The 230,686-nt window shown below is 72.2% G+C and carries 205 protein-coding genes, 1 tRNA gene, 1 pseudogene and 2 riboswitches (2 of these 209 cut by a window edge); of the genes and pseudogenes, 95 read left to right on the plus strand and 112 right to left on the minus strand.

What is annotated here, in order from left to right; all coding sequences use genetic code 11:
- The 7 genes from FO059_RS14625 to FO059_RS14645 form a co-directional block, all read right to left on the minus strand.
- Positions 1-744, minus strand: partial view of an NAD(P)/FAD-dependent oxidoreductase gene (locus FO059_RS14625; RefSeq protein WP_143910795.1) — the 5' portion only. 621 nt of this gene lie to the left of the window's left edge; only the first 744 of its 1,365 coding nucleotides appear in the window; its start codon is at positions 742-744; the stop codon falls past the left edge of the window.
- 192 nt (positions 745-936) lie between these two features.
- Positions 937-2,316, minus strand: a complete 1,380-nt coding sequence (locus FO059_RS14630; RefSeq protein ID WP_143909725.1) for a TIGR01777 family oxidoreductase — start codon at positions 2,314-2,316, stop codon at positions 937-939.
- Between the two features lie 59 nt (positions 2,317-2,375).
- Positions 2,376-3,812: a cryptochrome/photolyase family protein gene (locus tag FO059_RS14635; protein WP_143909726.1), complete on the minus strand. Its 1,437-nt coding sequence runs from the start codon at positions 3,810-3,812 to the stop codon at positions 2,376-2,378.
- 51 nt (positions 3,813-3,863) lie between these two features.
- Entirely contained in the window at positions 3,864-4,739 is an 876-nt protein-coding gene (locus FO059_RS14640; RefSeq protein WP_233266637.1) for an alpha/beta hydrolase, read from the minus strand.
- Positions 4,740-4,994: 255 nt separating this feature from the next.
- Positions 4,995-5,117 (minus strand): hypothetical protein, encoded by a 123-nt coding sequence (locus FO059_RS18925; RefSeq protein ID WP_268892809.1) that lies wholly within the window; start codon positions 5,115-5,117, stop codon positions 4,995-4,997.
- 75 nt (positions 5,118-5,192) lie between these two features.
- On the minus strand, positions 5,193-5,318 hold the full coding sequence (locus FO059_RS18930) for a hypothetical protein (protein ID WP_268892810.1): 126 nt from the start codon (positions 5,316-5,318) through the stop codon (positions 5,193-5,195).
- Positions 5,319-5,438: 120 nt separating this feature from the next.
- Positions 5,439-6,869 carry a wax ester/triacylglycerol synthase domain-containing protein gene (locus tag FO059_RS14645; RefSeq protein ID WP_143909728.1) on the minus strand — a complete coding sequence of 477 codons (1,431 nt, stop codon included), beginning with the start codon at positions 6,867-6,869 and terminating at the stop codon, positions 5,439-5,441.
- Positions 6,870-7,561: 692 nt separating this feature from the next.
- On the opposite strand from FO059_RS14645, the gene FO059_RS14650 reads away from it, so the two are divergent.
- The gene (locus FO059_RS14650) at positions 7,562-7,936 is read left to right on the plus strand and encodes a hypothetical protein (RefSeq protein ID WP_143909729.1); all 375 of its coding nucleotides are present in this window, start codon (positions 7,562-7,564) and stop codon (positions 7,934-7,936) included.
- 84 nt (positions 7,937-8,020) lie between these two features.
- Here the strand turns inward: FO059_RS14650 and groL are convergent, their stop codons facing one another.
- Positions 8,021-9,643, minus strand: a complete 1,623-nt coding sequence (gene groL, locus FO059_RS14655; protein WP_143909730.1) for a chaperonin GroEL — start codon at positions 9,641-9,643, stop codon at positions 8,021-8,023.
- A gap of 301 nt (positions 9,644-9,944) precedes the next feature.
- Between groL and FO059_RS14660 the strand changes: the two genes are divergently transcribed.
- The 3 genes from FO059_RS14660 to FO059_RS14670 are packed head-to-tail and all read left to right on the plus strand — an operon-like array spanning position 9,945 to position 12,497.
- Complete coding sequence (locus FO059_RS14660) at positions 9,945-10,949, plus strand: ATP-binding cassette domain-containing protein (protein ID WP_143909731.1); 1,005 nt, start codon at positions 9,945-9,947, stop codon at positions 10,947-10,949.
- Positions 10,946-11,737 carry an ABC transporter permease gene (locus FO059_RS14665; RefSeq protein WP_143909732.1) on the plus strand — a complete coding sequence of 264 codons (792 nt, stop codon included), beginning with the start codon at positions 10,946-10,948 and terminating at the stop codon, positions 11,735-11,737. The genes FO059_RS14660 and FO059_RS14665 overlap by 4 nt, the downstream gene beginning before the upstream one ends.
- 4 nt (positions 11,738-11,741) lie before the next feature.
- A complete protein-coding gene (locus tag FO059_RS14670; protein WP_143909733.1) occupies positions 11,742-12,497 on the plus strand; it encodes a MerR family transcriptional regulator in 756 nt (251 codons plus the stop codon).
- A 15-nt stretch (positions 12,498-12,512) separates the two neighbouring features.
- Here the strand turns inward: FO059_RS14670 and FO059_RS14675 are convergent, their stop codons facing one another.
- Together FO059_RS14675 and FO059_RS14680 are read right to left on the minus strand one after the other, a co-directional pair.
- Positions 12,513-13,325, minus strand: a complete 813-nt coding sequence (locus tag FO059_RS14675) for an HAD-IIA family hydrolase (protein ID WP_143909734.1) — start codon at positions 13,323-13,325, stop codon at positions 12,513-12,515.
- A gap of 227 nt (positions 13,326-13,552) precedes the next feature.
- Positions 13,553-14,200 (minus strand): hypothetical protein, encoded by a 648-nt coding sequence (locus tag FO059_RS14680; protein WP_143909735.1) that lies wholly within the window; start codon positions 14,198-14,200, stop codon positions 13,553-13,555.
- Between the two features lie 560 nt (positions 14,201-14,760).
- On the opposite strand from FO059_RS14680, the gene FO059_RS14685 reads away from it, so the two are divergent.
- Both FO059_RS14685 and FO059_RS14690 read left to right on the plus strand, forming a co-directional pair.
- Positions 14,761-15,303 (plus strand): type IV toxin-antitoxin system AbiEi family antitoxin domain-containing protein, encoded by a 543-nt coding sequence (locus FO059_RS14685; RefSeq protein WP_143909736.1) that lies wholly within the window; start codon positions 14,761-14,763, stop codon positions 15,301-15,303.
- Positions 15,300-16,145, plus strand: a complete 846-nt coding sequence (locus tag FO059_RS14690; RefSeq protein WP_199256959.1) for a nucleotidyl transferase AbiEii/AbiGii toxin family protein — start codon at positions 15,300-15,302, stop codon at positions 16,143-16,145. Before FO059_RS14685 ends, FO059_RS14690 begins: the two co-directional genes overlap by 4 nt.
- A 72-nt stretch (positions 16,146-16,217) precedes the next feature.
- On the opposite strand, the gene FO059_RS18565 is transcribed toward FO059_RS14690, so the two are convergent.
- Positions 16,218-16,973 carry an EthD domain-containing protein gene (locus tag FO059_RS18565; RefSeq protein ID WP_199256960.1) on the minus strand — a complete coding sequence of 252 codons (756 nt, stop codon included), beginning with the start codon at positions 16,971-16,973 and terminating at the stop codon, positions 16,218-16,220.
- A 208-nt stretch (positions 16,974-17,181) separates the two neighbouring features.
- Here FO059_RS18565 and FO059_RS14700 point away from each other — a divergent pair, with 208 nt between their 5' ends.
- Positions 17,182-17,634 carry an SRPBCC family protein gene (locus tag FO059_RS14700; protein ID WP_143909737.1) on the plus strand — a complete coding sequence of 151 codons (453 nt, stop codon included), beginning with the start codon at positions 17,182-17,184 and terminating at the stop codon, positions 17,632-17,634.
- Positions 17,635-17,707: 73 nt separating this feature from the next.
- On the opposite strand, the gene FO059_RS14705 is transcribed toward FO059_RS14700, so the two are convergent.
- The 3 genes from FO059_RS14705 to FO059_RS14715 all read right to left on the minus strand — a co-directional run bounded on the left by FO059_RS14705 (position 17,708) and on the right by FO059_RS14715 (position 20,170).
- Positions 17,708-18,757, minus strand: a complete 1,050-nt coding sequence (locus FO059_RS14705; RefSeq protein ID WP_143909738.1) for a zinc-binding dehydrogenase — start codon at positions 18,755-18,757, stop codon at positions 17,708-17,710.
- 124 nt (positions 18,758-18,881) lie between these two features.
- The gene (locus FO059_RS14710) at positions 18,882-19,652 is read right to left on the minus strand and encodes a hypothetical protein (protein WP_143909739.1); all 771 of its coding nucleotides are present in this window, start codon (positions 19,650-19,652) and stop codon (positions 18,882-18,884) included.
- Between the two features lie 281 nt (positions 19,653-19,933).
- Positions 19,934-20,170: a DUF2249 domain-containing protein gene (locus tag FO059_RS14715; RefSeq protein ID WP_143909740.1), complete on the minus strand. Its 237-nt coding sequence runs from the start codon at positions 20,168-20,170 to the stop codon at positions 19,934-19,936.
- Positions 20,171-20,291: 121 nt separating this feature from the next.
- Between FO059_RS14715 and moeA the strand changes: the two genes are divergently transcribed.
- The 5 genes from moeA to FO059_RS14740 all read left to right on the plus strand — a co-directional run bounded on the left by moeA (position 20,292) and on the right by FO059_RS14740 (position 25,321).
- Positions 20,292-21,560, plus strand: a complete 1,269-nt coding sequence (moeA, locus tag FO059_RS14720) for a molybdopterin molybdotransferase MoeA (protein ID WP_143909741.1) — start codon at positions 20,292-20,294, stop codon at positions 21,558-21,560.
- Positions 21,561-21,696: 136 nt separating this feature from the next.
- Complete coding sequence (locus FO059_RS14725; protein ID WP_268892811.1) at positions 21,697-22,482, plus strand: phosphatidylserine decarboxylase; 786 nt, start codon at positions 21,697-21,699, stop codon at positions 22,480-22,482.
- Positions 22,479-23,516: a CDP-alcohol phosphatidyltransferase family protein gene (locus FO059_RS14730; RefSeq protein ID WP_143909743.1), complete on the plus strand. Its 1,038-nt coding sequence runs from the start codon at positions 22,479-22,481 to the stop codon at positions 23,514-23,516. The genes FO059_RS14725 and FO059_RS14730 overlap by 4 nt, the downstream gene beginning before the upstream one ends.
- Positions 23,517-23,662: 146 nt before the next feature.
- Positions 23,663-24,073 (plus strand): DUF6157 family protein, encoded by a 411-nt coding sequence (locus tag FO059_RS14735; RefSeq protein WP_143909744.1) that lies wholly within the window; start codon positions 23,663-23,665, stop codon positions 24,071-24,073.
- A gap of 249 nt (positions 24,074-24,322) precedes the next feature.
- Positions 24,323-25,321, plus strand: coding sequence for a hypothetical protein (locus tag FO059_RS14740; RefSeq protein ID WP_143909745.1), 999 nt, complete (start codon positions 24,323-24,325; stop codon positions 25,319-25,321).
- A 577-nt stretch (positions 25,322-25,898) separates the two neighbouring features.
- On the opposite strand, the gene FO059_RS14750 is transcribed toward FO059_RS14740, so the two are convergent.
- From FO059_RS14750 to eccCa, 8 genes are all read right to left on the minus strand, one after another.
- Positions 25,899-26,219 (minus strand): hypothetical protein, encoded by a 321-nt coding sequence (locus FO059_RS14750; RefSeq protein ID WP_143909747.1) that lies wholly within the window; start codon positions 26,217-26,219, stop codon positions 25,899-25,901.
- A gap of 133 nt (positions 26,220-26,352) precedes the next feature.
- Positions 26,353-26,643 carry a WXG100 family type VII secretion target gene (locus FO059_RS14755; protein ID WP_143909748.1) on the minus strand — a complete coding sequence of 97 codons (291 nt, stop codon included), beginning with the start codon at positions 26,641-26,643 and terminating at the stop codon, positions 26,353-26,355.
- Between the two features lie 67 nt (positions 26,644-26,710).
- Positions 26,711-27,019 (minus strand): WXG100 family type VII secretion target, encoded by a 309-nt coding sequence (locus FO059_RS14760; protein ID WP_143909749.1) that lies wholly within the window; start codon positions 27,017-27,019, stop codon positions 26,711-26,713.
- A gap of 93 nt (positions 27,020-27,112) precedes the next feature.
- Positions 27,113-27,430, minus strand: a complete 318-nt coding sequence (locus FO059_RS14765; RefSeq protein ID WP_143909750.1) for a hypothetical protein — start codon at positions 27,428-27,430, stop codon at positions 27,113-27,115.
- Complete coding sequence (locus FO059_RS14770) at positions 27,412-27,789, minus strand: hypothetical protein (RefSeq protein ID WP_143909751.1); 378 nt, start codon at positions 27,787-27,789, stop codon at positions 27,412-27,414. Before FO059_RS14770 ends, FO059_RS14765 begins: the two co-directional genes overlap by 19 nt.
- A gap of 79 nt (positions 27,790-27,868) precedes the next feature.
- Positions 27,869-29,101, minus strand: a complete 1,233-nt coding sequence (locus tag FO059_RS18975; protein WP_143909752.1) for a C40 family peptidase — start codon at positions 29,099-29,101, stop codon at positions 27,869-27,871.
- On the minus strand, positions 29,098-29,412 hold the full coding sequence (locus tag FO059_RS14780; protein ID WP_143909753.1) for a type VII secretion target: 315 nt from the start codon (positions 29,410-29,412) through the stop codon (positions 29,098-29,100). Before FO059_RS14780 ends, FO059_RS18975 begins: the two co-directional genes overlap by 4 nt.
- Positions 29,413-29,617: 205 nt before the next feature.
- A complete protein-coding gene (gene eccCa, locus FO059_RS14785) occupies positions 29,618-33,574 on the minus strand; it encodes a type VII secretion protein EccCa (protein WP_143909754.1) in 3,957 nt (1,318 codons plus the stop codon).
- Positions 33,575-33,715: 141 nt separating this feature from the next.
- Here eccCa and eccD point away from each other — a divergent pair, with 141 nt between their 5' ends.
- Positions 33,716-35,335: a type VII secretion integral membrane protein EccD gene (gene eccD / locus FO059_RS14790; RefSeq protein WP_158726338.1), complete on the plus strand. Its 1,620-nt coding sequence runs from the start codon at positions 33,716-33,718 to the stop codon at positions 35,333-35,335.
- Positions 35,332-36,756 carry a type VII secretion-associated serine protease mycosin gene (mycP, locus tag FO059_RS14795; protein WP_143909756.1) on the plus strand — a complete coding sequence of 475 codons (1,425 nt, stop codon included), beginning with the start codon at positions 35,332-35,334 and terminating at the stop codon, positions 36,754-36,756. Before eccD ends, mycP begins: the two co-directional genes overlap by 4 nt.
- On the opposite strand, the gene eccB is transcribed toward mycP, so the two are convergent.
- The gene (gene eccB / locus FO059_RS14800) at positions 36,743-38,182 is read right to left on the minus strand and encodes a type VII secretion protein EccB (RefSeq protein WP_235671093.1); all 1,440 of its coding nucleotides are present in this window, start codon (positions 38,180-38,182) and stop codon (positions 36,743-36,745) included. The genes mycP and eccB overlap by 14 nt on opposite strands.
- 152 nt (positions 38,183-38,334) lie before the next feature.
- On the opposite strand from eccB, the gene FO059_RS14805 reads away from it, so the two are divergent.
- The gene (locus FO059_RS14805; RefSeq protein WP_143909758.1) at positions 38,335-40,116 is read left to right on the plus strand and encodes a type VII secretion protein EccE; all 1,782 of its coding nucleotides are present in this window, start codon (positions 38,335-38,337) and stop codon (positions 40,114-40,116) included.
- A gap of 67 nt (positions 40,117-40,183) precedes the next feature.
- On the opposite strand, the gene FO059_RS14810 is transcribed toward FO059_RS14805, so the two are convergent.
- The 3 genes from FO059_RS14810 to FO059_RS14820 form a co-directional block, all read right to left on the minus strand.
- Entirely contained in the window at positions 40,184-41,080 is an 897-nt protein-coding gene (locus FO059_RS14810; protein ID WP_158726340.1) for an ESX secretion-associated protein EspG, read from the minus strand.
- On the minus strand, positions 41,077-42,228 hold the full coding sequence (locus tag FO059_RS14815; RefSeq protein WP_143909760.1) for a PPE domain-containing protein: 1,152 nt from the start codon (positions 42,226-42,228) through the stop codon (positions 41,077-41,079). Before FO059_RS14815 ends, FO059_RS14810 begins: the two co-directional genes overlap by 4 nt.
- Positions 42,229-42,318: 90 nt before the next feature.
- A complete protein-coding gene (locus tag FO059_RS14820) occupies positions 42,319-42,675 on the minus strand; it encodes a PE domain-containing protein (protein WP_233266638.1) in 357 nt (118 codons plus the stop codon).
- A gap of 178 nt (positions 42,676-42,853) precedes the next feature.
- Here FO059_RS14820 and FO059_RS14825 point away from each other — a divergent pair, with 178 nt between their 5' ends.
- The 6 genes and pseudogenes from FO059_RS14825 to mnhG all read left to right on the plus strand — a co-directional run.
- Complete coding sequence (locus FO059_RS14825; RefSeq protein WP_143909761.1) at positions 42,854-45,679, plus strand: Na+/H+ antiporter subunit A; 2,826 nt, start codon at positions 42,854-42,856, stop codon at positions 45,677-45,679.
- A complete protein-coding gene (locus tag FO059_RS14830; RefSeq protein WP_143909762.1) occupies positions 45,676-46,143 on the plus strand; it encodes a Na(+)/H(+) antiporter subunit C in 468 nt (155 codons plus the stop codon). The genes FO059_RS14825 and FO059_RS14830 overlap by 4 nt, the downstream gene beginning before the upstream one ends.
- Positions 46,140-47,888: a Na+/H+ antiporter subunit D gene (locus FO059_RS14835; protein ID WP_143909763.1), complete on the plus strand. Its 1,749-nt coding sequence runs from the start codon at positions 46,140-46,142 to the stop codon at positions 47,886-47,888. The genes FO059_RS14830 and FO059_RS14835 overlap by 4 nt, the downstream gene beginning before the upstream one ends.
- Positions 47,885-48,565 (plus strand): Na+/H+ antiporter subunit E, encoded by a 681-nt coding sequence (locus FO059_RS14840; RefSeq protein ID WP_143909764.1) that lies wholly within the window; start codon positions 47,885-47,887, stop codon positions 48,563-48,565. Before FO059_RS14835 ends, FO059_RS14840 begins: the two co-directional genes overlap by 4 nt.
- The gene (locus FO059_RS14845) at positions 48,562-48,822 is read left to right on the plus strand and encodes a monovalent cation/H+ antiporter complex subunit F (RefSeq protein ID WP_143909765.1); all 261 of its coding nucleotides are present in this window, start codon (positions 48,562-48,564) and stop codon (positions 48,820-48,822) included. The genes FO059_RS14840 and FO059_RS14845 overlap by 4 nt, the downstream gene beginning before the upstream one ends.
- Positions 48,819-49,136 (plus strand): annotated as a pseudogene (gene mnhG, locus FO059_RS14850) (monovalent cation/H(+) antiporter subunit G); the annotation flags it as partial. The gene FO059_RS14845 and the pseudogene mnhG, both read left to right, overlap by 4 nt.
- Before the next feature lie 217 nt (positions 49,137-49,353).
- On the opposite strand, the gene FO059_RS14855 reads toward mnhG, so the two are convergent.
- The 4 genes from FO059_RS14855 to FO059_RS14870 form a co-directional block, all read right to left on the minus strand.
- Positions 49,354-50,478 (minus strand): glutamate--cysteine ligase, encoded by a 1,125-nt coding sequence (locus FO059_RS14855; RefSeq protein WP_143909767.1) that lies wholly within the window; start codon positions 50,476-50,478, stop codon positions 49,354-49,356.
- A gap of 36 nt (positions 50,479-50,514) precedes the next feature.
- Positions 50,515-51,141, minus strand: coding sequence for a hypothetical protein (locus tag FO059_RS14860; protein ID WP_143909768.1), 627 nt, complete (start codon positions 51,139-51,141; stop codon positions 50,515-50,517).
- 124 nt (positions 51,142-51,265) lie between these two features.
- The gene (locus FO059_RS14865; protein WP_143909769.1) at positions 51,266-51,877 is read right to left on the minus strand and encodes a LytR C-terminal domain-containing protein; all 612 of its coding nucleotides are present in this window, start codon (positions 51,875-51,877) and stop codon (positions 51,266-51,268) included.
- A 10-nt stretch (positions 51,878-51,887) separates the two neighbouring features.
- A complete protein-coding gene (locus tag FO059_RS14870; protein WP_143909770.1) occupies positions 51,888-52,196 on the minus strand; it encodes a DUF3263 domain-containing protein in 309 nt (102 codons plus the stop codon).
- 285 nt (positions 52,197-52,481) lie between these two features.
- On the opposite strand from FO059_RS14870, the gene FO059_RS14875 reads away from it, so the two are divergent.
- Both FO059_RS14875 and FO059_RS14880 read left to right on the plus strand, forming a co-directional pair.
- Positions 52,482-53,072: a peptide deformylase gene (locus tag FO059_RS14875; protein WP_143909771.1), complete on the plus strand. Its 591-nt coding sequence runs from the start codon at positions 52,482-52,484 to the stop codon at positions 53,070-53,072.
- A gap of 65 nt (positions 53,073-53,137) precedes the next feature.
- The gene (locus FO059_RS14880; RefSeq protein ID WP_143909772.1) at positions 53,138-54,199 is read left to right on the plus strand and encodes a putative acetyltransferase; all 1,062 of its coding nucleotides are present in this window, start codon (positions 53,138-53,140) and stop codon (positions 54,197-54,199) included.
- A gap of 70 nt (positions 54,200-54,269) precedes the next feature.
- Here the strand turns inward: FO059_RS14880 and FO059_RS14885 are convergent, their stop codons facing one another.
- The 3 genes from FO059_RS14885 to FO059_RS14895 all read right to left on the minus strand — a co-directional run bounded on the left by FO059_RS14885 (position 54,270) and on the right by FO059_RS14895 (position 57,288).
- Positions 54,270-54,623, minus strand: coding sequence for a GNAT family N-acetyltransferase (locus FO059_RS14885; protein ID WP_143909773.1), 354 nt, complete (start codon positions 54,621-54,623; stop codon positions 54,270-54,272).
- Between the two features lie 74 nt (positions 54,624-54,697).
- Positions 54,698-55,669: a diacylglycerol kinase family protein gene (locus FO059_RS14890; RefSeq protein WP_143909774.1), complete on the minus strand. Its 972-nt coding sequence runs from the start codon at positions 55,667-55,669 to the stop codon at positions 54,698-54,700.
- Between the two features lie 35 nt (positions 55,670-55,704).
- On the minus strand, positions 55,705-57,288 hold the full coding sequence (locus FO059_RS14895; RefSeq protein ID WP_143910799.1) for an FAD-binding oxidoreductase: 1,584 nt from the start codon (positions 57,286-57,288) through the stop codon (positions 55,705-55,707).
- 150 nt (positions 57,289-57,438) lie between these two features.
- Between FO059_RS14895 and FO059_RS14900 the strand changes: the two genes are divergently transcribed.
- From FO059_RS14900 to FO059_RS14910, 3 genes are all read left to right on the plus strand, one after another.
- Complete coding sequence (locus tag FO059_RS14900) at positions 57,439-58,122, plus strand: TetR/AcrR family transcriptional regulator (protein ID WP_143909775.1); 684 nt, start codon at positions 57,439-57,441, stop codon at positions 58,120-58,122.
- Positions 58,119-59,666 carry a glycerol-3-phosphate dehydrogenase/oxidase gene (locus FO059_RS14905; protein WP_143909776.1) on the plus strand — a complete coding sequence of 516 codons (1,548 nt, stop codon included), beginning with the start codon at positions 58,119-58,121 and terminating at the stop codon, positions 59,664-59,666. The genes FO059_RS14900 and FO059_RS14905 overlap by 4 nt, the downstream gene beginning before the upstream one ends.
- Positions 59,667-59,852: 186 nt before the next feature.
- Entirely contained in the window at positions 59,853-60,647 is a 795-nt protein-coding gene (locus tag FO059_RS14910; protein WP_143909777.1) for an exodeoxyribonuclease III, read from the plus strand.
- Here FO059_RS14910 and FO059_RS14915 read toward each other — a convergent pair.
- Entirely contained in the window at positions 60,628-60,933 is a 306-nt protein-coding gene (locus tag FO059_RS14915) for a ribbon-helix-helix domain-containing protein (protein ID WP_143909778.1), read from the minus strand. The genes FO059_RS14910 and FO059_RS14915 overlap by 20 nt on opposite strands.
- A 645-nt stretch (positions 60,934-61,578) precedes the next feature.
- On the opposite strand from FO059_RS14915, the gene thiC reads away from it, so the two are divergent.
- The 3 genes from thiC (at position 61,579) to FO059_RS14935 (ending at position 64,998) form a co-directional block, all read left to right on the plus strand.
- The gene (gene thiC / locus FO059_RS14925; protein WP_143909780.1) at positions 61,579-63,264 is read left to right on the plus strand and encodes a phosphomethylpyrimidine synthase ThiC; all 1,686 of its coding nucleotides are present in this window, start codon (positions 61,579-61,581) and stop codon (positions 63,262-63,264) included.
- Complete coding sequence (locus tag FO059_RS14930) at positions 63,261-64,151, plus strand: PfkB family carbohydrate kinase (protein ID WP_143909781.1); 891 nt, start codon at positions 63,261-63,263, stop codon at positions 64,149-64,151. The genes thiC and FO059_RS14930 overlap by 4 nt, the downstream gene beginning before the upstream one ends.
- A gap of 397 nt (positions 64,152-64,548) precedes the next feature.
- Positions 64,549-64,998: a hypothetical protein gene (locus tag FO059_RS14935; RefSeq protein ID WP_143909782.1), complete on the plus strand. Its 450-nt coding sequence runs from the start codon at positions 64,549-64,551 to the stop codon at positions 64,996-64,998.
- A 4-nt stretch (positions 64,999-65,002) separates the two neighbouring features.
- Here the strand turns inward: FO059_RS14935 and FO059_RS14940 are convergent, their stop codons facing one another.
- The 6 genes from FO059_RS14940 to thiO all read right to left on the minus strand — a co-directional run bounded on the left by FO059_RS14940 (position 65,003) and on the right by thiO (position 70,109).
- Entirely contained in the window at positions 65,003-65,938 is a 936-nt protein-coding gene (locus FO059_RS14940) for an adenylate/guanylate cyclase domain-containing protein (RefSeq protein ID WP_233266639.1), read from the minus strand.
- A gap of 53 nt (positions 65,939-65,991) precedes the next feature.
- Positions 65,992-66,759, minus strand: a complete 768-nt coding sequence (locus FO059_RS14945) for an ABC transporter permease (RefSeq protein WP_143909783.1) — start codon at positions 66,757-66,759, stop codon at positions 65,992-65,994.
- Positions 66,759-67,787 (minus strand): ABC transporter ATP-binding protein, encoded by a 1,029-nt coding sequence (locus FO059_RS14950; protein WP_143909784.1) that lies wholly within the window; start codon positions 67,785-67,787, stop codon positions 66,759-66,761. Before FO059_RS14950 ends, FO059_RS14945 begins: the two co-directional genes overlap by 1 nt.
- Positions 67,788-67,874: 87 nt before the next feature.
- Positions 67,875-68,591 (minus strand): thiazole synthase, encoded by a 717-nt coding sequence (thiG, locus tag FO059_RS14955; protein ID WP_233266683.1) that lies wholly within the window; start codon positions 68,589-68,591, stop codon positions 67,875-67,877.
- Positions 68,592-68,673: 82 nt separating this feature from the next.
- Positions 68,674-68,871: a sulfur carrier protein ThiS gene (gene thiS / locus FO059_RS14960; protein ID WP_143909786.1), complete on the minus strand. Its 198-nt coding sequence runs from the start codon at positions 68,869-68,871 to the stop codon at positions 68,674-68,676.
- A gap of 53 nt (positions 68,872-68,924) precedes the next feature.
- Positions 68,925-70,109, minus strand: a complete 1,185-nt coding sequence (gene thiO / locus FO059_RS14965; RefSeq protein ID WP_143909787.1) for a glycine oxidase ThiO — start codon at positions 70,107-70,109, stop codon at positions 68,925-68,927.
- Positions 70,103-70,215: riboswitch (TPP riboswitch) on the minus strand. (Overlaps the previous gene by 7 nt.)
- Positions 70,216-70,239: 24 nt before the next feature.
- Here thiO and thiE point away from each other — a divergent pair.
- Both thiE and FO059_RS14975 read left to right on the plus strand, forming a co-directional pair.
- Entirely contained in the window at positions 70,240-70,932 is a 693-nt protein-coding gene (gene thiE / locus FO059_RS14970) for a thiamine phosphate synthase (RefSeq protein WP_143909788.1), read from the plus strand.
- 14 nt (positions 70,933-70,946) lie between these two features.
- Positions 70,947-71,969, plus strand: a complete 1,023-nt coding sequence (locus FO059_RS14975) for an alpha/beta fold hydrolase (RefSeq protein WP_143910801.1) — start codon at positions 70,947-70,949, stop codon at positions 71,967-71,969.
- Positions 71,970-72,119: 150 nt separating this feature from the next.
- Here FO059_RS14975 and FO059_RS14980 read toward each other — a convergent pair whose 3' ends face one another.
- Entirely contained in the window at positions 72,120-72,956 is an 837-nt protein-coding gene (locus tag FO059_RS14980) for an NUDIX hydrolase (RefSeq protein WP_143909789.1), read from the minus strand.
- A gap of 226 nt (positions 72,957-73,182) precedes the next feature.
- Between FO059_RS14980 and FO059_RS14985 the strand changes: the two genes are divergently transcribed.
- From FO059_RS14985 to FO059_RS15000, 4 genes are all read left to right on the plus strand, one after another.
- Positions 73,183-74,508 (plus strand): hypothetical protein, encoded by a 1,326-nt coding sequence (locus FO059_RS14985; protein ID WP_143909790.1) that lies wholly within the window; start codon positions 73,183-73,185, stop codon positions 74,506-74,508.
- Entirely contained in the window at positions 74,505-75,485 is a 981-nt protein-coding gene (locus FO059_RS14990; protein ID WP_143909791.1) for a glutamate ABC transporter substrate-binding protein, read from the plus strand. The genes FO059_RS14985 and FO059_RS14990 overlap by 4 nt, the downstream gene beginning before the upstream one ends.
- A gap of 87 nt (positions 75,486-75,572) precedes the next feature.
- Positions 75,573-77,855 (plus strand): serine/threonine-protein kinase, encoded by a 2,283-nt coding sequence (locus FO059_RS14995; protein WP_143909792.1) that lies wholly within the window; start codon positions 75,573-75,575, stop codon positions 77,853-77,855.
- Positions 77,856-78,078: 223 nt separating this feature from the next.
- Entirely contained in the window at positions 78,079-79,086 is a 1,008-nt protein-coding gene (locus FO059_RS15000; RefSeq protein ID WP_143909793.1) for an alpha/beta hydrolase, read from the plus strand.
- A gap of 182 nt (positions 79,087-79,268) precedes the next feature.
- Here the strand turns inward: FO059_RS15000 and FO059_RS15005 are convergent, their stop codons facing one another.
- Positions 79,269-80,309 (minus strand): LLM class F420-dependent oxidoreductase, encoded by a 1,041-nt coding sequence (locus FO059_RS15005; RefSeq protein WP_143909794.1) that lies wholly within the window; start codon positions 80,307-80,309, stop codon positions 79,269-79,271.
- Positions 80,310-80,454: 145 nt separating this feature from the next.
- On the opposite strand from FO059_RS15005, the gene FO059_RS15010 reads away from it, so the two are divergent.
- Positions 80,455-81,570 (plus strand): alpha/beta hydrolase, encoded by a 1,116-nt coding sequence (locus FO059_RS15010; protein ID WP_143909795.1) that lies wholly within the window; start codon positions 80,455-80,457, stop codon positions 81,568-81,570.
- A 35-nt stretch (positions 81,571-81,605) separates the two neighbouring features.
- On the opposite strand, the gene FO059_RS15015 is transcribed toward FO059_RS15010, so the two are convergent.
- From FO059_RS15015 to fgd, 3 genes are all read right to left on the minus strand, one after another.
- A complete protein-coding gene (locus tag FO059_RS15015; RefSeq protein ID WP_143909796.1) occupies positions 81,606-82,793 on the minus strand; it encodes an acetate kinase in 1,188 nt (395 codons plus the stop codon).
- A complete protein-coding gene (pta, locus tag FO059_RS15020; protein WP_143909797.1) occupies positions 82,790-84,979 on the minus strand; it encodes a phosphate acetyltransferase in 2,190 nt (729 codons plus the stop codon). Before pta ends, FO059_RS15015 begins: the two co-directional genes overlap by 4 nt.
- Positions 84,980-85,050: 71 nt before the next feature.
- Positions 85,051-86,067 carry a glucose-6-phosphate dehydrogenase (coenzyme-F420) gene (gene fgd, locus FO059_RS15025; RefSeq protein ID WP_143909798.1) on the minus strand — a complete coding sequence of 339 codons (1,017 nt, stop codon included), beginning with the start codon at positions 86,065-86,067 and terminating at the stop codon, positions 85,051-85,053.
- Between the two features lie 181 nt (positions 86,068-86,248).
- Here fgd and FO059_RS15030 point away from each other — a divergent pair, with 181 nt between their 5' ends.
- Positions 86,249-87,070, plus strand: coding sequence for an SDR family oxidoreductase (locus tag FO059_RS15030; protein ID WP_143909799.1), 822 nt, complete (start codon positions 86,249-86,251; stop codon positions 87,068-87,070).
- 15 nt (positions 87,071-87,085) lie between these two features.
- On the opposite strand, the gene FO059_RS15035 is transcribed toward FO059_RS15030, so the two are convergent.
- From FO059_RS15035 to FO059_RS15070, 8 genes are all read right to left on the minus strand, one after another.
- Positions 87,086-87,958: an LLM class F420-dependent oxidoreductase gene (locus FO059_RS15035; protein WP_143909800.1), complete on the minus strand. Its 873-nt coding sequence runs from the start codon at positions 87,956-87,958 to the stop codon at positions 87,086-87,088.
- Positions 87,955-88,494: a nuclear transport factor 2 family protein gene (locus FO059_RS15040; RefSeq protein ID WP_143909801.1), complete on the minus strand. Its 540-nt coding sequence runs from the start codon at positions 88,492-88,494 to the stop codon at positions 87,955-87,957. The genes FO059_RS15035 and FO059_RS15040 overlap by 4 nt, the downstream gene beginning before the upstream one ends.
- A 147-nt stretch (positions 88,495-88,641) precedes the next feature.
- Positions 88,642-90,060 (minus strand): bifunctional adenosylcobinamide kinase/adenosylcobinamide-phosphate guanylyltransferase, encoded by a 1,419-nt coding sequence (locus tag FO059_RS15045; protein ID WP_143909802.1) that lies wholly within the window; start codon positions 90,058-90,060, stop codon positions 88,642-88,644.
- Entirely contained in the window at positions 90,057-90,944 is an 888-nt protein-coding gene (locus tag FO059_RS15050) for an ABC transporter ATP-binding protein (protein ID WP_143910802.1), read from the minus strand. The genes FO059_RS15045 and FO059_RS15050 overlap by 4 nt, the downstream gene beginning before the upstream one ends.
- 59 nt (positions 90,945-91,003) lie before the next feature.
- Positions 91,004-92,011, minus strand: a complete 1,008-nt coding sequence (locus FO059_RS15055) for a FecCD family ABC transporter permease (protein ID WP_372497863.1) — start codon at positions 92,009-92,011, stop codon at positions 91,004-91,006.
- Positions 92,012-92,076: 65 nt separating this feature from the next.
- On the minus strand, positions 92,077-93,000 hold the full coding sequence (locus tag FO059_RS15060; protein ID WP_235671094.1) for an ABC transporter substrate-binding protein: 924 nt from the start codon (positions 92,998-93,000) through the stop codon (positions 92,077-92,079).
- A gap of 74 nt (positions 93,001-93,074) precedes the next feature.
- Positions 93,075-93,211, minus strand: a riboswitch (cobalamin riboswitch).
- Between the two features lie 78 nt (positions 93,212-93,289).
- Entirely contained in the window at positions 93,290-94,513 is a 1,224-nt protein-coding gene (locus FO059_RS15065; RefSeq protein WP_143909803.1) for an O-succinylhomoserine sulfhydrylase, read from the minus strand.
- A gap of 123 nt (positions 94,514-94,636) precedes the next feature.
- On the minus strand, positions 94,637-95,134 hold the full coding sequence (locus FO059_RS15070; protein WP_143909804.1) for a rhodanese-like domain-containing protein: 498 nt from the start codon (positions 95,132-95,134) through the stop codon (positions 94,637-94,639).
- A 256-nt stretch (positions 95,135-95,390) separates the two neighbouring features.
- On the opposite strand from FO059_RS15070, the gene FO059_RS15075 reads away from it, so the two are divergent.
- The 5 genes from FO059_RS15075 to FO059_RS15095 all read left to right on the plus strand — a co-directional run bounded on the left by FO059_RS15075 (position 95,391) and on the right by FO059_RS15095 (position 101,322).
- Positions 95,391-96,761: an FAD-dependent oxidoreductase gene (locus FO059_RS15075; RefSeq protein WP_143909805.1), complete on the plus strand. Its 1,371-nt coding sequence runs from the start codon at positions 95,391-95,393 to the stop codon at positions 96,759-96,761.
- Between the two features lie 198 nt (positions 96,762-96,959).
- Entirely contained in the window at positions 96,960-98,282 is a 1,323-nt protein-coding gene (locus tag FO059_RS15080; protein WP_143909806.1) for a lipase family protein, read from the plus strand.
- A 63-nt stretch (positions 98,283-98,345) separates the two neighbouring features.
- The gene (locus FO059_RS15085) at positions 98,346-99,554 is read left to right on the plus strand and encodes a CaiB/BaiF CoA transferase family protein (RefSeq protein WP_143909807.1); all 1,209 of its coding nucleotides are present in this window, start codon (positions 98,346-98,348) and stop codon (positions 99,552-99,554) included.
- Positions 99,554-100,528: a hydroxymethylglutaryl-CoA lyase gene (locus FO059_RS15090; protein ID WP_143909808.1), complete on the plus strand. Its 975-nt coding sequence runs from the start codon at positions 99,554-99,556 to the stop codon at positions 100,526-100,528. The genes FO059_RS15085 and FO059_RS15090 overlap by 1 nt, the downstream gene beginning before the upstream one ends.
- A gap of 20 nt (positions 100,529-100,548) precedes the next feature.
- The gene (locus tag FO059_RS15095) at positions 100,549-101,322 is read left to right on the plus strand and encodes a sulfite exporter TauE/SafE family protein (protein ID WP_233266642.1); all 774 of its coding nucleotides are present in this window, start codon (positions 100,549-100,551) and stop codon (positions 101,320-101,322) included.
- A 72-nt stretch (positions 101,323-101,394) separates the two neighbouring features.
- On the opposite strand, the gene FO059_RS15100 is transcribed toward FO059_RS15095, so the two are convergent.
- The 8 genes from FO059_RS15100 to FO059_RS15135 form a co-directional block, all read right to left on the minus strand.
- Positions 101,395-102,447, minus strand: coding sequence for a YncE family protein (locus tag FO059_RS15100; protein WP_143909809.1), 1,053 nt, complete (start codon positions 102,445-102,447; stop codon positions 101,395-101,397).
- Positions 102,448-102,547: 100 nt separating this feature from the next.
- Positions 102,548-103,195, minus strand: a complete 648-nt coding sequence (locus FO059_RS15105) for an isochorismatase family protein (protein WP_143909810.1) — start codon at positions 103,193-103,195, stop codon at positions 102,548-102,550.
- 66 nt (positions 103,196-103,261) lie between these two features.
- On the minus strand, positions 103,262-104,620 hold the full coding sequence (locus FO059_RS15110) for an isochorismate synthase (RefSeq protein WP_233266643.1): 1,359 nt from the start codon (positions 104,618-104,620) through the stop codon (positions 103,262-103,264).
- Positions 104,621-104,794: 174 nt separating this feature from the next.
- Positions 104,795-105,562, minus strand: a complete 768-nt coding sequence (locus tag FO059_RS15115) for a 2,3-dihydro-2,3-dihydroxybenzoate dehydrogenase (protein ID WP_143909811.1) — start codon at positions 105,560-105,562, stop codon at positions 104,795-104,797.
- A 79-nt stretch (positions 105,563-105,641) separates the two neighbouring features.
- Positions 105,642-106,994, minus strand: coding sequence for an enterochelin esterase (fes, locus tag FO059_RS15120; RefSeq protein ID WP_143909812.1), 1,353 nt, complete (start codon positions 106,992-106,994; stop codon positions 105,642-105,644).
- On the minus strand, positions 106,991-107,929 hold the full coding sequence (locus tag FO059_RS15125; RefSeq protein ID WP_143909813.1) for an ABC transporter ATP-binding protein: 939 nt from the start codon (positions 107,927-107,929) through the stop codon (positions 106,991-106,993). The genes fes and FO059_RS15125 overlap by 4 nt, the downstream gene beginning before the upstream one ends.
- The gene (locus FO059_RS15130) at positions 107,926-108,984 is read right to left on the minus strand and encodes a FecCD family ABC transporter permease (protein ID WP_143909814.1); all 1,059 of its coding nucleotides are present in this window, start codon (positions 108,982-108,984) and stop codon (positions 107,926-107,928) included. Before FO059_RS15130 ends, FO059_RS15125 begins: the two co-directional genes overlap by 4 nt.
- Positions 108,984-110,045, minus strand: coding sequence for a FecCD family ABC transporter permease (locus tag FO059_RS15135; protein WP_143909815.1), 1,062 nt, complete (start codon positions 110,043-110,045; stop codon positions 108,984-108,986). Before FO059_RS15135 ends, FO059_RS15130 begins: the two co-directional genes overlap by 1 nt.
- Before the next feature lie 234 nt (positions 110,046-110,279).
- Between FO059_RS15135 and FO059_RS15140 the strand changes: the two genes are divergently transcribed.
- From FO059_RS15140 to FO059_RS15155, 4 genes are all read left to right on the plus strand, one after another.
- Entirely contained in the window at positions 110,280-111,308 is a 1,029-nt protein-coding gene (locus FO059_RS15140; protein ID WP_143909816.1) for an ABC transporter substrate-binding protein, read from the plus strand.
- On the plus strand, positions 111,308-113,059 hold the full coding sequence (locus tag FO059_RS15145; RefSeq protein WP_143909817.1) for a (2,3-dihydroxybenzoyl)adenylate synthase: 1,752 nt from the start codon (positions 111,308-111,310) through the stop codon (positions 113,057-113,059). The genes FO059_RS15140 and FO059_RS15145 overlap by 1 nt, the downstream gene beginning before the upstream one ends.
- A 99-nt stretch (positions 113,060-113,158) precedes the next feature.
- Positions 113,159-113,413 (plus strand): phosphopantetheine-binding protein, encoded by a 255-nt coding sequence (locus FO059_RS15150; RefSeq protein WP_143909818.1) that lies wholly within the window; start codon positions 113,159-113,161, stop codon positions 113,411-113,413.
- On the plus strand, positions 113,410-117,432 hold the full coding sequence (locus FO059_RS15155) for a non-ribosomal peptide synthetase (protein WP_143909819.1): 4,023 nt from the start codon (positions 113,410-113,412) through the stop codon (positions 117,430-117,432). Before FO059_RS15150 ends, FO059_RS15155 begins: the two co-directional genes overlap by 4 nt.
- Positions 117,433-117,614: 182 nt before the next feature.
- Here the strand turns inward: FO059_RS15155 and FO059_RS15160 are convergent, their stop codons facing one another.
- Entirely contained in the window at positions 117,615-118,904 is a 1,290-nt protein-coding gene (locus tag FO059_RS15160) for an adenylosuccinate synthase (protein ID WP_143909820.1), read from the minus strand.
- 273 nt (positions 118,905-119,177) lie between these two features.
- Here FO059_RS15160 and FO059_RS15165 point away from each other — a divergent pair, with 273 nt between their 5' ends.
- The 3 genes from FO059_RS15165 to FO059_RS15175 are packed head-to-tail and all read left to right on the plus strand — an operon-like array spanning position 119,178 to position 121,901.
- Positions 119,178-119,822, plus strand: a complete 645-nt coding sequence (locus FO059_RS15165; protein ID WP_233266644.1) for a hypothetical protein — start codon at positions 119,178-119,180, stop codon at positions 119,820-119,822.
- Positions 119,823-120,620 carry a site-2 protease family protein gene (locus FO059_RS15170; protein WP_143909821.1) on the plus strand — a complete coding sequence of 266 codons (798 nt, stop codon included), beginning with the start codon at positions 119,823-119,825 and terminating at the stop codon, positions 120,618-120,620.
- 45 nt (positions 120,621-120,665) lie between these two features.
- Entirely contained in the window at positions 120,666-121,901 is a 1,236-nt protein-coding gene (locus tag FO059_RS15175; protein WP_143909822.1) for a S1C family serine protease, read from the plus strand.
- A gap of 75 nt (positions 121,902-121,976) precedes the next feature.
- Here the strand turns inward: FO059_RS15175 and FO059_RS15180 are convergent, their stop codons facing one another.
- Positions 121,977-122,945, minus strand: coding sequence for a cation diffusion facilitator family transporter (locus tag FO059_RS15180; RefSeq protein ID WP_199256961.1), 969 nt, complete (start codon positions 122,943-122,945; stop codon positions 121,977-121,979).
- A gap of 246 nt (positions 122,946-123,191) precedes the next feature.
- Between FO059_RS15180 and FO059_RS18825 the strand changes: the two genes are divergently transcribed.
- Positions 123,192-123,875 (plus strand): C40 family peptidase, encoded by a 684-nt coding sequence (locus FO059_RS18825; protein WP_233266645.1) that lies wholly within the window; start codon positions 123,192-123,194, stop codon positions 123,873-123,875.
- Between the two features lie 43 nt (positions 123,876-123,918).
- Here FO059_RS18825 and FO059_RS15190 read toward each other — a convergent pair whose 3' ends face one another.
- Complete coding sequence (locus FO059_RS15190) at positions 123,919-125,178, minus strand: polysaccharide pyruvyl transferase family protein (protein WP_233266646.1); 1,260 nt, start codon at positions 125,176-125,178, stop codon at positions 123,919-123,921.
- A gap of 109 nt (positions 125,179-125,287) precedes the next feature.
- Between FO059_RS15190 and FO059_RS15195 the strand changes: the two genes are divergently transcribed.
- From FO059_RS15195 to FO059_RS15205, 3 genes are all read left to right on the plus strand, one after another.
- The gene (locus FO059_RS15195; protein ID WP_199256962.1) at positions 125,288-125,899 is read left to right on the plus strand and encodes a hypothetical protein; all 612 of its coding nucleotides are present in this window, start codon (positions 125,288-125,290) and stop codon (positions 125,897-125,899) included.
- The gene (locus tag FO059_RS15200; protein WP_143909824.1) at positions 125,899-126,543 is read left to right on the plus strand and encodes an RES family NAD+ phosphorylase; all 645 of its coding nucleotides are present in this window, start codon (positions 125,899-125,901) and stop codon (positions 126,541-126,543) included. Before FO059_RS15195 ends, FO059_RS15200 begins: the two co-directional genes overlap by 1 nt.
- A gap of 208 nt (positions 126,544-126,751) precedes the next feature.
- On the plus strand, positions 126,752-127,396 hold the full coding sequence (locus FO059_RS15205; RefSeq protein WP_143909825.1) for a dihydrofolate reductase family protein: 645 nt from the start codon (positions 126,752-126,754) through the stop codon (positions 127,394-127,396).
- A 23-nt stretch (positions 127,397-127,419) separates the two neighbouring features.
- Here the strand turns inward: FO059_RS15205 and FO059_RS15210 are convergent, their stop codons facing one another.
- The gene (locus FO059_RS15210; protein WP_143909826.1) at positions 127,420-128,025 is read right to left on the minus strand and encodes a methyltransferase domain-containing protein; all 606 of its coding nucleotides are present in this window, start codon (positions 128,023-128,025) and stop codon (positions 127,420-127,422) included.
- 122 nt (positions 128,026-128,147) lie between these two features.
- A complete protein-coding gene (locus tag FO059_RS15215) occupies positions 128,148-128,831 on the minus strand; it encodes a TetR/AcrR family transcriptional regulator (RefSeq protein ID WP_158726342.1) in 684 nt (227 codons plus the stop codon).
- Positions 128,832-128,889: 58 nt separating this feature from the next.
- Here FO059_RS15215 and FO059_RS15220 point away from each other — a divergent pair, with 58 nt between their 5' ends.
- From FO059_RS15220 to FO059_RS15260, 9 genes are all read left to right on the plus strand, one after another.
- Positions 128,890-130,179, plus strand: a complete 1,290-nt coding sequence (locus FO059_RS15220; RefSeq protein WP_143909828.1) for a cytochrome P450 — start codon at positions 128,890-128,892, stop codon at positions 130,177-130,179.
- A gap of 41 nt (positions 130,180-130,220) precedes the next feature.
- Complete coding sequence (locus FO059_RS15225; RefSeq protein WP_158726343.1) at positions 130,221-131,045, plus strand: SDR family oxidoreductase; 825 nt, start codon at positions 130,221-130,223, stop codon at positions 131,043-131,045.
- Positions 131,042-132,424: an aldehyde dehydrogenase family protein gene (locus FO059_RS15230; RefSeq protein ID WP_143909830.1), complete on the plus strand. Its 1,383-nt coding sequence runs from the start codon at positions 131,042-131,044 to the stop codon at positions 132,422-132,424. The genes FO059_RS15225 and FO059_RS15230 overlap by 4 nt, the downstream gene beginning before the upstream one ends.
- 47 nt (positions 132,425-132,471) lie before the next feature.
- Entirely contained in the window at positions 132,472-133,821 is a 1,350-nt protein-coding gene (locus FO059_RS15235) for a DUF1254 domain-containing protein (protein ID WP_143909831.1), read from the plus strand.
- Positions 133,818-134,957, plus strand: a complete 1,140-nt coding sequence (locus FO059_RS15240) for a phosphotransferase family protein (RefSeq protein ID WP_233266647.1) — start codon at positions 133,818-133,820, stop codon at positions 134,955-134,957. Before FO059_RS15235 ends, FO059_RS15240 begins: the two co-directional genes overlap by 4 nt.
- Positions 134,945-136,054 (plus strand): hypothetical protein, encoded by a 1,110-nt coding sequence (locus FO059_RS15245; protein ID WP_233266648.1) that lies wholly within the window; start codon positions 134,945-134,947, stop codon positions 136,052-136,054. Before FO059_RS15240 ends, FO059_RS15245 begins: the two co-directional genes overlap by 13 nt.
- Before the next feature lie 73 nt (positions 136,055-136,127).
- The gene (locus FO059_RS15250; protein ID WP_143909832.1) at positions 136,128-137,708 is read left to right on the plus strand and encodes an ABC transporter substrate-binding protein; all 1,581 of its coding nucleotides are present in this window, start codon (positions 136,128-136,130) and stop codon (positions 137,706-137,708) included.
- A 4-nt stretch (positions 137,709-137,712) separates the two neighbouring features.
- Positions 137,713-138,705: an NAD(P)H-dependent flavin oxidoreductase gene (locus FO059_RS15255; RefSeq protein WP_233266649.1), complete on the plus strand. Its 993-nt coding sequence runs from the start codon at positions 137,713-137,715 to the stop codon at positions 138,703-138,705.
- Entirely contained in the window at positions 138,702-140,267 is a 1,566-nt protein-coding gene (locus FO059_RS15260) for an AMP-binding protein (protein WP_199256964.1), read from the plus strand. Before FO059_RS15255 ends, FO059_RS15260 begins: the two co-directional genes overlap by 4 nt.
- Positions 140,268-140,368: 101 nt before the next feature.
- On the opposite strand, the gene FO059_RS15265 is transcribed toward FO059_RS15260, so the two are convergent.
- Together FO059_RS15265 and FO059_RS15270 are read right to left on the minus strand one after the other, a co-directional pair.
- Complete coding sequence (locus FO059_RS15265; RefSeq protein WP_143909833.1) at positions 140,369-143,026, minus strand: alpha/beta hydrolase fold domain-containing protein; 2,658 nt, start codon at positions 143,024-143,026, stop codon at positions 140,369-140,371.
- Positions 143,027-143,134: 108 nt separating this feature from the next.
- Positions 143,135-143,737, minus strand: a complete 603-nt coding sequence (locus FO059_RS15270) for a TetR/AcrR family transcriptional regulator (protein ID WP_143909834.1) — start codon at positions 143,735-143,737, stop codon at positions 143,135-143,137.
- A 98-nt stretch (positions 143,738-143,835) separates the two neighbouring features.
- On the opposite strand from FO059_RS15270, the gene FO059_RS15275 reads away from it, so the two are divergent.
- Positions 143,836-145,473 carry a flavin-containing monooxygenase gene (locus FO059_RS15275; RefSeq protein WP_143909835.1) on the plus strand — a complete coding sequence of 546 codons (1,638 nt, stop codon included), beginning with the start codon at positions 143,836-143,838 and terminating at the stop codon, positions 145,471-145,473.
- Between the two features lie 104 nt (positions 145,474-145,577).
- Here FO059_RS15275 and FO059_RS15280 read toward each other — a convergent pair whose 3' ends face one another.
- Positions 145,578-145,889 carry a plasmid mobilization protein gene (locus FO059_RS15280; RefSeq protein ID WP_143909836.1) on the minus strand — a complete coding sequence of 104 codons (312 nt, stop codon included), beginning with the start codon at positions 145,887-145,889 and terminating at the stop codon, positions 145,578-145,580.
- A gap of 441 nt (positions 145,890-146,330) precedes the next feature.
- On the minus strand, positions 146,331-147,848 hold the full coding sequence (locus tag FO059_RS15290; protein WP_143909837.1) for a class I adenylate-forming enzyme family protein: 1,518 nt from the start codon (positions 147,846-147,848) through the stop codon (positions 146,331-146,333).
- Positions 147,849-148,016: 168 nt separating this feature from the next.
- Here FO059_RS15290 and FO059_RS15295 point away from each other — a divergent pair, with 168 nt between their 5' ends.
- Positions 148,017-148,913 carry a hypothetical protein gene (locus FO059_RS15295; protein WP_143909838.1) on the plus strand — a complete coding sequence of 299 codons (897 nt, stop codon included), beginning with the start codon at positions 148,017-148,019 and terminating at the stop codon, positions 148,911-148,913.
- Positions 148,914-148,916: 3 nt separating this feature from the next.
- Here the strand turns inward: FO059_RS15295 and FO059_RS15300 are convergent, their stop codons facing one another.
- Together FO059_RS15300 and FO059_RS15305 are read right to left on the minus strand one after the other, a co-directional pair.
- A complete protein-coding gene (locus FO059_RS15300) occupies positions 148,917-150,449 on the minus strand; it encodes a cobyric acid synthase (RefSeq protein ID WP_143909839.1) in 1,533 nt (510 codons plus the stop codon).
- Positions 150,450-150,504: 55 nt separating this feature from the next.
- A complete protein-coding gene (locus FO059_RS15305; RefSeq protein ID WP_143909840.1) occupies positions 150,505-151,362 on the minus strand; it encodes a siderophore-interacting protein in 858 nt (285 codons plus the stop codon).
- A gap of 75 nt (positions 151,363-151,437) precedes the next feature.
- On the opposite strand from FO059_RS15305, the gene FO059_RS15310 reads away from it, so the two are divergent.
- The 5 genes from FO059_RS15310 to FO059_RS15330 all read left to right on the plus strand — a co-directional run bounded on the left by FO059_RS15310 (position 151,438) and on the right by FO059_RS15330 (position 156,752).
- On the plus strand, positions 151,438-152,424 hold the full coding sequence (locus FO059_RS15310) for an ABC transporter substrate-binding protein (protein WP_143909841.1): 987 nt from the start codon (positions 151,438-151,440) through the stop codon (positions 152,422-152,424).
- Positions 152,421-153,452, plus strand: a complete 1,032-nt coding sequence (locus FO059_RS15315) for a FecCD family ABC transporter permease (protein ID WP_233266650.1) — start codon at positions 152,421-152,423, stop codon at positions 153,450-153,452. The genes FO059_RS15310 and FO059_RS15315 overlap by 4 nt, the downstream gene beginning before the upstream one ends.
- A complete protein-coding gene (locus tag FO059_RS15320) occupies positions 153,449-154,552 on the plus strand; it encodes a FecCD family ABC transporter permease (protein WP_143909842.1) in 1,104 nt (367 codons plus the stop codon). The genes FO059_RS15315 and FO059_RS15320 overlap by 4 nt, the downstream gene beginning before the upstream one ends.
- A 19-nt stretch (positions 154,553-154,571) precedes the next feature.
- Complete coding sequence (locus FO059_RS15325) at positions 154,572-155,396, plus strand: ABC transporter ATP-binding protein (RefSeq protein WP_143909843.1); 825 nt, start codon at positions 154,572-154,574, stop codon at positions 155,394-155,396.
- Between the two features lie 72 nt (positions 155,397-155,468).
- The gene (locus FO059_RS15330) at positions 155,469-156,752 is read left to right on the plus strand and encodes an alpha/beta hydrolase (protein ID WP_143909844.1); all 1,284 of its coding nucleotides are present in this window, start codon (positions 155,469-155,471) and stop codon (positions 156,750-156,752) included.
- Positions 156,753-156,826: 74 nt separating this feature from the next.
- Here FO059_RS15330 and FO059_RS15335 read toward each other — a convergent pair whose 3' ends face one another.
- Positions 156,827-157,246 carry a DUF3151 domain-containing protein gene (locus FO059_RS15335; protein ID WP_143909845.1) on the minus strand — a complete coding sequence of 140 codons (420 nt, stop codon included), beginning with the start codon at positions 157,244-157,246 and terminating at the stop codon, positions 156,827-156,829.
- 330 nt (positions 157,247-157,576) lie between these two features.
- A complete protein-coding gene (fbaA, locus tag FO059_RS15340) occupies positions 157,577-158,620 on the minus strand; it encodes a class II fructose-bisphosphate aldolase (protein ID WP_143909846.1) in 1,044 nt (347 codons plus the stop codon).
- 170 nt (positions 158,621-158,790) lie between these two features.
- Between fbaA and FO059_RS15345 the strand changes: the two genes are divergently transcribed.
- Both FO059_RS15345 and FO059_RS15350 read left to right on the plus strand, forming a co-directional pair.
- Complete coding sequence (locus tag FO059_RS15345) at positions 158,791-159,585, plus strand: VTT domain-containing protein (RefSeq protein WP_233266685.1); 795 nt, start codon at positions 158,791-158,793, stop codon at positions 159,583-159,585.
- Complete coding sequence (locus FO059_RS15350; protein ID WP_233266651.1) at positions 159,582-160,244, plus strand: DedA family protein; 663 nt, start codon at positions 159,582-159,584, stop codon at positions 160,242-160,244. Before FO059_RS15345 ends, FO059_RS15350 begins: the two co-directional genes overlap by 4 nt.
- A 54-nt stretch (positions 160,245-160,298) precedes the next feature.
- Here the strand turns inward: FO059_RS15350 and FO059_RS15355 are convergent, their stop codons facing one another.
- Entirely contained in the window at positions 160,299-161,471 is a 1,173-nt protein-coding gene (locus FO059_RS15355; protein WP_143909847.1) for a glycoside hydrolase family 76 protein, read from the minus strand.
- A 134-nt stretch (positions 161,472-161,605) separates the two neighbouring features.
- Positions 161,606-162,316, minus strand: a complete 711-nt coding sequence (locus FO059_RS15360) for a TrmH family RNA methyltransferase (RefSeq protein ID WP_143909848.1) — start codon at positions 162,314-162,316, stop codon at positions 161,606-161,608.
- Positions 162,317-162,458: 142 nt separating this feature from the next.
- Between FO059_RS15360 and FO059_RS15365 the strand changes: the two genes are divergently transcribed.
- Entirely contained in the window at positions 162,459-162,953 is a 495-nt protein-coding gene (locus FO059_RS15365) for a hypothetical protein (RefSeq protein WP_143909849.1), read from the plus strand.
- 308 nt (positions 162,954-163,261) lie between these two features.
- Entirely contained in the window at positions 163,262-163,633 is a 372-nt protein-coding gene (locus tag FO059_RS15370; protein WP_143909850.1) for a DUF3592 domain-containing protein, read from the plus strand.
- Between the two features lie 26 nt (positions 163,634-163,659).
- Here FO059_RS15370 and FO059_RS15375 read toward each other — a convergent pair whose 3' ends face one another.
- From FO059_RS15375 to FO059_RS15415, 9 genes are all read right to left on the minus strand, one after another.
- Complete coding sequence (locus tag FO059_RS15375) at positions 163,660-164,436, minus strand: lysoplasmalogenase family protein (protein ID WP_143909851.1); 777 nt, start codon at positions 164,434-164,436, stop codon at positions 163,660-163,662.
- Positions 164,433-165,023 (minus strand): orotate phosphoribosyltransferase, encoded by a 591-nt coding sequence (gene pyrE, locus FO059_RS15380; protein WP_143909852.1) that lies wholly within the window; start codon positions 165,021-165,023, stop codon positions 164,433-164,435. Before pyrE ends, FO059_RS15375 begins: the two co-directional genes overlap by 4 nt.
- A complete protein-coding gene (locus FO059_RS15385; RefSeq protein ID WP_143909853.1) occupies positions 165,020-165,373 on the minus strand; it encodes a hypothetical protein in 354 nt (117 codons plus the stop codon). Before FO059_RS15385 ends, pyrE begins: the two co-directional genes overlap by 4 nt.
- Positions 165,374-165,424: 51 nt before the next feature.
- Positions 165,425-166,123 (minus strand): type III secretion system chaperone family protein, encoded by a 699-nt coding sequence (locus FO059_RS15390; protein ID WP_143909854.1) that lies wholly within the window; start codon positions 166,121-166,123, stop codon positions 165,425-165,427.
- A gap of 88 nt (positions 166,124-166,211) precedes the next feature.
- Positions 166,212-167,162 carry a DUF5666 domain-containing protein gene (locus FO059_RS18465; protein WP_158726346.1) on the minus strand — a complete coding sequence of 317 codons (951 nt, stop codon included), beginning with the start codon at positions 167,160-167,162 and terminating at the stop codon, positions 166,212-166,214.
- 275 nt (positions 167,163-167,437) lie between these two features.
- Positions 167,438-167,635, minus strand: coding sequence for a hypothetical protein (locus FO059_RS15400; protein ID WP_143909856.1), 198 nt, complete (start codon positions 167,633-167,635; stop codon positions 167,438-167,440).
- Positions 167,636-167,735: 100 nt separating this feature from the next.
- The gene (gene clpB, locus FO059_RS15405; protein ID WP_143909857.1) at positions 167,736-170,297 is read right to left on the minus strand and encodes an ATP-dependent chaperone ClpB; all 2,562 of its coding nucleotides are present in this window, start codon (positions 170,295-170,297) and stop codon (positions 167,736-167,738) included.
- 227 nt (positions 170,298-170,524) lie between these two features.
- The gene (locus FO059_RS15410; protein WP_143909858.1) at positions 170,525-171,271 is read right to left on the minus strand and encodes an endonuclease domain-containing protein; all 747 of its coding nucleotides are present in this window, start codon (positions 171,269-171,271) and stop codon (positions 170,525-170,527) included.
- A 372-nt stretch (positions 171,272-171,643) separates the two neighbouring features.
- The gene (locus FO059_RS15415; protein ID WP_233266686.1) at positions 171,644-173,188 is read right to left on the minus strand and encodes an AMP-binding protein; all 1,545 of its coding nucleotides are present in this window, start codon (positions 173,186-173,188) and stop codon (positions 171,644-171,646) included.
- 304 nt (positions 173,189-173,492) lie between these two features.
- Here FO059_RS15415 and FO059_RS15420 point away from each other — a divergent pair, with 304 nt between their 5' ends.
- The 3 genes from FO059_RS15420 to FO059_RS15430 all read left to right on the plus strand — a co-directional run bounded on the left by FO059_RS15420 (position 173,493) and on the right by FO059_RS15430 (position 176,015).
- Complete coding sequence (locus tag FO059_RS15420) at positions 173,493-174,644, plus strand: FAD-binding oxidoreductase (RefSeq protein WP_158726347.1); 1,152 nt, start codon at positions 173,493-173,495, stop codon at positions 174,642-174,644.
- A 181-nt stretch (positions 174,645-174,825) separates the two neighbouring features.
- Positions 174,826-175,338: a hypothetical protein gene (locus FO059_RS15425; protein ID WP_143909861.1), complete on the plus strand. Its 513-nt coding sequence runs from the start codon at positions 174,826-174,828 to the stop codon at positions 175,336-175,338.
- A 200-nt stretch (positions 175,339-175,538) separates the two neighbouring features.
- On the plus strand, positions 175,539-176,015 hold the full coding sequence (locus FO059_RS15430; protein WP_143909862.1) for a hypothetical protein: 477 nt from the start codon (positions 175,539-175,541) through the stop codon (positions 176,013-176,015).
- A 100-nt stretch (positions 176,016-176,115) separates the two neighbouring features.
- Here the strand turns inward: FO059_RS15430 and FO059_RS15435 are convergent, their stop codons facing one another.
- Positions 176,116-177,336 carry a sensor histidine kinase gene (locus tag FO059_RS15435; protein WP_233266652.1) on the minus strand — a complete coding sequence of 407 codons (1,221 nt, stop codon included), beginning with the start codon at positions 177,334-177,336 and terminating at the stop codon, positions 176,116-176,118.
- Between the two features lie 18 nt (positions 177,337-177,354).
- On the minus strand, positions 177,355-177,981 hold the full coding sequence (locus FO059_RS15440) for a response regulator transcription factor (protein WP_268892813.1): 627 nt from the start codon (positions 177,979-177,981) through the stop codon (positions 177,355-177,357).
- Between the two features lie 195 nt (positions 177,982-178,176).
- Here FO059_RS15440 and FO059_RS15445 point away from each other — a divergent pair, with 195 nt between their 5' ends.
- Positions 178,177-178,689, plus strand: a complete 513-nt coding sequence (locus FO059_RS15445; protein ID WP_143909864.1) for a hypothetical protein — start codon at positions 178,177-178,179, stop codon at positions 178,687-178,689.
- Between the two features lie 75 nt (positions 178,690-178,764).
- Here the strand turns inward: FO059_RS15445 and FO059_RS15450 are convergent, their stop codons facing one another.
- The 6 genes from FO059_RS15450 to FO059_RS18470 all read right to left on the minus strand — a co-directional run bounded on the left by FO059_RS15450 (position 178,765) and on the right by FO059_RS18470 (position 184,349).
- A complete protein-coding gene (locus FO059_RS15450; protein WP_233266653.1) occupies positions 178,765-179,163 on the minus strand; it encodes a heat shock protein transcriptional repressor HspR in 399 nt (132 codons plus the stop codon).
- Between the two features lie 14 nt (positions 179,164-179,177).
- Positions 179,178-180,350, minus strand: a complete 1,173-nt coding sequence (gene dnaJ / locus FO059_RS15455) for a molecular chaperone DnaJ (protein WP_143909866.1) — start codon at positions 180,348-180,350, stop codon at positions 179,178-179,180.
- A 90-nt stretch (positions 180,351-180,440) separates the two neighbouring features.
- Positions 180,441-181,130: a nucleotide exchange factor GrpE gene (gene grpE / locus FO059_RS15460; RefSeq protein WP_143909867.1), complete on the minus strand. Its 690-nt coding sequence runs from the start codon at positions 181,128-181,130 to the stop codon at positions 180,441-180,443.
- Entirely contained in the window at positions 181,127-182,974 is a 1,848-nt protein-coding gene (gene dnaK / locus FO059_RS15465; RefSeq protein ID WP_143909868.1) for a molecular chaperone DnaK, read from the minus strand. The genes grpE and dnaK overlap by 4 nt, the downstream gene beginning before the upstream one ends.
- Positions 182,975-183,513: 539 nt before the next feature.
- The gene (locus FO059_RS15470; protein WP_143909869.1) at positions 183,514-183,912 is read right to left on the minus strand and encodes a hypothetical protein; all 399 of its coding nucleotides are present in this window, start codon (positions 183,910-183,912) and stop codon (positions 183,514-183,516) included.
- Between the two features lie 140 nt (positions 183,913-184,052).
- Positions 184,053-184,349 (minus strand): hypothetical protein, encoded by a 297-nt coding sequence (locus FO059_RS18470; RefSeq protein WP_158726350.1) that lies wholly within the window; start codon positions 184,347-184,349, stop codon positions 184,053-184,055.
- A 606-nt stretch (positions 184,350-184,955) separates the two neighbouring features.
- On the opposite strand from FO059_RS18470, the gene FO059_RS15480 reads away from it, so the two are divergent.
- On the plus strand, positions 184,956-188,294 hold the full coding sequence (locus FO059_RS15480) for a (Fe-S)-binding protein (protein ID WP_143909871.1): 3,339 nt from the start codon (positions 184,956-184,958) through the stop codon (positions 188,292-188,294).
- A 72-nt stretch (positions 188,295-188,366) separates the two neighbouring features.
- Here FO059_RS15480 and FO059_RS15485 read toward each other — a convergent pair whose 3' ends face one another.
- The 4 genes from FO059_RS15485 to FO059_RS15500 form a co-directional block, all read right to left on the minus strand.
- Entirely contained in the window at positions 188,367-189,038 is a 672-nt protein-coding gene (locus tag FO059_RS15485; protein ID WP_143909872.1) for a response regulator transcription factor, read from the minus strand.
- Positions 189,035-190,408, minus strand: coding sequence for a sensor histidine kinase (locus FO059_RS15490; protein WP_143909873.1), 1,374 nt, complete (start codon positions 190,406-190,408; stop codon positions 189,035-189,037). Before FO059_RS15490 ends, FO059_RS15485 begins: the two co-directional genes overlap by 4 nt.
- Positions 190,409-190,496: 88 nt before the next feature.
- Complete coding sequence (locus FO059_RS15495) at positions 190,497-191,219, minus strand: hypothetical protein (RefSeq protein WP_143909874.1); 723 nt, start codon at positions 191,217-191,219, stop codon at positions 190,497-190,499.
- Complete coding sequence (locus FO059_RS15500) at positions 191,216-192,187, minus strand: ATP-binding cassette domain-containing protein (protein ID WP_143909875.1); 972 nt, start codon at positions 192,185-192,187, stop codon at positions 191,216-191,218. The genes FO059_RS15495 and FO059_RS15500 overlap by 4 nt, the downstream gene beginning before the upstream one ends.
- A 284-nt stretch (positions 192,188-192,471) precedes the next feature.
- Between FO059_RS15500 and FO059_RS15505 the strand changes: the two genes are divergently transcribed.
- Positions 192,472-193,194, plus strand: a complete 723-nt coding sequence (locus tag FO059_RS15505; protein WP_143909876.1) for an SIMPL domain-containing protein — start codon at positions 192,472-192,474, stop codon at positions 193,192-193,194.
- 19 nt (positions 193,195-193,213) lie between these two features.
- Here the strand turns inward: FO059_RS15505 and FO059_RS15510 are convergent, their stop codons facing one another.
- Positions 193,214-194,929, minus strand: coding sequence for an alpha/beta hydrolase (locus tag FO059_RS15510; protein WP_233266654.1), 1,716 nt, complete (start codon positions 194,927-194,929; stop codon positions 193,214-193,216).
- On the minus strand, positions 194,919-195,578 hold the full coding sequence (locus tag FO059_RS15515) for a DedA family protein (protein ID WP_143909877.1): 660 nt from the start codon (positions 195,576-195,578) through the stop codon (positions 194,919-194,921). The genes FO059_RS15510 and FO059_RS15515 overlap by 11 nt, the downstream gene beginning before the upstream one ends.
- Positions 195,579-195,850: 272 nt before the next feature.
- Here FO059_RS15515 and FO059_RS15520 point away from each other — a divergent pair, with 272 nt between their 5' ends.
- Positions 195,851-197,110 carry a pyridoxal phosphate-dependent aminotransferase gene (locus FO059_RS15520; protein ID WP_372497860.1) on the plus strand — a complete coding sequence of 420 codons (1,260 nt, stop codon included), beginning with the start codon at positions 195,851-195,853 and terminating at the stop codon, positions 197,108-197,110.
- Positions 197,111-197,155: 45 nt separating this feature from the next.
- On the opposite strand, the gene FO059_RS15525 is transcribed toward FO059_RS15520, so the two are convergent.
- Entirely contained in the window at positions 197,156-198,415 is a 1,260-nt protein-coding gene (locus FO059_RS15525; RefSeq protein WP_143909878.1) for a hypothetical protein, read from the minus strand.
- Positions 198,416-198,719: 304 nt separating this feature from the next.
- The gene (gene dcd / locus FO059_RS15530; protein ID WP_143909879.1) at positions 198,720-199,286 is read right to left on the minus strand and encodes a dCTP deaminase; all 567 of its coding nucleotides are present in this window, start codon (positions 199,284-199,286) and stop codon (positions 198,720-198,722) included.
- A 135-nt stretch (positions 199,287-199,421) separates the two neighbouring features.
- Here dcd and FO059_RS15535 point away from each other — a divergent pair.
- Positions 199,422-199,492, plus strand: a tRNA-Gly gene (locus FO059_RS15535).
- Positions 199,493-199,599: 107 nt separating this feature from the next.
- On the opposite strand, the gene FO059_RS15540 is transcribed toward FO059_RS15535, so the two are convergent.
- The 3 genes from FO059_RS15540 to FO059_RS18475 all read right to left on the minus strand — a co-directional run bounded on the left by FO059_RS15540 (position 199,600) and on the right by FO059_RS18475 (position 200,991).
- Positions 199,600-200,187, minus strand: coding sequence for a hypothetical protein (locus FO059_RS15540; RefSeq protein ID WP_143909880.1), 588 nt, complete (start codon positions 200,185-200,187; stop codon positions 199,600-199,602).
- Positions 200,184-200,708 carry a hypothetical protein gene (locus FO059_RS15545; protein WP_233266655.1) on the minus strand — a complete coding sequence of 175 codons (525 nt, stop codon included), beginning with the start codon at positions 200,706-200,708 and terminating at the stop codon, positions 200,184-200,186. Before FO059_RS15545 ends, FO059_RS15540 begins: the two co-directional genes overlap by 4 nt.
- 136 nt (positions 200,709-200,844) lie before the next feature.
- Positions 200,845-200,991, minus strand: a complete 147-nt coding sequence (locus tag FO059_RS18475) for a hypothetical protein (protein WP_158726353.1) — start codon at positions 200,989-200,991, stop codon at positions 200,845-200,847.
- Positions 200,992-201,297: 306 nt separating this feature from the next.
- Between FO059_RS18475 and FO059_RS15550 the strand changes: the two genes are divergently transcribed.
- The 5 genes from FO059_RS15550 (at position 201,298) to FO059_RS15570 (ending at position 208,293) form a co-directional block, all read left to right on the plus strand.
- Positions 201,298-203,040 carry a sulfatase-like hydrolase/transferase gene (locus FO059_RS15550; protein WP_143909881.1) on the plus strand — a complete coding sequence of 581 codons (1,743 nt, stop codon included), beginning with the start codon at positions 201,298-201,300 and terminating at the stop codon, positions 203,038-203,040.
- 155 nt (positions 203,041-203,195) lie between these two features.
- On the plus strand, positions 203,196-204,869 hold the full coding sequence (locus tag FO059_RS15555) for an AMP-binding protein (protein ID WP_372497859.1): 1,674 nt from the start codon (positions 203,196-203,198) through the stop codon (positions 204,867-204,869).
- Positions 204,870-204,921: 52 nt separating this feature from the next.
- The gene (locus FO059_RS15560) at positions 204,922-205,791 is read left to right on the plus strand and encodes an aldo/keto reductase (RefSeq protein ID WP_143909882.1); all 870 of its coding nucleotides are present in this window, start codon (positions 204,922-204,924) and stop codon (positions 205,789-205,791) included.
- Between the two features lie 60 nt (positions 205,792-205,851).
- Positions 205,852-207,132 (plus strand): phosphatase PAP2 family protein, encoded by a 1,281-nt coding sequence (locus FO059_RS15565; protein ID WP_233266656.1) that lies wholly within the window; start codon positions 205,852-205,854, stop codon positions 207,130-207,132.
- A gap of 78 nt (positions 207,133-207,210) precedes the next feature.
- The gene (locus FO059_RS15570; protein WP_143909884.1) at positions 207,211-208,293 is read left to right on the plus strand and encodes a phosphotransferase family protein; all 1,083 of its coding nucleotides are present in this window, start codon (positions 207,211-207,213) and stop codon (positions 208,291-208,293) included.
- 61 nt (positions 208,294-208,354) lie between these two features.
- Here FO059_RS15570 and FO059_RS15575 read toward each other — a convergent pair whose 3' ends face one another.
- The 3 genes from FO059_RS15575 to FO059_RS15585 all read right to left on the minus strand — a co-directional run bounded on the left by FO059_RS15575 (position 208,355) and on the right by FO059_RS15585 (position 210,429).
- Positions 208,355-208,615 carry a Txe/YoeB family addiction module toxin gene (locus FO059_RS15575; protein WP_143909885.1) on the minus strand — a complete coding sequence of 87 codons (261 nt, stop codon included), beginning with the start codon at positions 208,613-208,615 and terminating at the stop codon, positions 208,355-208,357.
- A complete protein-coding gene (locus tag FO059_RS15580; RefSeq protein WP_143909886.1) occupies positions 208,612-208,863 on the minus strand; it encodes a type II toxin-antitoxin system Phd/YefM family antitoxin in 252 nt (83 codons plus the stop codon). The genes FO059_RS15575 and FO059_RS15580 overlap by 4 nt, the downstream gene beginning before the upstream one ends.
- 207 nt (positions 208,864-209,070) lie before the next feature.
- Positions 209,071-210,429, minus strand: a complete 1,359-nt coding sequence (locus tag FO059_RS15585) for an MFS transporter (RefSeq protein ID WP_143909887.1) — start codon at positions 210,427-210,429, stop codon at positions 209,071-209,073.
- 38 nt (positions 210,430-210,467) lie between these two features.
- On the opposite strand from FO059_RS15585, the gene FO059_RS15590 reads away from it, so the two are divergent.
- Positions 210,468-210,722, plus strand: coding sequence for a VOC family protein (locus FO059_RS15590; RefSeq protein WP_143909888.1), 255 nt, complete (start codon positions 210,468-210,470; stop codon positions 210,720-210,722).
- A gap of 21 nt (positions 210,723-210,743) precedes the next feature.
- Here the strand turns inward: FO059_RS15590 and FO059_RS15595 are convergent, their stop codons facing one another.
- Positions 210,744-211,778, minus strand: a complete 1,035-nt coding sequence (locus FO059_RS15595) for a glutathione S-transferase family protein (protein WP_143909889.1) — start codon at positions 211,776-211,778, stop codon at positions 210,744-210,746.
- Between the two features lie 107 nt (positions 211,779-211,885).
- Between FO059_RS15595 and FO059_RS15600 the strand changes: the two genes are divergently transcribed.
- The 5 genes from FO059_RS15600 (at position 211,886) to FO059_RS15620 (ending at position 218,541) form a co-directional block, all read left to right on the plus strand.
- Entirely contained in the window at positions 211,886-212,482 is a 597-nt protein-coding gene (locus FO059_RS15600) for a class I SAM-dependent methyltransferase (protein ID WP_143909890.1), read from the plus strand.
- Positions 212,483-212,955: 473 nt separating this feature from the next.
- A complete protein-coding gene (locus tag FO059_RS15605) occupies positions 212,956-214,791 on the plus strand; it encodes an acyl-CoA dehydrogenase (protein WP_143909891.1) in 1,836 nt (611 codons plus the stop codon).
- Between the two features lie 141 nt (positions 214,792-214,932).
- Entirely contained in the window at positions 214,933-215,670 is a 738-nt protein-coding gene (locus FO059_RS15610) for an ATP-binding cassette domain-containing protein (RefSeq protein ID WP_143909892.1), read from the plus strand.
- 3 nt (positions 215,671-215,673) lie between these two features.
- Positions 215,674-217,686, plus strand: a complete 2,013-nt coding sequence (locus FO059_RS15615) for a YhgE/Pip domain-containing protein (protein ID WP_143909893.1) — start codon at positions 215,674-215,676, stop codon at positions 217,684-217,686.
- A 192-nt stretch (positions 217,687-217,878) separates the two neighbouring features.
- The gene (locus tag FO059_RS15620) at positions 217,879-218,541 is read left to right on the plus strand and encodes an SDR family oxidoreductase (RefSeq protein ID WP_143910823.1); all 663 of its coding nucleotides are present in this window, start codon (positions 217,879-217,881) and stop codon (positions 218,539-218,541) included.
- Between the two features lie 6 nt (positions 218,542-218,547).
- Here FO059_RS15620 and FO059_RS15625 read toward each other — a convergent pair whose 3' ends face one another.
- Positions 218,548-220,272 (minus strand): VanW family protein, encoded by a 1,725-nt coding sequence (locus tag FO059_RS15625; RefSeq protein WP_143909894.1) that lies wholly within the window; start codon positions 220,270-220,272, stop codon positions 218,548-218,550.
- Between the two features lie 394 nt (positions 220,273-220,666).
- On the opposite strand from FO059_RS15625, the gene FO059_RS15630 reads away from it, so the two are divergent.
- Positions 220,667-223,450, plus strand: coding sequence for a helix-turn-helix transcriptional regulator (locus FO059_RS15630; RefSeq protein ID WP_143909895.1), 2,784 nt, complete (start codon positions 220,667-220,669; stop codon positions 223,448-223,450).
- Between the two features lie 238 nt (positions 223,451-223,688).
- On the opposite strand, the gene FO059_RS15635 is transcribed toward FO059_RS15630, so the two are convergent.
- From FO059_RS15635 to FO059_RS15645, 3 genes are all read right to left on the minus strand, one after another.
- Entirely contained in the window at positions 223,689-225,491 is a 1,803-nt protein-coding gene (locus FO059_RS15635) for an FAD-dependent oxidoreductase (protein WP_143909896.1), read from the minus strand.
- Positions 225,492-225,560: 69 nt separating this feature from the next.
- Positions 225,561-226,511, minus strand: coding sequence for an AurF N-oxygenase family protein (locus tag FO059_RS15640; RefSeq protein WP_143910824.1), 951 nt, complete (start codon positions 226,509-226,511; stop codon positions 225,561-225,563).
- Between the two features lie 376 nt (positions 226,512-226,887).
- Complete coding sequence (locus tag FO059_RS15645; RefSeq protein ID WP_143909897.1) at positions 226,888-228,399, minus strand: acetyl-CoA C-acetyltransferase; 1,512 nt, start codon at positions 228,397-228,399, stop codon at positions 226,888-226,890.
- A gap of 207 nt (positions 228,400-228,606) precedes the next feature.
- Here FO059_RS15645 and FO059_RS15650 point away from each other — a divergent pair, with 207 nt between their 5' ends.
- Both FO059_RS15650 and FO059_RS15655 read left to right on the plus strand, forming a co-directional pair.
- Positions 228,607-229,935 carry a 3-oxoacyl-ACP reductase gene (locus FO059_RS15650; RefSeq protein WP_143909898.1) on the plus strand — a complete coding sequence of 443 codons (1,329 nt, stop codon included), beginning with the start codon at positions 228,607-228,609 and terminating at the stop codon, positions 229,933-229,935.
- Between the two features lie 39 nt (positions 229,936-229,974).
- On the plus strand, positions 229,975-230,686 hold the 5' portion of the coding sequence (locus FO059_RS15655) for a MaoC family dehydratase (RefSeq protein WP_143910825.1). It continues 128 nt past the right edge of the window; the window shows 712 of its 840 coding nt (coding positions 1-712); its start codon is at positions 229,975-229,977; its stop codon lies off the right edge, out of view.

Genomic DNA, 230,686 nt, shown 5'->3' on the forward strand with positions numbered 1-230,686 from the left:
CAGCACCGGGGCCTCCGTCCGCACGTGCGCGATCCCGGCGGCGACGGCCTCGACGTACCGCGCCGAACCGCCCGCGACGGTGCGCCACGTGGGCGAGCCGAAGACGGTGAGCATGCCGTGGTGCTCGAGGAACGCGAACAGGTAGCGGGCCGGGTACTCGCCGGCCAGGCGGGGATCGCACGACCACACCGCCGCCACCAGCGGGACCACGAAGTTGTCGGTGAAGTAGCGGCCGAAGCCGTGCCGGGCCAGGAACGCCGTGAGCGTCTCGGCCGCGTCCGGGCCGTCGGCGGGCGCCGCCAGGGTGCGGCGCGCTGCCCGGTGGAACCGCGGAACCTCGGCGAGAAGGTGCAGGTAACGCGGGCGCGTCAGGTTCCGCGGCGTCGGGAACAGGCCCCCGAGACCGCGGGCGCCCGCGTACTCGAGGCCGGTGGCCGCGTTGCGGACCGACATCGACATGTCCGTCTCGCGGGTGCGGACGCCCAGCTCGCCGAACAGCCGCAGCAACGTCGGATAGGTGCGGTCGTTGTGGACGATGAAACCGGTGTCCACGTCGACGCCGCGGCCGTCGCCGAGGTCGACGCGGTGCGTGTCCGCGTGGCCGCCGAGCCGGCCGTCGGCCTCGAAGAGCGTCACGTGGTCGTGACGGGAGAGCACGTGCGCCGCCATGAGACCCGCGATGCCGCTGCCGACCACCGCGACCCTGCGCGGGCCTGACGCCGGGGCGGTGTGCGGGTCGGTCATCGTCGGCGCTCCCTCGTCGGCCTGGCATCGTCGGCTGGTCATCGTCGGCTGCTCATCCGCCGCACCACGACGGCGGGTGGGCGGCGCCGGAAGGGGTGACGGCGCCGCCCAGGCTCTGCCGCCGGTCGCCGTGCTGCGTGAAGGGATTCGGAGCCGGCGGGCAGGCGGATGGGTACGCGGCGATCGCGCCGCTCAGGTGACCGCATGCAGCCGGGCGCCGCGGTCGCGGCCGAGCTGATGGCGCAGGCACTGCTCCAGATGAGGGCGGCGGAAACGATGCTCCCGCACGCTCAGGACCTCCGGGGCGACGTGCTGGTCCGCCAGCGCCAGCTCACGGGCGCCTTGCGCGCCCAGCATGAGGCGCGGGCCCAGGTCCGGGACGGGGACGAGCGCCGGGCGGTGCAGCACCCGCGCGAGGGTCTGCGCGTGTTCGGCCGCGGTGACCGCGTGCGGGGCGACCGCGTTGACCGGCCCGCTCAGCTGCGCGTCGTGGAGCGCGCGGTGGTAGACGTCGACCAGGTCGTCGAGGTCGATCCACGACAGATACTGTGTGCCGTCGCCGAGCGGCCCGCCGAGGCCGGCGGCGAACAGCGGGCGCTGCAGGCGCAGCGTGCCGCCGAGCGGACTCTGCACGATCCCGGTGCGCACCTGCACCGTCCGCAGGCCCGCGTCGGCTGCCGGACCCGAGGCGTCCTCCCAGTCGCGCACGACGCCGGCGAGGAAGTCCGAACCCGCCTCCGCGCCCTCGCCGAGCACCTCGCCGGGGCGGTCGTGCCCGTAGTAGCCGATCGCCGAGGCGCTGACGAACACCGACGGGCCGTCATCCGCGCGGGCGGCGGCCTCGGCGAGCCGGCGGGTGGGGCCGACGCGGCTGTCGCGGACCGCGGCTTTGTGGGCGTCGGTGAACCGCCCCGCGATCGGCGCGCCGGCCAGGTGCACCACGGCGTCGACGCCCTCCAGTGCGCCCGGCGCGGGATCGGCCGGGTCCCACTGCCGCTCGTCCGGGGCGGCCGGGTCGCGGCGCACCAGGCGGATCACCCGGTGCCCGCCGGTGGTGAGGAAGGCGCACAGCGCCGAGCCGACCATGCCCGACGCGCCGGTGACGGCGATGACGGAAGCCGCCATGCCGGCGGCGCGCGCCCGGCCGTGCGCCGCGAGATCGTCGGCCAGCTGGCGGTGCCGGTAGGCGAAGGTGGGGCGCAGCAGCGTCTCCGGCACCGGCGTGTGCACCGTGTCCGTGAGCCGCGTGCGGCCGTTGCCCGCGTCGCTGAACTCGTGCTCGTGGCGCCACGGGCCCGCTGCCGCGGTGGGCAGCGTCTGCCACCCGCCGTGCACGCGCTGATCCACGAAGCGGCGCGGCGGGTCGTACTCGTCCGGCTGGTGTTGCGCGTACCAGCGGAGGCCGCCGGGCAGTCCCAGTACGGCCCGGCCGTCGGCCGGCGAGGACGCCTCTTCGACGGCGCGCATCGGCTGCCACGGCGGGATCAGCCGGCGCAGGGCGCCCGGCCGGCCATGCCAGGCGAAGACCTCCTCGCGGGGTGCGTCGATGATGCTCGAATGCACGATTCCCATCTGCCGTCACTCCTCCTCGTCGCTGCGCCGCCCGTGGTGCAGGCGCCGGGCGGCGGTGGTCATCGGAGTTCCCCGAACCGCGCGAGGGCAACCACCCGCTCCTCCGCATGGTCGACGATCGGCGGCGGATACGCAGGGTTATCGGCGGAGAACAGCGATTCGTCCGCGCCGCGGGCCCACGGGCGGTGCACCGCCTTGCCGCCGATGTGCCGCAGTTCCGGAACCCAGCGGCGCACGTAGTCGCCGTCCGGGTCGAACCGCTCGCCCTGCGTGATCGGGTTGAACACGCGGAAGTACGGGGCCGCGTCGGTGCCGCACCCTGCCGTCCACTGCCAGCCGTGCTGGTTGGAGGCGAGGTCGCCGTCCACCAGGTGCGTCATGAAGTGCCGCGCGCCGCGCCACCAGGGCAGGTGCAGGTCCTTGGTGAGGAACGACGCGGTGATCATCCGCACCCGGTTGTGCATCCACCCCTGGCCGAGCAGCTGCCGCATGCCCGCGTCGACGATGGGATAGCCGGTGCGGCCGCCGCGCCAGGCGTCGAATGCGGCCTCCGCGTCCAGCCCCGCGTCGTACCGCATCGCGTCGAACCGAACGTTGTAGTTGCGGCGTGCCGTGTCCGGCCGGTGGAACAGGACGTCGGCGTAGAAGTCGCGCCAGGCGAGCTCGCTGCGCAGGACGGACGCGGCCGAGCCCGGGCTGTCGCGCAGGTCGTGCAGCACGGTGCGCGGGTGGATGCAGCCGAACTTGAGGTACGGCGACAGCCCCGTGGTGGCGTCCTTGTCGGGGCGGTCCCGGTGGGTGTCGTAGCCGGTCAGCCGCTCGTCCCGGAACGTCCGCCACCGGCGGAGCGCCGCGGCCTCGCCGGCGGGCGGCAGTGTCGGTCCGTCGGTGTGGTCGCCGGGGTGCGGCAGTTCGGCGAGCCCGACGCGCGGGGGAAGGTCTGCCAGCCGACGATGAGTGTTGCTCGGGGAGAGTGCATCCGGGTCGAGCCAGGCGAGCGTGTCCGCGGTGGTGGCCGCCGGCGAGTGCCAGCCGTGTTCGAGCCAGCCGCGGCGGTACGAGGTGAAGACCTTGTAGGGAGTGCCGGCTTTGGTGCTGATGCGCCCCGGTGAGACGGCGTAGGGCGATCCGGTGCGGATGATCGGGACGCTCGACGCCGCCAGCGCCGATTCGACGGCGTCGTCGCGCCGCATGCCGTATGGACCGTGGTCGGCGCTGATGTGGACGGAGTCCGCGTCGATGGCGTGGGCGATCCGCGGGATCGCCTCGGCGGGGTCGCCGCGGACGACGAGCAGCCGGCCGCCCAGGTCCGTGTCGAGGGCGCGCAGGCAACCGGTGAGAAAGGTGGTTCGCGGTGTTCCTGACGGGCGCAGGAGGGCATCGTCGAGGACGAAGACGGCGAGCGCCTGTGTGCTGCGGTCCCGGGCTGCGAGCAGCGTCGGCAGGTCGGCCAGCCGCAGGTCGCGGCGGAACCAGACGATCGCGGGGGCGGGCATGGGGCCAGTGTGCCTTGGCGGGCGCTCCGGCCGCCGCGTCCGACCGGCCGGTTACTGCAGCCGCGCCTCGATCACGGGCCAGGAGCGGGCGAGTTCGTCGCGCCAGTAGGGCCAGTCGTGTTCGCCCACCGGCTGTGCGCTGCGGACCACGTGGACGCCGGCGTTCTGCAGGACGGGCACGAGCTGGTTGGTGCACAGGTTGGAGCCCGCCTCGAGCAGGCCGCCGATGACGACGCGCCGTTCGAGCTGCGGGACGCCGGGCTTCTCGTGCGGGCCGGGCAGGCCGTTGCCCGAGGACAGGTAGACGGTGGTGCCGCGCAGGCCGGCGGCGTTGGCGAACAGGTCGTGGGCGTGCCAGTCGGGGCTGCCGTAGGGGCCCCACATCAGCTCGGAATTCGCGTTGCCGTTGATGACGACCAGGTCGGTGATCTCCTTGCCGAGCGGCTCCAGGGTGTTGTAGCAGCCGCTGTAGCCGGCGACGGCCTGGTAGAGGCCGGGATTGCGTTCTGCGAGCATGAGCGCGCCCTCGGCGCCGCTGGAGATGCCGCCGATGGCGTTCTTGCCATTGGTGTCGAACCGGGCGTCGATGACGGGCGGGAGCTCCTGCGTCAGGAACGTTTCCCACTTGACCGTGCCGAACTTGGGGTGCTCCTGCTGCCAGTCGGTGTAGAGGGTGCCGGTGCCGCCGACGGGGTAGACCGTGTAGACGTCCTTGTCGGCGAAGAACCGCGCCGCGTCACCGCGGTCGGGGTCCAGCCAGTTGTTGCTCTCGGTCTGGCCGGAGTTGCCGTCGAGCAGGTAGTACACGCCGTGCGGGCCGTCGTCGTGCGCCGGGAGCATCACCATCACCGGGACGTCGCGGCCCATCGAGGGGCTGTGGACCTCGAGGCGGACGAGGCGGTCGGTGACCTGCTCGGAGGCCGTCACCGCACCTGTTGCCGCAGGTGCCGATGGCGCCTGAGCTGCGGCCGGCGCAACCGCCGTACCCAGCGCCAGAGAGGATGCCGCCAGTGCCGCCGCCGCAACGGCCGAGCCCACCCGTGACCGGATGCCCATGCAATTACCCTCCACTGCGGCGAACCGCGCATTCATTCGACCGCGTCCCGGAGTCGACCTGCCGCCATAAACAGGCTTGCTCCCCGGCCGCCGTCAACGACGACCGGGGAGCAAACCGGGCACTGCCTACTTGGCGGGCGTGCCACCGCTGAGCGCGGTGAGCGAGTCCGCCAGTCCGCCGAGGACCTGGCCGACCGAGCCGAGGCCCGGCTCGATGAGGTTGATGAGCTTTTCTACTGAACCGGTCATGCTTTCCTCCAGTTTGAGTCACGCCCCTCCGAGGAGCGTGAAGTGATTGACTGTCGCTTATTGCGACGCTGCGACTTACTTGCCCCCGGCAGGATCACCCTGGATGGAGCCGGTGATGGCGGTCAGGCTGCCGTCGGCAAGCCCCATGAACTTGACAATCGCCGGAAGAATCGGCGTGAGGAGCTGTCCCATTGAGCCCATCAGTGTCCCCTTAAAGTGTGGAACCCGCCGCGTTGCTATGAGTGCGACGCGGTCGAGTGATTTACATGCCGCGGATCACACTAGCACTGACTACCGGGGAGTACAAGACCTTGGTTCAACTCATTGGCTTCCACGTAATGCAACATCCTTCAACCCGCTGAACGACTGCCGCAGAAGTGTCAAGTAACGGTCGAGGTCGGGCACTGCTGCCGTATCGGCGCACACGTTGACAGTGAGTTGGGACGATCGTCCACGACAGAGGAAGTGGCGCAACAGGTCTCCGTTGATCGGCGGCTGATTCGGCAGCACCGCCGCGTGCGGCGCCCCGCAGAAATGTAGTCCTTCCGAGTCCAACGCGATGTTGCTGACCATCGTGTGCGAGGACCGCGGCTTGTCGGCGAAGGCGGAGGCCGCGCGGTTGACGCCGGCCGTCAGCTTCATCAACAGGGACGGTGTCGTCTCCTTCCTGGTCGCCACGATGCGCGCGGCCCGGAAGTCGCTCCGTTCCTTCGCGCGCCTGGACGATTCGGCGATCAACGCCAGCCTCTTCATCGGATCGTCGACATCAAAATGAAGTGAGATCGCCAGTAGCACAATCTGGTTGGATGAGCTCCACTGCTCCACCCCGCGAACCGAGCGGGGAACCATCGCAGACAGCGGCGCCCGCGTAGGCGCACCGTCCGCCCCGAGATACTCGCGCAGCCCGCCTGCCACCGTCGCCAGGAGCACGTCGTTCACGGTGGCCCCGGGCGATGCGGCCCGGATCGCGGCCACGTCGTCCAAGCCGAAGGTCATGAAGTCGATGGCGACTCCGCCGACCGCCGGACCGTTCAATCTGGTGGGCGGATCCAGAACGACGCGATCGATCTCCCCGGCCGCCTCCGCCTCCTCCACCTGGGCAAGCGCCTCACGTGTAGCGCGTATCGCCCGGACCGCACTGCCCACCCGCCACGAAAGCGAGAACGCAGCCCGCGCCGCCATGATCGGAGCGATCGGCGCCGAATCACGAGGCGGAGAGGCTTCCGGCTTCCCCACCTCCGCGTACATCCGGGCGGTGAGCTCGCGCACGGCGAGACCGTCCCCCGCGCTGTGGTGGATCTTGAGGAGCACGATGACCAGCTCGCCCGGGACGTCGTGCACTCCGGAGACTCCGGTGACGACGTGCAACTCCCACGGCGGCCTGGTCAGGTCGACGGGCTCCGCCACGACCTGCTCCAAGTAGCCGGCGACAGGCGCCCACCCGGGACCGTCGACCTCGTGCACGAACACGTGATCCGCCAGGTCGACATCCGCAGGCACCCAGTAGGGGTAATCGAGGTCCCAGAACTCGCGCCTGATCCGCCGGGTGAAGAACGGGGCGAAGGACAGCCGCCGGGACATCCACTCGTACGCCTGCTCCAGCGTCAACTGCGCCTCCGGCACGCCGGTGGCATCGAACATGTGCGCGGCGACCAGGTGGCTCCGATGCCCCGGCCGCTCGTGGAAATGGAACTCGGCATCCCGCGGCTGCAACCGGTTCCCGGTGCCTCCGACATCACGACCGGTGTTCATCGTTCTCCTCAATGTCCGCGCCGACCCGTTCGGCCAGGGACACGCTACAACGGTTCGCACGCCGTTGAGACGATGCGGGAAATATCGGGAAGCCGATCAGAACCGAGGACGTTCCCGCACGGACGACCGGGCCACTCCGCGTTTCTCCGGCGCTCGCGCGGAACCAGAACGCGGCAACAGCGAAAGGCCGTGCGCCTTCCATTCTTCTGAAACAGATTCACGTTATATTGCGATCCCGCCTCGCCGCTGCCGCCCGATTACCGCACAGGATCGCGAAGGTGCCAGAGTTCACTTGGCGCTCAACGCGTTTCACAGAAGCCGACATGATGCCGGCGGCCGCGCTGCACACGTCCCGCACCCGGATCGTCGGCTGCCGCGTCGTGGATTCACGACCGTGTAAGCGCCTCCCCGGAATCCGATGTGGCGCGTGTCAGCACGAGCGGGCCCTGCCTGCCGGCGATGGCCGGGGCACGCTTCCGCGGACCCGGTCCGGCCGTCGGCCATGCAGTAGTCGCCTCGCCACACAGACTCCGGCCGGGCCGCGACCGACACCGCACACAGGCCGTCCATCCCGGAAACGCCGCCGTTCCGTTGACAACGGCCCTGTGACCCGGAAAGGTCCACCGTGCGCCGGTGACGTGGAGCACCGGCGCACGCAACTGGACATCTCAGCGACAACGGAGGCAACTCACGTGCGTACCCACACTTCTGCCCTCAAGCGCGTCGTCGGCGGCGGCTTCGCCCTCGCCACCGCAGCGGCCTTCATCGTCCCGGGCGTCGCCTCGGCCGAGGCTGCCCCCGACACCGGCTCCGCCGCGTCCCTGCAGGAACTCCTGCCCGACGCCGGCAGCTCCGAGTCCCCGGCGGCCGCCGACGAGGGCGGCGATTCGATGTTCGGCAGCGTCACCGACCTCCTCGGCTGCTTCAGCAGCGGCTCCGGCGATACGGAGACCCCTGCGGCTGAGGGCGAAGGGGACGGCGACACCGGCATGGGTTCGGTGACCACCATCATCGACTGCGTCATGGGCGCCATCGGCGGCGGCGACGACACCGGCGGCGAGGTGTAGTCCACGCGGTCCACGCGAAAAGGGCGGGCCCCAGACCATTCCGGTCTGGGGCCCGCCCTTTCTGTCAGCGCGTGCGCGGCGGACTCAGAAGTCCATGCCGCCCATGCCGCCGGTCGGGTCCGCCATGGGGGCGGCCTTCTCCGGCTTGTCGGCGACGACGGCCTCGGTGGTGAGGAACAGGGCCGCGATGGACGCCGCGTTCTGCAGCGCCGAGCGGGTGACCTTCACCGGGTCGTTGATGCCGGCGGCCATCAGGTCCTCGTACACGCCGGTGGCGGCGTTGAGGCCCTGGCCGGCCGGGAGCTCGCGCACCTTCGCGGCGACGACGCCCGGCTCCAGCCCGGCGTTGTCGGCGATCTGCTTGAGCGGGGACTCCAGCGCGACGCGGACGATGTTGACGCCCGTCGCCTCGTCGCCCTCGAGCGCGAGGCTGTCGAGCGCGGGGACCGCCTGCAGCAGGGCCACGCCGCCGCCGGCGACGATGCCCTCCTCGACGGCCGCCTTGGCGTTGCGCACCGCGTCCTCGATGCGGTGCTTGCGCTCCTTGAGCTCCACCTCGGTGGCGGCGCCGGCCTTGATCACCGCAACGCCGCCGGCCAGCTTGGCCAGGCGCTCCTGCAGCTTCTCGCGGTCGTAGTCGGAGTCGCTGTTCTCGATCTCGGCGCGGATCTGGCTCACGCGGCCCGCGATCGACTCGGAGTCGCCCGCGCCCTCGACGATGGTGGTCTCGTCCTTGGTGACCACGATCTTGCGCGCCTGACCCAGCAGCTCCAGGCCCGCGCTCTCCAGGGAGAGGCCGACCTCTTCGCTGATGACCTGGCCGCCGGTGAGGATGGCCATGTCCTGCAGCATCGCCTTGCGGCGGTCGCCGAAGCCGGGGGCCTTGATGGCGACCGACTTGAAGGTGCCCTTGAGCTTGTTGACCACCAGCGTGGACAGGGCCTCGCCCTCGACGTCCTCGGAGATGATGGCCAGCGGCTTGCCGGACTGGATGACCTTCTCCAGCAGCGGCAGCAGGTCCTTGACCGTGGAGATCTTGGAGCTGACCAGCAGGATGTAGGGATCCTCCAGGACGGCCTCCTGGCGCTCCGCGTCGGTGACGAAGTAGCCGGAGATGTAGCCCTTGTCGAAGCGCATGCCCTCGGTGAGCTCCAGCGACAGACCGAACGTCTGCGCCTCCTCGACCGTGATGACGCCTTCCTTGCCCACCTTGTCCATGGCCTCGGCGATGAGCTCGCCGATGGACATGTCGCCCGCGGAGATGCCGGCGGTGGCGGCGATCTGTTCCTTGGTCTCGACCTCGGTGGCGGCCTTGAGCAGCGACTCGGACACGGCCGAGGTGGCCTGCTCGATGCCGCGCTTGAGGCCCAGCGGGTTGGCGCCGGCCGCGACGTTGCGCAGGCCCTCACGCACGAGCGCCTGGGCGAGCACGGTGGCGGTGGTGGTGCCGTCGCCCGCGACGTCGTCCGTCTTCTTGGCGACCTCCTTGACCAGCTCGGCGCCGATCTTCTCGTAGGGGTCCTCCAGCTCGATCTCCTTGGCGATGGACACGCCATCGTTGGTGATCGTGGGGGCGCCCCACTTCTTCTCCAGGACGACGTTGCGGCCCTTGGGCCCCAACGTGACCTTGACGGTGTCGGCGAGGGAGTTCAGGCCCCGCTCGAGGCCGCGGCGGGCCTCTTCGTCGTACGCGATCATCTTGGCCATTGCGAAGTGATCCTCCAGGTAGGAAGGCTGACACACGGGGCGGGCGGATGATGCCGCACCCCTAGTACGCTGCTGGCCAGGCTCGGTGCCCGCGACGGACGACCGCCGCCTGTGCCGCACGCGCAGTGACGTGCGGACGGCCACGGTCTCACCGTCCCGACCTGGCACTCACGCACAGTGAGTGCCAAACCCATTTTTAGCACTCACCACCAGAGAGTGCAAGGCATCGTGGGCCCGGCCGACGAGCCCGCCGAGGGCGATGCTTGACCCTGACGCAGGGGCAACGTCGCACCCTGTGTCCATGACAGCATCAGTACGCGTCGCACAAGCGGCGATCGAGGTCGACGGGCTGCGCAAATCTTTCGACGGCACCATGGTTCTCGACGGCATCGGATTCACCGTCCCTGCCGGAACCGTCTACGCCCTGCTCGGCCCCAACGGCGCGGGCAAGACCACGCTCGTACGCATCCTCACCACCCTCATCACCGCCGACGCGGGATCCTCCCGCGTCCTCGGGCACGACGTGTCCCGTGAGCCCGGCGCGATCCGCCGCAGCATCGGCGTCACGGGACAGTTCTCCGCCGTCGACGAACTGCTCACCGGTCGCGAGAACCTCCAGCTGATGGCCGACCTGAATCACCTCCCACGCGCCCGAGGGCGTTCCGTCGCCGACGGGCTGCTGCGGCGCTTCGACCTGGCCGACGCCGCGGACCGCAGCTCGCGCACCTACTCCGGCGGCATGCAGAGACGCCTGGACCTCGCGATGACGCTCGTCGGCGCGCCCGGCGTCGTCTTCCTCGACGAGCCGTCGACGGGGCTCGACCCGCGAAGCCGGCGCGCGCTGTGGGATGAGGTGCGCGCCCTGGTGCGCGACGGGGTGACGATCCTGCTCACCACCCAGTACCTCGACGAGGCCGACGAACTCGCCGACCGCATCGGCGTGCTCGACCGCGGCCAGCTGATCGCCGAGGGCACACCCGCACAGTTGAAGACGCTCGTGCCGGGCGGCCGCGTCGTCGCCACGTTCGCCGACGGGCGCGCGCTCGCCGCAGCTGCGCGCGAGTTCCCCGACGCCACGTGCGACGCCGAATCCGGAACCCTGACGATCCCGCACAGCGGCGCCCTCGCCGCCCTCCAGTGGGTGATCGCACGGCTCGACGCCCGCGGAGCGTCCGCAGTCGAGGTCCGCACCCCCGATCTGGACGACGTGTTCCTCGCACTGACGGGCCCGGCCCGGGACGACACCGCGACTCCAGCCGAGCAGAAGAACACGACCGGCGACCACACGGAGGAGACCGCACGATGACCTCGCCGATAACCCTGGGATTCCGCGACAGCCGGACGATGCTGCGCCGCAACCTGCTGCAGATCGTGCGGTACAAGTCGCTGACCTTGATGCTCATAGCCCAGCCGCTGATCTTCCTCGCCCTGTTCGTCTACGTCTTCGGTGCGACCATGGGTGCGGGCCTGCCGGGCGGCGGCGGACGCGGGGACTACCTCGACTTCATCATGCCCGCGATACTCGTGCTCACGGTCACCTCCATCGCGCTCAACACCGCGTACACGATCGCGCTGGACATGGAGAAAGGGATCATCGACCGCTTCCGCACCATGGCGATAGCGCGGTCGGCGGTGCTGACCGGCCGGGTGCTCGCCGCCGTAGTGCTGACTGCCGTCGCACAGGCCGTCGTCCTCGCGGTGGCGCTGGTGCTCGGCTACCGCCCGGCGGGGACCGCCCTCGGATGGCTGGGCACCGCCGGGCTGCTGCTCGCGATGACGCTCGCGCTCACGTGGCTCACCGTCGCCCTCGGCCTCGCCGCGCCGAACGCCGAGACGGCGAGCAACACGCCCATGCCGCTGCTGTTCCTGCCGTTCCTGTCCAGCGGATTCGTACCCACCGAGTCGATGCCCGCCGCCGTGCGCTGGTTCGCCGAATACCAACCATTCACGCCGATCATCAACACGCTGCGCGCGTGGCTGTCCGGCGCCGCCGCCGGCGCGGACGCCTGGTGGGCGTTCGGATGGTGCGCCCTGATCGCCGCCGCATGCTTCCTCTGGGCGCGCCGCCTGTATTCGCGCGTGCGGGCACACTGATCCCATGCTGACGATCGGCCAACTGGCTGCGCACGCCGGCGTGACGGTACGCGCGGTGCGGCACTATCACCGTCTCGGACTGCTGCCGGAGCCGCCACGCGACCATTCGGGCTACCGGCGCTATGACGCACGCGCCGTCGTCGACCTGATCCGGATCCGCACGCTCGCCGGCGCGGGCGTGCCGCTGGCGAAAGTGCCGGATCTCCTCCACGCCACCCCCGCGGACTTCTCCGCGGCCGTCGCCCGGATCGACGACCGTCTGTGCGCGCAGATCCGCCGACTCGAGAACAACAGGACGACCATCGCACGGCTGGCCGCAGGAGACAGCCTCGCGTTGCCCGACTCGGCGGTCTCCTACCTCGCCATGCTGCGCGCCCAGGGCGTCCCCGAGTCGATGGTCGAGGTGGAACGGGACTCGTGGATCATCCTCGCGGCGAAATGGCCGGACCGGCTGGACGCGTGGATCGCGGACAAGCGCCGCAGTTTCGACGACCCGCGGATGTTGCGGCTGTACCGGCTACTCGACCTCGACGGGATCACGGCCGAGGACCCGCGGCTGGCCGAGGCGGCAGACCTGCTCGTCGCCCTGTCCGAAGCCTACGACCCCGCCGAACAGCCCGACGAGCTCACCGAACAGGCACTCGTGGAGTTGCTCGACTCGTTCGCCGACCGCTACGGCCCCATCGCGGACCGGATGCAGGAACTCCTGGCGCAACGGGGCTGGACCGGCCTGAGCAACATGCAACGCACCGGCCGCTGACCGGCCGCCGCAGGTTCAGGAGCCGCCCAGCAGCGCCGGCAGGTCCGCGATGGAGTCGATGATGTGGTCGGGCTTGTCGGGTGACACGTCGACCACCGCCTTGCGGTACTTGCCGGTGCGCACCAGGGTGCCGGTGAGACCGGCTCGCTGCGCGGCGATCACGTCCGAGCGCAGGTCGTCGCCCACCATCAACAGCCGCGTGGGCTCCACGCCGACCACCTCGGCCGCCGACAGGAACGCCGTGATCGACGGCTTGCCCACCACCGTGATCCCCTCCCCTCCCGCCTCCTCCAGGCCCGGCAGGTACAGCCCCGTGTCCACGCGCAGCCCGTCCTCGGTCGCCCACACCATGCCCCGGTGCATCGCGACCACCGGCGTGCCCCCCAGCATGAGCTCGACGACGCGGCTGAGCGTGAGGTGATCGAAGGCCGCGCCCGCGCCGCCGAGCACCACGACCTCGGGATCGTCGGCGTCGAACGTCACCCCCGGCATGTCCTCGGTGAGGTCGGCGCCGCTGTTGATCAGCCACGCGCGCGCACCCGGGTGCGTCGACTGCAGGTACTCGGAGGTGAGGACCGCGGCGGTGAGCACCTCGTCGGCGTCCACCGCGATGCCCCCGGCTGCGAGGCGCTCCACGATCTGCGCGCGCGTACGCGAGGTGGTGCTGGTGAGGAACGCGCGCGGGATGCCCCGCCGTTCCAGCTCCGCCAGAGCGTCGGCCGCCCCGGGCAGTGGCCGCCAGGACGTGGCGATCACGCCGTCGATGTCCAGCAGCACACCGTCGATGTCCGCCGGTTTCGTGCTGTCCGTTTCCGCCCGGTCGCCCATGGGTTCAGCGTAGTGCGGCGGCCGGCGCTCCATCTGCCGTTGCCGCCCGCCCCTGCACAGGTGCGCCGATCCAGCAGTCTGGGCACATTTCCCGCCCGGAACGTACCCACACAGCTGGATCGGCGGGCGGGACGCGTCCCGGTCCCGCCTCTCTGCTGCGGCACCGCGCACGACAACGCCGGCCCCGGGGACGGATGCCCCTGGGACCGGCGCTGCTGCGTGCGGTGCTACTTCTCGGTGCCGAACAGGCTGCCGAGGCTGCCGAACAGGTCCAGGCTGCCCAGGCCGGCGCCCTCGCCCGCCGTGGTCGTGCAGCCGCTGACGGTGACCGGCTCGGAAAAGCCCTCTGCTTCCACCGCGTCCCAGCCGCCGGCCGGGCTGCCGCGGTACATCTTGAACGTGACCTTATGCGTGCCGTCCTCGGTGGGCGCGATGCCCAGCTCGTCGAGGTTCACGGTGTTCTCGCCCACCGCGACGTTCCAGCCGTACTTCTCGCCGTACTTTTCGTTCAGCGCCGTAGCAGCGTCCTCCTGGTTGGTGACGACCGGGCGGTACACGCCGAAGAACTCACCCTCATCGCTGGGGAGAGTGGCGTCCTCTCCGTCCACGCGGAAGTCCGCCACCCAGTTGATCGCGTCGCTGTTCTCGGCTTCCAGCGTGAAGTCGACGGTGCAGTTGTCGTACCCGGTGGCCGTGACGGTCACCCTTTCGTCCGGCGAGTAGCTGACCTCGCCGGTCTCGGTCGCCTCGGCGGCCGAGCCCAGGCTGCCGAGGGAGCCGCTCGGCGCCGCCGTGGCGATCCCGGGTGCGACGAACGCGCCGGCCAGGGCCACCGCGCCGATACCCGCCAACATCGAAATACGTGCAGAACGCATGAAGTTCACAACCTTTTCTCTCGCGCGATACCGACAAAACAGTTGAACTGCCCGGTTTCGCAGCTTTTCCTCGCGCCAAGACACGCCGGAATCCGAGTCATGGTGGAACCGTACAGACGGGGTCCGACAACAAGTGAACCGTCCTGAAGAACCTCAGATCCGATGTCATCCGAACGTCCTACATCCATTGAGTACGAGCGTCGAATGAGGCAGTTCCCCGACCCGTTGGGGCCGACGTGCAGGCGGCCGGCCGCCACCGCACACGGCGCAGGCTCCCGCGCACGCCCCGGCCTGCACTGGGATGGCCCGTGCCGCCGGTATCGCACCGGATTTCACCTGGCCCGCGCCCATCATGGAGGCATTGCACCGGATCGACGGGGTGCGGCGGCACCGAAGGCGGAGCGCAGGAGACTGAGGCGGACACCCTCCGCAATGACATCCGCGAGCTGCGCGAGTCCGGAGCGAACCTGCGGGACGTGGACTCTCTGATCGCTCTTCCACGCCGCTCGAGAGAACGAAGTCGCTTGTCACAACGCTACCGTTTTCGGTAGTGTTGTGACATGAACGCTCAGGTGAAGAACCGGACGATCGTGCGCGAGATTGCGCTCGACCACTACGGATACGTCACCACGAAGGCAGCGGGCGAGGCCGGAGTACCTGCTCGCGAGTTGCCCAAGCTTGCCGCACGCGGCGGCCTGGAGAACATCGCCTACGGGCTCTATCGTGTGCCGGACATTCCGCCGACCCCCTACGATCAGTTCGCCGAGGCACTCCTGCGGGCGGGCGGAGAGGCGTACCTGCACGGCGAGTCAGTGCTCGCGTTGTTCGACCTCGCCGACGTGAATCCGCTGCGGATCAAGGTGGCCGTCCGGCGCCGTACGCGCCCCGCGCTTCCGCCATTCATGGAGCTGACTCACGTGAGTACGGAGGAACGCACGACGTTCTACGAGGGCTTGGCGGCACAGCCGGTTGCCGACGCCATCCTCGAGTGCCGCGGCCGCATCGAGACCAGGCGTCTACTGGACGCAGTCGCGCAAGCGCGAAGCAAAGGACTGCTGACCACGACCGAGTGGCGGCGAGTGAAGAAAGGGCTTCGGTCGTGAACTACACCGGCACTCCGGCGAATGTACGCTCGCTGAACCAGCGCATCCGCAACGTCGAAGGCGACGAAGGACTGACGCAACGGCGTTGCGTCGGGATGGCGCTGGTCGTTGTCGGCCAGATGCTCCCTGAAGGAGCAGTCAAGGGTGGCAGTGCGATGGCACTGCGCTACGGGCGCAACACACGGTTCACGCAAGACCTCGACGCGGCGCGAGTCCGGTCGCTCGCCCACTTCCGAAGCGAGTTCGAGGCATCGTTGGCAGCCGGCTGGGCCGGTTTCACCGGAAGACTGATCGAGAAGGCGGCACCGCGTCCGCAGGCGGTACCTACGGCCTACGTGATGCAGCCGTTCGACGTGAAGCTCGATTACCAAGGACGAGCCTGGCGCACCGTGAAGTTCGAGCTGGGACACAACGAAATCGGTGACGCCGACGAGCCCGAGTATCATCTTGCCGCCGAGCTCGCCGAGCTCTTCACCGAGGTCGGTCTGGAGGCGCCGAATCCGATAGCTGTCATGCGTTCGGATCATCAGATCGCACAGAAGCTTCACGCGGTATCGGGAGAGGGGAGCGAGCGAGCCCGCGATCTCGTCGACCTTCAACTCCTCGATAAGGGTGAGGACTTCGATCTCACACAGGTGGCCATGACGTGTGTCAGGCTATTCGGCTACCGTCAGCAGCAGGTGTGGCCGCCGAACATCACAACCGGCACCCAGTGGAGCACGCTCTACACCGAAGCCGCTGATGGGCTCGATGTTCTGCCCGCCGTCGACGAAGCCGTGGCCTGGGTCAACAACTTCGTCGAGCGCATCACGGCATCGATGGAAGGAACGCCGCGGACATGATCCGCTCGGGTCGGGACGGCTTCGCGCCCCCACGGCGTGCCGGTCGCCCCGACGCAACAGCGCGCGCGTGGACTATCCGAGAGCCGATCCGAACGCCGGCGGCACCGGCACGTACCGGCTCGCGGGCACCACGTCGATCTTCTCCGCCGCACCGAACGTGGCCGTGGACGCGCTCATCGCGTCGGTGCGCCGCTTGAGCTCCGCCTTGGCATCGTCGCGCGCCCGGTCGACGCCGTAGAAGGCGAAGATGTCGGATTTGGCGGCGTCCGGGAACTGCTCCTCGACGATCGCCGCGAGCGCGGGCGCCCCGGGCGTGACCGCGCGGATCACCAGGTTCTGCACGTATCCGAAGGTGCCCTGCACGTCGATGGCCACCTGCGTGTGATGGTCCTGCCAGCGCGAGCGCCAGTGCTCCGGGTCCATGCCGTCGGGCCGCCGCAGCAGCGCGACGCCGGTGAATCCGCGGACGCGCGCGTCCGGGCCCGACCCCTGCGGCGCCGGCATCGCCATCGGCACCGACTCCGTGACGAGCCACCCCTCGACCCGGCTCGCGGCACCTCCCAGGATCTTCTCGATGCGGAGGCGTTCGGGCCCCTCGCACCGGTCCAGCCACACCGCGACGAACGCGGACACCGGGCGGTCGAACGTGGTCAGCCGCAGCGGTGCGTCGGCGACGGCCGCGTCGTCGGCGCACACCTGCACGCCCCGGGCGCCGGCCGCGGCGATCTCCTCCGCCACCGGCCCCCGCAGCGCCGCCGAGAACGCGTCCCGCGACGCGACGTCGTCCGCTTCGCCGTCGCGCCACACCGCGTAGATGACCTTCTCCATCGAACCCTCCAGGTCGTCGCCCGCCTGCCTCCGGTCGAGGCCGCCACTGATGGTCTACCGTCGTGTGCGCACAATCGATGTGAGCGGTGCCACTGGCCGGGAGCGCCTCCGACCACTACGCTCCAAGTGACTGTAAACGCGGGTTGCAGACAAAGTGCCCGCAGCGGGCGGCCGTCCGCCCCGCCGACCCTCAAAGAATGGAGCGCCCGTGAGTGACGACCTCAAGGCCAGCATCGAGATCGACGCCCCCGTGGAGAAGGTGTGGACCATCGTCTCCGACCTCAAGCGCATGGGCGAGTGGAGCCCGATGACGCGCAAGATGCGCGTGTCCGGCCCCGTGGGCGTGGGCACCAAGACGTTCAACCTGAACAAGTCGGGGTGGCGCGTCTGGCCGACGACCTCCAAGGTGGTGCGCTTCGAGTCGAACAAGCAGATCGCGTTCCGGGTCAACGAGAACCGCACCATCTGGTCTTACGAGCTGATCAGCGACGGGCAGACCACCACCGTCACCGAGCGGCGCGAGGTGCCCGAGGGCACGTCGAAGGTCTCGCAGTTCCTGGTCAAGTACTTCATGGGCGGCACCGAGCCGTTCGAGCAGAACCTCGCCAAGGGCATGGACGCGACGCTCGCCCGCATCAAGCGCGAGGCCGAGGCCGCCTGACACCCCGCCGTGATGCGGCACCGCCCGCGCCGGACGACGGGCGGGCGGTGCCGCATCGACGGAGCAGGCCGGGTCAGGGGTGCAGCACGATCTTGCCCACATGCTTCCTGCGGGCCAGCTCCTCCTGCGCCCCGGCCGCCTGGTCCAGCGGATAGCGTGCGGCGATCACGGGCGTCACCGCGCCGGCGCGCGCGATGTCCATCAGCATTCGGAAGTGCTCCGGGGTGTGCATGCTGGAGCCGACGATCCGGATGTTGTGCAGGTACAGCCTGCGCACGTCGAATGCCACATCGTGCCCGCCCAGCGCCCCGGCGATGACCCAGCGGCCGCCCTCGCGGACGAGCGGCACGCCGCGGCCGACGAGGTCTCCGGCGACGACGTCCAGCGCCACGTCGATGCCCTCGGGGGCCAGGTCCCGCACCTGCGCGATGACGTCGTCCGCGCGGTCGATCACCGCGTCGGCGCCCGCTTCCCGCACCGCGTCCGCCTTCGGGCCGCTGCTGACGGCGAGCACCCGCACGCCCCGGGCGCGGGCCAGCTGCACCAGCGCCAAGCCCACTCCGCCCGACGCCCCGGTGACGAGCACCGTGTCGCCGGCCGCCACGCCGCCGCGCTCGATCATGCCCAGCGCGGTGCCATAGGCGGTGGGGAGCGCGGCCAGCTGGTCATCGGAGAGCGGCGAGCCGGACACGTCGTGGATGCGGTCGATCGGCGCGGTCGCGTACTGGGCGTATCCGCCGTCGCGTTCGCTGCCCATCAGGCCCACCGGGTGCGCGTCCGCGGCGGCCGAGTCGTAGATCGCCGGGTCGATCACCACGCGCCGCCCGATCAGCGCCCTGTCGCCATCCGCCCCCACCTCGACGACGATCCCGCACACGTCGGCGCCCTGCACCCGCGGAAAGTCGATCGGCCCGCGCCATCCGGCGGGCGCGTCCGGATCGCCGGGCAGTCCGTAGGCGCCCTGCCTGGTCCACAGATCCGTGTTGTTCACGGCGACGGAGCGCACCTGCACGAGCGCCTCCGATGCACCGGGTGCCGGGACTGCTGCGCGGACGGTCTCCACCACCTCCGGTCCGCCGTGCCGGGTGATCCGCGCTGCGGTCATCGTGTCCGGGGTGCTCATCGATCGTCCTCCCGTGGGTCGGCGCCTTGCGTTCGCGCGAAGGCCGCGTCCCACGGTAGCGACGCGACGGCGTCCCGCACTCACACAGAGTGCGGGACGCCGTGACGTGCTGCTGTTCGCCCGATCAGCCGGCGGACAGCGAGGACAACGAACCGCCGCCGAACAGCGAGCCCAGGGAACCGGAGAAGATCCCGTCGCCGCAGAACGGCCCCTCGCCCTCGTTGGGAATCGCCGTGCCGGTCAGATGCTGGCTCGCCGTGATGACGTCGGCCGTCGAAGCGCCGTCGGCCCCGTACTGGATGACGAAGTGGCTGTCGGCGGGCAGCGAGCCGTCCACCGCAGTGACGGTGAAGGTGAAGGTGCCGTCCGCGTTCTCAACCGGGCCCGAGACGTCGAAGTCTTCCGGTCCGAGGCCGGTCACCCACCTGTCGGTCGTCTGCATCGACTCAGCGAACCACGGGTCGTCCGCGGGCTTGATCGTCACGTCGGACATGCTGTATTCGTACTCGGCCGGCAGTGTGATGGTGAGCTGGAAGTCGTTGATCGCCCGATCTGTCGCGGCGACGGTGCGCCAGGTCATATGGTCGGCGTCGCCCCACTTGTCTGTCCTCAGGTAGCCCGCCGACTCGAACTCTGGCGACACGAACACGTTGAGGTCGGCCGTGGCGCCCTCGACGAGCGCGAAGTTCGTGGCCGCATGCCAGTCGACGGTGCAGCCGGTGGACACGTCGCCGTTGTGCTTGCCGGAGGTCGGCAGTTCGTACCCGGGCGCCTGCTCCGCGGACGAGCCGAGGCTGCCGAGCGAGCCGGTCAGCGGCGCGGCGGCCGCAACCGCCGGCACCGCAAGGGCGATGATCCCGGCCGAGGCCAGGGCTGCTGCTGATCGAATCCTCATGTTGACGGCTCCTTGCCTCATGGTGCGGAGTGCACCGAATCCGTGGCCCGACGTCTCATCGCGGGCGCGCCTCGGTGTCGCCGTGCCGGGCACACCGTGAACGGGCCGGGGAAGCAGCACCGACGACCGCCGCGCGCGGACTGGAGACGCGGGTTCACGGTATGCACGCCACCACCCGACAATCCAGGAGTGCTGAAAATATCCTGTGATCGTCTGTCACGCGTGCGGCTGTCACCCGAACGGACTACACAAGCCTCGCCGATTTCCGCAGGCCATACGCGTCACGGACGTCCGATACGCACCCGCCACGTCTCCGGCCCCTCCTCGAGGTACTCCCACGTGAAGTCGCCCTCGTGCTCCGCGGCGAACTGGTAATACAGCGGCTTCGGGTCGTGGTCGTTGACCAGGACGAAGCCCTCGCCCGCTCCGCACGCCCCGTAGCTTTCGAAGATCAGCTGGTGGCGGCGCGCCGGCGGCTCCGTGCGCACATCCAGGACGGCGTCCTCTACTGCGGCCATGCCCTGTCCTCCCACTCCGCGCGCCCGCCGTTTGCGCGGACGACGCATTAATACCGGATGTTTCCTCATTAAATTATGCCTGTCTGGCGGCGATGACAAGCCCGTGCTGCACAATGGCCCCATGCGCACCGTTGCCGAGCACCGCGCCGTGGTCGCGGCCCTCCTCCCCCGTTCCACCGCCTCGGCCGCCCTGCCCCTCGCCCAGGCGGCCGGGCGTCCGCTGGCCGCAGACCTCGTCGCCGGGCGCGCCCTGCCCGCCTTCGACAACTCGGCCATGGACGGGTACGCGGTCCGCGCGCAGGACGTGACCTCGGCCGCCGAGGACGCGCCCGTCGCGCTGCCGGTGACCGCCGACATCCCCGCCGGACGCACCGACACGCCGCCACTCGAGCCGGGCACCGCGCACCGCATCATGACGGGCTCGCCCGTCCCGGTGGGCGCGGACGCGATCGTGCCGGTGGAGGACACGGAACCCCTCGACGAACCCGACCCCACCTATGCCCCGCGCGCAGATGCCCCGCCCACCACTGCTCGTGCCGCCAATGCGGCTCCCCACCGCGTCGCCGTTCGCCGCGCGCCCGCCGCCGGGCGCCACATCCGCCGCGCCGGCAGCGACGTCACCCCCGGCACCGTCGTCATGGAGGCGGGCACCACGCTGGGCGCGGCGCAACTGGGGCTGCTGTCCGCGCTGGGCGTACCGCAGGCCACCGTCGTGCCCCCGTGCAAGGTCCTCGTGCTCTCCACCGGCAGCGAGCTGGTGGAACCGGGGCGAGACCTGCTGCCCGGGCAGATCCACGAGTCCAACGGGATCATGCTGGCCGCCGCGGCGCGCGAGGCGGGGGCGGAGGCCCAGCAGTCGCACTTCGTCGCCGACGACGCCGACGCGTTCCTGTCCGTGCTGCGATCCGCCGACGCCGACCTGGTCATCACCTCCGGCGGGGTGAGCATGGGCGCCTACGAGGTGGTCAAGGACGCGCTCACGGAGCGGGGCGTCGAGTTCGTGCGCGTGGCCATGCAGCCCGGCAAGCCGCAGGGCGCGGGCATCGTCGACGGCACCCCCGTGATCACGTTGCCCGGCAATCCCGTCAGCTCGCTCGTCTCGTTCGAGGTGTTCGTGCGCCCCGCCCTGCGCGCGGCCATGGGGTTCCGCGACACCGAACGGCCCCGCCGGCGCGCAATCCTGTCGGAGTCCCTGACCGCGCCCGCGGGCAAGACGCAGTTCCGGCGCGGCGTGTTCGACAGCGACGCCGGCACCGTCACCACCGTGGGCCCTCCCGGGTCGCACCACCTGCGGTGGATGGCCGCCTCTGATTGCCTGCTCGAGATCGCCGCGGACACCACCGCGCTGGACGCCGGCGCCGAAGTCACCGTCTGGGATCTGACAGCCTGATCCGGTCGGTGCTGCACCGTTGCCGATGCTCCCACCTGCGCGACTGAGTCGATGCCGCCGCCAGTTGGCACAATGGTGTGATGCCCCGCATCCCCGCATCGGGCGGGGACCGCGATCAAGGAGAAGACTGAAGACAGTGGCGCGCCGACCGAAGTCCACCGACGCAGCAGGCCCCGGCGCCCCCGACGGGCAGCCCGCCTTCTCCCTCTCCCACGCGGTGAACCTGATCCGCACCACCGTTCCCCCCATGGACCGGGCGGGGGCACCGTTCGTGGCCGCGCCCCTGGCGCTGGCGCTGGCCGGGCGACGGCGACGGTACGTGCGCGGGCCCGCCCTCGCGGCGGCCGCGGTCACGGGCGCCTTCTTCCGCAATCCTCCGCGGGTCCCGCCGACGCGTCCCGGCGTCGTCGTGGCGCCCGCCGACGGCGAGGCGGTCCTGGTCGACCACGCACCGCCGCCCGCCGAGCTGGGACTGGGCGACGCCCCGCTGCAACGCGTCAGCATCTTCCTGTCGGTACTCGACGTCCACACCCAGCGCTCGCCCGTCACCGGCGTGGTCGAGCGCGTCGAGTACCGGAAGGGCCGGTTCCTCTCCGCCGACCTGCCCGACGCGGCCGAGGTGAACGAGCGCAACGCCGTCGTCCTGCGCACGCCCGACGGGCACCGGGTGATCTCGGTGCAGATCGCGGGCCTGCTGGCACGCCGCATCGTGTGCCGCACCGGCGAGGGCTCCACCCTCGGGATCGGCGAGACCTACGGGCTGATCCGCTTCGGCTCGCGCGTGGACACCTACCTGCCCGCCGGGGCGCGGATCCTCGTCGAGCGAGGCCAGCGCACCGTGGGCGGCGAGACCGTCCTGGCGGAACTGCCGGCCGAGGCGGACAGCGCGGCCACAGCCGACGCGGGGCGGGCCGGACGATGAGCGGCCCGGTCGCCGACCCCGCGGACGACACCGACGACCGCCAGGGCGTCCGCATCAACACCATCCGCCTGCTGCCCAGCACCATCACTATCGCCGCGCTCTGCTCCGGACTGTCCGCCCTCCACTTCGCGCTGCTCGACCGGCCCGGGGTGGCGCTGGCGCTCATCGCGCTGGCCGCGATCCTCGACTCGCTCGACGGCCGCGTCGCCCGCATGCTCGACGCCACGACCAAGATCGGGGCCGAGCTGGACTCGCTGTCCGACGCGATCTCCTTCGGGGTGGCGCCCGCACTGGTCATCTACGTGTCCCTGCTCGAGGGGCACCGGCTCGGCTGGATCGCGACGCTGCTGTTCGTCGTGGCGATCGTGCTGCGCCTGGCCCGGTTCAACACCCTCGTCGACGACGACACCGCCCCCTCCTACACCAAGGAGTTCTTCGTCGGCGTGCCCTCGCCGGCCGGCGCACTGATCGCGATGGCGCCGATCGCCGCGGAGGAACAGTGGGGCGACGGCTGGTGGACCAATCAGATCCTGGTGATGGTGTGGCTCCTGTTCACCGCGGTGCTCATCGTCTCGCGCATACCCACGCTGGCGATGAAGGCCGCGTCCGTGCCCCGGCGCGCTGCGGTGCTGCTGCTCGGCGGCGTGGCCGTGACCGTCGCCGGGCTCGTCACCTACCCGTACGTGGTGCTGCTGGTGCTCGTGGCGGTGTATCTCGTGCACATTCCCTTCGCCGTGCGCAGCCAGAGGTGGGTGGCGGCGCACCCCGACGCGTGGGACTGCAAGCCCGCCGAGCGGCGCGCCATCCGGCGCGGCCGGTCCGACGCGGACACGATCGATGCAGACGCAGGCCCGCGCACGCCTGAAGCGCGTTCCGTGGAGGTCACGCCCGCCGCCGGTCCGCCCACCGCGTTGCCCGCCGCGGCATCCTCGATGATGGAACGCCCCGCCGCCCCGCACGGTGTCCCCGGCCGCCGGCTGCGTCCGGGACGGCGGATGCGGCGCGTGCGCGTGGCGGGCCGCCGACGGCAGTAGGGCCGGGCCCCCGTCGAGCAACCCGCGTGCGGGGGGCCGGAACCGCGTCGAGCAACCCGCGTGCGGGGGGCCGGAACCGCGTCGGCTCTCACACGGACTGTCGCATTTCTTCTATCGCGGGCGCGCGGCGCGGCGAGGATGAGCGCATGGGAAGCACGAACTACAGCAACGCGTTCATCCAGGTCGCGGAGGACTGCCCGGTGGCGGCCGCCGAACCGCCGCCCACCGGGGGCAGGACCCCGTCGGTCGCGGCGCTGCAGCACGAGCTCCTCGCCGGGCATCCGTACGAGCTCACCAGCGATGACCTGCTGTTCGAGGTGTACGCGGTCCGCCACGACATCCCCACCGACGCGCGAGCGGCCGCGCGCGCGGAGTTCTTCTCCAGGAGCCAGGCCTGCCTGCGCGCCTCGCCGCTCGGCAAGCGGTACGGCTGGGGCACGCACCACGACGCCGACGGCCGTATCGCGCTCGTCTCCCTCGGATCCGACGAGTACCGGGGCCTGGCCGCCGATCCCACGGTGAAGCAGTTCAAGGCCATGCGATCGAAGCGCGGCTGATCGGGGCATGATGGACGGGGCCTCGTCGACTCTCGGCGGGCTCAACGGCCCCTTCCGCGCCCGACGCGGCAAAAGCACATCCGGCAGGACGAATATCAGGTGACGCGCTCCTCTCACATACCCCAAGCCCCGGCGCCGGGGCCGTACAGCAGTCCGAACGGCAAGAGCTCTCAGTGGCCCGGCGTCGAAGCAGTGCGGCGGCGGCGATGGCGCGGCCGGCGCCGACGTGCGCAATCATGGGCGTACGACGTGCTCGAACGCGCCGTCGCCATGATCGACGCCGATACGCGCGCCACCGTCGTCTCGTCCCGCCTGGACGATCAACCGGGCTACCTCCGGATCGTCTACCGGCGCGCCGACGACACACGGCTGTACGGGTTTCGCGCCGACGCGCTCGGAGTGCACCGCCAACCGGAGAACCGCCGCGTCCCCGCGGTCGGTGCGATCGCGGAGGACATTGCCGCCGCCGTCGGCATGACACGGTCCGGGAACGGGAAGTCGGCGCGGCCGATCCGCGACGGCGGGGTCCTCTGGTGGGGCGACGGCTACCCGCACGACCGGAACGCGCCGGTGGCGGACCCGGACGACACTGCGGGGTTCGGGGCCCTGACCGCCGGCGACGCACGGGCATGGTCGCAATGGCACGCCGGCGGACTGACCCCGGTGACCGATACGGCCGCCGCGGATTGGCTCACCCGCAGCGCATTCGCAGCCGGTCGCGCCGCCGGCAACCCCGCAACCGTGCGCCTGTCCAACCCGGACGATCCCGACGACTTCGACGGTTTCGCCGGTCTGCCCGACGCCGTGCTCGCCGCAGTCACTGCCGCACTGTCGCGCGCCACCACCACGCCCGCCGCGTGCTGGTACGCCGTGCAGGAGGGGACGCCGGTCACACGGAGCGACCACGCCGGCACATTCGCGTTCTACGCCACCGCGGGCGCACCCGCACCGCCGTCGCCGCCGTCCGCACTGCCGACGATGTTCCTCGACGGGCCCCGCGCGACGATCGGGGTAGGCCACTGCAAGTACGTCCTTTTCGCCGGACCGGCCGGCGCGGCACCGAACATGGGCTGGAGCCCCACCCCGACCTCGTTCTGTCGTCAGTGGCCCGATCTCACCTGGCCGGACGACAGGGCGTGGCTCGCCGAATACGAGACCTACGACAATGTCCTCGACATCACCGGACCTGTTTCCCTGATCGAGGCGCTGAGCTCCATCCCCGGCGTGGACGCCGAACGCGTCCGCTAGATCGCCCTTTGTGCGGCAGACGGCGTTCCCTCCTCGCGACGACGCGCGTGCGGACACGGTGTGTCACATCTCGGTCGCCCAGAGGTAGGTCCGTGCGCCGCCGTCCACTGCCGGATCCCATTCCGCGCTGAGGAAGCCGTGAGACGTCCTCACCGACTTGCACGACATCAAGGTCGGCGATTTCACAGGCCGGTACTCCGGCGGTGCGTTGGCGAAGTCCGCAGACCCTGCCGGATGACACGATGCGAGCCCCGACCTTCTGCGCATGTCACGGGCGCTGACTCCGGACTCCGACTCCACGACCAGATACGCGCTGGAATCCGGAAACGAGGGATGGTGCTCGTAATATACGACCAAATCGGACTCGGCCAAGTGCAGGCCCAAATAGGTCGCGACGGAGATCGCGCTTTTCCGTGCCTGCCGTGCGCTCAGCGAGTGATACAGCGGAGGGACGCCGAACCAGAGGCCCAGCGCTCCCACGACCATCACCACCGCGACTGCGCCGGCCCACCACCGCGTGGATCGTCCCCGAAACGGATTGTCCATCCCCTATCGGACCATATGGCGGGCAATGGAGTCAGGACGAGGCCGGCCGCAGGCGATCGGTGCCCGGGCATGGAACGACTCGTCGCGCGCCTGCTTGCCGCCCGCGGTGATGGTTGTCGGCGGAGTACTGCCGACGCCCGGCCTGCGATCTGACGACTGTGAGGGGAATCCTCGCGGCACGGCGACGCTGCGGCCCCAGCGCGCCGGCCAGGTCGCCGAGCACCCCCGCCAGCAGCGGGCGGGCACGATCGTCGTCGATGCCGACCACCTTGCGGATCGCCTCATCGAAACCGATATCCCCACGCAGGTATGCCTCACGCGCCGAGTCGGACATGGCAGTCACACCGATCATCTACTTACGTCATCTTTCGTATGCAATTCCATGTTTACCGACGAAGGCGCGGGCCGGAGTGACCCGGCGAGGCCGACCGGGCGGGCGCGCACCACACGCCCGCCCGGCGACGACGGCCTCCGGTCCCGCTCGGCTACGCCCAGCTTGCGGCGGCCCGCGCGTTAGTCTCGTGCATAAGGTCGTTGCCCTCCTTGACCTTGCGGCTGATCACCTGCAGCACCTGGGTGAGCTCGACGTAGGCCTGATCGAACTTCGACTGCGCCGCGTGGTAGCTCGCCTGCGCCTCCCCCTCCCACGAGCCCAGGAGTGTGCGGACGTTGGTGTCGAGGTCGGCCTTGTGCCCGTTGAACGCCGCGATGTGGCCGTCGATCTCCGAGGCCGACTGCTCGATGCCGCCGAAGTCGTAGTGGATGCGTCCCGTCATGGTGGTTCCTTCCCGAAGTGTGTGGGGCCGGTCGGGTGCGCCCGCCCGGCCCGCGTGTGAGCCCTTGTCAGAGGTCGAGCGCGCCGCCGACCTGGTTCAGCGACTGCGCGCTGTCCTGGCTGGCCCCCGCGTATCCGACGCTGTTGCCCTTGATGTTCTCGCTGATCTCGACCAGCGACAGCTGCATCTTGTTCATGCTCGCGTGGTACCGCTGCATGACGCCCGCGAACGCGGTGTGCGCATCGCCCTGCCACGACGCGGCCACCCCTTCGACCGTCGCGTTGAGCCGGCCGAGCGTCGCCTTCATCTGATCCGAGGCGTCCATCGCCCCCTGCGCCGATGTGCGCATCACCTCGATATCGGTGGTCAATGCCATTGCAGAACTCCTCCCCTATTCTTCGATGCGGAACCGGTTGCGGCCCCGCTGAAATCCGTTTTCCGGCCATGCGTGGCCGGACGATCACCGCCCCTACGCCAGGCCCAGCTCGACCTGCACCGCGCGATGCCGCCGTGCCAGGTCGTGCGAAGCCGCGGCGAACGCCTCGACGACGCGCGCACCCAGCTCCGGCCCCCGCAACGCGCGCACCTCTTCGTGCAGCCGCAGCGCGGCGGGCATGCCGAGCCCGTCGACCTCGGCCTCGACGCTGCCGTCGGCGCTGCTTCCCGTTCCGACTGCGGCCCGCATCTGTTCGGCGCAGCCGCGCAGGCGTTCCACCTGGGTCCACGCGCTTTCCACCGCAGCGGCCATCCCGTCGCCGCTCTCCACAGTCATGCCCTGGTCAGCCACGATTCCGGTTCCTCCTCTCCCCACGCCGGCTGCCCGATCGCCGCCGCCCCGGCCGCGTCGGGCAATCCGATGCGGCCCAGGAGGCCGTCGTCGATTCCGCCTGCGGAGAGTTCCGCACGCTGCCGCGCCTGCGACGCCGCGGCCGCCGCGGTGCACACCCGCAGGATCCGGGCGGCGAGCTGCTCGCGATCGCATCGCGCCGGCAGCTGCGGGTCGACGTGCACGTGCGCGGGCAACCCCGACGGCGCTGCGTGCACGCGCACCGCGCCCGAACGCTCCGCGGCACCCGCCGCCCCCTCGCCGGCCTCGTCGTGCTCCACACAGGTCTCCCCGGTGCGCACGGTTTCACCGATCACCATTGCTCCCCCTCGACTTGTCCACTACCGGCTCTCCCCACGCCGGATCGAGTCCTGCCCCGCACTGGCAGAACGTCGACTCTCATCCGGCCGTCGGCCGATAGAACCCTTGGAACTGCATGTCCGCGTTGGTCGTCCGCAGTGACGAGACCTGCACTGGATCGCCTGCCTCGATCATCCGTCCGTCGCCGAGGACCATGGCGACGTGTCCGTCCCACACCGCCAGGTCTCCGGGCGCCAGCGCGTCGGCCGGCACCGGCATGCCCACCGACTGGTTCTCCGCGAGCCGCGGCAGGTCCACGCCGGCCTGCCCGTACGCCCACTGTGTGAGCCCGCTGCAGTCGAGGCCCTCCCCAGGGTCGGTCCCGCCCCAGCTGTATGGGACTCCGCGCTGCGTCAGCGCCGCGCGGACCGCATCCGCCGCCTCGGCGTTCGGTGCGGTGACCACGTCGCCGTTCGGCAACCTGACGTCCGCACCGCCGCCGACGAAGCCCGCCCCCGCCTCGGCGCCCGCCGGTACCGCGCCGCCGGCCGCGGCCGTCGCCGTCTGCGCGCCATCCGCTGCACCCGCGCACGCAGGACAGGTGCATCCGGGCGGGCACGGACCGTCCACGACCGCGGCCTCACCACTCCCGGGTGCGGTCGGCGGTCCTGCGTCGTCAGCCCCTGCCTCGAAGAACGCGTCCACCCGGCCCTTGACGTCCCCCCAGGCATCCACGGCCGCGGCACGCACCTGCCCGGTCAGGTCGGCCCCCGCCTGCGAGAGCCCCTCCGCGAAGCGCGCCAGCCCGCCCGCATCGGGCATCGCCGGCAACGGCACCTGCGGAATGTACGGCGCCAACTCCGCGGCGTGGGCCTCCAGCTCGCCGCGCATGCGTGCCACCACGGCCAGCGCCTGCTCGACGTGGTCGGCGGCCGCGGCCACCACCGCGACCTGGCCCGCCGGAGTGAGCAGCGCCGGCCCCTGACAGGCGACGACGGCGAGAAAGGAGTCAAGGATCCCGCCGAGTTCCCCCACGCCGCGCCGCACTCCCGCCGCGGCATCGGCGAGCACCGTGGCGATGCCGTCGCCTTGCTCCACCAGCGCGGCCCCGGCGCGGCCCGCCTGTGCCGCCAGCCGTGCGCACGCGTCCGCGTCCGCTCCCTGCCAGCCGGCGCCCACCGCTCCTGCCGAGATGACCCCCGTGCGCATCGCCGCCGCGATCCCCGACGACCCTTCGCGCACGCGGGTGTCCGCGCCGCACGCACCCAGATCTCCGGTGCCCGCCTGCGCGATCAAGTCGGTGATCGGCCGCGCCAGCGCCTCGGCGATCACAGCGCGCCTCCCGCCGACAGCGCTCCGGCCTGCGCGGCCTCGTGCTGCTCATACGCGTCTGCGATGACCGACGCCGTCGTCCCTGCCGCCCCGAGGACCTCGGCCAGGCCCGCCACCCCGGCGCCGTGCGCGGCGTGTGCCGCCGCGAAGGACTCCACGAAACCGCCGCCCAGGACCCCGAACACAGGGCCCAGAGCCGCCGCCATCGCCGCGGAGTCCACCCCGGAATGCGCCGCGACCCCGTCACCGGCTTCCGTGAACTCGCCTGCACACCAACGGATGTGGTCGACGGACACGATCAAATCCCCCATGCGAAACCCCCCAAAGCTCTTTCCGTCCCGCCGGAATCCCTCCGGCGACTCCCCACGCCTCCCGGCCTCCCCCGAGGTGATGCCGACGTCCACGCCGCCCCCGCGGCCGGACGATTCCGACAGTACACGGGCAGGCCGTCGGCGGCGGCGCACAACGGAAGTTATCCACAGGCGCGGCCGCAGTTGCGCATAGCCCTTCGGCGAGTCATTCCGCAGCCTCCGAGAGCGCAAGCTGCACCAGGCGCCGCCCTCCGGACCTGGTGACCAGCATGCCCCTCCCGGGCGGCATCCTTTCCGGCCGGGCACCGCCGATCAGCGGCCCCTCGTCGCGGCTGCCGTTCATGACGACCCCGTCTGTCGACAGGTCCTTCAGTCGGCCGAGCACCGGATCGAACATGGCCCTCGCCGCGCCGCCGGTACGCCGGGCGATCACGAGGTGGAATCCGATGTCCTTGCCCTGTGAGAGGTAGTCCACCAACGGCTGCAACGGGTTTCCGGACGCTGTGGCGACCAGGTCGTAGTCGTCGACGACGAGCACGATCTCCGGGCCCTCCCACCATGAACGGGCACGCAGCTGCGCCTGGGTGACGTCCGTACCCGGAAGTCGCTCCGCGAGCACCGACCTCAAGTGCGCCACCATGCGTCCGAGGATGTCCGCGGTGGTGGCGTATCCGGCCAGGTGCGGCCCCTCGACCTCGCCGAGCATCGTGCGGCGATAGTCGACCACGATCAGCTTCACCTGCTCCGCGGTGAACTCCTCGACCAGGCCGCGGCACAGCGTGCGTAGCGCACTGGTCTTGCCGGATTCAGGGTCGGCGAACACCATGAAGTGCGGCTGGTCGTCGAGCCGCGCGTGCACCGGCGCCAGTGCCGCCTCGTCGAGCCCCAGCGGCACGGCAAGCCCGGCGCGGCCGGGTCCGCACTGCTCTGCCAGTTCCTCCCGTCGCAGGATCCGCGGCAGCATGCGTATCCCCGGGGCGGCGCGGCCCGGCCACCGTCTGCACAGCAGTTCCACCGCGTGCGCCCCGGCGTCGGCGGTTTCACTCACTTCGCCGTCGCCGGCGGCCGTCAGACGCGGCTCCGCGATCAACAGGTGCAGCCCCTCGTCCGTGAGGCCGCGGCCCGGGCGGCCCGCCGGAACCTGGGCCGCACGCTTCCGATGCATCTCCGAATCGGCGGGGTCCCCCAGCCGCAACTCGATGCGCGTGCCGATCATGTCCTTGAGCGCCGGGCGAAGCTCCGCCCACCTGTTCGCCGTGATGACCACGTGCACTCCGTAGGACAGCCCGCGCACGGCGAGCGCGTGGATCTGCGGCTCGAGCTGCTCGAAGTCCTGCCGGACGACGGCGAACCCGTCCACCACCAGAAACACGTCTCCGAATCGGTCGAGGCGGTGACCCTCCGGTTTCCCCGTCCCGGCACGGAGTGTGCGGAACCGGTCCATGGACTCGACGCCGAGCCGCGCGAACTGCTCCTCCCGCGCGTCGACGATCGCGGTGAGCTCCGCGACCGTGCGACGCACCAAGTCGGTGTCCCGCCGCCCGGCCACCGAGCCCACGTGCGGAACTCCGGACAGGCCGGCGAGGGCGCCGCCTCCGAAATCGAGGCAGTAGACCTGCACTTCGTCGGGCGAGCACCGCGCAGCCAGCGCCAGCACCAGAGTGCGCGCGGCGGTCGATTTGCCGGACTGCGGCCCGCCGACGATCGCCGCATTGCCGCCGGCGCCCTCCAGCCGCACCGTGAGAATGTCGCGGCGCTGGTCGAAAGGCCGATCCACCAGGGCCACCGGGACCGCGAGAGCGCCGTGGCCGCGGCGCGGGCCGGCCGCGTCGAGCAGCACGCCGAGCGCGGGGGATGCTCCGAGCGGGGGCAACCACACTTCGTGCGCACGGTATGCGGCGGATCGCAACCGCTCGACGACCACGTCCAGCAGCACCGGTGCAGCGTGGTCCGGTTCTTCGACCTGTGCGGACGGCCTGTGCACGGCGGCCACCGGCGGCGTCCGCGATTGCGCGGTGAACAGCATCGCCCACGCCCGCTGCGCCTGCGCCGCAGATGCGGCCGCGGATCCCGACCGGGGCACCGGCCCGGACGCGTACGCCGCGGTGAACCGGATCAGCTCACCGGAATCGCACTTGAGGTAACCGGAACCCGGAACAGCCGGAAGGTGGTAGGCGTCCGGCACCCCGAGCACGCTCCGGGACTCGTTGCCGGAGAACGTCTTGAGTCCGATCCGGTAGGACAGGTGGCTGTCCAGACCACGCAGCCTGCCCTCGTCCAGCCGCTGGCTGGCCAGCAGCAGATGCATGTGCAGCGAACGGCCCAGCCTGCCGATGGCCACGAACAGCTCGGCGAACTCCGGTTGCCGGCTGAGCAGCTCCGAGAACTCGTCCACGACGATGAACAACGCGGGCAGCGGGGCGAGATCCGCGCCGTCGGTGCGCGCGGCCTCGTAGTCGCCGACGTTCGCGAAGTTCCCGGCGGCGCGCAACAGCTCCTGGCGCCGGTGCATTTCGCCCGAAAGCGCATCGCGCATGCGGTCCACCATCGGCAGCTCGTCCTCGAGGTTGGTGATGACGGCCGACACGTGCGGCGCGTTCTCCAGGCCCAGGAACGTGGCGCCGCCCTTGAAGTCCACGAGCACCAGATTGAGCTGTTCCGGTCCGTGCGTGACCAGCAGCGAGACCACGAGCGTGCGCAGCAGTTCGGACTTGCCCGATCCCGTGGCGCCGATGCACAGGCCGTGAGGGCCCATGCCGCCCTCAGCGGACTCTTTGAGATCGATCTCCACCGGCATTCCGGAGGGGTCGAACCCGATGGGCACGCGCAGGCGGTCGCGTCCGATCCGCCGTACCCACGCGCCGGCGGGGCTCAGGGCCGACGGGTCGGCGATCCCCAACAGAGACATCAGACCGCGGCCGCCCGGGCCGGCGGGCACCCCCGCGTCCGGCCCGCCGTGCGCCACCCGGTATCCGGCGAGGGCGCGCGCCGTCGCGGCCGCCTCCGCCGCGCCGACGGCGTCCACCGTGCCGAAGTCCTCGACGCCGGCCGCGCTGTGCCCGGCGATGCGCCCTCCGGAGACCTCGCAGCGCAGGCCGCGACGCGCCGCGAGCCGTTCCAGCTCTCCGGTGAGGTCGAGAACCGTCACCCCGTCCACTCCGGCGGCGCACAACCGCTCGTCGCCCAGGACGTGGCCGCCGTCGAGCACGACGACGATGTGCGCCTGCCCCGGCACGGGATCGGCGAGGCGGGAGTAGCGGCCTCGGCCAGCCAGATCGCCGTCGAGCGTGTCCTCCAGGTCGTGGAGCGACCGGAACACCAGCGAGCCGCGGCCGGGCCGGTCTCCGCCCGGCGGGCGGGCGTGCGGAAGCCACTTGATCCATCCCCAGTCCACGCCGTCCGGGTCGGGCGAGACCAGGCACACCCGTACGTGGTCGGGCCCGTGGAATACGCACAGCTGCAGCAGCATCGCGCGCACCGCCGACCGCGCCTGCGACCTGTCTCCACCGAGGACGATCGCCGCGAACCCGCGCAGCGACACCGCAGTGGGAAGCCGCGGCACCACCGAATGCGTGTGGACGAACCGGCGCATCGCCACCGCGGAGATGGGCTCGAGGTCCTCCAGCGGCCCCAACGCCGGGACGGCGAGCGTGGTGGCCAGGCGCTGGTCTCCCAGGCCGATGCGCAGGTGGCAGTAGTCCGGCTGCTCCGGCAGCCGCTCCCACATGCGGCGACCGCCCACGAGCCCGCGCAGCGCCCCCGGCTCCGGATGGTGCCAGCCCAGGCCCGCACGCTGCGCACGCACGGTCTCGGCCACCTGGTCCCGCACCCCGGCGAGGTAGCGGAAGTAGTCCTTCCGCTCCTCGTCCAGCTCCGCGGGCCGCTTGGACCGCGAACCCCCTGCCCCGCCGAGCATCCCCACCATGGAGAACACCATCATTATCGGGAAGAGCAAGGTCATCGGGTTGTTCATGCCTCCCGACGCCACCATGAGCGCCACCATGCCGAGCATCGCGACCACCATGACGACCGGCATCAGCCGCTGCAGCAGCCCACCGGGCACCGGACGCGGCACCGACGGCGGCGGTTGCAGCTCGAGCTCCCCGCCCGGCACCTGCGGCGCGGGCAGGCGCGGCCGCCGGACGAAGTCGCGCGTAGTCATCCGATCCCCCCTCGACTCGGCCGGCCCGCGCCGCGCTGTGACGCGACGACCCCGACCGGACCCCGACCGCCCTCCCCGGCGATCGGACGCATCGTATGCGACCCCACCGACACGTTCATCCGCCGGGCACGGTGTTGTACGGTGACCACCGCATGGGGGAAGGGCGCCGCCGCAGGCGCCGGGGGACGCCGCGCGGCCGCATCCGCGCAGAGGATCATCGCCGGGGGGCATCGCGTGGGATCAGCGCTCGTCACAGGGGAATCGGCTCCGTCCGCGGGCACGTCCGACGTCGGCCCGGCGACGTCTCCGGAGTCGTGCTCGCTCTCGCTGATCGCACCGGAGACGCAGGTGGACGTCACCGTCCCCGCGTCCGTGCCGGTCGCCGCCCTGATACCGGAACTCGTCGAGTTGACGTCGGCGCACCGGCGCACGATCGCCGCCCCGCACGCGCACGACGAGGACGGCGCGGTCTGGGTGCTCGCGCCGGTCGGGGCCGCCCCGCTGTCCCCGGAGTCCACCCTCGCCGAGCAGGGCATCGTCGACGGGACGCTGCTGCACCTGCAGCGATCCGCCGCCGCCGCGCCCGAGCCGCTGTTCGACGACGTCGTCGATGCCGTGTCCGTCGCCGGGGCGGAGAGGTTCGCACAGTGGGGCGCACCGGCGGCCCGGCGTCTGGCGTTCGCCGTCGCCGTGACAGCCGCGTCCGCCGGGGCGTGGATGCTCCTCGCGCCCTCGCTGCCGGATCTTCCGCTGCTGCCACGCACCGCCTGGACATCGGGGACTCCCGGCACCGCCCAGGGCGCACGAACCGCCGTGGCGGCCGTGTGCGCGGTCCTCGCCGCGATAGCGAGCCCGGTGGTCGCGCGGGTCTACGGGGATGCCGGGACGGGAAGGGTGCTCGGCTACTGCGCTCTTCCGTTCGCCTTCGTGGCCGGGGCCTTGCTTCCACAGCCGCTGGTGGGGCCCGCCGGGCTGCTCGCCGGCTGCGCCTTCGCCGCGGCGTGCGCCGTGGCATGCTCCCGCGCCGAGCGCTCGGGCATCCTGGTGCACACGGCGACGACCACCGCGTGTCTGACGGTCGGCTCCGCCTCGGCGCTGGCGGCCTTCACCCATCCCGGCGCGCAGGCGACGGGGGCCGGGCTGCTCGTCGCGGCGGTCGTCGTGCCGGCGCTCGCCCCCAGGCTGACCGTGCTGCTCGTACGGCTGCCGATGCCGCCCGTGCCATCGCGGGACGTCCGCGCCGACCTCGCCGCCGACTCCTGCGCACCCGCCCGCCTCGCGCCGCACCTGGTCGAGGGGACGGTGAACGCCGGCCGCTGCCTCGCCGGGATCATGGCGGGCGCGGCGGCGACCGCCGCAGCGGGCGCGCTCAGCGTGACACTGTCGCCCGCACCGCTCTCGTGGCCGGGCACCGTGCTCGCCGCCGTGGTGTGCACGGTCCTCATGCTCCGCGGGCGTGGGCACGCGGACACCGCGCCGGCCGCGATCCTGGTGTCCGGCGGCGCAGTCACGGCGATCCTCACCACCGCCGCGGCCGTCGGCTCGTCCGGCTCCCCGCACGGCCCCGCCGTGGTGACCGGGGCGGTCCTGGCCGCGACGGCAGTGGCGGTGGCGCTGTACTGCGGGGTTGCGGCCCAGCGGATCGGGTTCTCCCCTGTCGTGCGCAGGGGCGTGGAGCTGGCCGAGTACGCGCTCATCGCGTCGGTGCTGCCGCTCGCGCTGTGGGTGATGGGCGCCTACTCCGCCATGCGGTCGCTGTGACGGCGCGGCGCAACCGACTCGCCGCGGCCATGGTGCCCGTGGCGCTGATGATGCTGGCGGCGGCCGTGACCGTCGCCGCACCCGCCGCCGCGGACGTGCGGCAGACGGCCCCGTGTGCCGTCGCCGATCGCGCCCCCGGCGCGCCGCCTGTGGGCGTCCCACCCGCGCAGGCCCTCCTCCACGTGTCGGACCTGTGGCGATTCGGCTCCGGGCAGGGCCAGACGGTGGCCGTCATCGACACGGGCGTCGCACCCCACCCGCGGCTGCGGAACCTGACCGCCGGCGGAGATCTCGTGCAGGCCGGCGGCCCGGGGGCAGCTGGTGCCGGCCTGACCGACTGCGACGCGCATGGCACGCTCGTGGCCGGCCTCATCGCCGCCGCGCCCTCGCCGCACGACGGCTTCGCCGGAGTCGCACCCGACGCGCGCGTCCTCTCGATCCGGCAGTCCTCCGCGAAGTTCACCGACGCCGACGGTGCGGCCGGGGCCGCGGGCACCGGCGAGGACGGGACGGTCGGCGGCCGCGGGGTCGGGACCATCGGCACGCTGGCGCGCGCGATACGCATGGCGGCCGACCAGGGCGCCACCGTCATCAACATCTCCGAGGTGGCGTGCGGGCAGGGCGTCGGTTCGCTGCGCACGCCAACTCTCGCCGACGCCGTCGACTATGCGGCCGAGCGCGACATCGTGATCGTCGTGGCCGCCGGGAACACCCGCGGCGACAGCGGCGCCTGCCGGCAGAACCCGACCGAACGCGACCCGCTGCAACCGCATTCGCGCGGATGGGACTCCGCCTTCACCGACGTCGCCCCCGCGCACTACACCGACCACGTCATCACGGTCGCCTCGGTGGACCCGGGCGGCGCGCCCTCGGACTTCAGCGTGGCGGGGCCGTGGGTGACGGTGGCCGCCCCCGGCACGGCCGTCACCTCGCTCGCCAACAGACCGGACGGCGGCCTGGCCGACCGGGTGCGCACCGAGCGGGGCGTCGCGGCCATCGAGGGGACCAGCTTCGCCGCGCCGCTCGTCGCCGGCCTGGCCGCGGATATCCGATCGCGGTTCCCCGCCCTGTCCGCGACGGAGGTGGTCGAGCGGATCGTCGCGACCGCCGTCCCCGGGCCGCACGGGTGGGAACCGACCGTCGGCTATGGCGTGATCGATCCGATGTCCGCCCTCACCACGCCGCCTGCGGCGCTGCCGGCACTGCGGTTCGGGGGCGCGGGGCCGGGGAACGGAGGGCCCGGCGGCCGCACCGCCGCCCTGGCGACGGGGCCGGTCCCGCAGCCACGCGACACCACCGCCCGCGACCGCGCACTGCTCGCCGCCGCGGCGTCCGCCGCAGCGCTCTGCGCCGCGGGCATCGGCGCCGCGATCCTGCGCCGCGCACGTCCGCGCCGCGCAAACGCGCTCAGTCGGCGGTGAGCAGCGCCGCCGGTGCGGGATCGGGGCTCAGGCCGTCGTGCATCACCAGCGCATCGGTGCGGTTGAGCGCGGGGCCGGCGGGCAACAGGCCCAGGATCGACCATGGCGCCGGATCGGTCTCATCGCCCAGGCCGAGGACCTTCGACGTCGCCGCATCCGGAATCCCATAGCGCACACCGGTCTCGGCGACGAGGAACCGCGGGCCGTCCGCCCGCCCCGCACTCACGCCGCCACCGGAGTCCCGCACCGCGGTCACGTGGGCGGCAGCGCCGGGCCGCAGCACGAACCGGTCCACCGACGGACCGGCGCCGTCCGCACCCACCAGTCGCACCCCCGCGACGCCGGCCGCTCCCTGGCCGCCCGTCCACGCCGTCCATCCGCCGCCGCGCCGACCGGAGGCCCATGACACGCACAGCGTCCCGTCCTCCACGTCCCGCAGTCGCAGCGGGCCCGACGGGTACCCGTCCAACGGCAGCGGCGTCCGCGTCACGGGTGCATCCGCCACCGACTCCGGCGCGATGCTGCGCTGCCGGAGGCCATGGCCCGCGCCCGAGTACAGGATCAGATCCGCGACGGTTCCGGGAAGCGCCTGGAGGCCGTCGCGCAGCACCACGTAACGGTCGCCGTCCGCACCGCCACCGGTTCCGCGGTCGACCCGGACCACGTCCCCCACCCGCACGTCCGCCATCGGGAAGCCGGGGAGCCCGCCGGCGCCGTCGATGCGCGGAGCCCGCAACTCGGGTCCTTCCGGCAGCGCGGCCATCAGGCCCGCCGACACCCGCACCGGTGCGACCCCTCCGAGCCCCAGCGCCCGCACCACCTGTGGATCGCCGAGGTCCACGGCGGACCGCGCACCGTCGTGCACCACGTAGGCGCCCTCGCCGTCCGTCACCAGCACCGCCGCACCCCCGGTGAGCGCGTCCGCCGCCGTCGCACCCCCGCCGATCAGTAAGTTCGTGTGCGCGACGGCGCCGCGCTCGAGCTCGTCGCACACGGCCCACGGCCCCGCGATCTGGCCGTCACGGGCGGGAAGGATCTGCGGCGCGCCGGGTATGCCGACCACGGGTCCCCGGCGCAGATCAGGAAGGTGATCGTCCGGAACCCCCGACGGCGCTGCATCCGTTCCGGCGACCAGCCGCGCGGACGCGAGATTCAGGGCGGGGTGCAGCACGTCCGCGACGGCGCCGCCCCCCGGGCCCGGTGCGGCGATCCGCTCGCCTTCCACGCGCACGTACAGCGCGCCGCTGCCCTCGGCGAGCAGGATGTCGGCGCCGTCGGTGTCCGGCGCCGGGCTGATCCACGCGGCGATGCCGAATCCCGCCATCACCAGCGTTCCCAGCACCGCCCCCACCACGAGCGAGCGCGACGCGCTGCGCATCGGCTCGTGCAGCATGCGCACGTCGCGCCGCACCAGCGCGTGCTCCATGCGGCGGATGATGAATCTGTAGCCGTTCACCTGCGGCCTGGTCGTCAAATGCGCGGGCATGGCACCCCCCGTTCTCCCGCTCCCCCGCGGCGGACACTACCGTAGGCCCCGTCCGGTACGGGGTCCGGACAGCGGATCCAGGGGGGATCAGGGTGGGAACACGTCCGGTCGCGATCGTCATCGCCGCCGAAATCGTCGGAATCACAGCAGCGCTCGCACTTCTCGTCGTCGGTTCGGGCATTCCGGCCGCGGCGGCGGCCGGGATCCTGACGGGGCTCGGCGCCGTCGTACCGGTCCGCGGGCGCTCCTTGGTGGACGGTGCCGCGCTGCGCTATCGGCACCTTCTGCAATCCCGCGGTCTCCTCGCCGCCGTCCCGCCCGGGCCGGCGATGACCTCCGGCGGGAACGGCCGGGGGGCGGCCGGGCGGCGGAAATCCGCGCCGTCCCCCGCCGCACCCACCGGCGTCACTCGGCGGCTCGCAGTACCGCCGGAAACCGGTTTTCGCTGGGATGCAGAAGAACTCGTCTGCGCAATGCAGGTGTCCGAGCAGTTCGTCGGCATCACGACGATCAGCTCCGGCCGTTCCCCGCAAAGCCGCGGGGGCGCGGCCGCCGCATTGTCACCGGGGCTTCTCGCGCCGCTTCTGGACCAGTTCGACGTCCGCCTGTCCGGCATCGACATCCACACCCGCAGCATCCGGACTGCCGGCCCTCCCGCGGCCGCCGCGGTGCACTCGCGCCTGGTGGGTCAACTGCCGGCGGCGGTCCGCCACGACACCGTCGTCATGGTCCGCCTGGACCCGCGGCTGTGCCCGGAGGCGGTGGCCAGGCGCGGCGGCGCCGGCCCCGGCGCGCGCGAACGCGGCGCGGTCCGCGCCGCGGGGGTCGCCGCCGCCCGCATCGTCCGCGCGATCGAGCGAGAGGGGATGGCCGCCACCATGCTCACCGCCGCCGACCTCGACGGCGCCGTGCGCGGTTTCATCGGCGACCACGGAGCGGGCGGGGCGCGGGTGCGGTGGGACCGCATCGACACCGGCACGGCGAGTGACGCCGGGCGCCGCACTCACACGACGTTCGCGCTTCCCACCGACGCGGCCGCTGTCGGCGCACACCCGTGGGCCTGCGCATGGGACCAGCCCTGCGCGACGGCAGTCATGTCGGTTCGGCTGGGACGGCCGCGATCTCCCGGCCACGTGCGAGTGGGCGCGCTGGCCCGCTATGCCTCCGACGCGCCGGTGCCGGCCCCGCGCGTGCCCGGGGCACGCCTCCTCCGCGGCGCCCAGGCCGACGCATTGCAGGCGACCTCCCCCCGCGGCGACAGCCGCTTCGACAGGCTCGCCGAGCCCGCAGACATTCCTCCGGCCGCGGCAGGCAGGCTCACGATCCCGGTCGCCGGGCATGGGCAACTGATCGGCGGAGACGCGTCCGGCAAGGCGGTGCTCGCGCGCTTGGTCGGGCCCCCGCTTCGCACGGTGGAAGTGGCCGGGCAGGCGTACATCGCCCGCCAGGTGGTGTTGCGCGCACTCGCGACCGGCGCGCGGATCCTGGTGATCACCGACCGCCCCGGCGAATGGCGCCACCTGGAGGCGGAGATCGCCGACGTGTCCTCCCTGCGGGTCGCTGCGGCCGTGTCCACCTTCTCCGGCGTCACGACCCCGCCGACGAGTGCCCTGTCCGACGCGACGGTGCGGCGCTACGGCGCCGTCGTCGTGGACTGCCTCGGGTCGTCCGTTCCTGTCCCCCGGGTGCCCGCCGACGCCACTGTGATCCGGGTGGTCCAGCGCGGGGCCGCAGGGGCAGGCCATGCGGACGCGCGGGTGCACCAGGACCCGGACGACCCGAACGCCGTGCACGTCGTCGTGCACGGGGCCGCGGCGACGGTCTCGGTGGTGTCGATCCCCGACGAGGCCCGGCTGATCGGGCGGCCGGAGTGACGGCCGTGGCGACGCTAGGTGTCAAGGAACGATGCACGCCGGATCCGTTTCGGCGTGCGCCGCCCTGCTACTCCGCGAGGTCCGCCAACGCCTCCAGCCCGCGCCCGATGCGCTCCGCGTCGCCGGGGCCGAAGGTCGCCCACAGCACCCCGCCGGGGGCGCGTCCCGGCGCCGCGACCAGCCGGCCGCGCGGCGAGTCGTAGACCACCATCGCGGCGGGCGGCACAGCCTCGTGGGGCCCGGGTGCGCACGCCGATCCACGCCGCAGCCGCACCACCTCGCTCCACGCAGTGACCGAGCACAGGACCACGGCGATGGTGTCGGCGGCGTCCGCCGGTGCACCGCACGCGATGAACGCCGCAGCGCACTCGCCCTGCGACACCGCGCCGGGGTCCTCCGGTGCCGCGGCCGTGAGGCGCTGCTCTCCGCACTCGGCCAGCCGCTGCTGCAGCTCTGCGAGCGGTACCCGCACCGGATCCCGCAGCGCGACGGGTTCCGCATCACCGAGGAACCGCATCAGTTCGGCGCGCCGTGGACGCGACCATGACAGTGCGACCGGCGCGTCGTCGCCCGTCGCACGCGTCGCCGCCACGCCTGCCCGCAAGCCGACCGCACCGATCGCATCACGCGGACTGGCCGGCGGCCGGTCGCCGGCCAGGCACAGACGCGCGACGCCGCCCTCGGTGATCCGCCGCGCCGCGACCTCCTCCGGCGCCGAACACAGTGCGGACACGAGCTCGGCGAGCGGAGGACACGGTTCCGGTCCGGCGCCGCCCCCGCCCGTTGTGAGCAGGCCACGGCGGCGCAGCGCACCGTCCACTTCCGCCGTGGACGGAGGCGCAGCACCGACAACGCGTTCGGGCCCGCCCCCGAGGGCCAACGGCAGTTCCTCGATGCCGAGCAGCCCGGCGCACCGCTGCAACTCCGGGATGGAAAGAGTGATCCGGTGGGCGCGGTCGCTCACCGCGCCGCGCCTCCCAGCACCGCGGGCACGACGAGGCGGCCGTCGTCGATCCGGTCGAGGGCGCGCAGCCGCTCCTCCGGCTCGTGGTCGTCCTCGCCGCCGGAGCCGGCCGTGCCGGGACGCAGGCGCGGCGGGACGGCCGACCGTGCCGCGGACGGGGTCTGCTCGCCCGTCCCTGAGATCCGAGGACCGGCCCGGCCGGCGCCCGACGCAGGTGCCGACGCCCCGGATGCCACCGGCGCGAGCGCGGCGCCCCCAAGCCCGCCGATCCCCGTGCCGTACACCCCCGCCCGTGCGGCCACCGCGCCACGCCCCGGAACCGCCCCCGCTCCGTCCGGAGCGCCGGCCGCGTGCACGGCGGGCGCCGGAGTTCCGGCTGCGGCGAGCGCCGTGCCGTGCCCGCTCAGCCCGGTGGGCGGGGCCGGCGCGACCGCCGCCGCGCGTGTCGCTGCGGACGCGGCATCGCCGAGCGCCCCCGGATCCACCGCCCCGGTTTCGAGGAACTCCGCGGCCGCCGCCCGGGTCTGCTGCCCGGCGGACTCCGCCGCGCGCGCGAGGTCACGCGCGGCGGAGTCCACCAGCGAAAGTCCGTGGTGCTCCGGAATCGTGATCGGCGGCGCGGGCCTGAAGGGCGCGGGGACGGACAGCACCGTCGACGCCGCCTCGTAGCCGTCCATCGCCATCGCCGCGCGGATGTCCATCTCCCGCTCGGCGGCCTCGGCCGCGGCGACGCCCGCCCCGAGCCCGACTCCGGTGGAGGCGGCCGCCAGAGTGGCACCCGCCATCGCCGCGCGGGTCGCCGCGATCTCCACCGGGCTGGGCATCACCAGCGCCGCCGCCGTGTATGCGGCGGCCCCGGCGCCGGTGGTCACCGCCATCCGTCCCGCATGCTCGATGGTTTCCGCCAGCCAGGCACCGAAGCCGCCGAAGCTCGCGTACGCCATGCCGGCCGCCGGTCCCTGCCAGGTGGTCCCCAGCCCCCCGACCGCGGCCGTGAGTGCGGCCGCGCCCGCGCCGAGCAGCACGGTCAGGTCGGTCCACGCCGCCGAGGCCGCCGACATCGGCACCGGCCCCGGGCCCGCGTACAGAGTGGTCGAGTTGATCGTGGCTCCCCGCGGAAACCACACGACTCCGGTGAACCCCACCATGGTTTTCTTCCCCCTTCACGAATATGCGCAGCCGCCCTCCCGCGTCCGCGCACCCCGCCGGACCGCCCGCGCGAGCCGGCGGGCGATCGGTCAGTACAGCGCGCCCACCGCCGACGCCGCGGCGCCGTCCGACGTGCCGTATGCGGCCGCCTGCAAGCGCAGCGCCTGCGCCGCGCGGCGCAGCTCGTGCGCCCCCGTGGCCGCGGCGACGTCGAAGCTGTCCGCCACCGCGTGCTGATTACGGGATACGGCGAGTGAGACTTCCTCCGCACCGGCCGGCGCCGCGTGCAGCGCCGGCGAATGCGTGCGCCTGGCCGCGTCGATCCCCTCCGCGACCGCGTCCAGCTCCGCGGCCGCCGCCACCATGGCCGCCGGTTCGACCACCACCATGCCGCCGGCGCCGCCGCCGAATCCCCCGCCTGAAACGGCGCCACTGATTCCCGTCACATTCCCCCCTCGGGTCCCCGTTCCCCGTCCGCCCCCACGGACGGTGGTCAACCTAACACGCGTCCGCAGCACGCGCGAGAGGTTGTCCACAGGCCCCGTACCGCGCTGTCGAGCAGCACGGAAGCGTTCCACTAAGATCAATCCGAGCCCTCGTCCGCATCAACAGTCGGAGCACTGGATGATCACACTGCTCGTCGCGTATCTCATCGCGGCGGCCAGTGCTCCCCTCCTTGTGCGGACCTGGGGCCGCAACGCGTTCTACGCCCTCGCGGCGGTACCCGCCGCCGGCACGGTGTGGGCGGCCACCGCGTGGGATTCCGCGGCCACGGTCGACGCCCAGTGGATTCCGCAGCTGTCGATGAACTTCACGCTGCGCTACGACGCGCTGGCGCAGATCCTCACCGTCCTCGTGCTGGGTGTGGGTGCGCTGGTACTGGTGTACTGCGCGCGCTACTTCCATGACACGGAACCGCGCCTGGGGTTGTTCGCCGCCGAACTCACGGCGTTCGGCGGTGCCATGCTGGGCCTGGTGCTCAGCGACAACATGCTGCTGCTCTACATCTTCTGGGAGATCACGACGGTCCTGTCGTTCCTGCTGGTGGGGCACTACGCGGAGCGCGCCACCAGCCGGCAGGCCGCCACCAAGGCGCTGCTGGTCACCACGGCCGGCGGCCTGGCAATGCTCGTGGGGATCGTGGCGCTGGGACACCAGGCGGGCACCTTCCTCCTCTCCGAGATCATCGCGGACCCGCCGTCGGGCGTCGTGGTGAACATCGCCGTCGTCCTGCTGCTCATCGGCGCGCTGAGCAAGTCGGCCATCGTGCCGTTCCACTTCTGGCTGCCCGGCGCGATGGCTGCGCCCACCCCCGTCAGCGCCTACCTGCACGCGGCCGCCATGGTCAAGGCCGGCATCTTCCTGATCGCCCGCCTGGCCCCCGCCTTCGCCACCACCCCGTACTGGCGCCCGCTGGTGCTCACGCTGGGTCTGGTCACGATGATCCTCGCCGGGTGGCGCTCGCTGCGCGAGTACGACCTCAAGCTGGTGCTGGCCTTCGGCACCGTCAGCCAGCTCGGCTTCATGGTGACGCTGGTGGGCGTGGGCTCCCGCGATGCCGCGCTGGCGGGCATGGCGGTGGTGGTGGCGCACGCGCTGTTCAAGTCGTCACTGTTCATGGTGGTCGGCGCCATCGACCACGCCACCGGCACGCGCGACATGCGCGAGCTCGCCGGGCTGGGCCGCGCGCACCCCGGACTCGCAATCATGGCGGTCGCGGCCACGGCGAGCATGGCGGGCGTGCCCCCGTTCATAGGATTCGTCGGCAAGGAGGCGGCGTTCGAGGCGCTCGACCACGCGCCGGCCGCGGCCATCGTGCTGCTCACCGGCATGACCGTCGGCTCGATCTTCACCGTCGCGTACTCGGTGCGCTTCCTGGTGGGCGCGTTCGCCGGCAAGGGCCGCGCCCCCACCCGCGCCGTGGCCGGGATGCACGCCCCCGGCGCCGCGCTGCTGGCCGCGCCCGCCCTGCTCGCCGCCGCGGGGCTGGCCGCCGGGTTCGCGTCGGGTTGGATCGACGCGCTTCTGGCCCCCTACGCGGACACCCTCCCCGGAGGGGGCCCGCATCCCTACCATCTGGCCCTGTGGCACGGGATGACGCTGCCGGTGTGGCTGACGATCGTCGTGATCGCCGGGGGCGTCGCGATGTTCGCGGCCCGCTCCACGCTCAAGCGGTGGGGCCCGGACAAGCCCCCGCTGGGCAACGCGGACCGCGTCTACGAGGGCGCGCTGCGCCTGGCCGACCGGATCTCGCTGCGGATGACCGGCACGGTGCAGCGCGGTTCGCTGCCCATCACGCAGGCCGTGATCCTGGCGACGTTCGTGGTGCTGCCGTCCGCGACGCTGCTCCTGTTCGGCGTCCCCGAGGTGCAGGCCGCCGGGTGGGACTCGCCCTGGAAGCTCGCGATCGGCGCCCTGATGATCGGCCCGGCCGTGGCGACCACCGTCCTGCGCAACCGGCTGGCGGCCGTGCTCATGGTGGGCTTCACCGGCTACGGCATGGCGATGATCTTCGCGCTGCACGGCGCCCCCGACCTGGCCCTCACCCAGTTCCTCGTCGAGACGCTGCTGCTGGTGGTGTTCGTCCTGGTGCTGCGCAAGCTGCCCGCCGAGGCTTCCGCTCCGGTGCCGACGCGCCGGATGTTCCGGCTCCGGTCGGCCCGCATCGCACTGTCCGCCCTGGTGGGGACCACCGTCGCCCTCCTCGGCGCCTACGCCATCGGATCGCGGACGGCGCAGCCCATCTCCGACGCGATGCCCGACGCCGCCTACGACGGCGGCGGCGGGAAGAACGTCGTCAACGTGCTGCTGGTCGACATCCGCGCGTGGGACACCCTCGGCGAGATCTCGGTGCTGCTCGTCGTGGCGACCGGCGTCGCCAGCCTCGTGTTCCGGCACCACCGCCTGGGCGGCGCGCTGCGCGTCTCCGACGCGCCCGAGGAGCTGCGCAACGGCCCGGTGACCCGGTCGTTGCGGCTGGTCGGCAGCCGCATCTCCGACCCGCGCACCCGCTCGCTGGTCCTGGAGATGACCACCCGGCTGGTCTTCCCCACCGTGATGGTGCTGTCGGTGTACTTCTTCTTCGCCGGCCACAACCACCCGGGCGGCGGTTTCGCCGGGGGCCTCACGGCCGGGCTCGCCCTCACCCTGCGCTACCTGGCGGGCGGGCGCTACGAGATCGGCGAGGCGCTGCCCATCGACGCGGGCAAGATCCTCGGGGTCGGTTTCCTGCTGGCCACGGGCACTGCCGCCGTGTCGCTGCTGATGGGTGCCCCGGTCCTGTCCTCGGCGATCCTGGAGGTGACGCTGCCCGTCATCGGCCACGTCAAGCTCGTCACCGCGCTGTTCTTCGACGCCGGGGTCTACCTGATCGTGGTCGGCATGACCCTCGACATCCTGCGCAGCCTCGGCGCGCAGCTGGACTCGCGGGCGGAGGTGAAACTGCAGTGACCGTCGACATCGGCCTGCTCGTGGTGGTCGCCGTGCTCGTGTCCTGCGGCGTCTACCTTCTGATGGAACGCTCCATCGTCAAGATGCTGCTGGGCATGATTCTGGGCGGCAACGGCATCAACCTGCTGCTGGTGCTCGCCGGCGGCGGCGCCGGCGACGCACCCATCATCGGCAGCGACGGCCGCATCTACGACACCGACGCGGATCCGCTCGCGCAGGCGATGATCCTCACCGCCATCGTCATCTCGATGGGGCTCGCCGCCTTCGTGCTGGGGCTCGCCTACCGCGCGTTCACCGCCACCAGCACCGACGACGACGTCGAGGACGACCCGGAGGACACCAAGGTGGGCCTGCGCAGTGAGGACGAGTCCCCGCATCGCGACCGCACCGCTGACCCCGCCACCGGGCGGATCACCCGCGCGGGCGACCAGTTCGGCCCCGCCAACGCGAGCGAGGAGCCATGACGGAGGTCGCCGCCATCGAATGGCTCATCCCGTTGCCGGTGCTCCTGCCCTTCCTCGGGGCCGCGGCCACCATGACGCTCGGCCGTCACCCGCGCCTCCAGCGCATCCTCAGCATCATCGTGCTCGCCCTGGGCACCGCCGTGGCCGGCGCGCTGCTGGTCCTGGCCGACCGCAACGGCATCACCGCCGTCCAGGTGGGCGGCTGGCCGGCGCCGATCGGAATCACGCTGGTCAGCGACAGGCTCTCGGCTTTGATGCTGGTCATCGCCTACGTCGTCCTGCTCGCGGTGATGGTCTACGCGGTGGGCCAGGGCATCCGCGACGGCGACGAGCACCAGCCGGTGTCGATCTTCCAGCCCACGTACCTGGTGATGGCGGCGGGGATCTCCAACGCGTTCCTCGCCGGCGACCTGTTCAACCTGTACGTGGGGTTCGAGGTCCTGCTCGCCTCCAGCTTCGTGCTGCTGACCCTGGGCGCCAGCTCGGACCGGGTGCACGCCGGCGTCACCTACGTGATGGTGTCGATGCTGTCGTCGCTGGTGTTCCTCGCGGGCATCGCGTTCACCTACGCCGCCACCGGCACGCTCAACCTGGCACAGCTCGCGGTGCGGCTCAGCGCGGTGCCGGAGGGCGTGCGCATCGCCATCTTCGCCGTGTTCCTCGTGGCGTTCGGCATCAAGGCCGCCGTGTTCCCGCTGTCGTCGTGGCTGCCGGACTCCTACCCCACCGCCCCCGCGCCCATCACCGCGGTGTTCGCCGGCCTGCTCACCAAGGTGGGCGTCTACGCGATCATCCGCGCCCAGACGCTGCTGTTCCCGGGCGGCTCGCTCGACAACGTCCTGCTCGTCGCCGGCCTGGCCACGATGCTGTTCGGCATCTTCGGCGCCATCGCGCAGACCGACGTCAAGCGGTTGTTCTCGTTCACCCTCGTCAGCCACATCGGCTACATGATCTTCGGCATCGGCCTGTCCACCCGGCTGGGGCTCGCGGGCGCCATCTACTACGTCGCGCACCACATCGTCGTGCAGACCGCGCTCTTCCTCGTGGTGGGGCTGATCGAACGGCAGGCCGGCTCCGCGTCGCTGCGCAGGCTCGGCAGCCTCGCCGCGGCAAGCCCCGTGCTGGCGGCGCTCTACCTGCTCCCGGCGCTGAACCTGGGCGGCATCCCGCCGTTCTCCGGGTTCATCGGCAAGGTGACGCTGCTGGAGGCGGGCGTGGAGGTAGGGACCCCGCTCGCGTGGGTGCTGGTGGCGGGTGCCGTGGTCACCAGCCTGCTCACGCTGTACGCGGTCATGCGGGTGTGGACCAAGGCGTTCTGGCGCTCGCGGGACGACGCCCCCGAGGGCGACATGGTGGCGGCGCGCCCGGCGGTGCTGCTCGACGACGTCGGCGACGTCGCACTGGCCGAACGCCGCGACGTGGGCAGGATGCCCACGCTGATGGTCGGGTCGACGGCGGCGCTCGTGCTCGTCGGTATCGTGCTCACCGTGGTGGCCGGCCCGCTGATCGGCTACACCGAGCGCGCGGCCGGCAACCTGCTCGACCGCTCGGTGTACGTGGGCACCGTGCTGGGGCCGCAGGCGGCCGCGGAGCTTCCCGAGGCGAGCGGGCCCGCCGAGCACACCGGGTTGTCCGACGCTTCGTCGTCGCAGCCGTCCACCGCGGGCGGCCCGCGGTCCGACGCGCCGTCCGACCCCCCCGGCGGCCATCCGCGGCACGGCGCCCCCACGGAGGACGGACGATGAGCCAGTTCGCGGAGTCACTCGCCCGCCGCCTGCGCACGCCGCTGACGGCGCGCGACGTGCTGATCCGGCTGTGGGTCATCGTCTGGCTGACGTTCGTGTGGGTGCTGCTGTGGGGGGAGGTCACGGCCGCGAACGTGCTCGGCGGCGTGGCCGTCTCGCTGGCGATCCTCATCCTCGCGCCCCTTCCGCAGCTGCCCGTGGAAGGGCGGCTGCACCCGCTGTCCGCGATCACGCTGGTGCTGCGCGTGGCCTTCGAACTGGTCGTGTCCTCCATGGAGGTGGCGTGGCTGTCCATCCGGCCCGGCCCGCCGCCGATGACCGCCATCCTGCGCGCGCACGTGTCCGTCCGCTCCGACCTGGTGCTGGGCCTGCTCGTGGACGCGATCAACGTCGTCCCCGGCACCATCGTCCTGGAGGTCGACCGCCGCGCACGCGTGCTCTACATCCACGTGCTGGACGCGCACAGCGCCGCCAAGGTCGACCGCTTCTACGCCAACGTGGCACGGCTCGAGCGCATGTTCATCAGGGCGTTCGAGCGGGAGGGCGACTGGCAGGAGCGGGTCCGCCGCCCCACGCCCCGCGTGGTGCCCACGGATCACCCCGCCGCCGGCGGTGCGCGGGAACCGGGCGGCACACAGGGCCGTCCCGGCGACGACGAGTGGAGGCCGCGCCGATGAACGTCGTGTGGATACTGGCCGGCTGCGCGCTGGTCGCGGCCGCGCTGCTGGCCGTGTACCGCCTCATCGCCGGGCCGAGCACCCTCGACCGGCTGGTCGCCACCGAGATGGCGGCGTCGGTGTGCATGTCCGGGATGGGGGCCTGGGCCGCCTACAGCGTCGATTCCTCGGTGCTCGCCGCGCTGGTGGCGCTCGCGCTGCTCGGGTTCATCGGTTCGATCTCCGTGCCCCGTTTCCGCAGGCGTGATCGCGAATGAACGCCGCGCTGGATTGGGCCGCCGCGATTCTGGTGCTGCTGGGCTCGTTGTTCGCGCTGACCGCCGCCATCGGGCTGGTCCGCTTCCCGGACACCGTGAGCCGCATGCACCCCAGCACCAAGACCCAGGTGCTGGGCCTGCTCCTGGTGCTCGTGGGCGCGGGGATCAGGCTGCGCGGCAGCGTCGACGTGGGCATGCTGGTTCTGGCCGGGCTGTTCACCGTCATCGTCTCGCCCGTGTTCGCCCACCTGGTGGGCCGCTCCGCCTACCGCGAGCGCGGGCTGCGCGTCGACCTCATGACGCGCGACGAGATGCCCGCGGAGCCCGCCGTGGTGGACGAGAAGCTGGACGACGATGACGATGTCGATGACGATGACGCCGAAGACGCCGAGGACGCCGACGGCGGGGCCGGGGACGCCGACGGCGGGGCCGGGGACGCCGAGGACGCCGACGGCGGGGCCGGGGACGGCGGAGGCAGGACCTGACCGGTCCGCGCCCGCGCGTGCCAGAACCGGCGGCGCGGCTTCCCCCTCAGGGCCGAAGCTCCCGGGTCAGCGAGTCCACCACCGCCCACAGGTCGCCCCCGGAACTCTCCTGCACCCGGCGCTGCCGCTGGTACGAGGCACCGCGCCGGGGGATCTCGGCCACGCCTGCGAGTTCGGCGGCGCACCCCAGCCGCTGCGCTACCGGTTCCAGCCGGGTGAGGATGTCGTCGAGGTCTTCGGTGACGGGCCGTTCCGCGTTGTCGGCGTCGACGATCACCTCCGCGTCCAATCCGTACCGGGCGGCGCGCCACTTGTTCTCCTGCACGTGCCAGGGCGGCAGCGCGGGCAGCGTCCGGCCGTCCTCGAGCCGCCGGTCCAGGTCCACCACCAGGCATTGGATCAGCGCGACGATCGCCTGCAGCTCGGCGAAGGTGGGCACCCCGTCGCACACACGCACCTCGATGGTGCCCAGGTGCGGCGCCGGGCGGATGTCCCAGCGGACCTCGGTGATGTCGTCGATGACGCCCGTGGCCAGCTGGTCGCGGACGAAACCCTCGTAGCCGGACCAGTCGTCGAAGTGGAAGGGCAGCCCTGCCGTGGGGAGCTGCTGGAACATCATCGCCCGGTTGGAGGCGTAGCCGGTGTCGTGCCCGGACCACACGGGCGACGACGCGGACAGCGCCAGCAGGTGCGGGTACTGCAGCAACAGGGCGCCGAGGATGGGGAACACCTTGTGCTGCGATGAGACGCCGACGTGCACGTGCACGCCCCAGATGAGCATCTGCCGGCCCCACCACTGCGTGCGCTCGATCAGTTCGCGGTAGCGCTCGCCGCCGGTGAGCTGCTGGACGTCCCAGCGGGCGAACGGGTGGGTGCCGGCGGAGATGAGGTCGATGTCCATCCGCTCGGACTCGGCCCGCACCGCGGTCAACCCCTCACGCAGGTCGGCCATCGCCTCGCCGACGTCGGCGCACACGCCGGTGACGAGCTCGACCGTGTTGCGCAGCAGCTCGCCGTGCAGCCGCGCAGCCTGCGACGGCTGCTCGCGGCGCACCGTCGCGAGCAACCGTTCGGCGTCATTGCGCAGGTTGCGGGTGCGGCGGTCCACCAGGGCGAGCTCCCACTCGACCCCGATGGTCGGCCGCGGCGACCCGGCGAAGGCGATGGACACGTCCGGCGCCCGGAAACTGCTCGATCGGGGACCCGGTCAGCGGCCCTCGACGACGCCGCAGCTCACCCGGGTGTCGTCGGCGGACATCACGAGCACCGCGCTGCCCTGGCCGGCCGCGAGCTGCTCCACCTGGACTCCCGGGATGGTGGTGTCGAGGGTCCCGTTTCCGGCGTCGGAGATCGGCAGCGTCAGCGTGGTGCCGCCCTCGCCGCCGCCGAGGCTGCGGAGCTGCCCCGCCGACTGGAACTGGTCCGCCGCCACGCACGCACCGTTGTCGGTCACGCCCACCTTGTAGATGCCGGCCTGCAGGCTGCTGTCGTCCACCTCGACGTTGACGGTGAGTCCGCCCTGCTTGTCGCCCAGCTGGACGGTGCCGACCTCGTCGCCCGCGGAGTTCTTCAGCGACGCGGTGAACCCGTACGCCACCGGGGCCTTCTTCTCGCCGTCGGTGCCCGCCTCGGCGTTGTGGGTGCCGGCCGTCGCCCCGTCCACCGCGCTCGGGTCCGGCGCGCCCGTGAACACGGCCGGAAGCTCATAGGTGGCGTCCGCCGGGGCGGACGTCTCGCTGTTGCTGCACGCCGTCAGCGCGACAGCCGCCACCGCGATGGCCGGCGCCACCAGCCACGGGCTGCGCCGAAGGTGGCTGTGCGAACGGTTGGTCATGGGTCGGCCTCCTCGAAGTTGTGTCCTGAGCATAATCAGGCGTGCTCACCGCGTGGGACAGAGGTGCGTCCCGGCCTCCGCGACCCGGCGTCGGCGTGCTGATCCGGACCGCTGCCGTGGTGCCTCAATTGTCGGCGGTGACGATCACGATCACCCCGGGCGAGGCGGTCATGATGCCGTCGAAGCGCGGCTGCACCGGCAGCCCCAGCTCCGCCCCCACCTTCTGCGCCGCCGCCTTCTCACCCGGGCCGTCGCCGTAATAGACGGCGCTCGTCGGCACCTCGCCGTCGTTGTAGTTGCCCACGTGGGCAATGGACCATCCGTCGGATTCCAGCGTGCTGGCGGTATCGCCGGCGAGGCCCTCGACCGTGCTGTTGTTGTAGACCCGCACCGGCGTCCGCTTGGCCTCCGCGTCGCCGACCGACCCGGCCGCGCCCGTCGTCGCCGGGGGCCGCGTGCTCGTGGCGGCGGCGGACCCGGTGTCCCCGGCCCCCGTCGGAGCGGTCGTGCCTGTGGCGCTCTGCGTCTGCCGCGACGCATCCGCCGCCCGCGCCGTCCCGCCGGAGCCTCCCTGCGCTGTGGTGGTCGGCGACGACGATCCCGATGCGGCGGCGTCCGCGTCTGAGCCGGACATGCTGATGAACCCGAGACCGGCGAACACGATCGCCGCGGACAGCAGCACCATCGCCAGTGCCCGCAGCGGAAGTCCCGACGGCTCGGGGGAAGGGGTACTCACCGCAGCGAGTTTAGGTGATGGTGATTCCGAGGCGGCGGGCCGCACGGGCCTTCTGCCGACTGGCGCGCAGGCGCCTCAGTCGTTTGACCAGCAAAGGGTCCGCAGCAAGCGCCTCCGGACGGTCCACCAGGGCATTGAGAACCTGGTAGTACCGGGTCGCGGACAGGCCGAAAGTCTCCTTGATGGCCTCTTCCTTGGCCCCGGCGAACTTCCACCATTGACGCTCGAATGCCAGGATGTCGCGCTCGCGGCGGGTCAGCCCGTCCTCCGGCTGGTGCGCGTCGTCGCCGGTCGTCTCTCGCGCTGCTGCGCCGTCCATCGTCTCCTCGACTCCCCGTTTCTCGCGGCCCCGCGCCGTACCGAACGCATGCCCGGCACCACCCTGGGGCCGACCCGTTCAGGAACGTACCCGGTCAGGAATGACAGCCCTGTGATTCCTGCGGCCATTGAACCACGGGCGCCCGGCACCGCAGTGGACGTGCAGGGCGACGGCGCGGCCGTGTCGTGGCGGGCATCACGCCTCTTCGGGTGCGCAGGGTCGGCGCGCGCCGCTGCTGTCAGGCCGCGGCAGGCCCGCCACGGGCGCGCACTATCCTGTATGACCATGGCAATCCTTCCCATCCGCATCGTCGGCGACCCCGTTCTGCATCAGCCGACGAAGCCTTTCGCCGGCGACCCGGCCGACATCGCCGAGCTGATCCGCGACCTGTACGACACGATGGACGCGGCCAACGGCGTCGGCCTCGCCGCCAACCAGGTGGGCGTCGACCTGCGGGTGTTCGTCTACGACTGCCCCGACGAGCGTTCCCCCCGGGGCGCCGAGCGGCGCCGAGGCGAGGTGGTCAACCCGGTGCTCGAGACCTCCGAGATCCCCGAGACCATGCCCGACGAGGACGAGGACGTGGAGGGATGCCTGTCCGTCCCCGGCGAGCAGTACCCCACGGGGCGGGCCGACTGGGCGCGGGTCACCGGCACCGATGCCGCGGGCGAGCCGATCGCGGTGGAGGGGACCGGATTCTTCGCCCGGTGCCTGCAACACGAGGTGGGCCACCTGGACGGATACCTCTACCTGGACTCGCTGATCGGCCGCAACAAGCGCGCGGCGAAGAAGATGCTCAAGCAGAACGGGTGGGGCGCGCCGGGCAACAGCTGGACCCCCGGGGAGGGCGACGACCCGTTCGGCTACGACGACTGACGACCCGACCGCACACGTTTCCGGTACCCGACGGCCGGGTCCGCACCCACGGGAGGCGGTGACGCATGGGCCCCACAGGCAGGCACCCGACGCCGGCAGTCGGATCCCGCGTGGTGCTGCGCTACCGGCGCGCCCCGGGATCGGTGCCCTCGCAGAGCGACGCCCTGGGCACGCTGACAGGGCTCACACCGCTGGTGCGGGTGCGCACGGCGGATGGTTCCGAGGTGGCGGTGGAGCCCGGCCGCGTGGTGGTGCTCAAGTCGGTGCCGCCGCGGCCGGTGCGGACCTCGTCGATCCGCGCGCTCGAGGTGGCGATCGCGCAGGCGCGGGGCGACGCCGATACCGCGTGGGTGGCCGGCTGGGTCGCCCGGACCGGCGGCCCGGCCGGTGCGGACGGTGCGGACGGTGCGGACGGTGCGGACGCCGCCGGCCCGGAGGAGCTCGGCGGGGCCGATCCCCTGGCCGCAGGCGCGGCGGCGCCCCTGGCGGATCCGTCGATGCCGGAGGGCGACTTCTTCCATGACCTGCTGGACGCGCCCACGCTCCGCGCGCTCGACGCGTGGTTCTCCGGTCGCGGCATGCAGACGACCCTGCGCCTGCCGGACCGACTCGTGCGACCGCCGGGTCACTGGCGGAGCTTCGGCGAGCATCTGGTCCTCACTGCGGCGCTGCCGCTGAGCAGTCCGACTCCGCCATCGGAGGAACCGGCAGCCGACGGCGCTGCGGAGGCGGAACCGCATCGTGGGCGGGCCCGCGTGCCTCTCGACGCCCCGGGACACTCCGCGGATGCGGTGGCCCGGCTTTCCGAGGGCGCGGACGGCCGGCTGTGGGCGGTCCTCACGGCCGAACCGGCGGAACTTCCGCGCGGCGACGATGCGCACGCGGAAGCAGCCAGGACCGCGAGCGTGGGGGCGGCGGTCCAGGCCTTGTGCCGCTGGGCGGCCGCCGCGGGTGCGACCGGGGCGGTTCTCGCGGTGCTCGATGCCGCGGGTGATGCGCCCGGAGACTCCGCCACCGTGGGAGGGCGGCGCGGGCGTGCGCGCGGATTCGACGAGGCGTCCATGCGCGCGGTGGGGTTCGCCGATCACCACCGGTGCCGATTCGTCCGGTTGCACGCCGTCCCCTGATAGGGCGGGATCGGGCGGCAACTGCGCCTCCGGCACCGGCTGCGGTCCGCGTGCCGCCCCGGGCGCCGCGTCACACGGTGATGCGTTTGAAGTCCGGGTTCTTCGCGAGGAAGCGCTGCACGTAGGTGCACACCGGGCGCACGCGCCATCCGCGGTCACGGGCGGCCGTCATCGCGAACTCCACGAGTTCGGCCGCCAGGCCGCGCCGCCAGTGGTCCTCCATGATCACGGTGTGCATGAAGGCGACCTGCGTGCCGGCACCGGCCGTGCCGGCGGCCTTCCCCGGCGTCTCCACCGTGTAGCCGAGGATGCCGATGAGCTCATCCCCCACCCACAGCTCGAAGCGGTCCTGCGCGGTGTTCTCGACCAGGCCCAGGGCGGGCGTCCCGATACCAGGACCGGCCGCCGTGTCGTTCGCGTTCATCGCACCTCCCGGTGTGGGTCGACGAGCGCGTTGCCGCACTCACGACCGTTCTAGCACCGAAACCTGAGAGTCGGTCATGATTCGGCTGAGTCCTGCGTCAGCGCCGCCCTCGCCGCCGGGACAAGCAGCCGCAGTGCCCGCGGCACCGCGGTGATCGCCGCAGGAAGCGGCCCCAGATTGTCGCCGTCCGCGTATGCGTTGATGCCGGGTGAGGAGATCTCGATGCGGCGTGCGCGCGTGGTGATGACCTCCGGTCGGCGCACGTGCGTCCCGCGGAACACGGTGGGGAACAGCCGCACCAACGTGCGCCGCGGAATGTAGCGGATGACGGTGAGGTCCAGGAGCCCGTCGGACGGGTCGGCGTCCGGGCAGATGAGCATGCCGCCGCCGTAGCTGCGGGTGTTGCCCACCGCGGCGAGCACCACATCCTCGTCGATGATCCGGCCGCCGTCCGGCTCCCGCCGCCCGGACTGCGCACCGTCGGCGCCCGATTCGCCCCCGGGGGCGTCGAGGACCAGGCGGAACGGGAGCGGCCGCAGGTTGAGGAACTCCGCGAGGATCGCCAGGTTGTAGCGCATGCGTCCGTGCGGCCAGGTCATGCGGTTGGTGCGGTCGCTGACGAGGGAATCGAATCCGGTGGCGAGCACCGTGCCGAACCAGTACTCGCGGCCGTCCGCCACCCGGACGTGGCCCAGGTCGACGTCCATGGCGGTGCCCGCGATGATGACGTCGGCCGCGGCCTCCGGATCTCCGATGGGAATGCCGTACTCGCGCGCATGGTCGTTTCCCGTGCCTGCGGGGATGACCCCCAACGGCACACCGCTCTCCGCCACGGCCTGCAGCGCGATGCCGATCAGCCCGTCGCCGCCGGTGGCCACCAGCGCGGCGGGACGCTCCGCGACCGCCTTGCGCGCGAGCCGGAGCGCGTCGTCCGCGTCGTCGCCGATCAGTTCGGTGATCGACGCGCCCGACTCGCGCAGGCGCCGCCCCGCACTCTCGGCGATGTCGCGCGCCCTGCCGTGTCCCGAGTACGGATTCGTGAGCATCGCGTAATGCGGACGGGCTCCGCGGCCGGCGGCCGTCATGGGATCAGCTTTCCGGGGTTGAGGACGCCGGCCGGGTCCAGCGTGCGCTTGACCGCGCGCAGCACCTCCACCCCCAGCCCGCCGATCTCGCGGGTCATCCAATCGCGGTGGTCGGCGCCGACGGCGTGGTGGTGGGTGATGGTTCCCCCGTGCTCGACGATCGCGTCGCCCGCCGCCCGCTTGGCCGCATCCCACTGCGCGGCCGCGTCGCCGCGCTGACCGGCCACCACCGTGAAGTACAACGACGCGCCCGTGGGATAGACGTGCGAAATGTGGCACATGACCAGCGCCGGCGTGCCCGACTCTTGGAGTGCGCCGGTCAGCGCCGCCGTCACCGCACCTTTGAGCGCATGCAGGTTGGACCACGTCGTGGCGGTCTCGAGGGTCTCGCACAGGGCGCCCGCGTCCAGCAGGGCGTCCCTCAGGTACGGCGCGGAGAACCGGCCCGCGTCCCAATCGCGCGCAGGCTGATCCCCCAGCGACCGCCCGCCGTGGGATTCGAAGAGCGCGCGGGTTTCGGCGTGCCGCGACTCCGCGTGCGCCGCCGTGCCCTCGAACGTCGTGACGGCGAGGCAGCCGCCGGTGATCTGCCGGGCACCGATGTGTTCGGTGGTGGCCAGGTTGATCCCGGTCTCGGCCTCGTCGGACAATCGCATGACCGTGGGTCCGGCCCCCTGCTGCTCCACCGCGCGCATCGCCTCCGCGCCGGCCACGAAGTCCTCGAAGGCCCATGCCTCGTACCGCACCGCCTCCGGCACCCGGTGGACGCGCAGGCGCACCCGGGTGACGACCCCGAGGGTGCCCTCGGACCCGGCCGCGAGCTGGCGCAGGTCCGGTCCCGCCGCGCTGGCCGGCGCCGGCCCGCCCGCCTCGAGCACCCCCACCGGGGTGACCATGGTGAGCCCGCTGATCATGTCGTCGAATCGGCCGTAGCCGGCGGACGCCTGACCCGAGGACCTGGTGACCGCGAAACCGCCGATGGTCGCGAACTGGAAGCTCTGCGGGAAATGCCCCAGCGAGAAGCCGCGCTCCCCCAGCAGCCGTTCCGCCTCCGGCCCCGTGACGCCGGCGCCCAGGACCGCCTCGCCCGAGACCTCGTCGAGCTCCTCCAGCCGGTCGAACCGGCGCAGGTCCAGCGACACCACCGCGGCATGTTTCCCACGTGCCGGATCCAGCCCGCCGACGACGCTGGTGCCGCCGCCGAACGGCACGACGGCTATCGACCGCTCCGAACAGTGCGCGAGGATGCGCGAGACCTCGTCGTCGGTGGCGGGCGCCAGGACCGCGTCCGGCGCGTCCTGCCTGCCGGCGCGGGTGCGACGCAGCAGGTCCGGGGTGGACTTGCCGCCCGCGCGGGCGAGCCGGTCCCCGTCGGAGTCGCCGACGTGCTCGGCGCCGACGATCTGCGCGAGCGCGTCACGGTCCGCCGCGGGGAGCGCCGACGGCGCGAGCACCACCTGCGTGGGGGCCGGCCGCGCAGCGTCGGTTCCCGCAACGCCCAACGCCTGCTCGAGCAGCGACCGGATGCCCTCCGACAGGGACTTGGCAGCGGACGGATCCCCCCAGGCGTCCCACTTCATCGGGGGAAGCGGCAGCGTGTGCGCCGGAAACAGGGCCTGGGCGCCGTCGGTGCTGGATTCGGCCATCGTCGTATCCCTCGCGATCTGGTGGACGGGTGGTACGCAGCCGGGCGAATGCCGCTTCCGGCCGCATGCGTTACAGTATTACACATGTTGTCATTCCGTAACGGCGCTTCCGTGGTCGCGCCCGGGCCGGGGACCGAGGCCGACGCCGCATGCGTGCTCGAGCCGGCGCTGGAACCGGCGCCGGCGCCGCCACCCGGTCCTGCCACCGGCGCGCACACGGTGGACGACGCCATCCTCGACAGCGCCGCACGCACAGTGGTGGACCTGGGCGTGGGCCGCCTCACCGTCGCCGAGGTGGCGCGGCGCGCGGGCGTCAGCCGTCCCACCGTGTACCGCCGTTGGTCGGGCATGGAGGAGGTCCTGGCGGCGCTGCTCACCCGCGAGATCCTGCACATCGCCGACGACCTGCCGCACGTCGCCCGCGACCGGGCCGACCTGGTCCACCACGTCGTGGACATCACCTGGCAGATCGGCGGCCACGCAGTGCTGCACACCGTGCTGCACCAGAGTCCCGACGTCTTCCGCACCTACGTGCTGACCCGCCTCGGCGCCAGCCAGCGCGCGCTGATCGACGTGCTCACCGCACACATCGCGCACCTGCAGCGGCTCGGCGAAGTGCGCCGCGGCGACCCTGAACAGCTCGCGACCATGGTGCTGCTCATGGCGCAGTCGGCGATGCAGTCCGCCGGCATCGTCGCGCCCATCCTCGATCCGCAAGCCCTGTCCGGCGAACTCGCCCACGCACTGAACGGATACCTCGCCCCATGAGCACCGCGCACCCCGCATCCGCGCTCAATGCAGCACGCCGCGCTGCGGATCTGCAGTCTCTCGCAGACGGCGGCGTCGTCGACCTGCTCGTGATCGGAGGCGGGATCACGGGGACCGGTGTCGCGCTCGACGCCGCGGCACGCGGGCTCGAGGTGGCCCTGGTCGAGGCGCACGACCTCGCCTTCGGCACCAGCCGCTGGAGCTCCAAGCTGGTGCACGGGGGACTGCGGTACCTCGCCTCCGGCAACGTGGGCATCGCGCGGCGCAGCGCCGTGGAGCGCGGGATCCTCATGACCCGCACCGCGCCGCACCTCACACGCACCCTGCCGCAACTGGTGCCGTTGCTGCCGTCCATGGGAGCGGCCCAGCGCTACCTGGCACGCGCGGGATTCCTCGCCGGCGATGCCCTGCGCGTCGTCTCGCGCACCCCGGCTTCGGTGCTGCCGCGGTCCCGCAAGGTGGACGCGCGCACCGCAGTGACCTTGTCGCCCACTGTCGCACGCACAGGCCTCGCCGGCGGTTACGTGAACCACGACGGGCAGCTGGTGGACGACGCGCGCCTCGTCGTCGCCGTCGCACGCACCGCCGCCGAGAACGGCGCGCGCATCCTCACCCGGGTGCGCGCGTCGGATGTCACCGGCTCGGGCGCGACCCTCACCGACGCACTGACCGGCGAATCGTTCGGCATCCGTGCCCGCGCCGTCGTCAACGCCACCGGGGTGTGGGCCGGCGAGGTGGACCCGTCGATCAGCCTGCGCCCCAGCAGGGGCACGCACCTCGTTTTCGATGCCGCGACGTTCGGCAACCCCACCGCCTCGCTCACCGTGCCGATCCCCGGTGAGACCAACCGGTTCGTCTTCGTGCTGCCCCAGCAGCTGGGCCGGGTGTACCTGGGGCTCACCGACGAGGACGCGCCCGGCCCCGTCCCCGACGAGCCGCAGCCGTCGCAGCAGGAAGTCGATTTCCTGCTGTCCACCGTCAACACCGCACTCGACGCGCCCCTCACCCGCGACGACGTCCTCGGGGCGTACGCCGGACTGCGGCCGCTGATCGACTCCGGAGAGGGACGCACCTCGGACCTCTCGCGCGAGCACGCGGTGCTCGAATCCCCCGAGGGCGTACTCAGCGTGGTGGGCGGCAAGCTCACCGAATACCGGTACATGGCGGAAGACGCCGTCGACCGCGTGATCGCGCAGCGCGACGTGGACGGCGGGCCCTGCCGCACCCGCGACCTCGCGCTGGTCGGCGCGCCGATGCACCCGGCCACCGGGACGACGTCTCCGGATCCGTCAGCGCCCCGGCCGCCGCGGTCGCTTCAGGAGCGGTTCGGCGACGAGGCACCCGAGGTGCTCGAGAGCGCCACGTGCACCGACCCGGCCGGCGCCATCGCGGAGGGCATCGACGTCACCCGCGCCGAGGTGGAGTTCGCGCTCACCCACGAGGGCGCCCTCGACGCCGCCGACGTGCTGGACCGGCGCACCCGCATCGGGCTCGTCGCGGCCGACCGGGCGCGGGCGCTCACGGCGGTGCAGGGCTTCTTCTGACGCGCGCCCCGTCCGCCGCCGGCCCAGCCGCGCACCTCCTGCACAAGCCGAGCACGCGTTCCCGGGCCCGCGCGCGGAAACAGTGCTCGGACTGCGGGGGGCACCGGCAAACGCGGACCGCCCGGGCATACACCGCGGAAGGATCGCCCAGGCCGCCGGCCGCGCTCCTCCGCTAACCTCACTGTCATGCGCTTCGCCACCTGGAACGTCAACTCCGCCCGCGCCCGCGTCGACCGCATCACCGCGTTCCTCGAGCGCCAGGACATCGACGTCCTCGCCATGCAGGAAACCAAGTGCAAGGACGCCCAGTTCCCGGCGGAGCGGTTCACCGAACTCGGGTACGAGGTGGCGCACTTCGGCCTGAGCCAGTGGAACGGCGTGGCGGTGGTCTCGCGAGTAGGACTGACCGACGTGGAGACGCAGTTCCCCGGCCAGCCCGGCTTCCACAAGGACCCGGAACAGGATCAGGCCGTCGAGGCGCGCGCTTTGGGCGCCACCTGCGACGGCGTCCGGGTGTGGAGCCTGTACGTGCCCAACGGACGCGAACTCGACGATCCGCACTACACCTACAAGCTCGACTGGCTGGCCACGCTGCGCGATCAGGCGGCGGGGTGGCTCGCGCAGGACGGATCAGCTCAGGTCATGCTGGCCGGCGACTGGAACGTGGCGCCCACCGACGACGACGTGTGGGACCCGAAGTTCTTCGAGGGCAAGACGCACACCTCGCAGCCCGAACGCGACGCCTTCAACGCCTTCGCCGACGCCGGATACGTCGAGGTCACCCGCGCGCACACCCCCGACCAGTACACCTATTGGGATTACACGCAGCTGCGGTTCCCCAAGAAGGAGGGCATGCGGATCGACTTCGCCGTGTGTTCCCCCGCGCTGGCCGCCCGCGTGACCGGCGCGAGCATCGACCGCGAGGAACGCAAGGGCAAGGGCGCCAGCGACCACGCGCCGGTCATCGTCGAGCTGGGATGACGGCACCGGCATCGCCGCCGTGGCGCACCAGATAGTCGGCAACCGCGGCCCGCACCACCTCGCTTGGGGTGATACACCGATCCTCCGCGAACGCCGCGAGACGCCGATCAAGCTCGGCGGGCAACCGGACCGACCGCGCGGGGCTGTTTCGCCCCCGCATCCGCTCGCCCGGGGGACGGCCGCGCGCGAGTTCGACATGGAACTCGATCTCGCCTCCCACCTGGTAGTCGCCCCTTTCGACCGCAGCGGACATCGCTTCGAAGTCCGCCGGCTTCCGCTCTGCCATCACTCGCCACCTTCCCGACCCGCAGAGGACCGAGGACCCCGCTGCCGTCCGACCTTGAGTCGCAGGTCCAATGCGCCTTCCGTCATTGCGAACACCTCCCTGGCGACCCGATGGGTCAACATCATCGCGTGAAACACGTGCCACGCTCCCATCCGATACTCTGCCGCCACTTCAACCCACTCGTCATGCCCGATACGCGCGATGAACATGTACGTATCCGCGTCTTCAAACGCTGTGACGATGGAATACCGCACCACAGGATGCCGCAGTGCCGCCAGAACCTCCTCCCGCTCCGCCCCATGTTTCCCGGCTGACGGATATATCGTGACCCCCACCCAGTAATTGTACGACAATTCTTCGCCAGCGACCACGCGCCGGTCATCGTCGAGCTGGGATGACGGCACCGGCATCGCCGCCGTGGCGCACCAGATAGTCGGCAACCCCGCCCCGCCCTCAACCTCCGCGATCTTTCCCGGCGCGGCCTTTCCCCGACGGGGCGGCGTGCGCTACGTTGGGCCGCAGACAACTGCACAACACGGGTGCTCGCGCCAGCGGGCTGAGAGGACGGCTAGCTCATCTTCGAGCGTTCAGGGCCGTCGACCGTACGAACCTGACCGGGTAATGCCGGCGTAGGGAGGAATCACCATGGCCCAGTCTGTCTCCACCACGGAGGTCGGCACCGTCACCACCGGCCCCATCGAGGGCTCCACCAAGCGGTATCTGCCGGTCCCGGAAACGGACCTGCGCTTTCCGAGCCGTCGCATCCACCTGACCGACGGCACCAGCCACGACGTCTACGACACCTCCGGCCCGTACACCGACGACGCGGCGGCCATCGACCTGGAGGCCGGCCTGCCGCGGGCCCGCGACGCGTGGTCGCGGCCGCAGCCGGTGGACGGCGCCGCAACCCAGCTGGCGTGGGCGCGGGCCGGGATCGTCACCGACGAGATGCGCTTCATCGCCGCACGCGAGGGTGTGGAGCCGGAGCTCGTGCTGCGTGAGGTCGCCGCCGGCCGCGCGGTGATCCCCGCCAACCACCGCCACCCCGAGTCGGAGCCCATGATCATCGGCAAGGCGTTCGCCGTGAAGATCAACGCCAACATCGGCAACAGCGCCGTGCGCAGCTCCATCGCCGACGAAGTGGAGAAGATGGTGTGGGCGACGCGCTGGGGCGCCGACACCATCATGGACCTGTCGACGGGCAAGGACATCCACCGCACCCGCGAGTGGATCCTGCGCAACTCCCCCGTCCCCGTGGGCACCGTGCCCATCTACCAGGCGCTGGAGAAGGTGGGCGGCGACCCGACAGCCCTCACCTGGGAGCTGTACCGCGACACGGTGATCGAGCAGTGCGAGCAGGGCGTGGACTACATGACCGTGCACGCCGGGGTGCTGCTGCGCTACGTGCCGCTCACCGCGAAGCGGGTCACGGGCATCGTCTCCCGCGGCGGTTCGATCATGGCCGCGTGGTGCCTGGCCCATCACACGGAATCGTTCCTGTACACGCACTTCGACGAGCTGTGCGACATCCTGCGCCGCTACGACGTCACCTTCTCGCTGGGCGACGGGCTGCGCCCGGGGTCGATCGCCGACGCCAACGACGAGGCGCAGTTCGCCGAGCTGCGCACGCTGGGCGAGCTGACGAAGGTGGCGAAAGCCCGTGGCGTGCAGGTGATGATCGAGGGCCCCGGGCATGTGCCGATGCACAAGATCGCCGAGAACGTGCGGCTGGAGGAGGAGTGGTGCGAGGAGGCGCCGTTCTACACCCTCGGCCCGCTGGCCACGGACATCGCGCCTGCGTACGACCACATCACCTCGGCGATCGGCGCCGCGATGATCGCCCAGGCCGGCACGGCGATGCTCTGCTACGTCACCCCCAAGGAGCACCTGGGCCTGCCGGACCGCGACGACGTGAAGACCGGCGTGATCACCTACAAGATCGCGGCGCACTCCGCAGACCTGGCCAAGGGGCATCCGCGCGCGCAGGAGCGGGACGACGCGCTGTCCAAGGCGCGCTTCGAGTTCCGGTGGGTCGACCAGTTCAACCTGTCGCTCGACCCGGACACCGCGCGCGCCTTCCACGACCAGACGCTGCCCGCCGAGCCCGCGAAGACCGCGCACTTCTGCTCGATGTGCGGGCCCAAGTTCTGCTCCATGCGGATCTCCGCGGACGTGCGCGAGTACGCCGCCGAGCACGGGCTGGAGACGCAGGAGCAGATCGACGCGGCGATCGCGGACGGCATGGCCGGCAAGTCGGCGGAGTTCGCCGACCACGGTTCGCGGGTGTACCTGCCGCTGGCCGAGGCGTCCTCGGGGGCGGCGGGCGCGTGATCGACCTTCCGGTGCCCTCCCCCGGCCGCACGCCGCCGCGCGCGCTGACCATCGCGGGCTCGGACAGCGGCGGCGGCGCGGGCATCCAGGCGGACATGCGGACGATGGCGATGTCCGGGGTGCACGCGTGCGTCGCGGTGGCCGCGGTGACCGTGCAGAACACGACCGGCGTCACCGGATTCCACCCGGTCCCGCCCGGAATCGTCGCCGGCCAGATCCGGACGGTGGTGCAGGACATCGACGTGCAGGCGGCGAAGACGGGCATGGTGGCCGAGGCGCAGATCATCGAGGCGATCGTGGAGACCTGCATCGACGTCGGCATCGGCGGCGGCCGCGGTTCCGCGGAACCGAGTGGCGGCGAGGCGCGGCGCACCGTTCCACTGGTGGTGGACCCCGTCTGCGCGTCGATGCACGGCGATCCGCTGCTGGAGCCGCACTCGCTGGCCGCACTGCGCGACCGGCTGGTCCCGCTGGCCGACCTGGTCACGCCCAACCTCGACGAGGTCCGCCTGCTGACCGGCGTCGACGTCACCGACAGGGCGACGCAGCGCGACGCGGCGCGCGCACTGGTGGATCTGGGCGCGCGGTGGGCCCTGGTGACGGGCGGCCACCTGCGCGCCGATGCGGACGGACCCACAGCCGAGAGCACCGATCTGCTGTACGACGGCGCCGACTGGTTCGAGTTCTCCGGGCCGCGCGTGCACACCGGCGACGATCACGGGGGCGGCGACACTCTGGCCGCGGCGATCACCTGCGCCCTCACGACGGGGGCCACCATGCCCGACTCCGTGGCGCACGGCAAAGAATGGGTGACGCGCTGCCTGAACTGGTCGTACCCCCTGGGCGCGGGGCACGGCCCCGTGTCGCCGTTGTGGCGGCTGCAATAGCGGGGATGAGTAGCGGGGATTCGCACCGACCGGACTATACAATCATTTGAATTGACGCTACGATGGACAGTCCCACCACAGCCAGCCGGGTGCACCGGCGCGGGGACGCGAACCAACGCCCACGGACCATGAATCGGACGCGGACGCGGCCGCCGGACATGTCGGGATCGGCCAATGCGGCATCGTCCGGCCCCGCCCCCGCAGCGCGCGCACCAGCGACGGCCGGTATCGCCGACCGTCCGTGAACGACGCGGTGATCATTGACCGCGTCATACATCTTCTTCCGGCCCTGTCCCGGTCCTCGGCCCCGTTTCCACATCACACGCTCCCGCGTCGCGCCCCGCACGCGGCGCCGGAGCCTCCCCAGGCGGACTTCTCCGCCGGAATGGAACCGATCATGACTCGCACGAACTCCCGGGGGCGCCGAGGCGTCCGAACCGCCGTCGCGCTCGCGGCCGCCGGCGCCGGCGCGGCCGGCGTCCTGGGACTCACCGCCACCGCCGCATCCGCGTCGCCGTTGAACGGCCTGACCGTCGAACCCGGGCTCAGCATCGGCATGGGGACTCAGTACGGCACGAGCTGCTCATACAAGACCACCGTCCGGACCGGCAGCACCGCGACCGTGAACTTCGATTACCGCAAGACGGATCAGCTGAACTGGACGCCCTTCGACGTGCAGTCGACCACCGGCCCCGGAACGGCGGTGACGCACTGGACACCGGCATTTGGGCCGGGGACCTATGAGGTCCGCGCAACCTCGGGGAACACCACGGAGGTTTTCACCACCGACGTGGGCATCGGCATAAACCTCGGCAGCGCCTGCGTGGTGCTCGGGCCGTTCCAGTGATCCGCTAGGCGCCCTCGACGCGATACATCCTCAGGTCGTCGGGCACGCCCCGCGCCCGGTTGAGGAAGAACCGCCGGTGCTCCTTGAGCCGCAGCCCCTGGTCCAGCAGCCACTGCGGGTCGAGGGCGTCGCGCACCACCTCCGACACCACCACGTTGCCGTCGCGGCCCGCCTCCATCATGCGGGCCGCGATGTTGACGTCCACGCCGAGCCAGTCTCCGCCCATGCGGCGGGGGTGGCCGCTGTGGATGCCCACGCGGATCACGGGGCGGTAGCCGTCGGCATCCACGTGCCGCAGGGCCGCACGCGCCGCCACCACCGCGTCCAGCGCCCTCTCCGGCGTCCGGAAGTCCGCGAGCAGCCCGTCTCCCATCCGTTTGACGACGCGGCCGCCCCGCGCCACGATCTCGGGTTCCACCGCGCCGGCCACCGAGCGCAGCAGCCTGAGCGTCGCCTCGTCTCCCGCGCCGAGCGCCCACGACGAGAACGCGACGAGGTCGGTGAACACCAGCGTCACCTCGGCATCGCCCTCGCCCCTGCCGGACCACTCGCGCACGGCCTGCCACACCTGCAGGGCGGCGAAGCCCGCCTCCCGGGACGCCCCGGCGGAATCGGGGAAAACCCGTTCCGCCACCCGGGCCACCGCCCGCGCGCCGCCGTCGCCGGCGACGGACAGCGGATCGCCGAAGCCCTGGTCGCCCGGCAGCACCCTGCGTGCGCGCCGGACCAGGCCCACCAGCTGCGGCGACCGGTCGAGCCGCCGCGCCTGCACCCGCACGCCGTCGAGGAACTCCGATGCGCGGCGCGCGGACGCCGCCTGCGACGCGGGCGCGCCGACCGTATCGCCGTCGTCGGCCGCACCGTCCTCGTCGGCCGCACCGTCCTCGTCGGCCGCACCGTCCTCGTCGGCCGCACCGCCGTCACCTGCGTCGAACTTCACGCCACAACACTATGCGACGCGGGGGCGCGGCGGGGGGGTGGTGAACGCCCCGGTCACGCGTCCCGCTTGTTCACCAGCCCCAGACTGATGGCGAACACGATCGCCGTGAACACGACGAAGTACACCAGCCCGCCCCAAGGACCCCAGTGGAAGTCCGCGGTGGTGCTGCCGTGCGCGCTGAGGAAGTGGTTGATGTTGGCGAACGGCAGCCACACGTAGATGTCCTTGCCGATGTCGCCGAACAGCAGGAAGAGCTGCTCGATGACCAGCGGCCACAGCACCACCAGGGCGATGGCCGCGGCGGTCTGCCGCAGCAACGCGCCCACCGCCACCGCGAGGACGGCGGCCAGCGCCGCGTAGAGGACCACGCCGTAGAGGACCCGCCAGGTCGCCTCGTCCAGGCCCATCCGGATGGTGGGGCCCGACCCGGCGATGCCCTTGGCCAGGAAGAACGCGCCGAACGCCGCGATCGCCACGACGACGGCGGCCACCACGGCGACCACTGCGGCCTTCACCGAGATCACCTTGGCACGGTTGGGGATCGCCTGGAACGTGGTGCGGATGACGCCGAACCGGTACTCGGTGGTGACGGTGAGCGCGGCCATGATCATCACGATCATCACGCCGAAGCCGCTGACCCCACCGGTGGCCGTGGTGGCCGACAGGATGAACGGGTCGGTGCCCTGCGTGGCCTCCGTGTCGTTCGAGAGCACGGCCATGAGTATCCCGATGCCGAGCCCCAGGACGATGACCAGCGCGGCGCACCACCAGGGCGAGCGCGTGGACGTGAGCTTGATGCGTTCCGCTGCGACGACTCCCATCACCGCACCTCCCTCTCCACGTCCTGCCCGTGCGCGGCGTGCCGGCCGGCCTCCGGCGGTCCCCCGGGCGGTTGCCGGTCCGGCGGCAGGTGTCCCAGCATCGCGTCGGCGTCGGCGCCGTGGTACTCGACCGTGTCGCCGGTCAGCTTCATGAACGCGTCCTCCAGCGATCCGCTCTGGCCGGCCAGCTCGTGCAGCGCCAGCGACCGCGCAGCGAGCAAATCGCCCACCTGGTCGGTGGTGGCACCGGAGACCACCAGGTGCGGCGGGTGGATGGGGTCCGCGGGCTCGACGCGCACCCCGAGGCCGCCGTCACGCAGGCACCGTTCGATCTCCTCCAGGCGCGGGCCGCGCACGCGCACGGTGGTGTCGGTGGCGAAATCGACGAACTCGCGCACCGACGAGTCCGAGATCAGCTTTCCGCGCCCGATCACCACCAGGTTCTGCGCGGTCAGCGCCATCTCCGAGAGCAGGTGGCTGGACACGAGCACCGTGCGCCCCTCCGACGCCAGGTGCTGCATGAACTTGCGGATCCAGACGATGCCCTCCGGGTCGAGGCCGTTGACCGGCTCGTCGAACAGCAGCACCTCCGGGTCGCCCAACAGCGCCCCTGCGATACCGAGCCGCTGCGACATGCCCAGCGAGAAGCCGCCCGCCCGCTTGTCCGCCACGTCCGCCAGTCCGACGAGGCCCAGCACCTCCTCGACGCGCGTGCGCGGCAGGCCGTTGGCCGCGGCCATCCACTTGAGGTGGTTGCGCGCGGAGCGGTTGGGGTGCACCCACTTGGCGTCGAGCAGCGAACCGACCACCCTGAGCGGGTCGTGCAGCTGCCCGTACGGCACGCCCTTGACGGTGGCGGTGCCGGCGGTGGGACGGTCCAGGCCCAGGATCATCCGCATCGTCGTCGACTTGCCGGCGCCGTTGGGCCCCAGGAAGCCGGTGACGATGCCGGGCTTGACGGAGAATGTCAGGTCGTCGACGGCCACAGTGGAGCCGTAGTGCTTCGTCAGTCCTCTGACTTCGATCATGGACACCAGCATGCCGGATGCCCGGTTCCCGCGCAGCGCCGGACTGCGATGAAATCGGCGGTGCCGCCCAGAGTGCGAACCCCGCCCTCAGCAGCGCCCGTCCGGCGCCGGCGACGACGCCTGCGCCCAGAACCGCTTGGGCACCCGACCGGCCCGGTACGCCAGGCGGCCCGCGCGCACCCCCGCCGCCATGGCCGACGCCATCATCTCCGGGTCGTCCGCGCGGGTGACGGCGGTGGCGAGAAGCACCGCGTCGCAGCCGAGCTCCATCGCCCGCGCCGCGTCGCTCGCCGTGCCGATACCGGCGTCGAGTATCACCGGCACGCCCGCCTGACCCACGATCATCTCGATGTTGTGCGGGTTCGAGATGCCCAGCCCAGTGCCGATGGGCGCGCCCAGCGGCATCACGGCCGCGCAGCCGGCGTCCTCGAGGCGGCGGGCCAGCACCGGGTCGTCGTTGGTGTAGGGCAGGACGACGAACCCGTCGTCCACCAGTTGCTCTGCGGCGGAAACCAGCTCGATCGCGTCCGGCAGCAGAGTGCGCTCGTCGGCGATCACCTCCAGCTTGACCCAATCGGTGCCCAGCGCCTCCCGGGCCAGGCGCGCCGTCAGCACCGCCTCGTCCGCGCCGCGGCTGCCCGCGGTGTTCGGCAGCAGCGCTATGCCCAAGCGCCGCAGCAGCTCCAGCACGCCGCTCCCCGCCTGCGCATCCACGCGCCGCATCGCCACCGTCGTCAGCGCCGTGCCCGACGCCACCAGCGCGCGCTCCAGCAGCTGCTGGTTGGCCGCGCCGCCGGTCCCCATGATCAGGCGCGACGGCAGCTCCCGGCCGGCGATCACCAGCGGATCGGCACCCGCATCCGCGCGCGGACCGACGGCCGCCACGCTAGCCACCCTGCACCGCCGTGAGCACCTCGAAGCCGTCGCCATCGCCCACCGGCGCGTCCCAGCCGGACTTGGGCACCACGATCCCGTCGCGCGCCACCGCCACCCCGGAGTCCGGCAGCCCCAGCCGGTCCAGCAGCTGCGCGACCGTGCACGGCCGCGCCACCTCGTGCGCGTCGCCGTTGACCTTCACCTGCATCTACGCCTCCTTCGTAAGCACACCGCCGGCCCGTCGTGGAATCGCCGACCGGTTCATCCCGCTTCCGCAGCGCCGTACCGCCGCGACCCGTCCCGCCCGAAACCTTCCTGCCCGAAACGCTGCGGTCCCAGCCCGTCCGCCTCCGCCAGCGTCGTGCCCGCGAGCTCCGCCAGGACGGCGTCGACGGTCACCGCGGTGAGCAGCACGCCGTTGCGGCCGTGCCCGGCGGCGGCGATGACCCGGGGCCCCCGGCCTCCGCCCGCCGACGCGTCGCCCGCGTCCTCCACCGGGCCGATGACGGGCAAGTTGTCCGGCGTCATCGGACGCAGCCCCGCCATCGCGTCCACCAGCTCGTACTCGGCGATCGACGGCAGCACGACCTGTGCGTCCGCGATGAGGTCGCGCACGCCGCCCACGGTGACGGCGCGGTCCTCGCCGTGCTCGTACATCGTCGCGCCCACCACCAGCCCGTCCGCGCGCGGCACCAGGTACACGTGGCGCCCGTGCACGCTCGCCCGCACCGTGCACGCCGGCGGCGGCGGAACCGAAGCCGGCCGGCGGAGTCGCAGGATCTCGCCCTTGACCGGCCGCACGGGAAGACCGGGCAGCAGCGAGGGCACGTGCGCCCCGGCGGTCACCACCAGATGCTCGGCGGCCGAGTCGGATATCGCCGCGCACCGCGACGCCACCGGGACCGCGCCGGCGTCCACGGCCGCGGTCCGCAACGCGCGGAGCAGGGCGCGATTGTCCACCGCGAACTCCCCGGGCAGCCACTGCCCGCCGCGCAGGTTCCGGGCCAGCCCCCGGTGGCGCTCGCGGACCTGCGCGCGCGTGAGCGACGCCCTCGGCACACCCGCCCCGTCGAGCCAGGCGCCCACGCCCCGCAGCTCGTCCGCGTCGGCGCCGTCCGCCCCCACCATCAGCGTGCCGCGCGCGGTGACGACGTCGACGCCGGTCTCCTCGTGCAGCGTCCGCGCCAGCGCGGGCCACCGGCTCAGTGACGCCGCGCCCAGCTCCAGCACGCGCTCCTCGCCCGGCCTGCCCTCGCTGTAGGGGGCGAGCATGCCGCCCGCGGCCCACGACGCCCCCGTCTGCGGCGCGCCGGGCTCCAGGAGCGGGTCGATCAGACGTACCGCATACCCCGCCCGGGCCGCGCGCCACGCGATGGCCGAGCCGACGATGCCGGCGCCGACGACGTCGACGCGGTCACCGCCTGCGCACCGGGGTGCCGAAACCATGGTCATCCACCTTCCCGCGCCGGCATGATCCGGATCAGGTCCGACGGTCAGGGCGCGCGCGCCCTCTCTCAGCCCCACGATCCCAGGGACTCCCGTGTGTGCCACCACCGTAACCGCTACGGTCGGAGCCATGAACGCAGCGCCCGGCCACCCGCGGTCCCGCCACCCCCGCGATCAGCTGGACCGGGCCCGCCTGTACCTGTGCACCGACGCCCGCCGCGACACGGGCGACCTCGACGAGTTCGCGGACGCCGCCCTGCGCGGGGGCGTGGACGTGATCCAGTTGCGCGACAAGGGCTCGGCGGGCGAGGACGCGCACGGGCCGCTCGAGGCGCGCGAAGAACTCGCCGCGCTCGCGGTCCTGCGCGCGGCCACCCGGCGCCACGGCGCGCTGCTGGCCGTCAACGACCGCGCCGACATCGCCCTCGCCGCCGGAGCCGACGTGCTGCACCTGGGCCAGGACGACCTCCCCGTCCCCCACGCCCGCCGCGTGGTGGGCGACAGGATGCTGATCGGCCGCTCCACGCACGACGCCGCGCAGGCCCATGCGGCCGGCGCCGCCCCCGGCGTCGACTACTTCTGCGTGGGCCCGTGCTGGCCGACGCCCACCAAGCCCGGCCGCGCCGCCCCGGGGCTCGACCTGGTGCGCACGGCCGCCGCCGAGGGCGCGCCCAAACCGTGGTTCGCGATCGGCGGCATCGACGGCACGCGGGTGGCCCAGGTGCGCGAGGCCGGGGCGCAGCGCATCGTCGTCGTCCGCGCCATCACCGCGGCCACCGACCCCGAGTCGGCGGCCCGCGAGCTGCGTTCGGCGCTCCCGTGACCGCATGCCAGGGGATGGACGCCGGCCGCGCGTGGTGCCACCGCCACGGCGCCGTCTCCCACCGGGTGCCGGTCGACGGCGGCGTGTTGCACGCCGTCGAGATACCCGTCCCGGACGCCGAGGGCACGCCGGTGGTTTTCTGCCACGGGTTCCCAGGATCCTGGTTCAGCTGGCGCGAGCAGCTGCCCGCGCTCGCCGCGCAGGGGCGCCGCGCCATAGCGCTGGACATGCGAGGATACGGCGCGTCGCTTCGTCCCGCCGACGTCGCCGCCTACGACCGCCGCACCACCGTGGCGGACATGGCGGCCGTGCTGGACACGCTGGGCATCGGCCGGGCCGTGTTCTCCGGCCACGACTTCGGCGCCGCACTGGCCTGGGACCTGCCGCTGTGGCTGCCGGACCGCGTGGCCGGTCTGGCGCAGCTGGCGGTGCCGCGGCTCCCGCGCTCGCCGATGCGCCCGTCGGAGGCGTTCGCGATGCTCGCCGAGCAGCACTTCTTCCACCAGCACTACTTCCAGACGCCCGGGGTCGCCGAGGCCGAGCTCGACGCCGCGCCCGCGGACTTCCTGCACCGGCTGATGTACGCGCTGTCCGGCCAGGGCGACTACTACGCCTGCTGGCGCCGGCCCAGCACCTCCGATGACGGCACCGTCACCGGCTACATCGAGTCGCTGCCGGAGGCGCCCGCGCTCCCGTGGCCGTGGCTGTCCGCCGACGAGTTCGCCTACTACGTGGACGAGTTCACGCGCTCCGGGTTCACCGGCGGGCTCAACTGGTATCGGGCGCAAGACTCCGCGTGGGAGCAGAACGCGCCCTTCACCGACGCGCGCGTGACGGTGCCGACCGCCTTCATCGCCGGCGCGGACGACCCGGTGCTCACCATGCTGGGCGCCAAATGCCTGGAGAAGATGGCCGCCACGGTGCCCGGGCTCGTCGTGCAGGAGATCCTGCCCGGCGCCGGGCACTTCGTGCAGATGGAGGCGGCCGGAGAGGTCAACCGCATCCTCGACGGGTTCCTGCGCGAGCACGTGGCGTAGACCGGAGCCGGTGCCGCCGGTGCCGCCGGTGCCGCCGTCCGCGTTTGGTGGACATTTGGCTGGATTTCGGCGGAAATCCAGCCAAATGTCCACCAAACGCGGGGAGGGCGCAGGGCACAGCGGCGCGGGGAGGGCACGGGGAGGGCGCGCTCACAGCCAGCCGAGCACGCGCCCCGGGCTGATCACCTCGGCGTCCGCGGGCAGCCGCGCCCGGAGCCCCCGATCCGCTGTCACCACCGCGGTGACCCCCTCCCACAAGCCTTCCGCGCACTGCGCGATGGTGTCGTCGCCGCTGCCGGGGGCGCGCACGACGTCGATGGCGCCGCGGTCCCCGGCAGCGCGGGCCTTGCCCTCCGTCACGGCGATCACCTGCGTCGTCCAGCCGAAGCCCGCGGAGCCCAGCGCGACAGTGCGCGGCAGGCCGCGTTCCAGCGCGTCGAGCATCCGCTCCGCGGCGCCCGCGCGGTCACGCCACCAGCCGTCGGGCCGGGAGCCCACCAGGTTGGCCATGTCCACGATCAGCCGCAACGGCCGCGTGCGCAGCCCCGGCCAGGCGTCGCCGAAGGCGTGGTGCAGCAGCAGCCCCGCCACCTCGTCCTCGGGCAGCCACGCCAGCTCGACGCTCTCGTGGTTCGCGACGGTGGCCAGCGGCTCGTCGGCGTCCGCCACCACTGTCGTGTACGACCAGCCGTCTTCGTCGCCGGCCGTGCGCAGGTCCGAGCGCACGGCGATCCGCTCCGCGGGCAGCCCGCACTCTTCGTGCGCCTCCCGCACGGCCGCCGCCACCGCGTCCTCGTGGCTGTCCCGGGCGCCGCCGGGGATCGACCAGGTGCCGCCCTCGTGGCTCCACGCCGCCCGGTGCTGCAGCAGCACGTGCGGGCGGCCGCCGCGGCCGGGCGCCCGCAGCAGCAGGCCGGCCGCGCCGTACAGACCCCAGTGCCGCCGCCCGTCCGGGCCGAACGCCCACCCGTCGCCGTCTCCGCGCATCGTCCGCACACCTCCGCAAGTTCCCCGGCCAGCGTAGGCGGACGCCGCGGGTGCCGTCTCGGTCGGCCTGAACGCGCATCCTCGGCGGAACGGCGCGCCACGGGACGCGCGACATCCGCAGGGACCTGCCACCGCCCCGCCGCCGGTCTTCTATCCTCAACGTGACCGAACACGACGTTACGAAACGCTCGGTGCAGGATGACCGGGCAACGCGGGGAGTGGACAGGTGTCAGTGCGCGACGGGGCACGGCTGCGCAGCCGGCGCGGCGCTGCGGCGGCCGTGGTCGAGGACGCCCTGATGACCCGCGCCGGACACTGGCGCGACCAGGCCTTCTCCACGCCGGGGCGCCTGGCGGCGATCGGCCTGGTGCTGGTGCTGCTTGTGCTCGCCGCCGGCGCGGCCACCGGGCTGGCCGTCGGCGCCCGCGACACGCGCATCGACACGCTGCGAGGCAGCGCCGATCCGCTCTCCAACGCCGCCCAGGACCTGTACTCGTCGCTGTCGATCGCCGACGCGTCGGCGTCCACTGCGTTCCTCGCAGGCGGTCTGCAGCCCCGGGTGATGGTGGACCGCTACGACTCCGCCGTGGCCGCCGCCAGCGCCTCGCTCGCCACAGCCACGATGGGCGTGGGCGACGACGACTCGGCCGCTCGCGCGCTGCTGGCGTCGCTGTCCACCGGCCTGCCCGTCTACACCGGCCTGATCGCCACGGCCGGCGCCAACAACCGCGCCGGCAACCCGGTGGGCGTCAACTACCTGGGCGAGGCCTCGCACCTGATGCAGACGCAGCTGCTGCCCGACGCACAGCGGCTGTACTCCGAGCAATCGGCGACGGTGGTCGACCTCGAGCACCGCAACGCCTCGGTGGACTGGGTGCCGCTGCTCGTCATCGTGCTCGCACTCGTCCTGCTGGTGACGTTCCAGTTCTATCTGGCCCGCCGCAGCAACCGCCGGCTCAACTTCGGCCTGGTGCTCGCCACGGTCGCGGTCGCGTTGATGTTCGCCTGGACGCTCGTCGCCGGCCTCGTGTCCGCGTCGTTCAGCCAACGTGCGGCCTCCGAGAGCACCGGTCCCCTTGCGGCGATCACCACCGCCCGCATCTCCGCCCAGCAGGCCCGCACCGACGAGACGCGCAACCTGCTGGCGCGCGGCGATGACGCGGAGATCCCGCAGACGTTCCACGAGCGCATGGACACCGTCGGGCGCGCGCTCGAGAAGGACGGCGGGAGCACCGAATCCGACGCGCTGCACAACCTCGACGCGTGGCGGTCCGCCCACGAATCCATGCGGAGCCACCTGGCCCGCGGCGACTACGCGGGGGCCGTGGAGGTCGCGATCGGCACGGACGACGCGTCGTCGGGAAGCCAGTTCGTGACGCTGGACGCCAAGTTGGAGGACCGGATCGGCGAACTGCGCGCGCACGGCCAGCATCTCGTCGACGACTCGGACCGCGCCACCGCCTTCCTGGTCGTCGGCTCCGGGATCCTCGCCGGTGTCGCGGCGCTGGCGATCATCCTCGGCCTGCGGCCCCGACTGAGCGAGTACCAATGAGCGCACCGGGCGAGCAGAAGAGGCGCCGCGTCGGGCTCTCCGCCGCCGTGGCGCTGGCGCTCGCCGCCTCCGCCTGCGCCTCATCCCCCGTCGCGCCGTCGGTCACGCCGCAGCCGGGCGGTCCGCCGCTGCCCGCCGCCGCGACCATGCTCCCGCAGCCGACGCAACGCCCGTCGCCGCCCACGGACTGCGACGCCACCGGCAGCCTGCGGCCCGGGGTGGAGGGCCCGGTGTCGGGTCGGCTGCAGCAGGTCCGCGACCGGGGCAGGGTGATCGTCGGGCTCGACCAAGGCAGCAATCTGTTCAGCTTCCGCGACCCGCTCAGCGGCGACCTGCTCGGCTTCGACGTCGACATCGCCCACCAGGTGGCCCGCGACCTGTTCGGCGACCCCGCCAAGGTGGAGTTCCACTTCCTCAGCTCCGCGCAGCGTGAACAGGCTCTGCGCGAGGGCACCGTGGACATGGTGATCAAGACGATGACGATCACCTGCGAACGTGCCCGGTCGGTGGCGTTCTCCACGGTGTATTACCGTGCGGCGCAACGGGTGCTGGTACCACGCAACTCGCCCGTGCGCAGCCCGGCCGACCTGGGCGGCAAGACCGTCTGCATGGCGGCCGGCACCACCTCGATACCGTCGCTGTGGAACGTGCAGCCGAACGCGCGCATCATGACCGTCCCCAGTTGGGGAGACTGCCTCGTCGCCATCCAGCAGCGGCAGGTCGACGCGGTGAGCACCGACGACACCATCCTCGCCGGCATGGTGGCGCAGGACCCCAACCTGAAGATCGTCGGCGACCCGATAGAGCAGGAGCCGTACGGTATCGGCATGCACAAGGGCGACGACGCGCTGGTCCGTTTCGTCAACGGGACTCTCGAGCGGATCCGGGAGGACGGCACCTGGCAACGCATCTACGACCGGTGGCTCACCGTCCTGGGGCCCGCGCCCGAACCCCCCGCCGCCCACTATGTGGACTGACATGCGGACCGGACGGAATGCGACGCGCGCAGCGCCACATTCACGCGAACGCCCACGATCGCGCGCCAGGGTGACAGGCTGGGCGGCATGAGCACAAGCGCACCGGACGGACCCGGGGATTCCGGTGCCACCGCCCCGTCTGTGCGGGACGAACCGACCCGCGGCACCGAACGCGCGGAACAGCCGGACTCGCACGGAACTTCGCGGTCCGGAACCGCGTCGTCCTGGCCGTCGCTGTCCGGAGCGGCCTCCGCCGCGACCGGGGGCCGGCGGCGCACGCGCAACCGTGCAGGGACCACCCGGCTGGCCGACGGCCTCGTCGAGGTCCCGGTGGTGCAGCAGACCGACCCCGAGTCGGCGCTGCTCGACAACCCCGTGGTGGCCGAGGGGAAACGATACTGCGGCACCTGCGGGCGACCGGTGGGGCGCGCCACCGCGGCCGGCCCCGGCCCCGTCGACGGCCGCTGCGAGGCGTGCGGCGCCTCCTTCGATTTCACGCCCATGCTCCGGCCGGGCGACCTCATCGCCGGGCAGTACGAGGTCCGCGGATGCCTGGCCCACGGTGGGCTGGGCTGGATCTACCTGGCGATGGACCGCAATGTCAGCGACCGGTGGGTGGTGCTCAAAGGTCTGCTGCACTCCCAGGACCCGTCCGCGCAGGCTGTCGCGGTGGCGGAGCGCGAGTTCCTCGCCGAGCTGACGCACCCGAGCATCGTGAAGATCTTCAACTTCGTCGAGCACCCCAGGCCGGACGGCACCCCGGTGGGCTACATCGTCATGGAGTTCATCGGCGGCACCACGCTCAAACAGTCGCACCGCGGCGAGCACATGCCGCTGCAGCACGCCATCGCCTACGTCCTCGAAATCATGCCCGCGCTGGAGTACATGCACTCGAGCGGCCTCGTCTACAACGACCTCAAGCCGGACAACATCATGGTCGGCGAGGACCAGATCAAGATCATCGACATGGGCGCCGTCGCGGGTATCGGCGACTACGGATACATCTACGGCACCCGGGGGTTCCAAGCGCCGGAGATCATGGAGACCGGGCCCACCCCCGCCACCGACATCTTCACCGTGGGCCGCACCCTCGCCGTGCTCACCGTCGATATCGCCAAGGACAAGGGCCGCTACGTCGACGGCATCCCCCGCCCGTCCGAGGAGCCGCTCTTCGCCGAGCACGAGTTCTTCTACCGGCTGCTCATGCGCTGCCTCGACCCGGAGCCGGACAACCGCTACCCGAGCGCGCAGGCACTGGCACGGGACCTGCGCGGGATCCTCCGCGAGGTCGTCTCCGCGCACACCGGCACGCCGCACCCCGCGATGTCATCGCTGTTCAGCCCGCCGCGGACCACGTTCGGCACCGATCTGGCCATCGCGCGCACCGACAGGCTCGTCGACGAGCACGCCGAGGAACCGCGCGTGCGGCCGGCCACCGTCGCCCAGGCGCTTCCTGTGCCCTTGGTCCCCGCCGAGGACCCGGCCTCGGCGCACCTGGCTTCCACCGTGCACAGCCGCCCCGAGGAGATCCTCGACATGCTGCGCCGGGTGCGCGACGCCGACGACCCCGCCGTGCGCGAGAGCATCGAGATCCCGTTGGCGGAGGTCCGTGCCTTCCTCGACCTGGAGGAGCACGACCACGCCCTCGAACTGCTCGACAGGCTGCGCGCGGATCGGATGCCGGACTGGCGGTTCGACTGGCTCGGCGGCGTCGCGAAGCTGCAGGCCGGCGAGTATCAGGAGGCGTTCACCTCGTTCGACGCGGTGCTCACCGCCCTGCCGGGCGAGGCTGCGCCCAAGCTCGCCGCAGCAGCCACGGCCGAGATCGTCCTCGATTCCTGGGAGAGCGACGCCCCCCAGGAATGGCGCAGTCTGGGCGAGCGCTACTACCGGCGGCTGTGGCAGACCGACCGCGCCGTGGTGGCCGCGGCGTTCGGGCTGGCCCGCCAGCTCGTCGAGCGCGGCGACATCACCGGCGCGGTGGCGGCACTGGACCAGGTGCCGGTGAGCTCGCGGCACCGCGACGAGGCGCAGATGACGGCGGTGCTCACGCTCATCGACCAACGCGCGATCACGTCGATCACCGACGACCAGCTCGACGACGCGGGCGCCCGCATCGAGCTGCTCCCCGGGGACGACAGGCGCACCCTGCAGCTGCGGGCGCTGGCGATGGGGATCGCGCTCGAATGGCTGCGTCAGGGCCGCACCCCCCAGCGCACGCACATCCTGGGGACCCGGTTCACCGAGCACGGCCTGCGCGCCGACACCGAGCGCACCCTGCGCACCCTGGCACGGTCGGTGCGTGAGAATCAGCGCCGCTACCGGCTGGTGGACCTGGCGAACCGGGTGCGCCCCCGAACCTGGGTGTAGGGGGTCGGCGATCGCCGACCCGAGCACCGTTTCCCGCCGCACCGCCGAGATCGCGCGCTCGGGCTGCACACACGGTGCGCGGCCTGCCCACGCCGAGCAGATCAAGCCGGTCGGACCGATTCCCGCTGCGGTAACCCGCGCGGTGCCGTAGAGTGCGCACTCACCACGGGATCATCCGGCACGGGCGCACCAGGCCCGTCCCTCGATCGAAACGGGGTCCACGATGGTGCGGACTCACCAGCGGCCGCCGGCCATCACGCGCGCCGGACGCATCCTGCTCACAGTGCTCGCCGCAGCTCTCGCCGCCACGATCACGGCGGTGCCGGCAAGAGCCGCGCCGCCCGCCCACGTCACCGGCGTCAGCACCGTCGGGCCGCAGATCCTGCGCGTCGACGTGTACTCCCCCAGCATGGACAGGGTCATTACCAACACCGTCCTGCGTCCCCCGGGCGGCGGGCCCGCGCCGGTGCTGTACCTGCTCGGCGGCGTGCGCGGCGGCACCGACGGCGTCTCCTGGCTCAACGACTCCGCCTACGAGCAGTTCTTCGCGGACAAGAACGTCAACGTGGTCACCCCCATCGGCGGCCCGTTCAGCGAGTACACCGACTGGCACTTCGACGATCCGATTCTGGGCCCCGCCCGCGCCAACCAGTGGCAGACCTACCTGACGCGCGAGCTGCCGCCCGCCATCGACGCGGAGTTCGCGACCACCGGCCGCAACGCCATCGCGGGACTGTCGATGTCGGCGGGGCCCGCGATAGACCTGGCCATCCAGGCGCCGGGCCTCTACCAGGCGGCGGGCTCGTACAGCGGCTGCCCCATCAACGGCGGAGTGTTCGGCGCCGCCCAGGTGTCCTCGGTGGTCCTGGCCGGGGGCGGGAGCGCCTCGAACATGTGGGGCCTGCCCGGCGGGCCCGGGTGGGCGGCGCACGACCAGTTCGCGCGCGCCGGCGAGCTGCGCGGCACCGCCGTGTACCTGGGCTCGGCCTCGGGGATCCCCGGCGAGGTCGACGCGCTGGCGCCCTACCAGGTATTCGGCGCGGCCACCGGCGGCGGGGCCGTCGAGGCGATCGCCGACGCCTGCACGGCCGCCTTCTCGCGCAGGCTCGACGAGGTGGGCGTGCCGCACACCTTCGTGCACCGCGACCGCGGGGCGCACACCTGGGGCCTGTTCGAGGCCGAGCTGCGCGAGTCCTGGTTCACCACCATCGGGCCGGCGCTGGGGGCATAGGGCACCCTCCCGGCACCGCCGGGCGCCCCGGGCACCGCTGGGGGCCCCGGGGGCCAGTTCGAGCACCGTTTCCCGCCGCCGGGCCGATTACGCGCGCGGACGGCTCAGCGAGTGCGCGGCCTGCCGATGCCGCGCGCGGGCCGCAGTGACAATCCGAATCCGCGGCGGCGGGCCGGACCCCGTCAGTCGCAGATGCCCCGCAGCTTCTCGATCAGCGCCACACGCCCGGCCGCGTCCGCAGCCATCGGCGCCACGTTGAGGGTGGTCACGCCGGCCTCCGCGAACGCCGCGACCCGCTCGCGCACATACGATTCCGGGCCGATCAGGTTGACGGACCGCACCAGCTCCTCCGGGATCGCCGCCGCGGCCTCCTCCTTCTTTCCCGCCAGGTAGAGGTCCTGCACGACCTCGGCCTCCTTGCCGAAGCCGTACGTCGTGGCCAGCGTGTTGTAGAAGTTCTTGCCCTTGGCGCCCATGCCGCCGATGTAGAGGGCCAGGTGCGGGCGCATCCAATCGTGCATGTGGTCCACGTCGTCGCCGATGGCCAGCGCCGGGCCGGCGTACACCTCGAGCTCGCCCAGGGACGGATCGCGCTTGGCCTTGCCCGCCGCCAGCGCCTCGCCCCAGGCGTCGCGCGCCTTCTCCGGGTAGAAGAAGATCGGCTGCCAGCCCTCGGCCAGCTCCGCGGTGAGCTCCACGTTCTTGGGGCCCAGGGCCGCGAGGACGATCGGGATGCGCTCGCGCACGGGGTGATTGATCAGCTTGAGCGGCTTGCCCAGCCCGGTGCCCTCCTCGGCAGGCAGCGGGATGCGGTATTTCTTGCCCTGGTGCTGCACCTTCTCGCGGCGCCACACCTGGCGGCAGATGTCGATGATCTCGCGCGTGCGCCCCAGCGGTGCGTCGTACTTGACGCCGTGGAACCCCTCGATGACCTGCGGGCCCGAGGCGCCGAGTCCCAGGGTGAAGCGGCCGTCGGAGACGTAGTCCAGGCCGGCGGCGGTCATCGCGGTGAGCGTGGGCGTGCGCGTGTAGATCTGCAGGATCCCCGACGCCAGCTCCAGGCGCGAGGTGCGCGCGGCGAGGAAACCCAGCTGGCTCACCGCGTCGAACGAGTACGCCTCCGGGACGAAGGCGATGTCCAGCCCCGCGCGCTCGAGGTCCTCGACCTCCGCAGCGGTCTCGGCGAATCCGCCGCTGTAGTTGAGGGTCATGCCTACGCGCATAAGTGAACCTCTGCTCTCGATCAGGGTGCGGTGTGTACCGATCACGGGCGAGTCTGCCACGTCGTGCCGGCGGTCACACGGGCGGTGTTATTGTTCGTGGGTACAATACTGGTGATCAGGCCGAAGCGAGCAGATCGGAGCGGAAATGACAGCGACGCTGACCCCGCAGCGGGCCGACGATGACGCGCACGCCACCGGCCCCCGCGCCGGCGCGCTCGCCCTGGCCGCCCGCAACGCGTGGGCCCTCACACCGTTCGGCGGCGGCATCGAGCAGCCCGCGCCGCTGCCGTCCACCGTGGTCCACGACTCCCCGCACTGCACCGTGCGCAGGTACAGCTCCCCCGGAGCCGACGGCACGCCGGTGCTGCTGGTCCCGCCGCTGGCGGTGTCCATCGACTGCTACGACCTCCGGCCGGGGCAGAGCCTGGCCGCGCACTTCGTCGCGTCGGGCAGGCCCGTCTATGTCGTCGACTACGGCGGCATCCGGTACGCGGACCGCGACATGGGCTTCGACGACTGGTTCGCCCGCATCATCCCCACCGCCGTCGGCGCGGTGCTGCGCGACGCCGCCGCCGGGGAGACCGCCGCATCCGCCGACCTGGTGGCGTGGAGCCTGGGCGGGACGCTGTCCCTGCTCACCGCGGCCCACTGCCCCGAGCTGCCGATCCGGTCCATCGTCGCCATGGGCACGCCCATCGACTACGCGAAGAACCCGTCCATCGCCCCCCTGCGTGCGCTGGGCTCGCTGGCGCCGCTGCCGGTGGTCGGCGGGGTGGTGCGGACCGCGGGCGGCATCCCGTCGCCGCTGGTCCGGCTCAGCTACCGGTCGACCGCGCTGACCCGCGAGCTGACGCGGCCGTGGTTCATCGCGAACAACCTCACCGACACGACGGCGCTCGCCCAGATGGAGGCGATCGACCGCTTCATGGCCGGGATGCCCGGCTACCCCGCCCGCTTCTACACCCAGATGCACAAGAAGCTCATCATGGGCAACGCGCTGGCATCGGGCAGCGTGCGCATGGGCGGGCACCCGATCGAACTCGGCGACGTGCAGGTGCCGGTGCTCGCGGTCTCCGGCGCCACCGACGTGCTGGCGCCCGCGGCCAGCGTCGCAGCCATCACCGACGTGCTCACCGGCTCGCCGCGGGTGCAGGTGGAGACCGTCCCCGGCAGCCATCTGGGCATGGTGGCCGGCAGCGGGGCCCGGGCGCACACCTGGCCGGTGATCGACAGGTTCCACGCGGAGCTCGGCGGACGCTGATCCGGCTCCGGGCGCGTGGAGTGCACCGCCCGCCGCTACACGAACTCCCAGGCGGCCTTCGCGATGGCGAGCTCCTCGTCCGTGGGCACCACCAGCACCGCGGTCTTCGATGCCGCCGTGGAGATCACCCGTTCGCCGCCGCCGCGCGCCCGGTTCGCGGCCGGGTCCACCTCGATGCCGAACCCTTCGAGCCCGGCCAGGGCGTCCTCACGCACCGACGCCGAGTTCTCCCCGACCCCGGCGGTGAAGGCGATCGCGTCGACGCGCCCCAGCACCGCCATGTAGGCGCCGACGTACTTGCGCAGCCTGTGCACGTACACGTCGTACGCGAGCGCCGCGCGCTCGTCGCCGGCCTCCCGCCGCTCGGTGACCGCCCGGAAGTCGTTGACGCCGCTGAGCCCCTTGAGCCCGGAGCGCCGATTGAGCAGCTCGTCGATGTCGGCGATGTCCATCCCGGCGTGCCGCCCGAGGTGCAGCAGCACCCCGGGGTCGATGTCGCCGGAGCGTGTCCCCATGACCAGCCCCTCGAGCGGCGTGAGCCCCATCGACGTCTCCACGGCACGCCCGCCCCGCACGGCCGACGCCGAGGCGCCGTTGCCCAGGTGCAGCACGATCGAGTCGACGTCCTCGCAGGGCCTCCCCAGCAGCCGCGCCGCCCGCTCGCTCACGTACTTGTGCGAGGTGCCGTGGAAGCCGTAGCGCTGCACCCCGTACCGCTCCGCCACGTCGGCGTCGATGGCGTAGGCGGCCGCGGCCGGCGGCAGCGTGTGGAAGAAGCCGGTGTCGAACACGCCCACGTGCGGCACGTCCGGGAAGTGCTCCTGCGCCACCTCGATGCCGATGATGTTGGCGGGGTTGTGCAGCGGGGCGAGGTCGGCCAGCCGCTCGATGGTCTCGACGACCTCCGGCGTGATCAGCGTGGGCTGCGTGAACACCTTGCCGCCGTGCACCAGCCGGTGGCCGACGGCCGCCACGCCCGCCTCGTCCAGGTCCAGTCCGGTCTCGGCGAACATGCGGTACGCCATCGTCAGCGCCTGCGTGTGATCGGCGACCTCGCCGTTCCACTCGCTGGTGCGCCCGTCGTAGGCGTGGGTGAGCCGGCCCTGCGGCTCGCCGATCCGCTCGACGATGCCGGACGCGACGGCGCATTCGCGGGCCACGTCGACCAGCTCGTACTTGATGGACGACGAGCCCGAGTTGATGACGAGAACGAGCCCGCTCATCGGTGATCCTTCCCGGCCTCCGCCGCGCGGGCGACCTCCTGAGCCTGGATGGCGGTGATCGCCACGGTGTTGACGATGTCCTGCACCAGGGCTCCTCGCGACAGGTCGTTGACCGGCTTGCGCAGCCCCTGCAGCACGGGGCCGACGGCGACGGCGCCCGCCGTCCGCTGCACCGCCTTGTAGGTGTTGTTGCCGGTGTTCAGGTCCGGGAACACCAGAACCGTCGCCCGCCCGGCCACCGGCGAGTCCGGCATCTTGGCGGCGGCCACCGACGGCTCGACGGCGGCGTCGAACTGGACGGGCCCTTCCACCGGCAGCTCGGGGCTGCGCCCGCGCACCAGTCCGGTGGCCGTGCGCACCTTGTCCACGTCGGCGCCCGCGCCGGATTCACCGGTCGAGTAGGACAGCATCGCGACGCGCGGGTCGATCCCGAACTGGGCGGCCGTGCGCGCGGAGGAGACGGCGATGTCCGCGAGCTGCTCAGCGGTGGGGTCGGGCACCACGGCGCAGTCGCCGAAGGCCAGCACCCGGTCCGCCAGGCACATCAGGAAGATCGACGACACCGTGGACACGTCCGGCTGCGTCTTGATGATCTCGAAGGCGGGGCGGATGGTGTGGGCAGTGGTGTGCGCGGCGCCGGAGACCATGCCGTCGGCCGCCCCCATGTGCACCATCATCGTGCCGAAGTACGACGGGTCGCGCATCACCTCCGCGGCCACGTCCTCGGTCACGCCACGGTGCGCGCGCAGCCGCGCGTACTCCTCGATGAACGCGTGGCGCAGCCCGGATTCGGCCGGGTCGATCACCTGCGCACCGTCGAGCTCCAGCCCCAGCTCCGCGGCGCGCTGACGCACACGCGACTCGTCGCCGAGGATCGACAGCTCGACGATGCCGCGCCGGATCAGCCGGCCCGCCGCGCGCAGGATGCGGTCGTCGTCGCCCTCGGGGAGAACGATGCGGCGACGGTCGGCGCGGGCCCGGGCGAGCAGCTGGAACTCGAACATCTGCGGCGTCACGATCTCCGGGATCTCCACCCGCATCAGGTCGCGCAGGGCGTCGCCGTCGACGTGCCGCTCCATCAGGTCCAGCGCGGTGTCCACCTTGCGCAGCGACGAGGCCGTCATCTGACCGCGCGTCTGCGATGCGATGGCCGCGGTGGTGAAAGTGCCCTGCTCGCAGCGGATCATCGGCAACCGCGGCTTGGTGCCCTTGACGAGGGCGTCGATGGCCGGATGGGGCGCCAGCCCGCCGTTGAGGACGATGCCCGCCAGCGAGGGGAAACCCTCGGCCTCGTGCGCGGAGACCAACGCCAGCAGGGCGTCCGACCGGTCCGCGGGGACGATCACCACCTGCCCCTCGGTGATGCGCTCCAGGATGTGCTCGGCCGTCATGCCGCCCACCATCACGCTGGTGGCCTCGCGGGCCAGCAGGGCCGGGTCGCCGGCGTACACGGTGCCGCCGACGGCGGTGCACAGCTCGGCCATCGTCGGCGCGAACAGCACCGGCACCTCCGGCAACGCCCAGGCCGGCAGCCCCGTCGCCCGCAGCGCCGCCGTCACCGCGTCGAGGCCGTCCGGGTCGCACCGGTTGGCCACCACCCCCACCACGTGCGCCTGCGCGGACCTGATCTCGGCGAGGCTGTGCGATGCGAGCTCCGCCGTCTGCTGCGGCTCCCGGCCGTGCCCGCTCACCGCCAAGAGCACGCGCGCGCCGAGGTTGACGGCGATGCGCGCGTTGTAGGCCAGCTCCGACTGGTTGACCACGTCGGTGTGGTCGCTGCCCACCACCACGACGGCGTCGGAACGGGCCTGGACCTCGTGGTAGCGGGCGACGATCTCGCTGAGCGCCGCCTCCGGGTCGGCGTGCACCTGGTCGTAGGTGACGCCCGTGCAGTCGGCGTAGTCGAGGCTGGCGGTGGCGTGCCGCACGAGCAGCTCGAGGATGTGGTCGGGGCCGTCCGCGCTGCGGGTGATCGGGCGGAACACGCCCACGCGTGCGCCGGACCCGGCCAGCATGTGCACCAGGCCCAGCGCGATCGCCGACTTGCCCGTGCTGCCCTCGGCGGAGGCCACGTAGATGCTCGACGCGGCCGAGCTCGATACCGGGGCAGAGCTCGACGCGGACAGGCTGGATGGAGACGCAGGGCTGGATGGAGACGCAGGGCTGGATGGAGACGCGGAGGCCATCCCCACAGCCTAGTGGCGCACACCATCGGGCCGGTCCCCCGATCCGGGGGTGCCGGTCACAACGGTGCCGGTCACCCCAGGGCGCGCAGCCGGGGTGCCAGGTCGCGCTCGAACAGCTCGAGGAACCGGCGCTGGTCGTGCCCCGGCGCGTGGAACACCAGGTGGTTGAGCCCGGCGTCCACGTACTGGCGCACCTGCTCCACGGCCTCGTCCGGGTCGGATGCGACGATCCAGCGCTTGGCGATCTGCTCGATGGGCAGCGCGTCGGCGGCCCGCTCCATCTCGATCGGGTCGTCGATGGAGTGCTTCTGCTCCGCACTGAGCGACAGCGGCGCCCAGAACCGCGTGTTCTCGAGGGCCTTGTCCGGGTCCGTGTCGTAGGAGATCTTGATCTCGATCATCTTGTCGATGGTGTCGACGTTGCGCTCGTTCTTGGCGGCCCCCTCCGCGACGGCGGGCATGAGCTTGTCGGTGTAGAGCTCCATGCCCTTGCCGGAGGTGCAGATGAAGCCGTCGCCCGCGCGTCCCGCGTACCGGGCCACCACCGGCCCGCCGGCCGCGATGTAGACGGGGATGCCGCCGTCGGGCACGTCGTAGATGGAGGCGCCGGACGTCGAGTAGTACTCGCCGTCGAAGTCGACGCGGTCGCCTGTCCACAGCTCGCGCATCAGCCGGACGGATTCGCGCAGCCGGGCGAAGCGCTCCTTGAACGCCGGCCACTCGCCCTTGTATCCGGTGGCGATCTCGTTGAGCGCCTCGCCGGTGCCCACGCCCAGCATCACCCGGCCCGGGAACAGGCAGCCCATGGTGGCGAACGCCTGCGCCACGACGGCCGGGTTGTAGCGGAAGGTCGGCGTCATCACCGAGGTGCCCAGCTGCAGCCGCTCGGTGCGCTCGCCCACCGCGGCCATCCACGCCAGCGAGAACGGCGCGTGCCCGCCGTCGTGCCGCCACGGCTGGAAGTGGTCGGACACCGTCGCCGAGTCCATCCCGTGGCGCTCGGCCGCCACCGCGATCTCCACCAGCTCGCGCGGATCGAACTGTTCCGCCGACGCCTTGTAGCCGAGCTTGAGCGGGCGCTTCGTCATGTCCAGATCCTCCTCGCCGATGACAGTCCGCCTCGATTCAACCATCGACGCCCGCGGGCACGCCGCCGCCACTTGCTCACCGGAATGCCGGCGGCCGCGCGCGACGGGCACCACTGCTGCCAGAATCCACGGGACGGCGCTCCGGATCCGCCCACGACGCCGCGCCAGAAAGGACCGCCCCATGACCTCACCGCACCGGCAGCGCACCGCACTGGTGACCGGAGCCTCGTCCGGCATCGGCCTGGCGACGGCGCGCGCCCTCGCCGCCGGCGGCTACGCCGTGTACGGCACCGGGCGCAACCCGCAGAACCTGTCCGACGACGCCCGCGTGCCCGGGGTGCGCTACCTGCCGCTCGACCTCACCGACCCGGCGTCCATCGAACGCTGCGCCGCGGACGCCGGCCCGGTCGACGTGCTGGTCAACAATGCGGGCGAGAGCCAGTCGGGCCCGTTCGAGGAGTACCCCGCGGAGGACCTCGAGCGGCTGTTCCAGATCAACGTGCTCGGCGCGGTGCACCTGAGCCGGCTGCTGCTGCCCGGGATGCGCGAGCGCGGCTACGGACGCGTCGTCATGATCGGGTCGATGCTCGGCAGCCTGCCGTTGGCCTACCGCTCGTCGTACTGCGCGTCCAAGGCCGCCATCCGCACCTTCGCGTCCGCCGCCCGGGCCGAGTTCTCGCCCTACGGGGTGTGGCTGACCACCGTGGAGCCGAGCTCGATCAACACCGGGATCAGCGAACGCCGCACGCACCTGGTGCGGCCCGGCTCGGTGTTCGAGGAGCAGTACCGGCGGGTGATCGCACGCCTGGACGCGCGCGAGGCCGCCGGCATCCCCGCCGAGGAGGTCGCAGGCCAGGTCATGGACGCCATCCGCGCCCGACGGCCCCGGCCGCTGTACGCGGTGGGCGGCGGCTCGCGGGTGGCCTTCGCGATGAAGCGGGTGCTGCCGGACTCGGTCAGCGAACGGATCCTGAACCGCCAGTTCGGGGTGCGGTTCCAGTAGCGCGCCGAACCGGGCTCAGTCCGGATCGACGTCGAGGCCCGCGACCGCCGCGAACGCCTCGAGCTGCTCCAGGTAGTGGGCGAGCGAGTCGTGCCGCACGGTCAGGTTGATCCTGGTCGCGCCCGCCTCCGCCGCCGTGCCGAGGACCTCGGCCACCTGGCCGGGCCCGGCCAGCGGGTCCAGGCGCTCGTTGGGCGAGAACACCACGTCGAACCCCTCGGGCAGGTCGTGCCCGTCGAGCATCCTGCGCATCTTCGCCGGGTCGGGCCCGCGGAACGCCTGCGGGGCCGGGGCCCACCCGTCGGCCAGAGTGACGGCCCTGCGCAGGGCGCGCTCGCTGTGCCCGCCGATCCACATCGGCACATGGGTCTGCGCGGCGTGCGGCTGCACCACCATGTCGCGGAACGAGAAGTACGGCCCCTCGTACGACACGAGCCGCCCCGACAGCGCCGCGCGCATCGCCTTGAGGGCGTCGTCGGCGCGCGGGCCGCGGTCCTCGAAGGGCTTGCCGAGCAGGTCGAACTCCTCCTTCAGGTTGCCCACGCCGAACCCCAGGATCAGCCGCCCGCCGCTGAGGTGATCGAGCGTGCCGTACCGCTTGGCGATCTCGAGCGGGTGGTAGAAGGGCAGCACCAGCACGTACGGCAGGAACCGCAGCCGGCGCGTCTGCCCGGCAAGGAACGCGAAGGTCGCCAGCGGGTCGTAGAACTGCTCGCCGCGCGGCAGCCCCGGCGGCACCGCCACATGGTCGGGGCACGTCATGTACTCGAAGCCGAGCCTGTCGGCGGCCTGCGCCACCCGGACGATCTCCGACGTGCCGGCCTCCGCCTCCCACGCGGGGCGCTTGCCCGAGAGCGCCAGGATCGGCGAGCTGATCCCCACCTTCATGCCGTCACCCCTTCCCCGCGCACGCTGCGCTGCAGCCGGATCAGCGGATCATCCGCGCCGCTGCCGCCGGACGGCCCCGCGGCCTCCTTGGGCATCATCCGGCCGGCGTCCGACCGGGTCCACTCGCGGGCGGCCCACCGCTCGGCGATAGCCCAGCGTCCGTGCCGGCGCTCCATGCGGTCGATGAACCGCACGCCGCTGGTGAAGTTCATCCGCCGGTCGTCGGCGGGTTCGCCCCAGTGCACCGAGGTCCCATAGGTCTCGCTGATCGCGATGTCGCCGTGCAGCTCCACCAGATGGTTGCCGAGCATGTGCATCGTGCCGCCGCCGTCTCGAGCCCGCCTGCGCAACAATGGCTCCACCCACGCGAGGTACTCGTCCACGCCGCCCTCGAAACCGGTGTGATGATCGACCGCGTCAGGGTGATACACCGACCGGACCAGGTCGAAGTCCAGCCGGTCGATCCCGCGGGCGTAGGTCAGCACCACCTCGTGGATCTCCCTGCGGTCGGAGCACTCGTCGCGTTGCACGTCCATATCGACCGAAACTAGACAACGACCGGCCGCCGCGGGTACCGCCGTGCGGCCGGGGTCCTGCTGTCCGGGAAAACCCGCGGCGCCCGCCGGCGATCGTCGGCCGCCGCACATGCTTGCACCGTTCCGGCCTCGCCGTGATGCGCGCGCTCACCGCAGCCGCGTCGGAAGCCCCGCCACCACCAGCACCACCGAGTCCGACTCCGCGGCGATCCGCGCATTGAGCCGCCCGAGCAGGTCGCGGAAGAGCCGGCCCGAGGCGGTCGCCGGCACCACGCCGCTGCCCACCTCGTTGCTCACCGCCACGGCCTGCACGGGACACGCGCGCCACGCCGCGACGAGCTCGTCCACGTCCGCCTCGACCCGCTCGAGCGGCCCGCCGTCCCACGCCGCGTGCCGGTCGATGCGCGCCGTCAACCAGGTGCCCAGGCAATCGAGCAGCACCGGGCCGGTGGCCGCCCGCAACCGCCCGGCCACGTCGGTCGTCTCGACGGTGCGCCACGATGCGGGCCGGCGCTCGCGGTGCGCCGCCACCCGCGCCAGCCATTCGGCATCGCCGCGCCCGTGCCCGCCGGTGGCCAGGTAGGTGACGTCGGCGCGGTCGGCCAGCGTCTCTTCGGCCAGCGTGGACTTGCCCGAGCGGGCGCCGCCCAGCACGAGCGTCCTGCGCGGCCGCGCGCCGCCCGGCCGAGGCTCCACGCCCGTCTGACGCCCCGCTCCCGGCACCGGCAACGGCACCGACATCGCATCCTCTCCCATGAGCACCCCCCACTCGGCCAGCCGCCGCGCCAGTTCGTCCGGCGGCGGATTGTGGTGGCTCAGGTGCACCGCCACCACCCGCGTCGCGTCCCCCACGGCCCCGCATCGCCGCAGCTCCGCCAGTGCACGGGGGAACGTCGTCAGGTTCAGGTGCCCGCCGTGCAGGTCGGCGCGGTCGCCGAAGGTCTCCTCCAGGAACACCGCGTCGAACCGCGCGCCGGCCACTGCGCGCAGCGTCGGCGCGGGCAGCGGCCCGGTGTCGGTGGCCCACAGGATCCGGCCAGGGCCGCCCCGGTGCCCCGCACCGACCCGTTCCACGTCGTAGAGCACCGCGTCGCCCTCGCTCCACACCGCGTGCGCGGCAGCGAGCACCCGGATCCGGTAGGGCAGGCCGTCGTCACCGCCCAGCGTCACCTCGTCGCCGGCGGCCACCTCGATGAACCGCACCGGGTCGTCCGGCGCCGCCCAGGGGCGGCACTGCGCGATCACGTCCGCCGGGCCCACCACGTCCAGCGGCTCGCGGCGGCCGGCCCAGTGCCGGAACAGAAGAGCCGCAGGGCCCAGGTGGTCGGGGTGCGAGTGGGTGAGCAGCAGGTGCCGCACCCCGGCCAGCGAGCGGCCGGCCCGCACCGCGCCGCGCGGCGTCTCCGGGCCGCAGTCCAGCAGCAGCCGGCCGTCGAGCAGGGCCGACGTCTGCGCGCGGACCTGCCCGGACCGGGCCGCGGCCGTGCACGACGCGCACTCGCAGAAGGGGTTGGGCCATCCGTCGGCGGCGCCGCTGCCCAGCAGCACCACCTCGCCGCCGCTCAACGCCCGGCCCCAGGGCCGGCGGTCCCCGATTCGGATCCGGACGCCGCGAGCCCCGCCGGAAGCACCACCACGGTGCCGCCGCGCCGCAGCACCTCCACCCGGGCGCCGTACACGCGGCCGATCCGCCCCGGATCGAGCACGTCCTCCGGCCCGCCGTCGGCGATCACCCGCGCGTCGGCCATCATCACCATCCGCCGACCGTAGTGGGCGGCCAGAGTGAGGTCGTGCATCGCGGCCACCACCGTGATCCCCTCGCCCGCGCGCAGCGACTCCACCAGGTCCAGCACCTGCTGCTGGTGCCCGATGTCGAGGGCGCTGGTGGGCTCGTCCAGCAGCAGCACCTCGGGCTGCTGCGCGAGCGCCCGCCCCAGCACCACCCGCTGCAACTCGCCGCCGGACAGCCGGGCGGCCTGCCGCGACGCCAGCTCCTCGAGGTCCAGCCTCCGCAGGACCCGTGCCACCGCCTCCTTGTCCGCCGCCGATTCCACCCCGAAACGGGGCACGTGCGGGGTGCGGCCCAGCGACACCAGCTCGGCCACCGTGATCCCCTCGGGGACCACCGGCCGCTGCGGCATGAGCGCCACCTTGCGCGCCATCTCCCGCCGCCGCGTCCTCCTCGGGTCGGCGCCCGAGACCGACAGCACGCCGGTCACCGACGCGCCCGCCGCGGTGCCGCCCGCGGGGGTGAGCAGCCCGGCGAGCGCGTGCAGCAGCGTGGTCTTGCCCGCGCCGTTGGGGCCCACCACCGAGACCCAATCGCCCCGGCCGATCCTGAGCGTCACGTCGTCGACCACCGTCGCGCCGCCGCGCACCACCGTCAGGCCCGCGCAGTCGACGGCCGCATTCCCCGGCAGAGCGCTCCCCGCCACAGCATCCCCCGCCATACCGTCCCCCGCGAAAGCGTCCCCCGCGAAAGCGTCCCCCGCGAAAGCGTCCCCCGCCGTCATTGCATCCCCCTGCCCCGCCGCAGCACCACGAGGAAGAACGGCGCCCCGATGGCCGCCGTCACGACGCCGATGGGCAGCTCGGCCGGCGACAGGACCGTGCGCGCCACGACGTCGGCGAGCACCAGGAACGCCGCGCCCGCCAGCACCGACAGCGGCAGCAGGAGCCGGTGCCCCGGCCCCGCCACCAGGCGCACGGCGTGCGGCACCACGATCCCCACGAACCCGATCAGCCCGCTCACGCTCACCACCGCCGCCGTGCCGAGGGTCGCCACCGCCACCAGCAGCAGCCGCACCCGCGCCGGGCGGATGCCCAGGCTCGCAGCCTCGACGTCGCCCACCGACATCACGTCCAGGGTGCGCCGGAACAGCAGGATCACCACGATCGTCACCGCGACGTACGGCAGCACCAGCGTGACGTCGGACCAGCCGTCGGTGCTGAGCCTGCCGAGCAGCCACGAATACACGCTCTGCAGCGTGTCCTGGTAGCGCTGTTGCACGAAGGTCTGCGCGGCGTTGGCGAAGGCCGCCACGGCCACGCCGGCGAGGATGATCACCACCTCGCCCCGGCCGCCGCCCACGCTGCGGCCCAGCAGATAGGTGGCGGCGACCGCGACGATGCCGCCCGCGAACGCCGCCACCGGCACGCCCAGCGAGCCCATGCCCGCGCCCGAGGCCCCCGCGATGATCATCACCGTCGCGCCGAGCCCCGCCCCGCTGGAGACGCCCAGCAGGTACGGGTCGGCCAAGGGGTTCCGGAACACGCCCTGGTAGGCCGCACCGGCCACGGCGAGCGTCGCGCCCACCAGCGCGCCGAGCACCACGCGTGGCAGGCGGATCTGCCAGAGGATCGCATGCTGCTGTGCGGAGAGGCCGGAATCCACGTGCACCAGCGGCAGGGCATCGGCCAGTTCGGCCAGCACGGCCCCGGGGGAAAGGCCCGACGCGCCGACGAGCGTGGCCATGAGCAGGATCGCGGCGGTCACCGCGATCGCCGCGCCGATGATGACCGCCGCCCGACGCTTTCCCACCACGTGCGCGACGGCCCCGCCGGGGCGGGCCGTCGTCGCGGTCACGTGCCCGGCCGGTCCGCGAGGACTTGCGCGATGTGCTGTGCCAGTTCGCCGATCCGCGGCCCCCAGCGGCTGGTGGTGTCGTCGTCGAGCGCGTACACCTGCCCGTCGCGCACGGCGGTCACCCCCGCCCAACCGGGGCGCTGCGCCACCGACGCCGCGGACTCACCGCCCGGCTCGGCGTCGGCCAGGAAGATCAGGTCCGGGTTCGCCGAGACGACGAACTCCGACTGCAACTGCGGGTAGGCGCCCGCCGCAGACGCCGAGTCGGCGATGTTCTCCAGCCCGAACAGCGAGTAGATCTGCCCGATGAACGACTCTGACGTGACCGTGTAGAGCGTCGGGTCGAGCTCGTGGAAGTAGCTGAGGCCCTGGCCCGCGCCGCCCGCGGTGTCGATCGCCGCGGAGATCTGCCCGCGCACCGCTCCCACCAGCTCGTGCGCCTGGTCGGCGTGCCCCGTGACGACGCCGACCTGCGCGAACTGCTCGTAAGCGCCCTCGATGTCGCCGGGCGCGGGCAGCTTCAGGTACGGCACGCCCACCTTGTCCAGGCCGGAGGCGAGGTCGCCGTCGTCGTCGGAGAACACCACCAGGTCCGGCTGGTAGCCCAGGACGGCCTCCAGGTTGGGGGTGTAACCGGAGAGGTCGGTGGTGGGCACGCCCTGCGGAAAGTTCGACTGGTCGTCGACGGCCACCACCTGGTCGCCCGCTCCCACCGCGTACAGGATCTCGGTGGCCGACGGGCTCAGCGAGACGATCCGCTGCGGGGCGTCTTCCGGGGACGCGGGCGCCCCTGCGGTGCCCGATGCCCCCGCCGTGCCCGAAGCACCCGCCCCGCCGCCGGGGTCGCCCGCGCCCGAGCCGCACGCCGCGAGCGCCCCGCCCAGCAGCAGCGCGGCGACGAAGGCCAATATGCGGAGCACGGCGCGACGCCGGTGACGGGCGTGAACATGCGGGGAGTACGGGTTTCGAAGCACAGAGCCGATCCTTCATCCGAGGAGCTACGTGGCCGCGGGCCAGCTGACCTGGCTCATCCGATGCACCGGGCGCACGCGCACGGCATCGGCTTCACAGTTGCGGGACAGCGCCGGCTTCGCACCGGACTTCACTGATACCCACGGCAACCGGCATTGCCGGTCGGATGGAATGGTACCCGCCGGGCGCGTGCTCCCCGGCTGCAGTGCGCTCGGGCGGGGGGGAGTCCCCCGGACGTCAGCCGAGGGCCTGCGCGATGTCCTCCTTGAGGTCGCGCACGTCCTCGAGGCCCACGGACAGCCGCACCACGCCGTCGGTGATCCCGATGGCGGCGCGCCCCTCCGGCCCCATCGCGCGGTGCGTGGTGGTGGCCGGGTGGGTGGTCATGGACTTGGCGTCGCCCAGGTTGTTGGAGATGTCGAGGATCCGCAGCCTGTTGAGGAACTCGAAGGCGCGCGCCTTGCCCTGCCCCGCCGCCGCGTCCAGCTCGAAGGTGATCACCGAGCCGCCGCCCGTCATCTGCGTGCGGGCCAGCTCGTACTGCGGGTGGGACGGGAGGAAGGGGTACTTGACCCATTTGACCGCCTCGTGGGCCTCGAGCAGCTCCGCGATCTCCAGCGCGCTCGCCGCCATCCTCTCCACGCGCATCGCCATGGTCTCGAGCCCCTTGACCAGCGTCCACGCGTTGAACGGGCTCAGCGACGGGCCGGTGTGGCGGATCAGGTGCTTGACGGGGCCGCCGATGAACTCCTCGGAGCCCAGGATCGCCCCGCCCATCACGCGCCCCTGGCCGTCGATGTGCTTGGTGCCGGAGTACACCGTCACGTCGGCGCCCAGTTCCAAGCTGTCCTGCAGAACGGGGGTGGCGAAGACGTTGTCGAGGACGACGGTGGCGCCGGCCGCGTGCGCCATCTCGGAGACGGCCCGGACGTCGACGATCTCCTGCATCGGGTTGGACGGGGTCTCGAAGAAGACGGCCTTGGTGGGCTTGGACAGCGCCTCGCGCCACTGGTCCAGGTCGGTGCCGTCGACGAAGACCGTCTCCACGCCCCAGCGCGGCAGCAGCTCGTTGCAGATCACGAAGCACGAGCCGAACAGGCTGCGCGACGCGACGAGCCGGTCGCCGCTCCCGCACAGGGCGGCCAGCGCCGTGAACACCGCGGACATGCCCGTGGCGGTGGCGTAGCAGGCTTCGGCGCCGTCGAGCAGCCGCATCCGCTCCTGGAACATCTCCACCGTGGGGTTGCCGTAACGCGAGTAGACGAAACGCTTGTCCTCGCCGGTGAACGCACGCTCGGCGGCCTCGGCGCTCTCGTAGACGTAGCCGGACGTCAGGTACAGCCCCTCGGCCGTCTCCTGGTACTGCGAGCGCATCACGCCGCCGCGGATGCCGACGGTGGCGGGGCGCACGCCGTCCGGGAGCCGGGATGCGTGCTGGTCGTGCGCGGGCTGATCGGACATCGTCGCTGCCTCCGTGGGGCGGGTCGGCCCGGCCGCCTCGGCAGGCCGGGAAGAACTGTGGGTGTCAGGAGCGCGGCGCCGAGGATGGACGTGGTACTGCGGCCGCCGCTGGGTCGGAAGCGGTCAGGACTGACACCAGGGCAGACCCGCCGCGCGCCAGCCGGCGCCGCCACGGTGCCCGTGGCCGTCGAGCCCGCCCTCGAATCCCTCGAGGATGTTGAACGCGGGCCCCAGGCCCGCCCCGGTGGCCGCGATGGCGGCACCGATGGAACGCTGCCCGGAGCGGCAGAGGAACAGGATGGGCGCCGACGCTTCAGGCGCATCCGTCCCGGTCGCGTCCGTGTCGGCGACGGCATCCGCCCCGCGCTCGGCCTCGACCTCGGCGCGCAGCTGCTCACCGAATCGGGGGTTGGGCGCCCCGGAGGGGAAGTCGATCCACTCGACGAAGCGCGTGCGGCGCCCCAGGGGCGACAGGTCGGGGACGCCCACGAACTGCCATTCCGCGCCGGTGCGCACGTCCACCAGGACGGCGCGCGGGTCTTCGCCCAGCATCTCCCACGCACGAGACGGCGTCACGTCGCCCGCATAGCCGTTCACCTGCGGGTCCGTCCGATCCGCCATCGCCGAAGCCTCCCGCCCGTGAATCCCGTCAAGACCCCGCACCTCGCGCGTCGGGGTGGGGCGGATCCAGTCTGTCACCGCACGCATGGAACTCGCATCGCAGGGTCTGTCCGGCGACGTCGACGCGTCGCGCAGGAGTGTCGCCGATCACGCGATTTCCGACGGGAGACAAGTGTCACCTCCATCACAGAGGTAAGGCTTCGGTGCCCTAGACTGGAATGTCCATACATACGCCAACTCGACAAAAGGGTTTGAAGTGAATCGTCCACTGCGTGTCGCAATCATTGGAGCAGGGCCTGCAGGCATCTACGCCGCAGACGCCCTGATGAAATCCGATACCGCGACCTGTGGCTGTGGCGTGAGCATCGACCTCTTCGAGCGCATGCCCGCCCCGTTCGGCCTCATCCGGTACGGCGTCGCCCCGGACCACCCGCGGATCAAGGGCATCGTCTCGGCGCTGCACAAGGTGCTCGACAAGCCGCAGGTGCGCCTGCTCGGCAACATCGACTACGGCAGCGACGTCACCCTCGACGACCTGCACGCGATGTACGACGCGGTGATCTTCTCCACCGGCGCCAACGCCGACCGGCCGCTGAACATACCGGGCATCGAGCTCGACGGCAGCTACGGCGCGGCGGATTTCGTCTCCTGGTACGACGGGCACCCCGACGTACCGCGCGAGTGGCCACTGGAGGCCGAGTCGGTGGCGGTGCTCGGCGTGGGCAACGTGGCCCTGGACGTGGCGCGCGTGCTGGCCAAGACCGGCGACGAGCTGCTGCGCACCGAGATCCCCGCCAACGTCTACGACGGGCTCAAGGCCAACAGGGCCACCGACGTGCACGTGTTCGGCCGACGCGGCCCGGCGCAGGCCAAGTTCACCCCGCTCGAGCTCAAGGAGCTCAACCACTCGCCGACCATCGAGGTCATCGTCGACCCGGAGGACATCGACTACGACGAGGCCTCCGAGGCGGCCCGGCGCAACTCGAAGATCGTCGACCAGGTCGCCAACATCATCCAGGACTACGCGCTGCGCGATCCGGGTGAGAGCCGGGGCCGCATCCACCTGCACTTCTTCGAGAACCCGGTGGAGGTGCTCGGCGAGGACGGCAAGGTCGCCGGCCTGCGCACCGAGCGCACCGAACTCGACGGCACCGGCAACGTGCGCGGCACCGGCCGGTTCAACGAATGGCCCGTGCAGGCGGTGTACCGCGCGGTGGGCTACCTGTCGCAGAACATCGCCAAGCTGCCGTTCGACGAGCAGGCGGGCACGATCCCCAACGAGGCCGGCCGCGTCACCGGCGACGACGGCGCGCACTTCCCGGCCACGTACGTCACCGGCTGGATCAAGCGCGGACCGGTCGGCCTGATCGGCTCCACCAAGGGCGACGCCAACGAGACCGTCGCATGCCTGATCGAGGACTTCGACGCGGGCCGGCTGCCGCAGCCGGAGAACGCGACGCAGGACGCGATCATCGAGTTCCTCGACGCGAAGCAGCACCCGTACACCACGTGGGACGGCTGGTACAAGCTCGACGCCTACGAGCGCGGGCTCGGCGAGGACGAGGGCCGCGAGCGCGTCAAGGTGGTCGAACGCGAGGACATGCTCCGCGCCTCGCACGGTTCCTGAGTCCCCCTCATACGGCCCGCTCCGCCCCGGCACCCGGTCACGGTGCCGGGGCGGGCGCAGCGCCCGCACCCGCATTTCCACGCGTTTCACGAACACACGTCCAGAATTCCGTTACCGTGAGACGCGGCACGACATAGACGGTCCATTCCGGCGGATCGCCCCAGCACATGCACCACGTGCCCGGCGGAAGGATCCCGGATGCGCACGCGATTCCCACGGACGCTCGCCCGTTTAGCGGCACCGTTGACGACGCTCGGCGCCGTCATCACGGTCGCCGCGGCGCTGGCCGCACCCGCGGCGGCGGCCGGCCCGGAGACCGCCCTCAACGACCTGCTCGCCGGGTCGCGCACGGACACGCCGGCGCAGACGGTGCCCGACGCCTTCTACGACGCGCCGGTGGACCTCGCCGGCACCCGGCCCGGCGACGTGCTGCGCGAGCGGCCCGCCACCATCGACTTCGCCGGCCTCGACCTGCCCGTGCACGCCGCCACGGTGCTCTACCGGTCGGACGACACGCACGGAGAACCCATCGCGGTCAGCGGCACCGTCATGGCGCCGGACATGCCGTGGACCCGGCCCGGTCCGCGCCCGCTGGTGGTGGTCGCGCCCGGCACCCAGGGCCAGGGCGATCAGTGCGCGCCGTCGCGGCGGATGCCCGGCGGCGGTTCCGTCGACAATCTGGCCCAGGCGGCCGTGTTCCTCGCGCAGGGCTACGCGGTCGCGGTCACCGACTACGAGGGCCTCGGCACCCCCGGCATCCACACCTACGCGAACCGGCTGTCCCAGGCGCACACGGTGCTGGACATGGGCCGCGCCGCCAAGAGGCTGCACGATCCCGAGATCCCCGCCGACGCACCCGTGGGCCTGTGGGGGTATTCGCAGGGCGGCGGCGCCGTCGCCTCCGCGGCGGAACAGGTCGACTCCTACGCGCCGGACCTGGGGGTCCGCGGCGCGTTCGCGGGCGCGCCGCCGGCGAACCTGGCCGTGACCACCACCAAGATCGACGGCAGCCGGCTGGCCGGGGCCATCGGCTACGCCATCAACGGGCTCGAGGCCGACTACCCGCAGGTCGTCCCGGCCGTGGACGCCCAGCTCAACGACCGGGGCCGCGCGATGCTCCGCGACGTGGCCACCCAGTGCACCACGGACACGGAGGAGGAGTTCGGGGGCGCGCACAGCTCGGAGTTCACCGCCTCCGGTCTCCCCATCGAGTCGCTACTGTCCACCGAGCCGATCAAGTCGGTGGTCGCCGAGCAGACCATCGGCACGCTGCGGCCCGGCGTCCCGGTGTTCGTCGTCACCGGCGACAGCGACGACATCGTCCCCGCCCGCACCGTCCGTGCGATGGTCGCCGGCTGGTGCTCGCTCGGCGGCCCCGTGACGTTCCGCGACTATCCGACGCCCGACCTCGCCCCGCTCGTCAACCACATCGCCGCCATGCCGATCGCGGCGCCGGAGGCGCTGGCGTGGATGAACGACCGTCTGGCGGGGGTCCCCGACGCCGGGGACTGCCCCGCCTGACCACCCGCCTGCCAGAATCGTCGGGAAGGCCCGCAACGGGCGACCCGGACGAAAGGCAACCAGGTGACCGACACCCCCGGCGCACTCGACGGCTACCGCGTCCTCGAGCTGGGCACGCTGATCTCCGGCCCCTTCGCGGGCCGCCTGCTGGGCGACATGGGCGCCGACGTGATCAAGGTGGAGGCACCCGACCGTCCCGACCCACTGCGCACGTGGGGCAACGCGGAGCAGGACGGGCACCGGTTCTTCTGGACGGTGCACGCCCGCAACAAGCGGTCGATCACCCTGGACCTGCGCGGCGACGCTGGCCGCAGCGTGCTGCTGGACCTGGTCGAGCACGCCGACGTGGTGCTGGAGAACTTCCGTCCGGGCACGCTCGAGCGCTGGGGCCTCGGTTACGACGTGCTCAGTGCGCGCAATCCGGGCATCGTGCTCGCGCGCGTGTCCGGGTACGGCCAGACGGGCCCGCTCGCCGGCCGCCCCGGGTATGCGTCGGTGGCCGAGGCGGTCAGCGGGTTGCGGCACCTCAACGGTTATCCGGACCAGCCCCCGCCGCGGCTGTCGCTGTCGATCGGCGACACGCTCGCGGGCATGTTCGCCGCGCAGGGGATCCTCGCGGCGCTGCTGGCCCGCCAGTCCACCGGGCGCGGCCAGGTGGTGGACGTGGCGCTCACCGAGGCGTGTCTGGCGGTGCAGGAGTCGACGATCCCCGATTACGACCGCGGCGGCGTGGTGCGCGGCCCGTCGGGCACGCGGCTCGACGGGATCGCGCCGTCGAACATCTACCGGACCTCCGACGGCAAGTGGGTGGTGATCGCCGCCAATCAGGACACGCTGTTCCGGCGGTTGTGCGGGGCGCTCGGCAGGCCCGGGCTGGCGGAAGACCCGCGGTTCCGCGACCACCTGGCACGCGGGCGCAATCAGGACGAGCTCGACGCGATCATCGGCGCGTGGGCCGGCGGGCGCACCGCCCGCGCCGTCATCGACGAGCTCATCGACGCCCAGGTGGTGGTGGGTCCGGTGAACACGGTGGCCGAAGTGGTGGCGGACCCGCAGCTGCGCGCACGCGGGATGTTCGTCGAGCACGACGACGCCCGCATCGGCGAATCCGTGCTGGGTCCGGGGGTGGTGCCCAAGCTGTCGGCGACCCCGGGCTCCGTGCGCACGGCCGGGTCGGCCGAGCCGGGCCGCGACAACGACGACGTCTACGCCGGGCTGCTGGGATACTCGGAGGAGCAGCGGGCGGCGCTGCGTGAGGAGGGCGCGATCTGATGGGTGCACTGCCACGGCGCGTGCGCATCCGCGAGGTCGGCCTGCGCGACGGCCTGCAGAACGAGGCCCCGGTGGCCACCGACGCGAAGGTCCGGCTGCTCGAGGCCCTCGTGGCCACGGGTGTCCCCCGCATCGAGCTGACCGCGTTCGTCTCCCCGCGCGCGGTCCCCGCGATGGCCGACGCCGCCGGGATGGCCGCGGCAGCACGGGCCTTCGGCGACGACGGGCCGGAGTTCTCCGCGCTGGTGGCGAGCCCCGGCGGTGCGCGGCGCGCGGTGGACGCGGGCGTCACGGCCGTCGAGTACGTCGTCTCCGCCGCCGACGGGCACAGCCTCGCCAACGTCAAGGCCACGACCGGCGAGGCGCTCGAGCGCACCGCCGAGGTGGCGCGGATCGTGCACGACGCGGGCGGGCGGCTCGAGGTCATCATCGCCACCGCGTGGGACTGCCCGTTCGACGGCCCCACCGACCCGGAACGCACTCTCCGCGTGGCGGCCGGGGCGCTGCAGCGCGGCGCCGACTCGCTGGCGGTGGCCGATACGATCGGCACCGCCACGCCCGGCCGGGTCACCACGCTGATCGACCGGATACGGGCCGAGCTCGCTCCGCAGGCCGGCCGGGAGCGCGGGGCGCCCGCCGCGCAAGACCTCACGCTGGGCGCCCACTTCCACAACACGCGCGGCGCGGGCCTGGCGTGCGCGTGGGCGGCCGTGCAGGCGGGGGTCACCGAACTCGACGCGGCGATCGGGGGCTTCGGCGGCTGCCCGTTCGCGCCCGGGGCCAGCGGCAACATCGCCACCGAGGAGCTCGTCTACCTGCTGGCGGATTCCGGAGTGGGCACCGGCATCGACCTGGACGCCGCGCTCGCCGCCGCGGCGCTCGCGGAGGAGATCGTCGGCAAGCCCGGCGCGAGCAACCTGCTGCGCGCCGGGGACAGGAAGCGCGCTTCCCCGATCACCGGCGCCGCCACCTGATCGCGGGCCTGAGCCCCGCGGTGCTCGTCGGCCTGGCATTGATCAGCCTGGCCGGCGGCGTCGGCATCACGGCGCTGGGCCCTGGCGGTGTGCTGCCCACGATCGGGCTGTTCGCGCTGACCGGGCTGTCCGCACCGGTCGTGGCGGGCACCGCCCTGGTCACGCACGTCGCCACCGGCATCGCGGGCACCGCGGCGTTCACGCGGTCCGGTCAGCTACGGCGTCCCCACATCCGCCGCACGGCGCTGATCCTCGCCGCTGCCGCCGCGGTCGGCACTCCGCTGGGCGTCCTGGTCAACGCGCACCTGTCCCAGCGCGCGTTCGGCTACGTCCTCGCGGTCGTCGTCGCGGCCGTCGCGCTGCTGCTGTGGTACCGGGAGCGCGCCGGCGTCGGGCGTGCGGCCGCCGATCACGCGGCCGCCCCCGTGCCGGAACACCACCCGGGGACGGCGGCCATCGCGGGCATCGGCGCCGTCGTGGCCGTCACGGGCGGGATCGTGGGCATCGGCGGCCCCATGCTGGCCGTGCCACTGCTGATCGCGTGCGGCGTGCCCGTGCTCGAATCCCTTGCGGCAGCGCAGGCGCAATCCATCGTCATCGCCGCCGTCGGCTCGGTCGGCTACGCGGCGCAGGGCGCCATCGACTGGCCGCTGGCGCTGCTCGTGGGCGTGCCGGAGCTGGCCGGGGTGTTCCTCGGCTGGCGGATAGCGCACGCCCTCCCCACCCGCACCCTCAAGCGCGCGCTCATCGTCGCGCTGCTCGTGCTGGCGCCATACCTCGCGGCGACCGCGTAACGATGTGCGAAAGCTCCGGCGCCGAGGGGGATCCCGTCGGCGCCGGAGCGGCCATCGTTCGAGCCGGGCGTGTCAGGCGCCGATCACCGCGACGTTCGCGCTGCCACGGTCGGTGACCAACGCGGTGGAGGTCAGCGGGTTGTAGCCGACGCCCAGCGGGACGCCGCCGATGTGCAGCTCGGCGGTCTTGGTGCCCGCGTCGGCGTCGATCACCGACACGCGACCGGGGTCGTTCGGGTCGGTGCTGCCCTTGCCGCCGTCGCCCTTGGCCGTCAGGTGCGGCACCACGCACACCGCGCTGACCGGGTTGCAGGAGATGCCGATGGGCTGCGCGCCCACCTCGATGCTGTCGACCACCGCGTCCGTGTTCACGTCCACCACGTCGACGGTGCCCGCCTTGAACGCGTCGACGTACAGCTTGCCGCGCAGCGCGTCGAGGTACATGTTCTGCGGCCCTTCGCCGGTGGTCACCGACGCGATCTTCTCGTTGGTCGCCGACGAGTACTCGGTCACCGTGGCGTCACCCGTCGTGGACACCCAGTAGCTGCCGCGCGCCGAGTCCACCGCGATCTGCACCGGGGTGTCGCCCGTCGGCACCGTGGCGGCCACCGCATTGGTCCCGCCGTCGATCACCTGCACCGCGGAGTCACCGGGAACGGTCAGGTAGACGAGGTTGCGGACCGGGTCCACCTCGATGCCATGGCCCCGGCCCGCGTCGATCGTGCCGGTGACGGAGTTCGTCGCCGCGTCGATGACGGTCACCGTGCTGTCGCGCGTGTCCGAGGTGTACACGGTCTGCGTGATCGGGTTGACGGCCACGCCGTACGGCGCGTGTTCGAGCTCGATCGTCTGGAGCGTCGCGTTGGTCGTGGCGTCCAGGACGGTGACCGCCTTCGCACCGGGGCTCGCGAGGTAGGTGCGGTTGTGGATCGGGTCCACGGCCACCTCGTAGTTGCCGTCGCCCACCTGCAGCGTGTCGAGCACGGACGGTTCCGGCGAGCCCAGTGAACCCGCGGGGCCTGGCGCGGCCAGCGCGGGCGCGGCGGTGGCGGTGACCAGGCCCGCGGCGGCGGCGACGGTGAGCATCCGCCGCACCCGCGTCGCCGTCTTGTTTGTGCTGTGCATCAGTGTGTTCTCTTCTCTTCCAGTGTGATTGAAAAGGTGTGTGTCGGTGCAAGGGCGTGTGCAGGTGACGAGTCCCGCGCCGCTGAAGCAGCGGGCAGGGTCAGTGCTGCAACGCCGGGGTCAGCGCGTCCACCAGGCGCGCGGTGGTGGTCACCGCGGCGCAGCGGCGCGCCGCGTAGTCCACCGCCATCCGGTGCTCGTCGGCCGTGAAGTCGGCCGTCGCGTCCGCGACGAAGAACGGCTGGATGTCGCGCATGAATGCCTCGCAGGCGGTGGCGAGGCACCCCAGGTGCGCGTACACGCCGGTGATGATCAGCTGGTCGCGCCGCTGGAACCGCAGCACGTCCGCCAGCTCGGTGCGCTGAAAGGCGCTGTAGCGCCACTTGGTGATGACGACGTCGCCCGGCGCGGGGGCGAGCTCGTCGACGATGCGCGTCTGCGCGGGGTCGTCGGCCATCCCGTCGCCCCAGAAGTCGGCCAGCAGCCCCCGCCGCGCGGGGTCCTGACCTCCGGGCTGCGCCGAGTACAGCACGGGGATGCCCTGCTCGGCGCACGCGGTGCGCAGCGCCGCGATGTTGCGATAGAGCTCCGGAACAGGCTCCTGCGCAGGGTCGTACGCGTCCATGAAGTACTTCTGCATGTCGTGGATGAGCAACGCGCAGCGGCCGGGCTCGGGGCGCCAGGCGGCGCGGTTGGCCCCCGGGTCCGCGTCGGGGGTGGAGTAGGGGGTGATCGCGGGGATCGCCATGGCTTGTGTGGCTCCGTCTCTGCCGGGGGCGTGTGTCGGGGTCTGCGTGCGATGGGCGCGCGGGTCTCAGCCGCGCACGGGGGCGGCGCGCACCGCCTCGTCGATGGCGTCGACCATGGTGCGGAACTTCGCGGAGGTCTCCGCGAGCTCGGCGGCGGGATCGGACCCGGCCACGATGCCGCCGCCCGCGAACAGCCGCGCGCCGGCCGCGTCCACCTCGGCGCAGCGGATGGCGATCGCCCACTCGCCGTCGCCGCGCGCGTCGCACCAGCCGACGAAGCCGCTGTAGAAGCCGCGGTCGAAGCCCTCGATCCTGCCGATCTCCGCGTGCGCCGCCGCCGCGGGGGCGCCGCAGATCGCCGGGGTGGGGTGCAGGGCCAGCGCGAGGTCCAGCGCGGTGATCGCGGCGTCGGCGACCGTTCCGGCGATGGGGGTGGCCAGGTGCCACATCGTCGGGGTCGCGACCAGCTCCGGCCGCCGCGGCACCTCGAGGGTGCGGCACAGCGGGCGCAGCGACTCGGCGATGGCGTCGACCACGATGGCGTGCTCCACCTGGTCCTTGGCCGACGCCTGCAGCGCCTCCGCGCGACGGCGGTCCTCTGCGGGATCCGCACTGCGCGCCGCGGATCCGGCGAGCGGGCACGAGCGCACCGCGTCGCCGCGGCGCGCCGCCAGCAGCTCGGGGCTCGCGCCCACCAGCGCGCGCGGACCGCCCTCGGGCCCGCCCGGGATCTCCGCGGCGAACGTGTAGGCCTCGGGGTGCCGGCGCGCCAGGATGCGCAGCACGCGCAGCGGATCGACGGCCTCCCCCGGCCGCAGGTGCAGCGTCCGGGCGAGGACGAGCTTGTGCAGCTCCGGGGACCGATGCATGGTGCTGAGCGCCTCGTCGACGGCGGCAATGTGGTCCTCCGGGCTCGGCACGGCGGTGACGCTGAACGCCTCGAGCTCGCCCCGCGCGCCCACGCCGGACCGTTCCGCCTGCCCGCGCCCCTCGTGCCCGTGCTCCGCCGGTCCGCCGCTGTCGCCCCCGCCGATGATCCGCAGTCGCTCCGGGATCGCCAGCCGCGCGGGCCGCGACGTGTCGAACGGGACCGCGCCGACCACCCGCGCCGGGCGGCCCCCGGTGGGCCCGGCTTCGCGGAGCGCGGCGCGCACCGCATCCCCGCTCGCGGCTGACGGAACTGCCGCGCCCACATGGACCCCGCCCGCGCCCAGCATCGTGTACCTGTCGGTGGAGAAGTAGAAGTCGCCCGGGGTGTACTCGTCGAGCAGGGCCGCCGGATCCGGGAGTGGGCCCGCCCCGGTGCCCGTCGGCGATCCGCTGCCCGCCGGCGATCCGGCGTCCGGGTCCGTCGCAGCCGGACTTGTCATTGCGGTGGGGTCTGTCATTGCGTTGGGGTTTGTCGTCGCGGTGGGGATGGTCATCGCGTCTCCTGTCGTCGCACGCCGGAGTCCCGGCGGCGGTGTCGTCAGCAGTGCAGGGTCGTCGTGAATCCAATGCGGTGTAGTAGTGAATCCAGTGCGGTGCAGTCATGAATCCAGTGCGGTGCAGTCGTGCGGTGTGCGGGGCCGTGGACAGTCGATGCGGCCCGGACCGGGTCATGCTTTGAGCGTCGCGCCGCCGTCCACGTAGAGGTCGTGCATCGTGATGTGCCGCGCCTTGTCGGACAGGAGGAACAGCACGGAGTCGGCGACGTCGGCCGGATCGGCGATGCGCCCCAGGGGGATCCCCACCTTGAACTTCTCAGGCGTGCCTCCGATCACGGACTCGGCTCCCCTGCCGTCGCCCCACATGCCCCGCTGCATGGGCGTGTCGGTGGATCCGGGCGAGACCACGTTGCACCGGATGCCGTGCTCCGCCAGCTCCAGTCCCAGGCATTTGGTGAACATCGTCGCTGCGGCCTTGGACGCGCCGTAGGCGGCCATCGAGGCGCGGGGCACGCCCGCCGCGTTGGACCCGACGGTGACGATGGCGCCGCCGCCGCGCGGGATCATCATGCGGGCCACCGCCCTCGACACGGTGAACACGCCGGTGGTGTTCACCGCGAACGGGCGCGACCACTGCACATCGGAGGTGTCGACGACGTCGCCGGTGGCCAGCACCCCGGCCACGTTGGCGAGCATCTCGACGGGGCCGAGCTCCGCCTCGATGCGTGCGACCACCGCGTCCACCGCGGCGGAATCGGTGACATCGCAGGCGTATCCGCGCCCACCGGCCGACACCGCGGCGTCGGCCGCCGCACCGTCGAGGTCCAGGGCCGCGACGACGGCGCCGTGCGCGGTGAGCGCGGCGGCCACCGCCGCGCCGATGCCGCTCGCGGCCCCGGTCACGACGGCCACCCGGCCCGCGAACTCGGCAGCATCCATGCACCCTCCGATCAACGCTTTTGGTTAGCCTAACCTAACAGACACATCAGCGAATCGCCAAGCCCCCCAACGGGTCCGGCTACCAGTGGCGCGCAATCGACTGCAGGCCGCCCGCCAACCCGACCCGCCAGCAGGCGTTGTCATGCCCCCCGCTGAACTCGCGGTAGTCCAGCGGGTAGCCCTTGCCTCTCAGCACGTCCCGGAACCGGCGCGCCGGGGCCAGGTTCACCCACTCGTCGCAGCCCACCTCGAGGTACAACCGCAGCGGAAGCCGCTCGCGCCGCGCATACCAGTCGGTGAGCCACTCGCGCCGCGCGGCGCCGCCCGCACCCTGTGCCGCCGCACCCGGCGCGTTCCCGCCGTGCTCGTTCCCGCTCCGCTCGCGGCCTCCCCACCACAGCGACGGAGACTGCGCCAGCACGCACCCGATGCGCTCCGGCGCCGCACCCGCGATGAACGCCGCGGCCAGCCCGCCGAGGCTCTGCCCCGCGATCACCGTGCGGGCCGGATCCCCGGTGACCGCCCATCGCCGTTCCACCCACGGCAGCAGTTCGTCGGTGACGAACCGGACGAACGGTTCGTGACAGGTCAGCTCCTCCCCGCGCACGGAAGCGCCCAGCGTGTCCACTCCAACCGTGACGGCCGGGGGCAGCGCGCCTTCCGCGTAGAGGCGGTCGAGCGCGGGCGCTATCGGCGCGGTCTCGAACCAGGCGGCCCCGTCCAGCAGCACCAGCAGCGGGTACGGACCGTCGCCCTCTCCGTGGCCGTCGTAGCCGTGCGGCGTGTGCACCCACACGCGTCGCCGGTTCCCCAGCGCTGCGCTGGTGAAGCCGTGCTCCACCACTCGGCCCGCGGGGGTGCCCGGCTCCGTCTCCAGGTGGCCGGGGTCGGGGGCGTCCGGCATCGCCGCCACGCTCTTGTCCGGGGCGCCGCCGGGTTGCGCGAGCCGGTGCGGGTTGAGCGGGTCGGGGACGGCCGCCGCGGCGGTCACGGTCGGGGCGCCGCCGTCCTGCGCCACGTCGGGCATGAACTGGTAGCTGCCGCGCCAGTCGGAGGGGAGCCGGTACCCGAGCCACCACACGTCGGTGCCCTCGACCCTCCGCATCCGCGACGCCTCGGGGTTCGCGCGGTCGTGCAGCTTGTTCACCAGCGCGGTCGCGCCCCGGTCGCCGCCCGCACCGCGCCAGAGGAACGTGGCGATCACCTCGTCGCCGGACGCGCCGTCGCCGCCGGGGACGGATTCGATCAACGGCGTGCCCGCCGCCGCGGCCTCCGCCCAGAACGCGTCCACCACCCTGGCCCCGCCGTCCGCGACGTCGCGGACGAGGCGGCCGACGCGGGGGCTGTCCGCCACCGGGGCCGGCGCCGGGCGTCGCTGTCGCGGCGGCACGGCATGGCCCGGCATGGCGCCCGCCCCGTCGCGAGGCGTCACGCCCGCACCGCCGCCGCCTCCGCGACCCGGGCGGGCTCGGACGGCCCCGGGGAATCGGCCGGACCTGCGGCATCGGCGGGGCCTGCGGCATCAGCCGGGCCCGCGGCATCGGCGGATTCCTTGGTGACCACCACCGGCGCGCCGTCGCTGGGCGCGGTGAGGATGTCCGCGTCGATGTCGAACAGCGCCCGCACCAGCGCCGCATCCACCACCTCGGCGGGCGGGCCCCACGCGACCACCTCGCCGTCGCGCATCGCCAGCACGTCGTCCGCGTACCGCGCGGCGGCGCCGATGTCGTGCAGCACCATCACCACCGTCCGGCCGGCGCGGGCGACGCCGCGGGCGAGGCCCAGCACGCCGGCCGCGTGGCCCAGGTCGAGAGCGCTGGTGGGCTCGTCCAGCAGGAGCACCGGCGACTCCTGCGCCATGACCATGGCGAACCAGCAGCGCTGCCGCTGGCCCCCGGAGAGCTCGTCGAGGCGTCGGCCCGCGAGCGGCGTCGTGTTGGTCGCGTCCATCGCGGCGGCGACCGCCTGCTCGTCGCGGACCGACCACTGCCGGAACAGCCCCTGATGGGGATGCCGTCCGTAGCCGACCAGCCCCGCCACGGTGAGCGCCTCGGGCGCCTGCGGCGACTGCGGCAGCAGCGCCACGCGGTGTGCCGCCTGACGCGGGCGCATCCGCCAGAGGTCCTCGCCGCCCACCGTCACCGATCCCGCCGTCGGCTTGTGCAGGCGGGCGATCGACCGCAGCAGCGTGGACTTGCCGCAGCCGTTGGGCCCGACGATCGCCACGACGCGCCCGGCGCCCGCGGTGAACGACACGTCGCGCACCGCGGGCGCGCCCGAATAGCCCGCGCTGAGGCCGGAGACCTCCAGGCTCCAGCCGGCGCCACCGGCTCCGTCGCCCGGTGCGGCGGCTTGCGCTTCGCTCATCGGCCTCCTCCTTCTCGCGACAACAGCACCCACAGCAGGAACGGCCCGCCCAGCACGGCGGTGACCACGCCGGCGGGGATCTCGACCGGCGCGATCACCCGCGCGGCCAGGTCGGCGGCCACCACCAGCACCGCGCCCATCACCGCCGAGGACAGCACCGGCACGCGCGCGGGCCCGGCCAGGCGCGAGGCGATCACCGGCGCGGCCAGGGCGACGAATCCGATGGGCCCGCCGACGCCGACGGCCAGGCCCGCCATTCCGACCGCCACGGCGAGCACGGCCAGCCTGGTCCGGTCCGGCCGCAGGCCCAGCGTCGCCGCGGTGGCATCGTCGAGCCGCAGCACCCCCAGCCGCCGTGCGGTGAGAAGGGCCAGCGGGAACAGCACGGCCAGACCGATGGCGACGGGCACCGCGGTCTCGTAGCCGCGGCCGTTGAGGCTGCCCATGGTCCACAGGAACGAGCCGCCCGCGGAGTTGATGTTCTGCGTGGCCAGCACCAGCTGGACGACCGACGAGAGCATGGTGGTCAGCGCGACGCCCACGATCAGGACCCGGTAGCCGGCATGGCCCATCCCGCCGGCCAGAAGCACCACGACCAGCCCGGCCGCGGCGGCTCCCACGGGCCCCGCCCACCACGCGCCGACGAGTCCGGTGACGCTGGCGCCCGCGACGGCGAGCATGGCGGTGGTGGCGCCCTCGCTGACGCCGAGCATGTCGGGGGTGGCCAGGCGGTTGCGCGCCAGGGTCTGCGACAGGCATCCGGCCGCCCCCAGGCCCGCCCCGGCCAGCACCGCGCAGATCACCCGGGGCAGGAGAATCTGCTGCACAAGCAGGTTCACGCCGTCGCTCGCCTGGCCGAACAGCCCGGACAGAAGCTGCCCGGTGCCGAAACCCGCCGAGTCGGTGAGCAGCGACACCACCACCAGCGCGCCCGCGAACAGGGCCAGGACGGCGACGACCAGGCTGCCCCGCCGCGCGAGCACCACCGAGTAGCGGCCCGCCCGCACGACGTGGCCGTCGGGCGGATGCGCCGCCGTGCGCGTCCCGGCCGACATCACAGCGCCCCCTGCTTCGACGCGCCCAGCGTGAGCAGCCGGGGAGAGCGGGCGAGCATGATCAGCAGCGGCGCGCCGATCAGCGCGAGCAGCACCGCCACCGGCGCCTCGTACGGGGCGATCACCAACCGTGCGGCCACGTCCGCCACCAGCACGGCGAGCGCGCCCGCGAGCCCCGCGAAGATCAGCTGCGGCACCATCGCCGTGCCCACCACCGCGCGGGCGATGTACGGGGCCAGCAGCCCGACGAAGGCCACCGGCCCCGCCACTGCCACCGACGCCGCCGTCAGCAGCGTCACCGAGACGACCACGACCGTGCGGATCAGCTTGGGACGGTGCCCCAGCGACCGCGCGGTCTCGTCGCCCAGCGACAGCGCCGACAGCGGGCGCGCGGAGGCGAGCGCGATGACGACGCCGACGATCACGAACGGCAGCACGTCGACGACCGATTCCCCCGACACCCCGGACAGCGAGCCGAGGATCCACCAGCGGTATTCGTCGTAGCTGGCCTGCTTGCCCAGCAGCAGGTAGGCCGTGATGCCGCGGACGGTGGCGCCGATCGCCGCGCCGGCGAGCACCAGGCGCAGCGGCGAGGCTCCGCCGCTGCCCTTGGCGGCGATGAGCAGGACCACCGCGCTGACGATGAGCGCGCCGGCGAACGCCCAGCCGAGCCTCGCGGTGCCGGTCCCTGCGGCGCCGAGCATGATGCCCGAGACCACCCCCAGCGCGCCGCCCGCGTTGACGCCGAGCAGCCCCGTCTCCGCGAGGGGATTGCGCGTGACCGCCTGCAGCAGCGCGCCGGCCACTCCCAGGGCCACGCCGATCAGCAGCGCCGCGAACGTCCGCGGCAGGCGCAGGTCCATCACGACGACGCGCAGGTGGTCGTCGGCGCGGGCGTCCCCGGCGCCCACCAGGAACTGGACGGCGCGCCATATGCCCGTGTCGCCGGACCCGAACAGCAGAGACGCCCCGGCGGCCAGCAGCACCGCCGCCAGCAGCAGGGCGGCGAACACCGCGTGACGCCGCGCTCCGAAGCGGTTCCGCTTGCCGCCCAACCTCATAGGGGACACCCCCCTGGCGCCGGGGCGGCGGTCCGTGGCAGCATGATCGACGACCATGAAGTTAGCCTAAGCTAACCGGTGCGGCGGGGTCGAAGTGCCCCCGCACACAGCGGGACGACATGGTCGGGCTGCACGCCGCGTCCCCGGGCCACACGAATCCGCACGAACGCGTCCGGCGCAGGCGCGCGTCCAACACGACCAGACCGTCCATCACGACCAGACTACGGAGCATCCATGCCGCACTCTACGATCCCCGGCGCCCACCCCGCGCCCCGAGGCCGCACCGGCCGCGGCCTGCGCCGCCGGTCCGGCATCGCCGCGCTGTTCACCGCCCTCATGGCGTTGATGCTGGCGCTGACCGCGTGCGGCAGCGGGTCCGGCGGGTCCGGCGAGGCCGACGCGGCGTCGCCCGCCTCCTCGGAGTCCGTCACCGTCACCGACGCCACCGGCACCGAGGTGGAGGTGCCCGCGGACCCGCAGCGCGTCGTGACGCTCAGCGAGCTGGACCTCGATTCGGCGCTCGCCCTCGGCGTGACGCCGGTGGGCGCGACGGCCGGCCGCGGCCAGGAGGGCGCCCCGCGCTACCTGGGCGACAAGGCTGCGGACATCACCATGGTCGGCACCGTCACCGGCCCCGAGCTGGACAAGGTCATCAAGGCCGACCCGGACGTCATCCTCGCCGGCCAGGTGCGCGACCAGCAGGTGCTCAGCCGCCTGCGCCAGATCGCGCCCACCGTGGTGACGTTCCAGGTGGGCGACAACTGGAAGGACGCGTTCGCCAACATCGCGCAGGCCCTCGGCCGCACCGACCAGCAGCAGGCCTTCATGGCCGACTACCAGGCCAAGATCGAGACGGTGCAGCAGGACCTGGGCCCGGCCTCGGACTCGGTGGTCAGCGTGGTGCGCTGGAACCCCAAGGGGCCCAGCACCATCAACAAGGGGACGTTCGCCGGCTCCGTCCTGAACGACCTGGGCGTGCAGCGCCCCGAGGCCCAGCAGGAGACCGCGCAGCACAGCATGCCGCTGAGCATGGAGAACCTCGACGCCATCGACGGCGACTGGATCTTCGTCGGCACCCTCTCCGGCCAGGGCAACGACGTCGACGCGCTCGACGCAGCGATGGCCAGCCCGTCGTTCGCCGCGCTCAACGCGGTCCAGGAGGGCCACGTCAGCACCGTCGACGGCTCGATGTGGATGAGCCTGGGCGGCCCGCTCGCCGCGACCGCGATGCTCGACGACGTCGACACGGCGATGGCGAACTGATGGCGGGCACCACCACGCGGCCCCGCTACCCGGACTGGCCCGGCGAGTACGCCGACCGCTACCGCGCGGAAGGGCTCTGGCGCGACGAGACGCTCTGCGACGTGCTGAGCGCGCGGGCCGCCGAGCACGGCGACCGGCTCGCGCTCGTCGCGGGCGAGACGCGGCTGAGCTACGGCGATCTGGCGGCGCGCGTCGACCGCCTGGCGGCCGGCCTGCAGCGCACGGGCATCCGGCGCGGCGACCACGTGGTGGTGCAGCTTCCCAACGGCGCGGAGTTCGTCGAGACGTTCTTCGCCCTGCTGCGCCTGGGCGCGATCGCCGTCCTGGCGCTGCCCGCGCACCGGCGCACCGAGATCGCGCAATTCTGCGCCCACACCGACGCGGTCGCCTACATCGTGGCCGACAAGCACCTCGGGTTCGACTACCGCGGCCTCGCCGCGGAGATCTCCGCGGACCTGCCCCGGCTGCGGCACGTCATCGTCGCCGGTGAACCCGGCCGGGTCGGCGAGTCGCACGGTTTCCAGCGGCTCGATGCGCTGTATCCACCGGTGGACGCCGGCACCGCAGCCGACGCGCTCCCCTCGCCACCGGCCGCCTCCGACGTGGCACTGCTGCAGCTGTCCGGCGGCAGCACGGGCGTGCCCAAGCTGATCCCGCGCCGCCACGAGGACTACCTGTGCGCGATCCGCGAGAGCCTCGACGCCTGCCCGCTGGACGCGCGCTCGGTGTTCCTGGGCGCGCTGCCCGTGGCGCACAACTTCCCGTTCGTCTCCCCCGGCATCCTCGGCGCCTTCCACGCCGGCGCCACCGTCGTCCTCGCGCACGTCCCGAGCCCGGACGTGGTGTTCGCACTCATCGAGGCGGAGCGGGTCACCATCACCTCGGCAGTCCCCCCGCTGGCGCTGACGTGGCTGGCCGCCGCGGCATCCACCGACCGCGACCTTTCCAGCCTCGAGGTCCTGCAGATCGGCGGGGCGGCCTGCGGCACGGAGCTGGCGCGGCGCGTCGGCCCCGAGCTGGGCGCCACCGTGCAGCAGGTCTTCGGCATGGCCGAGGGACTGATCAACTACACGCGCCTGGACGACCCGCAGGACGTGCTCGTCGGAACGCAGGGCCGCCCGTGCTCGGCCGCCGACGAGATCCGCATCGTCGACGACGCCGGAAGCCCGGTGCCCCAGGGCAGCCCGGGGCAACTGCTCACCCGCGGCCCCTACACCGTGCGCGGGTATTTCGAACCCGTCCGCGGAGACGGCGGCGCCGCGGACCCGTCCGTTCCCGGCTCCGGCTCCCCCGCCGACCCCAACCTGACCTCGTTCACCGACGACGGCTTCTACCGCACCGGCGACCTGGCCGTGCTGCGGCCCGACGGCAACCTCGTCGTGGTGGGCCGCGCCAAGGAGCAGATCAACCGCGGCGGGGAGAAGATCTCGCCCGACGAGGTCGAAGGACGCCTGCTCGCCCACCCCGGCATCCATGACGCGGCCGTCGTCGCCGTTCCGGATGACGCGCTGGGCGAACGCACGTGCGCGTTCGTCATCCCCCGCCACGGGGCGCCGGAACCGTCGCAGGAGGACGGCACGCCCCCGCTCGCACCCCGGGACGTCACCCGCTACCTGCGTCGGGACGGCCTGGCGGCGTACAAGATCCCCGACCTCGTGGAGATCGTCGACGAGTTCCCGGTGATCGGCGTGGGCAAGATCAGCAGGGCGCAGCTGCGGCGCGCCCTGGCCGAATCCCGGGCCGCCGGCTGACCCGCGGGCCGGAGCAGCTCGGGGGCCGGCCCGTGCCGACCCCCGAGCTGCTTCCGTCCCTCCCGTAAGAATCCCGATCGCGAAAGGCGGCGCACCCGCATGACCACCCCCCTGCCGGCGACCCTGGACGAGCTGCGGCGAGACGTCAGCGAGATCCTCGAGGACCCGGAGGTCCTCACGCTCGCCGGCGACGACGACCTGCTCGAGCTCGGCATCGATTCGATGCGGATGATGACGCTGGTGACGCGGTGGAACGAGCGCGGCGTGGAGGTCGGCTTCGTCGAGCTCATCGAGGAGCCGTCCCTGGACGCGTGGCTGGCGCTGGTCTCCCGCGGCGACCGCCCGGGCGCATGAGCACGCTGCCGCTGACCCGCGCGCAGTCGGGGATCTGGTTCGCCCAGCAGCGCGACCCCGGCAGCCCGGCATTCCACTGCGCCGAGTACGTGCGCATCAGCGGCCCGATGGACGCGGCCGCGCTGGCGCTGCTCCAGCGCTCGCTGCGCCGCGTCGTCGCCGAAACCGGCACGCTCACCGCGCGATTCGACACCGCAGGACCGGCCGCCGCGGGGGAACCCCGGCAGGTGCTGGGGGCCGCGTTCGACGACCCCGTCCGCATCCTCGACCTGTCCGGCGAGCCCGACCCTGAGGCGGCCGCGCAGCAGGTGATGCGCGAGGCGACGGCGGAGGTGCCGGACCTCGAGCGCGGCGGATTGTTCACCGCCATGCTCCTGCCGCTGGGCTCGGCGGCCGTAGGCGGCGGCTGCTGCGACGTGCTGCTCTACCTGCGTGCGCACCACATCGTCCTGGACGGCTTCGGCTTCTCGTCGGTGATCCGGAGGACCGCGCGGGTGTTCACCGCGTACGAGCGCGGGGAAGAGCCGCCGGCGAGCCCGTTCGCCCCCGTCGAGACGCTGATCACGGAGGAGGACGCCTACCGCGCGTCGCCGGACTTCGCGACGGACCGGGGGTTCTGGGCGGACCGGCTGAGCCGCTTCGGAGACGCGGTCAGCCTGGCCGACCGCGCGCAGCCCGCCGCCCGCGAGGTGCTCCGGCACGACGGCGCACTGCCGCGGGAGACGGCGCAGGGTCTGGACGCGGCGGCGCGCGCACACGGCGTCGCCTGGCCGGAGCTGACGCTCGCCGCGGCCGCCGCCTACGTCGGCCGGATCACCGGTTCCGCGGACGTCGTGCTGGGGCTCCCCGTCCTCGCGCGCACCGGCTCCGCCGCCGCCAAAGTCCCCACCACCACCGTCAACGTGCTGCCGCTGCCGCTCACCATCGGCGCCGCCGACGACCTGCCCGCGCTCGCCCGGTCCGTGCACGACGGCATCGCCGCCGCCCGTGCGCACCAGCGGTACCGGCACGAGGACCTGCGCCGCGACCTGGGCCTCGTCGGCGGGGCACGCCGGCTGTCCGGGCCGCAGATCAACATCAAGCCGTTCGGGTACCCGCTCCGCTTCGGCGACAGGCGCGCGGCCGTCCACTACCTTGCGGCGGGGCCGGTGGAGGACATCGAGCTGACCGTGCACACGGCGGCACCCGGCGGCGCCCTGGGTTTCGACATGACCGCCAACCCGCGCCTCTACAGCCCCGACGAGCTGGCCGCGCACCACGCCCGGTTGCATGAGCTGGTCACGCGGGCCGCGACGGGATCCGCCACCGGACCGGTGCGGCGGCTGGACGTCGCCACCCGCGCCGAGCTGCGGATGATCGCCGACTGCAACGACACCGGGCACGACGTCGCCCCGGCCACACTCATCGACCGCATCGAGGCCGCCGCGCGGCGCACCCCCGGTACGCCCGCGCTGCGCTTCCGCGGCGAGTCCCTCACCTACGCGGAGCTCGACGCGCGCGCCGACCGGCTCGCCGCCCTGCTGCGCCGCGAGCACGGCATCGGCGGCGGGGACACACCCGCCGGCGCGCCGTGCGACATCGTCGCCGTCGCCCTCCCCCGCTCGTTCGAGCTGGTCGTGGCGCTGGTGGCGACGCTCAAGTGCGGCGCCGCCTACCTGCCGGTGGACCCCGACTACCCCGACGGCCGGATCGCCTACCTGCTCGACCATGCGGGCCCCGGGTGCGTGGTCACCACCGGGGCCGAGGCGGACCTGCTCCCCGGCACCCCCGCCGCACCCGTCGTCCGGCTCGACGATCCCGCCGTCGCCGCCGCGCTCGCCGCGCCCGCGGAACCCGTCACCCGGCCCGCGGACCTGCTCGACAGGCCCGCCTACGTCATCTACACCTCCGGGTCCACCGGCGCGCCCAAGGGCGTCGTGGTCGGCCACCGGGCCATCGTGAACCGGCTCGCGTGGATGCAGCACGCCTTCGGCCTGGACGCCGGCGACCGCGTGCTGCAGAAGACCCCGTCCGGCTTCGACGTGTCGGTGTGGGAGTTCTTCTGGCCGCTGATGACCGGGGCCGTGCTGGTGCTCGCCGAGCCGGGCGGGCACCGCGACCCCGCATACCTCGCCGGGCTCATCGCGGGCGAGGACATCACGACGATCCACTTCGTCCCGTCGATGCTCGAGGCGTTCTGCGGCGAACCCTCCCTTGCGGACCGCTCAGGCACGACGCCGCTACGCCGGATCGTGTGCAGCGGAGAGGCACTCGACGCGGGTCTGGCGGACACCGCGGAGTCGCTGCTGGGCGCGCCCGTGTTCAACTTGTACGGGCCCACCGAGGCCGCGGTGGACGTGAGCTGGTGGCGACACGCGGCGGGATCGGCGACGGTCCCGATCGGACACCCCGTGTGGAACACGCGGCTGCACGTGCTGGACGCGGCGATGCGTCCCGCCCCGCCCGGCGTGGCCGGCGACCTGTACCTCGGGGGTGTGCAGCTGGCGGACGGCTATCTGCACCGGCCCGACCTCACCCGCGAGCGGTTCATCCCCGACCCGTTCGGGCGCGCGGGAGAACGCTTGTACCGCACGGGCGATCAGGCACGCAGGCGGCCCGACGGCGCGGTCGAATACCTGGGGCGCGACGACGACCAGGTGAAGATCCGCGGCGTGCGCATCGAACCTGCCGAGATCGCCGCAGCGATGCGCGGGCTCGGAGGGGTGGCGCAGGCGGCCGTCGTCGCGGCCCGCACCGGCGGGGACGGCCCGATGATGCTCGTCGGCTACGCGGTGCCGGAGGCCGGGACGGAGATCGACCCGGCCGCCGTCCGCCGGCGCCTGGCGGAGCGGCTTCCCGCGGCGATGGTGCCCGCGCACATCGTTCCCCTCGCCGCGCTTCCGGTGACCGCCAACGGAAAGCTCGACCGATCCGCGCTGCCGGCCCCCGAGGCCGACGGCAACGCGGGGCGCACCGCATCCGAAGCACCGCGTTCGCCGCGCGAGCAGGCGTTGTGCGAGCTCATGGCCGACGTGCTGGGACTCGGATCCGTCTCACCCACCGAGGACTTCTTCGACCTCGGCGGGCACTCCCTCGCCGCCGTCGCCCTGGTGCGCCGGTTCCGCGACGAGCTGGGCGCCGAACTCGGCGTCGGCACCGTCTTCGCCGCGCCCGACGCCCGCTCACTCGCCGCGGAACTCGATGCCGACGCGCCCGACCGCTCGCTCGACGTGCTGTTCCCGCTGCGTTCGGGCGCGGGAACGTCCGACGGCACAGGCGAAGCGAGCCCTGCGCTGTATTGCGTGCACCCGGCGGGCGGGCTCGGCTGGTGCTACGCGGGGCTCGCGCGCCGGCTGCCGTCCGGGCGGCCGGTGATTGCCGTGCAGGCACGCGGGCTCGACGGGCGCGGCGCCCTGCCCGCCGGCATCGAGGCCATGGCCGCCGAGTACGTGGCCGCGATCCGCGACTCCGGTGACGACGGCCCCTACCACCTGCTGGGCTGGTCCGTCGGCGGGGTGATCGCGCAGGAGATGGCGGTGCAGATCCAGCAGTCCGGCGGCACCGTCGCGTCGCTCACCCTGCTCGACGCGTACCCGGGCGACCAGTGGCGCGGGCTCGAGGCGCCCACCGAGGACGAGGCGCTCCGGGCGCTGCTGCACATGGCCGGCCAGGATCCGGACGAGGGGCCCGGATCCGGCCGGGCCGCCGTCATGGACCGGCTGCGCCGCGGCGGGAGCGCGCTGGGCAGCCTGGGCGACGCGACGCTGTCCGCGGTGATCGACATCGTCACCAACAACGCGCGGCTCATGCGCGAGCACGAGCACCGGGTGTTCAAGGGCGACGTGCTGTTCTTCACCGCGGCCGCCCCCCGCGCAGAGTCCTGGCTGCACCGCGACTCCTGGAAGCCGCACGTGTCCGGCGTCGTCGAGGGCCACGATCTGCCCCTGACGCACCCCGAGATGATCCGGGCCGCCGCACTGGACACCGTGGGCCCCGTGCTGGCGGAGCGGCTGCGGCAGGGGGAACCCCAGGGCGGGTAGTGCCGCCCCGGGCGCCCGCTGTATCGGCGGGCCGTCCCCCGACACGCCGGCCCCTGCCGGTCCGAGCACCGGATCCCGCCGCAACGCCGATAACGCGTGCGCGGGTCACCTAGCAGGTGCTCGGACCGGGGGCCGCACTTCCGGGGCCGACAATTCCGATGCCGACCCCGGCGGGGAAACCGCTAGTGGATGACGTCGCGGCGGACGATCGTCTCGTCGCGCCCGGGCCCCACCCCGATGCAGGAGACCGGCGCGCCGGCGAGCTCCTCGATGCGCTCGACGTACCGGCGCGCGTTGGCGGGCAGCTCCTCGAACGTGCGCATGTGGGTGATGTCCTCGAACCACCCGGGCAGCTCTTCGTACACCGGCACCGCGTGGTGGATGTCGGTCTGGGTCATCGGCCACTCGTCGACGCGCTTGCCGTCGATCTCGTAGCCCACGCAGATCGGCACCGTCTCGAGCCCGGAGAGCACGTCGAGCTTGGTGAGGAAGTAGTCGGTGATGCCGTTGATGCGGGTGGCGTAGCGGGCGATGACCGCGTCGAACCATCCGCAGCGGCGCGCGCGGCCGGTGGTCACGCCCACCTCGCCGCCGTGCTTGGCCAGGTACTCGCCCCACTCGTCGGACAGCTCGGTGGGGAACGGGCCGGAGCCCACGCGCGTGGTGTACGCCTTGAGGATGCCGAGCACCGTGGTGATCCGGGTGGGCCCGATGCCCGAGCCCACCGCGGCGCCGCCCGCCGTCGGGTTGGACGACGTCACGTACGGATAGGTGCCGTGGTCGACGTCCAGCAGCGTGCCCTGCGAGCCCTCGAGCAGCACGTTGTCGCCGCGCTCGAGCGCCGCGCCCAGGGTCATCTGGGTGTCGGAGATGCGGTGGCGGAAGCGCTCGGCCTGCGCGAGCACGTCGTCGACCACCTGCTGCGGGTCGAGCGCGCGGCGGTTGTACACCTTGACCAGGATCTGGTTCTTCAGCTCCAGGGCCGCCTCGACCTTCTGGGTGAGGATCTTCTCGTCCAGCACGTCTGCCGCGCGCACGCCTACGCGCGCGATCTTGTCCTGGTAGCAGGGCCCGATGCCGCGGCCGGTCGTGCCGATCTTCTTGTTGCCCAGGAACCGCTCGGTGACCTTGTCGATGGCCACGTGGTACGGCATGAGCAGGTGGGCGTCGGCGCTGAGCAGCAGCGACGAGGTGTCGACGCCGCGGTCCTCCAGGCCGGCCAGCTCGTCGAGCAGCACGGCGGGGTCCACCACCACGCCGTTGCCGATGACGTTGCCGACGCCCGGGGTGAGGATGCCCGAGGGGATCAGGTGGAGCGCGAAGTTGTCCCCGTTGGGGAGGACCACGGTGTGCCCGGCGTTGTTGCCGCCCTGGTATCGCACCACCCATTGGACCCGCCCGCCGAGCAGGTCGGTGGCCTTTCCTTTGCCCTCATCGCCCCATTGGGCACCGATCAGAACGATCGCCGGCATCGTGTCTCCTACTACGTTCGGTCCCGGGCTTGGCGGCCGGGACCGTGATGTTCGGTTTGCGGATGCCGGGAACCTGAGCGGGCGCCGCTTTCCGGCGCCGTGATCCAACGCGCGGGTCCCCGAGCACAGCCGGTGCTTCACTTTATCCCAGCGCCCGGCGGCCACTCCTTCCAGCACCTCCGGGCGTGGCGGGCGGCCGCGCGCCGGCGCCGTTACTACCGGCCGGTACGGCTGCCGATGTCGGCCGCCCGCCGAGCCGATACGATGAACTCCGTGCTGCTGCGATGCGGAGACGCCCCGATCCCGGTCACGTTGCCCCCCGAGGGCGCCGTGGTCGTCTCGGACGTGCCCACGCGCGAGGAGCTGGCCGAGCACCTGCCCCGCACCGAGATGCCGGAGCGCATCATCATCGTCGCCGGGCAGGACGCCGCCCTCGCCGCGGTGCTCACCCACCTGCTGCGGTCCGAGCGGCTCGACGTGGAGGTCGCCTTCGTCCCCGCCGCGCGCACCGATGCCACGCGCATCCACGGCCTCGACAAGGGGGCCAAGGCCGGCCGTGCGGCGTTGGAGGGCACCGCCCATGCCACCCCGCTGATCCGCGACGACCTCGGCGTGGTTCTCGTAGGGTGCGCGCGGCTCACCGGCCCGGACGGGGGGCGGCTCACCGGGGAGACCTACGTGGACCATCGCGCGCTGTTCAGCGGTGATGCCGCGGGCATCGAAATCCATCCCACGGGGCATGCGCCGGGACTGCGCGCCGCGCGGCTGGGCCGGATGCGGCGCAAGTGGATCGAGGGCAGGGCCGCGCAGACGGGCGGCGACGCCATCGCCGTGACACGCGACGGCGTGCCCGAGCCGAAGCGGCTCAAGCGCTCCACGTTCTACCGGCACAACGTCGACTGGCTGTCGGTGCGCTGAGTGCACGTCCGGTCCAGATCCCTGCGGGGCCCGGGCGTCCGGCCCAGCCCGCTGTTCCTCGCCATCGTCGCGGCCACCGCGGCGGCCGGCGTCGCCGCGTGGAATCTGGAGGGCAGCCTCACGGCCATGCGCGTGGCCGTGTTCTTCATGGTCGTCGGCGGCTGGGTGATCTCGCTGTGCCTGCACGAGTTCGCGCACGCCTACACCGCCTACCGGCACGGCGACACGGACGTGGCCGCCCGCGGCTATCTCACCCTGAATCCGCTGCGCTACACACACCCGGTGCTCTCGCTGCTGCTGCCGGTGCTGTTCATCGCGATCGGCGGGATCGGCCTGCCCGGCGGGGCGGTGTATCTGCAGACGGGGCACCTCTCACCCGCGGTGCGGCGCCGCATCTCCCTGGCCGGCCCGCTGACCAACGCAGTGCTGGCGGTCGTGCTGCTGGTGTCGGTGCACTTCCTGGCGGGCACCGAGGCGGGCGCCCCAGGCGGCGCGACGCGCGGGGTGGTCTACGGCCTCGCCTTCCTCGGGTTCCTGCAGGTGATGGCGGCCGTGCTGAATCTTCTGCCCATCCCCGGCCTGGACGGCTACGCGCTGCTGGAGCCGCACCTGTCACCGTCGACCCGCCGTTCGGTGGCGCAGTTCGCGCCCTTCGGCATCATCGCCGTGTTCGCGCTGCTGACCATCCGGCAGGTCAACGCGGTCTTCTTCGACATCATCTACCGGATCGTCGAGGTGTTCGGCGTCCCCCGCGCGTTTTCGGCGATCGGGTACATGCTGTTCCGGTTCTGGGCGTGACGATTCCCGGCGTGCCCGTCGGAGGACCACCGTAGTGTTGGCCTCATGAGCCCGACGCGCGGGCCGCGCCGCCACGGGACGTTTCGCGTGGTGGCGGCGGCGATCATCACCGCGGTGATCGTGGGCGGCGCGGCGGGCTTCGGGCTGGAGCAGTGGGACTCCGTGCGGCAGGCGGCGCAGTCGCCGTCCGCCACTGCGCCCGCGTCGCCCACCACGCCGGTTCTCGGCGACGCGGGAGCACCGCTAGGCACGTCGGTCTCGCTCGGCGGCCCCGCGCCCGCGCTCCCCCCGGCCCCGACGGTGGATCAGGTCGCCGCCGCGGTCGTCCCCACCACGGTCACGGTGTGGACGGACATCCCCGACGACGTGGCCGGGCTGCGCACGCGGGGTGCCGGGACCGGGATCATCCTCACCGCCGACGGCGTGGTACTGACCAACAACCATGTGGTGTCCGGGTCGCAGTCGGTCTCCGTCACCAACCCGTCCACCGGCACCGATTACGACGCGGAGGTCCTCGGCTACGACCGCACCCGGGACATCGCGATCCTGCAGCTGGCCCGCTCCGGCGGCGCGGCCGTGTCGGGCCTGCCCGCCGCCGCCCTCGGCGACGCCGGCGAACTGCACGTGGGGCAGCCGGTGATCGCCCTGGGCAACGCCGGCGGCACCGGCTCGCTCATCACCTCGCCGGGCACCGTCACCGCCTTCGACCAGTCGATCCGCGCCACCGACAGCAACGGCAGCACCGAGAACCTCGACGGCGTCATCCAGATCGCCGCCGACATCAACCCCGGCGACTCGGGCGGCCCGCTGGTGGACATGGCCGGGCGCGTGGTGGGCATCAACACCGCGAAGTCCGAGTCCGCGCAGGCCGAGGCGTCGGGCGGCCGCGGCTACGCGGTGCCGATAGACGACGCGCTGGGCGTGGCCAGGGTGGTCCTGGGTGCGGTGGCCGCAGGCCCCGGGAACGGCGGCGCGCAGCATGGCACGGTGCACGTCGGCCCCACCGCGCAGCTCGGCGTGCGCGTGCGCAGCCGCGCCGCCGAGCCCCCCCGTGGTGCCGTCGTCATGGAGATCGTGCCCGGCAGCGCCGCGTCCTCGACGCCGCTGCGGGCGGGCGACGTCGTCACCGCGCTCGACGGCAGGCGGATCTCCGGGGCCGACGACCTGAGCTCGGCGATCGACCGCCACCTTCCCGGCGACGTGGTGGTGCTCGAGTGGGTCGACGCGGCCGGCGCGATCCAGCAGGCGCCCGTCACGCTCGACGAGGGCCTGCCCGGCTGACGGCGTTGCGGGTCGGGCCCGTCCACCAAGCGTTTTCCGCACACCCGGGCGGCCGGATGTGCATTTTTCGCTTGGTCAGTGCGTGTCCACCCCGCTGACCGGCTCGGGGCAGTCCGTGCCGTGATGCCCGCGGTGGTCGCCGCGCGATGCCGCGTGATCGACCTGCAGCGTGGTGTGCGTGATGCCGAAGTCGTCGCGGAGGAGGTGCTCCAGCTCCGCGCGCACCGCGTGGCACGGCGCGCTGTCCGCGACGATCACGTGCGCCGACAGCGACGGGAAGCCGGAGGTCACCTCCCACACGTGCAGGTCGTGCACCTCGTCGATGTCCGGATGACCGGCCATGCGCCGGCCGATCTCGTCCGGGTCGACGCCGCGCGGAGCGGCCTCGAGCACCACGCGGCCGCCGTCGCGCAGCAGCCCGTATCCGGCCTTGAACATGAGCGCGGCGACGAACAGCGAGGCCAGCGCGTCGGCCTGCACCCAGCCGGTGAAGTAGATGACGGTGCCGGCCACTGCCGTGCCGATGAACGCGTAGAGGTCGGTGAGGATGTGCTGGAAGGACCCCTCCACGTTGAGGCTCTGCCGGTTGGCCTTGCTCAGCGACCACGTGGCCAGCAGGTTCACCGCGATGCCGACGAGCGCGACGATCACCACGGCCCCGCCCTCGACCTCCGGCGGGTCGAGAAGCCTCAGCACCGACATCACCGTGAAGAAGACGGCGAGCAGGAGCAGCGTGGCCCCGTTGATGAGCGCGGAGACGATCTCCACGCGCTTGAGCCCGAAGGTGTAGGAGCCCCAGGCGGGGCGCGCCGCGAGCGCCATCGCGCCGAGCGACAGGGCGATGGCCGCGGCGTCGGAGACCATGTGCCCCGCGTCCGCGAGCAGCGCCAGTGATCCGGTGAGGAAACCGACGACCACCTCGCCGGCCATCAGCCCCAGGATCAGCAGCAGCGCGATCCACAGGTACCGCCGGTCCGCGTCCGCGGTGATGCCGTGCGAGTGGCCGCCGTGCGTCTGCGCGCCGTGCTCGTGCGTGTGCCCCATACCGCTCATCATATGCATGGTTTCGCATGTGTCAATGGGCCGTTCGCGCCGCGCACGCCGCCCCGCCGTCTGTGCATTCGCCTTTCCCCCACGCGCCGCCCCGATGTGTTATAGGTTCGTGACCGTGACCGGCGCCACGCGTGCGCCGGCCGCCGCCGTAGTCGGGGACGGCGTGCACAGCTCACCTTCAGGAATCGTCCAGGCCGGCCGCGTCCGCACGGCCCCGCCACAGATGGGAGCACCCCTGTGTCCCGAAAGAGCCACTCGTCCCGAAAGAGCCCGGCATCCCTGGAGGCGCCGACGGCACTTCGCCGCCGGAAGCCGCGGCACCGCGCCCCCCGCAGCTCCGTCGTCGCCCCGGCACTGCGCCGCGCCACCATCGGCGCGGTGGTCACCGCCGTCGCCGTCGTCACCCCCGCCACCGCGGCCCTCGCCGCGCCGTCCTCCAGCCTCGGTTCGGAGAGCCTCGGATCGGGCAGCGCCGGTTCCTCCTCCGGCAGCACCGGGTCGCTGGGGTCCCTTGGCTCGGCCGGATCCGGCAGCATCGGCGAGGGGGCAGGAGCCCTGCCCATCCCCAGCCCCCGCGGAATCGTCGCCCTCGGTGCCGCGATGACGCAGGCGGGCAAGCCCTACGAGTGGGGCGCTGAGGGGCCGAACAGCTACGACTGCTCCGGCCTGATCTGGTGGGCCTACCGGCAGCTGGGCATCGACATCGGCCGCACCACGTACGACCAGATCTACGACGGCGTGAACGTCCCGCTGAACAACATCCAGCCGGGCGACCTCATCATCTTCCGCGAAGACAACTCGCACATCGGCATCTACGCGGGCTTCGGCCAGGTGTGGAACGCCTACGACTACGGCGTGCCCATCGGGCTCACCCCGCTCGCCGCAGAGCCGCCCATCCACATCGTGCGCCGGATCTACTGAGCCGTCGGGACACCCGCGCATCCCCCTCGGTCCGCCGCGCGGACTACCGCGGCGGGTAGAGGCGGTCGGCCAGCGCGGTCTTCGCCGCCACCGCCGCCCGCCGGCTCCCCGGGGTGAAGCCGCCGGCGGTCGGCCGGGCGGGGACCGTGTCGCCGTCCGCCACCAGCGTCCAGCGCGAGCCCGCGTCCACCAGCGAGCGGTGTTTGACCTCGTAGTACCCGGGTTCGGTGGCGACCGCCACGCCCGAGGCGCCCGCTGCGGCGGCCACCAGGTGCAGGTGGAAGCGCGTGCTCAGCCACGTCTGCCCCGCACCCACCGGCACCCCGTGATGCCACAGGTCCCGGAACGGCACGAACCGCGCCCCGGCCAGCCGCTCCCCCAGCCGCTCGTATGCCAAGCGGTCCATGCCGGGGATGCCTTCGACCACGGTCACCTCGGAGCCCCGGACCTCCCACGAGTCGAGCACCCGCTGGGCCCAGCCGGCCACCGCTTCCCCCCCGGTCCGCCCGTCGCTTGCGAAGTGCTCGGTCAGGTCGGACTGCAGGCACAGCACGACGCCGCCGTCCGACGCCGCCGCCGGCTGCAGTGCACTGTCGCCCTGCAGCGCCTCGTCGCCCCGCAGTGCCTCGTCGCCCCGTAATGCGCCGTCCACCCGCAGCCACACGTCGTCGCCGGTGCGCGACGCCCCCGGCACGCCGGCCAGCGCCTCATAGGATTCCCGGTCGCGCGTGTCGAACACCGCGAAGGACCGGGCCGCGCCGCGCAGCGCCTCCCATGCGTCGCCGTCGACGCGGGGCATCAGCCCTTGCCCCGATGCCGCGGCGCGGATTCCGAAGCGTTCCGCGAGCGCGCCGAGAGCCGTGACCAGCGCCGTGTGGTGCGGCCACACCGCATTGAGGTAGCCGCCGCCGAGCAGGTGCAGCGCGTCGGCCCGGTGGAGCAGCGCCACCCCCTCGTCGATGCGCGGCTCGGCCCCCAGCGTGACCGCCGCGTGCGCACACCATTCCCACACCGGCCCCGGGCGCGCGTTCTCGTGGGCGAGCGCGATCATCCGCCAGAGCGTGTCCACGAACGTCACGTGCGGGTGGGCGCCGCGCAACAGCAGAGCGGCCTGGCCGGGCGTGTGGCAGTCGAGTACCACCTGGTCGTCCGGGCAGACCTGCGCCAGGTGCTCGAGCCACGTGCGCGCGACGAGCTCGTCCCCGAAGTTGGGGTGTCCGGCGGGCGAGACCAAGTAGATGATCCGCCCGGGCGTGCCGCCGCCGAGCATCCGTGCCGCCCGTGCCCGCCACTGTGTGCGCATCTGCCCGACGGTACCGGGCATCCGGGGCCGCAGCCCTGTGATCGCGGCCTCCTTCCGACTACGCCTGCAACAGCTATCATCAGTGGTGTATCCGTAGCAGGAGGCCGTGATGGACCCGCACACGATCGACCAGAACACTCAAGCTGCCGTCGCTGCGCTCGACGACGACGAGCTCGTCGCGCTGGTCGTCGCAGAGGTGGGCACCCGCACCCGGTTCACCCCGGTGCGCGGCGGCGTCGAAGTCCTGCTCACTCTGGCCGGCGGCATCGGGACTCAGCGGGACATCGCTTTGCGGCGCAGCACCGACCCCGCGGTGATCGTGGAGCGTGTGCACACCGAATCCGCCGCCGAAGCCCGTGTGCTCGAGCATCCGATGCTCGACTCGACGGGAGTCGCCGATGTCCTCGACCGAGGCGGGGCGGGGCGCAGCGCCGCACAGCGTCTCCGCGCCGGCGGAAGCATCGTCGGCGTGCGGGTGGCCGGCCGTTACCTGCACCCGGCGTTCCAGTTCGACGCCGCCCGTGCCGAGGTGCGCCCCCATGTGGCCCGCGTCAACCAGCTGCTGGACGCAGCCGGCGACCCGTGGGGTGCTGCCTCCTGGTGGCTGAGCCCCAACGGCCGGCTCTCCGGGGGCGTCAGCCCCGCCGACCTGGCCGCGAGCAGTGACCCGGAGTCGCACGGGCTCGTCGTCGCCATCGCCGAAGCGCTCCTCGACGACTGATGCCCGCCATTCCACCTCCCGCCGGCGGGCTCTCCTCCCCTGCCCACGTCGAACAGCTGGCAGCGGGCACCCGCCTGTGGCGCATCCACAGTGCCCGCCGCGGCGCAGCCGAACCGAACCCGACCACGCCGAAGCAGGGGGCGGGCGGACGGTTCGACAGCGACGACGGCTCGTACGCGTACCTGTATGCCGGCGATTCCCACGAAGCCGCCATCGCCGAAGCCCTCTGCCGTGACCTGCCCCTCGGCGGCGCCCCTCGTATCGTGCCCGCCGCCATGCTGCGCAACAGACTGCTCACCGCACTCGAGGTGATCGAAGACCTGCAGGTGGCGTCACTACGGGGGCCACACCTGTCGGCCATCGGCCAAGACCTCTGGCTGACGGAATCCGAGGCCGTCGATTATCCACTCACCCGCAGGTGGGCGGCCGCCATCCTCGAGGCCACGCCGGCCGTCGGCCTGGCCTACCGGTGCCGGCACGACGAAGACCGTCTCGCCTGGATACTCACCGCCCCCCTCGACCACGCAAACGACACGGGCCTGCGAGCCGTCGTCGACTCGACCATCCGACTCGACGACACCGTCGGCAAGATCCTGGTCAGCAGGGTCCTCGACGCCCACAGCGCAGTCCTTTCCACCCGCTGACCACGCACGACGCCGGACCGCGTCGATGTGGGAAGGCCACCACTTCGGGAGCAAGGATGTGGATCCTTGCAGGACACGTGCTGGTCAATGTCTGACAGTTCGGCTATTGGAGCTCGACACAGGCGGAACGGTGCGCCGATGATTCCTGCCGGCCGGGCCGGTCTACCGATCGTCAGGTGATCAGGCAGTGCGTAGCAGGAGGCAGGGCATGAGTCAGTTGCTGAGGGTCCAAAGCTTCACCGTCTCAAGTGACGGTTTCGGCGCCGGCGAGGGCCAGAGTCTTGAGACGCCGTTCGGGCATGCCGATCCGGGCAGCCTGCTCGCCTGGGCCTTTGCCACCGATCACCCGCCCATCGCTCGATCCGAACCCGGCAGCCGAGGTCTGGACGACTATTTCACTCGGGATTACGCGCGCAATATCGGTGCCGAGATCATGGGGCGCAACAAGTTCGGACCGCAACGCGGTCCGTGGCAGGACCACGAGTGGCAGGGATGGTGGGGGGACGAACCCCCATTCCACACGCCGGTGTTCGTCATGACGCACCACAGCCGACCGTCGTTCACGCTCGCCGATTCCACGTTCCACTTCGTCGACAGCGACCCGGCCGCGGCGCTTTCCCGGGCGAAGAAGGCGGCGCAGGGCAAAGACGTCCGACTTGGCGGAGGGGCCACGGTCATCCGCCGGTTCCTCGACGCCGATCTCATCGACACCCTGCATGTGGCGGTCGCGCCGATCGAACTCCGCTCCGGGGCCCGGCTGTGGGAATCGCCCGACGAGCTGTCCGACCGGTACCACCAGGACGTCGTGCCCAGCCCGAGCGGCGTGACGCACCATGTCTTCTGGCGGAAGTGAGGCCCGGCCCTACCGCGTCGGGGTCAGGCCTCGCCGCGGTGCAGGACGCTGACCACGAAGTCCGAGTCCGGCGTCCACGGCTCCAGGTCCCAGGTGCCGAAGCGCTGCCGCACCCGCAGGCCCGCGGCCGCCACGTGCTCGTCGAACTCCTCGACGGTGAGTGTGCGGCCCATGCCGAAGCCGACGACCAGCACTCCCTCGGGCTTGAGGTGCCCGCCGACCGCCGCGAGCACGTCGGTCTCCGAACCGGGCGCGACGAAGCAGATGACGTTGCCTGCCATGACCGCCGCGTCGAACCCGCCGGTGACGCCGCGCGCAGGCAGGTCCAGCTCGGACAGGTCGCCGACGAGCCAGGTGGGGCCCGGGTGGTCCTGCTCCGCGGCCGCGACGAGCGCCGGGTCGACGTCCACGCCCACCACCTGGTGCCCGCGGGCGTGCAGCTCGCCGCCCAGGCGGCCCGGGCCGCAACCGGCGTCGAGCACGCGGGCGCCCCGGGGCACCATGGCGTCGATCATCCGCGCCTCACCGGCGAGGTCGGCGCCCTGGGCAGCCATGGCCCGGAAGCGATCGATGTACCACCGCGAGTGGCCTTCGGAAGTCTCACTGAACCAGCGGGTCGGTCGTGCCATACCCCGGAGCCTAGCGTCTGGCGCGGACCCGGATCGGATGCGCGCCCGCCGGGCACCCGCCCGGCGCCATGGTGTGCCACTGCGACCTGCGCGACGAGGCGTCCGGGTGGCACCGGTCGGGCTCATCCCTCCCTGATCGCCGGCCACCGCGCCGGCCAGAACCCGCCCTCGGGCGGCTCCGCGAAGTATGCGGCCGTGGCCATGCCCACCACGTCGTAGACGAATGCGTCGAGCGCGATCCCGTCGACCACCGCGTCCTGACGCTCCGCGCGGGCGGCGAACGATGCGACGACGAAGCGCGTGATCAGCCACATCCGCTCTTCCAGCACCGCGCCCGGCAACCCTCCTCGTGCGCTGCGCCGGATCAGGTCCATCGCGAGCGCGCTGGAGGGGATGAAGCGTTGTTGCTGCCAGTCGCCGATGCGGCCCCACACCTGCGCGACGATGCGGATGAACCGCCGCCCGCGCTCGTCGCGCAGCTTCTCCGCGAAGGGGATGGCGAGGGCCGCGATGGCGTCCCGGAGCGCCTCCGGCGAGCCGTCGCGCCCCGTGCACAGGGCGGCCGTCGTCTTGTCGACGCGGGCGCCGATCTCCTGCAGGTGCGTCTGCAGGATCGCCTCAAGCAGCCCGTCCTGGGACCCGAAGTGGTAGTGCACGGCCGAGTCGTTGCGCACCCCCGCCAGTGCGTTGAGCTCCCGCAAGCGCACGCGGCCCACGCCCGCCTCGGCGTAGAGCTCCTCGCCCGCCTCGATCAGCCGCTGCCGCGCGGTGTCCTGGCCCATGCGCACCCCTCTCGAAAGTTTCATTGACATAGTAACGAACTTCATTAATATGACTGGCATCACAGAGCACCGGAGGACCCTCATGGAAGCACCGAACGGCACCCGGACCGCCGGCGGCGTCGCCGGGGACACGGGCGCGGACATCCGCCCTGGCACCGATATCACCGAAGCGTCCCTGTACTCCGACGGCATCCCGCACGCGCTGTTCGCCCGCCTGCGCGCCGAGAGCCCCGTGTGGTGGAACCCGCAGCCGCGGGGCGTCGGCGGGTTCGGCGACGAGGGCTTCTGGGTGGTGTCCACCAACGAGCTGGTGCGCCAGGTCTCCCGCGACGGCGCGACGTTCTCGTCGTGGGAGAACACCGCCACCACCCGCTACGCCGACGACTGCCCCCGCGAGCACATCGAAGCGGGCCGCAGCATCATGCTCAACATGGACGCGCCCGAGCACACCGGGCTGCGGGCGATCGTCTCGCGCGGGTTCACGCCCCGCGCCATCGCCACGCTCCGCGCCGGCCTCGCCGCGCGGGCCCGCGGGATCGTCGAGTCGGCGCTGGCGTCGGGCGCGGGGAATTTCGTCGAGCAGGTGGCCACCGAGCTGCCGCTGCAGGCGATCGCCGACATCATCGGCGTGCCGCAGGACGAGCGCCGCAGGATCTTCGACTGGTCCACCACCATGACCGGCCGCGACGACCCGGACATCCCCGGCGACCCGGCCGAGGCGATAGGCCAGGTCTTCGCCTACGCGATGGGCCTTGCCGCCGAGCGCCGCGCACACCCGGCCGACGACATCGTCACCACCCTGGTGCGCGCCCAGGACGAATCCGGCGCGCTCACCGACGCCGAGTTCGGCTCGTTCCTCGTGCTGCTCATGGTGGCGGGCAGCGAGACCACGCGCGACGCCGTCGCCCAGGGGCTGCTCGCGTTCCAGGACCACCCGGACCAGTGGGATCTCTACCGCCGGGAGCGCCCCGCCACCGCCGTCGACGAGATCGTCCGCTGGGCGAGCCCCGTGATGTCGTTTCAGCGCACCGCGACCCGCGACGCCGATCTGGGTGGGAAGCGGATCCGCCGGGGCGACCGCGTCGTCATGCTCTACGCCTCGGCGAACTACGACGAGGCGGCCTTCACCGACCCGCGGACGTTCGACATCACCCGGTCGCCCAACCCGCACGTCGGATTCGGCGGCACCGGCCCGCACTTCTGCCTGGGCCACAACCTCGCCCGCATGGAGGTCGAGCTCATCTTCGACGCCCTCGCCGACCTCATCCCCGACATCACCGTCACCGGTCCCGCCGTCCGCGCGCCCTCGGGATGGCTCAACGCGCTCAAGGACGTGCCCGCGCGCTACCCGGCCTGCCCGGTCGCCCACTGACCGCAGGAACCCCCGACCGCTTGAGGAAAGGCCCCACCGCCATGCTCGACTACACCGGACGCACCGCCGTCGTCACCGGATTCGCCTCCGGCATCGGCGCGCGCACCGCCTCCCTGCTCGTCGGGCTCGGCGCGCGCGTCATCGGCGTCGACCGCCCGGGCGCCGTCGCACCCGCCGAGCTGACGGCCCTGCTCGCCGCACGCATCGACGCCGACCTGTCCGCCCCCGCGGGGCCCGCCGCGGTGGCAGAGCGGGTCGACGGCCCGGTGCACCTGCTCGTCAACAACGCCGGCGTCGCCGCCACCCGCCCGTGGCGCGAGGTGCTCGGCGTCGACCTGCTCGCCCCGCGGGATCTCACCCGGCTGCTGGCGCCGAAGTTCGCCGACGCCGCGGCCGTCGTCACCGTCGCCTCGCAGGCCGGCCTGCGCTGGCGCGAGACCGCCGCCCGCTCGCGCGCGCTGCTCGCCGCGGAGACCTGGGGGGACGCGTTCGCACTGGCCGCGGACGAGCCGGACATCCAGCGCGACTGCTACGCCATCGCCAAGGAGGCGGTGATCGTCGACGCGCTCACGCTCGCCGCCGAACGCACGGTGCCCGGGCTGCGCGCCAACACCGTCTCGCCGGGCACCGTGCAGACCCCGCTGCTCGCCGATTTCCGCACCGCCATGGGGAACGAGGTCGTCGAGGGGGCCGCCGCGTGGGCCGGCCGGCACGCCACGCCCGACGACATCGCCGCGGCCATCGCGTTCCTCGGCTCCGACGACGCCGCCTGGATCAGCGGCGTCGACCTGCCCGTCGACGGCGGCTACGGCGCGCTGGTCTTCACGATGATGCAGTCCGCCGCCGCAGAGGAGGCCGCCCGATGACCGTCACCGACGAGGGGACGCTGATCTCGCGCAACCCGGCCACGCTCGCCGAGGTGGGCCGCTCGCCCTCGCTCACCGGCGGCGCGCTGGACGCCGTCATCGCCCGCGCACGCGCCGCGCAGCCGGCGTGGGCCGCCGACCTTCCCGCCCGGCGCGCCGCCCTGCGCGCCGCCGCCGAGGCGATCACCGCCGCCACCGGCGAGCTCGTGCCGCTGCTTACCGCCGAGCAGGGCAAGCCGCTCGCCGAGGCCGGTCAGGAGCTGTGGGTGGCGGGGCACGCGTTCGCCACGCTCGCCGGCACCGACTGGGAGCCCGAGGAGCGCATCACCGCCTCGCTGGGCCGCCCGGTGACCGTGCAGCACCGGCCGTACGGCGTGGTGGCGGCGATCGTGCCGTGGAACTTCCCCGTCTACCTCGCCGCCGCCAAGATCGCGCCCGCCCTGCTGGCCGGCAACACCGTGGTGGTCAAGCCCGCCGAGTCGGTCTCGCTCGCGGTTGCCGCCTTCGTCGACGTGCTGCGCTCGGCGCTCCCCGAGGGGGTGGTGGAGACGCTCACCGGCGGACCCGAAACCGGCCGGCAGCTCATCGACCACCCCGACGTGCGGATGGTGAGCTTCACCGGCTCCACGGCGGTGGGCCGCAGCATCATGGCGCAGGCCGCTGCCACCCTCACCCCCGTCGCGCTCGAGCTGGGCGGCAACGATCCGGCGGTCCTGCTGCCGGACGCCGACCTCGACGACGCCGCCGCCCGCCTGGCCGCCGGTGCGTTCCTCAACGCCGGCCAGATGTGCATCGCGCCCAAGCGCATCTACGTGCCCGACCCGCTGGTGGAGGTTTTCGCCGAGGCCCTCGCCGCGCAGGCACAGCGCACCGTGGGCGACGGCGCCGACCCCGCCACCACGATGGGCCCGCTGCACAACGCCCGCCAGCTCGAGATCGCGGCCGGGATGCTCGGGCGCGCACTCGATTCCGGCGCCCGGACGGTCACCGGCGGGGTGCGGGGGCATGCGCTGCCCGGGCACTTCCTCGACCCGACGGTGCTGGTGGGCGCGGACGACGGCGACGACATCGTGCGCCAGGAGCAGTTCGGGCCGGTGCTGCCCGTCGTCGGCTACCGCGACCTCGACGCACTGCTGGCCATGCTGAACGCCCAGGAGTTCGGGCTCGGCGCGTCGGTGTGGAGCGCCGACTCCGGCGCGGCGGCCGCCGTCGCCGGGCGCATCGACGCGGGCACCGTGTGGATCAACCAGCACAACGCGCTCGACGTGGCCCTGCCCTTCGGCGGGGTCAAGGCCAGCGGCTTCGGCCGCGAAGGCGGCGTCGCCGGCGTCTGGGAGTTCACCACCGCCCGCGTGCTCGACCCGCGCCCGGCGCAGTGACGCCGACCCCACCCACGGACACAGACCCCTACGGAAACGGAGCCCCCATGCCCGCACCCCAGCACCCCGCGACCATGACCGCCGAGGCCGCCGCCGATGCGCTCGAGGACGCCTACATCTACGCCTACCCGCTGGTGCTCATGGACGTCATCCGGGAGATGACGACGAACACCGAGCTGCCCACCACCGAGCGCGCGCCGCTGGGGCAGTTCTTCCACTCGCGCGCGCTCGCGTCCCCGGCGATCGACAGCCTCACCCGCCCCAACGCCGACACCCTCTACTCGCAGGCGTACCTGGACCTGGGCGACGAGCCGTACCTGCTGCACAAGCCGGCGGCTCAGCGCTACCTGGCGATCCAGCCGTTCGACGGGTACTCCAACAACCCCTCGATCCTGGGCACCGGCGGCCCGGGCGGCGACGACGAGGCCGTCTACGCGTTCACCGGCCCCCGATTCCGCGGCACGCTGCCCGAGGGCGTCATCCCCGTGCCCATGCCCACCGACTTCGTGTGGCTGCTCGCGCGCGTCCGCTGCCACGGCCCGGACGACATAGCCGAGCCGCACCGCCTGCAGGACGCGATGGACCTCTACCCGCTCTCCCAGCATGGGCGCGCGCACGAATACCCCCGCGGCGCCTACTCGCCCGCGCGCGACTTCGTGCCGCTCGAGCACATCCTGACCCTGGACGCGGAGGCCTACTTCCGCCGCTTCAACGCGCTCGCCGCGACCAACCCGGGGACCGCCGACGACCGGCCCGCCCTGGAAAAGTTCGCACAGGTGGGCGTGGGCGCGGGGCTCGACTTCTCCGTCTCGGCGCTGCCCGAGGCGGCGCAGCGCCGTGCCAAGGAGCTGCCGGGCCTGATGGACAGCCCCCGCATCGACGCCCTCCGCCGGGCGACGGTCGTCGACGGCTGGACCTACCTGGACCCCTCGGTCGGGCGCTTCGGGACCGACTACACCTACCGCGCGCGGATCGCGCACCGCGGCTTCGCCAATCCCGTCGACGTCACCGCGTACCCGTCCATCTTCGCCGACGCCGACGGCGCGCCGCTGACCGGCGAGCACTCCTATGTCATGCACTTCCCCGCCGGGCAGCATCCGCCGTACCACGAGGGCGGATGGTGGTCGCTCGCCCCGTACACGCAGGCCGGCCGCCTGGTCGCCAACGAGCTCGACCGGTACGCGCTCGACGACGGCATGCCGCTGACGATCAACCCGGACGGGTCGCTGGACCTGTGGCTGTCCGCCGACGCGCCCGACGCAGAGCGGATGCCCAATTGGCTCCCGGTGGGCCGGGAGGGCTTCGGGCTCACGATGCGCATCTACCTGCCGCACCACAGCGTGACCACGCACGAGTGGACCCCGCCGCAGGTGCGGCGGGTCGAGGCACGGCAGTGACGAGACCCGCGCGGAACGCGGGCGCGACCCCCGTCCCCGACGGCGTGAACACCGTCGTCACCACCACCCGTACCGACCTCGCCGAGCTGGCCGCGGCCGTGCAGGCGTGGTTGAGCGACGCCGAGGACGATCCGTCGCTCACCGTCGAGGACCTCGAACGTTCGGAATCCTCCGGCATGTCGAGCGTGACCGTGCTGTTCACCGCGGTGGGCGACGGGGCACGCTCGGAGCAGGTGCTGCGGCTGGCACCCGAGCCGTCGGCGCTGCCCGTGTTCGAGAGCTACGACCTGCACCGCCAGGCCGCGGTAACCGGGGCCCTCGCCGATGCGGGCCACGTCCCGGTGCCGCGCGTGCGCCGGGTGGAGGAGTCGCCGGCGCCGCTGGGCCGGCCGTTCCTGGTGATGGACCGCGCCGAGGGTGCCGCCCCGGCCGACAATCCGCCGTACGTGTTCGGCGGCCCGCTCGTCGATGCCACTCCCGCCCAGCGCGATCGGGTGCAGCGGGCATCCGTCGCACTGCTGACCGGGGTGCACGCCACCCCGCCGCCGGACGCGCTGCGCGCCGACGGGCCCGCAGGCTCCGGCCTGGCGCGGCTGGTCGACGACACCGCGGACTACTACGAGTGGACCGTCGCCGACGGCGGTGTGCGCGTGCCGATCCTGGAGGACGGGCTGCGCCGGCTGCGCGACGAGCGGCCCGCGCAGGCGTCGTCGGACGTGCTGACGTGGGGCGACGCGCGCATCGGCAACATCCTGTACCGCGACTTCGCGCCCACCGCCGCCCTGGACTGGGAGGGCGCCGCGCTGGCGCCGCCCGAGTTCGACGTGGCCTGGTTCGTCTTCTTCCATCGGATGTACCAGGACATGGCCGAGTCCTTCGGCAAGCCAGGCCTTCCCGCGTTCCTGCGCGCCGCCGACGTGCTCGCGCAGTACCGCGCGGACTCGGGCCGCACGCTGCACGACATGCCGTACTTCCTGATGCTCGCGGCGGTGCGGATGGGCATCATCTTCGCCCGCATCAAGGCGCGCTCGGTGCACTTCGGCGACACCCCCGCCCCCGCCGACCCCGACGAGTACGTGCTGCACCACCGCATGCTCCGCGCCATCCTCGACGACCGCTACGAATGGGAGATCTGATGTATCCGGATCCGCTGGACGAGTACCCGATCCACCAGGTGCCGCTGTCGATGGCGCGCACCGAGACCTCCGACCGCAACTTCTACGACCGCTACTACTTCAACGCGCACGACCAGACCGGCCGCGTCTACTTCGTCTCCGGCTTCGGGGTGTACCCCAATCTGGGCGTGGTCGACGCGTTCGCCACCGTCACCCGCGGCACCGACCAGCGGGCCGTGCGCTTCTCCGACGCGCTCGACACCCGCTACCGCGACCAGGTGGGCGGCTACCGCATCGAGGTGATCGAGCCGCTGGAGACCCTCCGCCTCGTCGGCGAGCATCCCGACCTGTCGTTCGACCTCACCTGGCGGGGCTCGTTCCGCGCAGTGCTGGAGGACCGGCACCTGCTCATGGGAGGACTCAGGCCGAACCTCGACGCCAGCCGGTTCGCGCAGCTCGGCTCGTGGGAGGGGACGCTGAGCGTGGACGGCGAGGACTTCGCCGTGGACCCGGCCGTGTGGATGGGCAGCCGCGACCGGTCGTGGGGCATCCGGCCGTCTGGCGAGCCCGATCCGCTCGAGCGCACGGCCGAGCTGCGGCCCGACGGGTTCTGGTGGGTGTACTGCCCGCTGCGGTTCGACGACTTCGCGATCGTCCTCATCGCGCAGGAGGACGGCGACGGGTTCCGCTCACTCAACTACGCGGTGCGCGTGGACCGCGACGGGGCCGTCGAGCAGCTGGGCTGGCCGCGGTTCGAGATCTCCTACAAGCCCGGCACCCGCGAGATGGCGTCGGTGCGGATCCATCTCACCGACCGGCGCGGCGAACAGACCGTCATCGACCTCGAGCCCAAGACGTTCCTGACGCTGCAGATCGGCGCCGGCTACGGCAGCGATCCCGAGTGGAGCCACGGCCGGTGGATGGGCCGCGACTGGTCGCTGTCCTCCCGCTACGACACCGCCGCACCGGAGTTCGCGCAGCGCAAGACCAACGGCGTCGTCGAGTACGTGGTGCACGCGCGCTGCGGCGATGCCGTCGGCTCGGGCATGTTCGAGCACCGGGTCGCCGGGCGGCACTCGCCTTCCGGCTTCGACTCCCCCACCGCCATGGCGCGCTGAGCGGGCCGACCGGCGCCGACCAGCACCCGAGCACCCCCGGCGCGTGAGCGCCCCCTACCCCCGAGGTGAAACCATGCGCACCACCCGCGGTCTACTGATCGCCGCCACCGCGTCCGCCCTCCTCCTCGCCGGCTGCAGCAGCGCCGGCACCACCGACTCCGCGCGCGACATCTCCGAGGTCACCGCGGGCCTGATCGACGATTCCGATTCCGCCGAGGGAGTCCAGGGCGGCACCATCTCCTACGCCCCTTTCTCCGGCGTCAGCACCCTCGACCCGGTGCGCCAGGACGGCGGATCGACGGGCGGCAGCCAGATGGCCGCCATCTACGACCTGCTTGTGCGGTACGACTCGGCGTCCGACGAGTACGTGCCGCAGCTCGCCGCGGGGCTGGAGCCCAATGACGACGCCTCCGTCTGGACGCTCGCTCTCCGCGACGGCGTCACCTTCAGCGATGGCGCCCCGGTCGACGCCGAATCCGTCCGGTGGAGTGTGGAGCGGTATCTGACGAACAGGGGCACGCACGCGCAGCTTTGGTCGTCGGCGGTGGAGCGCATCGACGTCGTCGACCCGCTGACGGCCCGCATCGTCCTGACGAAGCCCTGGCCGCAGTTCCCTGCGCTGCTCGCGGCCGGACCGGGGATGATCGTGGCCCCGTCGTCCATGGCGACCGGCACGTTCCGCCCCATCGGCGCCGGGCCCTTCACCGTCGCGGACTTCCAGCCGGGCACCGCGCTCACGCTGGCCGCGCGCGACGACTACTGGGGCGGTGCCCCGCCGCTGGACACACTGCGCTTCCCGGTGATCACCAGTGAGGACGGCCGGCTGGACGCGCTGCGCAACGGCGACATTGACGCGGCCTACATGCGCTCGCCCGACGTGGTGGCGGACGCGCTGAACACCGAGGACGCCGGCTACCTCTACAACGCCAACATGGGCGCGGTGCTGGCGGTCAACCAGAGGCCCGGGCGCGCTGCCGCCGATCCGCTCGTCCGCCGAGCGATCGTCGCCGCCGTCGACCCGGACCTGTTCGACGACCGCGCCAACAAGGGCAAGGGCATGCCCGAAAGCGCGATGTTCGGGCAATGGTCGCGCTGGGGGCCGACGGAGACTGCCGGCTACGACCCGAACCTCGCCCGGCAGCTCCTCGCCGACGCAAAAGCCGGGGGCTACGACGGCACGCTCACCTACGTCGGTCTCAATGCCGCCTACGCGCAGTCGCACGCCCTCGCGATCCAGTCAATGCTGGAGGCCGTCGGCTTCACGGTGGAGCTCGATTTCAAGCCCAGCATGGCCGACCTCATCGCAGCCCTGTATGCCAAGCACGACTTCGACATCGGCGAGTCCGGCTTCAACGTCGCGGACGAGGCCCCGTATGTGCGACTGTTCAGCAACCTGCACAGCGGCTCCAGCTCCAACGTGCTCGGCGTCGAAAGCCCGGAGGCCGATCGGCTGCTCGACCGGTTGCAGACGGCCGACGGCGACGAAGCGCGGCAGTCCGCGCTGGACGAACTGCAGTCGTGGGTGAACGCCGAGGCGCCGTTCGCGGCGCTCGGCGCCACGAAGAACCTCGTCGCCTGGCGGGGCGTCACCGACGTGGTGCCCAGTGCCGACGGGATCATGCTGTTCGGCGACGCGGCCCGGACCGAGGGGTGATGGGGTGCCCGAGACCCCTCCGCTCCTCGCCCCCGGCGGGGCGCTGTGCGCCGACCGGCTGCGCGTTCCGCTCATCGCCGCGCCGATGCTCAGCGTGTCGGGCGTCGACCTGGCGGCCGCCGCGTGCCGGGCCGGCGTGGTGGGCGCGTTCCCCACGGCCAACGCCCGCAACGTCGACGAGCTCGACCGGTGGCTGACGACCCTCGACGGGGTCGTCGCCGCGGCTGCGGACGCCGGTACGCCCGCCGCGCCGTACGCGCCGAACCTCATCATCCGGCAGCCGCGCCTCGCCGACGACCTCGCCTGCCTCGCCCGGCACGCCGTCGAGCTCGTCATCACCAGCGTCGGCGCCCCCGGCGCCGTGATCGGCCCGCTGCACGACGCGGGCACCGCAGTGTTCGCCGACGTCGGCACCCTGCGGCACGCCGAGCGCGCGGTGGAGCAGGGGGCCGACGGGCTGATCCTGCTCACCGCGGGAGCGGGCGGGCAGACGGGGTGGCTCAACCCGTTCGCCTTCGTGCGCGCGGTCCGCGGCTTCTTCGGCGGCCCGGTGGTGCTGGCCGGCGGGATCTCCGACGGTCATGCACTGTGGGCGGCGCGCACCGCCGGGTACGACCTGGCCTACATGGGCACCCGGTTCATCGCCGCCGAGGAGTCGCTGGCCTCCGACGGGTACCGGCGGATGCTCGTCGACGCCACCCTCGACGACGTCGTCCTCACCCGCGCGTTCACCGGGCTGCGCACCAACATGCTCGCGCCGTCGATCCGCGCCAACGGACTCGACCCGCAGCGGCTCGACGAGCAGATCACCGTGGCCGACTCAGCCCAGGTCTTCGGCAGCGCCGCGCCCCCGGGTCCGCGGCGCTACAAGGACATCTGGAGCGCCGGGCACTCGGTTTCCGGCGTGGCGGGCGTGCTCAGCGCTGCCGCGATCACGGAGCAGACGCAGCACGAGTACAAAGCGGCCCGTGAGGCCACGAGGAGGGAACTGCGATGAACGAGCAGACGGCCGGCCGCGTTGGGGTGCATCAGCGCGGTCCCACGATGAACAGCGCCGTGTTCGCCGCGCTGCGCCGGTACCCGGATCGGGTCGCGTTCTCGTGGGACGGCGGCAGCCGCACGTACTGCGAGACCGCGGACGTCATCGGGCGGTTCCAGGCCGTGCTGTCGGCCCGCGGATGCGCACGCGGACAGGTGATCGGGCTGCTCGGCGGCAACCGGGCGGACGTCTGGTGCGCGGGAGCCGCGGCCGGTGGGCTGGGCATGGCTACCACGTGGCTGCACCCGCTCGGCGCCAACGCCGACCGGTTGTACCAGCTCGAGGATTCCGGGGCGTCGATGCTCATCGTCGACGAGCAGCGCTTCCCGGACCAGGGCGGCGAGCTGGCGGCGGCCTGCGCTGAGCGCGGCGTCGACGTGCTCTCGATCGGCCCGTCGGACTTCGCGCCGGACCTGGCGACGCTCGCGCGCCGCCACGGACCGGCCCCCGTCGTCGACCTGGCCCGCCCGGACGACCTGTCCAACATCGGCTACACAGGCGGCACGACAGGCACGCCCAAGGGCGTCGAACGCAGCCACGCCGCCAACGCCGCGGTCACCGGCGCAGTGCTGGCCGGGTTCGAGTTGCCGCCCGTGCCGCGGTTCCTGGCGGCGGCGCCGATCAGCCACGTCGGCGGATCCAAGGTGGTGCCCACGCTGATCCGCGGCGGCAAAGTGCACCTCGTCACCGGGTTCAGCCCGGAGGCGACGCTGGACGCGATCGAACGGCACCGGCTCAACTGCACGCTGCTCGTGCCGTCGATGATCTACGCGCTGCTCGACTCGCCTGCGCTGCGCCGCGCCGACCTTTCCTCGCTCGAACTCGTCCTCTACGGGGCCTCCCCGATCTCGCCCGACCGGCTCGGCGAGGGGCTGGACAGGCTGGGCCCGGTGTTCTCGCAGATGTTCGGGCAGACCGAGTGCTACCCGATCTCGCTGCTGCGACGCGACGAGCATCGGATGGACGAGCCCGGGCTTCTCGCGTCGTGCGGGTTCCCGCTTCCCGGCGTGTCCGTGTCGATCCGCGGCGACGACGGCGCCGAGGTGCCCGACGGCGAGCCGGGCGAACTGTGCGTGCGCGGCGGACCCGTGATGGACCGGTACTGGAAGCGCCCCGACCTCACCGCCGCGGCGCTGGCCAGCGGCTGGCTGCACACCGGCGACGTGGCACGCCGCGACGAGCGCGGCTACCTCTACATCGTGGACCGTATGAAGGACATGGTCATCTCCGGCGGCTTCAACGTGTATCCACGGGAGGTGGAGGACGTACTCGCCGCGCACCTCGCGGTGTCGGCGGCCGCGGTGTACGGCGTGCCCGATGCGCGCTGGGGCGAGGCAGTGACGGCAGCGGTGGTGCTGCGGCCCGGGGCGGTTGCGGGCGAGGCCGAGCTCATCGCGCACGTCCGCGAACGCAAGGGTCCTGTCCTCACGCCCAAGTCGGTGCGGATCGTCGACGCGCTGCCGCTCACCGCCGTCGGCAAGGTGGACAAGCGGCGGCTGCGGGACGGCGCCGCAGGCTGATCGCGTGCCCGCGTCGACCAAGCGGATCCCGCACGCGCGGAAGCGAAAACGTGCAGAATCCGCTTGGTCGACGCAATCCTTACCCATCCTCACCCCACCCCTCACCCCGCGGGCGCCGGCCTCGCCCCGCGCACCAGCCCCCCGGGCAGCGCGCCTGTGTGCTCGCCGTCGCGCAGCACCACCTCGCCGGCCACGATCGTCGCCCGGTACCCGGTGGCCGTCTGCATCAGCCGGCGCCCGCCGGTGGGCAGGTCGTAGCGCACCTCCGGGTGGTCGGCCTGCAGCGCGTCGAAGTCGATGACGTTGATGTCGGCGCGGTAGCCGGGCCGCAGCAGCCCCCGGTCGCCCAGCCCCACCGCCGCCGCGGTGTCGGTCGTGTGCCGTTTGACCAGCCATTCCACGGGGAAGCGCCGCCCGCGTGTGCGGTCGCGCCCCCAGTGCGTGAGCATCGTCGTGGTGAAGCTCGCGTCGCAGATGGCGCCGCAGTGCGCGCCGCCGTCGCCCAGCGCGGGCACGGTGCCCTCGCGCTCCAGCATCTCGCCCACCGCGTCCAGGCTTCCCTCGCTGTAGTTGAGCATCGGGAAGTAGAGCAGCCCGCCGCCCAGCATGGCGTCGTACGCGAACTCGGCCGCCGTCACCCCGGCACGCGCCGCGTGTGCGACCACCGAGTCCTCGGGGCCCGGCTCGTAGTTCGGCGGCGTTCCCAGCAGGTAGGTGTGCTCGAAGTCGGTGGCCAGCCGGTGCTGGAACGCGTTGGAGTCGTCGGGATCCGTCGCCAGCATCCGCGCGCGCACGTCCGGATCGCGGAGCCGCGCCAGGCGTTCGGCAACGGGCAGGTCCGCAATCTCCCGGTGCACCGGATTGGCCGTGAACGGGTGCCAGCTCAGCTCCCAGCCCAGCAGCACCCCCACCGCGCGCGGCGCCACCTGCCCGGTCACCGGCAGACCCGTCTGCCCCGAGACCGCCGCCAGCCCGTCGAGCAGGTCGCGCCACTTGCCGGGCACGCGGTCGGCCTGCGTGATCGACACGGACGCGGGCCTCCCCGACTCCTCGACGATCGCGCGGACCAGCTCCATCTCCTCCGGCTGGTCCATGAAGTCGGAGATCAGATCGGTGACCCCGCCTCCCGCGTCGCGCAGCCCGGCCGCCAGCGCGACCAGCTCCGATCGGGGCGCGGTGAGGCTCGGCGTCGGCTCGCCCGCGACGGTCTTGTGCATGGCGGTGCGCGAGGTCGACCAGCCCAGGGCGCCCGCCCGCACCGCCTCGGCGATGATCGCGCGCATCCGTAACGTCTCGTCCTCGGTGGGCCGGGAGGTGTGGTCGCTGCCGCGCGCGCCCATCACGTAGGTGCGCACCGCGCCGTGCGGCACCTGCGCGGCGAAGTCGATGGCGTGCGGCGTGTCGATGGCGTCGAGATACTCGGGGAACGTCTCCCAGTCCCACGCGATGCCCTCCGCCAGAACGCTTCCGGGGATGTCCTCCACGCCCTCCATGAGCCCGATCAGCCAGTCGCGGTCGGCCGCGCGCACCGGCGCGAAGCCCACCCCGCAGTTGCCCATCACCACCGTGGTGACCCCGTGCAGGGCCGACGGGGTGAGCAGCGGGTCCCACGTCACCTGGCCGTCGTAGTGGGTGTGGATGTCGACGAAGCCGGGCGTCACCAGCAGTCCCGACGCGTCGATCTCCCGGTGTCCCGCGCCCGCCACCGCACCCACCGCGGTGACGACGACGCCGTCGACGGCCACGTCCGCCGTGAACGGTGCGTCGCCGCCCCCGTCGATCACCGTGCCACCGCGGATCACAAGGTCATGCGCCGGAACGGGGCCGAACACCTCCGCGCACAACCGCGCCGCCGCGGCGACGATCCGGTCCTGCGCCGCCGCCGCAGCCGGCGAGACGGCGGTGAACTGCAGGAACCCATGCGGCAGAGACGGAAACGCCAGGACCTCCGCCGGCGTCCCCGCCGCAGAGAGCGCGTCCGCGTAGGCGAGCCCTTCGTCGCGCAGCGGATCGTGGCCGCCCACCGCGAGCACCGCCGGCGGCGGCACGGACCCCGGGCCCACCGCGCGCAGCGGTGCCGCCCGCGGGCCGGAACGCAGCGGCTCTTCCGGACAGTAATGACCCCAGAACCAGCGCATCTCCTCCTCACCCAAGAACAGTGTGGACCTGGTGCGATACGAATCGCGGGTGAGGTCGCCGTCCACCACCGGGTAGACCAGCACCTGGCCCAGCACCCGCAGCCCGGGCGCGCCGGACGCCGCGCACACCGCGGCGAGGTTGCCGCCCGCACTGTCGCCGCTGAGCACGACGTCGGCATCGAGGCCCGACGCGCCGCCCGCCACCCACCGCAGGGCGGCCGCCGCATCGTCGAGCGCCGCGGGGAACGGGTGCTCGGGCGCCAGCCGGTAGCCGACGCTGACCACCGCCCGCCCCGTCCGGGCCGCCAAGTGCCTGCAGTAGGCGTCGGAATAGTCGAGGTCGCCGGTCACCCACCCGCCGCCGTGGAAGTGGACGATGGTCCCGCGCCCCGGAATCTCCGGGCGATAGATCCGCACCGGCGTCCCCCCGCTGGCGTCCGCCTGCCGCACCCGCACCGCCGCGGGTCCGGGCGCGCAGGTGGCGGCGGTGGCCAGGATCTTCTCGCGCGCCTGCTCCGGCGTGCCGTCGACCATCCGCGCGGCGCCCGCCTGCGCCATCTGCTCGACGACCCGTTGCAGCACGTCGTCCAGCGGCGCTTCCTCGATACCCGGTCTTGTCATGAACTGGATTCTAGTTCTACTGTGATCCACATGACAATGCCCAGGCCTCAGCGCGCTGCCGCGCCTACCGTGTCCGGCCCGGGACCCGCGCGGTCAGCCTCTGGGCCGTCACTCCTGGCGGGCGCCTGCGGGCCCTGCACCGAAGAGCAGGTCAACGAACCTGTCAACCAGCCGGTGCACCTCGCCGATCGACTGCCGGCCCTGCGCGAACCGTCCCAGCTGATGCACCAGCAGCGCCGCGGCCATCGCCACGACGTCGTCGCGGTCCGCCGCCGGCAGATCGGCGAGCCGTTCCCGGTACGAGGACACCACCTGGTCACTGAACTGGTCGAAGACTGCGCGCACCGCAGGGTCGGCGGACTGTTGCAGGAGCAGCTGCAATCGCAGGAACGAGGGGAAGACCTCGAAGCGACGGACGGAATGGTGCATCCGCGCCCGCAGTCGTTCGCCGGGCGGCCGGGCCGGGACCGGGTCTGCGGATTCCGTCTCCGCGTCAGCCGCGGACCACTCGCGCAGCACCACGGCGTACAGCTGTTCCTTGGACGGGAAGTAGCGGTACACCGTGCCCAGCGCGACGCCCGCCTGCGCCGCCACGTCGCGAACCAGGATCGCCTCGTAGTCGTCCGCGGCGAGAAGGGCGCCGGCCGCGTCGACGATGCTCCCCCACCGCCGGCGCTGATACGGCGGAAGCGAATCCGGATCCACGATCACCCCTCCGCTCCCGGACCGGCCCGCCCGATCCGTCCCGACCGATCATGCACGACATGCGCAACCCCCGCCCGCACGAACCCGAATCGAGGCCGCCGGAAATGACCATCCACGACGCCGCGCCGTCCGCCGCCCGGCCTCAGGACGGCCAAGCCGGGCCCACCGACGTGCTCATCGTCGGCGCCGGATTCGCCGGGCTCTACATGCTGCACGCCATCCGCACGCTGGGACTGAGTGCCGTGCTGCTCGAGGCCGGCGACGGCGTGGGCGGCACCTGGCACCACAACCGATACCCGGGCGCCCGGTGCGACGTGGACAGCATCGACTATTCCTACTCGTTCGACCCCGCCATCCGCGCCGAGTGGACCTGGTCCGAGCGGTATCCGTCCGCCCCCGAGATCCGGCGCTACCTGGAGTTCGTCGCGGACCGGCTGGGGCTTCGCCGGGACATCCGCCTGTCCACCCGGGTGCGCGCCGCCGAGTTCGACGAGCACGCGGAATCCTGGTCCGTCACAGCAGACGACGGGCGAACGTGGCGGGCCCGGTGGCTCGTCTTCGCCACCGGCAGCCTCTCGCAGGCGAACGCCCCGGACTTCCCGGGCGCGTCCGAGTACCGAGGCCGCCTGCTGCACACCGCCGACTGGCCCCGCGACGCGGACTTGCGCGGCCGGCGCGTCGGCGTCATCGGCACCGGATCCTCGGGGGTGCAGGCCATCCCGGTCCTCGCCGAGGAGGCCGAGCACCTGGTGGTGTTCCAGCGCACGCCCGGCTTCGTGGTGCCCGCGCGCAATCATCCCCTGAGCCCGGACGAGACCGCCGCAATCGAGGCCGACTACGCGACACGGCGTCAGGCGCTGCGCGAATCGTTCGGCGGCTGGCACCTGCCGCCGTCGTCGGGACCCGCCGCCGACGTGCCGCACGGCGAGCGCCTGGCCGAGCTGGAGCGCCGGTGGTCGATCGGCGGATTGTGCCTACAGTCGGCGTTCTCGGACGTGATGACCGACCCGGCCGCCAACGAGCAGGTGGCACGGTTCGTCCGGGACAGGATCCGGGACACCGTCCACGACCCGAGCACCGCGGAAACTCTGTGCCCCACCGGCTACCCGCTCGGTGCCAAGCGACTGTGCGTGGGCACCGACTACTACGAGACTTACAACCGCGGCAACGTGGACCTGGTGGACCTGCGCGCCACCCCGCTGGAAACATTCACGCCAGGCGGAATCCGCACCAGTGCACAGGAGTACGCACTGGACGCCGTTGTACTCGCCACCGGCTTCGACGCGATGACCGGGGCCCTGGACCGGATCGACATCCGCGGACGCGGCGGGCGCAGACTGCGCGACGAGTGGGCCGCCGGGCCCCGCAGCTACCTGGGGCTGTCGGTCGCGGGGTTCCCCAACATGTTCGTGCTCGCCGGCCCGGGCAGTCCGTCGGTGATGTCCAACGTGGTCGTCTCCATCGAACAGCACGTCGAGTGGGTCCGCGACCTGCTCGCACACCTGGCTGACACGGGCACCGGCACCGTCGAAGCGACCGCCGAGGCGCAGGACCGGTGGGTGGAGCTCGGCAATCAGATCGCCTCCGCGACCCTCTACCCGAGTGCCGACTCCTGGTACATGGGCGCCAACGTCCCCGGCAAGCCGCGCGTGTTCATGCCGTTCCTCGGCGGCGTCGGCACCTACCGGGGCATCTGCGACGGCGTGGCCGCCGACGGCTACAAGGGGTTCACGCTGGGCTGACGCAGTGCTCCATCGCGCCGGCCGCACACTGCCCGCCGAGCAAGCGGATAGTGCTCAGTTCCACGCCGGAACGTGCCGAAACCGCTTGGTCGGCACAGCGGGGTCTACGCACCTCGCTTGAAGACCTCGCGTTCCAAGCGCGCGAGCCGCTCACCGACATCTCCGCCCGCCCCCCGGTCCTCCGATTCCACCCTGTCAAGAGCCCACACCCGCATGAGCGTGGACAGAGGCAGCCCCGCCCGCTCCGCGGCGGTGTGCAAGCGCTCGAGTTCTGCAGCAGACACACGCACCGACACCACGCTCGACCTCGAGAGATTCGGACGATGCACAGTCACGTCCCCAGGTATCGGCTCCGGCACCTCATGGCGCTCCGCCGCCGAGCCTTCGCCGGCGAGCACTTCGTCGATCCCCGTCATCACGCCTCCTCGTCGTAGATCCGCTGATCGCGCCTACTTGAGCGCCACGCATTACTTCCCCACCACCGGCCGTCCGGTTGCTCGTCCGGATCGGCGGCAGGATCTACCACGATCACGGTGACCAATGAGCCTGCCAACCGTGAATAGCCGATCACTCGCGTCGCCTGCCGAGTCCGACTCGCAGGGTCGGGAGTCAACCACACTGCATGCGGGTCAGCGACAGCTTCATTCGCCGCAGCAGGGCCGACACCGTGGCGTCTCACTATGCAGTCGGCACGTCTGCTCCAATCAATTCCCTCCCCCATCACTACATTGTATGACAACTCACTACATCCTGTGTCCCCCGCCGAGCAAGCGGAAAGTGCTCAGTTCCGCGCCGGAACGTGTAGAAACCGCTTGGTCGGCGCGGCCGGGGGCTGCAACCGCAGCGGCAGCGCCCCCTCACACCATCCCGCGAACCTCGCGTTTGAGGATCTTCCCCGAGGCGTTGCGCGGGATGGCGTCGAGCACCACCAGGTCATGCGGCACCTTGTAGTGCGCGATCCGCTGCCCGCAGAACTCACGCAGCGCGCCCAGGTCCAGGGCCGCCCCCTCGGCGAGGGTCACGACCGCCACGATCGACTCGCCGTACTCCTCGTGCGGGCGGGCCACCACGGCACAGTCGACGACGGACGGGTGCGCGGCCACGGCGTTCTCCACCTCCACCGAGTACACGTTGCGACCGCCGGTGATGATCATGTCCTTGAGCCGGTCGACCACCGTCATGCAGCCGTCGGTGTCCACCAGGGTGAGGTCGCCGGTGTGCAGCCAGCCGTCGCGGATCGTCTCGGCCGTCTGTTCCGGCTTGTTCCAGTACTCCTTCATCACCGTCACGCCACGCAGGATCATCTCGCCGACCTCGCCGACAGCCACGTCGGTGCCGTCGGGTCGGACCACCCGGCATTCCAGGTTGATCAGCGCCTCCTTGCCGCTGGTCTCCGGCCGCGCCACCACCTGATCGTGCCTGGCGAGGATTCCGCCCGGCCCGGCCTCCGTCTGCCCGCACAGCTGCATGAACTCGACGCCCGGGAAGGTGGCCACCAGCTGTTGCACCGCGGATGCCGGCATGGGCGCGGCCCCGAACATGCCGGTGCGCCAGGACGCCAGGTCCCGATCCTGCACGCCGGGCACGCGCATGAGGAACTGGTACATGGTGGGCACCCCGAACATCATCGTGATGCGCTCGCGCTCGATGGTGTCGAGCACCGCTACCGGGTCGAATCCGCTGTGCACGATGTGCGTGGCGCCCACGAACACGCCGGGCAGCAGCATCAGGTTGAGCTCGGCAGAGTGGTAGAGCGGCGCCACGTGCAGCAGCCGGTCGCCATCGCGCAGGCCGACGCCCCCGATGAATGCGGCCGTCTCCCACATCATCCGGTGGTGGTCGAACAGCGCGCCCTTCGGCTTGCCGGTGGTGCCGGAGGTGTAGAGGATCTCGGTGTCGTCGTCCTCGGCGAGTCCCACCTCGACCGGCTCCGCGGCCCTCCCCTCCGCCGCCGCGAACAGGTCGGGATACTCGCCGCCGTCGCCCGTGCAGTCGACCCGCAGGCCCGCGGGCATCCCGGCGGCGACCGCGTCGCGCACCGCACCCGCCACCTCCGGCGCGAAAACCAGCACCGCGGCACCCGAGTCGCGGATCAGGTAGTCCAGCTCAGGCCCCGTGGAGGCGGGGTTGACCGGCACCACCACAGCGCCCGCGCGCTGGGCTGCGTAGAAGGCGATGACGAACCTGTCGGTGTTGGGCGACATGAGCGCCAGCCGGTCGCCCTTGCGGAGGCCGTCCCCCACCAGCACGGCGGCGACACGGTCGACGGCCGCGTCGAGCTCCGCGTAGGTGTAGCGGAGGCCGCCGAACACCAGCGCCTCACGATCGGGCACGCGGGCGGCGGTGGATCTCAGGGTTCCGGGGACCGTGGGCATGCCGCACCTCCGGGCTTCATCGGCATCACGCAGTTGAATGTTGCACAGGTCACACTACCTGCGAGCGGGCGGCCACAGTGCCCGCAGACCGGCTACGCGGTCGGCAGAGAGCGGTCCGGGCCCGAGCCCGGGCCGGAATGAGCGTCCGCAGGTTGTTAGCGTTCCACCATGGGAGAGGGTGACGGAGAATTCGCAGGGGGCTTTTCATGGCAACGCGAGCGGCGGTGGATCATCTGGTCCATCGTGCTCGTGATCGCGATGGTCATGATCGCGATACCTGCCGCGGAGGCCGTCGAATCCAGCAACTCCACCGCTGACGCCGCGTCGACCTCCCCCAACGCATCCAACGGACTGCTCCTGATGGGCGGGTGCGTCCTGTTCGTGCTCGCAATCCCGTTTCTCGCCTCGGGCATCCATTGGCGGTCTGTTGGCTGGAAGACGTTACAACGCAACATGATGCAGAACAACGCTGATCACAAGAACGGGTGGGCAGAGGCGGGCCGGCTCCATCTCGACATCTCCCGTCGGCGCGCGCTCCGCCCTGTCGACCCGACGCCGTTGGTTCCGCGCCCTGGGGAGCATTTCCATCTGCGCACACGTATCGGCTACTCCCGGTACGTCACCTCGGGCGACGGCTCCTACAGTCACACTGTCGCTTTCGGAACCGGCCCGGCAGGCCTCGCACTCGTGGGCGCGTCACTGATCGGCAACAGTCGACGGCGCTCCGAAGCGATGGCGGCAGCGACCCCGGCGTGGCGCGAAAAGCAGTACACCGACGTCCTCGCGGGAAACTACGGTCTCGTCATCTTCCCTTACGGACGCGCAATGCACTTCGATTGGAACCACGTCACCACATTCCACCCGAACCCCACGAACTGGACCGTGACGTTCGAGTTCTTCGACGCCGAGCCTCTCTCACTCTATGGCCCGGCCGCACCTCTGATCTGCGTTTACGCGGCTTCCAAGCTGTGGGGCGGAGAACAATTCCACGCTGACCCGCGTTTGCGGTCCATCGCTGCATCGTCGTTGGCCGAAGCAGCACGGAAGGCGCTAGGCCAGCACTGACCGTCACCGGGGCTGCTCCAGCGTGAGGCGGACGGTCGGCAGCGCGGGCCCGCCGTCGAGCATCGCCAGCAGCGCGTCCACGTCCATGTGCTCGTCGACCAGGTCCGCAAGCCGGTCCAGGCGGTTCTCCCTCGCCGCCGCGAATCCCACGTTTCCCACGTCGATGGACCTGCCCCGCGCGTGCGCCACCGCGCGCAGCCACGCGGACCGCAGGCCGTCGCCCTCCAGGGCCCCGTGCCACATGGTGCCGAACACGAGCCCGTCGCGGACCCCGCCCAGGAACCCGGCGCCGGACCCCACTGTCACGCGCCCGTGGTGGATCTCGTAGCCCGACGCCGCGACGCCCAGCGCGGTTCCCCGCGGCAGGCCCAGCACCTTGCCGGCGCCGAACTCGGTGACCGCGTCGAGCAGCCCCAGTCCCGGGACACGCACGCCCGCAGGACCTTCGACGCCAACGGGATCGCGGATCTCGCGGCCCAGCATCTGGAATCCCCCGCAGATCCCCAGCACGGCACCCCCGTCCGCTGCGTGCTCCACGATCGCGCCGTCCAGGCCCCGCCCGCGCAGCCAGGCCAGGTCGCCGACGGTCGCCCGCGTGCCCGGCAGCACCACCGCGTCGGCGCCCGCAAGCGCACGCGGATCGTCGACGTACCGCACCCGCACGCCCGGCTCCAGGCACAGCGCGTCGACGTCGGTGAAGTTGGAGATGCGCGGCAGCATCACCACTGCCACGGTGAGGACGTCGGCGCCGGGTTCCACGGCCTCGTCGTCGAACCGCCTGGCGCCCAAGGCCAGCGAGTCCTCCGAGTCCAGCCACAGCCCGCGCAGCCACGGGAGCACCCCCAGCACGGGGCGGCCGGTGCGGCGTTCCAGCTCGTCGAGCCCCGGGCGCAGCAGGCCGGCGTCGCCGCGGAACCGGTTGACGACGAACCCGCGCACCAGCTGCTGGTCCTCGGGCGAGAGCAGCGCCAGCGTGCCCGCCATGGATGCGAAGACGCCGCCGCGGTCGATGTCGCCGACGACGAGCGTCGGCATCCCGGCGCGGCGGGCGAGGCCCATGTTGACGTAGTCATGCACACGCAGGTTGATCTCCGCCGCGCTCCCCGCCCCTTCGCACACCACCACGTCGTAGCGGGAACGCAGGTCGTCCAGCGCGTCGAATGCCGCGCGGGCCAAGTGTTCCCGTCCGGACGCGAACTCGCCCGCCTCGAGCGCGCCGGCCGGCTCGCCCATCACCACCACGTGGCTGCGGAGGTCGCTGCCCGGCTTGAGCAATACCGGGTTCATCGCCGGCTCCGGCACCGCGCCCGCGGCGACCGCCTGGATCCACTGGGCCCGGCCGATCTCCGCGCAGCCCCCCGGAGCAGCGCCGGCGGCCCCGCCCGCGACGACCATCGAGTTGTTCGACATGTTCTGCGCCTTGTACGGCGCGACGGAGATGCCGCGGCGGGCGAGCGCCCGGCAGATCCCGGTGGTCACCACCGTCTTTCCCGCGTCCGAGGCGGTGCCCGCCACCAGCAGGGCCCGGCCGGTCACCGGCGGCCTCGGTATCGGGTGCGCGGCATGCGCCCATCCTGGCACCGCCGTACGGTCAGGGGCGCGCCCGCCCCCGGATCCAATAGGTCGCCCAGTTGGCCGCCTCCACGTCGAGCCCCCAGGTCTTGACGGCCATCGTGCGCGCGGCCTTGGCCAGGTCCGCCTCCCCGCACGCCCACACGTACGGCACGCGCGCGGCGGGATGCCCTTCGCGGGTCCACTCCCGCAGGATCCGCGCGGTCTCGGCGCACTGGCGATCCTCGGGGGCGTACACCAGCTCGAGGGTGCCCAGCCGGTGCCCCCACTGCGCGACCAGGCCCGGCTCCAGCTCCGCGTCCGACGCGGCGAGCGCGAGCACGTGCGTCGACTGCAGCTCTCCGGGGTGGTGCGCGGCGAGGAACTCGAGCACCGACCGCAGCGCCGGCACGGCCGTCGCATCGGCCACCAGCAGCCGGTGCGCGTCGGGGCGCCACCAGATGCCGCTGGACGTGTACACCCCCGCGGTGTCCCCCGGCGCCGCGCGCAGCACCCAGCGCGACCCGGGCCCGTCGTCGCCGTGCGTCACCACGTCCACGTCGATGGTCGCGGCCACCGGGTCGAGGCTGCGGATCGTGTACCAGCGCAGCTCGGGCTGCTCTTCCGGGGCGAGCGCGGTGACGGCGGCGCGAATGTTGGCGGCCGCGTCGGGGTCGAACCACCGGAACTCCCGGCCGTCGCGCGGCATCAGCAGGCCGAAGTACTCGTCGGGGCCGGTGAGGCGGTAGTCGGCGAACGCGGGCGCCGTGAACGTCAGGCGCCGGACGTTCTCCGCCAGGCTCTCGTTCGCGGTGACGCTGACCGGGATGATGCGGTGCTCCCCGGCGACCGGCCGAGCGGCGAGGCGCGTGTCGGAGGCTGTGGTGCTGTGGGCCATGCGTCTCCTGGGGGTGCGTCGTGGTCGGGCCGTCCGGCTTTCGTTTCGTTATTAGCCTAGGCTAACCTGCTCCACATGCGAAAATCAGTGGGACGATCCCCCCGCCTCGGACGACGCGGACTCCTCGGCGCCGTCGCGGTGCTGTCCGCCGTGGCCCTGACGCTCGGCGGCTGCTCGCGCGGCGGCGACGCGGACACCGCCGATGCAGCAGCCGGAACCCAGCAGTCCGGCGACGACCAGCGCATCGCCGCGCTCGGCCTGGGCGACACCGACACGCTGCTCGCCCTCGGCATCACCCCGGTGGCCATCGCGCCGTGGGGCGCGCAGGGCGACGTCGCGGAATCCGGCGTGGGCCCGTGGGCGCAGGACGCGTTGGGCGACGCCCGCCCGCCGCTGATCTTCAACACCGCCAGCGGGTTCACCGCCGACATCGTCGAGAATGTCGCGGCCGCAAACCCGACGCAGATCATCGCCGTCAACAACGCCGTGAACGAGCAGGCGAAGGCGGACCTCGAGCGCATCGCGCCGGTCACCGTGCATCCGCCGGAGTACAAGGACTGGCAGGTGCCGTGGAAGGAGCAGGTCACCACCATCGCCGACGCCGTCGGCAAGCCCGACCAGGGGCAGGAGCTCATCGAGCAGGCCGAGGCGAGCCTTGCCGGATTCCGCGAGTCGCACCCGGAGCTGCAGGGCAAGAAGGCCGCCGTGGTGATGCCCTACGCCGGCAAGCTCGGCCTCTACACCGAGGGCGACGGCCGCGGCGCGATGATCGAGAAGCTCGGGTTCACCATCCCGGACCAGCTGCAGGCCACCTCCGACGGCACCTTCTACAAGGACATCGCGCCGGAGAACTACCGCGACCTCGACGTGCTGGACTACCTGTTCGTCCTCGACTACGAAGGCGCCGCCGACGCGGTCCGCGACAGCCCGATCTTCCAGGGGCTCGACCTGGTCAAGCAGGACAAGGTGTACTACCTGGACCAGGCCACCGGCAACGCGATGAGCATGCCGAACCCGCTGACCATCCCGTACGCCGTCGACGCGATCGACCAGCAGTTGTGAGCGCACCGGTCCGCGGACGCAGCCGCCGGGCGACGGTGATCCTCGTGGTCGCCGTCGCCGGGGTGCTCGCGGGCTGTGTGCTTTCCATCGTCGTCGGCGCCCGGCCGACCTCCCCCGTCGACGCCTTCTCCGCGCTGTTCGCCGGCCCGGACGGAGGAGCCGCCGACAGCGACCTGTCGCAGGTGGTGTGGCAGCTGCGGGTGCCGCGCACGCTTCTCGCGCTCGCCGCCGGCGCCGCGCTGGCGGTCTCCGGCGCGTTCGCGCAGGCATGGACCCGCAATCCGCTGGCCGACCCGGGCATCATCGGCATCACCGCCGGCGCGGCCTTCGCCGTCGCCGTCGGCACCACGCTCGGGGTCGTCGCACTCGGCAGCCAGGCGCTCCTCGCCCTCGCCGGGGCGGGCGCTGTGGCCCTCGTGGTGCTCGCCGTCTCCCGCCGCACATCGGACCCGTTGACGCTGCTGCTCGTCGGGTTCGGCATGGCGGCCGCGTTGCATGCGGCGACGACGTTGCTGGCTCTGCAGGATTCGTCGGTCCTCGACGGGATGCGCCAGTGGATAGTCGGCTCCACCGTGGGACGTGACGGGGGCGACCTGGCGATCGCCGCCGTCGGCCTCGCCGTCGGCCTGCTGATCGCGGCCGTGGCGGCGCGACCGATGGACCTGCTGGCGATGGGCGAGTCCACCGCGGTCGGCCTCGGCGGGTCGCCCCACACCACGCGGACGCTCACCGCCCTGGCCGTCGTGATCCTCGCGGGCAGCGCGACGGCGGCCGTCGGCCCCATCGCCTTCGTCGGCTTCGCCGCGCCGCACATCGTGCGCCGCTTCACCGGCCCGTCGCTGAGCCGGATGCTGATTCCCACCGCCCTCGCCGGCGCCGCCATCACGCTGATCGCCGACGTGCTCGGCCGCGTCGTCGCGCGCCCCGGCGAGGTGGAGGTCTCGGTGGTGCTCGCCGTCATCGGGGCGCCGCTGCTCATCCTCTCCGTGGCACGCATGCGCAGAGGCAGGCCGGGGGCCTTCGCATGACGAGCACTACAGACGTGCGCGCGACCGGCGTCGGGACGGATCCCGGAGCGCCGCACGCAGGCCACGTGGGCCGCAGCCGCACCGCCCGGGCCCGGCGGCTGCGCCTGATCTCCGTCTTCGCCGGGCTGGTCGCCGTCACCGCGGCCGGCTACCTGATGCTCCTCGCCACCGGCCCCGTCCAGCTGACGCCGGCCCAGGTGCTCGCCGCGCTGACCGGCGGCGGCACCGACCGGACCATCAGCATCGTCTGGGACCTGCGGCTGCCGGTGGCCATCGCCACCGTGGCGGTGGGCGCCGCGCTGGGGCTCGCGGGGGCGTGGACGCAGACGATGTCCCGCAACCCCATCGCCTCGCCCGACGTCCTCGGCATCACCGGCGGCGCGTCGGTGGCCGTCGTCGCCGGGACCGTCGTCGCGCGGCCGGCGTTCTCCGAGGACGTCTCCACCTTCTGGTGGCGGGCCGCGATGGCGCTCGTCGGCGCGGCCGTGATCGTCGGACTGCTGCTGCTCTTCGGCGGCTTCGGCTCGTCGCGCCGCGTCGTCGTCATCGGATTCGCGCTCAGCCTGCTGTGCAGCAGCCTCGTCAGCTATCTGCTGCTGCGCGCCGACCTCACGCGCGCGACGGAGGCGCAGACGTGGCTTGCCGGGTCGACGGGGCTGGTGCGGGCCGACGCCCTGATCCCGTTGTCGGTGGGCCTGCTCGTGTTCACCGCCTTGGGCGCCGTCGTCTCCCGCGACCTGCCGCTGCTCGCGCACGACGACGCGACCGCCGCGGCCCTCGGCGTCCGGGTGAACCGGGTGCGGATGGTGCTGCTGGTGGCGTCGACGGGGCTCGCGGCGGTGACCGTGGCCGTCGTCGGCCCCATCGGCTTCGTCGCGCTCGTCGCCCCGCAGCTGGTCCGGCTGCTCACCGAGCGCCCCACTCCCCCGCCCGCGACGTCGGCCGTCGGCGGCGCCGCGGTGATCACGCTGTGCGCGCTGGTCGCCGAGGCACTGCCGTTCACCGCGCCCGTCGGGCTGATCACCGCGGTCGTCGGCGGCCCCGTGCTGATCGCGCTCGTCCTCGGCTCGTCGCGGCGTGCGAGGCGGTCGACGCCCTGATGCAGGAGGATCCTTCGTAATGCAGACCCAGCGACAACAACAGGCCCCGGCCGGCACCGTCGGCCCGGCGGTCACCGTCGAGGACGTGCGGGCCGGCTACGGTCCCGCGCCCGACGTTGTCGACGCCGTCAGCCTCACCGCCAGGCCGGGCGAGACGACGACCCTGCTGGGGCCGAACGGGTGCGGAAAGTCCACGCTGCTCAAGACGATGAGCCGGCAGCTGAGCCCCCGGGCCGGCCGGGTGCTCATCGGCGACGCGGACGTCCACGGCATGGCGGCCCGGCACGCCGCGCGCACCGTCGCCGTCCTGCCGCAGAACCCGGTGGCGCCCGAGGGAATCACCGTGGGCGAGCTGGTGGCGCGCGGACGGCACCCGCACCGGCCCTGGTGGCGCGGCGAGACCGCGGCCGACTCCGCCGCCATCGACGCCGCGCTCGAGGAGACGTCCACGACCGCGCTCGTCGACCGCGACATGGCGACGCTGTCCGGCGGCCAGCGCCAACGGGTATGGCTGGCGATGGTGCTCGCCCAGGACACCCCGGTGATCCTGCTGGACGAGCCCACCACCTACCTCGACCCGGCACATGCCGTCGAGATGCTCGAGCTGGTGCGGGGCCTCGCCCGCCGCGGCCGCACCGTCGTCATGGTTCTGCACGACCTGATGCTGGCGGGCGCGTATTCGGACCGGATCATCGTGCTCGGGCAGGGCCGGATCCTCGGCTCCGGCACCCCGCGGCAGGCGCTGACCCCGGACACGCTGGCGCAGACCTACCGGCTGCGGGCCGACGTCCTCGACGACCCCCGGGGCACGGTCCCCATCATCGTGCCGCGCGGAACCTGCTGATCGGACACGCGCGCCGGAGATCAATGTGCGAGAATTCTCCGGCTAGACGTCTGTCCGACTCTCGGAGGTACCGTGACCGCACCCGACCCGATCAGCAGCTCGGCGCGCGCACGCCTGACCGGCCGCTCCCGCCGGGCGCGCATCCGCGCCGCGGCAACGGCCATGTCAGCGGCAGTGGCGGCGTCGGTGTCCGTTGCGGTACCCGTGGCGGTGTCCGTGACGGCGGCGCAGCCCGCGGCCGCCGCGCCGCTGTCCTCCGGGTCCGGCGCGGGCGGGTCGGCGGAATCGTCCGCGCAGTCGATGACGGGATCCGGTGAGGCCGTCGGCTCGGCGAGCCCGTTCGGATCCACCGACACCGCGTCGCTGGGCAGCACCGTGGCACTGCCGATGGACGCGGTGTTCGGCAGCTCCGGGCTGCTAGAAGACCCGTACACCGTGCCCCGGCCCGACCCGTCGATCACGCAGACGCGGGTGGTGCGCGTCGAACAGGACGTCGACGACCCGCGACTGGAGACCTGGTACGTCGACTCCGCGTCGATGTCGCGGACCATCGCCGTGCAGGTGCTGCGCGCGGCGGACCCGGGTGCGCCCGCGCCGATGCTCTACCTGCTCGACGGGGTCGGATCCGACCTGCCCAGCGGCTGGATCACCCTGGGGCACGCCGACGACTACTTCCGCGACAAGCAGGTCACCGTGGTCATGCCCACCGGCGCCTACGGCTCGATGTACACCGACTGGATCGCCGACGACCCGATGCTCTCGCGCAACAAGTGGGAGACATTCCTGGCCTCGGAGCTGCCGCCGCTGCTCGAGAGCGGCGGCCACGCGATCCCCTTCAACGGCAAGCGCGCCATCGCGGGCCTGTCGATGGGCGCGTCCGGCGCGGTGGGGATCGCCGCGCTGCACCCCTCGCTCTACAGCGCCGTGGCGGGGATCAGCGGCTGCTACTCCACGGTGTCCGACGCCGGCTACGCGATGACGAAGATGACGGTGGAGACGCGGCTCGGCGACGTCACCAACATGTGGGGCACCCGCGACAATCCCGAGTGGGCCCGGCACGACGTCCTCTCGCACGCCGACGCGCTCGCGGGGATGGCGGTGTACCTGTCCGCGTCGCCCGGGATCGGGCGGCCCGGCGAGCTCGAGGGGCCCTACGGCGGCGACATGTCGGCGTACCTGTCCGGCGCCGTCATCGAGCAGTTCATCTACGGGTGCACCCAGGACCTCGACCGCGCTCTCGACGACGTCGACGCCGACGTCCGCGTCGACTACCTGCAGGACGGCCTGCACGGCTGGCAGACCTTCCGCCCGCAGCTCGCGCCCGCGTGGGAGCACATGAGCCGCGCGCTGTACTGACGCCGCGGGCGGGGCGGGTCCGGGTCGGCGCGGGGCCGCCCGGCCCGGCTCAGGCCGGTGGGGCGGCGCCCATTTCAGGCCAGTCCCAGCTCCCCGGCGGCCGCGGGATCGCAGTCCTCGAGCAGGTCGAGGCAACGGCGGTACTCGCTGTCCTCGCCGATCGTCTGCGCGGCCCGGGCGAGCGCACCGACCGCGCGCAGGAACCCCTGGTTGGGCTCGTGGCTCCAGGGCACCGGCCCGAAGCCCTTCCAGCCGTTGCGGCGCAGCTGGTCCAGGCCGCGGTGGTAGCCGGTGCGCGCGTAGGCATACGCGGTCACAGCGGCCCCCTCGTCCAGGGCACCCTCGGCTAGCGTGGCCCAGGCGATCGACGCCGACGGGTACTTGGCCGCCACCGCCGTGGGGTCGGCGTGGTTGAGCAGCTCCGACTCGGCATCGTCATCGTCGCCGGGGAGCAGGGTGGGCGGGGGGCCCAGAAGATCACCGAAAGAGGTCATGGCGCCCATTGTGCCGGAGCGCGCGCGGCGCGGGGACCCGGCCACCGCGCCGCACCCGCTGCACCTCACGTTGCCGCGCGCCTATTGCACCCGCAGCGCCTCGCCCTGCCGCGCCTCAACACCCTGCCGCGCGCCTATTGCCGCGACACGCCGGGACGATTCGCGCGCGAGCGGATGATCGGCGCGCGGCACGATCCCACCGCCCCGCACAAGCCTGTCCCCCGGCGCACGCCCATCCCGCGCCCCGGCACATGACTCGGCGGCCGCACCCCACCGGGATGCGGCCGCCGAGCCGAGCACCGGGCACCAGGGCCCGGCGAAGACGTGCGGTCAGGCCTTCACGGACTTGCCCGCCGAGTGCAGGTTCTGGCAGGCCTCCACCACGCGGTCGGTCATCGCCTGCTCGGCCTTCTTGAGGTAGCTGCGCGGGTCGTAGACCTTCTTGTTGCCCACGTCGCCATCGACCTTGAGCACGCCGTCGTAGTTGCCGAACATGTGGCCGGCGATCGGGCGGGTGAACGCGTACTGGGTGTCGGTATCGACGTTCATCTTGATGACGCCGTAGGTCAGCGACTCTTCGATGTCCGAGACCGCGGAGCCGGAGCCGCCGTGGAAGACGAAGTCGAACGGGTTCTCGCCCTCGCCGAGGCTCAGCTTCTTCTCGGCGATCCGCTGCCCCGCCGCCAGCACCGCCGGCTTGAGCTTGACGTTGCCCGGCTTGTACACCCCGTGCACGTTGCCGAACGTCGCGGCGAGCATGTAGCCGCGCTCATCGCCGACACCCGCGGCCCCGAGGGCGTCGAGAGTCTTCGCGAAGTCCTCGTCCGAGGTGTAGAGCTTCTCGTTGATGGCGTTCTCGACGCCGTCCTCTTCGCCGCCGACGACGCCGATCTCGATCTCGAGGATCTGCTTCGCCTTGGACGTCAGGGCCATCAGTTCCTTGGCGATCTCGAGGTTCTCGTCGATCGGCACCGCGGACCCGTCCCACATGTGCGACTGGAACAGCGGGTTCCTCCCGGCGTCGACCCGCTCCTGCGACAGCGCGATCAGCGGGCGGACGAAGCCGTCGAGCTTGTCCTTGGGGCAGTGGTCGGTGTGCAGCGCGATGTTGACGTCGTACTTCGCGGCCACGACGTGCGCGAACTCCGCGAGCGCGACCGCGCCGGTCACCATGTCCTTGACTCCGAGTCCGGACCCGAACTCCGCGCCACCGGTGGAGAACTGGATGATGCCGTCGCTTCCGGCCTCCGCGAAGCCGCGGATGGCCGCGTTGATGGTCTCGGACGACGTGCAGTTGATGGCGGGGTAGGCGAACGTGTTCTCCTTGGCCCGGCCGAGCATCTCGGCGTAGACCTCGGGGGTTGCGATGGGCACGGCTGGGGTCCTCCAATGACGACTGTGCAGGTCCGGGGCGGGCCGACACGGCCTACCGCGCTCATTATGGCAACTCCCCGCGCCGAAGTCTCGTGGCGGCCCCACTGCGTGGTCACCGCATCCGTGACGCGGCTCACGACCTCCCGGATCAGCGAGTCGGGCCAGGTAGGCTGGACCCCGTGAATTTGCTGGCCGCTTCCGACACAGTGACCACGAATCTGGCATTGCTGCCCAGCTTCCTGGACCCCGTCAACCTCCTCAACTCTTTCGGCGGCTGGGTGCTCGCCGGGTTGCTGTTGGTGGTGTTCATCGAGTCGGGGCTGCTGTTCCCGCTGCTGCCGGGCGACTCGCTGCTGTTCACCGCCGGTCTTATCGTGGCCTCGGCCGGTGCGGCAACGGAGATCGGCTCCGACGTCAACCCCGCGTTCGCCCCGCTGTGGCTGCTGCTGGTGACGATCCCGATCGCCGCGGTGCTCGGTGATCAAGTCGGTTACATCATCGGCGCCCGCGGCGGGTCGGCGCTGTTCAAGAGCGACGACGCGCGCATCTTCAAGAAGTCGTACATCGACCAGTCCCACGAGTTCTTCGAGCGGCACGGGCCCGTCACGATCTTCCTGGCCCGCTTCGTCCCGATCGTCCGCACCTACGCGCCGCTGGTGGCCGGCGCGTCGGGCATGCGCTACCGCACGTTCATCACCTACAACGTCCTCGGCGGGATCGTCTGGGGCGCCGGGGTGACACTGCTGGGCTACTTCCTGGGCCAGGTGGCGTTCATCCGCGACAACGTGGACTACATCTTCATCCTCATCGTCCTCGTGTCGGTGGTCCCCCTCTTCATCGAGGGCATCAAGCGGTACCGCGCCAACCGCGCGGCAGGCGCCGCCGGCACCGGCACCGCCGCCGACGACGCGCCGCAGTCCGTGTCCCTCGGCTCCTCCGACCCCGAGCAGCCGGCCGGCAAGTGACGTTCGTCAGCACCGTCCTCGACCACGTCCAATCGGCAGGCCCCGGCCTGCTGGTGGTGATGGTCGCGGCGGTGCTGTTCGTCGAGTGCGCGTTCCTCATCGGCTTCGTCCTGCCGGGAGACTCGCTCCTCGCCACGGCGGGGATGATGTTCGCCGCCGGACACCAGCCGGGCTGGCTGGTGCTCGCAGTCGTCGGCGTGTTCGCCGCGGCCGTGGCGGGCAACCACATGGGTTACCGCATGGGGCGGTGCCGCGGGAACCGGCTCGCCGCGCGGCCCGGCGGCCGATTCGTCAACGCCGAGAACCTGGGCAAGGCCCGCCGCCTGCTCGATCGGTACGGATTCTGGGGCGTGCTCATGGCGCGCTGGCTGCCGTGGATCCGCACCCTGTGCCCGCAGGTCGCCGGTGCGGCGGCGATGAACCGGCGGTCGTTCGCCCTCGCGACGACTCTCGGCGCGCTCGTATGGGCCCCGGTGATGCTGGTCATCGGATACGTCGGCGGTTCACAGCTCGACCGCGTGCGCTGGCTCATGCCGGTGGTGCTCGGCGGGATGACCATCGGCGTGGTGGTGGTGACCGCCGTCGGGATGGTGCGGATGCGCAAGGAACAGCACGAGGACCAGCGCAGCGAGCAGTCCGCCCCCGCCCTGACGCGCTGATGCCCCCGACCGGCTGAAGCCCTGACGGGCTGAAGCCGCGCCCCGGGCCGTCCCTCACCCGCCGCCCGTGCCCGCGCCGTAGCCGGGGACGACCTCGTCCACCCGCGCCGCCGCCTCCATCAGCATCCAGCCCGACAGCTGCACGGACAGGTCGCGCTCGGCCACCCGGGCGGACGGGTCGTCGGGCCGGAAAAGTGCGGCCGGCACCACCGCGGGGATCGCCCAGTCGTGCCCGAACAGCGGTTCCCCGTCGAATTCGATGCGGTTGCCCCAGGCCGCCTCGGCGGAGGTGAGCACCAGGTTCGCGGCCGTGCTCCGAAGCAGGTCCGCGTCGGGCACCGCGTCCGGCAGGTCGCAGGCCACCGCCGCGAGATACCGCGCCAGGATGCCCGCGAACAGCCCCCCGTCGCCGCCGCCGGCGCCGTGTATGACGCCGCCGGTGCACATGCCCGTCGACACCGCCTCGAGCAGGCGCGCGACGCGCTCCCCGTGCATCGCCTGCAGCCTGGTCCCCTTCCCGGTGTGCGCCGCGCGCTCCGTCTCCGCGCCCAGCACCGCCCCTTGGCAGTACGTGTAGTAGTCCTCCACCAGCACGCCGTTGCGGATGCCGTCGTGGATGAGGGCAGTCTGCGGGTCGCGGAGCGTCGCGTCGAGCCAGTCGCACAACATCTCCGCCGTGTCGATCCATCCCAGACGGGCGCAGAGGATCGCCGCGGGCCCGTTGGTGGGCGCGTTGAGGAAGTCGCCGCCCCGCCGCCACGGCAGCACCCCGGTGGCCGGGTCCGTCCCGTCCGCGATCGCGGCCGTCATCCTGTCGAACCCGCGCGGCCTGCGCACCCCGCACAGGCGGATCGCCCGCTCCAGCGCCAGCGCCATCCACATCATGTCGTCGTTGAAGTCGCGCCGCCAGCCCCCCGTCCCGGCCCTGCTCACCGAGTTGCGGATCCACGGCGTCCGGCACAGTCTGCCGAGCCGGCGACGGCGCGCCGGTGTGGGGTCGCGCACCGTTGCGTCCACGGCGCAGTCGATCAGCTGCGCCTGCCACCAGTAGTGCCAGGAGATGAACGTCGCCGACGGCACATCGACCGGCCACCGCACGCAGCCGATCCGTGTCCACGGAATCGCGCAGAGCCGGCGAATGTGCCGGTGCACCACCGCCGACTCCGCGGCATCGGCGCGCGAAGCCCACGCGGTGGACTGCGCCGACGCGCTGCGAGGTAACGACATGATCTCATCGTGCCCGGGCCGGGCCCGCTGCGCACGGCGTTCCCTGGCCGGGCCGTCCGTCGCCGGTGCGCGGAGGCCCCAGTCACCAGGCTGCGGACAGGTCCACGGTCACCACGCGGTGGACAGGGCCACGGTCACCACGCGGTGGACAGGTCCGCGTACTGCCGGATCCAGGCGTGCATCGCGATCCCCGCCGCAACGCCCGCATTGATGCTGCGAGTGGAGCCGAACTGCGCGATGGACACCGTGGTGAGCGCGGCGCTGCGGGCCTCGTCCGTCACGCCGGGGCCCTCCTGCCCGAACAGCAGCATGCACTCGCGCGGCAGCGTCGCCGTCTCGATCGGCACCGACCCGGGCACGTTGTCCACCGCGACCACGTCCAGCCCCCGTGCGCGCGCGTAGGCCAGCAGGGCCGGCACGTCCTCGTGGTGCTCGATGTGCTGGTAGCGGTCGGTGACCATTGCGCCCCGCCGGTTCCAGCGCCGCCGCCCCACGATGTGCACGGCCGCCACCCCGAACGCGTTGGCCGTGCGGACCACCGTCCCGATGTTCGCGTCGTGGCCGAAGTTCTCGATGGCGATGTGCAGCGGATGGCGTCGCGTATCGATGTCCGCGATGATCGCCTCGCGCCGCCAGTACCGGTATGCGTCGACGACGTTGCGCCGGTCGCCCTCCTCGATCAGCTCAGGGTCCAGGCGGGGATCGTCCGGCACGGGCCCACCGCGCGCCTCACGCCACGGCCCGACGCCGACGGGGCGCGGATTCCACTCGGTGGGGCCCGACGATTCAGGGCCCGACGATTCAGGGCCCGACGCGTCGGGGCCGCTGCGGCTCGAGTTGGGCACGTGGCGACCGTACCCGCAGCCGCCGACCCGGCGGACGCCGGTGAGTGCAGGTGCGAAAGACTGCGGAGTGGAACAGGCGCCCGGCCTGGCCGGGCACTGCGTCCCGGAAAGGCACCGGTGCTCTACGGCAAGGAGTATTCGAGTGAAACCGTCCCGGCTGATCGCCCGCCTCCTGTCCCCGCTGGCGATCACCCTGTTCCTCGGCGGCATGTACCTGGGCCTCAGCCGGCCCACGCTGGTCCAGACGCCGCTGGGGGCTGTGCAGTGCGCGTCCGCGTTCGGCACGGGCTCGGTGCAGGGCGCCACGGAGACCGGCCAGGCCAGCTGCGCCGCCCTGACGTCCGAACGCCAGGTGTGGGCGTCGGCGATGCTGGCGATCTCGATCGGACTGCTGCTGGGTCTGGTGTGGGTCACCGCCACTTCCATCTCGACGGACGACGGCGGCGGGCGGACCGGCGCCGCCCCTGCGGACGGGGCCTGGCCGCCGCTCGATCCCTCCGCCGGCTGGGCCGACTACCCCGGCCAGTCGCCCACCACGCGCGCACCCCAGCCGCCCGCGCCGGGTTCCGTCCCGCCCCCGGAGCACCGGCCGCGGGAACGCCCGCAACCGCCGTACGCCGGCCCGCCGGAGGACTAGACTCGGGGCATGGGCGCGGGCGCCTCCCAGGGCTGATACCAGTTGATCCCAGCAGTTGATCCCAGGGCTCAGGGCTCGGGGCTGATCCCAGGGTTGATTGTGCGCCGCCCGGCCGTCCGGCCCCGCCAGGGCCGACGGGTCCGGATGGTTTAGCCGTGGCGGTTGCGGTCTATTCGGATTGCACCCCGCGGGCGGCGAGCCGCGCCACCCGGTCGAGGTCGGTGAGCTGAATGCGTCGTGCACGTTCCGTTCGGGCGGTTGCGGTCGTAACCGCGGTGTTCCTCGCCGCCTTCATCGCATGGGTCGTGATGCTGCACGCATTGGCGCCGCAGGGCACGCTCGCAGCGCAGATCGTCATCCTGCTGGGTGGCTACGTGTTCCTGCTGGGCGTCGGGCTGATGTGGGCGCACCGGAAGCCGCGTCTGGCGCGCCGCGGCTACGAGGGGTGGGCCACGATTCTGGCCGTGCACCCGTTGCAGCCCCGTGAGCTCACCGGCGAGCTCACGGACATCAAGCTGCGTCTGGTGGTCCCCGGCGCGGTGCCCTACGCGGGGCACATCGTGCGGATGCTCGATCCGCACGAGCGCGCCATCTTCCTGCCCGGCGAGACCTTTCCCATCCGCGTGGACCCGCACGACCGCGACCATGTGCTGCTGCAACCGCACCTGATGCCGCACTGAAGCCGTGCTGGACGGCGCGGACGGAATCAGCGCCGGCGCAGCGCCAGCATGCCCTCGACCAGCATCACGTGCGCGGCGCCGTAACTGGCGATCACGAAGCCCTCCGCCAGGCGCCGGGCCGCCTCCCCGCGCAGGAACATGCGCCGACCCACGATCGCCGCGTCCGAAGCGGTGAACAGCAATCCGCCGGCGCCGAGCCAGGTCCGGGTGTCGTCGGCGGCGGGACGCACCACACCGGCGATCCGCGGCGCCCCCGGCACCAGCTCAGGGTCGGCCGAGAGCGTGGCGGTGGTGCCCAGCGCCAGCGAGTAACCGCTGAGAGTGGACGCCACCTGCGGCATCCGCCAGTGCAGCAGGGCCGCGCCGGCCGCCGCAGACGCCCCGTTGACCAGCGCGGTCCTGAGCCGCGGCCGCGCACCGTGCTGACGCAGGTACTGCCCGTAGGCGGACTGCATCACGCCGAAGGCCGAGGCCCCGCGCCGCAGTCGCCCGTCATCGTCCGCATCGATCATGAACACGTCGCCCACGGTCGCCCCCGCCAGTCCGACGAGCAGCAACGTCGTGTCGACGCCGTCGATCGCGCCGGCACGCCGCTCACGCAGCACGCGCGCCGCCAGCGCCGGCCCCATCGTGGTCTTGGTGGCGTACTGGACGCGCTTGTCACCGGTGAGCGCCAGCGCCGTCGTCGCGAGCGCCCCCGCGAGGTACACGCCGTGCTCGGGGCGCAACCCGCCGGCCCCGAGCGCCGTGCCCGCCTTGCCCAGGATCGCCCGCGCACCGCGCCCGTTCCGACCGCGCGTCATTCCGGGGCCCCCGCCATACCCAGGTCCGCCAGGCCCAGCAGCGAACGGTAGGGGACGCCCTCGGCCTCGATGATCTGCGCCGCGCCCGTGTCCCGGTCGACCACCGTCGCCACGCCGACGACCTCAGCGCCTTCCTCCCGAAGCGCCCGCACCGCGGTGAGCGGCGAATTCCCCGTCGTCGTCGTGTCCTCGACCACCAGCACCCTGCGGCCGCGCACGTCCGGCCCCTCGATGCGCCGCTGCATCCCGTGCTGCTTCGCCGACTTGCGCACCACGCACGCGTCGACGGGCCGCCCCGGCGCGTGCATCACCGCCAATGCCACCGGGTCCGCGCCCATGGTCAGCCCACCGACCGAGGCGTAGTCCCAGTCCGCGGTGAGCTCGCGCAGAAGCCGCCCGATCAGCGGCCCGGCCCGGTGGTGCAGGGTGGCCCTGCGCAGGTCCACGTAGTAATCGGCTTCCTTGCCCGACGACAGCGTCACCGTCCCGTGCACCACCGCGTGCTCACGGACCAGGCCCGCCAGCTCGGCCGTCGCATCACCGTCCGTGGAGGGTGCTGCGGTCGCGGTCCGGTCTGGGTTCGTCATCTGCCACCTCGTGTCGGGTCGATCGGGTCGGGCGCGCGCATCCGGTCCGCGTAATCGCCGCGACCGTTGCTCTCGCTTGCGTTCATTCTGCTGTCCGTGGTGCCGGAGCCGCCGATACCGGGCGCAGGCCCGCCTGGCCTGTACACGCCGATGTCGTGCGTGCCGGCAGTTCCCACGCCGGGATCGCCCTCCCCGGGATCGCCCTCCCCGAGATCGACCGCCTCGAGTTCGGCCACGCCGGGATCGCCGCTGCCGATGCGGTTCGCCCCGATCCGTCCGCGCAGGGCGCTACGCGCGGCCAGGGCGATGAACACCAGCACCGGTATGACGCCGAACAACACCGTCTCCATGCCGCGCCTATTCCGCCCGCCCCGCCGGGCAGGTCCGGTGTGCTGCGGCACTCACGGGCGCGGGCTCCCCGGGTCGTGCGCCATCGACCGCGGCACGGGGCCGCCGAGCGCCGGGGGGAGGACCCGCAGCAACGAGGTGAACCGGGACAGCGCGGCGACCGCGTCGTCGCAGTCGTCGGGGCTCGCCCCGGGGACCAGCCACGCGAACGTCCAGTCGCCCTCGCTCCACAGCGTGTCGACGCACTCGGGCACCGCCTCCGCGAAGGCGACCATGCGCCGATCGCACACCCTGCGGGCCACGCCCAGGTCGTTGGAGAACGCGAAGAACCGGCCGACGGCCCCGAGGATGTGCACCTCCGGCTCGGTCGGGGCGGGAGAGGTCTCGGCGCGCAGGTCGAACACGACCGGCGAGCCGACTGCACGCTGCAGGCACACGACGGTTTCGCGCTGCGACGGCACGGCCTCCTGGCCCACCTGCGGCGGCACCTCGAGATCGGTGATGTACATCTGCGAGCCGTCCAGCAGACCCATCGCCACATTGACGGCACGCGAGTGCGGGAACTCCTCGAACACTCCACGCCGCCAGTCCGCGGTGAGGCCTGGCTCCGCGTCGGCGTACACCAGGCCGCGCGCGCCGGCCCAGTCTCGGCGGCCCACCACGACGGGCGCGGGCTTGCTGCGGTCCAGGTACATCAGCGCCACGGCGCCGACCAACGCCAGCGCGGCCAGGACGAACCAGAAGATAGACATCGGTGCACAGCTTAAGCGCCAATCCGGCGAACGGGTGGAAGCAGCGCCGATAAGGGCGCGATCCGCGTCTGATAAGGACGGTCGGCGATCAATTGGTTCCCGCTCCCAGCTCGGGGAATGCACCGCCGATCACCATGTCGGCCTCGATGGTGCCGTCGGGCCGGTTCTCGCCGCCGACGAACACCAGGTCGCCCACGGCCAGCTTGGAGATGCCGCCCATTCCGCGCACCGTCGCGAAGTACGTGTGCCCGTCGGTGTCCACCTGGTTCTCGCTGCCGTCGATGGTGCGCACGAAGAACGTGGACCCGTCGATGGAGGCGACCACCCCCAGCGCGGCGCTGGTGCCGTGTTCGCCCGTGCCGCCGGGTCCCGCCGACGAGCCGCCGCCCAGCGAGCCGAACGGCGCCTGCGGGGATTGCGCACCGCCCCCGCCCTGGCCGCCCTGCGGCGGTTGCCCGGTGACGCCGCCGCCCTGGCCGCCCCCGTGCGGAACGGCCGCGGGCGCCTGTTGTGCGATGCCCACCGGCACCGCCGGTTCCTCGTCGGACGAGCCCAGGCCGACGGACACGAGGTAAGCGCCGCCCAGCCCGATCAGCAGCACGCACACCGCCGCGACGAGGGCGCCCAGGCCCCCGATCGGCCTGCGCTTCCTCTGCGGCGCGTCCGTGAAGCCGGGTTCCACATACGCGGGCGAGCCGAATGCCGTGGGCTGCACGGGCGCCGTCGGGTATCCCGCCGTGTTCTGCGGGTGGCCGTAGCCCGGCGCGTACGGCGGGCCGGGCGGGTAGGGGTCACCCTGGGGCGGGTAGTCCACCTGTGGCCGATACGCCTCGTCGCCGGGATGACCCTGGCCGGGGCCGTACGCCGGATCCTGCGGGGGAACGGGGATGCGGCGCGTGGGCTCGCCCGCCGACGGGACGTCGGGCTCGCCTGCCGACGGGCCGTCCCCGCCGGGGCTCGGACGGGACCACGCGGCAGCGGCAGCGTCGTCGTCGCGCGACGAACGATCCGACTCATCCATCTCGACGTGACCTCCCATCGGATCCTCGGCTGGCGTTGCCCGCAGCGCGGCGGCGCGCGCTCCGGTGCACGCTGCAGGCCGCCTGCGTGCTGTTCAGGCTAGGCACGGATCCTGAGTGCAGGCTGTGAACCCATGCGGATTCCGCTGAGGGGCGCGCCACGCACGTCGCGGTCCGGACAGCAGTGTGCCCGGACCCCGTCGAGGTCCGGGCACACTGTACGTCCGCCGGCGGCTCCGCGCCTATGGGTTCTCCACGTGGTCCGGGCGCCGCTCAGGCGCGCGCCGTACCGGTGTCAGCGCAGGTTTTCGGTCTTGGCGCGGACCTCGCGGGCGCCGAAGTCGAGCCCGCGCCCGGAGCCCAGCCCGATGGCGAGCAACGCTGCGGCGGCGATCAGGAGTCCTGCAAGCATGTCGTGTCCCTTCGTCGGGGTCCGGCCCCTGTCCGGACCCTGGGCGGTGCGCAACTCGCGCCCCACGAACATTCTGTGCATGCCGGACACACTAAATCTACCTATGACGGCGAGTACCGCCTATGAGGTTGGTCATGGGACGGCCGTGGGCGAGACGGGCATCTCACCCACGGCCCTCCGCTCACGCCCCCGAGGACAGGACCAGGCTCTCGCCGTCCTCCGCCACGGTGACCGGCACCGCATCGCCGTCCCGGATCTCGCCGGCCAGCAGCTTCTTCGCCAGCTGGTCGCCGATGGCCTGCTGGATCAGCCTGCGCAGCGGACGCGCACCGTAGGCCGGGTCGTAGCCGCGCGCCGCCAGCCATGCCCGCGCGGGAACGGAGACGTCCAGGGTGAGCCTGCGCGCCTCGAGCCGCTGGGCCAGCTGACCCAGCTGGATGCCCACGATCGATTCCAGCTGCTGCTCCGAGAGCGGGTCGAAGATGACGACGTCGTCGAGCCGGTTGATGAACTCCGGCTTGAAGGTGGCCTTGACCGCCGCCATCATCTGGTCGTGACTGCCGCCCGCGCCCAGGTTGGACGTCAGGATGAGGATGGTGTTTCGGAAGTCCACCGTCCGCCCCTGGCCGTCGGTGAGGCGGCCGTCGTCGAGCACCTGCAACAGGATGTCGAAGACGTCCGGGTGCGCCTTCTCGACCTCGTCGAACAGCACCACCGTGTACGGACGGCGACGCACCGACTCGGTGAGCTGCCCGCCCGATTCGTATCCGACATACCCCGGGGGCGCACCGACGAGCCGCGCCACCGAGTGCTTCTCCGAGTACTCCGACATGTCGATCCGCACCATCGCGTGCTCGTCGTCGAAGAGGAACTCGGCGAGCGACTTGGCCAGCTCCGTCTTGCCCACGCCCGTGGGGCCGAGGAACAGGAACGACCCGGTGGGACGGTTGGGGTCGGCCACCCCGGCGCGCGCCCGGCGCACCGCGTCGGACACCGCCTGCACCGCCTCCGGCTGCCCGACGACGCGCCTGCCCAGCTCCGATTCCATGCGCAGCAGCTTGGCGGTTTCGCCCTCGAGCATGCGGCCCGCGGGGATGCCGGTCCAGGCGGAGACGACCTCGGCGACGTCGTCGGGGCCCACCTCCTCCTTGAGCATCACGTCGCCCGCGCCGTCGTCGCCGGCCTCGCCGGTGGCCGAGGCGAGTTCCTTCTCCAGCTCCGGGATCCGGCCGTAGCGCAGCTCGGCGGCCTTGCCCAGGTCGCCGTCGCGCTCGGCGCGCTCGGACTCGCCGCGCAGGTTCTCCAGCTGTTCCTTGAGCTCGCGGACCGCGTCGATGGACTGCTTCTCGTTCTGCCACCGCGCCATCAGCCGGCTGAGCTCCTCGCGCTCGTCGGCCAGCTCCTCGCGCAGCTTGGCCAGGCGCTCCTTCGAGGCCTCGTCGTCCTCCTTCTCCAGCGCCACCTCCTCGATCTCGAGGCGCCGCACGGTGCGCTCGACCATGTCGACCTCGACGGGCCGCGAGTCGATCTCCATGCGCAGGCGCGAGGCCGCCTCGTCCACCAGGTCGATGGCCTTGTCCGGCAGGAACCGGGAGGTGATGTAGCGGTCGGACAGCGTCGCCGCCGACACCAGCGCCGAGTCGGTGATGCGCACGCCGTGGTGCACCTCGTAGCGCTCCTTGAGCCCGCGCAGGATGCCGATGGTGTCCTCCACGCTGGGCTCGCCCACGAGCACCTGCTGGAAACGCCGCTCCAGCGCCGCGTCCTTCTCGATGTACTTGCGGTACTCCTCGAGCGTCGTGGCGCCGACCAGCCGCAGCTCACCGCGGGCGAGCATCGGCTTGATCATGTTGCCGGCGTCCATCGCGGACTCGCCGGTGGCGCCGGCGCCCACGATGGTGTGCAGCTCGTCGATGAAGGTGATGATCTGGCCGTCGCTCTCCTTGATCTCGTCGAGCACGGCCTTGAGGCGCTCCTCGAACTCGCCGCGGAACTTCGCCCCCGCGACCATCGAGCCCATATCCAGGGAGACGACGGTCTTGCCGCGCAGCGATTCGGGCACGTCGCCGGCCACCACGCGCTGGGCGAGCCCCTCGACGATGGCGGTCTTGCCCACGCCGGGCTCGCCGATCAGCACGGGGTTGTTCTTGGTGCGGCGGCTGAGCACCTGCACGACGCGGCGGATCTCCGTGTCGCGGCCGATCACCGGGTCCAGTTTGCCTTCGCGCGCGGCGGCGGTCAGGTCCGTCGAGTACTTCTCCAGAGACTGGTACGTGGCCTCCGGATCCTCGCTGGTGACGCGGCGGTTCCCGCGCACGGAGGTGAACGCCTCGCGCAGCGCGTCCGGCCCGGCGCCGTGCCCGGAGAGCAGCGCGGCCACGTCGGAGTCGCCGGTGGCCAGGCCCACCAGCAGGTGCTCGGTGGAGACGAACTCGTCCGACATCTCCCCGGCGAGCTTCTGCGCCACGGTGACCGCGGCAAGCGACTCACGGGAGAGGTTCGGCTGCGCGGACGCGCCCGACGCCTTCGGCAGCGCGTCCACCAGCCGCTGCGCCTCGGCGCGGACCGCCTGCGGGTCCACCCCCACCGCGCGCAGCAGCGGCGCGGCGATCCCGTCGGCCTGGTCGATCAGCGCCACCAGCAGGTGCGCCGGACGGATCTCCGGATTGCCCGCGGCCGAAGCCGACTGGAGGGCGGCCGACAGCGCGGCCTGGGTCTTGGTTGTCGGGTTGAACGATTCCACTTCCACCCTTTCCTTCGGGTCGAGCCGGGGCACGCGACAGCCGCGCACCCCGTCATGTCAGTTGACTTCACAAGACTCAACCTTGTCGCACTTGAGTCTATTCCGCTCATATCCGAATGCAGGCCGCATCCACCATGATCTCCCCCACGATTCCAGCAGCCCAGGCACGCCCGCGCCGGAAAACGCACTTGTACTGCTGAGTAACCCATGATCGCGCGCCCGGACGCTCACACCGGGGCGCCGGCGGCACGCAGGGCCGACCGCAGCTGCCCGAGCGCCTTCGCCGCCCCGTCCCGCAGGTGCGGCGCGCGCACTCTGATCACCACGTATCCGGCCTCGTGCAGATCGTTCCAGCGCACGATGTCGCGGTCACGCTGCGCCGTCGTCGCATGCGGGGCGTCACCGTCGTACTCGAACACGACGCGGTACTCCGGCCAGCACATGTCGACACGCGCGATGAACGACCCGTCCGCGCGCCGGATATCCACCTGCGTCCGGGGAGGAGGCAAGCCCGCAGCGACGACGGCCAGGCGCGCACGCGTCTCCCACACCGACTCGGCGCCCTCATCCGAAGCCTCGATCACCGCGGGCACGCGCGGACCGCCGCGCAGTCCACGATGCGTGCGCGAATACTCGGCGAGCACGGCTCTGGTGAGGTTCGTCGCCTGATACAGCGCATCGACCACTTCGACGCTCTGCGGATACGGCACCCGGCGCGCCACGTCGAAAGCCGTGCGGACCGGAGAGGTGACACGGACTCCGCGGACCCGGCGCACATCGCTCTCATCGAGATGATCCTGGTGCACGTGCACCCACGCGCGGCACCTGCGCGGCGCCCGGCTGATGCAGCTCGCATCGCGGTGGTCTCCCAGGTAACCGGCGCCCATCACCGCCGCGGCCGAGACATCGGACAGCACGACCTCCCCGCGCGACCACTCCCAGACCGCCAGCGCCCGCAGGTACGGCGTCAGCATCACACTGTTCCTGATGCACACCCCCGGCAGGATCAGGCGATAGCGCGATTCCATGCGGCGGCGGGTGACGCACCCGCACGCCAGCGCCTCGGCCCGCCGGAACGGCGCTCCCGCCGGGTGCGTGCGGCATGAGCGCCCCGCATCACGGCGGGGACGGGCATCACGGCGGGGGCGATCGGCACGGTACGACTCCACGGCGTGAGACTTTCACCCCGCGCGGCCGCCCGCGCCCCGCCGAGCGCCGCCCTGTGGACAACGCGCGCGCCTGTGCACAACCACCCGTGCCGCCGTGCACGGTTCCAGCACTCGGGGTACATTCGCGCGCCCTGGCGTACCTGTACTGCTGAGTAGCCCCGCATCGGCAGCGCTCCCTCACACCAACCGCTCGGCACCTTCCCAGTACCGCGCACGCAGCGCCTTCTTGTCCGGCTTGCCCAGTCCCGTCACCGGGATCGCCTCGATGATGTCCACCGACTTGGGCGAGTGCACCGACCCCAGCGCCTCCTTGACCCGCGCGATCAGCGCATCGGCGTCGACGGTCTGCCCCTCGCGCGGCACCACGCACGCCTTGACGGCCTCCCCCCACTTCTCGTCCGGCACCCCCACCACGGCGACTCCGGCCACTGCGGGGTCCGCGGAGATGACGTCCTCGATCTCGCGCGGGAACACGTTGAACCCGCCGGTGACGATCATGTCCTTCTTACGGTCGACGATGGTCATGAATCCGGCCCGGTCCATGCGCGCGACGTCGCCTGTGTGCAGCCAGCCGCCGCGCAGCGTCTCCTCCGTCTGCTCCGGCTTGTTCCAGTACTCGCGCATCACCAGCGGACCGCGCACGCAGATCTCGCCCAGGTCGCCGCGCTCGACCTCGTTCAGGTCGTCGTCGAGCAGCCGCACGTCCAACCACGGCACCGGCCGGCCGCAGGAGGCGAGCCGCGCCGGGTCGTCGGGCAGGTGCTCCTCACGGCGCATCACCGCGATCGACATGCCGCATTCCGACTGGCCGTAGAACTGGAAGAACACCGGCCCCAGCTTGGCCATGCCCTCACGCAGCCGGGACGGCGACATGGCGGAGGCCCCGTAGAACAGCGTCTGCAGGCTCGACAGGTCGCGGGTGTCGACGTCGGGATGGTCGAGCAGCATGTAGATCATCGTCGGCACGAGCATCGTCGAGGTGATCCGGTACTTCTCGATCGCCTCCAGCACCGCGCCCGGCGAAAACTGCTCGAGCACCACGAGCGCGCCGCCGCGCAGCAGCGTCGGCAGGAAGAACGCGGCCCCCGCATGCGAGAGCGGCGTGCACACGAGAAAGCGCATGTCGTCCGGCAGCTGCCACTCCGACATCTGGATCTGCGGCAGCGTGACGCCCGAGCGGAAGGTGTTGACGACGCCCTTGGGCTTGCCGGTGGTGCCGCCCGTGTAGACCATCGACGACGCGTCCTCGCCGTCCACGTCGGCGGCCACCAGCGGTTTCGGCTCGAAGGTGGCGGCCAGCGCCAGAATGTCCGTGCCCACCTCCGACGGCCCCAGCGAGAGCAGCGTGGTGAGCGCGGGGCACGCGTCGCGCAGCTGCGACGCGCGCTCCTCGTAGTGGCGGGGATCGAAGACGAGCATCTCGATCTGCGCGTCGTCGATGATGTACCGGTGCGCGTCGAGCTCCACGGTGGGGCTGAGCGCGGTGTTGCGGCACCCGGCGATGATCGTCGAGCCCATCGAGATGAGCACCTCGGGCCGGTTCTTCGAGAGCATCGACGCCTTGGTGCCCTTGCCGACGCCCAGCGATTCGAGGGCCTGGATGAAGCAGCTGATCTGGTCGCGCACCTCGCCCGCGGAGAGCACCACGTCGCCCAGGTACAGCGCCGGCTTGTCCTGATTGCGGTCGAGCGCGCGGATCAGCAGGTCCGGCATGTACTGCATCCGGTGCAACCGGGGATCCGCCGCGCCGGCGGACCCGGCGGCCGTCGCGGGACCCGTCGTCAGGGTGTCGCTCATCTTCTCTCCACTTCCGTCGTGATGCACACGACACTATCGCCACAAATGACACATGTTCCAGTACCGATTCCGCGTGCGGACCCGGAACGGGACGCATGACGCCCGTCACCTGCCGGGACGCAGCGTCTTCCATCGGTTCAGTACGCTGTAGCCGCAGCGGATGCAGCGGACGCAAGCCGGATGGACCCCGCCGGGGCCCGGCCGCGATGCCGATCGGGAAAGGGGTCGCATGGCCACAGCGGAACCGTCGCCGCGGCAACAATTCCTGGCATTCCTGCATGAGGACGCCGACACGCTCAGCGCGGAGATCTTCGCCAGGTTCTTCGCGTACCGGCCCGCCGCCCGCGCCATGTTCCCGGCGAACATGGTGGAGCACCGCGCAGTGTTCATGGACGTCCTCGTGTACGTGGTGCGGTCCATCGACGACCCGGACGCCGAGCCCGCCATGATGGCGTTCCTGAGCCAGCTGGGCCGCGACCACCGCAAGTTCGGGGCCACCACCGAGGACTACTCCGCGTTCCGCAAGTCGATGGCGATGGTGATCTCGCAGCGCCTCGGCCACCGGCGCACCCCGGAGGTGGACAAGCTGCTGCTTCTGCTGGTGCGCGCCACGACCGAGCTGATGAACGCGGGCGCCGCCAAAGACACGGGGCCCGCCTTCGTCGAGGCGACGGTGGTCGAGCACATCCGGGCCACCCGCGATCACGCCGTCATCCGCCTGCAGGCCGACGCGCCCGTCCCCTACCGGGCGGGGCAATACCTGAGCGTCCGCACCACCCTGGGCAGCTGGCGCTACTTCTCGCCCACCATCCCGCCCAACCCCGGCGGCCAGATCGAGTTCCTCGTCCGCACGGTCCCCGGCGGGGACGTCAGCGGGCCGGTGGTGGCCGGCACGCGGGTGGGCGACAGGTGGCGGCTGGGCGCGGCACACGGGTCGATGCAGGTGGACCGCGACGCGGGGGGCGACGTCCTCATGGTCGCCGGCGGTTCCGGCGTGGCACCCATGCGGTCGATCATCGTGGACATGGCCCGCTTCGGCGAGAACCCGCGCGTGCACCTGTTCTACGGCGCGCGCCACCCCGGGGACCTCACCGAACTGCCCACGCTGTGGCGGCTGTCGATCACCAACCCGTGGCTGACCGTGGTGCCGGTGTCGGAGGAGGCCGAGGACCCCTGGTGGCTGGCGGGCGCCGACAACCGCTACGAGCCGGGCATGCACTCGCGGCAGACGGGCACGCTCGCCGATGTCGTCACGTCCTATGGCGCGTGGTCGGACCGGCGGGTGCTGGTGTGCGGTTCGCCCAAGATGGTCGAGGCCACCGTGGACCGCCTCCTCGCCGCGGGCACGCCCCCCGGCAACATCGCGTTCGACCCGTACTGACCGCGCGCCGCTCGCCTCCCCCTTCCGGCGGACAACGGCATTCCCCCTGCGCGTCCACCGCCGACGGGACAGACCCCGCTCCGTTTCCGCGGGACCGTAGGTGCGTCGCCGGAACACGCCGACGATGCACCCGGACAACCACGCGAATCGTGAAACGCGTAGTCCCACTGGAGGAGTCATCATGAAGATCCGCAGCGCGATCTCCGCAACCGTCCTCGCGGCCACCGCCGCCACCGCCATCGGCGTCTCCGTCGCGACGGGCGCGTCCGCCGCCCCGCCGCCCGCGATCCAGCTGGGATCGCTCTGCATCACGCCGAGCGGCTCGCTGTGCGTGCAGCCCACGCCGGCCGAGGCGACGATCACCGCGGTGGTCACCAACGACTCCGATGCCACGATGTACTTCAACGGTGGCCACACCCCGGACGGGCACTGGGTCGACGGCCCGTCCCACACCATCGCGCCGCACACCTCGCAGACCATCAGGGTGGCCAGCGACGCCGGGCCCGGGGTCGGAGTGTTCCTCGATTACCACCTCTCCGCCTGGTGGGGGAACGTCGGCGACGTGACGATCGCGGTCAACAACTACCAGTCGCAGACCAACACGGACGGAAGCTCGGCGAGCCCGGGAGTGCGCCTGGACCCGCACTTCGTGCACGGGTCGCCCGACGCGCGGTACATCTTCACCGTCAGCTGACGCCGCGGGCACGGGCCTCGTCCCCCACCGGAACGGGGCCCGTGCTGCTGCGCCGCGACACCTGTCCCCCGATCGGCGGACAACGGATTCCACCTCCCGCTCCGCCCCCAGCAGGACATACTCCGGCCTGGTCAGGCGGCATATTGGAGTCATCGCCGCACCACGCCGGCACCCCGCATCGAGAACCCCAGGAGCACACGATGAGCATCCGCACCGGCATCCCCGCCCGCATCACCCTCGTCACCGCCGCAGCCGCCACCCTCGTCGGCACCGCCGCCGGCGCGGCCGTCCTCGGCACCGGCGCGGCCCAGGCCATGCCCACCGAGCACGACGCCACCAACACCGTCGTCGTGCAGAACGACACCGATTCGACGATGTTCCTCGACGCCTCCGACAACTACTACGGCAGCTGGGTCCAGGCCCCGGCCGCGCAGGTCGCCCCGCATTCCTCGGCGACGATCAGCGCCACCGGCAACGGGGCCGACCGGCTCAGCACGAGGCTCGACTACCACCTTTCCGGCATCAGCATGGCGCCCCGCGGAGACGCGACGCTCTTCGTCAGCAACTCCGATGCGGGGGTGACCACCGACGGCACCGTCAGCGGCGGCGACTTCGCCGTCCTGCCCACCGTCCAGGCCGGGGGCCCGCACGCCACGGTCGTGTTCGACATCCGCTGACCCGCAACCAGAACCGGACCAGGCCCCGAATCCGCGGTGGCCGCAGCGCAAGAGGGGTCGCTGCGGCCACCGCTTCTTGCCCCCGCTATCCATCCCCCCGCTATCCGTCCCCCTCCGGCGCTTCTTCGCCGCTGCCACTCGACCCGCTTCGCGGCACCCGCACCACCGTCGTCGTTCCCCGCCCCGGCGCGGAGTCCATGGTCCACGTGCCGCCGACGGACTCGATCCGCAACGCGTGCGACGCCAGGCCGATGTGCCCCTCGGCGATGCGCCCCGGCAGCACGGCCCGGTCGAAACCCGCTCCGTCGTCGGCCACCGTCATCTCCATGAACCGCCCGGACCGCCCCAGGGACACGCTGACCTGCTCCGCCCGCGCATGCTTGACCACGTTCGCCAGCAGTTCCCGCGCCGTCGAGTACAGCAGCGCCTGCTCGGCGGGCCTGCCCACGCCGTCGATCCGCACCCGCGCCTCGAACCCGCCGCGCCGGGCGCTCTGGCCCACCAGCTCCCGCAGCGCCGCCGCCAACCCCAGATGCTCGAGCACCTGCGGGTTCAGTGTCGTCACGGTGGCGCGCAGCTGGGCGGCGGTATCGCGCAGGATCGATTCCGCACCGTCGAGGGCCGCGTCCGAATGGCGCTCGGCCGCCTCCTCCACGTCCATCCGCGCCGCCAGGACGTTCTGCAGCGGGCCGTCATGGAGGTGTTCCGCCAGCCGCTGCCGTTCACGCTCCTCCACCCGCAACGCCTCGGCCACCAGCTGGCGCCGCGCGGTCAGCAGCTCCATCACCGCGGCCGATCGCCGCTCGAGCACCGCGGACAGGGCCGTCATCGCCGCCGCGAGCCACGCCAGGAAGGCGGCGTAGAGGAAGGCGACGTCCGGCAGGTCGACGGTGTCGTCGCGCACGGCGTAGAAGACCCACACCAGCACGAAGCCGACCACCGTCAGCACGCCGAGCGCCGCGGTGATGCGGGGACCGTGCAGGAACGCCGCCGCCACCGGCATCACGAAGAACACCGGCACCAGCACCGAGGTGGCCCCGCCGGACGCCGCGCACAGCGACACCAGGCCCACGATGTCGACCGCGGTGGACACGCCGACCGCCCAGCGCGCCACCCGACCACGCCACACCAGCCACAGCCACCAGACCGCGACGAGAACCCAGAACGTCAGCAGCCCCCAGTACAGGCCCGGCATCCAGTGGTTCACGGGGACCGCGGTGCCCACCATCACCATGATCAGCAGCAGCGGCACCCGCAGCACCGCGGTGACCCGCAGCGCCTCCACCGAATGGTCGCGGACGGCGTCGTCGCGCACGCTCACGTGATCACCCGCCCGGAATCACCGCAGGATCCCCCTGCGCATCGCCTCGGCCACCGCGGCGGCCCTGTCGGTGACGCCGAGCTTCTCGTAGAGGCGCTGCACGTGTGTCTTCACCGTGGACGGCGCCAGGAAGAGCTCGCCGGCGATCGCCGGCACCGACTTGCCTTGCGCGATGCCCTCGAGCACCTCGGACTCGCGGTCGCTGAGCGCCGGCCCCTCCTTGCGGCGGCGCACCTCGGAGACCAGGCCGGCCGCCAGCTCGGGTGGCAGCACGTCACGCCCCTTGGCGCAGTTGCGCACGGCCAGCACGATCTCGGCGCGCGACGACTCCTTGGGCAGGAACCCGGACGCGCCGTCCTCGAGGGCGCTGTAGACGATGGCGGACTCGTCGTGGCCGGACAGTATGAGCACCCGGGTGGGCAGGGCCTCGGCCGTGACCGCCGCCGCCACGGCGGCGCCGTCGAGGGCGGGCATCCGGTAGTCCAGCAGCGCCACCTGCGGCCGGTGCTCGCGGATCGCGTCCAGCGCCTCCGCGCCGTCGTCGGCCTCCGCCACCACGGTGATGCCGTCGGCGGCGGTCAGCGCCCGCACCACACCCTCGCGGAACATCGGGTGATCGTCGCCCACCACTACGCGCACTTCCACGTCTTGAAGTGTTCCACCCTGCGCCGACGCGCACAGGGCTTTCGCGTGTCCCCCTATCGGTGGACGCCCGCATTCCCCTCGCGCACCCTCCCGCCGCCGGACATACTTCCCGGCCCGGACGCCGGATAGTGGATGCATCGCCGGAGCACACCGGCACACCGCAGAGCACCACCGGAACCTTCAGGAGAAAACATCATGCGCGTTCGTATCGCCACCCCCGTCGTCGCCTCCGTCCTCGCCGCTGGCGCCCTCGCCACCGGCGCCGGCGTCACCGCCACCACCCTCGCCACCGGCGCCTCCGCAGCGCCCGTGTCCGGCTCGCTGAGCTCGCTGGCCGGCCCCTCCACGCCCGACGACGACGCGTCGATCTCGGTGCACGTGGTCAACGAAACCGGCGACACGATGTACTACCAGGGCGGCGAGGTGCAGGACGGGACGTTCAGCGATGCGCCGTGGCAGGCGATCCGTCCGCACTCCACGGAGGACATCACGGTGCTGAGCAACGGCAATCACGGCGTCGCGGTGAACCTCGACTACGACCTGTCGAACGGGGTGACGCATCGGGGCGTCACGCTGCACGCCAACGACTACCAGGGGAACCTCAACACCGTGGGCACCCATGCGCACGCGGGCATCGGCACATTGCACACGACCGACGCCGGATACCCCAACGCGGCGTTCACCTTCCACGTCAGCGACAACGGCTGAGGGAGACATGACGGATCCCCGCTGCCACGAGGGCAGCGGGGATCCGTCATGTCCTGCGCCGGTCCATCGCCTGCGTCACCGTCCGGTTCTGGGCCGCCATACGACGACCGCGTTCCCCGGCTCGAACGGCACCAGTTCGCGTCCGGCCGTGGCCGAGCGCGCCCGGAGCCGGGCCGTCTCCGCGGTGAGCTCCTCGACGCGGGCCTCGAGGGCCGCCACCTCGCCGGTGAGCTCGATGATCCGCTTGATGCCGGCCAGGTTGACGCCCTCGTCCTGCGAGAGTCGCTGCACCTCGCGGAGCAGTTCCACGTCGTGGTCCGAGTAGCGGCGGCCGCCGCCGCTGGTGCGTGCGGGCGTGACCAACCCCAGCCGGTCGTAGGTGCGCAGGGTCTGGGCGTGCATGCCGGCCATCTCGGCTGCCACCGAGATGCCGAACAGTGCCGTCTCGACCCTGCTGCGCCTGCGTCCGCCCATGTCACGCCCCGACATCACGTACCGGCCCAGTCCGCGCGCGGGTCGAAGCCGCTCTCCTTTTCGGCCTTGATGTAGGTCTCCAGAGCGTCCTTGGCCGCGCTGTCCAGCTGGTTCGGCACCGCGACGCGCACCGTGACGAGGAGGTCGCCCGCCCCGCCCGCACGCTTGGGCACCCCGCGGCCGCGAACCCGGAGCGTGCGGCCGTCCTTGGTGCCGGCGGGCACCTTGACGCCGACCTTGCTGTCGAGCGTGGGAACGTGGAGCGTCGTGCCCAGCGCGAGTTCGCCGAACGTCACCGGCGCGGTGACGGTGAGGTTGTCGCCGTCCCGGCCGAATACGCGGTCGGGCCGCACGTGCACGGTCACGTAGAGGTCGCCCGAGGGCGCACCCCGCATGCCCGCCTGCCCTTGCCCGGCCAGGCGGATCCGCTGCCCGTCCTTGACGCCCGACGGCACCCGCACGCTGATGGTGCGTTCACGCGTCGTGACGCCGGTGCCGTTGCAGTCGGTGCACGGGCTGTCCACGATGGAGCCCGTCCCACGGCAGTCCACGCACGGCTCGCTGAAGCCGAAGTGGCCCTGGTTGCGGCTCACCACTCCCGAACCGTTGCAGCGCGCGCACACCTTGGGACTGGTGCCGGGCCGTGCGCCGCTGCCGTGGCAGGTGGTGCACGGGCTGGGGCTGGTGAGCCGGATGGGCAGCACCGATCCTCGCGCGGCCTCGCGGAAGTCGATCGTCATCTCGGTTTCGATGTCGTTGCCGCGACTGGGGCGCGAGGGCCTCGTGCCGCGGTTGAACAGCCCGCCGAAGATGTCGCCGGCATCGCCGCCCCCGGTGGCCTGGCCGAACAGGTCGCCCAGGTCGAAGTCGGCCGTCGAGAACCCGCCGGAGCCCGACCCGCCCCGGCCGCCGGTGCGGAATCCGCCACCGGGGCTGAAGCCGCTTCCCGAGCTGAAGATCCGGCGCGCCTCGTCGTACTCTTTGCGCTTCTCGGCGTCGGCGAGAATCGTGTACGCCTCGCTGACCCGCTTGAAGCGCTCCTCCGCCGCCTCGTCGCCGGGGTTGGCGTCGGGGTGCAGTTCACGTGCCAGCTTGCGATAGGCCTTCTTGATCTCGTCGGCCGTCGCGGTGGACGTGACGCCCAGGTCGGCATAGAAGTCTCGCTCCACCCACTCGCGCTGCGTCACCGGGCGCCACCTCCTTTCCTGTAGTGCTCAGGCGACCACCGGTCACCTCTCATTGTGGTCACTACGCTTACTGAACGTCGTGCTTTCCGCTCACTGCGCGGGCGGTTCACCCGGTGCAGTGCCCGCCGGCCCGGCGGCGGGCGGGCCGCCGTCCTCGCCGGCGGAATCGGCGGGAGCGTCGCCGACGATGACCATTGCCGTACGCAGGACCCGGTCGCCCACGCGGTATCCGCGGCGCAGCACCGTGTCGAGCACCGGGTTGTCGTCGCCTCCCGTGTGCTGCACCGCCTCGTGCATTTCCGGGTCGAACGGGTCGCCCGCGACGCCGAACCCCTCGAGGCCGAGGCCCGTGAGAGTGCCGACGAGCTTGTCCCCGATGGCCTTGAGCGGGCCCGAGTCGAGGTCGCCGTGGTCACGGGCCCGGTCCAGGTCGTCCAGGAGATCCAGGAGCTCGCCGATCACCGAGGCCTTCGCCTGGGCGACGGCCACCTGCCGCTCGCGCTGTTCACGCTTGCGGTAGTTGGCGTACTCGGCGTGCAGCCGCTGCAGGTCGTTGGTCAGCTCCGCAACCTGCAGAGCCGCACCGTCGATCTCGCCGTCCACGGCCTCCGGGTCAAGCTCGATCCCGTCGGCCGCCCCCGGCTCGGCCTGCGCGGCCGAGTCCGGGGTGCGGGCCTGCCCGGTCTCAGGGTCGACCTTGCGGTTGTCGGTCACGACGACGGGCTCCTCGCGCCCGTCCGACGCGGCGCGTCCACCGTCGCCCTGCGGCGCCTGTGTCACTTCTTCTCCTGATCGTTACCGGCGTCGTCCACGACCTCGGCGTCGACCACGTCGTCCTGACCGCCGGCGGAATCGCCGTCCTCCGACGCACCGCCCTCAGCGGCCTGCGCGTCGTAGATCGCCTGCCCCAGCGCCTGCGAGTCGGTGTTGAGCTGCTCGATGGCGGACTTCACGACGGCGATGTCGGTGCCCGCCAGCGCGTCCTTGGCGCCCTGGATCGAGCCCTCCACCTTCTCCTTGACGTCGGCCGGAACCTTGTCCTCGTTGTCCTTGATGAACTTCTCGGTCTGGTAGACCAGCGATTCCGCCTGGTTGCGGATGTCCGCCTCCTCGCGACGCTGCTTGTCCTCCTCAGCGTGCTTCTCGGCGTCCTTGACCATCCGGTCGATCTCGTCCTGGGACAGGCCGGAGCCGTCCTGGATCTTGATCGTGTTCTCCTTGCCGGTGCCCTTGTCCTTGGCCGTGACGTGCACGATGCCGTTGGCGTCGATGTCGAAGGTGACCTCGATCTGCGGCACGCCGCGCGGGGCCGGCGGGATGCCGGTCAGCTCGAACGACCCGAGCAGCTTGTTGTGCGTGGCGATCTCGCGCTCGCCCTGGAACACCTGGATCTGCACCGACGGCTGATTGTCGTCCGCCGTGGTGAAGGTTTCGGACCGCTTGGTGGGGATCGTGGTGTTGCGCTCGATGAGCTTGGTCATCACGCCGCCCTTGGTCTCGATGCCCAGCGACAGCGGGGTCACGTCGAGCAGCAGGACGTCCTTGACCTCACCCTTGAGCACGCCGGCCTGCAGCGCGGCGCCCACGGCGACGACCTCGTCCGGGTTGACGCCCTTGTTGGGGTCCTGGCCGCCGGTCATCTCCTTGACCAGCTCCGTCACCGCGGGCATGCGGGTGGAACCGCCCACCAGCACGACGTGGTCGATGTCGCCCACGGCGATGCCGGCGTCCTTGATGACGGCCTGGAACGGCTTGCGGGTGCGGTCGAGCAGGTCGGAGGTGATCCGCTGGAATTCGCTGCGGCTCAGCTGCTCGTCGAGGAACAGCGGGTTCTTGTCCGCGTCCACGGTGATGTAGGGCAGGTTGATCGAGGTGGTCTGCGAGCTCGACAGCTCGATCTTGGCCTTCTCCGCAGCCTCACGCAGACGCTGCAGGGCCATCTTGTCCTTGGTCAGGTCGATGCCGTTGGCCGACTTGAACTTCTCGACGAGCCAGTCGACGATGCGCTGGTCCCAGTCGTCACCGCCGAGCTCGTTGTCGCCGGAGGTGGCACGGACCTCGACGACGCCGTCGCCGATCTCCAGCAGCGAGACGTCGAAGGTGCCGCCGCCGAGGTCGAAGACCAGGATGGTCTGTTCCTTCTCGCCCTTGTCGAGCCCGTAGGCGAGGGCCGCCGCGGTGGGCTCGTTGACGATGCGCAGCACGTTCAGGCCCGCGATCTGGCCGGCCTCCTTGGTGGCCTGACGCTGGCTGTCCTCGAAGTAGGCGGGCACGGTGATGACCGCGTCCGTGATGTCCTCGCCCAGGTAGGCCTCCGCGTCACGCTTGAGCTTCATCAGCGTGCGGGCGCTGATCTCCTGGGGGGTGTACTTCTTGTCGTCGATGGCGGTGGTCCAGTCGGTACCGATGTGGCGCTTGACCGAACGCACAGTGCGATCGACGTTGGTGACGGCCTGGTTCTTCGCCGGCTGGCCGACGAGCACCTCACCGTTCTTGGCGAAGGCGACGACGGACGGCGTGGTCCGCGAGCCCTCGGCGTTGGCGACGACGACGGGCTCGCCGCCCTCCAGTACGGAGACGACCGAGTTGGTGGTCCCGAGGTCGATACCGACCGCACGAGCCATGATGTTCCTCCTGATGTTGACGTTGGTCGTGATCAATTGCCGTCAAACCCTGCGCGCATCCCACGCAACCCGCTGCACCGCAATGGAGCGGCGCAGCAGCATGAGCAGCGTATTGAGCACTTCACACTCAACAGTGCCTCAACGAGCCCTCGCCGTCAAGTCAGATTGAGTCTTTCACGCTCAGGTTTGTCATCAGGCTCAACCAGGAGCCGGCGCTGTTCATTCCGGATGGCTCGCGTAGTGCCGGACGTCACAGTGCCGGGACTCCACGCGCGTGCCTGACCGATCCGCGCGCCGACTACCGACCCGCGCGCCAATCACCGACCCGCGCGCGGATTGCCCCGGCGTGTCGTGGCAATCGGCGCGCGGCGTGGCAATCGGCGCGCGGCGTGGAGATACCGGGTGGGCACCAGCAGCCGCCCGCCCCGCAACCGGCCCCTTCAGACGACTCGGCGGACAACTCAGCGGACGACTCGGCCCCGGCACCGCGGGAACCGCGATGCCGGGGCCGATCAGCACACGTCGCCAATAGCCGCCGATCAGGGCGCGGGCGGGGCGAACAGCGCCGGAAGGGCCGTCGCGCCGCCGATGATCGTGCCCAGGACGCCGCCGATGCCGGCGCCGGTGACGAGGTTGATCCCGCCGCCGACGAGGCAACCCGTGGTCGACCCGGAAGCGCTACCGGCCCCCGGAACGGCGAGCGATCCGGCGCCGCCGAGAACGCCAGCGCCCACGGCGCAACCCAGCGCAGCCCCGCCCGCCGTCCCCGCGAACGTGCCGATCGCGGTGTTGGTGCCGAGTTGCTGGACGAATGCGTCCAGGTTCGGTGCCGGCGGGGCCGGAGCGGCGCTCGCGGCGCCGGCCATGCCGACCGCGGAGCCGGCGGCGAGCGCCACGGCCGCGAGGGGCGCCACCACATACCTGCTACTACGCTTCATTTTCTTCCTCCGTTTTGAGTACTAGCGTCCGATCGCCGCGACATTCCATGCCGCCTGCGTTCGAAGGGTCCGTCGCGACGTCCGCGGCGGTCGTATCAGCACCCCCTCGCCCGGCCCCGTCGGACCGGGCACCGTGCCCCCTAGAAGGGCATGCCCGGCAGCTCCAGCCCCGGGGTCAGCCCCATCGCCAGGCCCACCGATCCGCCGATCAGCTTCAACAGCACGCCGGGAACGTCCTTGTACAGCGCGATGTCACCGTCGGCCGAACCCATCAGCTGGCCGGCGACACCGCCGATGGAGCCCCCGATGCCCATCCCCGAGCCGATGCCGTTACCGATGGCATCGAGCGGCCCGGCGTTCGCCACGCCCACCCCCACGCCGGAAACCGCCAGCGCCACCGCCGCCACCGGCGCGGCGACAAACCGCATCCTCTTCATCGAGCATCTCCTGTCGTCAGCAATCTGCGGCACCACAACAACCCCGACCCGGCAGGTCACGGACCCGGCCGACGACGAATCGAACGAGAACCCACCAGGGAATCACCGAAAACCCGCAGGAACCCCGAGGAGAATCCACCATCGCTTCGCGGACACCGCCCGCTGGAACGTGACCCGAACTCACCGCCGTAGAATTGTAACCCACTACACATTGCGCGCATACGGGTGTTCCCGGTACAAGGGCAGGCGAATCGAGCAGCGCGCGGCAGGACCCGAGTGACACACGGGCCCGCCCGCACGGTTTTGCCTACCCTTACCGCCGCGACCACCGGCGGCCCCGTGTAAGTTCCGAGACTGGCACAGTGCTGCCCTGAGCTGGGCGGCAGCGAGAGCTGACCGGCACATGCGCAGGGCCCCGCCGACGTATCCCGCACATCGGTTACCGGCGAGTAACAAGTCGACCGCGAGAGCCGGTATCATCCGACGCGAGGCCGACGGGTTGCCGCCACCGCGCACGACGCACCCGGACGCGCACGCATCGCGCGACGCCGACGGGCAGGCGAGTGGCGGCGACCCACACGAAGCAGCCCCGAAGAAGGGACCCGTATGAACGCCCTGACCATCACGCTGGGCACCGTCGCGACGGTGATCAGCCTCGCGTGCTGGGTGATGTTCGCCTCCGGCGTGTGGCGCATGGTCAAGACCATCGCGCTCGGCCAGCCGGACCGCACCCGCAACACCCCGGTCGTTCCGCGCGTCAAACAGGTGATCGTCGAGTTCCTGGCGCACACCAAGATGCTCAAGAACCGGACCGTCGGCATCGCCCACTGGTTCGTGATGATCGGCTTCCTCGGCGGCGCGCTGCTGTGGTTCGAGGCGTACGGCGAATCGTTCGACCCGCACTTCCACTGGCCCGTCTTCGGATCCTGGAACATCTGGCAGCTGTGGAGCGAGGTCCTGGGCCTGGGCACCGTCATCGGCGTCATCGTGCTGATGGTGATCCGCCAGATCAACCACCCCCGGGTGCCCTCACGGCTGTCCCGGTTCACCGGCTCCGACTTCAAGGCCGCCTACTTCGTCGAGTGGGTCGTGCTCATCGAGGGCCTGGGCATGATCTTCGTGAAGACGTTCAAGATCGCCAGCGGCGGCGAGAACCCGCCCATCTGGACGTCGTTCTTCACCCACTACTTCGCGCAGCTGTTCACCGGCATCGACGAGACCGCCGTCAGCTGGGCGGCCGTGGTCAAGCTGCTCTCCGGCATGATCTGGCTGGCCGTCGTCGGCTACTTCGTCACCTGGGGCGTCGCCTGGCACCGTTTCGCGGCGTTCTTCAACATCTACTTCAAGCGCGAGGACGACGGCGCCAACGCGCTGGGCGCGGTCAAGCCGATGATGTCCGGCGGCAAGGTGCTCGAGCTCGAGGAGGCCGACCCGGAGGTCGACGCGTTCGGCGCCGGCAAGGTCGAGGACTTCTCCTGGAAGGGCTGGCTGGATTTCACCACCTGTACCGAGTGCGGGCGATGCCAGAGCCAGTGCCCCGCCTGGAACACCGGCAAGCCGCTGAGCCCCAAGCTCATGGTCATGTCGCTCCGCGACCACGGCTACGCCAAGGCCCCGTACCTGCTCGCCGGCGGCGGCAAGGACATGGGCGGCGAGGAGATCGGACTGGTCGACGCCGAGGGCAACGCCGACGAGGCCGCGCTGGCGAAGATCCCGGAGTCCGCGCGCGCCGAGGCCGAGCGCCCGCTCGTCGGCTCCTACGCCGAGGGCGAGCCGCAGCCGGTCTTCGACATGGAAGCCCTGTGGGCGTGCACGAACTGCGGCGCGTGCGTCGAGCAGTGCCCGGTGGACATCGAGCACGTCGACCACATCGTGGACATGCGGCGCTACCAGGTGCTGATCGAATCGGAGTTCCCGTCCGAGCTGGCCGGCCTGTTCAAGAACCTCGAGAACAAGGGCAACCCCTGGGGCCAGAACGCCAAGGACCGCATGAACTGGATCTCCGAGCTGGAGTTCGACGTGCCCGTCTACGGCAAGGACGTCGACTCCTTCGACGACTTCGAGTACCTGTTCTGGGTCGGCTGCGCCGGCGCCTACGAGGACCGCGCCAAGAAGACCACCAAGGCCGTCGCCGAACTGCTCAACATCGCCGCGGTGAAGTTCATGGTGCTGGGCGACGGCGAGACGTGCACCGGCGATCCCGCCCGGCGCGCCGGCAACGAGCTGATCTTCCAGCAGCTGGCCATGCAGAACATCGACACGCTGGGCGAGGTGTTCGGCGACCTGCCGCGCAAGAAGCGCAAGATCGTCTCCACCTGCGCGCACTGCTTCAACACGCTCACCAACGAGTACCCGGAGCTGGGCGGCGAGTACGAGGTGGTGCACCACACGCAGCTGCTCAACCGTCTGGTGCGGGACAAGCGCCTGACCCCGGTGGCCGACCCGTCCCCGGAGAACACCACCTACCACGACCCGTGCTTCCTGGGCCGCCACAACAAGGTCTACGACGCGCCGCGCGAGCTCATCGGCTCCAGCGCCAAGCTCAGTGAGATGCCCCGGCACGCCGAGCGTTCCCTGTGCTGCGGCGCGGGTGGTGCGCGCATGTGGATGGAAGAGAACATCGGCAAGCGCATCAACATCGAGCGCGTCGAGGAGGCGCTGACCACCCAGCCCAAGAAGGTCGTCACCGCCTGCCCGTTCTGCAAGGTGATGATGGCCGACGGCGTCACCGCGCAGGAGGACAAGGCGCAGGGCGTAGAGGTGGTGGATGTGGCGCAGGTGCTGCTCGACGGCGTGCGCCGCGGCGGCGCCACCGTCAACGTCAGCTCGCCGGTGCGTGAGAAGCCGGCCGCCGCTGCGGCCGGCGCCGGAACCGCCACCGCGCTCAAGGAGGCTCCCGCCGAGGCGCCGGAGAAGCCCGCGGGCCCGCCGTCCACCGGCGGCAGCGGTTCCTCGGGCAGCGGTTCGTCCGGCGCCGCGCCCAAGCCCGCGGTCAAGGGGCTCGGCATGGCGGGTGCGGGCAAGGCACCCGGCGCCAAGAAGCCCGGCGGAGGGGCACCCGCGCCCGGTGGAGCACCCAAGCCCGCGGCGAAGGGGCTCGGCATGGCGGGCGCGGCCAAGGCACCCGGCGCCAAGAAGCCCGGTGCGCCGAAGCCTGCCGAGCAGCCTGCTCCGGAGTCCGAGGCCACCGAGGCGCCCGCAGCACCCAAGCCCGCGGCGAAGGGGCTCGGCATGGCAGGCGCGGCCAAGGCACCCGGCGCCAAGAAGCCGGGCGCCCCGAAGGCCGCCGCACCCAAGGCACCCGAGGCAGCCGCAGCGTCCGAGGCCACCGAGGCCCCGGCCGCGCCCAAGCCCGCGGTCAAGGGACTCGGCATGGCAGGCGCGGCCAAGGCACCCGGCGCCAAGAAGCCGGGCGCCCCGAAGGCCGCCGCACCCACGGCGCCCGAGGCTGAATCCCCCGAGGCTGCGAAGGCGCCTGAGGCCGAGGAGCCGACGCAGGAGGCCACCGAGGCTCCCGCCAAGCCCGCGGGCCTGAGCGTCAAGCCCAAGGGCCTCGGGCTGGCCGGGGCCGCGATGGCCCCGGGCGCCAAGAAGCCGGGTGCGCCTAAGGCAGGCGCGCCGAAGCCCGCCGCGAAGCCGGCCGAGGGCGTACCGGAGCCGCAGGCCGCGCCCGAACAAGAGGCGACCTCCGAGGCGCCGGCGGAGAAGGCGCAGGTGGAGAAGGCGCCGGCGGAGAAGGCGCAGGTGGAGAAGGCGCCGGCGGAGAAGGCGCAGGTGGAGAAGGCGCAGGTGGAGAAGGCGCAGGTGGAGAAGGCGCAGGTGGAGAAGGCGCAGGTGGAGAAGGCGCCGGAGAAGCAGGCTTCGGACGACGACAAGCCGACGTTGAGCGTCAAGCCGAAGGGCCTCGGCATGCAGGGCGGTGCGAAGCCCCCGGGCAAGCGCTGAGCTGACAGCACGACCGGATCCCCGTCGCCGGACCGCACTGGTCCGCGGCGGGGATCCGTCGTTTCGGCGGCCTCAGCCCCGCAAGTCCGCCGCAGTCACCAGTCCCGCCCGGAACGCGGTGAGCACCGCCTGCACTCGATCCCTGCTCCCGGTCTTGGCGAGGATCCGGCCCACATGCGTCTTCACTGTGGCCTCGGAGACGAACAGCCGTTCCGCCAGCTCGCCGTTGTTGAGCCCCAATGCCATGTGGCGCAGGAACTCGGCCTCCCGCGCGGTCAGATCCTCCACCAGCGCCGGCTCCGGCGTGGAGCCCGTACCGAGCCCCCGTCGGACGTGGTCGAGGAGCCTGCGGGTGGAGCGGGCGGACAGCGTCGCATCGCCGCCGGCGACAGTCCGGATCGACGCCAGCAGTTGCTCAGGATCGGTGTCCTTGAGGAGAAACCCCGACGCACCGGCCGTGATCGCGTCGAGCACGTACCGGTCGATGTCGAAGGTGGTCAGGACGATGACGCGGGGCGCCGGATCCGCTGCGAGCGCCCGCCGCGTGGCCTCGATGCCGTCAAGCCTCGGCATCTGCACGTCCATGATCACGATGTCGACGGGGTCCGCGGACAACCGGCCCAGCGCCTCCCGCCCGTCGCCCGCCTGCCACGCCACCGCCATGTCCGGCTGGGAGTCGATGACCATCGCGAAGCCCGCGCGCACCAGCTGCTGGTCGTCGACCACCGCCACCCTGATCGTCATCGCCCCTCCGGCCTTCGCGTGGCGGCCCGGCTGCTGCCCGCGCCATCCACTGTGTCCTCCACGCCGATTCTTTCCTCACCGACGCCTTCCATGCCGACTCCCTCCTCGCCGACACCGGCGGCGGATTCCGGTCGCGAAGCATGCTCCTCCGGGATCGGTATCACCGCTGTCACCCGGAAACCGTCGGGCGTCCTACGCGCCTCGAGCGTGCCGCCATGGATTGCGGCACGCTCCCGCATGCCCAGGATGCCGCGGCCGCCGCGTGGGATCGGCGACGTCCGCGACGCCCACCCCGCCGGTGCCGTGTCCTCGACGGTCACAGTGAGGAGCCCGCCCTCCCCCGACACGGACACCCGGGTCCTGTTGCCGGGTGCTCCGTGCACGCGCCCATTAGTGAGTGCCTCCTGCACGATCCGATACACCGCCAGTCCCAGCGAGGGCGGCAGGTGCCCGGGATCCGCGGACTCGGTGAGCGCCACGTCGGCCCTGTGAACGCGTTCGGCGTCGACGAGCGCCGGAATGTCCCGCACCCCCAGCGGCGCGCGGCCGTCGTCCGACTCGTCCCCGCGCAGAACGCCGAGCAGGCCGCGCATGTCGGTCAGCGCGTCGCGGGAAGTCGCGGCGACGACCTCCAGCGCTCGTCGGCCCGCCTCTGGATCGGCGACGGCCGCATAGCGTCCCCCGTCCGCCTGCGCGATGACCGCGGACAACGAGTGCGCCACGATGTCGTGCATCTCGCGGGCGATCCGGTTGCGTTCCGCCGCCGCCGCGCGCTCCTCCGACACATCCTTCTCCGCCTGCAACGCCCGGTTGCGTTCGGCGAGGATCCGGACTTCCCGCAGCCTGCCGCGCCGTACGCGCCCCATCGACCAGACCCCGGTGAGGAGGACTCCGACGACCACGACGTTCATCGCGATGAGCCGGATCCGATCCTCGCCGGCCGGTATGGACGCCACCGTGAAGGTCAGGCCGCCGGCCAACGCGGCACCGAGTGTGACGAGTGCCGTGCGGGGGCGCCCGTACGCGGAGACCGCATACAGCCCCGCGAGCGTCGCCAGCAGCATCCCCTGCGCGGCGCCGCTGTACTCATCGGTCGCCGCCCCGTCCGACTCCGCCAGGTACAACCCCAGCACGGCGGCCCCGCAGACGCCGATGACGGCGACCGTCGCGTCGGGCCGGAGACGGCGCAGAGCCAACGAGCCCACCGCGCACGACGCCAGCACCAGCGCGACGGTTCCCCTGCTGCTCGACTGTTGCGCCGCAGTGAGGAAGAGCGTGGCGATCAGCAGCACCGCGGCGAGCACGGCGTCGACCGCGAGCACCCGGCGGCGACCGTTCGCCGACTCGGGGTCCAGAGGTGTCACTGTCATCGCTTCCTCAGGATAATGCGGATTACCCAGGTCGACGCGCTGCCGTCGTCGCACTCCTGGCGCCGCATTCCGCCGGGCCGCTGCGTGCTCACCGGTTCCGCAGCGCATCCACGCTCGCCGCGGCAGCGGCGAGCACGACGGTGAATACGGCGACCACCGCGAACGCGGTCCACGGCCCATGCGCGAGATCCGCAGGAAGCGATCCCGGCTGATAGAGCTCGACCGCATTGCGGAACGGAAGCCACGGAGCGATCCTGTCCCCAATGCCGGGAATCCCTGCCGCCAGCGGCTCCAGCGCAGCCGGCCACAAGACGACGAGCGCCACGGCGGGGGCCGTACGCCGCACCAGAGTGCCGACAGAGACGCCGATCACCCCGCACAGCGCCCACAGCGGCACCACGACCCATACCGGCCGGATATCGCCCGCCGCCCATTCGAATTCGACGTTCGGCGCCGCTGCCCCGACGAGGGACAGCACCGTCGCACCCAGAGCCGCTGCACCAGCGCACATCCCGGCCAACGCACAGGCCTTCGCAAGGAAGAAGCGCACCTTGCCCGCATCGGCGAGAAGCGTCATCGCATACGTCCCGTGGGAGTGTTCGGCTGTCGCCGCGACAGTGCCCAACGCCAGCACGACGAGCAGGCCGGTGCTGGCGCCCTCCAGCAGCTGTGTCGCCGACAACGTTCCGTCTGCGGTGAGGGTCCGCACGACACCCACGCCCGCGAGAGCGGCGAACGCCAGCAGCGCGGTCGCCAACGGGGCTCGGGTGGTGATCGTCTTCGTCCATTCGCCGTGCACGTTGGCGATCATCCTGCCGCCTCCGTCCGCACCGCGGCCGGCGGCGCGTCCACCGCGTGCCCCGTCTCCGGACTGCGGTAGTCGAGAACATCGCCGGTGGCCGCGAGGAATGCGTCCTCCAACGAGCCGCGGACCTCGGTGAGCTCATCGACGCGCAGCCCCGCCGCGAAGCAGACCCGGCCCACCGACGGCGTGTCCAGGCCACCGGCCGGATCCGACAGCGCCAGCGCCCCTGCACCGGTCGCCTCCACCGCCCATCCCCTGGTGCAGGCCGCGTCACGCAACACCTCCGGCCGGTCCACGCGGACGCGGATCGAGGTCGCGCTCATGGACCGCACGAACTCGTCGGTGTCGTACTGCCCGATGAGGCTGCCGCGGCCTATGACGACGAGGCGATCGGCAGTCAGGGACATTTCGGAAAGCAGATGGCTGGACACGAGCACCGCGTTGCCGCACTCGGCGTAGTGGCGGATGAACCGGCGCATCCAGTGCACGCCGTCCGGGTCGAGCCCGTTGAGCGGTTCGTCGAGCACCAGGTGCGCGGGTTCCCCCAACAGCGCACCCGCGAGCCCCAGCCGTTGCCTCATTCCCAGCGAGTAGCCGCCCACCCGCCGGTCCGCGACACCGTCGAGCCCCACTCTGGTCAGCACCGTGTCCACCCGGTCGGCATCGATTCGACCCACCTGCGACAGCCAGCGCAGGTGCGCGCGGGCGCTGCGGCCCGGATGCACCCACCCGGCGTCGAGAAGCGCCCCGACCCTGCTCATCGGCCTGTCGAGCGCACCATAGGGGTGGCCATCGATGCAGGCGCTGCCGCCGTCCGGGCGCTCCAGCCCCAGGAGGATCCGCAGCGTCGTGGACTTGCCCGCGCCGTTGGGGCCGACGAAACCGGTGACCAGTCCGTCCTCCGCGGTGAAGCTCAGCGAGTCCACGGCCATGGTCTCCCCGTACCGGCGGGAGAGCCCCTCCACTTCGATCATCGTGCACACCTCCGTCTTTCGGTCCCGGCGGACGTCGCCGGGCGGTATGCACTCCACCTTGTCGCCGGTGCGCCGCGAGCGCGTCGGAGCGCGGGGGGAATTCCACGGGCCGGCCGTCCTACTCCGGTGGGACGGCCGCCGCACGCATCCCCGCCCCGCCGACCAAGCAAGAACTGCACCAACAGACCCCCAGACGCGCAGTATCTGCTTGGTCGCCCCACGATTCGCGCCCATCCGGCCCCGGACACCGCCCGGGCCCACGCAATATCAGCCACCATGGAGTGATGCGTACACGTTCCCGTTCCGTCGCCTGCGCCCTCGCCGCCTCCGCCGCCCTGCTCGCCGCCGGCTGCTCGAGCTCGTCCGGCACCGCACCGTCGGCAGGGCCGGACGCGCCCGCCCCCGGCATCAGCACCCAAGCCGCAGGCACCGTCAGCGGCACCCCCGACACGGTGACGGTGGTGCTGGCGGTGCAGACGCAGGCCGCCTCGGCGAACGCCGCGCTCACCGACAACGCGGACAAGGCGAACACGGTGATCGACCTGCTCAAGGGCAAGGGCATCGCGGCGGAGGACATCAAGACCAGCAACCTGAACCTGCGCCCGCAGCACGGCCCCGACCAGCAGATCACCGGCTACCAGGTGACCAACGAGGTGACGGCCACGGTGCACGACATCAGCAAGGCGGGCCCGCTCATCGACGCGGCCGCCGGCGCTGCGGGCGACGCGATCCGCGTGCGGCAGACCAGCTTCTCCATCTCCGATGACAGCGACCTGCGTGCCCAGGCCCGCGCCGAGGCCGTCACGCAGGCGCAGGAGCAGGCGAAGCAGATCGCGGAGGCGGCCGGCGTGGACCTGGGCGGCGTCCGGTCGATCTCCGAGGTGGCCGCGCAGTCCGGCCCGCCGCAGCCGCTCGGGCTGGCCGACAGGTCCGCGGCCGCGACCCCCGTGGAGCCCGGCTCGCAGGATGTGACGGTGAAGGTGGACGTGGTCTACGACGTCGGGTGACGCCGGAAGCCTGAGACCCTTACTCCGCCAGCACCTTCCGCAATCGCCGCGTGTCGTCGTCGGTCCACTGCGGCGGCTGGAGGATGGCGGCCCACGCGTCGGCGTAGTCGGCCACGTAGGTGTGCCCGAATCCGTCCGGCACGTCCGTCCCCACCGCCATGTCGGCACTGAGCTGCAGGAAGGTGATGATGGGGTACCACTGCGCGGACGGCAGCACCGCGTCGCCACGCGGCTCGTCGAGCCAGTCGGGTTCGGAGAGCAGCGTGTCCGGGTTCCACCACGTGATCGGGTCGGACGCGTGCTGCAGGTACACCACCCGCGTCCCCTCCCACGGGGTTTCGGGTCGCTTCAGGTCCTCGGCGTCGGAGACGAAGCGCACCGTCAGGCCCTCGCGGTAGATCGGCAGCCACTCCGGCGAGCCCTCGTCACGCTGCGCTGTGAACCGGCGCCACAGCTCGTTGTTGCTGGTGGGGCCCACGAACAGCGCGCCGTCGGTCTGCGCGGCCAGGTCCAGGTCGCCGGAGAAGGCCGACTCGCCGGAGAACGAGCCGAGGCTCTCCCCGAAGGTCACCAGCCGCGGACGTTGATCCTCGGGGCGCGACTGCACCTCGGCTGCGATGGCCCGGAACAGCGCCTGGCCGGCCTGCTGGGCGCGGCTCTGGTCGGCGATGAACGACAACCAGCTGGGCAGGTAGGAGTACTGCATGCTCGCGATGGCCGTGTCCCCGCCGAACATGTACTCCAGCGACGTGGACGACGCCTCGTTGATCCACCCGCTGCCGGTGGTGTTCGCGACGGCGATCACCTCCCGGTCCAGGGCCCCGGTGCGCTCGAGCTCGTCCACCACGCGCTGCGCCCGCTCGACGACGCCGCCGTCGGTGGAGGCGAGGCCCGCGTAGACGCGGATCGGCTCGACGGCGGGCCGGTCGGTGAAGCGCTCGATCTGCTCGACCGTCGGACCGTCGGAGACGAACCTCCGGCCCAGCCGCCCCAGCGAGTCCCAGGTGACCAGCGACTCGGCGCTGCCGGACCGCAGGGGCGTGTCCGGCGGGGCGTTGTCCGCCTCGTTCTCGTCGTTGATGGCGCTGAAGCTGGAGTTGAGCCCGGACATCAGCCAATTCGCGAGCACGCCGTTGGCCAGGGTCACCACCAGCAAACCGGCCAGTACGACGCCGACGACGGCGGCGACACGGCGGGGCAGGAACCCGCGGCCCAGCCGGGTGAGCAGCCGCGAGAGCCACCGGAACCCGCGGCAGACCACGACGATCGCCGCCCACACCAGCACCGCGATCGCCAGCGTCAGCGGGTACGCCCACCACCGCAACGCATCTGCGGACATGATGGTGCGCAGATGCGACTGCCAGTGCGCGAACCATACGAGGATCGACGTCGTGCCGCCGACGGCCACCACGGGCAGCGCCCACCACGCGATCCGCTGCACAAGGCGGGGCGGCTCCCACTCCAGCAGCCACCGCAGGAACAGGGCGACGAGGATGCCGATGCCGTAGCCGATGGCCGCGGAGCCGCCGGACACGACGCCTTGGAAGAGCGGCCCACGCGGGAGCAGGGTGGGCGTGAGCGATGCCCAGAAGAACAGCAGCGCCCCGACGAGGCCCAGGTAGGGGGCTCCAGCGAACCAGATGCGGGTGCGGTGGGAACGGTCGTCGACCGGTTCGGCGATGCTGTGGCCGTCCGTGTCGTCGCGGCCGTCCGGCGTCGTCTGCTCAGTGGTCACACGATGATTCTGGACTGTCGACCGCCGCGGGGGCGGTATCGGCACCCGCCGCGCGCCGCCGGCGCCGGACGAGCCACACCGCCGCGGCCGCGACGACCACCACCGTCAGCGCCACAGCCGACCCGGCCCCCAGCCACCGGACGACCTCCTTGTAGGAGCGGCCCACGACGAAGCCGACGGCGACGTTGGCCGCGCCCCACGTGACGGCGGCGGCGACGTCGGCGAGCAGGAACGGGCGCAGCCGCATCCCCGAGGAGCCCGCCAGCGTGGGCATCAGCGTGCGCACGAAGGCGATGTAGCGTCCGACGAACACCGCGAGCGGTCCGCGCCGAGCGATCAGCTCCTTGGTCTGCTCACGCCTGCGGCGCCGGCGCGGCGACATCGGCCGGCCTTCCATGCGGTCCCCCAGCAGATGGCCGACCCCGAATCCGGTGAGGTCGCCCAGCACCGCCGCTCCGACGACCACGGCCGCCATCGGCCACAGTTCCGCGTGACCCAGGCTGGCGAGCACCCCGCCGACGATCGCCGCCGTCTCACCGGGCACGACGAAACCCACCAGCAGCGCGACCTCGGCGAACACAAGTGCGCCGACGATCGCGTAGACGACGGCACCGTTCAGCGTCAACAGCTGCTCGAATACCTCGGTCATGGTGGTGCCGCCCGCCGATCGTCCGCCGTCCCCGGGCTCCGGCTGGGGGCGGCATCGTCCTCCCGCGGCGGCCGGCCGACGGGCGTGCGCCGCGAAGAAGAATTCCGACCTGTGAGGATACAGGCCCGGCAGCCGATCGGCCGCCCCCGGGCCGGTCCCTGTCAGCGGAAGGGGCGGCCCACCGCAGGCGAGCCCTCGGCCACACTGCACGCCCGCGCCGCACGCCGCACCCGCCGCAGTGGCACGATGGTCGGGTGAGCATCTCAGACAACGTGCGCCCCGAGTCCACACCGGCACCCCTGGACTACCCGGCACACCGCGCCCTGGAGCAGTCGCAGAAGCTCCAGAACGTCCTCTACGAGATCCGTGGACCGGTGCACGCCCACGCCGCGCGCATGGAGGCCGAGGGCCACCGGATCCTCAAGCTCAATATCGGCAATCCGGCCACGTTCGGTTTCGACGCGCCGGACGTGATCATGCGCGACATGATCGCCGCCCTCCCCTACGCCCAGGGCTATTCGGAGTCCAAGGGCATCCTGTCGGCCCGCCGCGCCATCGTCACCCGCTACGAGCTGGAGCCCGGCTTCCCGCCGCTCGACGTCGAGGACATCTTCCTGGGCAACGGCGTCTCGGAACTCATCACCATCACCATGCAGGCGCTGCTGGACGACGGCGACGAGGTGCTGATCCCGGCGCCCGACTACCCGTTGTGGACGGCGATGACCTCGCTTGCCGGGGGCACCCCGGTGCACTACCTGTGCGACGAGGACAACGGCTGGCAGCCGGACATCGAAGACCTGGAATCAAAGATCACCCCGCGCACCAAGGCGCTACTGGTGATCAACCCCAACAACCCCACCGGCGCGGTCTATTCGCGCGAGGTGCTCGAGCAGCTCGTCGAGCTGGCGCGCAAGCACCGGCTGCTGCTGCTGGCGGACGAGATCTACGACCGCATCCTCTACGACGACGCCAAGCACACCTCGCTGGCGTCGCTGGCCCCGGACATGCTGTGCCTCACGTTCAACGGGCTGTCGAAGACCTACCGGGTGGCCGGCTACCGCGCCGGCTGGCTGGCGGTCACCGGGCCCAAAGGCCACGCCACGGGGTTCCTCGAGGGCGTCAACCTGCTGGCCTCCACGCGCCTGTGCCCCAACGTGCCTGCGCAGCACGCGATCCAGGTGGCACTGGGCGGGTACCAGAGTGTGAACGACCTGATCCTCCCCGGCGGGCGGCTGCTGGAACAGCGCGACGCGGCCGTCAGCGGCCTCAACGCCATCCCCGGCGTCTCGTGCGTGGCACCCAAGGGCGCGTTGTACGCGTTCCCGCGGCTGGACCCGGAAGTGCACGAGATCCACGACGACGAGCAGCTGGTGCACGACCTGCTGACCAGCGAGAAGATCCTGGTCACCCAGGGCACCGGCTTCAACTGGCCGCACCCGGACCACCTGCGCATCGTCACCCTGCCCTGGGCCCGCGACCTGTCGGTGGCCATCGAGCGGCTGGGCAACTTCCTGGCCGGCTACTCGCAGTAGTCGGCCCCGGCAGGCGCCGCTCCTCCTCCTCTGCCCGGTCGCCGATCAGGCCCCGGGCAGCGGGATCTCTATGGGCGGCAGACCCGGGATGTTGATCTCCAACGGCGGGGGCGGCGCGGGCGCCTGCTGGACGGGCGGCTGCGGAGCCTGCTGCACAGGGGGCGGCGCCGGCGGCTCCTGCTCCGTCACCGGCGGCGGGGGCGGCTCAGGAGCGGGAGGCGGGGGCGGTGGCGCCGGCGCCTGCTGCGTCACCGGCGGCGGGGGCGCGGGCGCCTCGGTGGTCACCGGCCGAGGCGAGGGAACCTCCGGCGCCTTCGTCGTCGATGCCGGCGAGGGCGCGGCAGGCGACGTGGGCAACTGGGAAGTCTGGGGGCCGGACGCGGTGTCGTCCCCTGCCAGCACCCCGCTCGCAGCGACGGCCCCGACGGCGAGACCCGCCAGCAGCACCAGCCCCACTATGCCCGCGACGGCGGCCGCCGACGACGTCCAGTCCGGCCCGCGCCTGGAGCGCTCCGCCACCGGCGCCCAGTCGCCGTCCGAGGCGGAACCCGACGCCCCGACGGCCTCCCGGCTGGGCAGCAGCGAGGCGCCCCGCGCCACAACCGATTCCGGCCCTCCGGGGATGATCACCGGGAGCCCCAGCTCGCGCTCGACCACCTCGGCGTCGAACTGCTCATGGATGCGCTCGCCCACCAGCACGACCAGGTCCGCCATCACGCCGCTGAGCTGCTGCGCGGCATCGACGACCATCGCGACGCCCTCGAGCACGTCCACGTCCGCGGCCGCGAGCTTGTCGGTGGAGATGCGCTGGATCTCCTCCACCATCGCGCCGTCGGCGTCGACGATGCCGCAGCTGTAGCGCCACGAATCCACATTGCACACCGCGACGTGCCGTGCGAAGCCCACCTGCCGGGTCGCCATCAGCTCGGCGAGTGCGGCGACGGGCGTGGGCATCAGGCTGTAGTGGGTGAGCCCTGCGGCGTCGGTGCCCATCGTGATGCGCTTGGCCTGGTCCGCGTCGTGGTAGGCGAACACCACCGAGCGGATGGTGCGGTCGATCCGCGACGCAGCCGCGCCCTCACCGGCACGACCGGCCAGCAACGGCCGCAGCGCATAGGCCACCTGCTCCTCCGGCGTGCCGTAGGAGGGGACGTCGTTGAGCAGGCGCGCCGCGTCGAGCATCTCCACCGAGCGCTTGCGGACGGCGCGGCCGCCGTACACCGCCGGATCGCCGGACATGGGCGCGTCCGCGAGGGCCATGCGGACATCGTCGCCGTTGATGCTGACGCCGAGGATGGCACTCATCCGGGACTCGCCGGATGCACGCGCCTGGCCGCTGTCACGTTCCGACCGATCCACAGTGCCCTCCGTCCACGCCGGCCCCTCGCCTGCCGGACGGGCCTGTCCTGCACCTCCGGCGATCGGTCTCCCGCGCGGGGCCTTCTCCCAAGCGACGGCCGGCCTGGTGACAGGCGTCCCGACGCGCCGAACAATTCCCCCGCCACCATACTTGCGCTGCGAGGACACGGCTCGGCGATGTAGCGAAACACCTGGTCTTCAACGTGTCGGCGCGGCGCCGGGCCCCTGTGGTACCGCGGCGGGCGCGACGTCAGCGGCGGAAGTTCAGGTACGCGCGCGACGGCGTCGGGCCGCGCTGGCCCTGGTACTTGGAGCCGACGGACGCGCTGCCGTAGGGGTTCTCGGACGGGCTGGTCAGCCGCAGCAGGCACAGCTGGCCGATCTTCATGCCCGGCCACAGGGTGATCGGCAGGTTCGCCACGTTGGACAACTCCAGCGTGATGTGACCGGAGAAGCCGGGGTCGATGAACCCGGCCGTCGAGTGGGTCAGCAACCCCAGCCGGCCCAGGCTCGACTTGCCCTCGAGGCGCCCGGCGAGATCGTCGGGCAGCGTGCAGCACTCCATGGTGGCGCCCAGCACGAACTCGCCCGGATGCAGGACGAACGGCTCGCCGTCGCCCGGGGCCACGAGCGTGGTCAGCTCGTCCTGCTGCTGCGCCGGGTCGATGTGGGTGTACCGGGTGTTGTTGAAGACGCGGAAGAACTCGTCCAGCCGGACATCCACGCTCGACGGCTGCACCAGCGCGTCGTCATAGGGCTCGATGCCGAGCCGACCGGAGTCGAGCGCGGCGCGGATATCGCGGTCGGAGAGCAGCACCCGCACAGCCTAACGGGGGCCGGAGGGGTGGTGCGGACGGGCTCCGCGGGGGATCTGCTAGAGTCTGTCCCTGCAGGCAACGCAGCCGTGTGATTCATGCGTTTACGCTGGTCACGTGGCAGAAATCGCCTAGATGCCGATGTAGTTCAATGGTAGAACATCAGCTTCCCAAGCTGAATACGCGGGTTCGATTCCCGTCATCGGCTCTCACTGGTCAGGGCACCTTTTCACCCGCCCTGATCTCCTCAACTGCAGCCGGAACGCGGCTTTCCTGCCACGAACGTGCCCCATCGTGCCCCAGAGCGCTGCCCGGTCAGTGGTAGCGCGGTGGCTCCACGCTGGGATCGTCGCCGACCACGTCCACATCCGAGAGCGCCAGCACCGCGTCGATCGCGTCCGCTGAACCGCCGATCGAAGCGAAGTGCGAGTCGATGTCGCACGTGACGCACCAGGCGCGGTCGGCCGGCCAGACGAACGCCGGCGCGGGAGCTTCCACGGTGCCCAGCAACTCCTCCATCCGGCCGTCCCAGCTCTCCGCATCCGCGAGAGCACCGTGAAAGAGGAAGTAGTTCCGGTTCGGAATCACCAGCCTCGGCGTGGGATCGTCCGCGCGAAAGCAGGGCCATCCCTCCCAGACGAGGAAATAGCAGTCGCCGGGCGTGCCGGTGAAGCGGGCGAGCTCCGACAGCACGACACCGATCTGTTCGTCGTCGCTCAGAGCACCGGGGCTCACCGATGCTTCGCTCTCGCGCTGCCCGTTCACTATCGGATCCGGGATGAGCCGCAGGCGCGCGTACCAGTCGAAGCAGAACGGGCCACGGGAGACCAGGCGGTCCCACGCCTCTGTGCGATCCGCGATCCACTGCGCCGGAGACAGGTCCTCCATCCGTGTGATGCTCACGTGGACGCCTCGGCTGCGGGACACCGACCAGCGGGCTCGCAGAGTTCGCCGATCGGCGCGACCGTCACGTCACCGTGCGGGTCAAACCAGAAGGGCAGCGAGCCGTGCAGGCGGGGAGCCAGCAGGTGGCGCCCCCGGCTGGGCCACTGCACGAACTCGTATCCGGCGAGGTGGTCCTGCACGGATTCGGCCGTCCGCACCGCGGCCTCACCATACGAGGCGTCCATCGTCAGCCCCGTGCGGCCGCCGAATCCGCCGACCAACCGTCCGCTCTCCCACCCGATCGACACGAAGTAGTCGTCATGCACGGAAAGGCGCCAATCCAGCTGATCGACGTCCACGTCCCGCCCGTCGCGCAGGCAGCGCAGATCGCGGGCGACAGCCTCGAGGGCGCGCCACCACGCCGCCGGCGGGGCGAAGCCGGGGCCGCTCACCCGCCCGGATCCGGTCCCGGACCCCAACCCGGACTGCGGAATCCGCCACACGAAGCACTCTTCGCCCCACGGTCCAAGCTCGGTCATGCGATCATCCTGCCAGCCCTGGACTCCGGATTCGGCAGTCCGCCGCGGCGGGTCCACCGGCCCGCGCGCGGCGACCGGCCGCGGACTCGGCGACCGGCCGAAACCCACCGGCCGGCCGCCCCGCGGCGTCGACGTCCTAGTCGAACGTCCCCCAGCCGTACAGCACGCTCAGCACGATCGCGAGGACCACCAGCACGCCGATGATCCCGGCCCAGACGAAGGCCTGCGGCTTCGACGGCGGGTCGTAGGGGTTCAGCTCGGCCTTCAGTTCTTCGGCGTTCACACTCATCATCTCCTCACAGCACCGCAACAGCGACTGCACAGAACGATACGGAACCGCCGCCCGCACGGCGTGCCGACCCCGGACACCGTGGACGCACCCCGCCCCGTCCGGGACCACGCGTGATCCCGCCGTACGTCAGCACTGGATCGTGCGACCCGTTCAACTTATTGCGATTCCGCACATGCGGAGGTCATACGACCTCTATCCTCAGCGTCAATGCCCTGGCCGACCGCCGCCCCGCGCCTTCGTTCACCGCTGGGTCACGGCCGCGCCCCGGCGCCGTACCCCAAAGAAGGCAGGCCCTCGATGGCGCCCGACTCACCCGATCACCCCCTCTCGGACTTCCCGCGCCGCAGCTTCCTCGGCGGCGCGGGACTCCTGCTCGCCGCCGGCGCCGGTGCCACCCTGGGCTCGTCGCTGCTCCCCGGAACCACCCCGAGCGCCGGCGCCGCAGTCGGCGGCGGCGCGGTCGGCGGCGGCGCGGTGCGCAAGCGCCCCAACATCGTCATCATCCTGACCGACCAGGAGCGCCAGCCCATCTACTGGCCCGCGGGCTGGTCGGCGGAGAACCTCCCGCAGCGCCAGCGGCTGGTGGACACCGGCCTGTCGTTCATCCACAACGCGTGCAACTCGACGATGTGCTCGCCCAGCCGCAGCACCCTGTTCACCGGCGTCTTCCCCGCCCAGCACGGGGTGTTCCGCACGCTGACCTCGGGCGGCACCCTGTCGCCTGCGGAGCCGGTGCTCTCCCCGGACACACCCAACATGGCCCGCCTGCTGTCCGCCGCCGGCTACAACGTGCACTACCGGGGCAAGTGGCACATGAGCAAGGGCGCCGACGGATACGATCCCTCCACCGAGGACATCGAGGGGTTCGGGTTCCACGGGTGGCAGCCGCCCGAGGCCGGCCAGGACATCGCGCCCGAGCACTTCGGCGGCGGCACCGCCAACATCGACCAGCAGTACGCCGACGAGGCGGTCGAGTTCCTCAACACCGTGCAGACCGACGCCGACCGGCCGTTCGCCCTCATCGCCAGCTTCGCCAACCCGCACGACATCCTCGCCTACCCGCAGACGTGGGACCAGGAGATGCCGGACGGCGGCACCAACTACCGTGATGCCGCGCCCGGCTGCTTCGAGATGGGCATCGAGCTGCCGCCGACGTTCCGCGAGGTCCTCGCGCTCAACCACAAGCCGCGCGCGCAGACGCAGGTCAACCTGGCTTCGCAGATCGGGCTGGGCCCGCTCATCGGCGACGACCGCGCGCGGAATTACGCCAACTTCTACGCCTACGTGCAGAAGGTGGTGGACGCGCACATCGGGGCGGTCATCGACGCGGTCGAGGCCAACGGCCTGCGCGACGACACGATCATCATCCGCCTGGCCGACCACGGCGAGATGGGCATGTCGCACGGCGGCATGCGGCAGAAGGTCTTCAACGCCTACGAGGAGACGATGCTGGTGCCGCTGGTCGTCAGCAATCCGCGGCTGTTCCCGTCCGCGGTGACGACCGGGGCGCTGTCGAGCCTGGTCGACGTGATGCCGACCCTCGCGACCATCGCCGACGTCCCCGCCGACGCGCGAAGCGGGTTCGCCTTCCGCGGCGTCGACCTCTCGCCGATCATCGACGACGCGGTCGCCCACCCCGCGTCGCCCACCGCGTCGGTGCAGGACGTCCTCCACTACACCTTCGACGACGACAACATCGGCCAGCCCGACGGCCAGACAACGGTGCAGCAGCCGAACCACCTGCGCACCATCCGTGAGCAGACGCGCAAGTTCTCGATGTACTTCGACCCGGCATGGCAGGAGCCGCCGGTGTTCGAGATGTACGACATGGCGGCCGACCCGCTGGAGCTCGAAAACCTCGCGGACCCGTTCGCCCCGGGCCAGTTCAGGCCGGACATGTTCGTCGAGATGCTCGCCAGGCTGGTCTCCGTCATGGCGGAGAAGGGCACCACGCCCGCCGGAATGCCCGCGGTGCCGCCGCTGCCCGAGATGCCGCCCGGGTCCGTGCTGCCGGACCTTCCGCCGCTCTCGGTGTCGTGAACACGGGCCCGACCACGCCGTTTCACGCTGGCACCGTTTTCACACCGGCGCCGGTTCCTGCCGGCGCCCGACCGCAACGTGACGCCCTACACAAACCAGCCACGGAGGACTACAGTTAACGTCGATTAACCCAATCCCGTAGAGAGGCTGTCCCCGTGGCCGACGCTTCCGCCCCGCACACCCCTGTCCTCGACCCCGGCGCAGACCTGGCCGCGTACGTCGACGGGCTCATCGCCACCTACAGCGGGCCGGACGTCTCCGCCGCACACCTGCTGTGCGACAGGCACGACCCCGACGCGGTGGCCTTCACCGTCATCGACGCGGAGCTCGGCTCCGTGGACATCACCTTCGGCGAGCTGCGCTCCCGCTCCGAGCAGGGCGCCGCCGCGCTGGCCGAGCTGGGCGTGGGGCCGGGGGACGCGGTCGCGACGCTCATGGGCAAATCGGCCGACCTCGTCCACACCCTCGTCGCGATCTGGCGCCTCGGAGCCGTCCACGTGCCGCTGTTCACCGCCTTCGCCTGGCCCGCGATCGAGCTCCGCATGACCGGCAGCGCGGCCAAAGTCGTCGTCACCGACCCGGGCCAGCGTGACAAGATCGAGGACTCCGGCGGCGCCGCGGTCATCGTCGCCGACGGCGGCACCGGCACGGTGGCCCGCGACGGCGACCTGGCCCTGTCCACGCTCGTCGACGCCCAGCAGCCGGGTCGCCCCGCCGCCGTCACCGGCTCGGATGCGCCGCTGGTCATGATCTTCACCTCCGGCACCACCGGCAGGCCCAAGGGCGTGCCCGTGCCGGTGTATTCGCTGGCCTCGTTCCACGAGTACGTCGAGCTGGGGCTCGATGTGCAGGAATCGGACGTGTTCTGGAACGCGGCGGATCCGGGCTGGGCCTACGGCCTCTACTACGGGATCCTCGGGCCGCTGGCCGTCGGGCGCCGCAGCCTGCTGCTGTCGTCGGGGTTCTCCCCGGAGCTGAGCGCCCGGGTGATCGAACACTTCGGCGTCACCAACTTCGCGGCCGCGCCCACCGTCTACCGGACCATGCGCGCCAAGTCCGACGTGCTGCCCGCAAGCCTGCCGCTGCGCCGCGCATCGTCCGCCGGCGAGCCGCTCACCCCCGAGGTCATCGAGTGGGCCCGGCAGATCTTCGGCATCCCGGTGCGCGACCACTACGGGCAGACCGAGCACGGAATGATGATCATCAACGGCTGGCACGAGTCGATCCGGCGCCCGCTGCGCGAAGGGTCCATGGGCCACGCGCTCCCCGGGTGGACCGGTGCCGTCCTCGCCGAGGACTCCACCGACGTGCTGCCCGCCGGCGAGGTGGGCCGCGTCGCCATCGACGTGCCCGCGAGCCCGCTGATGTGGTTCCGCAGCTACCACGACGCCCCGGAGAAGACGGCCGAACGCTTCGCCGACGACGGCCGCTGGTACCTCACCGGCGACGCCGGCCGCACCGACGACGAGGGCTACTTCTACTTCTCCTCGCGCGACGACGACGTCATCCTCATGGCCGGCTACCGCATCGGGCCTTTCGACGTGGAGAGCGTGCTGTCCACGCACCCCGCCGTCGCCGAGTCCGCGGTGATCGGGGTCCCGGACGAGCTGCGCGGCGAGGTCCTCGAGGCCTACGTGGTGCTCCGCGCCGGCGTCACCGGCGGCGAGGAGCTCACCGGCGAGCTGCAGGCGCACGTCAAGACGGGGTTCGCCGCGCACGCGTACCCGCGCGTCATCCACTTCGTCGACGAACTGCCGAAGACGCCGAGCGGCAAGATCCAGCGGTTCCTGCTGCGCAAGCAGCGCGCCACCGAGGTGCGCGGCGACTGACCGCATCCGGCATCGACGGCGCGTCCCGCCGATCATGCTTACGCTGGCGAACATGAGCATTCCCGCGATCGCACTCAATTCCGGAACGTCGATCCCGCAGCTGGGTCTGGGCGTCTGGCAGGCGTCCGACGAGGAGACCGAGCGCGCCGTCGGGGCGGCCCTGGACGCCGGGTACCGGCACATCGACACCGCGGCCGCCTACGGCAACGAAGCAGCAGTGGGCCGTGGGCTCGCCGCGTCGTCGGTGCCGCGCGAGGACGTCTTCGTCACCACTAAGCTGTGGAACGCCGACCACGGGCACGACCAGGCCCTCGCCGCCGTGGACGCGAGCCTGCAGCGCCTGGGCGTCGACTACGTGGACCTGTACCTGATCCACTGGCCGCTGCAGGACCGCGACCGGCTGCTGCGCACCTGGGACGCGATGGAGGAGATCGCCGAGTCGGGCCGCGCCAAAGCCGTCGGCGTGTGCAACTTCGAGCCGCACCACCTGCAGCTGCTCGTCGACCGCGGCGGCATGCTCCCCGCCGTCGACCAGGTGGAGCTCAACCCGCACCTGACGCAGAAGGATATCCGCGCCGAGGCGGCGAAACTCGGCATCGCCGTCGAATCCTGGAGTCCCCTGGGGGGCACCTCCCGCTCCGGGTGGGGGCCCGAATCCAAGCCGAACACCCTGCTCGGCGACGACACCATCGGCGCCATCGCGCAGGAGCACGGCGTCACCCCCGCGCAGGTGCTCATCCGCTGGCACCTGGACAACGGGCTGATAGTCATCCCCAAATCCGTGCACCCGGAGCGCATCGCCCAGAACTTCGACGTTTTCGGCTTCGCGCTCACCGCCGACGACATGACGCGGATCGCCGCACTCGACGACGGCACCCGGCTGGGCCTGCACCCGGACGAGATGAACCTCGGCGCCCCCTGAGCCCGTGCGGGTGGCGAGTCGGGCGCGGGGCCGGGCCGCGCGTCGCTTAGGATGCGTCGAGTGACTCAGCTCGACCCGGATGTCGAACGGGCGAAGACGGCCGGCGCGACCACGCCGGTCCCCGCAGCGCGCGGCGCCGTCCCCGACGGCACAGCGCCCGATGACGCTGGCGCTGCCGTCGCGCGCGACCCCGACGCCGTCGCGCCGGACTCCGAACGACAGCGCAAACTGGTCCGCATCCGCCGCAGCTGCTACGCCGCGTGGGCCGTGGTCGTGGTGCTGTGGCTGACGTTCTTCGGGTTCCCCTTCGACCGCAACCGCCTGCTGATCCTCATCTGCCTGGGGCTGCTCACCGTCAGCATCGGCCGCCGGCCGCTGCTGGGCGTCATCCGCGACTGGCTGCCGTTCGCACTGCTGCTGGCCGCCTACGACCTCAGCCGGTACCTGGCCATCATCATCGGGCTGCCCACCCACTGGCACCTGGCCGTGGACGTGGACAAGTGGATGTTCGGCGGCACCGTGCCCACCGTGTGGCTGCAAGAACAGCTCAAGACTGCGGACATCCCCTGGTGGGAGATCATCACCAGCACCGTCTACATGTCGTTCTTCCTCATCCCGTACGTGGTGGCCGCGTTCCTGTGGGTGCGCGACAGGGTGTCGTGGCGCAAGTACGTCATCCGGTTCGTCGCGATCTCCTTCGCGGCGCTGATCGGCTACATCTTCGTGCCCGCCGCACCGCCATGGGCCGCGGCGCGGTGCACCGCCGAGCAGGTTGTGGACGGCCCGTCAAACCCGGACTGCATGTTCAGCGACCCGGCCGACACCCCCGACGGCGGGCTGCTTGGCCCCATGACCACGCACCAGCCCGGGGCCGACCCGCACGTCGAGCGCATCTCCACGCGCGGCTGGGACGCCACCCACCTGATGGCCGCCCGCAAGGTGGTCGAATCCGGGCAGAAGAACTCCAACATGGTGGCGGCGATCCCCTCGCTGCACGCGGGCCTCACCGCGCTCATCGCCATGTTCATGTGGCCGCGCGTGCGCAAACGCTGGCGGCTCATCTGGGCGGCCTACGCGCTGACCATGGCGTTCGCCCTGGTCTACACCGCCGAGCACTACGTGTTCGACATCCTCATCGGCTGGGCGCTGGCCGTGGCGGTGCTGCGGCTCTGCCCGCCGGTGGACCGGTGGTGGGACCGCACCGCGCCGAAGGTGTCCGCGCGGTTCAGTGCATGGCGCACGCGGCGGGCACGGGCGGGCGCGCCGGTCGAAGGGGCCGGCGCTGTGGACGCGGCTGCCGCGGGTGCCGATGCGGGCGGGGCCGGCGCACGTGACGCCTGAAGTTGGAACTGCACCGCACCGCTCCGCGACCTGGGAGTATCGGCACGGAAACAGTGCCCGCCCGATCAGGAGGACCCGGTGACCGAAGAGCAGACCACGGCGGACGTGCCCGCGAACGCGAAGCGGGTGCGGGAGGAGGACGTGTTCGACGTGGACGCGGTGACGCGGTGGCTGGGCGCGACCGCGGGGATCACCGGCACCCCCGAGGTGCGCCAGTTCGCGGGCGGCGCATCCAACCTCACCTACCTGCTGCGCTATCCGGACCGTGACCTGGTGCTGCGCCGACCGCCGGCGGGGGCGAAGCCGGCGTCGGGCCATGACATGCACCGCGAGTTCCGGATCCAGCAGCTGCTCGCACCCGCGTTTCCGCACGTGCCGGCGATGGTGGGACTGTGCACCGACCCGGCGGTTCTGGGCAGCGACTTCTACGTGATGGAGCGCGTGCACGGCACGATCCTGCGGGGCGACGCCGAGGTCTCGCTCACCCCCGCGCAGACCGGCACCCTGTGCACCCGGATGGTGGACCTGCTGGTGGAGCTGCACTCCGTCGACCCGGCCGCCACCGGCATCGACGAGTTCAGCCGCGGCCCCGGGTACGTCGCCCGCCAGGTGTCGGGCTGGACCCGCCGGTTCGCGAAGGCCCGCACCGACAACGTCCCCGACTTCGCCACGGTGACCGAGTGGCTGGACGCCCACCAGCCGGACGACGTGCGCCAGGCGGTGATCCACGGCGACTTCCGGCTGGACAACCTGCTGCTGGGGCCCGAGTCGGACACCGACCCGGCGCCGCTCCGCCCGGTGGCGGTGCTCGACTGGGAGCTGGCGACGGTGGGCGACCCGCTGATGGACCTGGGCGCCACGCTCGCCTACTGGGTGCAGGCCGACGACGAGCCGATGATGCGCCTGACCAAGCGCCAGCCCTCCGACCTGCCGGGCATGCTCACCCGCGAGCAGATCGTGCAGCGCTACCTCGACGCCACCGGGCTGCACACCGACAACTGGCGGTTCTACGAGGTGTACGGGCTGTTCCGGCTGGCTGTGATCGCGCAGCAGATCTACTTCCGCTACCACCACGGGCAGACCACCAACCCGGCTTTCCAGGACTTCTGGCAACTCGTGGCCTACCTGGAGCAGCGGTGCCGCCGGCTTATCGCGGAGTAGGAAGCGGTCGACGAGCAGGCGGCGTGGGCTGAGCGGCCTGCCCCGTGGCTCACTCGAAACCTCACTCCCCGTAGTGGTATCGGCACGCGGCGACGCGGATCTCGTCGCCGGTCATCTTGTACACCAACCGGTGCTCCAGGGTGATCCGCCGCGACCAGTAACCCTGGAATCCGTGTCTGAGCTGCTCGGGCTTCCCGATGCCCTCATTGCCGTTCCACTGGATATCGCGGATCAGCGCATTGATGCGCTTGAGCGTCTTGCGGTCCTGCGCCTGCCACCACAGGTAGTCATCCCACGCCGACTCGTCCCAGACCAGCCTCATTCGGCGAGATCCCGCTCGACCCCTTCTCCCGATTCGAGCCGCTCGATGGAGGCGAGGAGGCGACGCGCATTTTCTGGACTCTTGAGCAGGTACGCGGTCTCCTTGAGGGACTCGTACTCGTCGAGAGCCACCATCACCACCGGGTCGCGGCCCGCACGCGTGACGATGACCTCCTCGCGATCGTCGATGACGCTGTCAAGCGTCTCCGCGTACCGCGCCCGGGATTCCGAATAGGAGATCGTCCGCACTGCCCACCGCCTCGCCCGTCGCCGCTCCACACCGGAGCGCCATCACGTACAGGATATTGTACGCGAGATCGGCGTAGTGCGCCCTGCGCTTCCCTCGCCCGCCTCGGGCATCCCGGCAGGTCCTCACCTACCCGCGTTGGGTGGACTTTTGGCTGAAATTCCGAGCGTTTCCAGCCAAAAGTCCACCCAACGCCGGGGCGCTCGCGGCTACGAACCGCCAGCATCACCCGCTGCCCGCTCCCCCGGCCCCGGCAGCCGCAGCGGCAGCAGCGCCGCCAGCCCCGCGCCGATCACGATCAGCAGGCCGACGATGCCGGCCCGGTCCGCGCCGAACAGCCACGAGAACAGCCCGAACAGAGCCGGCGCCAGGAACGACACCGCGCGACCGGACGTGGCGTAGAGCCCGAACATCTGGCCCTCCCCGCCGGGCGGCGACAGCCGCGCCATCGCCGACCGCGCCGACGCCTGCGCCGGGCCGATGAACAGGCACAGCACCAGCCCGCACGCCCAGAACGCCACCGGCCCCGACGACGCGAGCAGCCCCACGCCCACCACCATCATCGCCGCCAGCGAGAACACGATCACCGGCTTGGCGCCCACCCGCTCCTCGCACTGGCCGCCTGCCACCGCACCGACGGCGGCGACGACGTTGGCGGCCACGCCGAACATGAGCACGTCCGACGACGAGACGCCGTACACCCCCACGCCCAGCACCGCGCCGAAGGTGAACACCCCCGCCAGCCCGTCGCGGAACAGCGCCGACGCGCCGAGGAACCCGAGCGTGCGCCGGTCCGTGCGCCACAGCCCGCGCAGGTCGGCGAACAGCGCCCGGTAGGCGCCGGCCACGTCCGCGAGCCGCCCCCGGACGCCGCGCCCGGGCGGCGTCGTCTCCGTCGCGGGCACCTCCGGGACCACCACGAACAGCGGCACCGCGAAGGCGACGAACCACACCGCGGCGAACAGCACCACCAGGCGGATGTTCATGCCGTCGGCGCTCGGCAGCCCCAGCAGCCCGCGGGTGTCCCCGTCGCCGGTGATGAAACCCGCGTACACGAGCAGCAGCAGCACGACGCCGCCCACGTAGCCCGCCGACCAGCCGATCCCGGACACCCGCCCCTGCGTCTCGGGCGTGGAGACCTGCCGCAGCATCGCGTAGTAGGGGACGTTGGCCAGCTCCGCCATCACCGACGCCGACGCCAGCAGCACCAGCCCCAGGAAGAAGTACGGCTCGGAATCGCGGACGAAGAACATCGCGACCATCAGCGTGATCGTGCACAGGGTGAGGACGGCGAGCGAGCGCTTGCGCCGTCCCCGCGCGTCGGCTCGCCCGCCCATGATCGGCGCCGTCACCGCCAGGACGAACCCGGCGACGCCCAGCCCCCACCCCAGCCAGGCGCTCGACGAGATGCCGCCCGGCGAGTCCTCCCCCACCTGGTCCGTGAGGTACACCGAGAACACGAACGTGAACACCACCGCGTTGAACGCCGCCGCGCCCGCGTCCCACGACGACCACGCGAGGACGGAGCGCCGCCCCGTCGGCGCCGCCCCGCGCGAGGTCCCCGTCATAGGTGCAGCCTATGGCGCGGCGGCGGTAGCGTGCGACCATGTCCGCCGCATACGCGCCCGGCACCCCGTGCTGGGTGGACACGATGAGTTCCGACTTCGACGGCGCCGTGCGCTTCTACTCCGGCCTGCTGGGGTGGGAGGCCGAGGTGGACGACTGCGACGCGGCCGCCGCGCGCTGCCGGGACCTCGGCGGCACCGGCGACCGTGCGTCCGCCGACTCGCCCCACGGCCGGCTCGCCGGGGTGCGCGACACCACGGGGGCCGCGTTCCACATCATCGCGCAGGGCGGCTGACCGGGCGGGCGCCCGCAGCCGCTACGCGCGTCCGGCCGGGTCCACCGCCTCGGATTCGCGCACGGGCGGCGGCGGGGTGCCGTCGCCGAAGGGCCGCCCGCCCAGTTCTTCACGCCCGTGCGGGGTGAGCCACACCGAGGTGTCGGGCCCCAGCGGCACGATCCCCGTGGGGTTCACGTCGCGGTGGACGATGTAGTAGTGCTGCTTGATCTGCCGGAAGTCGGTGGTGTCGCCGAAGCCGGGCGTCTGGAACAGGTCGCGCGCGTACGCCCACAGCACCGGCATCTCGGTGAGCTTGGTGCGGTTGCACTTGAAGTGCCCGTGGTAGACGGCGTCGAACCGGGCGAGCGTGGTGAACAGGCGCACGTCGGCCTCGGTGATGGTGTCGCCCATGAGGAACCGGCGCGTCGACAGCCGCTCGGACAGCTCGTCGAGCCGCGCGAACAGCGCCAGGAACGCCGCGTCGTACGCCTCCTGTGATCCGGCGAACCCCGCCTTGTACACCCCGTTGTTCACGTCGACGTGGATGGTCTGCATCAGCGCGTCCATCTCGTCGCGCATGCCCTCCGGGTAGAGCTCCGGCGCGCCGTCACGGTGCAGGGCCGTCCACTGCGTGGAGAAATCGAGCGTCATCTGCTTGAAGTCGTTGGTGACCACCTTGCCGCTGGACTCCTCGACGATCGCCGGCACCGTGATGCCGCGCGGGTAGTCGGGGTACCGCGCGAAGTACGCGTCCTGCAGGCGCGGGATCTTCAGCACCGGGTCGACGCCGCCCGGGTCCAAGTCGAAGGTCCAGCTGCGCTGGTCGTGGGTGGGTCCGCACAGCCCCAGCGACAGCGCGTCCTCGAGCCCCAGCAGCCGGCGGACGATCAGCGTGCGATTGGCCCACGGGCAGGCGCGCGCCGCGACGAGGCGGTAGCGCCCGGCCTCCACCGGCCAGCCGGATGCGCCGTCGGCGGTGATGCGGTCGCTGATGTAGTTCTCGTCGCGCGTGAAGGCCGCGCCCTCCTCCACGTACGTGCCCTGGCCCGCATCGCCTCGCTGGTCGTCGCCCATTGCGATCGCCTCCGTTCCTGTCCGTGGAGAGCCGTCGGCAAGCGGCTTCGACGCGCCGCCGCCTACGACACCGCCTTCAGCCTAGGCCGCGCGGTTAGGTTCGGGGGATGGACGCACACGAGTGGGACGATCGCTACAGCGCACAGGAACTCGTCTGGGGCGCTCCGCCCAACGAGGTGGTGGTGGAGCTGGCCACCGGCCTTCCGGCGGGCCGCGCCGTGGACCTCGGCTGCGGGGAGGGCCGCAACGCGCTGTGGCTGGCGACCCGCGGCTGGGCGGTCGAGGGCATCGACTTCTCCGGCGTGGCGCTGGACAAGGCCCGGCGCATCGCGGCGGCGGCCCCGGCTGCGGTGGCCGAGCGGCTGACCTGGACGGAGGCCGATCTCACCACCGCGGACCTGGGGACCGGCGTCGACCTGATGCTGGTCGGCTACATCCACCTGCCGTCGGATGAGCGTCCGCGACTGCTGCGGCGCACGCAGGACGCCCTGGCCCCGGGCGGCGCGCTGCTGGTGCTGGGGCACCACAGCCGCAACATCGACGAGGGCGTCGGCGGTCCGCAGGATCCGGACATCCTCTTCACTCCCGACGACATCACCGCGCTTCTCGACGAGGACATGCAGGTGGGCTTCGCACGCGAGCTGTTCCGTGAGACCTCCGGAGGCACCGCCATCGACACGCTGGTCTTCGCGCGCAAGCCGTGACCCGCGGAGGTCCGCATCCGGCACAGGTCCCATTGCCGGCTCAGCGCAGTGTTCTTTCGGTCACGAGTGCGCACATCGCCGGCCCAAGCTGCGCCGCCGTCATCCCCGTGGCCTGCCGGTTCGCCATTGACAACGCGCCTATACACCACAATCGCAATCTGAGCAATCCCTCATGTTTGCGCACCGGACGAAACGGAGTAGCCTGAGCAGTAAGTTACTCGTCGGTAGAGTGGATGTGCGCGGCTCACACCGGGCAGACCCGCCTACGGCGCCGAACCTCCGGCTCGACGTCGACGCGTAGCACCGACACCCGCATTCCGCAGGCGCACCGCCCGCGGAACGGCACTCCACAACTCGACAACGACGAACACCACCGCACGGCGCACCGCCACCGGGCACTATCGGATGGACCACCACCCGCCGGCCGGGGCGCCTGCCAGCCGAGTCAAGGCTTGTCACGAGGAAGCGAAGACATGGGCCATTTCAAGAGCAACACCCGCGATATCGAGTTCAACCTCTTCGAGGACCTGAAAGTCCAGGAGCCGATGTCCCAGGGCGCCTGGGGCGATCTCGACGAGGACACCGCGCGCACGATGATCTCCGAGGTCGCCAAGCTCGCCGAGGGCCCCCTCGGCGAGGCCTACGCGGACGCGGACCGCAACCCGCCCACCTTCGACCCCGCCACCCACGAGGTCACGCTGCCCGAGGGCTTCAAGAAGTCCTTCCGCACCATGTGGGACGCGGAGTACTACCGCATGGGCCTGCCGGAGGAGATCGGCGGCGTCCCCGCCCCCCGCGTGCTCGGGTGGAGCCTCAACGAGATGATGCTCGGCGCCCAGCCGGCCGCCTTCATGTACGCGGCGGGCCCGTCGTTCGCCGGCGTGCTGTTCGAGAACGGCACGGACGAGCAGAAGAAGTGGGCGGAGGCCTGCGTCGAGCGCGGCTGGGGCGCCACCATGGTGCTCACCGAGCCGGATGCCGGTTCCGACGTGGGCGCCGGCCGCACCAAGGCGATCAAGCAGGACGACGGCACCTGGCACATCGAGGGCGTCAAACGGTTCATCACCTCGGCCGACTCCGACGACCTGTTCGAGAACATCTTCCACCTGGTGCTCGCCCGGCCCGAGGGCGCCGGCCCCGGCACCAAGGGCCTGAGCCTGTTCTTCGTGCCCAAGTTCCACTTCGACTTCGACGGCAACGAGATGGGCGAGCGCAACGGCGTGTTCGTCACCGGCGTCGAGCACAAGATGGGCCTGAAGGCCTCCGCCACCTGCGAGGTCACCTTCGGCGGGCACGACGTCCCGGCCGTGGGCTGGCTGGTCGGCGAGGTCCACAACGGCATCGCCCAGATGTTCGACGTGATCGAGCACGCCCGCATGATGGTGGGCACCAAGGCCATCGGCACGCTGTCCACCGGGTACCTCAACGCCCTCGAGTACGCCAAGGAGCGAGTCCAGGGCTCCGACCTGACCCAGATGACCGACAAGTCCGCGCCGCGCGTGACCATCACGCACCACCCGGACGTGCGTCGGGCCCTGATGATGCAGAAGGCCTACGCGGAGGGCATGCGGTCCGTCTACCTGTACACGGCCGCCCACCAGGACGAGGCGATGGCCGAGTTCACCTCGGGCGCCGACGCCCAGACCGCCCACCGCGTGAACGACCTGCTGCTGCCCATCGTCAAGGGCGTGGGCTCGGAGCGCGCCTACCAGTACCTGACCGACAGCCTGCAGACGCTCGGCGGGTCGGGGTTCCTGCAGGACTACCCGCTCGAGCAGTACATCCGCGACGCCAAGATCGACTCGCTCTACGAGGGCACCACCGCGATCCAGGCGCAGGACTTCTTCTTCCGCAAGATCGCGCGCGACCGCGGCGCGGCCCTCGCCCACGTGGCCGGCCAGATCAAGGCGTTCATCGACTCCCCGGACGCCGACGGCCGCCTCAAGGGCGAGCGCGTGCAGCTTGCCACCGCGATGGAGGACGTGCAGGGCATGGTCACCACCATGACCGGCTGGCTCATGGGCGCCCAGGAGCAGCCCGCCGAGCTGTACAAGGTGGGCCTGGCGTCGGTGCGGTTCCTGATGTCCTTCGGCGACCTGCTCGTGGGCTGGCGGCTGCTGCACCAGGCGGAGGTCGCCCTCGCCGCCCTCGACGGCGACGCGGCCGACAAGGACCGCGCGTTCTACGAGGGCAAGGTGGGCGTCGCCCAGTTCTTCGCGCGCAACGTGCTGCCGGAGCTCACGGCCAACCGCAAGATCGTCGAGAACACCGACGGCGAGGTCATGGAGCTCGACGAGGCCGCATTCTGAGCCACTGACCCGATAGTCCCCCGCGGCCCGGCGACCTCGTCGCCGGGCCGCGTTCGGGTCCGGCGCACGCCGAGCGAACCGGCGGGCCGGCCGGTATCTTCACGCCCGACGCCCCACCCACGTGATCGAAAGGACGCCGGCGTGTCCGCCGAACAGCCCGATACCGCCGACACCACCGAAATCCCCGAAGCCCCCGCCAGGCCCGTCGCCATCGCCGCGGACGGACTGCACGCCACGGGGCCCGACGGACCGGTGTTCGGCCCCGTCGACCTCCGCATCGCCGAGGGCGGGCTGCACATCCTGCAGAGCCCCTCCGGCTCGGGGCGCACCGCGCTGTTGCTGGCGCTGGCCGGACGATTCAAGGTGGATGCCGGGACCCTGACGGTGCTCGGCGCGCGCCGCCCGTCGGAGATCCGCCGATCCACGGCCCTCGCCGGTTTCCGCGACATCGACGAGATCGACGATGCGGTGCGGGTGCGCGCGGTGGTCCGCGAACAGCTGGCCTGGAACTCCCCCTGGTACCGGCCCGCCCCGCGCTTCGACGACGGCGCCTATTCGCGCCTGACGCTGCCCGTGTTCGGGGAGCTGGCGCCGCCCTCGCCCGCCGCCTACATCCAGGACCTCGGCGAGCTCGAGCTGCTGCTGCTCCGGATCGCCCTGGCCCTGTCCGCTTCCGACGCGCGGGTGCTCCTGGTGGACGACCTCGAGCAGGTCCGCGACCTCGGCGAACAGGCCGTGCTGGCGCGCAGGCTGGCCGCCGTCGGCGAACACCGCACCGTCGTCGCCTCCGCCATCAACCCGCTGCCCCATCCCGCACCGCCGCACACCCTCCACGTGCCGGACGCCGTCGCGCCCGCACCCCGGCAGAAAGGCGCCTGATCCATGCTCGCCGGATTCGCGATCGGCACCGAGCTCAAGCGCTTCGGCAAGGGCCGGATGCCCAAGGTGGCGCTGGTCGCCATCGTCTTCATGCCGCTGCTCTACGGCGCCCTGTACCTGTGGGCTTTCTGGAACCCGTTCGGCGAGGTCGCCAAACTGCCGGTGGCCCTGGTCAACAGCGACCGGGGCGCGGTGGTCCAGGGGCAGCCGCTCAACGCGGGCCAGGAGGTCGCCGACGAACTGCTCCGGCGCGAGGACCTGGACTGGCGGCAGGTCTCGCCGCAGGCGGCCCGGCAGGGCGTGGAGGACGGCGACTACTACTTCGCCGTCGAGCTGCCGGAGGACTTCAGCGCGGCGGTGGGCTCGCCGATGTCCGCCGATCCGCACCAGGCGCAGATCGACGTGCTCTTCAACGACGCCAACAACTACCTCGGCACGATCATCGGCCAGAACGCCATGCACCAGCTGCAACTGGCGGTGAGCCAGAACATCAGCGGCCAGGCCGTGGACAAGGTCCTCGTCGGGCTGCAGTCCGCCGGTGAAGGGCTCACGCAGGCCGCCGACGGGGCGCAACGACTGGCCGACGGGGCCGCGCAGCTCGATGACGGCGCCGGCGAGCTCGATGACGGCGCGCACACGCTGTCCGACGGCATCGACACCGCGTACTCGGGTTCCGGGGAGCTGTCCACCGGCGCGCAGACCCTCTCCGAGGGCATCGACACCGCCGCCGGCGGGGTCCAGGCGCTCACCGGCGGGCTCGGCCGGCTCAGCGCCGGCACCGAGCAGCTCGGGGCGGGGGCCGGCCAGATCAGCGCCGGCGTGGACCAGGTGGTGGGCATGCTCGACCCCCTCGGTCAGGCGCAGACCGACGCGGCGCGGTCCGTGGCACAGGTGGCGGACATGCTCCGCGCCAACCCGGACCCCGTCTCCCGGCAGGCCGTCGCCGCACTCGACGGGCTGCAGCACACCCTGGCCACGCAGGGGCTCTCCCCCGGGGCCCTCGACCAGCTGCACCGGCTCAGCGACGGCGCCGCGCGACTCTCGCACGAGCTCGGCGACCCGTCCTCGGAATACCGCAGCGGCATCAGCGCTCTCGTAGCCGGCGGCGGGGAGCTGCAGTCCGGGATGACGCAGCTCTCCGACGGCGGGCACCGGCTCACCGGCGGCGCAACGGAACTCCACGGCGGGCTGGCGCGGCTCTCCGACGGCGGCCATGCCCTCACCGACGGCACCGGCACCCTCACAGGCGGCACCGAACAGCTGCGCGGCGGCGCGGACGAGCTGGCGGACCGGCTCGGCGAAGGGGCCGGTCAGGTTCCCGACTGGAGCGACGAACAGCGCCGCGAGGTGTCGTCGACCATCGGCGCCCCCGTCGCGCTGTCCGAAAACAGCATCACCCACGCCGAGACGTTCGGCATGGGCTTCGCGCCGTTCTTCCTGTCGCTCGCGCTGTTCGTCGGCGGCATGATCATCTGGATGCTGCTGCGGCCGCTGCAACTGCGCCCGCTCGCCGGCCGGCTCGGGGCCGTCCGCGTGGTCCTGGCCTCCTACCTGCCCGCGCTGTGCGTGGTGCTTGCCCAGTCGGTGGTGATGTTCCTGGTGGTGCGGTTCGCCCTGGGGCTGGACCCGGCGTACCCGGCGGCGACCTTCGGCGTGCTGACGCTCATCGGCGCGGCGTACCTGGCGCTGATCCAGATGTTCAACGTGGTGCTGGGCCCCTCGGTGGGGCGCGTGGTCACGCTGGCGTTCCTCATGCTGCAGCTCGTGTCCTCCGGGGGCGTGTACCCGGTGGAGACGACGTCCCGGCCGTTCCAGTTCCTGCACCCGTTCGATCCGATGACCTACACGGTCGACGCGCTGCGCCAGGTCACGCTGGGCCACATCGACGGGCGGCTGTGGACCTCCGTCGCCGTGCTCGCGGGGGTGCTCGTCGCGTCGATCGCCGTCAGCGCGCTGGCCGCGCGCCGCGACAGGCGCTGGACCATCGAGCGCCTGCACCCGCCGATCGCCGTGTGAGACTGGAACCGCTGCACCCCTGGCACCGCTGCGCTCCCAGATACCGCCGATCCGAGCACCCGTTGCGCGCGATCCGCCGGGAATCGGTGCTCGTCGTGTGTACCGGGCACGCGGACCGCTGCTGGGCGCCGACGGCCGCGGGTAGGGTCGGCGCCACGAGCTCCGCAGCCGAGTAGGAAGAGTGTGATCGACATGGCGCGCGTCGTCGTCTTCGGTGGCCACGGCAAGGTGGCGATGCTGCTGCATCCGCTCCTCGTCGAGCGCGGCGACGAGGTCACCGCCATCGTCCGCAACCCCGAACACACGGAGGAAGTGGCGGCGACGGGCGCCCGGCCGCTGGTGGCGGACGTGGAGCGGCTCGATGCGGACGCCATCGCGGAGGAGATCCGGGGGTTCGACGCGGTGGTGTGGGCCGCGGGCGCCGGCGGCGGCGATCCGGAACGCACCTACACGGTGGACCGGGACGCGGCCATCCGCTCGATGGACGCGGCGGCCCGCGCCGGGCTGCGCCGCTACGTGATGGTCTCGTACTTCGGCGCGGATCCCGAGCACGGCGTCCCCTCGGACAACGGCTTCTTCCCCTACGCCGAAGCGAAGGCGGCCGCCGACGCCCACCTGCGCGGCACCGACCTGGACTGGACGGTGCTGGGGCCGAGCCGCCTCACGCTCGAGCCGGGCTCCGGCCGGATCGAGGCGGACGAGGGGCCGCGGTCGCCGATGGCCAAGGGCGAGGTCCCCCGCGCCGACGTGGCCGCGGTGACCGCCGAGGTGCTCCACCGCGACGACACCATCCGGCGCACCATCGAGTTCAACACCGGGGCCACCCCGATCGCCGAGGCCCTCGGCAGGAGCTGACGCCGCCTATTTGCAGCTGACGATCGGCGACGGGTCGTACACCGTGGTCTCGGTGCTGCGGGAGATCTCCGCGCCCGTGGCCGCGCTGCGGATGATGCGGGTGTCCGAAGTGGTGAAGCCGGGCGCCCCGGACGACGGCGAGCAGTCCGCACCGCTGAGCGTGATCCGCTCCGGGTCGGTGTAGTTGGAACGCCCCCCGTTCACCGATTCCACGTCCACGGTCTTGGTGCCCCAGATGCGCACGGTCACCGAATCCGAGTCGCCGGACGCCTGGATGAGCACCCCGGTGGACGACGGGTTGGTGAACTTGAGATCGATGGCCCCCTCGTACACGGTGGCCTCGCGACCCGCGGGGTAACGCGAGATGTAGTAGCTGTGCTCCTGGTGGCCGGCGTCCTGCATCCCCGCGAAGTACGACGCGTTGAACAGGGTGGTGGCGAACTGGCTGATGCCGCCGCCCACGGCCTCGTCGGCGTGCCCGTTGAGGATGATCCCGGACTCCACGTACCCCTGGGCGGTGCCGCGCGGGCCGGTGTAGCCGTTGAGGGAGAAGGTCTCGCCGGGGAGCACCACTGCACCATTGACCTCCTGCGCCACGCGCCGGATGTTCACGCCGGAGGCGTAGCTGAAGCCGCTGGTGGTGAACTCTGCGATCACCTCGTCGATGCCCAGTCCCTCGGCCTCCTCCGTGGTCAGCTCGGGGTGATCGTCCACGTAGACGGCCGGCAGAGTGCGCCCGTCGCGGGTCAGCGCCTGCCAGTCGTGCAGGGTCGCGGCCCAGTCGATGTCGCGTCCGTCCTGCGAGGGCACCACCTCCGGACCCGACGAGCCCAGACGCACGGTGGCGTCGCGTGCGGGCGTGACGGTGCCGGCGAGCTGCTCGCCGAACACCCGCTGCGCCGCATCCGCGTCGAACCGGGGCACCAGCGCGCCCTCGTCGTCCAGTTCGATCCGCATGATCTCGCCGATCCGCTCCGGAGGGAGCACGGCGTCGGCGCCCTCCCCGGTGACCGTGACGGGCCCGGCCACGGCGGCGCGGGCGAACCCGTCGAGCACGGCCTGGACGTCGGCCCTGTCCGTCCGCGGCTGTTCCACCTGCACGGGGAGCACCACCGGCGCGCCGTCGGCCCAATGCTCGATGAGGGTGTCGGCCGCCGCCGGGGCGTCGAGCGTCTGACCCGACTGCGGCCACGTCGGCACCGCTTCGCCGCCCTCGAAGGCCACGCCGCCCTCGACCACCGGACGGTCGACCTCCTCGGCGATGCCGTCGACGGCGGCCGCGAGCGCGTCCTGATCCACCTGGCCGACGACGGGGACGTCCCGGGTGGTGAACAGCGACGTCAACCGGGTCCACGGATTCATCGAACCGGTGCCCGCGGCGGCGACGCTCCTCTCGGCGTCGATGCCGAGTCCCGCGTCGGCCGGGACGACCTCGAAGTTGGCGTCGCCCGCCTGCACGGCGACCGCACGGGTTCCGCCGTCCTCGGCACGTGCGCGTATCCGCTCCGCGGCCTCCTCCGGCTCGAGGCCGCCGACCTCCACCCCGGCGATGCGCACGCCGCGCGGCACCTCGCCCGACGTCATCGCCACGTCGATCCCGAACGCTACGGCGGCGAGGACGACGACGCCGCCGATCGCCGAGGCGATGATGCGCAGGCGTCTACGGCCGCCGACGGTGTCGCCGGGGTCGCCCGCGCGGGGCCCGGGCGCCGGATCCTGCTCGCCGGTCATCGCGCTCCTTCAGTCGATCGTCGGCCCGGATCCGGATACTCGGCCGGGCGGGACACCCACCATCATGATCGAAGGTGAACGTCCATGCTTCAACCGGTCCCATGACGCACTGCGGCTGAAGACGGGGCCGGGGCCGGGGCCGGGGCCGTGGCCGGGGCAGAGCCGCTTGCCGCGACGCTTCCGCCCAGGGTAATAGGGGTACCGGTCCGGGCGCACGAGTAGGCCGCGTGAGCCCGTCGGTCGGGGTTGACGGGATCACGCGGCCGTCCTGTCTGTCGGTCGCCGCACGTTCGGCGTTACATCCCGTCCGCAGCGACCGCCGGAACCGGCCGGGAGGGGACACCGAACCGGCCAAGACCCCGTAAGAGGCCGACCGCCCCCGTACCATGTCCGCATGGGGATCGAGGAGGAGAGCCGTGCGACCATCCTCGATACCGTTCTGAGGGGGATCGGCGCGACACTTGCGGACGGGCCGGGCGGCGGGCCCGCCGCGTTCCTGATCACGGGCAGCGGCGGCTCGGGAAAGACCCACCTGCTGCATCTGCTGGCCGGGCTGGCGGACGCACCGGACGTCGACCTGCGCTTCGCGTCCGGCGAGCCGGCTTCCACCGGCCGCCCGGGGGCGGTGCTCGCGCAGCTGTTCCCTGAACTGGAGTCGCCCGTCGACCGCGCGTTCGGCGGCGTCCAGGACGAGCACTCGACGGCGCCGCCGGGGCCGATCCGGCACGCACTCGCGCTGGTCGCCGAACTCGCCCGGGAACGCCCGCTGGCGGTGCTGCTCGATGACGCGCACTTGGCCGACAGCCTCTCGCTCTCGGTACTCACCCGGCTCGCGGGCACCGACGCGGAGGTGCGGCCGGCGATGGTGATCGCCCGGCGCGGCATACCGGCCCGCGGCGCGTTGACCATGCTGGCCGGCGCCCCCACCGTGCGCGAGATCGTCCTCGCACCACTCACGGACGACGAGATCCTCGCGCTCGCCCGCGCGCGCCTGGGCGCCCCGCCCGGCCCCACGCTCGCCGCGGCTTTGATGCAGACCGGCGGCAACCCGGCCCATGCCAACCGGATTCTCGACTGGGTACGGTTCCGTGAGCGGCTGCACCCGGTGCCCGGAAGCGGCGCCGTCGACGCGCGGCTGGAGCACGACGAAATGGTCGAGATCCTCTCGCGCAGCGTCGACACCCAGCTCAGCCTGCTGGACCCCGACGCATTGCAGACCGTCAGGCTCGTCGCGGTGTGGAACAAGGCGGTGACCGCGGCCGAGATCGGCCTGGCCCGCCGCCAGCACCCGAGCGAGTTCGTCGGCGGCATCGACGCGGCGGTGGGGGCCGGCATCCTCGTGTGGGAGGGCGAGCACATCCGGTTCGGCTCGCGGGTCGCCGCGGAGGCCGTGCGGGCGGGGCTGGCCCCGACGATCCGCGAGTTGATGCTGGCCGCCGTGGGCGCGGCGGCAGACGTCCGCGCCCACGGCGAGTCCGGGGTCGGGGTCGACGCGACCGCCTCGGTGCTGCGCGTCCAGACGAGCCTGCAGATCGGCGCCCAGCTGCCGCGGCCACCGCGCCCGCGGGCCCGGACCATCACCACCCCCGCCGGCCTTCCCGCGGTGCTGGCCCGCGTCACCATGCTCTCCGACGCCGGGCGGCTGTATGAGGCCTACGAGCTGGCCGAGCGGGCCCTCCCGTCGCACACCGAGCCGACGGAACGGTTGACGCTGCTGTTCTCGATGTTGTCGTTCGCGACGCTCGGCGGCCGTGTCGAGCGGGCGCGCACGGTGCTGCGCGCGATGCACGACGAGCCGCTGCCCCGCGAGTCCGCGGCCTGGCTCGCCGAGATAGAGACGTGGCTGGACGCCATGACCGGCAACCCGCCGCGCGGCGGCACGCTCACGGCGCTCGCGGAGATCGACGACGCCCCGCCGGGGCTCACCGGCTACCGCACGGCCCGCGCGATAGGCCTGACGTTGGCCGGCGACTGCGTGGGTGCGCTTGCGCTGCTCGACGCGGTGCTCGACTCCAACGCCGCAAGCCAGAGCTGGCTGGGTGCGGACAGTCCCGAATCCGCCGCGTGGCCGCTATGGGTGACGCGGTTCGCCTACGGGCCCTCCTACACCCTGACCCGCGCACCGGTGGACAGCGTGCGCGACAACCGCCTGGTCAACCGGTGGCTGGGCCCGTTCCGGCAGAGCGTCATCGCGGAATCGCACATGGCGTGCGGCGAGCTCGACATCGCCTCGATGCTCCTCGACGACTCCCTCGCCGAAGCCCGACGTATCGAATCCGGGTGGATGTCCACGGCGGTGGCCGACAGGGCGCTGATCGACGTGCACCGCGGCGCCGCCCCCGCAGCGCTCATGCTGATCGCGCAGTGGCGCGAATGCGGCTTCCCCGACAGGTTCGGCCTGCGCGACGTCGATGTCGCCGAAGCCGAGGCCCGCCTGGCGCTCGGCGAGAGCGATGCGGTTTCCGAGCTCGCCGGGCAGACGTGGACCGCCTCTGCCGACGACGGCCACCGAGCCTGGATGGTGCACCGGGCACCCATGCTCATCCGGCAGGCCCGGCTCGCCGGCGACGACGCCCTGGTCGCCGCCATCGCCGACGGCACCGCCGCGATGCTGCCCGGATTCGACGCGCCCGCGCTGCGCGGGCCCGCGTCGCTCACCGCCGCGGTCGCAGCGCAGGACCAGGCCGCCGCCGAACGGTCCGCCGCCGAGTTCCAGTCGGTGGGCGACCAGCTGGGCGAGCTCGCCGCGCTGGAAGAGGCCGCATGCCTGGCCGCCGCAACCGGCCGCGCGCCGGCGGCGCTCGGTATCGCGCAGCGCGCTGCGGCGTTGGCGTCGCGCATCGGCTCCGTCGCCACCGGGCAGAGGCTCCACACGCGGCTGCGCGAGTCCGGGATCGAGGTCCCCCGCGCCGGGGCGGGCGTTTCCTGGCCGGGCAGCCGTGGTTCGGGCGGCGTGCCGGGCCCCGCGGGGGTCGCCGCACCCGGAGCAGGCAGCCTCACCCGCGCCGAGAACCGCGTCTCCCGGCTGGTGGCGCAGGGCATGACCAGCCCGCAGATCGCCGAACGGCTCGGCATCTCGCCGCGCACCGTGCAGACCCACATCTCCCACGTGCTCACCAAGCTGGGGCTCAGCACGCGCGCCGAGATCGCCGCCTTCATCTCCAGCACCCGCCGCTGAGGGACGCTCCCGGCGGAGCGGGATCCACGATCAGAACCGGCCGTCGTGGACGTGCACGCGGCGAGTGGCAACAACACGATGCCCGCTATGCACGTGATGCGGCCGCATCTCATGGCGCACCATCCTCATCGACACACCCCGGCACGCGTCTGCGCTCACAATGGCGCTCAACGCCGCAGGTGCGAACGTATAACGCACCCGCGCACCCCCGCAGGGATCCGGCGGGACGTGCGGCGCCTCACCGCAGGATGCGCCGCCGGAAGCCTCCCCAACCGTGCCGCCGGCGCCCGGCGCCGTCCGCGGCCGGTGCCGACGCCACGGCGGCGGCCTCGGCCGGGTCGACGATCTTGTGGCGCACGCGCCCCTCGTCGGTGCCCCGTGCGCGTTCGGCCGCGTCGATGGCGCGCCAGCCGTCGCGGTCGATGACGTCGGGGCGGCGGCTGCGCACCACTGCGTCGAACCGCGACGCGTCCATCCGCGGCGGGGCCAGCCGCCCGGCGTTGAAGTCGTCCACCAGGCGCCCCACGGTTTCGCGGGCACACGACTTGTTGGTGCCGATGAACCCGCTGGGCCCGCGCTTGGCCCACCCCGTCACGTAGGTGCCGGGGACCGCGTCCGGTCGGGCGCCGGGCCCGGCGCCCGCGGTGCCGCCGGCGGGGACGTCGCCCGGCGGGGAGGTGAGCACGCGCCCCCCGTCGTTGGGGATCGTCCCGGTGGAGTCGTCGAACGGGACGCCGGGCACGGGGGTGCCGCGGTAGCCGATGGACGTCAGCACCAGCCCCGCCGCCACCGTGGTCGACTCGCCGGTCGGTTCGACCCTGTCGGTTTCGCCCCGGAACCGGTTGCGTGCGAACTCGATTCCGGCGACGCGTCCGTCGTCGCCCGCAACGATGCGTGTCGGGGAGAGCAGGTACCGCATCGAGATCCGCCGGCGCGCCCCGGCTGCCGCCAGCCGCAGATTGTCCAGCAGCGCGAGCTTGTGCCGCACCGCATGCGGCAGCGCGTCGTCGGCCAGCCCCGCCCGGGTGGCGGAATCAAGCGCACGATCGTCGTGACCGTCGGGCTCGGCCGGTCCCACCGCCACGTCGACGCCCGGCGTGCGGATGAGGCCGGCGAACTCCGGCACGGTGAACGCCGACTGCCCGGTTCCCCGCCGCCCTGCGATCACGACCTCTTCGATGCCGCTGCCGCGCAAGGCTTCCAGCGCCGCATCCGAGATGTCCGTGCCGGCGAGCTCCTCCGGGTCCGCGGTGAGGATGCGCGCCACGTCGAGGGCCACGTTGCCGTTGCCGATGATGACCGCGCGCCGCCCGCTCAGGTCATAGGAGTCGTCGGCATGATCGGGGTCGCCGTTGTACCAGGCCACGAAGTCGGTCGCGGACCCGACGCCGGGCAGGTCCTCGCCGGGCACGCCCAGCCGGCGGTCCGACGACGCCCCCACCGCGTAGACGACCGCGTGGTGCGATTGCAGCAGTTCCTCGTGGGTCAGGTCCTCGCCGATCGACACCCCCAGGTAGTAGCGGAACCCGTCCTGCGCCGAGATCGAGTCGAACAGTCCCGTCACCCGCTTCGTGTTCTGGTGGTCGGGGGCGACGCCGCGGCGCACCAGGCCGTGCGGCACCGGCAGCCTGTCGAACACGTCCACCTGGACGCCCGGCTGGGTGAGCAGCTCGTCGGCCGCGTACATCGCCGACGGGCCCGAGCCGACGATCGCCACCCGCAAAGGCCCGCCCTTGCTGCGCACCTCCGCCGCCGGCAGCACCGGAGCCAGCACCGGCCGCTCGCGCTGCTCACGGTAGAAGTCGGCGTTGATCTGCGTGAACATCCGCTCGTCGTCGCCCAGCTTCGACTCCGGGACGATCGCGTCCACAGGACAGGCGGAGACGCACGCCCCGCAATCCACGCACGCCTGCGGGTCGATGTGCAGCATCTCCGCGGTGAGGAAATCCGGCTCGTCCGGGGTCGGGTGGATGCAGTTGACCGGGCACGCGTACACGCACGAAGCGTCGCTGCAGCAGGGCTGCGTGATGACATGTGGCACGACGATCGTTCCGTTCCGGCCGGGGTGGCTACGCTGCTCCGGCCCTGAGATGGGGGTGGACGGGCCCGCTCAGCGGTGGGGTTCGCTGCGGAACCGGGAGGCGCGGCCGTCGATCTTGCACGCCTTCCACAGCAGCTTCGACGCCGGGTTGAGCAGGCCCGCGTTGCCGGCGAGCATGCGCACGTCGCCGAAGTAGCCGGCAAGCTCGTCACGCGCCGCGTCGCTGTCCCAGAACAGCTCCTTGCGCACCGACTTCGGCACGTCGAAGGTCTCCCAGAACTCCTTGGGCGGCACCACGATCGCGTCGCACAGGACCCGCATGATCACCGGCATGGCCAGCGAGGACGCGAACCTGCGCGCACGGGACAGGCGCGGCGCGCGGCGCTCGATGAACTCGTGGGCGAAGGAGATGTGCCGGGCCTCCTCCGCCACATGGATCGACATGACCGATTTCATCACCGGGTGGATGTCGCCGCCGGCGCGCAGGATCCGCTTCTGCAGGTGGTCGATGGGCTCCTCGCCGGCGAGCACGCCCATGAAGAAGATCAGCGGCAGCGACGACCCCGCCAGCGGCAGCAGCTTGCCGACGCCCCGGAGGAAACGGTTCATCCCCGGGACGTCCATCCCGATACGGTTGACCATCTCCTGGAACATCAGGGTGTGGTTGCACTCCTCGATGCACTCGTGGGTGCAGTAGCGCGCCTCGGCCGAGCCGTTCGGCTGCACGAAGACGTACTGGATCATGCCGCGGATGAGGATGTTCTCGAACTGCAGGCCCACCTTGGCCACGTTGGCCTGCCGCCACATGCCGATGGCGATCTGCTTCTCCTCGGGCTGCGCCAGGTACCACGGGTGACCGCCCATCGGGTCGGTCTCCCGCTGCAGGATCCAGCGTCGATCGCCCGGCACGACGGCGAACTCGGGCGATTCCCAGTCGATGTCGCGGTACGGCTGGAAGTTCTTGTTGATCGACCCCTCGGAAAGCAGCCGCAGGCGCTCCTCGTACGCGGCATCCTGCATGGCCACCGCGTCGTCGGCCGCCGTGTCCCGGGCGGGCGACGCAGTAGCGGCGGGGCGCTCGAGAAGCGCCCGCTCGGCCGCGGCGTCGGTGCGCGATTCTGCCGTGATGCTCATGGTGGTGCCTCCCGCTCCGTCATGACTGACGCTGGTGTTGCCGTGTTGTTACTGTAACCAGGAGTTCTACCAATGCGCAATGGCACGATGAAGGCAGTACACGCCGTTCGTCCGGAATTCCGTCGTTTCGCCTGGTCATGCAGCCTTCGGAGGCTGCCCCACTTCGCGCCGCGCGCCGATTGACTCGACACGCCGGGTCGACACGCGCGCGATTGGGAATCGGCGCGCGGCGCGGGGGCGGGGGCTGCGCAGGCGGGCGGGCTCAGCTCTCCAGGATCATGGTGACGCCCTGGCCGCCGGCCGCGCAGATGGAGATGAGCCCGCGGGCGGGACGCTTGTCCTGCCGCGACTTCTCGGCGAGCATCTTCGCCAGCGTCGCCACGATGCGCGCGCCGGTCGCCGCGAACGGGTGCCCCGCCGCCAGCGACGAGCCGTTGACATTGAGCTTGCTGCGGTCGAGCGAACCGAACGCACCCGACAGACCCAGCCGCTGCGTGCAGTACTCCTCGGACTCCCAGGCGGCCAGGGTGCACAGCACCTGCGACGCGAACGCCTCGTGGATCTCGAAGAAGTCGAAGTCGTCGAGCGTGAGCCCGTTGCGCTCCAGCAGGCGCGGCACCGCATAGGTGGGCGCCATGAGCAGGCCGTCGGGGGTACGGCCGTCGTGCCCGTGGATGAAGTCGACGGCGGCGGTCTCCGAGTCGGCGATGTAGGCCAGCGGCTCCAGCCCCCGCTCGGCGGCCCAGTCCTCGCCGGCCAGCAGCGCGGTGGATGCGCCGTCGGTGAGCGGCGTCGAGTTGCCGGCGGTCATCGTCGCCTCGTCGGCGTGCGGCCCCTTGGCGCCGAATACCGGCCTGAGCTTGGCCAGCTTCTCCACGCTCGAGTCGGGCCGCAGGTTGTCGTCGCGGGTCAGCCCCAGGAACGGGGTGACCAGGTCGTCGAAGAAGCCGCGGTCGTAGGCGGCGGCCATGCGCTGGTGGCTCTGTGCGGCCAGCTCGTCCTGCGCCTCGCGGGTGACGCCGAACTCGCGGGCGGTGACGGCCTGATGGTCGCCCATCGACAGGCCGGTACGCGGCTCGCCGTTGCGCGGGATCTCCAGGCTCAGCATGCCGGGCCGCGCGCTGCCGAGCAGCTTGATGCGGTCGGTCGTGGTCTTGGCCCGGTTGAGCTCCAGCAGGAACTCGCGCAGGTCGTCGCCCACGCCGATGGGCGCGTCGGACGTGGTGTCCGAGCCGCCGCCGACGCCCGCCTCGATGCGGCCCGCCGCGATCGCGTCGCCCACGGCGATCAGCGACTGCAGCCCGGTGCCGCACGCCTGCTGCAGGTCGAAGGCCGGCGTGTACGGGCTCAGGTGGCTGCCGAGGACCGATTCGCGGATCAGGTTGAAGTCGCGGCTGTGCTTGAGCACGGCTCCACCTGCGACCATGCCCAGGCGCTCACCCTGCAGGTTGAAGCGGCTGACCAGCCCTTCCAACGCTGCGGTGAACATGTCCTGGTTGGACGCGTGCGCGTACTTGCGGTCCGAGCGGGCGAACGGGATGCGGTTGCCGCCGATCACAGCGACCCGGCGGGGCGCGCGCGGCGCTGTTCCCCCGCCGGAACGGCCGCCCGGCGCCTTCGCCGCGGGATCGGCGGCCTGGTGCTTCGGCGACTGCGCGCCCGCGGCGGCGGGCTTGGCGGCGGCGGGCTTGGCGGGCTTGGGCTGCTTGCCCGTGGACGCGCCGCCCTTGCCGGGGGCAGACTTGGCGGGTGTGGGGTCGGGATTCGTAGGCACGCGGTTCTCCCAGCGGTCGAGAAGATGTTGTCGGTCTCCATGGCGTATTCTTACCCAAGAGTAAGGTGCTGTCGAGACCGAGGCAGCGCCCACCTGGTCCTCGATCCGGACCCGGTGGCGCACCTCACCGGCACAGCGAACATGAACACAGGACAACCGGGCCCGCGGCGAATCGCCCGGGCTGCCGGCCGACGTAGAAGGTGACTCGTGGCAAACACTGACTTGTACTCCACTCTGGTGAACTCCGGTCCCGGATCGTTCCTGGCGGACAAGGTGGGCCTCCCGCAGCCGGAGACCCTCCGCCGCTACCAGAAGGGTAAGCCCGCGCTGCCCGGGCCGGTGAAGATCGGCGGCGCCGGGCGGCTGGCGGAGCCGCTGCGCGCGCTGCTCGGCGACTACGACCTGGCCCAGGACGCGCAGAAGTACGGCGCCCTCGTCTTCGACGCCACCGGCATCGGCTCCGTCGCGGAGCTGTCCCAGCTGTTCGAGTTCTTCCAGCCGGAAATGCGCAGGCTGCTGCCGTGCGCCCGCGTCGTCGTCATCGGCACCACGCCGGAGCTCACCTCCGGCGACGAGCACATCGCCCAGCGGGCCCTCGAGGGCTTCACCCGCTCTGTGGCCAAGGAACTGCGCCGCGGCGCCACGTGCCAGCTGGTCTACACCTCTCCCCAGGCGAAGGCCGCGGGCAGCGGCCTCGAGTCGACGCTGCGCTTCCTGCTGTCCGGCAAGTCCGCGTACGTCGACGGCCAGGTCATCCGCGTCAACGACACCGACGCCACCGCCCCTGCCGATTGGGACGCCCCCCTCGCCGGCACCGTCGCCGTGGTCACCGGCGCGGCCCGCGGCATCGGCGCCACCATCGCCGAGGTGCTCTCCCGCGACGGCGCGCACGTGATCTGCGCGGACATCCCCGCCGCCGGCGAAGGCCTGTCCACGACGGCGAACAAGGTCGGCGGCACCGCGCTCGCCGTGGACGTCACCGCCGACGACGCCGCCGACAAGATCGCCGAGGCGGTGAAGAAGCAGGGCGGCAGGCTCGACATCCTCGTCAACAACGCCGGGATCACCCGCGACAAGCTGCTGGCCAACATGGACGCCGCCCGCTGGAACTCCGTGCTCAGCGTCAACCTGCTCGCCCCGCAGAAGCTGACCGAGAAGCTCGTGGACCTGGGCGTGCTGGGCAAGGGCGGCCGCGTCGTCGACGTCTCGTCCATCGCGGGCATCGCGGGCAACCGCGGCCAGACCAACTACGGCACCTCCAAGGCGGGCGTCATCGGCCTGGTCGACACGCATTCGGACGCCTACGCCGGCCAGGGCATCACCATCAACGCCGTCGCCCCCGGCTTCATCGAGACCGATATGACCGCCGCCATCCCGTTCGCCACCCGCGAGGTGGGCCGCAGGATGAACGCGATGCAGCAGGGCGGGCAGACCGTCGACGTCGCCGAGACCGTCGCCTACTTCGCCAGCCCGTCCTCGGCCGCGGTCACCGGCAACGTGGTGCGCGTGTGCGGCCAGAGCCTGCTGGGGGCGTGAGCCGTGGCCTCCACTGAGCGACTGGGCGGACAGCCCGGCATGCTCGCCTCCTACGCCAAAGCGGCGGCCGGGCTGCTTCCGCTGCCGAGCGGCGGGGACGGTTCGCTGCCGCAGCGCACCCTCGAGCTGCCCGGCTACCGCGTGGACCCGGACCACCTGGCCGCGTACGCGCGGGTGTGCGGCCTGCGGCTGGCCGACACGCTGCCGCTCACCTACGGGTACGTGCTCACCTTCCCGTCGGTGATGAAGCTGATGACGGCGCGCGACTTCCCGCTGCCGGCGATCGGCATGGTGCACGTGGGCAACCGGATCGAGCAGTTGCGTCCGGTATCGGCGTCCGAGCCGCTTGACCTGCGCACCCACGCCGAGGGCCTGGGCCCGCACCGCAAGGGCACGCAGGTGCGGCTGGTCAGCGAGATCAGCGCGGACGGCGCGCCGGTGTGGCGGCAGACCAGCACGTTCCTCAAGATCGGCGGCGGATCCGGCGAGGATGCGTCCCAGCGCCCCGCGCAGAAGGACGCCGCGCCTGCGGATCCGGGCGAGCCCACCACGACGCTGCGCGCGGATCAGAAGATCATCAGCCGGTACGCGTCCGTGTCCGGGGACCGCAACCCCATCCACGTCTCGTCGCTGGGCGCCAAAGCATTCGGCTTCCCGCGGACCATCGCGCACGGCATGTGGAGTGCCGCAGCGGCGCTCGGGGCACTGGAGGGCAGGGTCCCGGAACACGCGGTGTACGACGTGCGCTTCG

It is taken from the genome of Tomitella fengzijianii, from assembly GCF_007559025.1.
GTDB lineage: Bacteria > Actinomycetota > Actinomycetes > Mycobacteriales > Mycobacteriaceae > Tomitella > Tomitella fengzijianii.

Excerpts from the sequence above, each read along its gene's own strand:
- FO059_RS14630 (WP_143909725.1), bottom strand. The coding sequence starts at position 2,316 with ATGGGAATCGTGCATTCGAGCATCATCGACGCACCCCGCGAGGAGGTC.
- FO059_RS14635 (WP_143909726.1), bottom strand. The coding sequence starts at position 3,812 with ATGCCCGCCCCCGCGATCGTCTGGTTCCGCCGCGACCTGCGGCTGGCC.
- FO059_RS18925 (WP_268892809.1), bottom strand. The coding sequence starts at position 5,117 with ATGACCGGTTCAGTAGAAAAGCTCATCAACCTCATCGAGCCGGGCCTC.
- FO059_RS18930 (WP_268892810.1), bottom strand. The coding sequence starts at position 5,318 with ATGGGCTCAATGGGACAGCTCCTCACGCCGATTCTTCCGGCGATTGTC.
- FO059_RS14645 (WP_143909728.1), bottom strand. The coding sequence starts at position 6,869 with ATGAACACCGGTCGTGATGTCGGAGGCACCGGGAACCGGTTGCAGCCG.
- groL (WP_143909730.1), bottom strand. The coding sequence starts at position 9,643 with ATGGCCAAGATGATCGCGTACGACGAAGAGGCCCGCCGCGGCCTCGAG.
- FO059_RS14660 (WP_143909731.1), top strand. The coding sequence starts at position 9,945 with ATGACAGCATCAGTACGCGTCGCACAAGCGGCGATCGAGGTCGACGGG.
- FO059_RS14665 (WP_143909732.1), top strand. The coding sequence starts at position 10,946 with ATGACCTCGCCGATAACCCTGGGATTCCGCGACAGCCGGACGATGCTG.
- FO059_RS14670 (WP_143909733.1), top strand. The coding sequence starts at position 11,742 with ATGCTGACGATCGGCCAACTGGCTGCGCACGCCGGCGTGACGGTACGC.
- FO059_RS14675 (WP_143909734.1), bottom strand. The coding sequence starts at position 13,325 with ATGGGCGACCGGGCGGAAACGGACAGCACGAAACCGGCGGACATCGAC.
- FO059_RS14680 (WP_143909735.1), bottom strand. The coding sequence starts at position 14,200 with ATGCGTTCTGCACGTATTTCGATGTTGGCGGGTATCGGCGCGGTGGCC.
- FO059_RS14685 (WP_143909736.1), top strand. The coding sequence starts at position 14,761 with ATGAACGCTCAGGTGAAGAACCGGACGATCGTGCGCGAGATTGCGCTC.
- FO059_RS18565 (WP_199256960.1), bottom strand. The coding sequence starts at position 16,973 with ATGGAGAAGGTCATCTACGCGGTGTGGCGCGACGGCGAAGCGGACGAC.
- FO059_RS14705 (WP_143909738.1), bottom strand. The coding sequence starts at position 18,757 with ATGAGCACCCCGGACACGATGACCGCAGCGCGGATCACCCGGCACGGC.
- FO059_RS14710 (WP_143909739.1), bottom strand. The coding sequence starts at position 19,652 with ATGAGGATTCGATCAGCAGCAGCCCTGGCCTCGGCCGGGATCATCGCC.
- FO059_RS14715 (WP_143909740.1), bottom strand. The coding sequence starts at position 20,170 with ATGGCCGCAGTAGAGGACGCCGTCCTGGATGTGCGCACGGAGCCGCCG.
- moeA (WP_143909741.1), top strand. The coding sequence starts at position 20,292 with ATGCGCACCGTTGCCGAGCACCGCGCCGTGGTCGCGGCCCTCCTCCCC.
- FO059_RS14730 (WP_143909743.1), top strand. The coding sequence starts at position 22,479 with ATGAGCGGCCCGGTCGCCGACCCCGCGGACGACACCGACGACCGCCAG.
- FO059_RS14735 (WP_143909744.1), top strand. The coding sequence starts at position 23,663 with ATGGGAAGCACGAACTACAGCAACGCGTTCATCCAGGTCGCGGAGGAC.
- FO059_RS14750 (WP_143909747.1), bottom strand. The coding sequence starts at position 26,219 with ATGATCGGTGTGACTGCCATGTCCGACTCGGCGCGTGAGGCATACCTG.
- FO059_RS14755 (WP_143909748.1), bottom strand. The coding sequence starts at position 26,643 with ATGACGGGACGCATCCACTACGACTTCGGCGGCATCGAGCAGTCGGCC.
- FO059_RS14760 (WP_143909749.1), bottom strand. The coding sequence starts at position 27,019 with ATGGCATTGACCACCGATATCGAGGTGATGCGCACATCGGCGCAGGGG.
- FO059_RS14770 (WP_143909751.1), bottom strand. The coding sequence starts at position 27,789 with ATGGTGATCGGTGAAACCGTGCGCACCGGGGAGACCTGTGTGGAGCAC.
- FO059_RS14780 (WP_143909753.1), bottom strand. The coding sequence starts at position 29,412 with ATGGGGGATTTGATCGTGTCCGTCGACCACATCCGTTGGTGTGCAGGC.
- eccCa (WP_143909754.1), bottom strand. The coding sequence starts at position 33,574 with ATGACTACGCGCGACTTCGTCCGGCGGCCGCGCCTGCCCGCGCCGCAG.
- eccB (WP_235671093.1), bottom strand. The coding sequence starts at position 38,182 with ATGGAGCACGCGCTGGTGCGGCGCGACGTGCGCATGCTGCACGAGCCG.
- FO059_RS14815 (WP_143909760.1), bottom strand. The coding sequence starts at position 42,228 with ATGGTGGGGTTCACCGGAGTCGTGTGGTTTCCGCGGGGAGCCACGATC.
- FO059_RS14825 (WP_143909761.1), top strand. The coding sequence starts at position 42,854 with ATGATCACACTGCTCGTCGCGTATCTCATCGCGGCGGCCAGTGCTCCC.
- FO059_RS14835 (WP_143909763.1), top strand. The coding sequence starts at position 46,140 with ATGACGGAGGTCGCCGCCATCGAATGGCTCATCCCGTTGCCGGTGCTC.
- FO059_RS14840 (WP_143909764.1), top strand. The coding sequence starts at position 47,885 with ATGAGCCAGTTCGCGGAGTCACTCGCCCGCCGCCTGCGCACGCCGCTG.
- FO059_RS14845 (WP_143909765.1), top strand. The coding sequence starts at position 48,562 with ATGAACGTCGTGTGGATACTGGCCGGCTGCGCGCTGGTCGCGGCCGCG.
- FO059_RS14860 (WP_143909768.1), bottom strand. The coding sequence starts at position 51,141 with ATGACCAACCGTTCGCACAGCCACCTTCGGCGCAGCCCGTGGCTGGTG.
- FO059_RS14870 (WP_143909770.1), bottom strand. The coding sequence starts at position 52,196 with ATGGACGGCGCAGCAGCGCGAGAGACGACCGGCGACGACGCGCACCAG.
- FO059_RS14875 (WP_143909771.1), top strand. The coding sequence starts at position 52,482 with ATGGCAATCCTTCCCATCCGCATCGTCGGCGACCCCGTTCTGCATCAG.
- FO059_RS14880 (WP_143909772.1), top strand. The coding sequence starts at position 53,138 with ATGGGCCCCACAGGCAGGCACCCGACGCCGGCAGTCGGATCCCGCGTG.
- FO059_RS14885 (WP_143909773.1), bottom strand. The coding sequence starts at position 54,623 with ATGAACGCGAACGACACGGCGGCCGGTCCTGGTATCGGGACGCCCGCC.
- FO059_RS14890 (WP_143909774.1), bottom strand. The coding sequence starts at position 55,669 with ATGCTCACGAATCCGTACTCGGGACACGGCAGGGCGCGCGACATCGCC.
- FO059_RS14895 (WP_143910799.1), bottom strand. The coding sequence starts at position 57,288 with ATGAAGTGGGACGCCTGGGGGGATCCGTCCGCTGCCAAGTCCCTGTCG.
- FO059_RS14900 (WP_143909775.1), top strand. The coding sequence starts at position 57,439 with ATGTTGTCATTCCGTAACGGCGCTTCCGTGGTCGCGCCCGGGCCGGGG.
- FO059_RS14905 (WP_143909776.1), top strand. The coding sequence starts at position 58,119 with ATGAGCACCGCGCACCCCGCATCCGCGCTCAATGCAGCACGCCGCGCT.
- FO059_RS14910 (WP_143909777.1), top strand. The coding sequence starts at position 59,853 with ATGCGCTTCGCCACCTGGAACGTCAACTCCGCCCGCGCCCGCGTCGAC.
- FO059_RS14915 (WP_143909778.1), bottom strand. The coding sequence starts at position 60,933 with ATGGCAGAGCGGAAGCCGGCGGACTTCGAAGCGATGTCCGCTGCGGTC.
- thiC (WP_143909780.1), top strand. The coding sequence starts at position 61,579 with ATGGCCCAGTCTGTCTCCACCACGGAGGTCGGCACCGTCACCACCGGC.
- FO059_RS14935 (WP_143909782.1), top strand. The coding sequence starts at position 64,549 with ATGACTCGCACGAACTCCCGGGGGCGCCGAGGCGTCCGAACCGCCGTC.
- FO059_RS14945 (WP_143909783.1), bottom strand. The coding sequence starts at position 66,759 with ATGGGAGTCGTCGCAGCGGAACGCATCAAGCTCACGTCCACGCGCTCG.
- FO059_RS14950 (WP_143909784.1), bottom strand. The coding sequence starts at position 67,787 with ATGATCGAAGTCAGAGGACTGACGAAGCACTACGGCTCCACTGTGGCC.
- thiG (WP_233266683.1), bottom strand. The coding sequence starts at position 68,591 with ATGGGGACCGGCGGCGCGGCCAACCAGCAGCTGCTGGAGCGCGCGCTG.
- thiS (WP_143909786.1), bottom strand. The coding sequence starts at position 68,871 with ATGCAGGTGAAGGTCAACGGCGACGCGCACGAGGTGGCGCGGCCGTGC.
- thiO (WP_143909787.1), bottom strand. The coding sequence starts at position 70,109 with ATGGTTTCGGCACCCCGGTGCGCAGGCGGTGACCGCGTCGACGTCGTC.
- thiE (WP_143909788.1), top strand. The coding sequence starts at position 70,240 with ATGAACGCAGCGCCCGGCCACCCGCGGTCCCGCCACCCCCGCGATCAG.
- FO059_RS14975 (WP_143910801.1), top strand. The coding sequence starts at position 70,947 with ATGGACGCCGGCCGCGCGTGGTGCCACCGCCACGGCGCCGTCTCCCAC.
- FO059_RS14980 (WP_143909789.1), bottom strand. The coding sequence starts at position 72,956 with ATGCGCGGAGACGGCGACGGGTGGGCGTTCGGCCCGGACGGGCGGCGG.
- FO059_RS14990 (WP_143909791.1), top strand. The coding sequence starts at position 74,505 with ATGAGCGCACCGGGCGAGCAGAAGAGGCGCCGCGTCGGGCTCTCCGCC.
- FO059_RS14995 (WP_143909792.1), top strand. The coding sequence starts at position 75,573 with ATGAGCACAAGCGCACCGGACGGACCCGGGGATTCCGGTGCCACCGCC.
- FO059_RS15000 (WP_143909793.1), top strand. The coding sequence starts at position 78,079 with ATGGTGCGGACTCACCAGCGGCCGCCGGCCATCACGCGCGCCGGACGC.
- FO059_RS15005 (WP_143909794.1), bottom strand. The coding sequence starts at position 80,309 with ATGCGCGTAGGCATGACCCTCAACTACAGCGGCGGATTCGCCGAGACC.
- FO059_RS15010 (WP_143909795.1), top strand. The coding sequence starts at position 80,455 with ATGACAGCGACGCTGACCCCGCAGCGGGCCGACGATGACGCGCACGCC.
- FO059_RS15015 (WP_143909796.1), bottom strand. The coding sequence starts at position 82,793 with ATGAGCGGGCTCGTTCTCGTCATCAACTCGGGCTCGTCGTCCATCAAG.
- pta (WP_143909797.1), bottom strand. The coding sequence starts at position 84,979 with ATGGCCTCCGCGTCTCCATCCAGCCCTGCGTCTCCATCCAGCCCTGCG.
- fgd (WP_143909798.1), bottom strand. The coding sequence starts at position 86,067 with ATGACGAAGCGCCCGCTCAAGCTCGGCTACAAGGCGTCGGCGGAACAG.
- FO059_RS15030 (WP_143909799.1), top strand. The coding sequence starts at position 86,249 with ATGACCTCACCGCACCGGCAGCGCACCGCACTGGTGACCGGAGCCTCG.
- FO059_RS15035 (WP_143909800.1), bottom strand. The coding sequence starts at position 87,958 with ATGAAGGTGGGGATCAGCTCGCCGATCCTGGCGCTCTCGGGCAAGCGC.
- FO059_RS15040 (WP_143909801.1), bottom strand. The coding sequence starts at position 88,494 with ATGGACGTGCAACGCGACGAGTGCTCCGACCGCAGGGAGATCCACGAG.
- FO059_RS15050 (WP_143910802.1), bottom strand. The coding sequence starts at position 90,944 with ATGGCGGGGGATGCTGTGGCGGGGAGCGCTCTGCCGGGGAATGCGGCC.
- FO059_RS15065 (WP_143909803.1), bottom strand. The coding sequence starts at position 94,513 with ATGTCCGATCAGCCCGCGCACGACCAGCACGCATCCCGGCTCCCGGAC.
- FO059_RS15070 (WP_143909804.1), bottom strand. The coding sequence starts at position 95,134 with ATGGCGGATCGGACGGACCCGCAGGTGAACGGCTATGCGGGCGACGTG.
- FO059_RS15080 (WP_143909806.1), top strand. The coding sequence starts at position 96,960 with ATGCGCACGCGATTCCCACGGACGCTCGCCCGTTTAGCGGCACCGTTG.
- FO059_RS15090 (WP_143909808.1), top strand. The coding sequence starts at position 99,554 with ATGGGTGCACTGCCACGGCGCGTGCGCATCCGCGAGGTCGGCCTGCGC.
- FO059_RS15100 (WP_143909809.1), bottom strand. The coding sequence starts at position 102,447 with ATGCACAGCACAAACAAGACGGCGACGCGGGTGCGGCGGATGCTCACC.
- FO059_RS15105 (WP_143909810.1), bottom strand. The coding sequence starts at position 103,195 with ATGGCGATCCCCGCGATCACCCCCTACTCCACCCCCGACGCGGACCCG.
- FO059_RS15110 (WP_233266643.1), bottom strand. The coding sequence starts at position 104,620 with ATGACCATCCCCACCGCGACGACAAACCCCAACGCAATGACAGACCCC.
- FO059_RS15115 (WP_143909811.1), bottom strand. The coding sequence starts at position 105,562 with ATGGATGCTGCCGAGTTCGCGGGCCGGGTGGCCGTCGTGACCGGGGCC.
- FO059_RS15125 (WP_143909813.1), bottom strand. The coding sequence starts at position 107,929 with ATGAGCGAAGCGCAAGCCGCCGCACCGGGCGACGGAGCCGGTGGCGCC.
- FO059_RS15130 (WP_143909814.1), bottom strand. The coding sequence starts at position 108,984 with ATGTCGGCCGGGACGCGCACGGCGGCGCATCCGCCCGACGGCCACGTC.
- FO059_RS15135 (WP_143909815.1), bottom strand. The coding sequence starts at position 110,045 with ATGAGGTTGGGCGGCAAGCGGAACCGCTTCGGAGCGCGGCGTCACGCG.
- FO059_RS15140 (WP_143909816.1), top strand. The coding sequence starts at position 110,280 with ATGCCGCACTCTACGATCCCCGGCGCCCACCCCGCGCCCCGAGGCCGC.
- FO059_RS15145 (WP_143909817.1), top strand. The coding sequence starts at position 111,308 with ATGGCGGGCACCACCACGCGGCCCCGCTACCCGGACTGGCCCGGCGAG.
- FO059_RS15150 (WP_143909818.1), top strand. The coding sequence starts at position 113,159 with ATGACCACCCCCCTGCCGGCGACCCTGGACGAGCTGCGGCGAGACGTC.
- FO059_RS15155 (WP_143909819.1), top strand. The coding sequence starts at position 113,410 with ATGAGCACGCTGCCGCTGACCCGCGCGCAGTCGGGGATCTGGTTCGCC.
- FO059_RS15160 (WP_143909820.1), bottom strand. The coding sequence starts at position 118,904 with ATGCCGGCGATCGTTCTGATCGGTGCCCAATGGGGCGATGAGGGCAAA.
- FO059_RS15175 (WP_143909822.1), top strand. The coding sequence starts at position 120,666 with ATGAGCCCGACGCGCGGGCCGCGCCGCCACGGGACGTTTCGCGTGGTG.
- FO059_RS15180 (WP_199256961.1), bottom strand. The coding sequence starts at position 122,945 with ATGGGGCACACGCACGAGCACGGCGCGCAGACGCACGGCGGCCACTCG.
- FO059_RS15190 (WP_233266646.1), bottom strand. The coding sequence starts at position 125,178 with ATGCGCACACAGTGGCGGGCACGGGCGGCACGGATGCTCGGCGGCGGC.
- FO059_RS15195 (WP_199256962.1), top strand. The coding sequence starts at position 125,288 with ATGGACCCGCACACGATCGACCAGAACACTCAAGCTGCCGTCGCTGCG.
- FO059_RS15200 (WP_143909824.1), top strand. The coding sequence starts at position 125,899 with ATGCCCGCCATTCCACCTCCCGCCGGCGGGCTCTCCTCCCCTGCCCAC.
- FO059_RS15205 (WP_143909825.1), top strand. The coding sequence starts at position 126,752 with ATGAGTCAGTTGCTGAGGGTCCAAAGCTTCACCGTCTCAAGTGACGGT.
- FO059_RS15210 (WP_143909826.1), bottom strand. The coding sequence starts at position 128,025 with ATGGCACGACCGACCCGCTGGTTCAGTGAGACTTCCGAAGGCCACTCG.
- FO059_RS15215 (WP_158726342.1), bottom strand. The coding sequence starts at position 128,831 with ATGAAACTTTCGAGAGGGGTGCGCATGGGCCAGGACACCGCGCGGCAG.
- FO059_RS15220 (WP_143909828.1), top strand. The coding sequence starts at position 128,890 with ATGGAAGCACCGAACGGCACCCGGACCGCCGGCGGCGTCGCCGGGGAC.
- FO059_RS15225 (WP_158726343.1), top strand. The coding sequence starts at position 130,221 with ATGCTCGACTACACCGGACGCACCGCCGTCGTCACCGGATTCGCCTCC.
- FO059_RS15230 (WP_143909830.1), top strand. The coding sequence starts at position 131,042 with ATGACCGTCACCGACGAGGGGACGCTGATCTCGCGCAACCCGGCCACG.
- FO059_RS15235 (WP_143909831.1), top strand. The coding sequence starts at position 132,472 with ATGCCCGCACCCCAGCACCCCGCGACCATGACCGCCGAGGCCGCCGCC.
- FO059_RS15245 (WP_233266648.1), top strand. The coding sequence starts at position 134,945 with ATGGGAGATCTGATGTATCCGGATCCGCTGGACGAGTACCCGATCCAC.
- FO059_RS15250 (WP_143909832.1), top strand. The coding sequence starts at position 136,128 with ATGCGCACCACCCGCGGTCTACTGATCGCCGCCACCGCGTCCGCCCTC.
- FO059_RS15260 (WP_199256964.1), top strand. The coding sequence starts at position 138,702 with ATGAACGAGCAGACGGCCGGCCGCGTTGGGGTGCATCAGCGCGGTCCC.
- FO059_RS15265 (WP_143909833.1), bottom strand. The coding sequence starts at position 143,026 with ATGACAAGACCGGGTATCGAGGAAGCGCCGCTGGACGACGTGCTGCAA.
- FO059_RS15275 (WP_143909835.1), top strand. The coding sequence starts at position 143,836 with ATGACCATCCACGACGCCGCGCCGTCCGCCGCCCGGCCTCAGGACGGC.
- FO059_RS15280 (WP_143909836.1), bottom strand. The coding sequence starts at position 145,889 with ATGACGGGGATCGACGAAGTGCTCGCCGGCGAAGGCTCGGCGGCGGAG.
- FO059_RS15290 (WP_143909837.1), bottom strand. The coding sequence starts at position 147,848 with ATGCCCACGGTCCCCGGAACCCTGAGATCCACCGCCGCCCGCGTGCCC.
- FO059_RS15295 (WP_143909838.1), top strand. The coding sequence starts at position 148,017 with ATGGGAGAGGGTGACGGAGAATTCGCAGGGGGCTTTTCATGGCAACGC.
- FO059_RS15305 (WP_143909840.1), bottom strand. The coding sequence starts at position 151,362 with ATGGCCCACAGCACCACAGCCTCCGACACGCGCCTCGCCGCTCGGCCG.
- FO059_RS15310 (WP_143909841.1), top strand. The coding sequence starts at position 151,438 with ATGCGAAAATCAGTGGGACGATCCCCCCGCCTCGGACGACGCGGACTC.
- FO059_RS15320 (WP_143909842.1), top strand. The coding sequence starts at position 153,449 with ATGACGAGCACTACAGACGTGCGCGCGACCGGCGTCGGGACGGATCCC.
- FO059_RS15325 (WP_143909843.1), top strand. The coding sequence starts at position 154,572 with ATGCAGACCCAGCGACAACAACAGGCCCCGGCCGGCACCGTCGGCCCG.
- FO059_RS15335 (WP_143909845.1), bottom strand. The coding sequence starts at position 157,246 with ATGACCTCTTTCGGTGATCTTCTGGGCCCCCCGCCCACCCTGCTCCCC.
- FO059_RS15355 (WP_143909847.1), bottom strand. The coding sequence starts at position 161,471 with ATGTCGTTACCTCGCAGCGCGTCGGCGCAGTCCACCGCGTGGGCTTCG.
- FO059_RS15370 (WP_143909850.1), top strand. The coding sequence starts at position 163,262 with ATGCTGCACGCATTGGCGCCGCAGGGCACGCTCGCAGCGCAGATCGTC.
- FO059_RS15375 (WP_143909851.1), bottom strand. The coding sequence starts at position 164,436 with ATGACGCGCGGTCGGAACGGGCGCGGTGCGCGGGCGATCCTGGGCAAG.
- pyrE (WP_143909852.1), bottom strand. The coding sequence starts at position 165,023 with ATGACGAACCCAGACCGGACCGCGACCGCAGCACCCTCCACGGACGGT.
- FO059_RS15385 (WP_143909853.1), bottom strand. The coding sequence starts at position 165,373 with ATGGAGACGGTGTTGTTCGGCGTCATACCGGTGCTGGTGTTCATCGCC.
- FO059_RS15390 (WP_143909854.1), bottom strand. The coding sequence starts at position 166,123 with ATGTCTATCTTCTGGTTCGTCCTGGCCGCGCTGGCGTTGGTCGGCGCC.
- FO059_RS18465 (WP_158726346.1), bottom strand. The coding sequence starts at position 167,162 with ATGGGAGGTCACGTCGAGATGGATGAGTCGGATCGTTCGTCGCGCGAC.
- FO059_RS15400 (WP_143909856.1), bottom strand. The coding sequence starts at position 167,635 with ATGCACAGAATGTTCGTGGGGCGCGAGTTGCGCACCGCCCAGGGTCCG.
- FO059_RS15410 (WP_143909858.1), bottom strand. The coding sequence starts at position 171,271 with ATGCTGACGCCGTACCTGCGGGCGCTGGCGGTCTGGGAGTGGTCGCGC.
- FO059_RS15415 (WP_233266686.1), bottom strand. The coding sequence starts at position 173,188 with ATGCAGTACATGCCGGACCTGCTGATCCGCGCGCTCGACCGCAATCAG.
- FO059_RS15420 (WP_158726347.1), top strand. The coding sequence starts at position 173,493 with ATGGCCACAGCGGAACCGTCGCCGCGGCAACAATTCCTGGCATTCCTG.
- FO059_RS15425 (WP_143909861.1), top strand. The coding sequence starts at position 174,826 with ATGAAGATCCGCAGCGCGATCTCCGCAACCGTCCTCGCGGCCACCGCC.
- FO059_RS15430 (WP_143909862.1), top strand. The coding sequence starts at position 175,539 with ATGAGCATCCGCACCGGCATCCCCGCCCGCATCACCCTCGTCACCGCC.
- FO059_RS15445 (WP_143909864.1), top strand. The coding sequence starts at position 178,177 with ATGCGCGTTCGTATCGCCACCCCCGTCGTCGCCTCCGTCCTCGCCGCT.
- FO059_RS15450 (WP_233266653.1), bottom strand. The coding sequence starts at position 179,163 with ATGGGCGGACGCAGGCGCAGCAGGGTCGAGACGGCACTGTTCGGCATC.
- dnaK (WP_143909868.1), bottom strand. The coding sequence starts at position 182,974 with ATGGCTCGTGCGGTCGGTATCGACCTCGGGACCACCAACTCGGTCGTC.
- FO059_RS15470 (WP_143909869.1), bottom strand. The coding sequence starts at position 183,912 with ATGAAGCGTAGTAGCAGGTATGTGGTGGCGCCCCTCGCGGCCGTGGCG.
- FO059_RS18470 (WP_158726350.1), bottom strand. The coding sequence starts at position 184,349 with ATGAAGAGGATGCGGTTTGTCGCCGCGCCGGTGGCGGCGGTGGCGCTG.
- FO059_RS15480 (WP_143909871.1), top strand. The coding sequence starts at position 184,956 with ATGAACGCCCTGACCATCACGCTGGGCACCGTCGCGACGGTGATCAGC.
- FO059_RS15485 (WP_143909872.1), bottom strand. The coding sequence starts at position 189,038 with ATGACGATCAGGGTGGCGGTGGTCGACGACCAGCAGCTGGTGCGCGCG.
- FO059_RS15490 (WP_143909873.1), bottom strand. The coding sequence starts at position 190,408 with ATGACAGTGACACCTCTGGACCCCGAGTCGGCGAACGGTCGCCGCCGG.
- FO059_RS15495 (WP_143909874.1), bottom strand. The coding sequence starts at position 191,219 with ATGATCGCCAACGTGCACGGCGAATGGACGAAGACGATCACCACCCGA.
- FO059_RS15500 (WP_143909875.1), bottom strand. The coding sequence starts at position 192,187 with ATGATCGAAGTGGAGGGGCTCTCCCGCCGGTACGGGGAGACCATGGCC.
- FO059_RS15505 (WP_143909876.1), top strand. The coding sequence starts at position 192,472 with ATGCGTACACGTTCCCGTTCCGTCGCCTGCGCCCTCGCCGCCTCCGCC.
- FO059_RS15515 (WP_143909877.1), bottom strand. The coding sequence starts at position 195,578 with ATGACCGAGGTATTCGAGCAGCTGTTGACGCTGAACGGTGCCGTCGTC.
- FO059_RS15525 (WP_143909878.1), bottom strand. The coding sequence starts at position 198,415 with ATGAGTGCCATCCTCGGCGTCAGCATCAACGGCGACGATGTCCGCATG.
- FO059_RS15545 (WP_233266655.1), bottom strand. The coding sequence starts at position 200,708 with ATGACCGAGCTTGGACCGTGGGGCGAAGAGTGCTTCGTGTGGCGGATT.
- FO059_RS15550 (WP_143909881.1), top strand. The coding sequence starts at position 201,298 with ATGGCGCCCGACTCACCCGATCACCCCCTCTCGGACTTCCCGCGCCGC.
- FO059_RS15560 (WP_143909882.1), top strand. The coding sequence starts at position 204,922 with ATGAGCATTCCCGCGATCGCACTCAATTCCGGAACGTCGATCCCGCAG.
- FO059_RS15575 (WP_143909885.1), bottom strand. The coding sequence starts at position 208,615 with ATGAGGCTGGTCTGGGACGAGTCGGCGTGGGATGACTACCTGTGGTGG.
- FO059_RS15585 (WP_143909887.1), bottom strand. The coding sequence starts at position 210,429 with ATGACGGGGACCTCGCGCGGGGCGGCGCCGACGGGGCGGCGCTCCGTC.
- FO059_RS15590 (WP_143909888.1), top strand. The coding sequence starts at position 210,468 with ATGTCCGCCGCATACGCGCCCGGCACCCCGTGCTGGGTGGACACGATG.
- FO059_RS15595 (WP_143909889.1), bottom strand. The coding sequence starts at position 211,778 with ATGGGCGACGACCAGCGAGGCGATGCGGGCCAGGGCACGTACGTGGAG.
- FO059_RS15600 (WP_143909890.1), top strand. The coding sequence starts at position 211,886 with ATGGACGCACACGAGTGGGACGATCGCTACAGCGCACAGGAACTCGTC.
- FO059_RS15605 (WP_143909891.1), top strand. The coding sequence starts at position 212,956 with ATGGGCCATTTCAAGAGCAACACCCGCGATATCGAGTTCAACCTCTTC.
- FO059_RS15615 (WP_143909893.1), top strand. The coding sequence starts at position 215,674 with ATGCTCGCCGGATTCGCGATCGGCACCGAGCTCAAGCGCTTCGGCAAG.
- FO059_RS15620 (WP_143910823.1), top strand. The coding sequence starts at position 217,879 with ATGGCGCGCGTCGTCGTCTTCGGTGGCCACGGCAAGGTGGCGATGCTG.
- FO059_RS15625 (WP_143909894.1), bottom strand. The coding sequence starts at position 220,272 with ATGACCGGCGAGCAGGATCCGGCGCCCGGGCCCCGCGCGGGCGACCCC.
- FO059_RS15630 (WP_143909895.1), top strand. The coding sequence starts at position 220,667 with ATGGGGATCGAGGAGGAGAGCCGTGCGACCATCCTCGATACCGTTCTG.
- FO059_RS15640 (WP_143910824.1), bottom strand. The coding sequence starts at position 226,511 with ATGCAGGATGCCGCGTACGAGGAGCGCCTGCGGCTGCTTTCCGAGGGG.